Origin of the sequence: Alteribacter keqinensis (assembly GCF_003710255.1) — a bacterium.
In the GTDB taxonomy this organism is placed as follows: domain Bacteria; phylum Bacillota; class Bacilli; order Bacillales; family Salisediminibacteriaceae; genus Alteribacter; species Alteribacter keqinensis.
The window spans coordinates 115,343-346,028 of the sequence record NZ_RHIB01000002.1 but is presented as its reverse complement, the minus strand read 5'-3'; the positions used below and the strand labels follow the sequence as shown (position 1 = coordinate 346,028).

At 45.4% G+C, this 230,686-nt stretch carries 191 protein-coding genes (2 of these 191 cut by a window edge); 151 read left to right on the top strand and 40 right to left on the bottom strand.

Annotated features, from left to right (window positions below; all coding sequences use genetic code 11):
* Positions 1-135: the beginning of a sigma-70 family RNA polymerase sigma factor gene (locus EBO34_RS13155; protein ID WP_183163872.1), read on the bottom strand. It extends 495 nt beyond the left edge of the window; only the first 135 of its 630 coding nucleotides appear in the window; it begins with the start codon at positions 133-135; the stop codon falls past the left edge of the window.
* 250 nt (positions 136-385) lie between these two features.
* Between EBO34_RS13155 and EBO34_RS13150 the strand changes: the two genes are divergently transcribed.
* The gene (locus EBO34_RS13150) at positions 386-532 is read left to right on the top strand and encodes a YvrJ family protein (protein WP_122899283.1); all 147 of its coding nucleotides are present in this window, start codon (positions 386-388) and stop codon (positions 530-532) included.
* A 173-nt stretch (positions 533-705) separates the two neighbouring features.
* Here the strand turns inward: EBO34_RS13150 and EBO34_RS13145 are convergent, their stop codons facing one another.
* The 5 genes from EBO34_RS13145 to EBO34_RS13125 all read right to left on the bottom strand — a co-directional run bounded on the left by EBO34_RS13145 (position 706) and on the right by EBO34_RS13125 (position 5,898).
* Positions 706-1,890, bottom strand: a complete 1,185-nt coding sequence (locus EBO34_RS13145) for an ROK family transcriptional regulator (protein ID WP_249414092.1) — start codon at positions 1,888-1,890, stop codon at positions 706-708.
* Positions 1,891-2,046: 156 nt separating this feature from the next.
* Positions 2,047-2,706 (bottom strand): DUF624 domain-containing protein, encoded by a 660-nt coding sequence (locus EBO34_RS13140; RefSeq protein WP_183163871.1) that lies wholly within the window; start codon positions 2,704-2,706, stop codon positions 2,047-2,049.
* Between the two features lie 6 nt (positions 2,707-2,712).
* A complete protein-coding gene (locus EBO34_RS13135) occupies positions 2,713-3,546 on the bottom strand; it encodes a carbohydrate ABC transporter permease (protein ID WP_122899276.1) in 834 nt (277 codons plus the stop codon).
* 32 nt (positions 3,547-3,578) lie between these two features.
* Positions 3,579-4,502, bottom strand: coding sequence for a carbohydrate ABC transporter permease (locus tag EBO34_RS13130; RefSeq protein ID WP_122899274.1), 924 nt, complete (start codon positions 4,500-4,502; stop codon positions 3,579-3,581).
* Between the two features lie 82 nt (positions 4,503-4,584).
* The gene (locus EBO34_RS13125) at positions 4,585-5,898 is read right to left on the bottom strand and encodes an ABC transporter substrate-binding protein (protein WP_122899272.1); all 1,314 of its coding nucleotides are present in this window, start codon (positions 5,896-5,898) and stop codon (positions 4,585-4,587) included.
* Positions 5,899-6,171: 273 nt separating this feature from the next.
* On the opposite strand from EBO34_RS13125, the gene EBO34_RS13120 reads away from it, so the two are divergent.
* From EBO34_RS13120 to EBO34_RS13105, 4 genes are all read left to right on the top strand, one after another.
* Positions 6,172-7,257, top strand: a complete 1,086-nt coding sequence (locus EBO34_RS13120; RefSeq protein ID WP_249414091.1) for a family 43 glycosylhydrolase — start codon at positions 6,172-6,174, stop codon at positions 7,255-7,257.
* Positions 7,258-7,274: 17 nt separating this feature from the next.
* Positions 7,275-8,543: a family 1 glycosylhydrolase gene (locus EBO34_RS13115; RefSeq protein ID WP_183163870.1), complete on the top strand. Its 1,269-nt coding sequence runs from the start codon at positions 7,275-7,277 to the stop codon at positions 8,541-8,543.
* A 101-nt stretch (positions 8,544-8,644) separates the two neighbouring features.
* Positions 8,645-10,423 (top strand): glycoside hydrolase family 2 protein, encoded by a 1,779-nt coding sequence (locus EBO34_RS13110; protein ID WP_122899268.1) that lies wholly within the window; start codon positions 8,645-8,647, stop codon positions 10,421-10,423.
* Positions 10,423-11,808, top strand: coding sequence for a glycoside hydrolase family 43 protein (locus tag EBO34_RS13105; RefSeq protein ID WP_122899266.1), 1,386 nt, complete (start codon positions 10,423-10,425; stop codon positions 11,806-11,808). Before EBO34_RS13110 ends, EBO34_RS13105 begins: the two co-directional genes overlap by 1 nt.
* A 54-nt stretch (positions 11,809-11,862) precedes the next feature.
* Here the strand turns inward: EBO34_RS13105 and EBO34_RS13100 are convergent, their stop codons facing one another.
* On the bottom strand, positions 11,863-12,678 hold the full coding sequence (locus EBO34_RS13100) for an alpha/beta fold hydrolase (protein WP_122899264.1): 816 nt from the start codon (positions 12,676-12,678) through the stop codon (positions 11,863-11,865).
* A gap of 260 nt (positions 12,679-12,938) precedes the next feature.
* On the opposite strand from EBO34_RS13100, the gene EBO34_RS13095 reads away from it, so the two are divergent.
* On the top strand, positions 12,939-14,177 hold the full coding sequence (locus EBO34_RS13095) for a M14 family zinc carboxypeptidase (protein WP_122899262.1): 1,239 nt from the start codon (positions 12,939-12,941) through the stop codon (positions 14,175-14,177).
* An 80-nt stretch (positions 14,178-14,257) separates the two neighbouring features.
* Here EBO34_RS13095 and EBO34_RS13090 read toward each other — a convergent pair whose 3' ends face one another.
* On the bottom strand, positions 14,258-15,196 hold the full coding sequence (locus EBO34_RS13090; protein ID WP_122899260.1) for an acetamidase/formamidase family protein: 939 nt from the start codon (positions 15,194-15,196) through the stop codon (positions 14,258-14,260).
* Positions 15,197-15,575: 379 nt separating this feature from the next.
* Here EBO34_RS13090 and EBO34_RS13085 point away from each other — a divergent pair, with 379 nt between their 5' ends.
* Positions 15,576-16,337, top strand: coding sequence for a zinc ribbon domain-containing protein (locus EBO34_RS13085; protein WP_142996793.1), 762 nt, complete (start codon positions 15,576-15,578; stop codon positions 16,335-16,337).
* A gap of 88 nt (positions 16,338-16,425) precedes the next feature.
* Here the strand turns inward: EBO34_RS13085 and EBO34_RS13080 are convergent, their stop codons facing one another.
* Positions 16,426-18,273: a zinc ribbon domain-containing protein gene (locus EBO34_RS13080; RefSeq protein ID WP_122899256.1), complete on the bottom strand. Its 1,848-nt coding sequence runs from the start codon at positions 18,271-18,273 to the stop codon at positions 16,426-16,428.
* A gap of 240 nt (positions 18,274-18,513) precedes the next feature.
* Here EBO34_RS13080 and EBO34_RS20735 point away from each other — a divergent pair, with 240 nt between their 5' ends.
* On the top strand, positions 18,514-18,657 hold the full coding sequence (locus EBO34_RS20735) for a hypothetical protein (protein WP_183163869.1): 144 nt from the start codon (positions 18,514-18,516) through the stop codon (positions 18,655-18,657).
* Positions 18,658-18,749: 92 nt separating this feature from the next.
* Positions 18,750-19,013 (top strand): hypothetical protein, encoded by a 264-nt coding sequence (locus tag EBO34_RS13075; protein WP_142996792.1) that lies wholly within the window; start codon positions 18,750-18,752, stop codon positions 19,011-19,013.
* A gap of 50 nt (positions 19,014-19,063) precedes the next feature.
* Here EBO34_RS13075 and speB read toward each other — a convergent pair whose 3' ends face one another.
* From speB to EBO34_RS13055, 4 genes are all read right to left on the bottom strand, one after another.
* Entirely contained in the window at positions 19,064-19,954 is an 891-nt protein-coding gene (gene speB, locus EBO34_RS13070) for an agmatinase (protein ID WP_122900086.1), read from the bottom strand.
* Between the two features lie 91 nt (positions 19,955-20,045).
* Positions 20,046-21,368 (bottom strand): aspartate aminotransferase family protein, encoded by a 1,323-nt coding sequence (locus tag EBO34_RS13065; RefSeq protein WP_122899252.1) that lies wholly within the window; start codon positions 21,366-21,368, stop codon positions 20,046-20,048.
* Between the two features lie 24 nt (positions 21,369-21,392).
* Positions 21,393-22,730 carry a YjiH family protein gene (locus EBO34_RS13060; RefSeq protein WP_122900084.1) on the bottom strand — a complete coding sequence of 446 codons (1,338 nt, stop codon included), beginning with the start codon at positions 22,728-22,730 and terminating at the stop codon, positions 21,393-21,395.
* A 134-nt stretch (positions 22,731-22,864) separates the two neighbouring features.
* Positions 22,865-24,235, bottom strand: a complete 1,371-nt coding sequence (locus EBO34_RS13055; RefSeq protein WP_122899250.1) for a sigma-54 interaction domain-containing protein — start codon at positions 24,233-24,235, stop codon at positions 22,865-22,867.
* A 367-nt stretch (positions 24,236-24,602) separates the two neighbouring features.
* Between EBO34_RS13055 and EBO34_RS13050 the strand changes: the two genes are divergently transcribed.
* From EBO34_RS13050 to ggt (EBO34_RS13035), 4 genes are all read left to right on the top strand, one after another.
* Entirely contained in the window at positions 24,603-24,953 is a 351-nt protein-coding gene (locus EBO34_RS13050; protein WP_122899249.1) for a DUF2512 family protein, read from the top strand.
* A gap of 479 nt (positions 24,954-25,432) precedes the next feature.
* Entirely contained in the window at positions 25,433-26,686 is a 1,254-nt protein-coding gene (locus tag EBO34_RS13045; protein ID WP_122899246.1) for a GTPase family protein, read from the top strand.
* Positions 26,687-26,700: 14 nt separating this feature from the next.
* Positions 26,701-27,150 (top strand): hypothetical protein, encoded by a 450-nt coding sequence (locus EBO34_RS13040; protein WP_122899244.1) that lies wholly within the window; start codon positions 26,701-26,703, stop codon positions 27,148-27,150.
* A 398-nt stretch (positions 27,151-27,548) separates the two neighbouring features.
* Entirely contained in the window at positions 27,549-29,318 is a 1,770-nt protein-coding gene (gene ggt, locus EBO34_RS13035) for a gamma-glutamyltransferase (RefSeq protein ID WP_122899242.1), read from the top strand.
* A gap of 51 nt (positions 29,319-29,369) precedes the next feature.
* On the opposite strand, the gene EBO34_RS13030 is transcribed toward ggt (EBO34_RS13035), so the two are convergent.
* Positions 29,370-30,287, bottom strand: coding sequence for a LysR family transcriptional regulator (locus EBO34_RS13030; protein ID WP_122899240.1), 918 nt, complete (start codon positions 30,285-30,287; stop codon positions 29,370-29,372).
* 299 nt (positions 30,288-30,586) lie between these two features.
* On the opposite strand from EBO34_RS13030, the gene EBO34_RS13025 reads away from it, so the two are divergent.
* From EBO34_RS13025 to pgmB, 25 genes are all read left to right on the top strand, one after another.
* A complete protein-coding gene (locus tag EBO34_RS13025; RefSeq protein WP_122899238.1) occupies positions 30,587-31,174 on the top strand; it encodes a GNAT family N-acetyltransferase in 588 nt (195 codons plus the stop codon).
* 177 nt (positions 31,175-31,351) lie between these two features.
* Positions 31,352-32,371 carry a tripartite tricarboxylate transporter substrate binding protein gene (locus EBO34_RS13020; protein WP_122899236.1) on the top strand — a complete coding sequence of 340 codons (1,020 nt, stop codon included), beginning with the start codon at positions 31,352-31,354 and terminating at the stop codon, positions 32,369-32,371.
* Between the two features lie 58 nt (positions 32,372-32,429).
* Complete coding sequence (locus tag EBO34_RS13015; RefSeq protein WP_122899234.1) at positions 32,430-32,861, top strand: tripartite tricarboxylate transporter TctB family protein; 432 nt, start codon at positions 32,430-32,432, stop codon at positions 32,859-32,861.
* 12 nt (positions 32,862-32,873) lie between these two features.
* Positions 32,874-34,361 carry a tripartite tricarboxylate transporter permease gene (locus tag EBO34_RS13010; RefSeq protein WP_122899232.1) on the top strand — a complete coding sequence of 496 codons (1,488 nt, stop codon included), beginning with the start codon at positions 32,874-32,876 and terminating at the stop codon, positions 34,359-34,361.
* A gap of 101 nt (positions 34,362-34,462) precedes the next feature.
* Positions 34,463-35,095, top strand: a complete 633-nt coding sequence (locus EBO34_RS13005) for a phosphate signaling complex PhoU family protein (RefSeq protein ID WP_122899230.1) — start codon at positions 34,463-34,465, stop codon at positions 35,093-35,095.
* Positions 35,096-35,110: 15 nt separating this feature from the next.
* A complete protein-coding gene (locus EBO34_RS13000) occupies positions 35,111-36,709 on the top strand; it encodes a Na/Pi cotransporter family protein (RefSeq protein ID WP_122899228.1) in 1,599 nt (532 codons plus the stop codon).
* A gap of 1 nt (position 36,710) precedes the next feature.
* The gene (locus EBO34_RS12995; RefSeq protein WP_122899226.1) at positions 36,711-38,858 is read left to right on the top strand and encodes a BglG family transcription antiterminator; all 2,148 of its coding nucleotides are present in this window, start codon (positions 36,711-36,713) and stop codon (positions 38,856-38,858) included.
* Positions 38,859-38,916: 58 nt separating this feature from the next.
* Positions 38,917-39,171 carry a PTS sugar transporter subunit IIB gene (locus tag EBO34_RS12990; protein WP_419466033.1) on the top strand — a complete coding sequence of 85 codons (255 nt, stop codon included), beginning with the start codon at positions 38,917-38,919 and terminating at the stop codon, positions 39,169-39,171.
* A 12-nt stretch (positions 39,172-39,183) separates the two neighbouring features.
* Positions 39,184-40,437 carry a PTS ascorbate transporter subunit IIC gene (gene ulaA / locus EBO34_RS12985; RefSeq protein ID WP_122899222.1) on the top strand — a complete coding sequence of 418 codons (1,254 nt, stop codon included), beginning with the start codon at positions 39,184-39,186 and terminating at the stop codon, positions 40,435-40,437.
* Between the two features lie 176 nt (positions 40,438-40,613).
* A complete protein-coding gene (locus EBO34_RS12980; protein WP_122899220.1) occupies positions 40,614-42,602 on the top strand; it encodes a transporter substrate-binding domain-containing protein in 1,989 nt (662 codons plus the stop codon).
* Positions 42,599-43,951 carry a sigma-54-dependent transcriptional regulator gene (locus tag EBO34_RS12975; protein WP_122899218.1) on the top strand — a complete coding sequence of 451 codons (1,353 nt, stop codon included), beginning with the start codon at positions 42,599-42,601 and terminating at the stop codon, positions 43,949-43,951. Before EBO34_RS12980 ends, EBO34_RS12975 begins: the two co-directional genes overlap by 4 nt.
* A 161-nt stretch (positions 43,952-44,112) precedes the next feature.
* Positions 44,113-45,126 carry a TAXI family TRAP transporter solute-binding subunit gene (locus EBO34_RS12970; RefSeq protein ID WP_122899216.1) on the top strand — a complete coding sequence of 338 codons (1,014 nt, stop codon included), beginning with the start codon at positions 44,113-44,115 and terminating at the stop codon, positions 45,124-45,126.
* A gap of 786 nt (positions 45,127-45,912) precedes the next feature.
* Entirely contained in the window at positions 45,913-46,365 is a 453-nt protein-coding gene (locus EBO34_RS12965; RefSeq protein ID WP_183163867.1) for a DUF1850 domain-containing protein, read from the top strand.
* 7 nt (positions 46,366-46,372) lie between these two features.
* Positions 46,373-48,358, top strand: coding sequence for a TRAP transporter permease (locus EBO34_RS12960; RefSeq protein WP_122899212.1), 1,986 nt, complete (start codon positions 46,373-46,375; stop codon positions 48,356-48,358).
* Positions 48,359-48,370: 12 nt separating this feature from the next.
* Positions 48,371-49,159: an SDR family oxidoreductase gene (locus EBO34_RS12955; protein WP_122899211.1), complete on the top strand. Its 789-nt coding sequence runs from the start codon at positions 48,371-48,373 to the stop codon at positions 49,157-49,159.
* 361 nt (positions 49,160-49,520) lie between these two features.
* A complete protein-coding gene (locus tag EBO34_RS12950) occupies positions 49,521-49,856 on the top strand; it encodes a hypothetical protein (RefSeq protein ID WP_122899208.1) in 336 nt (111 codons plus the stop codon).
* 253 nt (positions 49,857-50,109) lie between these two features.
* Positions 50,110-50,637, top strand: a complete 528-nt coding sequence (locus tag EBO34_RS12945) for a transposase (RefSeq protein WP_249414090.1) — start codon at positions 50,110-50,112, stop codon at positions 50,635-50,637.
* A gap of 143 nt (positions 50,638-50,780) precedes the next feature.
* Complete coding sequence (locus EBO34_RS12940; RefSeq protein WP_122899204.1) at positions 50,781-51,659, top strand: hypothetical protein; 879 nt, start codon at positions 50,781-50,783, stop codon at positions 51,657-51,659.
* 269 nt (positions 51,660-51,928) lie between these two features.
* A complete protein-coding gene (locus tag EBO34_RS12935; protein WP_122899202.1) occupies positions 51,929-52,936 on the top strand; it encodes a LacI family DNA-binding transcriptional regulator in 1,008 nt (335 codons plus the stop codon).
* A gap of 226 nt (positions 52,937-53,162) precedes the next feature.
* Positions 53,163-54,032: a carbohydrate ABC transporter permease gene (locus tag EBO34_RS12930; protein WP_122899200.1), complete on the top strand. Its 870-nt coding sequence runs from the start codon at positions 53,163-53,165 to the stop codon at positions 54,030-54,032.
* Positions 54,029-55,090 (top strand): carbohydrate ABC transporter permease, encoded by a 1,062-nt coding sequence (locus EBO34_RS20930; RefSeq protein WP_249414089.1) that lies wholly within the window; start codon positions 54,029-54,031, stop codon positions 55,088-55,090. The genes EBO34_RS12930 and EBO34_RS20930 overlap by 4 nt, the downstream gene beginning before the upstream one ends.
* Positions 55,091-55,176: 86 nt before the next feature.
* Positions 55,177-56,493, top strand: a complete 1,317-nt coding sequence (locus EBO34_RS12920) for a sugar ABC transporter substrate-binding protein (RefSeq protein WP_122899198.1) — start codon at positions 55,177-55,179, stop codon at positions 56,491-56,493.
* 96 nt (positions 56,494-56,589) lie between these two features.
* The gene (locus EBO34_RS12915; RefSeq protein WP_122899196.1) at positions 56,590-58,677 is read left to right on the top strand and encodes an amylo-alpha-1,6-glucosidase; all 2,088 of its coding nucleotides are present in this window, start codon (positions 56,590-56,592) and stop codon (positions 58,675-58,677) included.
* A gap of 114 nt (positions 58,678-58,791) precedes the next feature.
* Positions 58,792-61,035 (top strand): glycoside hydrolase family 65 protein, encoded by a 2,244-nt coding sequence (locus EBO34_RS12910; protein WP_122899194.1) that lies wholly within the window; start codon positions 58,792-58,794, stop codon positions 61,033-61,035.
* A gap of 45 nt (positions 61,036-61,080) precedes the next feature.
* A complete protein-coding gene (pgmB, locus tag EBO34_RS12905) occupies positions 61,081-61,746 on the top strand; it encodes a beta-phosphoglucomutase (RefSeq protein WP_122899192.1) in 666 nt (221 codons plus the stop codon).
* A gap of 372 nt (positions 61,747-62,118) precedes the next feature.
* On the opposite strand, the gene EBO34_RS12900 is transcribed toward pgmB, so the two are convergent.
* Entirely contained in the window at positions 62,119-62,787 is a 669-nt protein-coding gene (locus EBO34_RS12900) for a hypothetical protein (RefSeq protein WP_122899190.1), read from the bottom strand.
* 173 nt (positions 62,788-62,960) lie between these two features.
* Here EBO34_RS12900 and EBO34_RS12895 point away from each other — a divergent pair, with 173 nt between their 5' ends.
* Both EBO34_RS12895 and EBO34_RS12890 read left to right on the top strand, forming a co-directional pair.
* Positions 62,961-63,302 (top strand): hypothetical protein, encoded by a 342-nt coding sequence (locus tag EBO34_RS12895; protein ID WP_122899188.1) that lies wholly within the window; start codon positions 62,961-62,963, stop codon positions 63,300-63,302.
* 519 nt (positions 63,303-63,821) lie between these two features.
* Complete coding sequence (locus EBO34_RS12890; protein WP_249414088.1) at positions 63,822-64,235, top strand: class D sortase; 414 nt, start codon at positions 63,822-63,824, stop codon at positions 64,233-64,235.
* A gap of 40 nt (positions 64,236-64,275) precedes the next feature.
* Here EBO34_RS12890 and EBO34_RS12885 read toward each other — a convergent pair whose 3' ends face one another.
* Positions 64,276-65,085: a carbon-nitrogen hydrolase family protein gene (locus EBO34_RS12885; protein WP_122899186.1), complete on the bottom strand. Its 810-nt coding sequence runs from the start codon at positions 65,083-65,085 to the stop codon at positions 64,276-64,278.
* Positions 65,086-65,154: 69 nt separating this feature from the next.
* Between EBO34_RS12885 and EBO34_RS12880 the strand changes: the two genes are divergently transcribed.
* A complete protein-coding gene (locus EBO34_RS12880) occupies positions 65,155-65,994 on the top strand; it encodes a nuclease-related domain-containing protein (protein WP_122899185.1) in 840 nt (279 codons plus the stop codon).
* A gap of 50 nt (positions 65,995-66,044) precedes the next feature.
* Here the strand turns inward: EBO34_RS12880 and EBO34_RS12875 are convergent, their stop codons facing one another.
* On the bottom strand, positions 66,045-66,254 hold the full coding sequence (locus tag EBO34_RS12875; protein WP_183163866.1) for a hypothetical protein: 210 nt from the start codon (positions 66,252-66,254) through the stop codon (positions 66,045-66,047).
* A gap of 265 nt (positions 66,255-66,519) precedes the next feature.
* Here EBO34_RS12875 and EBO34_RS12870 point away from each other — a divergent pair, with 265 nt between their 5' ends.
* Positions 66,520-67,314: a VanZ family protein gene (locus EBO34_RS12870; RefSeq protein ID WP_183163865.1), complete on the top strand. Its 795-nt coding sequence runs from the start codon at positions 66,520-66,522 to the stop codon at positions 67,312-67,314.
* A gap of 522 nt (positions 67,315-67,836) precedes the next feature.
* The gene (locus EBO34_RS12860; protein WP_122899176.1) at positions 67,837-68,769 is read left to right on the top strand and encodes an ornithine cyclodeaminase family protein; all 933 of its coding nucleotides are present in this window, start codon (positions 67,837-67,839) and stop codon (positions 68,767-68,769) included.
* Here EBO34_RS12860 and EBO34_RS12855 read toward each other — a convergent pair.
* Both EBO34_RS12855 and EBO34_RS12850 read right to left on the bottom strand, forming a co-directional pair.
* Positions 68,766-69,233 carry a VanZ family protein gene (locus EBO34_RS12855; RefSeq protein ID WP_183163864.1) on the bottom strand — a complete coding sequence of 156 codons (468 nt, stop codon included), beginning with the start codon at positions 69,231-69,233 and terminating at the stop codon, positions 68,766-68,768. The genes EBO34_RS12860 and EBO34_RS12855 overlap by 4 nt on opposite strands.
* 68 nt (positions 69,234-69,301) lie before the next feature.
* Positions 69,302-69,679 carry a hypothetical protein gene (locus EBO34_RS12850; RefSeq protein ID WP_122899172.1) on the bottom strand — a complete coding sequence of 126 codons (378 nt, stop codon included), beginning with the start codon at positions 69,677-69,679 and terminating at the stop codon, positions 69,302-69,304.
* 257 nt (positions 69,680-69,936) lie between these two features.
* Here EBO34_RS12850 and EBO34_RS12845 point away from each other — a divergent pair, with 257 nt between their 5' ends.
* The 5 genes from EBO34_RS12845 (at position 69,937) to EBO34_RS20730 (ending at position 81,560) form a co-directional block, all read left to right on the top strand.
* Positions 69,937-70,554, top strand: a complete 618-nt coding sequence (locus tag EBO34_RS12845) for a nuclease-related domain-containing protein (RefSeq protein WP_122899170.1) — start codon at positions 69,937-69,939, stop codon at positions 70,552-70,554.
* 754 nt (positions 70,555-71,308) lie between these two features.
* The gene (locus tag EBO34_RS12835; RefSeq protein ID WP_122899165.1) at positions 71,309-76,996 is read left to right on the top strand and encodes a pullulanase; all 5,688 of its coding nucleotides are present in this window, start codon (positions 71,309-71,311) and stop codon (positions 76,994-76,996) included.
* 865 nt (positions 76,997-77,861) lie between these two features.
* Entirely contained in the window at positions 77,862-80,603 is a 2,742-nt protein-coding gene (ppc, locus tag EBO34_RS12825; protein ID WP_122899161.1) for a phosphoenolpyruvate carboxylase, read from the top strand.
* Positions 80,604-80,783: 180 nt separating this feature from the next.
* Positions 80,784-81,254, top strand: a complete 471-nt coding sequence (locus EBO34_RS12820) for a hypothetical protein (protein ID WP_122899159.1) — start codon at positions 80,784-80,786, stop codon at positions 81,252-81,254.
* Positions 81,255-81,422: 168 nt separating this feature from the next.
* Positions 81,423-81,560, top strand: a complete 138-nt coding sequence (locus EBO34_RS20730; protein WP_183163863.1) for a hypothetical protein — start codon at positions 81,423-81,425, stop codon at positions 81,558-81,560.
* A 562-nt stretch (positions 81,561-82,122) separates the two neighbouring features.
* Here the strand turns inward: EBO34_RS20730 and ggt (EBO34_RS12815) are convergent.
* Positions 82,123-83,781: a gamma-glutamyltransferase gene (gene ggt / locus EBO34_RS12815; protein WP_122899157.1), complete on the bottom strand. Its 1,659-nt coding sequence runs from the start codon at positions 83,779-83,781 to the stop codon at positions 82,123-82,125.
* Positions 83,782-83,785: 4 nt separating this feature from the next.
* Positions 83,786-83,959 carry a hypothetical protein gene (locus EBO34_RS20725; RefSeq protein WP_183163862.1) on the bottom strand — a complete coding sequence of 58 codons (174 nt, stop codon included), beginning with the start codon at positions 83,957-83,959 and terminating at the stop codon, positions 83,786-83,788.
* A gap of 491 nt (positions 83,960-84,450) precedes the next feature.
* On the opposite strand from EBO34_RS20725, the gene EBO34_RS12810 reads away from it, so the two are divergent.
* The 20 genes from EBO34_RS12810 to EBO34_RS12715 all read left to right on the top strand — a co-directional run bounded on the left by EBO34_RS12810 (position 84,451) and on the right by EBO34_RS12715 (position 115,622).
* Entirely contained in the window at positions 84,451-84,711 is a 261-nt protein-coding gene (locus EBO34_RS12810) for a hypothetical protein (RefSeq protein WP_122899155.1), read from the top strand.
* 116 nt (positions 84,712-84,827) lie between these two features.
* Positions 84,828-85,658 (top strand): SGNH/GDSL hydrolase family protein, encoded by an 831-nt coding sequence (locus EBO34_RS12805; RefSeq protein ID WP_122899153.1) that lies wholly within the window; start codon positions 84,828-84,830, stop codon positions 85,656-85,658.
* Positions 85,659-86,663: 1,005 nt separating this feature from the next.
* Positions 86,664-87,782 (top strand): glycosyltransferase, encoded by a 1,119-nt coding sequence (locus EBO34_RS12800; protein ID WP_122899151.1) that lies wholly within the window; start codon positions 86,664-86,666, stop codon positions 87,780-87,782.
* A gap of 30 nt (positions 87,783-87,812) precedes the next feature.
* On the top strand, positions 87,813-88,928 hold the full coding sequence (locus EBO34_RS12795) for a glycosyltransferase (RefSeq protein WP_122899149.1): 1,116 nt from the start codon (positions 87,813-87,815) through the stop codon (positions 88,926-88,928).
* A gap of 9 nt (positions 88,929-88,937) precedes the next feature.
* The gene (locus EBO34_RS12790) at positions 88,938-89,714 is read left to right on the top strand and encodes a glycosyltransferase family 2 protein (RefSeq protein ID WP_122899146.1); all 777 of its coding nucleotides are present in this window, start codon (positions 88,938-88,940) and stop codon (positions 89,712-89,714) included.
* A gap of 56 nt (positions 89,715-89,770) precedes the next feature.
* Entirely contained in the window at positions 89,771-90,556 is a 786-nt protein-coding gene (locus EBO34_RS12785) for an ABC transporter permease (protein ID WP_122899144.1), read from the top strand.
* A gap of 14 nt (positions 90,557-90,570) precedes the next feature.
* Positions 90,571-92,124 carry an ABC transporter ATP-binding protein gene (locus tag EBO34_RS12780; protein ID WP_249414087.1) on the top strand — a complete coding sequence of 518 codons (1,554 nt, stop codon included), beginning with the start codon at positions 90,571-90,573 and terminating at the stop codon, positions 92,122-92,124.
* A 17-nt stretch (positions 92,125-92,141) separates the two neighbouring features.
* The gene (locus tag EBO34_RS12775) at positions 92,142-94,694 is read left to right on the top strand and encodes a glycosyltransferase (RefSeq protein ID WP_122899142.1); all 2,553 of its coding nucleotides are present in this window, start codon (positions 92,142-92,144) and stop codon (positions 94,692-94,694) included.
* A complete protein-coding gene (locus EBO34_RS12770) occupies positions 94,663-97,317 on the top strand; it encodes a glycosyltransferase (RefSeq protein WP_183163861.1) in 2,655 nt (884 codons plus the stop codon). The genes EBO34_RS12775 and EBO34_RS12770 overlap by 32 nt, the downstream gene beginning before the upstream one ends.
* A 14-nt stretch (positions 97,318-97,331) precedes the next feature.
* Complete coding sequence (locus EBO34_RS12765; RefSeq protein ID WP_122899140.1) at positions 97,332-98,756, top strand: ATP-grasp fold amidoligase family protein; 1,425 nt, start codon at positions 97,332-97,334, stop codon at positions 98,754-98,756.
* Positions 98,757-98,843: 87 nt separating this feature from the next.
* The gene (locus tag EBO34_RS12760; RefSeq protein WP_122899138.1) at positions 98,844-100,487 is read left to right on the top strand and encodes an acylphosphatase; all 1,644 of its coding nucleotides are present in this window, start codon (positions 98,844-98,846) and stop codon (positions 100,485-100,487) included.
* Positions 100,488-100,518: 31 nt separating this feature from the next.
* Complete coding sequence (locus EBO34_RS12755; RefSeq protein WP_122899136.1) at positions 100,519-102,198, top strand: ATP-grasp domain-containing protein; 1,680 nt, start codon at positions 100,519-100,521, stop codon at positions 102,196-102,198.
* A gap of 31 nt (positions 102,199-102,229) precedes the next feature.
* Positions 102,230-103,822: an ATP-binding protein gene (locus EBO34_RS12750; protein WP_122899134.1), complete on the top strand. Its 1,593-nt coding sequence runs from the start codon at positions 102,230-102,232 to the stop codon at positions 103,820-103,822.
* A gap of 37 nt (positions 103,823-103,859) precedes the next feature.
* Positions 103,860-104,666, top strand: a complete 807-nt coding sequence (gene racE / locus EBO34_RS12745) for a glutamate racemase (RefSeq protein ID WP_122899132.1) — start codon at positions 103,860-103,862, stop codon at positions 104,664-104,666.
* 191 nt (positions 104,667-104,857) lie between these two features.
* The gene (locus EBO34_RS12740) at positions 104,858-107,179 is read left to right on the top strand and encodes a peptidoglycan-binding protein (RefSeq protein ID WP_122899130.1); all 2,322 of its coding nucleotides are present in this window, start codon (positions 104,858-104,860) and stop codon (positions 107,177-107,179) included.
* 25 nt (positions 107,180-107,204) lie between these two features.
* Positions 107,205-110,729, top strand: a complete 3,525-nt coding sequence (locus tag EBO34_RS12735) for a peptidoglycan-binding protein (protein ID WP_122899128.1) — start codon at positions 107,205-107,207, stop codon at positions 110,727-110,729.
* 205 nt (positions 110,730-110,934) lie between these two features.
* Positions 110,935-111,828, top strand: coding sequence for a UTP--glucose-1-phosphate uridylyltransferase GalU (gene galU / locus EBO34_RS12730; RefSeq protein ID WP_122899126.1), 894 nt, complete (start codon positions 110,935-110,937; stop codon positions 111,826-111,828).
* A gap of 10 nt (positions 111,829-111,838) precedes the next feature.
* Positions 111,839-113,167: a UDP-glucose 6-dehydrogenase TuaD gene (tuaD, locus tag EBO34_RS12725; RefSeq protein WP_122899124.1), complete on the top strand. Its 1,329-nt coding sequence runs from the start codon at positions 111,839-111,841 to the stop codon at positions 113,165-113,167.
* 111 nt (positions 113,168-113,278) lie between these two features.
* A complete protein-coding gene (locus EBO34_RS12720) occupies positions 113,279-114,652 on the top strand; it encodes a sugar transferase (protein ID WP_122899121.1) in 1,374 nt (457 codons plus the stop codon).
* A 34-nt stretch (positions 114,653-114,686) separates the two neighbouring features.
* Positions 114,687-115,622, top strand: a complete 936-nt coding sequence (locus EBO34_RS12715; RefSeq protein WP_183163860.1) for an NAD-dependent epimerase/dehydratase family protein — start codon at positions 114,687-114,689, stop codon at positions 115,620-115,622.
* A gap of 32 nt (positions 115,623-115,654) precedes the next feature.
* Here EBO34_RS12715 and EBO34_RS12710 read toward each other — a convergent pair whose 3' ends face one another.
* Both EBO34_RS12710 and EBO34_RS12705 read right to left on the bottom strand, forming a co-directional pair.
* The gene (locus tag EBO34_RS12710; RefSeq protein WP_122899117.1) at positions 115,655-116,689 is read right to left on the bottom strand and encodes an LCP family glycopolymer transferase; all 1,035 of its coding nucleotides are present in this window, start codon (positions 116,687-116,689) and stop codon (positions 115,655-115,657) included.
* A gap of 290 nt (positions 116,690-116,979) precedes the next feature.
* On the bottom strand, positions 116,980-118,902 hold the full coding sequence (locus EBO34_RS12705; RefSeq protein WP_122899115.1) for an N-acetylmuramoyl-L-alanine amidase family protein: 1,923 nt from the start codon (positions 118,900-118,902) through the stop codon (positions 116,980-116,982).
* 393 nt (positions 118,903-119,295) lie between these two features.
* On the opposite strand from EBO34_RS12705, the gene EBO34_RS12700 reads away from it, so the two are divergent.
* The gene (locus EBO34_RS12700; RefSeq protein WP_183163859.1) at positions 119,296-121,305 is read left to right on the top strand and encodes a penicillin-binding transpeptidase domain-containing protein; all 2,010 of its coding nucleotides are present in this window, start codon (positions 119,296-119,298) and stop codon (positions 121,303-121,305) included.
* Between the two features lie 237 nt (positions 121,306-121,542).
* Positions 121,543-122,496: a nitrogen regulation protein NR(II) gene (locus tag EBO34_RS12695; protein WP_122899111.1), complete on the top strand. Its 954-nt coding sequence runs from the start codon at positions 121,543-121,545 to the stop codon at positions 122,494-122,496.
* A gap of 578 nt (positions 122,497-123,074) precedes the next feature.
* Here EBO34_RS12695 and EBO34_RS12690 read toward each other — a convergent pair.
* On the bottom strand, positions 123,075-123,707 hold the full coding sequence (locus tag EBO34_RS12690) for a YigZ family protein (protein WP_122899109.1): 633 nt from the start codon (positions 123,705-123,707) through the stop codon (positions 123,075-123,077).
* Between the two features lie 344 nt (positions 123,708-124,051).
* Here EBO34_RS12690 and EBO34_RS12685 point away from each other — a divergent pair, with 344 nt between their 5' ends.
* The 3 genes from EBO34_RS12685 (at position 124,052) to EBO34_RS12675 (ending at position 127,760) form a co-directional block, all read left to right on the top strand.
* Positions 124,052-125,203: a sensor histidine kinase gene (locus EBO34_RS12685; protein WP_249414086.1), complete on the top strand. Its 1,152-nt coding sequence runs from the start codon at positions 124,052-124,054 to the stop codon at positions 125,201-125,203.
* Between the two features lie 142 nt (positions 125,204-125,345).
* The gene (locus EBO34_RS12680) at positions 125,346-126,044 is read left to right on the top strand and encodes a response regulator (protein ID WP_122899107.1); all 699 of its coding nucleotides are present in this window, start codon (positions 125,346-125,348) and stop codon (positions 126,042-126,044) included.
* 861 nt (positions 126,045-126,905) lie between these two features.
* The gene (locus EBO34_RS12675; RefSeq protein WP_122899105.1) at positions 126,906-127,760 is read left to right on the top strand and encodes a DegV family protein; all 855 of its coding nucleotides are present in this window, start codon (positions 126,906-126,908) and stop codon (positions 127,758-127,760) included.
* Between the two features lie 286 nt (positions 127,761-128,046).
* On the opposite strand, the gene EBO34_RS20925 is transcribed toward EBO34_RS12675, so the two are convergent.
* On the bottom strand, positions 128,047-128,301 hold the full coding sequence (locus EBO34_RS20925; protein WP_249414085.1) for a hypothetical protein: 255 nt from the start codon (positions 128,299-128,301) through the stop codon (positions 128,047-128,049).
* On the opposite strand from EBO34_RS20925, the gene EBO34_RS12670 reads away from it, so the two are divergent.
* The 11 genes from EBO34_RS12670 to EBO34_RS12620 all read left to right on the top strand — a co-directional run bounded on the left by EBO34_RS12670 (position 128,182) and on the right by EBO34_RS12620 (position 137,024).
* Positions 128,182-129,483 carry an ATP-dependent helicase ComFA gene (locus EBO34_RS12670; protein ID WP_488154029.1) on the top strand — a complete coding sequence of 434 codons (1,302 nt, stop codon included), beginning with the start codon at positions 128,182-128,184 and terminating at the stop codon, positions 129,481-129,483. The genes EBO34_RS20925 and EBO34_RS12670 overlap by 120 nt on opposite strands.
* Positions 129,480-130,175, top strand: a complete 696-nt coding sequence (locus EBO34_RS12665; RefSeq protein WP_122899103.1) for a ComF family protein — start codon at positions 129,480-129,482, stop codon at positions 130,173-130,175. The genes EBO34_RS12670 and EBO34_RS12665 overlap by 4 nt, the downstream gene beginning before the upstream one ends.
* 49 nt (positions 130,176-130,224) lie before the next feature.
* The gene (locus EBO34_RS12660) at positions 130,225-130,650 is read left to right on the top strand and encodes a TIGR03826 family flagellar region protein (protein ID WP_122899101.1); all 426 of its coding nucleotides are present in this window, start codon (positions 130,225-130,227) and stop codon (positions 130,648-130,650) included.
* Positions 130,651-130,710: 60 nt separating this feature from the next.
* Entirely contained in the window at positions 130,711-130,968 is a 258-nt protein-coding gene (gene flgM / locus EBO34_RS12655) for a flagellar biosynthesis anti-sigma factor FlgM (protein WP_122899099.1), read from the top strand.
* Positions 130,969-130,983: 15 nt separating this feature from the next.
* Positions 130,984-131,466, top strand: a complete 483-nt coding sequence (locus EBO34_RS12650; protein WP_183163858.1) for a flagellar protein FlgN — start codon at positions 130,984-130,986, stop codon at positions 131,464-131,466.
* Positions 131,467-131,536: 70 nt separating this feature from the next.
* A complete protein-coding gene (flgK, locus tag EBO34_RS12645; RefSeq protein ID WP_122899095.1) occupies positions 131,537-133,087 on the top strand; it encodes a flagellar hook-associated protein FlgK in 1,551 nt (516 codons plus the stop codon).
* Positions 133,088-133,437: 350 nt separating this feature from the next.
* A complete protein-coding gene (gene flgL / locus EBO34_RS12640) occupies positions 133,438-134,598 on the top strand; it encodes a flagellar hook-associated protein FlgL (protein ID WP_122899093.1) in 1,161 nt (386 codons plus the stop codon).
* Between the two features lie 81 nt (positions 134,599-134,679).
* Positions 134,680-135,261: a DUF6470 family protein gene (locus tag EBO34_RS12635; protein ID WP_122899091.1), complete on the top strand. Its 582-nt coding sequence runs from the start codon at positions 134,680-134,682 to the stop codon at positions 135,259-135,261.
* A gap of 122 nt (positions 135,262-135,383) precedes the next feature.
* A complete protein-coding gene (gene fliW / locus EBO34_RS12630; RefSeq protein ID WP_122899089.1) occupies positions 135,384-135,836 on the top strand; it encodes a flagellar assembly protein FliW in 453 nt (150 codons plus the stop codon).
* A 2-nt stretch (positions 135,837-135,838) separates the two neighbouring features.
* A complete protein-coding gene (csrA, locus tag EBO34_RS12625) occupies positions 135,839-136,069 on the top strand; it encodes a carbon storage regulator CsrA (protein ID WP_122899087.1) in 231 nt (76 codons plus the stop codon).
* A 259-nt stretch (positions 136,070-136,328) separates the two neighbouring features.
* The gene (locus tag EBO34_RS12620) at positions 136,329-137,024 is read left to right on the top strand and encodes a helix-turn-helix transcriptional regulator (protein WP_122899085.1); all 696 of its coding nucleotides are present in this window, start codon (positions 136,329-136,331) and stop codon (positions 137,022-137,024) included.
* A gap of 109 nt (positions 137,025-137,133) precedes the next feature.
* Here the strand turns inward: EBO34_RS12620 and EBO34_RS12615 are convergent, their stop codons facing one another.
* A complete protein-coding gene (locus tag EBO34_RS12615; protein ID WP_183163857.1) occupies positions 137,134-137,625 on the bottom strand; it encodes a competence protein ComK in 492 nt (163 codons plus the stop codon).
* Between the two features lie 303 nt (positions 137,626-137,928).
* Here EBO34_RS12615 and EBO34_RS12610 point away from each other — a divergent pair, with 303 nt between their 5' ends.
* From EBO34_RS12610 to EBO34_RS12575, 8 genes are all read left to right on the top strand, one after another.
* Positions 137,929-139,089 (top strand): flagellin N-terminal helical domain-containing protein, encoded by a 1,161-nt coding sequence (locus EBO34_RS12610; protein WP_122899081.1) that lies wholly within the window; start codon positions 137,929-137,931, stop codon positions 139,087-139,089.
* An 89-nt stretch (positions 139,090-139,178) separates the two neighbouring features.
* A complete protein-coding gene (locus EBO34_RS12605; RefSeq protein WP_122899079.1) occupies positions 139,179-139,385 on the top strand; it encodes a hypothetical protein in 207 nt (68 codons plus the stop codon).
* A 320-nt stretch (positions 139,386-139,705) separates the two neighbouring features.
* Positions 139,706-139,939 carry a hypothetical protein gene (locus EBO34_RS12600; protein WP_122899077.1) on the top strand — a complete coding sequence of 78 codons (234 nt, stop codon included), beginning with the start codon at positions 139,706-139,708 and terminating at the stop codon, positions 139,937-139,939.
* Between the two features lie 83 nt (positions 139,940-140,022).
* The gene (locus tag EBO34_RS12595; RefSeq protein WP_122899075.1) at positions 140,023-140,379 is read left to right on the top strand and encodes a flagellar protein FlaG; all 357 of its coding nucleotides are present in this window, start codon (positions 140,023-140,025) and stop codon (positions 140,377-140,379) included.
* 111 nt (positions 140,380-140,490) lie between these two features.
* A complete protein-coding gene (locus EBO34_RS12590; protein WP_122899072.1) occupies positions 140,491-142,149 on the top strand; it encodes a flagellar hook-associated protein 2 in 1,659 nt (552 codons plus the stop codon).
* A 26-nt stretch (positions 142,150-142,175) separates the two neighbouring features.
* Complete coding sequence (gene fliS / locus EBO34_RS12585; protein WP_122899070.1) at positions 142,176-142,577, top strand: flagellar export chaperone FliS; 402 nt, start codon at positions 142,176-142,178, stop codon at positions 142,575-142,577.
* Positions 142,577-142,927: a flagellar protein FliT gene (gene fliT, locus EBO34_RS12580; protein ID WP_122899068.1), complete on the top strand. Its 351-nt coding sequence runs from the start codon at positions 142,577-142,579 to the stop codon at positions 142,925-142,927. Before fliS ends, fliT begins: the two co-directional genes overlap by 1 nt.
* Before the next feature lie 24 nt (positions 142,928-142,951).
* Positions 142,952-143,356 (top strand): DUF8042 domain-containing protein, encoded by a 405-nt coding sequence (locus EBO34_RS12575; RefSeq protein ID WP_122899066.1) that lies wholly within the window; start codon positions 142,952-142,954, stop codon positions 143,354-143,356.
* A 259-nt stretch (positions 143,357-143,615) separates the two neighbouring features.
* Here the strand turns inward: EBO34_RS12575 and EBO34_RS12570 are convergent, their stop codons facing one another.
* The 6 genes from EBO34_RS12570 to EBO34_RS12545 form a co-directional block, all read right to left on the bottom strand.
* A complete protein-coding gene (locus EBO34_RS12570) occupies positions 143,616-145,139 on the bottom strand; it encodes a sodium/proline symporter (protein ID WP_122899064.1) in 1,524 nt (507 codons plus the stop codon).
* A gap of 493 nt (positions 145,140-145,632) precedes the next feature.
* Entirely contained in the window at positions 145,633-146,220 is a 588-nt protein-coding gene (locus tag EBO34_RS12565; protein WP_122899062.1) for a glycerol-3-phosphate responsive antiterminator, read from the bottom strand.
* Between the two features lie 47 nt (positions 146,221-146,267).
* Entirely contained in the window at positions 146,268-147,050 is a 783-nt protein-coding gene (locus EBO34_RS12560) for an HAD-IIA family hydrolase (RefSeq protein ID WP_122899060.1), read from the bottom strand.
* Positions 147,051-147,156: 106 nt separating this feature from the next.
* Positions 147,157-148,923, bottom strand: coding sequence for an ABC transporter permease (locus EBO34_RS12555; protein ID WP_122899058.1), 1,767 nt, complete (start codon positions 148,921-148,923; stop codon positions 147,157-147,159).
* Positions 148,920-150,047, bottom strand: a complete 1,128-nt coding sequence (locus tag EBO34_RS12550) for an ABC transporter ATP-binding protein (protein WP_122899056.1) — start codon at positions 150,045-150,047, stop codon at positions 148,920-148,922. The genes EBO34_RS12555 and EBO34_RS12550 overlap by 4 nt, the downstream gene beginning before the upstream one ends.
* 37 nt (positions 150,048-150,084) lie before the next feature.
* Positions 150,085-151,122, bottom strand: coding sequence for an ABC transporter substrate-binding protein (locus EBO34_RS12545; protein ID WP_122899054.1), 1,038 nt, complete (start codon positions 151,120-151,122; stop codon positions 150,085-150,087).
* A 392-nt stretch (positions 151,123-151,514) separates the two neighbouring features.
* Between EBO34_RS12545 and EBO34_RS12540 the strand changes: the two genes are divergently transcribed.
* Together EBO34_RS12540 and EBO34_RS12535 are read left to right on the top strand one after the other, a co-directional pair.
* A complete protein-coding gene (locus EBO34_RS12540; protein WP_122899053.1) occupies positions 151,515-152,417 on the top strand; it encodes an ROK family protein in 903 nt (300 codons plus the stop codon).
* Between the two features lie 65 nt (positions 152,418-152,482).
* Positions 152,483-153,004, top strand: a complete 522-nt coding sequence (locus tag EBO34_RS12535) for an acyl-CoA thioesterase (RefSeq protein ID WP_122899051.1) — start codon at positions 152,483-152,485, stop codon at positions 153,002-153,004.
* Between the two features lie 344 nt (positions 153,005-153,348).
* Here the strand turns inward: EBO34_RS12535 and EBO34_RS12530 are convergent, their stop codons facing one another.
* On the bottom strand, positions 153,349-157,794 hold the full coding sequence (locus tag EBO34_RS12530; RefSeq protein ID WP_249414083.1) for a S8 family serine peptidase: 4,446 nt from the start codon (positions 157,792-157,794) through the stop codon (positions 153,349-153,351).
* Positions 157,795-159,226: 1,432 nt separating this feature from the next.
* Positions 159,227-161,008: an alpha-glycosidase gene (locus EBO34_RS12525; protein ID WP_122899049.1), complete on the bottom strand. Its 1,782-nt coding sequence runs from the start codon at positions 161,006-161,008 to the stop codon at positions 159,227-159,229.
* A gap of 263 nt (positions 161,009-161,271) precedes the next feature.
* Between EBO34_RS12525 and manA the strand changes: the two genes are divergently transcribed.
* Positions 161,272-162,225, top strand: a complete 954-nt coding sequence (manA, locus tag EBO34_RS12520) for a mannose-6-phosphate isomerase, class I (protein ID WP_122899047.1) — start codon at positions 161,272-161,274, stop codon at positions 162,223-162,225.
* 169 nt (positions 162,226-162,394) lie between these two features.
* On the opposite strand, the gene EBO34_RS12515 is transcribed toward manA, so the two are convergent.
* The 4 genes from EBO34_RS12515 to asnB all read right to left on the bottom strand — a co-directional run bounded on the left by EBO34_RS12515 (position 162,395) and on the right by asnB (position 166,271).
* A complete protein-coding gene (locus EBO34_RS12515; protein ID WP_122899045.1) occupies positions 162,395-162,685 on the bottom strand; it encodes a hypothetical protein in 291 nt (96 codons plus the stop codon).
* Entirely contained in the window at positions 162,682-163,044 is a 363-nt protein-coding gene (gene ssb, locus EBO34_RS12510; protein WP_183163856.1) for a single-stranded DNA-binding protein, read from the bottom strand. The genes EBO34_RS12515 and ssb overlap by 4 nt, the downstream gene beginning before the upstream one ends.
* 14 nt (positions 163,045-163,058) lie before the next feature.
* Positions 163,059-163,745, bottom strand: a complete 687-nt coding sequence (locus EBO34_RS12505; protein WP_183163855.1) for a transposase — start codon at positions 163,743-163,745, stop codon at positions 163,059-163,061.
* A 636-nt stretch (positions 163,746-164,381) separates the two neighbouring features.
* Positions 164,382-166,271, bottom strand: coding sequence for an asparagine synthase (glutamine-hydrolyzing) (gene asnB / locus EBO34_RS12495; protein ID WP_122899039.1), 1,890 nt, complete (start codon positions 166,269-166,271; stop codon positions 164,382-164,384).
* A 398-nt stretch (positions 166,272-166,669) separates the two neighbouring features.
* Between asnB and cspD the strand changes: the two genes are divergently transcribed.
* The 37 genes from cspD to EBO34_RS12305 all read left to right on the top strand — a co-directional run bounded on the left by cspD (position 166,670) and on the right by EBO34_RS12305 (position 208,109).
* Positions 166,670-166,867 (top strand): cold-shock protein CspD, encoded by a 198-nt coding sequence (cspD, locus tag EBO34_RS12490; RefSeq protein WP_110521111.1) that lies wholly within the window; start codon positions 166,670-166,672, stop codon positions 166,865-166,867.
* 615 nt (positions 166,868-167,482) lie between these two features.
* Positions 167,483-168,052 (top strand): ribosome hibernation-promoting factor, HPF/YfiA family, encoded by a 570-nt coding sequence (gene hpf / locus EBO34_RS12485; RefSeq protein ID WP_122899037.1) that lies wholly within the window; start codon positions 167,483-167,485, stop codon positions 168,050-168,052.
* A 324-nt stretch (positions 168,053-168,376) separates the two neighbouring features.
* A complete protein-coding gene (gene secA, locus EBO34_RS12480; RefSeq protein WP_122899035.1) occupies positions 168,377-170,911 on the top strand; it encodes a preprotein translocase subunit SecA in 2,535 nt (844 codons plus the stop codon).
* Between the two features lie 194 nt (positions 170,912-171,105).
* Positions 171,106-172,210, top strand: a protein-coding gene (gene prfB / locus EBO34_RS12475) for a peptide chain release factor 2 (protein ID WP_183163854.1) whose coding sequence is annotated in 2 segments (ribosomal slippage) — positions 171,106-171,177 and positions 171,179-172,210 — 1,104 coding nt in all. Because the reading frame shifts where the segments join, the coding sequence is not laid out codon by codon here.
* A 400-nt stretch (positions 172,211-172,610) separates the two neighbouring features.
* Positions 172,611-173,495, top strand: a complete 885-nt coding sequence (locus EBO34_RS12470; protein ID WP_236784947.1) for a YitT family protein — start codon at positions 172,611-172,613, stop codon at positions 173,493-173,495.
* A 73-nt stretch (positions 173,496-173,568) separates the two neighbouring features.
* Positions 173,569-173,928, top strand: coding sequence for a c-type cytochrome (locus tag EBO34_RS12465; protein WP_122899031.1), 360 nt, complete (start codon positions 173,569-173,571; stop codon positions 173,926-173,928).
* A 459-nt stretch (positions 173,929-174,387) separates the two neighbouring features.
* Positions 174,388-175,074, top strand: coding sequence for a cell division ATP-binding protein FtsE (ftsE, locus tag EBO34_RS12460; protein ID WP_122899028.1), 687 nt, complete (start codon positions 174,388-174,390; stop codon positions 175,072-175,074).
* The gene (gene ftsX, locus EBO34_RS12455) at positions 175,064-175,957 is read left to right on the top strand and encodes a permease-like cell division protein FtsX (protein ID WP_122899026.1); all 894 of its coding nucleotides are present in this window, start codon (positions 175,064-175,066) and stop codon (positions 175,955-175,957) included. Before ftsE ends, ftsX begins: the two co-directional genes overlap by 11 nt.
* 90 nt (positions 175,958-176,047) lie before the next feature.
* Positions 176,048-177,478, top strand: a complete 1,431-nt coding sequence (locus tag EBO34_RS12450) for a murein hydrolase activator EnvC family protein (protein ID WP_122899019.1) — start codon at positions 176,048-176,050, stop codon at positions 177,476-177,478.
* A 290-nt stretch (positions 177,479-177,768) separates the two neighbouring features.
* Positions 177,769-178,140, top strand: a complete 372-nt coding sequence (locus EBO34_RS12445) for a hypothetical protein (protein WP_122899017.1) — start codon at positions 177,769-177,771, stop codon at positions 178,138-178,140.
* 204 nt (positions 178,141-178,344) lie between these two features.
* Entirely contained in the window at positions 178,345-179,865 is a 1,521-nt protein-coding gene (locus tag EBO34_RS12440; RefSeq protein ID WP_122899015.1) for a S41 family peptidase, read from the top strand.
* A 244-nt stretch (positions 179,866-180,109) separates the two neighbouring features.
* Complete coding sequence (locus EBO34_RS12435; RefSeq protein WP_122899013.1) at positions 180,110-181,432, top strand: PDZ domain-containing protein; 1,323 nt, start codon at positions 180,110-180,112, stop codon at positions 181,430-181,432.
* Between the two features lie 317 nt (positions 181,433-181,749).
* Positions 181,750-183,753 carry an excinuclease ABC subunit UvrB gene (gene uvrB, locus EBO34_RS12430; RefSeq protein WP_122899011.1) on the top strand — a complete coding sequence of 668 codons (2,004 nt, stop codon included), beginning with the start codon at positions 181,750-181,752 and terminating at the stop codon, positions 183,751-183,753.
* Positions 183,754-183,761: 8 nt separating this feature from the next.
* Positions 183,762-186,638: an excinuclease ABC subunit UvrA gene (gene uvrA, locus EBO34_RS12425; protein WP_122899008.1), complete on the top strand. Its 2,877-nt coding sequence runs from the start codon at positions 183,762-183,764 to the stop codon at positions 186,636-186,638.
* Positions 186,639-187,260: 622 nt separating this feature from the next.
* Positions 187,261-188,373 carry a DUF4097 family beta strand repeat-containing protein gene (locus EBO34_RS12415; RefSeq protein WP_122899005.1) on the top strand — a complete coding sequence of 371 codons (1,113 nt, stop codon included), beginning with the start codon at positions 187,261-187,263 and terminating at the stop codon, positions 188,371-188,373.
* 177 nt (positions 188,374-188,550) lie between these two features.
* A complete protein-coding gene (locus EBO34_RS12410) occupies positions 188,551-188,748 on the top strand; it encodes a PspC domain-containing protein (protein WP_122899003.1) in 198 nt (65 codons plus the stop codon).
* Positions 188,748-189,104 carry a phage holin family protein gene (locus EBO34_RS12405; RefSeq protein ID WP_122899000.1) on the top strand — a complete coding sequence of 119 codons (357 nt, stop codon included), beginning with the start codon at positions 188,748-188,750 and terminating at the stop codon, positions 189,102-189,104. The genes EBO34_RS12410 and EBO34_RS12405 overlap by 1 nt, the downstream gene beginning before the upstream one ends.
* 338 nt (positions 189,105-189,442) lie before the next feature.
* Positions 189,443-190,381, top strand: a complete 939-nt coding sequence (gene hprK, locus EBO34_RS12400) for an HPr(Ser) kinase/phosphatase (RefSeq protein WP_122898999.1) — start codon at positions 189,443-189,445, stop codon at positions 190,379-190,381.
* An 85-nt stretch (positions 190,382-190,466) separates the two neighbouring features.
* A complete protein-coding gene (gene lgt / locus EBO34_RS12395; protein WP_122898997.1) occupies positions 190,467-191,360 on the top strand; it encodes a prolipoprotein diacylglyceryl transferase in 894 nt (297 codons plus the stop codon).
* Between the two features lie 292 nt (positions 191,361-191,652).
* Positions 191,653-192,609 carry a nucleoside recognition domain-containing protein gene (locus tag EBO34_RS12390; protein ID WP_122898995.1) on the top strand — a complete coding sequence of 319 codons (957 nt, stop codon included), beginning with the start codon at positions 191,653-191,655 and terminating at the stop codon, positions 192,607-192,609.
* A 101-nt stretch (positions 192,610-192,710) separates the two neighbouring features.
* Entirely contained in the window at positions 192,711-193,385 is a 675-nt protein-coding gene (gene ppaX, locus EBO34_RS12385; protein WP_249414081.1) for a pyrophosphatase PpaX, read from the top strand.
* A gap of 75 nt (positions 193,386-193,460) precedes the next feature.
* The gene (locus EBO34_RS12380) at positions 193,461-193,952 is read left to right on the top strand and encodes an acyltransferase (RefSeq protein WP_122898993.1); all 492 of its coding nucleotides are present in this window, start codon (positions 193,461-193,463) and stop codon (positions 193,950-193,952) included.
* A 561-nt stretch (positions 193,953-194,513) separates the two neighbouring features.
* A complete protein-coding gene (locus tag EBO34_RS12375; protein WP_122898991.1) occupies positions 194,514-195,719 on the top strand; it encodes an ATP phosphoribosyltransferase regulatory subunit in 1,206 nt (401 codons plus the stop codon).
* A gap of 37 nt (positions 195,720-195,756) precedes the next feature.
* Complete coding sequence (gene hisG / locus EBO34_RS12370; protein WP_122900065.1) at positions 195,757-196,377, top strand: ATP phosphoribosyltransferase; 621 nt, start codon at positions 195,757-195,759, stop codon at positions 196,375-196,377.
* Positions 196,374-197,666, top strand: a complete 1,293-nt coding sequence (gene hisD / locus EBO34_RS12365; RefSeq protein ID WP_122898989.1) for a histidinol dehydrogenase — start codon at positions 196,374-196,376, stop codon at positions 197,664-197,666. Before hisG ends, hisD begins: the two co-directional genes overlap by 4 nt.
* Positions 197,647-198,249 (top strand): imidazoleglycerol-phosphate dehydratase HisB, encoded by a 603-nt coding sequence (gene hisB, locus EBO34_RS12360; RefSeq protein WP_122898987.1) that lies wholly within the window; start codon positions 197,647-197,649, stop codon positions 198,247-198,249. Before hisD ends, hisB begins: the two co-directional genes overlap by 20 nt.
* A complete protein-coding gene (hisH, locus tag EBO34_RS12355) occupies positions 198,249-198,881 on the top strand; it encodes an imidazole glycerol phosphate synthase subunit HisH (RefSeq protein ID WP_122898985.1) in 633 nt (210 codons plus the stop codon). The genes hisB and hisH overlap by 1 nt, the downstream gene beginning before the upstream one ends.
* Positions 198,881-199,612 carry a 1-(5-phosphoribosyl)-5-[(5-phosphoribosylamino)methylideneamino]imidazole-4-carboxamide isomerase gene (hisA, locus tag EBO34_RS12350; RefSeq protein ID WP_122898983.1) on the top strand — a complete coding sequence of 244 codons (732 nt, stop codon included), beginning with the start codon at positions 198,881-198,883 and terminating at the stop codon, positions 199,610-199,612. The genes hisH and hisA overlap by 1 nt, the downstream gene beginning before the upstream one ends.
* On the top strand, positions 199,612-200,370 hold the full coding sequence (hisF, locus tag EBO34_RS12345) for an imidazole glycerol phosphate synthase subunit HisF (protein WP_122898981.1): 759 nt from the start codon (positions 199,612-199,614) through the stop codon (positions 200,368-200,370). The genes hisA and hisF overlap by 1 nt, the downstream gene beginning before the upstream one ends.
* A complete protein-coding gene (gene hisIE / locus EBO34_RS12340; RefSeq protein WP_122898979.1) occupies positions 200,367-201,023 on the top strand; it encodes a bifunctional phosphoribosyl-AMP cyclohydrolase/phosphoribosyl-ATP diphosphatase HisIE in 657 nt (218 codons plus the stop codon). The genes hisF and hisIE overlap by 4 nt, the downstream gene beginning before the upstream one ends.
* A gap of 189 nt (positions 201,024-201,212) precedes the next feature.
* Positions 201,213-202,280: a tetratricopeptide repeat protein gene (locus EBO34_RS12335; protein ID WP_183163853.1), complete on the top strand. Its 1,068-nt coding sequence runs from the start codon at positions 201,213-201,215 to the stop codon at positions 202,278-202,280.
* Between the two features lie 303 nt (positions 202,281-202,583).
* Positions 202,584-203,552: a thioredoxin-disulfide reductase gene (gene trxB / locus EBO34_RS12330; protein WP_249414115.1), complete on the top strand. Its 969-nt coding sequence runs from the start codon at positions 202,584-202,586 to the stop codon at positions 203,550-203,552.
* An 859-nt stretch (positions 203,553-204,411) separates the two neighbouring features.
* Positions 204,412-204,876, top strand: a complete 465-nt coding sequence (locus EBO34_RS12325; RefSeq protein ID WP_122898973.1) for an NUDIX hydrolase — start codon at positions 204,412-204,414, stop codon at positions 204,874-204,876.
* A 21-nt stretch (positions 204,877-204,897) separates the two neighbouring features.
* On the top strand, positions 204,898-205,794 hold the full coding sequence (rapZ, locus tag EBO34_RS12320; RefSeq protein WP_122900062.1) for an RNase adapter RapZ: 897 nt from the start codon (positions 204,898-204,900) through the stop codon (positions 205,792-205,794).
* On the top strand, positions 205,791-206,738 hold the full coding sequence (locus EBO34_RS12315; protein WP_122898971.1) for a gluconeogenesis factor YvcK family protein: 948 nt from the start codon (positions 205,791-205,793) through the stop codon (positions 206,736-206,738). The genes rapZ and EBO34_RS12315 overlap by 4 nt, the downstream gene beginning before the upstream one ends.
* Positions 206,739-206,836: 98 nt before the next feature.
* Positions 206,837-207,778: a DNA-binding protein WhiA gene (gene whiA, locus EBO34_RS12310; RefSeq protein WP_122898969.1), complete on the top strand. Its 942-nt coding sequence runs from the start codon at positions 206,837-206,839 to the stop codon at positions 207,776-207,778.
* A 73-nt stretch (positions 207,779-207,851) separates the two neighbouring features.
* Positions 207,852-208,109 carry an HPr family phosphocarrier protein gene (locus tag EBO34_RS12305; RefSeq protein ID WP_122898967.1) on the top strand — a complete coding sequence of 86 codons (258 nt, stop codon included), beginning with the start codon at positions 207,852-207,854 and terminating at the stop codon, positions 208,107-208,109.
* A gap of 224 nt (positions 208,110-208,333) precedes the next feature.
* On the opposite strand, the gene clpP is transcribed toward EBO34_RS12305, so the two are convergent.
* Positions 208,334-208,933: an ATP-dependent Clp endopeptidase proteolytic subunit ClpP gene (gene clpP, locus EBO34_RS12300; RefSeq protein ID WP_122900060.1), complete on the bottom strand. Its 600-nt coding sequence runs from the start codon at positions 208,931-208,933 to the stop codon at positions 208,334-208,336.
* A gap of 459 nt (positions 208,934-209,392) precedes the next feature.
* Here clpP and rpoN point away from each other — a divergent pair, with 459 nt between their 5' ends.
* The 8 genes from rpoN (at position 209,393) to eno (ending at position 218,456) form a co-directional block, all read left to right on the top strand.
* Positions 209,393-210,748: an RNA polymerase factor sigma-54 gene (rpoN, locus tag EBO34_RS12295; protein ID WP_249414080.1), complete on the top strand. Its 1,356-nt coding sequence runs from the start codon at positions 209,393-209,395 to the stop codon at positions 210,746-210,748.
* Between the two features lie 22 nt (positions 210,749-210,770).
* On the top strand, positions 210,771-211,019 hold the full coding sequence (locus tag EBO34_RS12290; protein WP_122898965.1) for a glutaredoxin family protein: 249 nt from the start codon (positions 210,771-210,773) through the stop codon (positions 211,017-211,019).
* 230 nt (positions 211,020-211,249) lie between these two features.
* Positions 211,250-212,281, top strand: coding sequence for a sugar-binding transcriptional regulator (locus EBO34_RS12285; protein ID WP_122898963.1), 1,032 nt, complete (start codon positions 211,250-211,252; stop codon positions 212,279-212,281).
* A 113-nt stretch (positions 212,282-212,394) separates the two neighbouring features.
* Positions 212,395-213,402: a type I glyceraldehyde-3-phosphate dehydrogenase gene (gene gap, locus EBO34_RS12280; protein WP_122898961.1), complete on the top strand. Its 1,008-nt coding sequence runs from the start codon at positions 212,395-212,397 to the stop codon at positions 213,400-213,402.
* Between the two features lie 126 nt (positions 213,403-213,528).
* Positions 213,529-214,713, top strand: coding sequence for a phosphoglycerate kinase (locus EBO34_RS12275; protein ID WP_122898959.1), 1,185 nt, complete (start codon positions 213,529-213,531; stop codon positions 214,711-214,713).
* Positions 214,714-214,741: 28 nt separating this feature from the next.
* On the top strand, positions 214,742-215,500 hold the full coding sequence (gene tpiA / locus EBO34_RS12270) for a triose-phosphate isomerase (RefSeq protein ID WP_122898958.1): 759 nt from the start codon (positions 214,742-214,744) through the stop codon (positions 215,498-215,500).
* Positions 215,497-217,035 carry a 2,3-bisphosphoglycerate-independent phosphoglycerate mutase gene (gpmI, locus tag EBO34_RS12265; protein WP_122898956.1) on the top strand — a complete coding sequence of 513 codons (1,539 nt, stop codon included), beginning with the start codon at positions 215,497-215,499 and terminating at the stop codon, positions 217,033-217,035. The genes tpiA and gpmI overlap by 4 nt, the downstream gene beginning before the upstream one ends.
* Positions 217,036-217,166: 131 nt before the next feature.
* Positions 217,167-218,456 (top strand): phosphopyruvate hydratase, encoded by a 1,290-nt coding sequence (gene eno, locus EBO34_RS12260; protein ID WP_122898954.1) that lies wholly within the window; start codon positions 217,167-217,169, stop codon positions 218,454-218,456.
* Between the two features lie 401 nt (positions 218,457-218,857).
* On the opposite strand, the gene EBO34_RS12255 is transcribed toward eno, so the two are convergent.
* Positions 218,858-219,184, bottom strand: coding sequence for a DUF4190 domain-containing protein (locus EBO34_RS12255; RefSeq protein WP_122898952.1), 327 nt, complete (start codon positions 219,182-219,184; stop codon positions 218,858-218,860).
* 326 nt (positions 219,185-219,510) lie between these two features.
* Between EBO34_RS12255 and EBO34_RS12250 the strand changes: the two genes are divergently transcribed.
* From EBO34_RS12250 to EBO34_RS12200, 11 genes are all read left to right on the top strand, one after another.
* Positions 219,511-220,566, top strand: a complete 1,056-nt coding sequence (locus EBO34_RS12250; protein ID WP_122898949.1) for a Gfo/Idh/MocA family protein — start codon at positions 219,511-219,513, stop codon at positions 220,564-220,566.
* A 131-nt stretch (positions 220,567-220,697) separates the two neighbouring features.
* Complete coding sequence (gene secG, locus EBO34_RS12245; RefSeq protein ID WP_122898947.1) at positions 220,698-220,928, top strand: preprotein translocase subunit SecG; 231 nt, start codon at positions 220,698-220,700, stop codon at positions 220,926-220,928.
* Positions 220,929-221,469: 541 nt separating this feature from the next.
* The gene (locus tag EBO34_RS12240) at positions 221,470-222,138 is read left to right on the top strand and encodes a GntR family transcriptional regulator (protein ID WP_283234594.1); all 669 of its coding nucleotides are present in this window, start codon (positions 221,470-221,472) and stop codon (positions 222,136-222,138) included.
* On the top strand, positions 222,135-223,145 hold the full coding sequence (locus EBO34_RS12235) for a TRAP transporter substrate-binding protein (protein WP_122898943.1): 1,011 nt from the start codon (positions 222,135-222,137) through the stop codon (positions 223,143-223,145). Before EBO34_RS12240 ends, EBO34_RS12235 begins: the two co-directional genes overlap by 4 nt.
* Before the next feature lie 72 nt (positions 223,146-223,217).
* Positions 223,218-223,721 (top strand): TRAP transporter small permease, encoded by a 504-nt coding sequence (locus tag EBO34_RS12230; RefSeq protein WP_122900056.1) that lies wholly within the window; start codon positions 223,218-223,220, stop codon positions 223,719-223,721.
* The gene (locus tag EBO34_RS12225; protein WP_122898941.1) at positions 223,721-225,007 is read left to right on the top strand and encodes a TRAP transporter large permease; all 1,287 of its coding nucleotides are present in this window, start codon (positions 223,721-223,723) and stop codon (positions 225,005-225,007) included. The genes EBO34_RS12230 and EBO34_RS12225 overlap by 1 nt, the downstream gene beginning before the upstream one ends.
* Positions 225,008-225,014: 7 nt before the next feature.
* Complete coding sequence (locus EBO34_RS12220; RefSeq protein ID WP_122898939.1) at positions 225,015-225,965, top strand: D-2-hydroxyacid dehydrogenase; 951 nt, start codon at positions 225,015-225,017, stop codon at positions 225,963-225,965.
* A gap of 16 nt (positions 225,966-225,981) precedes the next feature.
* Positions 225,982-227,679 (top strand): M20/M25/M40 family metallo-hydrolase, encoded by a 1,698-nt coding sequence (locus tag EBO34_RS12215; RefSeq protein WP_122898937.1) that lies wholly within the window; start codon positions 225,982-225,984, stop codon positions 227,677-227,679.
* Between the two features lie 12 nt (positions 227,680-227,691).
* Positions 227,692-228,972 (top strand): aspartate aminotransferase family protein, encoded by a 1,281-nt coding sequence (locus tag EBO34_RS12210; RefSeq protein WP_122898934.1) that lies wholly within the window; start codon positions 227,692-227,694, stop codon positions 228,970-228,972.
* A 15-nt stretch (positions 228,973-228,987) separates the two neighbouring features.
* Positions 228,988-230,415, top strand: a complete 1,428-nt coding sequence (locus EBO34_RS12205) for an NAD-dependent succinate-semialdehyde dehydrogenase (protein WP_122898932.1) — start codon at positions 228,988-228,990, stop codon at positions 230,413-230,415.
* Positions 230,416-230,437: 22 nt separating this feature from the next.
* Positions 230,438-230,686 carry the start of an FAD-binding oxidoreductase gene (locus EBO34_RS12200; RefSeq protein ID WP_122898930.1) on the top strand. 1,161 nt of this gene lie beyond the right edge of the window, so only the first 249 of its 1,410 coding nucleotides appear in the window; the start codon lies at positions 230,438-230,440; the stop codon falls past the right edge of the window.

Below are 230,686 nucleotides of genomic sequence, written 5' to 3'. Positions count from 1 at the left end.
TAGAACATCAGTCAGTAAGGATCGGTGTGTATGGTCATTTAGAAACGAATTAAATAAAGGATTATCTGAAATTGCAGGGTGACGCTCTCTAAAACGATTAATGAGATGCTTTTCAGTGTTTTTCTTTTTTAGCATCGCTTTCCTCCTAAGGTGTTTGGTTACCATTTAAAGGGTTCATGCCAATCAATTTAACAACCAAAATACGAACATTTGTTCCTATTTTCGGATAAATAAACAGATGAAACAAGTGGTTATCTCTTTTTGGTTGTGAAGACCTAGGCGGATTCCCTCTTTTACAGGTATCAGGTCAGGGGAGAACGGCGTGATGACGATGGGGGCATGTGTGCAGATCCAAAACAGTGGCTGAAAAGAAGGAGGGAAAAGGATGGAGACGATTCCGGACTGGGCAATCATTGCAGGGAATGTAGGGTTTCCGGTTTTGGTCGCGTTTTATCTGTTAACGAGGTTTGAAAAACGCATTGAGAATTTAACAAGGGCCATTGAAAATCTTCAGTCGAGAATGAAGCAATAGTCAGTTTCCATTACGATTCATTAATAGAACAAAGGTCAGGGGCCTGTATTTATGTGGATGCTAAAGGTGAAAGAGGATTTTTGACAAGGTTGCCTTCGGAATGATTCTGTTAGAGGCCAACTGAAAAAAGACTGTCAACAATTGGTTGACAGTCTTAAGAAAACAAGAGGCATTTAAGAGATTCCTGGCGTAAACAACTCCCGCAGGACGAGGGTATAGGCGCCGACGACCATTCCTTTTTTCCCGAGTCTGGATAAAACGATCGTATCTTCATTAATGCTGTGCTGAATGGAACATTGTTTGATCATTTGTTTCATCGGTTCCAACACCATCTCACCAGCTTTAAAAATACGGCCTTCCAAAATGATTTTTGAAGGGGTAAGCAGGTTATAAAGGTTCGCAATGGCAATGCCTAAGAACCGCCCTGATTCCTGAAGGGTGTCACAGGCAAGACGGTCTCCCTGATCAGCGGCTTTCATCACAAGGTCAAACGTTAACTCACGTTCATCGTTGAGCCAATCACGAATGAGGGTTGTCTTGCCGAGCCGCAGGTCTTTCTTTATTTTATTTACAACTGCGTACTCTGAGGCGAATGCTTCCAGACATCCGTAATTTCCGCAGCGACACCTTGGACCGTTGACATCCACAATGGTGTGTCCGATTTCGCCTGATGTATTGTAAGGGCCTTTGTAAATATCATTGTTGATAAAAATCCCGGATCCTACGCCAAGACCGACACTCAGGCAGATAAAATCGGATACTTCCTGTCCTTCACCGTACCAGCTTTCGGCCAACGAAAGGGCGCGAACATCGTTTTCGATTAAAACAGGCACCTTTATTCTTTCCTCCAAGTACTCCTTAACAGGAATGTTTTCAAGGTTTAAGTGAGGGGAGAAGAGAGCAATGCCTTTATCGGGGTCTACCAGACCATGCATGGCCACCCCTATTCCTAATACAGATTGTTTTGTAATGTTGTTTTGCTCCAGCTGATTTTTGATCTCGGCATCAAGGAGGCGGAGAAACTGATCTTTTGTTGCCGGGTCTGGTACAGGTGATTTTTTCTCTGATACGATGTCGCCCTTTAAGTTGGAAAGGACGGTGTGGACGACCTCAGCTGCCGCGTATACACCTACGACATAATAGGACGAATCAGAGAGGCTTAGCATGAATGGTTTTCTGCCGCCGGTGGCTTTGCCTGTACCTTGTTTTTCGTAAATAATATCTTCAGTAAGAAGCTCTGCCACAATCGTACTGACCGTGGGAGGGGTTAACTTTGTAATTTTGGCAATGTCGGCACGGGAAATCGGTCCTCTCACCCGGATGAGGTTGAGTACGGAGGATTTATTCGTCGATTTCATGCTTTCAAAGCTTCCTTTTTTAGGAACGTAATGCATAATGGGAACCTCTATTCTATTCATAGGATCATAAAGATTCAAAAATAAAGAGACAGGTTGTACCTGAATTTTACCAATCTTTTAATTAAATGTCATTCGGATGATATCCGGGCACTTCTGTTATTTCCACGTACGCCATGCGCCTTTCCAGGATACGTCACCGCTGAACTCATAGTCGGCGACCTCGTGTTTATGGAGCAAAAAGATGAGAGCGTTATAGGCATTTTTCGCTATCCATCCAGCCCACACAGCCATTATAATGGTTATGACCGTACTGAAGAATGTGAGGAGTAATAGGTACAGTGCCATGTTAATGGTAAACAGATAGTTTTCACTTAAGAGACGGAAGGATCTTTTCAGCAGAAGAGACAGGCTGTGAATGTCCTGCTCTACCATTAATGGCATCACATAAAGAAGAAGCAGGAACCACATCAGAACCATATATAAAATAATCATCGCTGTAAAATAAGCAATAAACGAACCGGTGCCAAGGAGGATGAAAAAATAGATGCCTCCCGGTACGGTGATAAATATGGAGCAGCATGAGATCTTCAGCCCGATTCCCTTGTATTTATGTGCCCCTTTAAAGAAATCTCCCGGCACAGCCGGCTCACCGTTCCGGATTTTTTTCACAACATAAAACAACCCTGCAGTGGCAGGCCCGGATGTTACAACCGGGAGGATACAGATCCACCAGAGCATCGTTGCCCAGACGAGGGTCCAGAGATGCTGGTACGTATCAAAAATGGAGCGGTAAAATACAGTCATTGCCTGTTTCATAGCCATCTATCCTTTAATTCCAGATAATGCGATTCCTTTAACAATAAAGCGCTGGGCAAACATGAACAAGATGATAACAGGAAGCGCGGAGAAAATGGTTGCTGCCATCAGTTTAGCAAACTGGATATTGAATTGTCCCTGCATTATGGCCAATCCTACCGGCAGTGTTCTCATATCTGCACTTGTTGTGACGATGAGAGGCCACAAGTAGTCGTTCCAGTTCGCCATGAATGTAAACAAAGCCAGTACTACGAGAGATGGTTTGGACAGGGGCAGGATGATTTTGCGGTAAATGTAAAAATGACCTGCGCCGTCAATCCGTGCAGCTTCCTCAAGCTCGTGGGGAATGGAGATGAAAAACTGACGCAGCAGGAAGATGCCGAATACACTGGCAAGCCCCGGAAATATCATGGCTGCGTAATTATTAACCCACCCAAACGTACTGATCAAACCGTATAACGGAACAAGGTTCATGACTGGAGGGATCATCATCGTTCCCATCAGTGACCAGAAGAGGAGGTCTCTTCCCCGGAACTGTAATCGGGCAAAGGCGTAGGCTGACATGGAGTTGAATAAAAGCATCAGGGCGGTATGAATAGTGGCAATAAGAAAGCTGTTCCAAAACCAGCGCAAAATAGGTACATCCTGACGCAGCATCACGTCGCGGTAGTTGTCGAAGGTCAGCGTTTCAGGGATCCAGCGAATCGGCCAGGATATGGCCTGACTTTCGGGTTTTAAAGATGTTGAGACAACCCATATCAAAGGCAGGATCCAGAATAATGCCATCATACTTAGAAAGGTAAAACTGATCCATTTCGATTTTTTATCTTCAAGAGCCATAGGTAATCCTCCTGTTCCCGTGCATGAGGGCGTTATTTTTCCTTCGTCATAAGTTTAAACTGGATGAGGCTGATACTGAGTAAAATCATCCCGAGAACAACGGACATGGCTGCTGCCAGACCTGCACGGGGATTCCCTCCGGTAAAGCCGACTTCATAGATGTATAAAATCAAAACACGGGTTTCGTAGCCGGGTCCGCCTCCTGTAGCAAGCTGCGGCTGGGCCATTACGTTAAAGGAAGCCAGGGTTGTCATGACGACGACAAAGGCCATAGGTCCCTTCAGGCCGGGCAGTGTCACGTGAATAAACTGTTTGAACCGGTTTGCTCCGTCTATTTTTGCTGCTTCATAAAGCTGGTCGGGAATTTCACCGAGTCCGGCAAGGAAGAGGATCATATTTGTACCGATTGTCCACCAGATCGTCATTACAACGAGTGAAATCCAGACCCACGGTGTCCGGGTAAGCCACGGAACATTGTCGAGACCGATTGTGCCGAGATAGTAGTTTACAAGACCTGCATTTGTATCAAGAAGCCAGATCCAGATAAGAACAACGGTTACAACGGATAAAAGGCTCGGTGCATAAAACAGGGCCCTGAAAAAATTGTGTCCCACAGGACGTGTGTGAATCGCCATGGCCAGAAATAAAGGAATAATGACAAGAAAAGGAACACTCATGACGACAAAAATCAGGGTGGCCCGAAATGCAGACCAAAAATAGTCAAAATAGAGACTTTCGCTGTTCCAGAGAATGTTTGCGTAGTTTTGCAGACCGACAAACTGCATGTCGGTGAAAAAGTTCCAGCTGTGAAAACTGATAATAAACCCGTATATGGTAGGATAGGCCAAAAAGATAATGAAGAAAATCAGATGTGGTGCAAGGAAAAAGAGCGGTGTGAGCTTTTCTTTCCAATCTGTTTTTTTGTTCGGACGGGGACTGGTGCTTGTTCGATTCATACATTTCCTCTCCTATTTAACGAATAAGGAGGGGATTCCCCCCTCCTTATTCGTATAAATGTTGGTCGATCATTCATCCATATTACTGAGATGCATCTCTGGCGTTTTCTTCTCCTTCACGGGCTGCCCGCTCCAACGCTTCAGCCGGAGTAAGCTGGCCAAGCATGGCTTCGTCCACAGCCGGGCCTGTAGGACCCCAGGCATCACCATAAAACGGTGACGATGGAGGAAAGACAAATTGCTGCTGGGAGGCATTGTACTGGTGCTCAAGCTCCTGGAATTCGTCACTTTCCAAAACGGAATAAGTGGCCGGGACCTGTCCGGCTTTTGCCCATTGCAGGCTGTTCTCGGAAACATATTGAATGAATTTCATCGAAGCTTCAAGTCTTTCTGGATCTTCTTCCTCCTGCTTAGGGAGAACAAAGTTATGGGACCCGGCCCATACCGCTTCTTCACTTCCGAATTGCGGTACAGGTGCTGTGGCGAAATTCAACCCGTCCTGTTCTTCGAATCCAGAAATCATCCAGATCCCGTTAATGTGGAACGCGCTGTTCCCCTGACGGAATAAGGTTACTTCTCCATCAGCCTGCACATCAGAAGGAGAAACCTCATGTTCAAAAACAAGGTCTACCATTTTCTGAAGGGCTTCTTCTCCTTCCGGGCTGTTGTAAAGAGGTGTAATTCCATCTTCAGCATCAACAGACTGCCCTCTGTGAGACATAAGGGAAGAGTAGAAAATCATATTACTCGGCCAGTAAACCGGCATTGCAATTCCGTATGCGTCCGTTTCTTCCTGTACCGCAAGTGACATTTCAACAAGCTCATCATAAGTGGCTGGCGGTTCACTGTACCCGGCTTCTTCAAGTAAGTCTATATTGTAGTAAAGGGCGAGAGGGTGCACATCCAAAGGAATGCCGTAACGGCTTCCTTCATATTCTCCTGCTTCCCATACTTCTGTAATGAAGTCGTCTGCCTCAAGACCTATGTCTGCGGCAAGTTCGTCAAGTGGTGTTAGTAGATCATACCTTGCATAACCGGCAATTGAATCAAGGTGCATAACGGCAATGTCCGGTGCTTCACCGCTTGTAACGACCGTTCTGTATTGATCGTAAAAGTTATCCCAAGGCATGGTTTGTGTCCGGATGGCAATTTCACCTTCATGTAATTCATTGAACTCTGCGATGATTTGAGCAATGTCATCTCCATCGGGTCCGGTAAAACCGTTCCAGAAATCCAATGTAATTTCGGCTTCTTCCACATCTCCGGGAAGGTCTGTCTCCGTTTCCCCATCAACGCCATCTTCTCCGGAACTTTGCTGCTCCGGCTCACTGCAGCCGACTACGGTTAACAGTGCTGCAGCCGAAGCTGTCATAAGCCACTTCCTGTACTTTTTCATCATCATTCCCCCTAAAATAAAAGATTAATATAAAGGGTATCTCTACCCGTCGTGCTGAGATACTTGACAGAAAATACAGACATTTAATTCGGTAGGTATGTTAAATTACTTAACTTATTTGAGTTAATGATAGCGCATACATGGAAAAGTGGCAAGGAAATTTAAAATAAAAAGTTAAATTAATTTACTAACCTTGATTTTTGTCCGGTTGATCAGCTATTGTAAAAGAGACAATATTCTAAATCTTTTAGTCTGGAAGGGGAGAATGGGCTGGTGGAGAAAGAAGGCATGCAACATTCCGGGGAAAAGAAAAAGGTGAATGGCAGGCGGATCGGAATCGCTGCTTTAGCTTTAGTCGTTTCATCGGGAATTTTGTTTTATTTTTTATTTGAAAGGGAGAAGGATTCAGCGGCAGTGGGTACAGAATATCAAAACCCTGTTTTTGAACCGGTTATCGCAGACCCTTCCATAATCAAAGCTGAGGATGGTTTCTATTATGTGTACGGTACCGAAGATAACTGGGGTGATGGGATGGGTTCGAGAGTGGTCCCGATCGTCCGCTCCAGAAACCTGACAGACTGGGAGTATGTGGGAGAAGCATTTCATGAAAAGCCGGACTGGAAAGAGGACGGGGGAATTTGGGCACCTGATATCTCCTTCTTTAACGGAAAGTACTACTTGTATTACTCCCAGTCTACTTGGGGGGATGCTAATCCTGCAGTCGGAGTCGCTGTATCGGATGCGCCTGAAGGTCCCTTTGAAGATCAGGGAAAACTCTTTGACAGTGAGGAAATCGGCGTTCCAAACTCCATTGATCCCCAATTATATGTGGATGAAGGAACCCCCTATTTATTTTGGGGGAGCTGGTATGGAATATGGGGAATTGAGCTGACCGAAGATGGATTGGGTTATACCGGGGAAAAGTTTCAGATCGCAGGAACTGATTTTGAAGCACCTTACATTATTGAGCGTGAAGGAAGCTTTTATTTCTTCGGTTCAAAAGGATCCTGCTGTGAAGGGCAGTGGAGCGAGTACCGTGTATCCGTGGGGAAAGCCGATAATCTTAAAGGTCCCTATCTTGATAAAGAAGGGAATGACCTCAATGAATCGAGCGGCAGTTTAATTCTTACGGGAAGTGACGCGTTTGCCGGACCGGGACACAATGCGGTCATTACCGATGAGGCTGGGGAAGACTGGATGATCTACCACGCCATCGATAAGGAAAACCCCTGGATCGGAAGTGGAGTGACGAGGCGCCCGTTGATGCTTGACAGAATTGTGTGGAATGACGGATGGCCTGAAATTGAGAACGGCAGTCCGGGCAGCGGGTTGCAGGAAGGGCCGGTAACGAACGAGTAAAGGGAGGAATGGTTCAGTTGAAGTTACCCTTTTTATGGGCAGTTGGCATTGAAAATACCTTTGTGACGCAGGTTGAAAGAGGAGAACGTCCGCTCGATGAATATGAACTGACCCAGCACTACCGATACTGGAAAGAAGATCTGGACAGGGCGAAAAACCTTGGCGTAACCATGATCAGGTACGGTATTCCCTGGCACAAGGTAGAGCCGGAGGAGAATGTGTTTGACTGGTCGTGGGTTGATCAGGTGATGAACTACTTCAGGGAAAGTTCGGTACTCATACCGGTTATTGATCTTATGCATTATGGTACTCCGCACTGGCTGAAGAATGAATTTTCCAATGGCGGGTATCCGGAGTATGTGGCACGTTATGCAAGGGCGTTTGCTGAGAGATACGGCAGTTTCATAAAATATTACACGCCTCTCAATGAACCTTACGTGAACGCTGAGTTTTGCGGACTGAACGGTGTCTGGCCGCCTTATCAGACGGGTCTCGGCGGTTTTTACAGTCTTGTGATACAGCTTGGCAAAGGAATTGTGCACACTGTAAACGCGGTAAGGGACGTCGTACCGGATGCAATCTTCATACATGTGGATGCTACTAAACATTACTTTACGTACGACCCGCTCCTCCAGGGTGAAGCCGAATTGTGGAATGAAAACAGCATGGTGATGTGGGAGCTTCTTCGGGGGAGGATCGATAAATCTCATATGCTGTATCCGTTAATGACCCGCTATGGAACAGCCCCTTCTTCACTGGAATGGTTTCAACACAATCCAATAGATTTTGATATGATCGGCGTCAATTATTACCCTCAGTTCAGTGTTCATGAAGTGAAAAGGGATGAAAAAGGGTTCGTTATTTATCCTCATGTCCTGGGTGGGGGGAGAGAACTGAAGTCTATCATCAGTACTTTTCACAAGCGCTATAACCGGCCTGTGATGATTACGGAAACAAGCTTCAGAGGCTCGGAAAATGAAAGAATATCATGGCTGGAAGAATGTTATGCCGCCTCATGTGGCATGGTCAGGGAAGGCATTCCACTGCGCGGATTAACCTGGTTTCCATTTATGGATCTCGTGGACTGGGGGTACCGCACATCAGGAAAACCCGTTGAGGAAGAGCTGCTTCCGTTCGGCTTATATGACCTAAGGATGGAAAACGGCGTACTTAAGCGGAGGAAAAACCGTGTAGCAGCAGCGTTTGAAAGGCTTATAAACAACACCAAAAAAGGTGCGGGAAGTCATTTGGATTTTAACGGCAGCTGCTCTTTAACTAGTTCTTGAAACCGTATACAAGTTGGGTTAGGATAAATGTTAAGTAAATTAAGTTACTTAACTAACCATTGATCTATTATTCATAAATTCATAAAAAGGAAGTGTTGAATGTGACAAGCATACCTCGTTCGGAATATCCCAGACCCCAATTTGTCAGAGAAGACTGGAAGAGTTTAAATGGGCAGTGGCAATTTGATTTCGATGATGAAAATAAAGGACTCTCGGAAAAATGGTTTACCCATGATCACCTTTATTCAAAAGAAATAACGGTGCCTTTCAGCTATACCAGTGAACTGAGCGGCATTCACGACACCGATTTTCACGATATTGTCTGGTACAGCCGAACGTTTGACGTGCCTGATAAGTGGGCGGGAAAAGGGATCATCCTCCACTTTGGTGCAGTAGACTATCAGGCTTCTGTCTGGGTAAACGGGCAGCTTGTTGCAAGCCATGAGGGTGGGCACGTGCCTTTTAAAGCGGACATTACGGATGTTATTCAGGAGCGTAATCAACTGACTGTCCGGGTGGAAGATGCAACAAAAGACCTTGACCAGCCCCGCGGAAAGCAGTATTGGAAAGAAAAATCGGAAGGTATTTTTTATACAAGAACCACAGGGATCTGGCAAACGGTATGGATGGAGGCTGTAGCACCAACCTACCTTGAAAGGGTGAAGATGACCCCGGATATTGATAAGGACGAAATCACTCTGGAGTATGCACTGAACGATGCAGCCCCCGGTTATCAGCTTGAAGTGGAAATTGCCTTTGACGGGGAGGCAGTAGCGCTTGACACAGTGAACCTTCTCCATAAAAAAGGTAGCAGGAGTGTTTATCTAAATGATTTCCATGTCCATGACGAGGGACGTTTATGGAGCCCGGAGCATCCGAATCTTTACGATATCACCTTCCGGGTAAAAAAAGACGGAGCAATCTTCGATGAAGTGAAGAGTTATTTCGGCATGAGGAAGGTCTCCATTGACAATGGTACCGTGATGCTCAATAACCGCCCTTATTATATGAAACTCGTATTGGATCAGGGGTATTTTGAAGACGGACTATTAACGCCGCCGTCGGATGAAGCTATTAAAAAAGATGTGGAACTCACAAAGGAAATGGGCTTTAACGGCGCTCGTAAACACCAGAAGATTGAAGACCCAAGGTATTATTACTGGGCGGATCAGCTGGGTATTCTTGTCTGGGGAGAAATGGCAAACAGCTACACGTATACAGATGACGCTGTACGACGCCTGACAGCAGAGTGGCAGAAAGCCGTAGAAAGAGATTACAACCATCCCTCCATTGTAGCGTGGGTACCGATTAACGAGAGTTGGGGAGTGCCAAAGCTTTTAGGGGATAAAAAACAACAGGAACATACACTGGCCATGTATTATTTGACCAAGTCCCTGGACTCAACCCGACTCGTGATGTCAAATGACGGCTGGGAGCATACGAAGTCAGATCTCTGTACCATTCATGACTATGAAAGCGATAAAGGCGTCCTCAAAGAACGTTATCGTGAGGTAGATAACATCCTAAATTCCCAACCGGGTCACCGCTTTATCTATGTACCGGGATATGAATACAAGGGAGAGCCTTTTCAGGTAACTGAGTTCGGGGGGATTGCCTATAAGAAAAGTGACTGGGAGGGCTGGGGCTATTCCGGAGCTACAGACGACAACGATTTTGAACAGCGTTATTATGATGTCGTATCAGCTATGCTCGAATCCCCACTCGTACAGGGGTTCTGCTATACGCAGCTCACCGATGTAGAACAAGAGATTAACGGCCTACTCACCTATGACCGGAAACCGAAAATTGATCTGAATATCATCCGGGCAATCAATGAGGGGAAGCATGAACCTAAATCGCCGGACGAAGGAGACCGGTAATGGACTACAATAACCCGGTTATCGCAAAGAAAGGGACTGATCACGGCGATCCCGCGGTTCTCAAGTTTAAAGGTGTTTATTATCTCTATCATACCGGCCCTAGAAAAGTCCCCGTCTACCGGTCTTTTAATTTAGTAGACTGGGAGGAGGCAGGTGTTGCACTCTGGGCTTCGGATGACCGGAATCACTGGGCTCAAATCGACCTTTGGGCCCCGGAGGTACTCTGCAGCAACGGTATTTTCTACATGTATGTAACCGGTGCAACGAGAAGCGGGGACGGCACCGCCGATGATGAGAACCGGCGGATAGGTGTAGCTAAATCGGCATCGCCGACAGGACCGTTCATCCTGGCAGACGAACCATTAACCAGAGAATGGTCCATTGACGCCCATCCGTTTCAGGATGATGATGGCACGTTTTATATGTATTATAATGTGCGCAACGATCTCACCCGGGGACCGGGAGGCATTATTGGAACCGGCAATGTGGTCGATCGTATGAAAGACCTTGAAACACTGGATGGCAAGCCGGCGATGGTTGTGAGGCCGGAACATGCGTGGGAAGGCAACAAGGAAGGAACCTTTTTCTGGAACGAAGGCCCCTTTGTGTTAAAGCACCTCGGCCGCTATTACCAGATGTACAGCGCAGGATATTTCGGGGATGACAGCTATGGCATGTATTATGCCACCTCGGACGAGCCTATGGGAGAACAAGGAATGAAGGATACGAGCTGGAAGAAGTGGCAGGGAGGCAAAGCCATTCTAAAAAGCAATGAATTCTGTGAAGGTCCCGGGCACCATGTGGTCACTAAAGGTCCTGACGGGGTAAACGATTATTACATCTATCATGGGTACAGCCCAGACGAAGGCGTTCAGGAGCGCCGGGTAAGGGTAGGACTTTTTGAGTGGCAGGACGACCATATTTGGCTGGAGCCTCCGTCGGACAACCGCCTGCCCTTTCCGGCAACTCCCTCCGTTGATGCTCGTTTTATGTCTTCTTTAAAGGACATAAACAGGCTTTTGAGTGAAAAAAAGACGGATGACTTTTATTTTGAAACGACTGCCACGTTTTTGGATAAGTGTGCAAAAATGGGAGTAAGCCTGTCAGACAACATCCGGTGGACAATTTACAGCGAAGGTCACCGACTGGTTGCTGCGGTCGAGAATCCATCGCAAACTCAGTGTAGTGATTTGCCGCAACACGTTGATTTCACCTTCCCCCAGCGGATAAGCCTCCTGAAAAAAGGAGGTCGTTATACTTTTTCGATAAACGGTTTAGAGGTTTTAACTGTTGAGACAGGGGAGAAATACAAGGGTGAGAAAGTCTTAATGGAATATGATGAAGGGCAAGTACGAGCAGAAGGAACGATTTTAACGACACTTTAGAAAAGAAGGGTGTCAGGCACTGTGTTCAGCACCGCACAAAGTGCCTGGCACTTTCTATTTAATAAAACGCTCTACAATCTCATTAAATTTATCACTGTGCTCCCAAAACATCATATGCCCTCCCAGGACTTCCACTTTTGTTTTCGGGGTCAGTTGGTTCGTATAGTTGACCGCAGTTTCGGACCAGTGCTCTGCTACGATGTTTAAGGTAGGCACCGCTTTGCTCGCTTTTTTCGCTTCTTCTCGGTAATCAGAGAACATGCCTGAAGCAAACAGGCTGCCGGCAATATAATAAGGTGTCTTCAAAGACTGTTCCACAATCCAGGTTAATTCCTCATCACTGAGCTCTCTTTGAATCATCACCGAGGTTATGTAGCTCGTGATGAAGTCCCTTTGTCCTTTGGAATCCCTCAGGTATACATTGTAGATACCTGAAATATCATCCAGCGAGCCTTCTACCCAGTCTGCTGCGCTGGTCGATAACGACTTAGGCGGCATATCAACAAAAACCATTGACTTCACCCTGTCATAGCCATTCTGTTTTACATACTCCCAGGCCGTCAGACAGCCAAAGGACCAGCCCACCAGAACCGCATTTTTAACATCTAGTTCTTCAAGTACTGCATGAAGATCCGTTCCGTGAGTAACGTAATCATTCCCGTGAAGAACCACCGTTGAGCGGCCATGACTTCGCGGATCCATAACGATGACCCGGTTTGTTTTGGAGAAATGCTCCAGCTGCTTTTGGAACACTTCTGTTGTGAACGTAAACCCCGGGATAAACACGATCGGCTCGCCGCTGCCTGCTTCCTGGACAAACAGTTCCACACCTGAGTCTGCCTGAATGTACTTCTCCCTTACCTTGGTCATTTATCTCACCTCATATCCTTTTTAATTACTATATTCGAGGGTGATACCTTTCAGACTAGAGTCAGTGCCGATGGTTTAAAGTTGCTAATTACTTATGAACTATGATTCCGGAAAAAGAGACGCGAATATGCAGTAAGTGACACAAAACGCCTTTACCAGACAAATACAGCTGGGTTAATTTTCTTATTTTTCTGAAATTGGTTGACTCTATTATTTCGGTATACGAAAATTAAGGGAGTAAAATAAAAGGAGGTTGTTTGATGAAAAAGTTTATAGGTCTTGGTTTAGCAGCGGTTATGGCATTTACAATGGTAACGCCCGGGGGTGCAGGTGCTGAGCCTCAGTCCAAACCGAACGGTCCGTGGATCAAGCCTGGGCAGCAGGTTATGCTGGAGCGTTTTCTTTCACCTGAAGAGCTACATACAAAACTGGAACAGATTGACGAGCGAGACAGGGATAACCGGATGGAGCTGGAGGTTGTAGGCCATTCTGCAAAGTATGACCACCCGATTTACGTAGCCAAATTCGGGGATGCGGATTCTGACAATCCCAAGGTGTTTTTGCAAACACAAATACACGGGGATGAGCAGGCAGGTACAGAAGCGGCAGTTAGCCTGATTCATAACCTTGCCATGAGTAATAACAGAGACATCAGGGATATCCTGGATAATGTAACGGTTTGGATTTTGCCGATGTTGAACCCTGATGGAGCGGAAATTATTGAAGTGGAACAAGGGCAGTCCAAGCAGCGCCGTAACTTCCAGGAGTGGACGCCTGAAGAGTGGGGGCTGTCTGCGGATACGCCGGCTCCTTGGTACCATGGAACCGATCAGGCCAGTGGAGAATTAGGGTATGATGTAAACCGTGATTTCCACCCGGATCTGTCTTTTGAACTGTCAGAAGAAGATGCTGGTCTTTTGCCGGGCCTAGGTTCAGAACCTGGCTTTTATGTAACGCCTGAAGCGAGAGCATCCCGTGATGTGTTTGAAGAGCTTCAGCCGGATCTTTTCATTGATCACCACCACAGATACAGTAATGTCGTATCAGAGGACGATGACCGGCTGAACACGCTTCAGCTCATTGCACAGGTGGTGGATGAAGATAACGTCATATCCTACGGCGGAGAAGAGTACCAGCTGAGTGAAGAGTCCTTGAATCTTTCCAAGCAGGTAAACTCCCATGTCTATCAGGTTCTGCAAAAAGGAAATTCACCATTTGGCGCGGTTTCCCGTTATCCTGACGTAAACCTGCCTGGTACAGCTCTCGGAAGCTATTCATTAAATGATGCCGCAATCATGCTGTATGAAACACGCGGACAGCAGCACCCGGACGGCCACACAGGGCAAAAAGGAAGCGGAATGCTGATCCAGCAAACGTATATCGGTCTTTATGAAACGCTCCTGGGGCTTGCTACAGGAGAAATCTATGAGATTGATCCTGAGTTCTATGACACTGAAATTCCAAGAAACAGCCCAAGAATCGGGCCACCTAATTTGTAGGATAACATTGCTGATGCCAGTCACTGTGTTTAGCGTTTTACACAGTGACTGGCACCTTATTTATGACAGCGAAATTAAAACTACCCCCGTAACGCCCCATGTGCCAGCATCGCGTGCACCCCTTTAACGCCGTTCACCACCTGTGTAATGCGCAGGTCCACAACTGTACTCGCAATTGCCATTGCTTCAGTTTTTTTAATCCCGTATTGTTCCTCCATTAAAGTAATCATGGAGCTTAGTGCTTCTCCGGTGGCAACATTTAAATCTTCATTGAAACCAAAGGTGACCCATCCTGATGGTGTTTTTGCCAGTGGGGAGGTTAGGGTCATGTCGTCTCTTACTGTTAACGTCACATCCACGTGGTCCATCGGGCATTCGATGGCTGTGCCGGAGACTTCACCGTCCCCCTGCAAGGCATGCCCGTCACCAATGTAGAAGTGAGCATCGTCTACAGAAATCGGAAGATAAAGTGTGCTTCCTTTGACCAGCTCTTTACAGTCAATGTTCCCGCCCGAGTAGCGGGGGGGAGGGGTGTCATGGGTACCGGGCTCTTTAGGGGACGTTCCCATGAGTCCCATAAAAGGGCTTAAGCCTACATGGAAAGACCTGTCGCCAATCTGGCAGCTGCCGGTCAGGTTGGTAGTGTTCAAGTGCCAGTCGAGCTGAATTTTTTCCTCTTCTGAAATGCCGGCTGCTTGATTTTGCCATGATGGTCCGCCGCCAGCCCAGTTTTCCCCGTACCACCCGGGAACGATATCATTCAAGCGGACTTCAAGAACGTTTCCTGCCTTAGCCCCGTTAACCGCAATCGGTCCGATCATCGGGTGACCTGGTTTTTCTTCCTGTTGGTTGGATTTATAGAAGGTTTTTGGTGTGTCTTCATTGGGCGAATAGCCCCACTGGATATCGGGAGTTGTGAGGTGAAGGGAATCCCCCGAATTGATTGTGTGAACAGGTTTGTAGTTTTGGTCGAAGGATCCGCTAAGATAGCGGGAATCCAGTTTTAGCTTATGGATCATTTATAGGTACCTCCGTAGGTTTGATGCTTTAAGTGTAGCAGGTTGGCTGTCATATGAAAGGGAAGTTTGTAGATTAGGGATCGAAAAGGAAATGTGTTTGTCGGACTGTGTAGGGTTAATTAAACGTTTATTTAATGTGGAGCATGTCAACATATAATGGCGAGGTTCAGCAAAAGGTCTGTAAGATAGACAACTCTGCTAAGATAGCTTGATACCACCAAATGTCCGCCGTAAGCTTAATAAATACCAATTAAATTCCATTTTACACAGACTTTATTCAATAATAAATATAATATAGATATTTAGTAGTAAATAAAGCCCTTTATATGTAAAATATGATTAGGTACTAAGGTCTAATTCGATAATAGGGGGCTATCATATGTTTTGTTCAGGTTGTGGCAGTCAAATGGCTGATCATACCAAGTTTTGCGGGAAGTGCGGGACTGCGGCAGAGGTCCAGGCAGCATCAAATGAAACAGCGGCAGCGTCTGAGCCGGTGCAAGCCGGGACGAGCGGCAATGACATTAAAGACAATGTCTATGTGAAACAAGGAAAAGAAGTAGGAAGCATGTATCTTGCTTTCGCATTAGCGGCAATAAAAGCGCCGTTTACGACAGCAAAGCAAACCGATGAGACGGGGTTTGTAAATGGAATTATTTCTATCTTACTGTTTTCGGTCTTTTATTCTTTAACTTCGTATAACCTGATAGGCAGTTTTGTTTCATTTTGGGAAGGGGCCATCGTTCCGGCTTTTCTTCTGACGGTTACATTTTTTCTGTTTGCAGGGGTAATGACGTTAGTATTGAAATTAATGAATGTGGGAGCTACATATAAAAATGTGCTGGCTCGTTACGGAGCACTGCTTGTTTTTCCGGGCGCACTTGCCATGTTTGGCTTTGTGCTTGCCCTTTTGTCCCTCAATTTCCTCGGGGTTTTCATTGCTCTTATGAGTGTGGTCTTTATTCCACTTACTTTCTTCGGGACCATGTTTTCCTTTGAACGAAAAGGGCCTGGCGGGCTGGATGCTTTTTACGGTATCGTACTGACAAATGTTCTGATAATGATCATCTCAATTCTTACACTTGCAAGCATGGTACAGCGGATGATTGAAGAGATCACGTCTTCCTTTTGGTTTTTATAAGCTGTATGCACAGTCCTGGAGTCCGGATAAGACGGTACTCCAGGGCTTTTTTTGCAAAAAAAACAGCCCCCTTTAAGGGAGCTGAAGGTTAATACTCTTCACTGGATAGTTCTGTTGTATCAATCAGTTTGGATACTTTCAGGCCGTTGCTCGTAAAACGTACAGAATAATTGGATTCAAATGACTTTACTTTTGCAGAGGCATCCTCGTAATAAATCACGTATTCTTCCTCGGTTGTAACGGTAAAGTGGATATTATCCTCTGTATCTACCTCAACGATTTCCACTCCCAGAAAGTCTTCTGAAACCCCTCTCCCGTATAAATAGTCAATGTAATCGACGACTTCCTTTAAGTAATCGGGCGCTTCCGGATCGACGTATTCTTCCACCCTGGAAGAGTCGCTGTAATTAATTCCATACACGTTCGCACTGATGAATTCGTCAAACAACACTTCAAAGGCTTCATCAGAATGCTCAATCACTTCTGCGAGAGACGCCTCCTGTTCATCAATGTCAAATGAGTAAGACTCGGTGTTGGCATAGTCCAGGCTGTAAGTTGAATAAACACCATGGACGAGCCATTGTTCATCTGCCTCATCATACATGAGTGTATACTCATTAGTTCTGGTGTCCGGGTAGGATGAATTGCCGGTATTTACTTCCCAGGCTTCTTCCACCTCCACATGAACATACCAGTCTCCTTCATAAAAAGTAAGGTCGAACGACTGAAGGTCAAAGACGGTTCCTGTCAGGAAGGCCATACTGCTGCCCCCGTAGTTTCTCACATCCTGAATAACATTGTTGAACTCTCCTTGGTGTGAGGTGGTAACGGCACTCAGCGTTGCAGCATCAAGTGTCATTTCTCCTTTGCTTCTTTCCATCATGTACGTATGCAACGAGTCAATGACCGGCTTATGATATTCGTCGTTAAGGGCAAGAGAAAGTTCATAATAATGATTCATCAGGGTAACAGGCGGTGTTACGAGTGTCCCAAATGGAGATTCTTTTTCCAGGTGCATGTCCATGGAGCCGTCGAGTAATACGGGTCCATAAGTATCATCGTTCCCGTTCATCACTTTACCGGTATCTTTCCCATTGATATAAAGAGAAGCTCCTTCAAATGGAAAGTAAACATCAATTTCTTCCATCTCGAGATAAAGATCGATGTATCCATCATAGAAATGGGCGGTACTTACTTCGGTCTCAAGCTGCACAAGGTCTGTATCCAGCTTTCCGGCGATGTCATAATAACCAGGCAATAGTGAACCCAAATAATAGACACCATCCCCGTATTCTGGATTCTCAAATTCTTCCCCGTCTATGTAAAGCGTCAAATCGTGGTGGTTTGAATGTACGGTTAATGGGACAGGGTGGAGTACAAATTCATATCTATCGAAAAAGAGAAACGATCGTCCGGTTTTTTCATAGGTCAGGAACGAGTGGCCCGGAAGGTATCCGCTGTCTGCAACTGCAAAATTCGTTGTTTCTTCGATTGTATTGATATGCTCCATCTGGTCATTCAAATAAGTGTAAAAAAACTCTTTTTCATAATAATTGTCCTCAAAAAAAGACAGCAGTCCCTCTATGTTTTTTTCATCCACGTGAAGTGACTCATCACTTGAGACAAGGCGCTTGCTTATGTACTGTGCGTCATTGTTCTCCAATGCCTCCACAAAACTCCGTGCGTTTTTCATTGGATCATTCATCGATGCCCCGACCTGATAAAAACCGGTAAATAAAAGAGCCAACCCAATTAAAGAGGCAGCTATAATCTTTGATCTCTTACTTACCTGAGAAAAGCCGGTACTTTTTGGTACGGCAGCAGCTGCACGTGCCGGGTTAACGGTCTGATTATTACTTTCCATTTTCGCTCCGCAGGCTGTACAAAAGGATGATTGCTCCTCCTGTTTCACACCACAGACAGTACAATACTCCATCTAACTCACTCCTAATACGTTTATATGATTCTATTATACTAAAACTTTAGTCTTATAAGGTGTGAACTTTGATTAGAATAAGGAAAATTCAGGTGATATCAGTAGTTTTGTAAAAAAGACCTAGAGATCCATTGACTTATTTTTGATTTAATTATTATTTCTTTGACAACTCATTCAAAGAACACCGATCCTTCAGTACTTTCATATTCTTAAAACAACAAGCATATCGGAGGGTGAACGGTGAAGAAATCCAGATCGGAGTTATATATCAGGCATGTGCTCGCACCTCAGTATGAATTTACAAGAACCCATTTTCTCGGTTATATTCTCGAAATCAACCTGGCGTATATTACCATGCTGTGGGACAAGAAGTTAGTCGGTTAATAAAGCGTATGGCGGGCAGTGAAGATCTGTTTTTTATGATTGAGCAGTAACTGAATGAGCGGGTAGGAAAAGACGTCGCGGGAAACCTTCATATGGCATTCAGCAGGAACGATATGGAAGCGACAGCGTTTGTAGCGTGTTTTAGCAAGCGGGTGATGAAGCCTGTGGACATTGGGGCGGGGGACGTTCTTAAAGAAGTTGTAGTTGAAAAGACCGGGAAGAAGCTGAATATATCAGAGAAAGCGTATAGGCGGATGATTGATCCTGAGGTGTTTATTTCTGTGAGGATTCTGCTCGGAGGACCGGCTCCGGATGAAGTGAAAATGCAGCTTGAAGATGCGAAGGCGAGGTTATAAAGGTATCAGGCACTGTGTTTTTCGTTTCACACAGTACCTGGCACCTGTATTTATCCGTGTTTCTTTTTTAATGCGACAAGGCTGATCATTTCATAAGCGACAGCGGAGGCGAGGCCGGCTGTGATGTCGCCGGAGTCATAGGCTGGAAGGACTTCTACGAGATCGAATCCTTTGATGTTCAGTCCGTCCAGACTTCTCACGTACTCGAGGGCTTCAAAGCTGGTTGGGCCCGCCACTTCCGGGGTGCCGGTGCCGGGGGCATATGCGGGATCGACAAAATCGATGTCAAAGCTTACAAACACCGGGCGGTTGGCGTCTCCGACCCGAGCGTGAATGCGTCTGTTTACTTCTTCCTGGCCGAGTTTTCTTGCTTCCCGCATAGGAATGACCTGAAAACCAAGGTCTCTGGCATCTTCAATACAGCCGGGTCCGTAGAGCGGGCCCCGCATACCTACCTGAATGGAGTGGGCGGTATCAATCAGTCCTTCCTCCACGGCGCGGCGGAACGGGGTGCCGTGCATGTATTTTTCACCGTAATAGTTATCCCATGTATCTCCGTGGGAGTCAAAATGAACGAGAGAGACAGGGCCGTATTTTGCAGCGAAAGCCCGCAGACTGCCGAGTGAAATGGAATGATCTCCGCCGAGGATAATAGGAATGACGTCATCGTTCAATAAAGGCCTGAGTCCTTCGGTAATCTGGTCGTAGGTCCGATGAATGTTCCCGGGAATGACGTCAATATCTCCATAGTCCACACCGGAGCAGTAGTCAAAAATATTCACATCCTGATCAGGGTTGTACGGTCTTAACAGCACAGAGGCATCGCGGATATGCTGTGGTCCATAGCGGGCTCCGATGCGGTTGGAAGCGGCAGTATCGAAAGGAATGCCTAAAACGGCAAAATCCACGTCCTTTGTTGTCTGGATGTTTTCCAGTCGCATAAACGTTCTCACCCCGGTGAAGCGGGGGGAGAGTGAAGAGTCTTTGGGCTGGTATTTAATCAACGTGCTTCCTCCTTTAAATGACTTCGTCTCAAGTGGTTGTCCGTTCTTTTTCAAAACGTGTCAATGCCCGGTCGAGTGCCCGCAGGCCTTCATCTATCTGTTCCGTCGTTACGGTAAGGGGCGGAATCATCCGGATTACTTCTCCTTCATTGCCGCAGAGGTAGAACAGCACACCTTCGTCCAGGGCCAGGTCAAGAATACGTAGGACCGCTTCGCCATCCGGTTTACCTGTGGAAGGTGAAACAATTTCGATGCCGATCATTAACCCGAGACTGCGAACGTTGTTAATCACAGAATGGCGCTGTTTCAGTTTTTCAATTTCCTTTACGGCATGTGCGCCGGCATTGACTGTGTTTTCAAGAAGAGATTCGTCTTTAATAATCTCAATGGTGGCAAGGGCGGCACTGCACGCAATCGGATTACCGCCGAACGTTGTGGCATGGCTTCCCATAGGCCACTGCTGCATGAGTTTATGGCTGGCTGCTGTGGCGCTGAGTGGGAGGCCTGATGCGATGCCTTTGGCAACAGCCATAATATCAGGTGTCACCCCGAAGGTCTGGGCGGCAAACCAGTTTCCTGTCCTGCCGAAGCCGGTCTGAACTTCGTCAAAAATCAGAAGCATGCCGTGGCGGTCGCAGATTTTTCTGATGGACTTCAGCCAGGAAGCAGGCGGCATTACATACCCTCCTTCACCGAGAACCGGTTCCACGATCACACCGGCCACTTCGTCAGGGGAGACCTGATGGTTAAAAAGCGCAGCGAAGTCTTCCTCCAGCTTTTCGATGGCTTCGTTTTCCCGGATGGTGCCGTCTTCATCTTCGAATTTTTCAGGGCGGTAGTACGAGATCTGGTACGTGTTGCCGTCAGTCTGAAGGTGCTTCCGGTATTTGCTCTTCGAGGTGGATACACCGAGTGATCCCATTGTCCGGCCGTGAAAACAACCGGTAAATGAGATCATATATGGACGTTTCGTTACGTACCTTGCCAGTTTCAACGCCCCTTCAATCGCTTCTGTTCCACTGTTGCCAAAAAAGAAGCAGTCAATCTCCCCGGGCATGATTTCAGCCAATTCGTCGGCGAGCCGGAGGATGGATTCATACTGGATGACCCCGATCGGACCGTGGGTAAGTTCATCTGCGGCATTTTTAATCGCTTCTACAATTCTGGGGTGCCGGTGTCCCACGTTTGTGACAGCGATGCCCGAAGTGAAATCAAGATATTTTCTTCCGTCCACACCCCAGTAATAGCAGCCATCTTCTTTTACAACAGGGAGGTTCGGGTGGTCCTTTGCCATGGAGGGAGCGAGTCTTTTTGAAATGTTTTTCGATAAATGGTTCCAGTCTTGTGTCATCACACACCACACCTTTCAGAGAAGTTAAAAGAACAGGAGATGCGCCATCAATGTAATGATTGGCAGTGTAATCAGCGTACGCTGAATAAAGATAATGATCAGGTCAAGAAGGTTGAGCGGAATTTTGGAACGGAGAAGCAGGATACCTATTTCAGACATATATACGAGCTGTGTAAGCGAGAGGGCTGCCACGATAAAACGGGTCAGCTCGCTTTCAATGCCGCTTCCCACAACGGCCGGAAGAAACATATCTGCAAAGCCGACAATCATGGCAGGAGCTGCAGCCTGTGCTTCCGGAATCCGCATCAGTTCAAGAAGAGGAACGAGCGGATACGAAAGATATACAAAAAAGTTCGTATATTCGGCGATAACAAGAGCGATCGTTCCAAGGGCCATGACGAGAGGGATCAAACCGAACCAGATGTCAATGACGTTCTGAAAGCCGCTCTGGATAACGCGGGAAGCACTTTTTACTTCGGAAGCTTTTGCTACAGCTTTTTCAAATGCCCACTGGTTCGGGGATTTGCCCGTTGGTACTTCCTCTGAAATCTGCCGGCCGGCTTCTTCAAAGTACGTGTTTTTCTTTTTTGAAAGGGGCGGAATCCGCGGGCAGATGATCGCTGCCAGAAGACCTGCAACAACTACGGTCACGTAGAACTGGACAAACATGTGCTCGAGGCCGATGAAGGAAATAACAACGAGACTGAAGGCAATGGAGGCAACAGAGAAATTTGTAGCAATAACGGCGGCCTCCCGTTTGGTGTAATACCCGCTTTCGTACTGTTTTGTTGTAATGAGAACGCCGACAGTACCACTTCCCATCCAGGATGCGACGGCATCAATTGACGATCGGCCCGGAAGCTTAAATACAGGCCGCATCACTTTTCTTACAACAGTGCCGATATAGTCCATCAGGCCGAATTCCAGCAGCAGCGGCATCATGAGTCCTGCAAAGAAAAACCAGGTCGTCAGAACAGGAATCAGTTCATAAAGAACCGTTCCCCCTGTAAACTCGTCCCAAATAAAGGCCGGGCCGGCTTCCAGAAGCACCATAACGGCGAAAGTGCCTCCCAGAATCCGCATAATAAGCCAGAAGCCTCCAACGTAAAACAAGGACTTCAGAAAAGGGGAGTTCATTATCCATGCTGGTTTTCCTAATCTCGCAATCAGCGTCATCACAATTGATATGAGAAGAATAGCAGACATAAACAGAGGAATGACGTCTGAAAACAGGCCTAGGAAAAACTCGGCCAGGATTCCGACACCGATCGTCCATTGTCCTGTAAAAGGGACAGGGACAAGAAAGAGTAGAAGACCGAATAAGGAAGGAATGATGAATTTTAACTTGTTTGTCTTCGTCATCGTTTCAGCGGTGTACGAGGTGTTCTTTGTCTGAGCTTGTTCATTCAAGGCTGTCACGCACCTTTCTTAGATTGGCGTAAGGGTTGGAGCCGCATAACGCTTTCCCTAGAATTAATGCAAGACCTGTGCCAGAACTAATCATTTATTCTGTATTTTTTTAATTTTCTTACGATTGATGGCTGGCTGATTCCCAATACTTCAGCCATTTTAACGGTTGTTTTCCATCTTTTTTTAGCATCGCGGAGAATGCGTTCCTCCACTCCATCAAGTGTCTGCCTGAGGGGAGCTTGAAAGCTTGTTTCCAATGGACTGACGGTGTCACGGTAGGACTGAGGCAGGTCAGAATGGGTAATTATCTGGGAATGGGAAGTGACTACGAGACGTTCAATCAGGTTCATGAGCTCCCTTACATTTCCCTGCCATTCCTGTTTGTAAAGCTCTTGCATCACAGCATCATCGAGCATTTTCTTCCTCTCGTATTTTTCAGAAAACAAGTGGAGAAAATGGCTGATGAGTGGTGCAAGATCTTCAGGTCGTTCTCTCATAGGAGGGATGTGGATCGGCACAACACTAAGGCGGAAATACAAATCTTCACGGAATTCTTTAGCCACAACCAGGTCCTGAAGTGGCTGGTTTGTAGCTGCAATGAGGCGGAAATCCAATGATTTCGGTTTTGTGCCGCCTACCCTGTAAAATTGCTTTTCTTGTATGAATTTCAGGAGTTTGACCTGAAGGGAGAGCGAGAGTTCACCGATTTCATCGAGAAACAGAGTGCCGCCTTCGGATGTTTCAGCGAGTCCGACTTTTCCTTTTTTACTTGCTCCGGTAAATGCGCCGCCTTCATACCCGAAAAACTCAGCCTCAAAAAGAGATTCCGGAATGGAGCCGCAGTTCACTTCAATAAATGGTCCTTTATTTCGCGGGCTTTTCTGATGGATCATTTTGGCAAGGTGCGTTTTCCCTACACCGGATTCGCCTAGGAGAAGGACATTTACATCCACAGCGGCTACCCGGGAAGCCGTGTCAAGACACGCTTTCATTGGCGGTGATTCTGCAAACAGCTCGCCGTATCCGCTGCTTTTCAGTCTCAGCTGATCGAGTTCATGCTTAACCCGCTTCATTTCATCCTGCATGTCTTTTAGATGCGTTTCCATATTGGCCATTTCAGTAATGTCGTGGGAATAGGATGCAATCCTCCAGACATTGCCGTCTGCATCGAAGACCGGGACTCCGGTAATGAGCAGTTTTTTGCCGTATCTTGTTGTCTGCACGACGTTTACCCGGTCTCTTTTCTCAAGTACGAGAGGGGTGACGATAGGGGTGAATACCCCTTCCTTTTGAAGCTGGTACACCGTTTCCCCCACCACATTGCGGCCTTCTATGCCGTAGAGCTTTTTTGTCTCCTCACTTACCGTCATAATCGTTCCGTTACAGTCGGTTACAAGCAGGTCATCTTTTAAGGCCTGCAGAATACGTTCACTGTCGTTCAGGATGGGTCTCGTCATGCTTATGGCACCTCCGGGTATTCGTTTTTGAATAGGATAATGGTTATAAGAATGTATGAATACGGTTTCATTTTCCGAAAATTAATGCTATTCATAAATAAATATAGTATTCATTTTTGGATAGCGCAAGGGGTGGTGGGGTCTGCTGGTCTGGCACCGCCCGGATTTTGTCGAAATAGTAGTTCTTTCCCCCGCTTAAAGAGTTTCATTTATAAGACCTATGAATCTGGCAAAGTTCGGGTGGTGCCAGGCACCCTCCTCAGCGCCTCCTCAAGGTTGCAAAATAATCTTCCTCCTTAAATAAAATACAGATATTTGGTAAAAAATATCGGTATTGGAAAAAGAGGCATCAAAAGGAGGCACTATCATGCATTACGTAAAAACCGTTCTATTGAAGGCAGTGATCATCGCTGCTGTTCTTCTCCCTATACTCTCTCTGGGTTATCAGTACAGTTTTCTTGCTACCCTTCTTCTTACAGGTGTCCTGACAATCGTAGGCTTTGTAGCAGTCGACTTGTTTGTGTTGAAAATGTCGTCCAACTGGATGGCGACAATATCGGACTTTGGCCTTGCTTTCCTTGTCGTTCAGGTAATTGGATCATTCTTCTATGGGGAAGGCATGATTGCTATCGGTGTTTCCCTCGTAGCAGCCACCGGCATTGCCATCGGGGAGTGGTTTGTTCATGCTTACTTGAACCGGACATTGGCAGTGAATTAAATTCGTTTTGGGCGCCAGGCGCTGTGGGTGACTCACATGGTGCCTGGCACCTTTTTTGTCTGTGTTTTGGAAATTAATTGGATCGGGATCTGGTTATCTTAACAAAAATCCGTCATAACTTAATATTCACAGGGCAAATCTCAACAAAAACCCGTCATATCTTTAATATCGATGATCTACCAGCTTCTCCCCTCTCAGAAAGCTAAAGAATCGCGTTTCTGCTTCACCCCAACTAGGATGATATTCCCTTGCTTAACCTCTCTCCTGCTGTATAATGATAGGAACTACAGCAATTTCCTTCCTTCATCCACCACAACAGACACACTTTCCGTCTGACCATTCCCACTTCCATTTTTCAAAAATCAGTGAATCAATCCAACGCCTTTTCGCACGTTTGAGAGGAGTGAATTTCAGATACGAAGAATGCTCTGCACTTGTTCGGTACATCGCTCTATAAATCTGGTAAAGGTGGTAGGTCTATGGCTATTGATAAAGAAAAAACGAGAGAGCTATTGAGTTTAATCGATGATTTGTTTGATTCGTTTTCGGGGAATCTGAATCCGGAAACGAAAGATTCATTAAAGAAGCTGGTCATGGGGCCGGCGATTGAGGAGATCAGAAAGCTGGTGGATGACAGCAGGCCGCCGGTTATGCTTGTGATGGGCAGAAGCGGGCACGGGAAGTCTTCATTAATTAACGCGCTGGCCGGTAAAGAGGTTGCGCCTGTAGGTGATGTGAAACCGGAGACTCCGGAATCGATCCCGTATTTGATCACATTTCCTGAACAGTATTCTACATGGCAGATTGTTGATACGAGAGGGATTTTCGAGACGACGAACCCTGATGGCGGTATCCCGGAAAGTGCCGTTTCCATGCTGAAGGAATCGGTGAAACAGTATTCGCCGGACATTATTCTCCATGTTGTCAGTGCTCCTGAAATCAGAAGCTTCAGCCAGGATCTGACTCTCTATCAGGAGATTGTGGACGAGGTTCATAAAGAACAAAATGTAAAAACACCGACCTCACTTATTTTAAATAAAGCGGACACCATTGGTAACCCGAGACACTGGCCGCCGGAAGAGTTTGCGAACAAAGCGGCTCTGTTACAGGAAAACCTCAGTTATGCGGCGGATGATATTTTGAACGTAAATGCAACGCTGCTTAACCAGAACGTTCCCTACTATGGCTATGAAACAACAGGAAATCAGTATGCGGGCATCGTGCCGGTCTGTTCGCTGGAAGGCGAAGAGTGGAACATTGATACTTTGTCCGACTTGATCGGAAATAACATTGGTGAGGAAGCGAAGCTGGATTTTTACCAGGCCCAGCGGAGGGACAAGCAGTTAAAGAAGGTGTCTTCATCGATCATCAAGAGGTTCACGACCATTTCCGGCGGTGTCGGAACAACGCCGATTCCTCTTTCGGATATCGCTGTGCTCACACCGCTTCAGCTGTTGATGATTACGGTTATCGGTTCTTTGGCCGGACGGGAAGTATCGAAGAAAACCGCGTATGAATACCTGGCTGCGGTAGGTGTAAATGTAGGAGCCGCGTTTGGTCTGCGTGAAGGGGCAAGACAGCTCGTGAAAATCGTCCCCGTAGGCGGCTCGATCATCTCCGGGTCCATGGCAGCCGCCGCGACGTACTCGATCGGAAAATCAGCAGAAGCCTACTTCTTCCACGGCAAGAAAATTAAGCCTCAAAAGGTGAAGAAGGATGAGGTTGAGGTTTAAGTGGGAGGGCAAAGTTGGACAACTATATGAACATCATTTCCGGTCGTCTTTCCAAACTTCTGGACAAGCGTGTATCGGTTCCTATATCAGACGACCTCCTGCTTGGCGTACTTACACGGACGAAGGTAAAGAACGTGACTATTGAAGCGGTAACGATTACAGACGAAATAATCATGATTAGCGGCCGCGTAAAGAAAGCGGGACTATCCATCCCGTGTGCCATCACACTTGCGCCATCAGAAACGACCGGCCGCACGGTCTATTTCGATGTGATAAAAACGAAGCCCCTGAATATGAAGTGGATTCACAAAAGCATTTTCAACAGGCCTCCTCATATTACTTACGACAAAGGCGAGGTCGGAATTGATTTGAACCAGATCACGATTGTTGAGCGGATCCCGGTGGGGAGGATAAAGGGGTTCACGGTAAAAGAAGGTGTACTTGTAGTTGAGGTCGGGGTTTAAAATACTGCTGGGTGCCAGGCACTGTGTTTGATATTTCACACAGTGCCTGGCACTCTTTTTTTTCGAATAAAAGACTACGGTTTCGACAAAGTTCGGGTGGTGACAGGCACCATCTAGAACACCAGGTCCTACGATCCGGTCATTTCTGCATGTTTTCTACTACTCTTTCTTTTTATGTCGGGAGTCGAAGACCTTTGTCTTATCTGTGAGCTGTGTGATGTGATTCCAAGGTCTTTTATATAAGTCTGTCTTATGAATCTATTAGTAATGGATATAAATGAACGCCTGGAAATAGTGTTATTATTTTGAAAAGTAAGAAAATTATCTTACATATGGGAGGTAGAGTCTGCGCTTGGGTTAGTGACTTAGTAGTCTAATCTTCTTTAGGAGGCGGTTGAATGAGACATAAAAATTGGATTCGTATGATTTCGGTTATGACTGTTATGGCCTTACTGGTAGCCATGAGTCCGTTTCATGCGTCGGCGAAAAAATATGACGGGGATATTGATTCGGTTGCAACGGGTACAGATGGGATGGTTTCCACCTCTCACCCGATTGCTTCACAGGTGGGCGCTGATGTTTTAAATAAAGGAGGAAACGCTGTTGATGCTGCGGTAGCGATTCAATTTGCCTTGAACGTCGTTGAGCCGATGATGTCAGGAATTGGCGGCGGCGGGTTTATGATGGTGTACGACGCGGATGAAGATGATGTGACAATCGTCAACAGCCGGGAACGGGCACCGGCAGGAGCAACGCCGGATATGTTCCTTGATGAAAACGGCAATGTCATTCCTTTTCAGGAACGGGTAAGGCATGGTACCTCTGTAGGTGTGCCAGGGACACTTCTCGGACTTGAAGAAGCCTTGGACCGCTGGGGATCAAGACACCGCCAGCAGTTAATGACACCAGCAGTTCAGCTGGCTGAAAAGGGATTCGAAGTAGACAAGCAGCTGGCGGATGCCATTGCCGGCAATGCTGAAAAACTCTCATTAACCCCGGCAGCCGATGTGTTTTTACCAGGTGGAGTGCCGGTAGGGGAAGGCGAGGTACTGGTTCAGGAAGATCTGGCGGATACGTTGAAGAAGATTCGTTCCAACGGTGCTAATGCCTTTTACCACGGTGAAATTGCTGAGGCCATTGCTGACACAGTTCAGGAATTCGGGGGCAGCATGACCACTGAGGATCTTGCAAACTATCAGCTGACCATTGACGAGCCGGTTGTTGGCAATTACAAAGATTACACGATTGCCAGTATGCCGCCGCCAAGCTCAGGAGGGACCTTCTTAATTCAAATGTTGAAGATCCTTGAGGATTTTGATCTGGGTCAATACGAAGTAAGGTCTTTTGAAAAATATCATCTCCTTTCGGAAACGATGAGACTTGCTTATGCCGATCGGGCGGCTTATGCAGGAGACCCTGAATTTATAGACGTGCCGGTAAATGGATTGCTACATCCGGATTATATTGAAGAAAGACGTTCGCTGATTTCTCTTGACTCCGTAATGACAGATATCGAGCCGGGTGATCCATGGGCGTATGAAGAAGGTTCAGCAGACTATGAAATTGATGCGTCCGGTCACGATGTGGACAATAATCCAGGTGAAACAACGCACTTTACAGTAGCTGACCGCTGGGGAAATGTAGTCTCCTACACGAGCACGATCGAGCAGATATTCGGCTCCGGTATTATGGTTGATGGGTACGGAATTATGCTGAATAACGAGCTTACTGATTTTGACGCTGTACCAGGCGGGGCGAATGAAGTGCAGCCAAACAAGCGTCCGTTAAGCAGTATGACACCGACGATGATTCTTGAAGACGGAAAGCCGGTGGCAACTCTTGGCTCACCGGGTGGTCCGAGAATCATTACCGCTGTACTTCAAGTGTTCCTGAATATTGCCGAATACGAAATGGACCTTGAGGATGCAGTCAAAGAACCGCGTATTTACAATACCCATACGACAGCAACGTGGTGGGAAGAGGGCGTTCCTGCGGATGTTCGCGCACAAATGACTGATTTGGGACACAGGTTTGAATCGAATCCCAACCTCGTAGGAAATGTTCAGGCTCTGCAAATTAATTATGATGCCGGAATGTACTACGGAGTCGCCGATGAGCGTAGAGATGGAGCGGCAATCGGTATTAACCGGCCAAGCCGGGGAAAATAAATAGAAAAAACGGAGCCGATGCCTGGTGCACCGGCTCTGGTTACATTCGGGTTAAGTCCTTTGAACACGGGTTGAGAGGTCTTCAAGGAGGTTAAGGGCATGAAAGGTAATTTCGGGGATGGAGGTGGATTGTTTCCAGACGATGGAGATGGTGCTGGACAGATCTTGATTTTTAACGTCGATGCCTCTTATTTGATGAGACGGCAGCAGGTCAATCATATCCGTTGGCATAAGGGTGACACCGATATCATTGGCGATCAGGTTCGCAATAGTCAGGAGTTCAGGTCCAATCCCCATCGTTTTAGGAATAAATCCGGCAGTCCGGCACGCCTGTTCCAGCGTCGTATGTAAAGAGGAGGAAGTGTCCGGGTCATAATGGAGAAATGTCTCGTTTCTTGCTTCATAAAGGTTGATGGATTGAAGCCGTGCAAGGGGGTGTGCGGCCGAGACGACAAGCTTTACGCTGTGGCTGGTTAATTCCCGTATCATTAACTGGTTCTCAGTTTTTCGCCGGATATGAGCAGGCATGCGGAAAAAACCAATGTCGTAGTCTCTGCCCTTAACAAGATCAACAACGTGCTTCGAAGATGTCTCCTGTATGTGAAACTCAAGGTCATCGAATCGTTCACGCAGTTTATGAAGGAGTGGTGGAATCCAGTTGCTCGCTGCAGAAGGAATGGTAGCGATGCGTATCGTCCTCTGTGGAATAGCGCCTGTTTTTTCAATTCTATGAAGCGTACTTTCGATATTTTCAAAGGAGGGCTGGAGGTTTTCGTATAAAAACGCCCCTTCTTTTGTGAGTGTCACACTTCGCGTATTTCTAATGAGCAGCTTAAAGTTAAAATGCTCTTCCAGCATGGTAATTTGCTGACTTAATGCCGGCTGGGAAATATGGAGGTTTTTTGCCGCCTTGCTGAAATTGAGACAATGGGCGACCTCCACGAAGTAACGGAGTGCCTGTAAGTTCATGTTGAATCCCCTCCTTATTTACGCATGCAAGGCTCTGTGAAAGTGGGACGTTGATTTCCGCCCGGAGAATCTGAAGAAAAATATTCCATGTATACGAATTACATTCATTATAGAAAGTTACAAATCTATCAAACAAGTGGAAAAAGCCCTGATTAGGTGCCAGGCACTGTGTATGACTTCTCACAGTGCCTGGCACCTTTTTAATTCATTCTTAACACGGGGTATAAATTCGTTTCTAAACCTGTCTTTTTTAAGCAGCCCACATGTAAACTTGAAAGAGAAGTAAAGGGGGAGCGCAAATGGAAAAGGTGACAATTAAAAGAATGGATGATTTTGAAAGGGACGTACGTGAGGAGGCTGCTGCAGTTTTTATAGACGGTTATTATAAGGATTTATCCTTTTTCTCGAAGGACCGTACAACTTTACAAAAAGCCATACGACATGCTTTTTGTGAAGATGTTTACTATCTTGCAGAGTGGGAGGGGGAGGTTGTGGGTATTCTTGCCTGCTCAACAAATCAATCCCGTGCAATGAAAGTGAACAAACGGGAGATCGTTGATGCTCTTGGGTTTCTGAAAGGAAGCTTTGCTTACAGTATGCTGAGCCGGGAATTGCATCCACCTTTGCACTACCCGGATGACACAGGTTATATCGAATGTGTGGCTACAACCAGTGAATCTCGTGGGAAAGGTGTAGCATCAGCCTTGGTTAATCACGTTATCGATCACCTTCATTTCAGCACATACATTCTCGAAGTAGTGGACACAAACACGAACGCACACCGGTTGTACAAAAAACTCGGTTTCACTGAATACAAAAGGAAAAAAGAACGTTTTGGAAAAATGAAGGGATTCCGGGAGAGAATTTATATGCGTTTTGAATGCTGATGGTGCCGGGCACTGTGTGTACGATTTCACACAGTGCCCGGCACCATTTTTTGATACAATGGTTCAATTTTTGCAGGATCTATTCCTCTTTTCTTTGTTCTTGTTGGAATGAATGGATTTACATTAACATGATTACAAGAGATGAACAAAATCTTATTTAATAAGGGGTGAGTGGGAATGAAATTAAAATTGAAATTATTTTTAACATCTATTCTTTTGGTATCGCTTACATTAATCGCTGCGTGCGGTGACGGTGAAGAAGCGGACAATGAAGGAAATGAAGACGGAGCGGAGGCTTCAGAAGGGATGCCTGATGGTTATCCTGAACGACCTATTGATGTTGTGGTTGCCTATGCAGCTGGCGGAGGTACGGATGTAGGTGCTCGGGTATTGGTCTCAGCAGCAGAGCAGGTAAACGGAGACAACTTTGTTGTTCAAAACCGTGAAGGAGCCGGGGGAGAACTGGGTTTTAACTACATGACAAGCGCAGATCCGGATGGTTATACAATTGGGTTTATCAACCTCCCGACTTTTGTATCTTTACCACAGGAACGCCCGACTGAATACGGACTTGATGATATTGAGCCAATCATGCTTCATGTATACGATCCGGCTGTTTTGGTAGTGAAACCTGAAAGTGGGCTGGATACACTTGGAGAATTTTTAGATTATTCAGAAGAAAACCCGGGTAAAATTACTGTTGCCAATAATGGAACCGGTGCTTCAAACCACATCATTGCTGCTCATTTCGAACATGAAGCGGGCATCGAGTTAAACCATGTTCCTTTTGATGGAACGAATGAACTTGTCACAGCTCTTCGCGGCGGTCACGTGATGGCGGGGGTTGCTAAAATCAGTGAAGTTGCTGCTCACCTTGACAGCGGTGAAATCATCGCTCTTGCTTCCATGACGGATGAGCGTCTGGAAGAGCTTGAGGATGTTCCAACACTTATGGAGAATGATATCGATGTCATTGGTGCATCCGGTCGTGGTATCGTTGCTCCGGCTGGAACAGATCCGGAAATTATCGACTACCTGCATGAAGTGTTTAAAGAAGCGATGGAATCTGAAGAACACATCAATCAGGCTGATAACATCAGCCTTCCACTCCGATACATGGGACCTGAAGAGTTTGGTGAATTTATTCACCAGCAGGATGAAGATAACAAACAATTACGTGAACTGTTAGATCTATAAAAGGAAGGCAAGGGGGGATCCGGAGTGATCCCCTGCCTTTATATAAAGGGTGAGATGAGTGAGAAATACCGACCGAATGGTTGCTGTAGTATTTATCGTAATCGGAGCTGTTTTCTTTTATCAGACGTTGTCTTTTCCTGAAGGGGCACAAATGTACCCTCGGTTTATTATCGGTATCATGGTTGGACTGGCCTTATTATTGCTTATTCAAACTTTTATCAAAAAACCTGATACATCGTACAAAAAGCTTTTTGGCCATATTCACTGGAAGAGGTTCATCGGCGTTCTGGTATTTAGTTTTCTATATCTTATTTTAATCAATCAGATTGGTTTCTTTGTGACAACAGTTGTTTACTTAGTGGGGACGATGGTGTTTTTACGTGCAACAGTAAAGACAATTGCTATTGCAGTTCCATCCTTTGTACTCGTGCTGTACTTAATCTTCAGTGAGTTTTTAAATGTACCTCTTCCTTCGGGAATTTTGGTATAAGGGGGCAGAACAATGGATTTTGAAGTAATGCTGCAAGGGTTTGTAAATGCCCTCAGCTGGCAGAATATTATCGTGATTGTTTTAGCAACAACCTTAGGGGTCGTAATCGGTTCCATGCCGGGTCTTTCTGCGGCAATGGGTGTGGCACTCCTTATTCCAATGACCTTCACAATGGATCCTGCAACAGGATTGATTATGCTGATCGGAATATACTGCGGTGCTATTTTTGGGGGATCGATTTCTGCAATTCTGATCAGTACTCCTGGTACTCCGGCGGCATCAGCTACCTTAATTGAAGGATATGAAATGACGAAGAAGGGACAGGGAGGGAAGGCCCTTAAGACAGCTGCCGTTGCCTCATTTACTGGCGCTATGGTGAGTGCAGTAGCACTTTATGGATTTGCGCCGCTTCTGGCTCAGCTTTCTCTTCGCTTTGGACCCGCTGAATATTTCTGGTTAGCTGTATTTGGACTTACAATTATCGCGGGTGTAAGTACGGGCTCTATGCTGAAAGGGTTATTGGCAGGTGCTTTTGGTCTGGTTCTTGCCATGATTGGTCTTGATCCGATTACCGGCATGCCTCGGTTTACCTTTGGGATGAACGAATTGATCTCCGGGATTCCATTTACTCCAGCTCTTATCGGACTTTTCGCTATGTCACAAGTACTGATTATGGCTGAGAAAAGGATGAAAAATACCGGGATCACAAACCAGGTTAAGGACAATTCCACCATCACCTGGGGAGAAATAAAGAAGATGAAAACAACCCTGGGGCGTTCGTCCATCATTGGTACAATTATCGGTCTGCTGCCCGGGGCCGGGGCTACCATTGCGGCTTTCGTTGGGTATAACGAGGCGAAGCGCTTTTCAAAAAACAAAGATGAGTTTGGGAAAGGGGCTCAGGAAGGGGTTGCCGGTGCAGAAGCAGCCAACAACAGTGTAACTGGTTCCTCTTTAATACCCACATTAACTCTTGGTATTCCTGGTGAAAGTGTAACAGCCGTACTGTTAGGGGGACTTGTGATTCACGGTCTTCAGCCAGGTCCTGATTTGTTTACGGTTCACGCAAATACAACTTATACTTTCTTAGCCGGTTTTGTTTTTGTTAACGTTGTCATGCTTCTTCTCGGGTTATATGGAGCAAGATATTTTGTTGGTGTAACGAAGATTCCTGATGGTGCTCTGATTCCAATTATCTTTACCCTGAGTGTGATTGGTTCTTATGCAATTCATAATAACTTCTTTGACGTCATACTTATGTTTATCTTCGGTTTGATTGGTTATTTCTTCAGGAAATTCACCCTCAATTCAGCATCTATTGTACTTGCATTGATTCTTGGTATTCTTGCTGAATCAGGTTTCAGGCGTACATTGGTTATCTCGGGTAATGACCCTCTGGCCCTTGTGGCAAGTCCGATAAGTATTGTTCTAATTGTTTTGACAGTACTTTCATTATTTTCACCGATTGTAATGAATAAGTTTACGAAATCAGCAACGTAACATGATGAAGTCCGGCGTTGAAGCCCATTTGCTATCAGATGAGAGCCCATGTCGGGCTTTTCTTCATTGTGTAGTAGTAAAAATAGACAGGAGGAAAGTGAATGGCACCGATAATGAAGAATTTTTCATATGAAATGAACAAAGTGCACGACCGTCTGCTCGTTCTTGCCGAGATGACAGAGGGACAATTCGCGCTGACTCAAAGCGTAGTTGCTCACGGAGCGACGCATGTTAATAAAGTGAAAAAGCTGGATCGTGATATTGATGAAAAATATGAGGAGATTCAAGAGGGTATTCTCAATATGTTTATCATTCAGACTCCTTTACCGAATGAAATAAAAGCACTGACGACAATCATGCGAATGTCCGGGGAGTTGGAAAGAATAGGCGACCAGATGGTCAATATGATGGCTTCATGTGAACATTTGAACCATAAAGATTCAAGGTCCTATGCAACAACGGTGATTGAGATGCTTGGTCATGCCGGCCGCATGCACGAAATGTGTACGTCCATACTCAAAATATATGATGAGGAAAAGGCAACAACCATTATTGAAACAGACAGACTTGTTGATCAGGCTTTCCACCATTTCCGAACTGAGCTTCCCCAGCTGATACAGGAACACCCACAATATATAGAAGATTTTATGCAGTATTTTTTAATAAGCCGATACATTGAAAGGGCGGCTGATCATATCGTTAACATTGTAAAACGAATTAACTTAATTACGTGAATGGAGTAATAGTTTATGGACTTAATACAAATTATTCTAGGCGTTATCGGCGGGCTTGGAATCTTCTTATATGGAATGCATCTGGCAAGTGATGGATTAAAACAGTCAGCTTCCAAACAGCTGAAATCATTTTTAAAACGAGTAACAAAAAACCAGGTATACGGTTCTGGGGCAGGGATGGTTTTGGCTGCTGTACTGCAATCATCGAGTGCGGCAACAGTAATGGTCGTTGGATTTGTGAATGCAGGTCTTATGACACTCCGCCAGTCGATGGGAGTAGTACTTGGTTCGGCTATTGGAACGACGCTGACCGTTCAGCTTATTGCCTTTAAGGTCACAGATTATGCTCTCGTATTTGTCAGTCTGGGAGTATTAATGTTTTTAATTGCAAAAACCCAAACGATACAGCACGTGGGGAACATTATTCTGGGATTTGGTTTTGTGTTCTTTGGAATGGCACTCATGACAAATGCCATGATTCCTGTCCAGCAAAGTCCCGAGTTTATGAACTGGTTTGTTTCTGCTACAAGTAACCCTATTATTACTATTTTAATTGCTACTGCGTTTACTGCTATTATTCAAAACAGTGCTGCTACTATTGCTATTGCTATGACCCTTGCCGTTGGTGGGTCCATGAGTATGGAAACAGCCATTGCTATTGTCTACGGAGCCAACATCGGTACCGTTATAACCGCGCTTATTTCAAGTTTAAATGCATCAAAGGATGCCCAACGGACGGCTGTAGCCCATGCTTTGTTTAAAATTATAGGAGTTCTTGTTTTTATCCCGGCTACATTCTTGTTTATTCAGGTCCTTCAAACAATGGGAGGCTCTGTAGAACGGCAGATTGCCAATGCTCACACGCTCTTCAACATTGTGAACTTATTGATCCTTCTTCCTTTCTGTAACTTGTTTGCAGACTGGATGACAAAGCTTATTAAGGATAAAAAATCAGTCGATGACTTCAAGTATCTTGATAAGAATAGTTTGAACTTCCCCACGGTTGCCCTTTTAAACACTCAAAAAGAGCTCCAGTATATGGCTGAAAAAATCAGTGAGCGCATGTTTCAGCCACTCCTGCCCATTTATGTAGAGGAAGGAAGTGCAGTAAGGCAGCAAATTCAAAGTGAAGAGAAAAGGATTGATCATTTATACAGAGGGATCTATCATTATCTTCAAGAGATTACAGAGAAAAAATTAACGGACGATGAGTCTCGTGAAAGTTTACAAATGTTATATGTGAATAATGACTTAGAAGGAATATCTGATATAATAAATGAACTATCTTCATTGTCGATTAAGCTCGAGGGGAACGATATTTTGTTGAGTGAATGGGAAAAAGAGTCCATCCAAATATTGTTTGAAGACGTTTTTCAGAATTTTCAGGATGCAGTTGAGTGCTTCTCAGAAAAAGATCACGAGCTGGCAACGAAGGTTGTTCATCAAAACCCTGCAATTATCCGACTGGAGAAAGAGCTTAGGTTTAAGCATTTTCATACAGAAGGAGGCCCGAGCAGCAGGGTAAGTTCTGTTTATATGGATCTGCTGAACGGCTTGCTGCGAATTAACCAGCACTCTGTTAATATCTCACAAACGACGTTAGGAATGATTTAACATGGTCCCGTTTAATCAGAGAAGACTTTTAATCATGAAGGAGCTTTTAACAGCTACAGCACCTCTTACAGCAAAAAAGCTCGCCAGTCTCATTTCTTGTTCTGAGCGGACAGTTCGTGAAGATATTCAGTTTTTGAACATGTGGCTGAAGGAGCTGCAATATCCTGAACTCTTGAGAAAACCTAACCTCGGTTATTTGTTACAAGTTAATGAAGTGAAGAGGGCATTCCTTAGAGAAGACTTGGAATCCATTGACCTTACCCATTATGAGTTCAGTCGAGATGAGCGGATTAACTTCATGACCTTGGAATTGTTAACGGTTTCAAAACCTACAACAATTAGTAAATTTGAACAACTGTTTCAAGCAAGCAGAGGCACGATTATGCGGGATCTTACTTTATGTGAGACAAACCTCTCTTCATTTGACATCAAGATGGTAAAGAAGCCGAAACGAGGCATCTGGATAGAAGGAGAAGAGCTTTTGATTCGAAGTGCTCTGTCTCATACATGTAAGACAATGGACCCTCTATTAATCCAGGTGGTAGCGAGAAACCACGAGCGCTATGAGAGCTCAGCTGAACAACAAGTTTCTGTGTCCAAATCAATGGCCCATATTGTAGATGAACTTCAAGTTGAAGAAATTAAAGAAATCGTCGAGCCGATTTTGTCTTGGAAGGAAATTACCTTGAGCGATGACAGCCGGCTGGCGTTATATATGCACATCGGTATGGTATTAAAAAGAATTCGTTCCTCCAATTCCTTTACACTGCCTGAAGGAGATCTTTCTGCTATCCTGAAGCAACGGGAATTTCATATTGGTCAACTTTTAGCTTTTCAGTTGGAAAAGTATTTCCATATTCACATTCCTGAACAGGAAGTGGCTTACATTACACTGCATTTGATGGGCGGACAAAATGCTCCTTCAAACAAAATAGCAGGGTTGTCACGGGATGAAGATGAAGGGTTGCTGCAGTTAATTATGGAGATGACCAAGGCTATCGAAAGGCGACTGGGACTGTCTTTTGAAAAGAAGGAAAACCTTTACCACGGTCTTCTCCTGCACATGCGTCCTGCCATATTCAGGGCCAAATACGGGATGACAGAAAACAACACCCTTCTTGAAGATATAAGGCAGGAATTCTACAATCTTTTTGAAGCGATTAAATCCGAAATTTCAATGATTGAAGAGGAGTATCAAGTCCAATTCCCCCAAGAAGAGGTCGCTTATATAGCGATGCACTATGGAAGTGCGGTTGGTATAGTTGGAGAAGAAAAAGAGGACAAGCTTCTGCGTATTATGATTGTTTGTAACAGTGGGGTTGGTACGGCAAACTTATTGAAAAACCGTATCACGTCTCTTTTTGAAGGTATCCATATAATTGAGACTTTATCGTACCAGCGTTTTCAAAAAGAAGACAAGTGGGAAGAAGTTGATCTGATTGTAAGCACAATTGATATTGAAAGTCCGCTTCTTCCCGTATTAAAAGTAAATCCTCTACTGCCGCCAGAAGATTATGAGAGACTTTCCAGATATGCTGAAGTAAAAGGGAAAGCCCAATCTACCTCACAGGAGATTTATGAAACTGTATGGCCGCTTATCGAAAAACACTGTGATATCAAAGATTCGAAAGCGCTGACAAGAGAAATGATCGAGCAGGTCGATCTGTTACTGAAAAAAAACAGAACCGGAATTCCAATGTCACTTGGATCCCTGGAAGGCATTCTGACTGCCGATATGATTCAGCTTAATGAAAAAGCATCGTCTTGGCAGGAAGCTATAGCTATTTCTACAGCCCCTCTTGAAAGGAGCGGATTGGTACACGGGAAGTATAAAGAGTGTATTATTGAAGCTTTGTATGAGAGAGGCCCCTACATGGCTGTAGTTCCTGAAATCGTCCTGGCACATGCTGCACCGGATGCGCATTTCCCAAGAGTCGGATTAAGTATGACAAGATTTGATGAAGGAGTTACTTTTGGGCATGCTGGGAATGATCCTATTTATTATGTGTTTGCTTTTTCTTCACCTGATCAAACGAGTCACGTACCAGCTCTTCAGCAACTCTTCCAGGAACTTATAAAAAACGATAAAAAAGAACAACTGCGAAAGGCTAAACATTCATGGGACATTTTGAAAGTTTTTTCACAGTGAGGGTTAGGTGATACCAATGAAACAGCCGATAACAATTGCCGTTGTATGCGGACAGGGAATGGGAACAAGCTTATGGTTAAAGATTCAAACCGAGAACGTGTTAAAGAGCATTGGAATCAGCGCATACGTTCAGCAGATCGACCTCGGGACGCTGCCTTCTGTCCATCCGGACGTTGCTATAAGTGTGAGTTACATGAAGAGTAAGGTAGAGGGTCATGCCCGTTCAACAATTTTTATAGATAACTTGTTGCAAGAGGCAGAGCTTAAAGCCCGATTATTAGAAAACCCTTTTGTAAACGAAGTGAAAGGATAGAGGGGTAAGACTATGTTTTCTCAAATGGTAGGAGAGACAGCACTCATAATAGGGCTTGTTTCGTTCTTAGGGTTGCTGGTACAAAAGAAAGGCTTTCCCTTTGTGATTGAAGGAACGATAAAAGCAATCGTAGGTTATGTGATCTTACAGTTTGGAGCATATCTGGCTATCGAACAGCTGAGCCGGTTAACCGTGTTGTTAGAGCGTGCATTTAATGTAAGCGGAATTGTCCCTAATAATGAAATGATTGCAGGAATTTCTCAGTGGTATTACGGGCAGACAATCGTCATGATCATGTTTACAGGTTTAATTGTACATATTTTGATTGCCCGGTTCAGTCCTTATAAATTTATCTTCCTTACCGGCCACCACATTTTGTATATGGCCTCTTTAATGGCAATTATTATGGTAGGATCCGGAATGGTGCTCTGGGTTCAGGTGCTGGTGGGAGGGGTTGTACTTGCTCTCTGTATGACGTTCTTTCCTGCTATATGCCAGCCTATGATGAGAAAGGTTATCCCTGATCAGAACGTTGCCATCGCACACTTCGGTTCGATTGGATACGTGATTGCCGGTTATTTGGGAAAAGCAGTTGCCTCCAAGAAGCCAAGTGAGAAAAAATGGTCAGAGAAAACCGTGTCTTCTCTTTCCTTTTTCACAAACATGAACGTAACAATTACATTGTTTATGCTTTCCTTTTTCATCTTCGTAGGGGTTTTTGCAGGCATGGATATATTAAGTGAACAATCAGGCAGCCGTAATGTAATCATTTACGCTGTTATGCAATCGGTTAAGTTTACTGCAGGGATCTATATTATCATTATTGGAGTGAGGATGGTTCTTACAGAAGTACTCACCGCTTTTAAAGGAATTACAGACAAGCTAGTTCCCGGGGCCATCCCTGCCATGGATTGCCCGGTTATCTTTCCTTACGCACCGGCGGCAGCGGTAATGGGTTTTGCTGCAAGCCTTGCAGGGGGATTTGTATCCATGGGCATCCTGATTGGTTTTAATATGGCAATCGTTTTGCCAGCAATTATTGCACATTTCTTTTCAGGTGGTGCTTCTGGCGTATTCGGATATGTGATGGGAGGCGTCAGGGGAGCCATCGTTGGAGCTTTTGCCCACGGTATGCTCATTACGTTTTTGTCCCTGAACCTTATGCCAGTAATGAATCGAGTTGGCTACACTCAGACTACTTTCAGTGATTCTGATTTCAGTATTGTAGGATTGCTGTTGTTTTGGTTGTTAGAGTTGGTTTTTTAAATGACCGGATGGTGCCGGGCACTTTGTGTACGATTTCACACAGTGCCCGGCACCATTTTTTTCGAATAAAAGACTACGGTTTCGACAAAGTTCGGGTGGTGACAGGCACCGATTTCCAAAATCCACAAAAATACGTTAGGATTAAAACTATAAACTGCAATGAATGAGAGGTGGCCATGATGAAGGGAATAATCGTCTTTTTGTGCTTCATACTAGTGGGCACCTTTAGTATGTCTGTGAGTGCCGAAACCGGCGAACCGCTCAGAGTCGGCTATGACCCTGAGCTTCCCCCGCTTCATTTTAACGACGATGGCGTGAGAAAGGGCTTTGCCATTGATGTGATGGACGAGGTGGCAGAGCGGATGGGCCGGAGCATTGTGTATATAGAAGTGCCCAGAAGAGAAGGAGTGGCCTTTCTTGAAAACGATACCATTGACGTGATGCTGAGCGGTTATTTTAATGATGAAGATGCCCGGTCCGTGGAGTTCACGGACGACTACATCAGTACGTCGGTGGGGCTGTTTGTACATAAGAGCAATGACAAGGTTGACGGCCTGGCTGATCTGGGCGAGGTGATCACGGCCCTTGAGCGGGACACCCTTGAGTATGAATTTCTCCGCAATATCCGGGGGATTCGTTACCATACGGCGAGCACGCCGGGCAGTGCGATCGACCTTCTTATTTCGGGCAGGGCGGACGCCTTTGTGGGAAATATGCTCACAGCTGACTATGAGCTTGAGCGGCAGGGAGTCCGTGACGACTATAAAACGATCGGCAGTTATTTGCTGCCGGTGGAATATTCCATGGTGGTTCAGGGCGAGAATTATTTACTGATGGACCAGATCAACCGGGCGCTCAGGGATGTCCGGGGTGACGGGACGTATAACGATCTTTATGAGAACTGGTTTGCCGGGGAAAGCGAGCTGGCTGACCAACTCTGGCTGATCATTCAGATTATCGGGACGCTTCTTATTCTGACGCTTATCCTTTTTCTCATCGGGGTGAAATGGAACAGACAGCTGCAGCGGGAAGTCAATAAAAAGACAAATGTCCTTAACCAGCTGAATCAGTCCCTCCAGCATCAGGTGGAACAGACCCAGAGCAGCGATGAGTTTAAAAAGCAGATCCTCAACAGCAGTCCCCGGGGGATTGCGACGGTTGACCGAGAGGGAATGATTACGTCGTTTAATAAAAAAGCAGGGGAAATGGCGGGAATAAAAGAGGACGCTGTTTCCATGCACTATCAGGACGTGAGGATTTTAAACCAGCTGTTAAAGGACAAGTTTGAGCACGTGTTTGATTCAAGCCGCCTGTACCTCGGGGAAGATGCGGAGTGGAAGCGTGACGACGGACGTCTTTATTTCCTCCGGTATTATGTGTACCCCCTTTATGACCTGAACAAAAAAGCAACGGGAATCATCGTCACCTTTGAGGATGTAACGGAAGAGAAAAAGCTGCGAATGCAGATGTTTGAGCAGGAAAAAAACCAGGCCCTCGGCAGGGTTGTGGCGGGGATCGCCCATGAAATCAGAAATCCCCTTACTTCAATTAAAACGTTCGTGGAGCTGATTCCGAGGAAGTACAACAACCCCCGTTTTCAAAAGGAGGTTTCGACTTACGTACCCCAGGAGATTGAGCGGGTAAATACGTTGATTGAAGGCCTGATCGATTACGCGAAGCCGAAACAGATCAACAAAGAAATCATGGAAGCAGGCTCCTTTTTGGAGGAGTGTACGATTCTTTTTAAACGAACTGCGATCAACAGTGGGTTTGATATGGTGTGTGAAACCGAGAAGGATCTCTATATTGAAGCCGATGAAAATCAGCTCAAGCAGGTGGTCATCAACCTGATCTTAAACGGCATCGATGCCATGACCATGAGCGGGACAAAAGAGCAAAAAACGCTGAGGCTTGCGGCGTTTCAAAAAGGCAGACAAGTTGTAATTAAAGTGGAAGACGAAGGCATCGGCATGAGTGAGGAAGAGAAAAAGCAGGCCATGGAGCCATTTTTTACGACGAAAGCAAAAGGAACGGGACTCGGACTTGCGATCGTTCAGCAGTATGTGCGGGATAATAACGGACAGCTGATGATTGAAAGCAAAGAAGGCCGGGGGACCTCTGTTTTCCTTGCTTTTGACCGAGTCGAGAGGGGGTACCAAACATGAAGAAAGTCATAATCATTGATGATGAGCCGTCGATTTGTTCTTCACTGGCGTTCGCTCTGGAAGATACGTATGACGTGGTGACGACCACCGATCCCGAGAAGGGGCTCGCCATGATTGCCGAAGAGCATTTTGACCTTTGCCTCCTGGACCTTCGAATCGGCAATGTGGACGGTCTCGATGTGTTAAAGCAGATTAAGCAGACACGCCCCTCCGTTATTGTGATTATGGTGACTGCCTACGGGACAATATCTTCCTCCGTGGAGGCCGTGAAGGAAGGGGCCTTTTCCTATATTACGAAACCGGTGAATATGGACGAGCTTTTTACTGCTATTGAACAGGCTTTTCACTACCGGGAGCTGAGTGACCAGGTGGAATACCTGAGTCAGGAGCTGGAGAAGAAGTACCGGTATGAAGGGCTCATCGGCAAAAGTGAAGCGATGCAGCACGTGTTTAGGATGATTGAAAAAGTGAAGAAAGTCGACACGAACGTGCTTATTACCGGCGAGAGCGGTACGGGAAAAGAGCTGGTCGCAAGAGCGATTCACTTTGCCGGGAAAAGAAAGAAGGAGCACTTTGAAGTGGTAAACTGTGCGGCTATTCCGGAGCAGCTCCTCGAGAGTGAACTGTTCGGCTATGAAAAAGGGGCGTATACCGGAGCGGTTACTGCGAAGGAAGGCAAGTTTCAGCTCGCAGACAAAGGGACGATCTTTTTGGATGAAATCGGTGATATGCCGTTCAATCTACAGGCAAAGCTCCTTCGCGTCCTTCAGGATAAACAGGTCACGAGACTCGGATCGAACAAACAGGAAAAAATTGATGTAAGGGTCATAGCAGCGACGAATAAATCCTTTGAAGAAGTGATTCAAAACGGGGAATTCAGAGAGGATCTGTATTTTCGCCTGAATGTCTTGCAGATTCCCCTGCCCCCGTTACGGGAAAGAAAAGACGATCTGCCGTCGCTGATGGACCACTTCATCCGGCTGTTTAATAAAGAGCTGGGTAAAGACATCAAAGGGTTTACGAAGGAAGCGAAGAAGGTGCTTCTGAATCATGATTATCCCGGCAACATCAGGGAGCTTTCCAATATTATCGAGTCCTCCATGGTGCTGGCAGACGGAGGGATGATTGAAGCGGCGGACCTGCCCCCTGGCATCAAGCAGGGGCTGACCATGCCGTCTGAGGATTCAGGGACCCTGGAGAAATATGTGGGGCTGACTTTGAAGGAGCTGGAAACGAAATTTATCATGGCAACCCTCGAGCACAATGAAGGCCACAGGAAAAATACAGCGAAGATGCTCGGGATCAGTGAAAGAAGCTTGAGAGATAAAGTGAAAGCATTGGAAGAGTGATAAAAACCGGCAAAATTTGCAGAAGGGGCAGATTTTGCCGGTTTTTTAACGGGCAATTTCTGCCGCTCGAAAAGAAAGCGCTGTCATAAAGGGTTTTTTAAAGTTGGCATAACTCTTGCATTATTCAGACAGTGACTACAAATTCCAAGGGGGACTGAAACATGAAGAAGAAATTATTAGGTGTTCTCGCAGCGACAATGCTTTTTGCAACAGCGTGTGGAGACGACGGTGGAGATACAGGCAACAATGAAGAAGGCGGCGGGGAGGCAGAAGGTTCTGAAGGCGCTGAGCTTGATGACCTGTTTGTAACCGTTGCCACCGGTGGTACATCCGGTGTGTATTATCCGATTGGCGGAGCGATTTCCACGATCCTTGAAAGCGAACTTGGCATTGACTCGTCCGTTCAGGCTACAGGGGCTTCTGTTGAAAACATCAACCTGATCGAGAATGGCAGAGCCGAGCTTGCGATTACAATGGCAGATGCCGTCCAGCAGGCTTATGAAGGAAGCGGGGCTTTCGATGGGGAGGAACCGACTGATAACCTCCGTGGCATGGCTTCACTTTATCCAAACTTTGTACAAGTCGTAACAACGGAAGATTCCGGAATTGAATCCATCGAAGACCTGGAAGGGATGACCGTAGGTGTAGGTGCCCCTAACTCAGGTGTTGAGCTGAATGCCCGTATGGTTCTTGAAGCTTACGGCATGTCCTATGACGATATCGATGAAGACTACCTGTCTTATGCAGAAGCGATTGACCAGATCAAAAACGGCATGGTCGACGCGGCGTTTGTAACAAGCGGTGTGCCAAACGCAACGGTAATCGACCTTGATACAACCCACGATGCAAAAATCATTCCGATCGAAGGAGAAGCCATGGAGTACCTTGAGGAGAACTATCCGTTCTTCTCAGCAGAAACGATTCCGGCAGGGGAGTATAACAATGACGAAGACATCCCGACAGCCGCGATCATGAACGTTCTCTTAGTATCCAATGATCTTTCTGAAGATGAAGTATACGAAATGACAAAAGCACTCTTCGATAACCTTGAAAACATCCAGGGGTCCCACAACGCAGCCCAGGACATCACGCTTGATACTGTAGAAACAGGTATGCCGGTACCCCTTCACCCAGGCGCAGAGCGATACTTTGAAGAAGTTGGCGCGTTGGAGTAAATCTCTGAAAAAAATCATTAGAAGACATTGCTAAGCTCAGGTGTTGATTTACGCTCACTGCGCTCCCTTTCTGCGGGGGCGCCGTTGAGCCTCCTGGAATTTTTATATCTGCTTCTTCCTCTACCAGCAACGCTACGTAGATATATACGTCGAAGCAACTCGCAGTATATTCCTGGTGTAACCGCTCGTTGCTCCCGCAGGAGTGTCGCGCATTCACTCCAATCATCATTGTTAAAGACTAACAATGATTTGCTAAACAGTTACTTTTGTTAAAAAGATAATAAACCTTAAGTGCCCGCGATTCCTGTGGGAGGGATGATCGTTTCCATCACGAATGAGCTGTGAGTTGCTTCAAAGCAAAAATCTGCAAAGTGTTACCGAAAGAGGATGAAGCAGGGGTGTTTCTCTGGGCTTCTTCCAACCGGCCACGGAAAGCGAAGGGCATGGAGTCTGTTTATTCAACTGCTGTCCTTTAAAGTAAGAGCGAAGTGCAGTATCGTGAAACTTCTTTAAAAAAGAATAGATGCTGCAGCAAGAATGATATTACTAATAAAAAAGGTGATGAAGCCGGCATGTCCGAAGACTCCTGCGGTAGTGGGGGCCAGGGAGAGACCCCGCAACGGAGTGAGGAGGCTCGCCGGAACCACCGCGGAAAGCGAAGGACAAGCCGGCGGATTCACCAGTCAATACGATGAAAAACATATTTAAAATCATTTAAATGGAAGTAGATTTTATTAAAGAGAGAAGGCGCAAACCCTTTCTCTGCCTTATAAAGAGGGATGAATGATGAGGACCACAACTTTACTCGCCTTCCTTCTCCTTTTCACAGGAGGGTGCCAGTCTGAAGAGAAACTCTACCTGGTCATCTCCGATCAGGAAAACGACCAAATCTACGTTGAAGAACCAATCACCCAAGGCGAACAGATTACTCTCAGCTGGATCCACTCCGTTGAAAAAACACCGTGGAGCGAAATCTACGACGTTACCGAAAAAGGACAGCTGGTCCTCACTGAAACCGAATTCGAATCATTCGGCGCAGGCGTTGATTTTTCAGGAGGAACAATGACCGTGGAAGACGGTAAGGTTGTGGTGAAAGATATCGATCAGCCTGTTGAAAGCATCACGTGGCTTCATTCCCGGAACGCGGAGCATACCGTCCGCATCGGGGACACAAAAAAAGCAGGCTTTGAGGATTTGCCCCATCATCATGCGATTGAGTTAGTAATTGAAGAGAGGTGACTGTGTGATGGCAGACAAAAGAACATCTATCGATGAGCCTGAAATGACAGGTGAACAAAAGAAAGTGTTAGAGAAATATTCCGCAGAGTCACGCTATCGTAATTTTTCAAACAAAACAGTAGCGATTATTGTATCCGCGCTTGCGATCTTTTTATCCCTTTATCATATGTATACATCCTACTTCGGCACCCCGGTGACCCTGCAGCACCGGTCCCTTCACGTGGCCGTGATTCTTGCCCTTGTATTTCTCCTTTATCCGCCGTTTAAAAAAGCATCCCGCACGAAACTGCCTTGGTACGACATTCTGTTTACACTCATGGCGTTTTCCACGACCGTCTACATTTTTGTAGATTACCTGGGCATTGTAAACCGCGGCGGTATGCCGAACACGTACGACCTGATTTTCGGCGGCATGCTCGTCATCCTTGTTCTTGAAGCCGCCCGCCGTGTAACCGGCTGGGGACTTCCGGTGCTCGGTATTCTGTTTCTTTTATACGGCTTGTTCGGCCGTGAGATGTCAGGGATCTTCAGACACCGGGGTTACACTTGGGATGAGATCGTAAACTTTATGTATGTAACAACAGAAGGGGTGTACGGTACTGCCATCGGCGTGTCGGCCACCTACATCTTCCTGTTTATTTTGTTCGGTGCCTTCCTGTCCAAATCGGGAATGGGTCAGTTCTTTAACGACCTGGCCATGGCCATTGCCGGGCAGACTAAAGGGGGGCCGGCGAAAGTTGCCGTTATTGCCAGTGGTTTCTTAGGAAGCATTAACGGAGCTGCCGTGGCCAACGTTGTAACAACAGGATCCTTTACGATCCCTCTCATGAGAAAAATCGGCTACAGCCGGAACTTTGCCGGTGCCGTTGAAAGTGCCGCCTCTGTCGGTGGACAGATTCTGCCCCCGATCATGGGTGCCGCCGCGTTTATTATGGCTGAGATGCTTGGCATTCCTTACAGCCAGATCGTCCTGGCTGCCCTGCTTCCGGCACTGCTCTTTTACCTCGGAATCATTGTCCAGATCCACCTCCGTGCCACAAAGCTCGGGCTGAAAGGGATCTCAAAAGACAACCTGCCCCAGGTAATGGATGTTTTAAAAGAGCGCGGTCATCTGCTCATTCCACTGATGTTTTTAATGTACATGCTCTTTTTCAGCGGAAGAACGATCATTTTCTCCGCATTTTTAACCATCATCGTAACGGTTATCGTTGCCATGATCAGAAAAACGACGCGCATGTCTGTGAAGGATATTCTTGACGCTCTTGAGAACGGGGCGAGAATGGCCGTCAGTGTTGCGGTTGCCTGTGCGTCCGTAGGGCTCGTTGTCGGTATCGCCACCATGACAGGCTTTGGCCTGAAGCTCGCAAACGGCATTGTCACTCTTGGTGGCGAAAGTCTGTTCCTCACACTCGTGTTCACCATGATCGCGTGTATCGTTCTCGGAATGGGACTTCCATCAATCCCGACATACATTATCACGGCAACAATGGCAGCGCCGGCCCTTGTCAGCCTTGGTATTGAACCGCTCGTTGCCCACTTGTTCGTGTTCTACTTTGGTCTTTTTGCCAACATCACACCACCGGTAGCTCTGGCCGCCTTTGCCGCAGCAGGAATATCGGGAGGAGACCAGATGAAGACCGGCTTTGTGTCACTGAAGCTCGCCATTGCCGGCTTCATCGTACCGTACATGTTCGTTTACAACCATTCGCTCCTTCTGATCGACACGTCCTTTGTTGACGGAACGCTCGTGGTTATTACGGCAGTAGCCGGCGTCATCATGCTCGGTACAGCAGCGGAAGGGTACCTGTTCACCTACATGAACCCGGTTGTGCGTCTCGTCCTGTTCGGCGGTTCACTCCTGTTCATGAACCCAAACGTGATTCAGGACGTCATCGGCTTCTCAATCATCGCCATCGTCTGGTTCTGGCAGTGGCAGAAGGCGAAGAAACACGGAAACATGGAACCCGATGAATCCGCCCGCACAACATCATAGGAGGAGATACACATGGATTTGCAATTGGCTAAAAAATCAGTCGTCGTCCTTGCTTCAAGCAAAGGTTTAGGGAAAGCATCGGCTCTTGCCTTTGCCCGCGAAGGAGCTAACGTCACGCTTGCCAGCAGGAACTCAGGAAGCCTCAAGCAGGCGGCAGATGAAATATACAAAGAAACCGGCGTGAAGCCGTCGTTTAAAGAATGCGATGTCACAAACCCGGAAGACATTAAGGCCCTTTTCGCCCAGGCCGCTTCTGAGTACGGCACAGTGGATGTATTGGTCAACAATGCCGGCGGACCGAAAGCCGGGGGCTTCGACAGCCAGAATGACGAGGACTGGCAGACCGCCTTTGAACTGAATCTCTTGAGCTTTGTCCGTGCCGTCCGGGAAGCCCTGCCATATATGAAGAAAAACGGAGGAGGAAGAATCGTCAACATCGCTTCCTCTTCCATCAAGGAGCCGGTAGAAGGTCTGCTTCTGTCCAACACGTTCCGTATGGGCATCGTCGGCCTTTCCAAGACACTGGCTAAAGAATATGGCGCGCATAACATTCTCGTAAACACAGTCGGTCCGGGAAGAATCGCCACAGACAGAGTGGCCGAACTCGACCAGATCCGGGCAGACAGACTAGGCATGAGCTACGATGAAGCCAAAAAGCAGCACGAAAAGACGATTCCCGTCGGGCGCTACGGCGAGCCCGGTGAATTCGCCAAAGCCATCGTCTTCCTCGGTTCCTTCGCCAACACCTACGTCACCGGCCAGTCCATCGTCGTCGACGGCGGCTCCACAAAAGCATACTGATTTTGGTGCCTTTTCTGGTGCCTGTCACCACCCGAACTTTGTCGAAATCGTAGTCCTTTATTCAAAAATTGATCGAGCGCAGTTTCTGATGCAGAAACTGCGCTTTTTTTGTACCAATCAGCTAATGTTGTGGGGAACGGGTGTTCTTTTTGGTATTTGATATGGTATACTTTTTTATGAAGACTACCTGCACCTATTCCTCTCCCCCTGCGTCTCGACCTCTGAATATTCACCTTCTTTATCATTGGCTTTCCGTTACTCTGTACCATTAATTATTGTTGAAGACGTTCCCTATCTTCCTTATACTGTTAGGAAATGGAGATCGGCTGTAAAGACTTGAAGTTAAAAAGGAGGCAAAAAAATGAATGAGGATAAGCTGGACTTAATTGCCGCTCAGTTAGGAAATATTGAACACGATCTAGGGCAGGTCAAGAAAGACGTCACCCAGGTAAATGGACTAAAAGAGGATTTAACGCAGGTCAAGAAAGACGTCACCCGGATACATGTACTCGAAGAGGATCTAACGCAAGTAAAGAAAGATGTCACTCAGGTTTATGGACTTAAAGAGGATGTCAAAAACAGTCTGAATCAGCTTGATGGAATAAAAGAAGAATTAAAGCGATTTGATACAATTGAAGCTACCCTCAAGCGCATGGAGGAAAATCAGCCTAAAGACATTGAAGCGATTTTAAACTAAATCAAAAAGAAGCTAGACAGCCGTGACTATGAGGTACAAGTTTTAAATAAACGTATGTTCAAAGCGGAAAGTGAAATAGTAAGACTGAAGGAACAGCAATAGTTTGATTGGTGCCTGTCACCTCCCCGAACTTACCACCCGGAATTTGTCGGATTCATAGGTATTTTCTATATAAAAGAATTTATGCCCCTACGTGAAAATAAAAGGGAGGCGATGATAACTGGCGAGAAAACAAAGAGTGTGGATTCCTGAGATGTTCTATCATGTGGTGAGCAGAGGGAACAGAAGAGAACCGTTATTTATTGATGATTATGATTTTCTCGAGATGCTCCGGATTCTGGGTGAGGTTTCTCTGAAGGTTCCTTATCAGTTAGGATCCTATTGCTTGATGAACAACCATTTTCATCTGCTTATTCGCTCAAAAGAACAGTCTGTTTCAAAGGTCATGTCGTTGGTCAATAAAAAATATGCGAACTATTTTAATACAAAGTATAAGTACGAAGGGCACGTTTTTGAAAAGCGATTCTTCTCAGAGCCTGTGATGGGTAGAAGAGGAATTCTGGACGTCTCCTGTTACATTCATCTAAACCCCCTGAATGCGAAAATGGTGACCTCCGTCAGAGAATATCCCTGGAGCAGTTACCCGCTGTACTTAAGCAATACCCTTGCATCCCCCACCTATTTTGATAAAACCTTCCTGTTACATTACTTTCCCGGCACGATGGAAGAAAAGAGAGAACAGCTAATTGAATACACAGAGAAAGCCAAAGCTATGCGCTAAAGAAAAGCGTTGCTTCCATTTCCTGTGGGAGCAGCACTTAATTATTGAATAAAAGACTATGGTTTCGACAAAGTTCGGGTGGTGACAGGCACCATATAACGGTAGTAAAGTTCTACATGGAGAATACATAAAAGAGGGGTAGTATGTTTAAACACAAAGGGTTAGTAACACTGAAAAGTTTACTTGTTTTTATGGTCTTGCTGTTGATTTGGCCTCATTTACTGCATTTATTCAGCGGAAGGGGGGCTGACATAGGAGGCGGTTTCTCTCATATACTGTGGTTTTCCTTATACGCTGTTCCCGTAATCTTACTAACTGCCGTTCCTGTTACAGTTGCGGCCGGTTTTATAACAATGTGGCTTAGCGGATTATCAAGGACCGCTGTTAATTTTACCATCCATATAGGAAGTGCGGCTTTAATTGGCCGAATCCTCTTTGATGGGTTCAATGAATTTACCTATTTAGCGATTGCTGTAGGAGCATTCTTCTTCTTTTTTGACGAGTGGCCCCATGCCTGGGGGAGAAGAAATAAACGCGGTTTGATTGCTGTGACTGCACTGGTGCTGCTTTTTACCCTGATCCCTACGTGGATCTCTAATTATCAGGTGGTTCAGGATCTCAGGAAGATTGATAGTGAAGGGTTTCCTGATGTGGTCATTTTTATTAATGGCCAGGAAGTGCCCGGCACGACTGTATCAACCAAGTACCTCTCCACCGGCCTCGAAAAAAGTGACTACAAGGGTCATAGCGCAGAGATTTTGCCTAAAGGCATTCTCGAAGACTCACAGTATGATATCTATGAAGTAAATGAAGGAGATGTTCTTTCCGTCACGATGGACGGCAGCTTGAGTGAGGTCTATACACTGGAGCTTTTGTATATCGACGATACAGGGCAAAAAACCGAAGTCCTTTCTGAAAATAATAACGAGTTTGTTTTACCAGGTGAACTGGATCCCCAGGCTTTGTTATTCAGAGCTGCATGGAAAAGACATATGGTGTTGTTTCAGGTGTATGTGAAATAGGTGCCAGGCACTGCAATGCACATAGTGCCTTGCGCCTATTTTGTATTCTTGGTCTATAATTTGGAATTGTATGGATTCAAATCTGGTTACCTTAACAGAAATCCGGCATATGTTTACACAAAGCCTTGATATTCAAAAGTCCCACACCTATTAAACTAACAAATCAGTCTTTATTATTAAAAATTTGTATATACCGGTTGAAAACGATTTCATAATGAGTTAGTATAGATCTATGAAAGGCTTTTCATAAACAATGTGAGGTACTGCCTATGGAAAAAGTAACGATGAAAGATGTTTCCCGCCAGGCCGGGGTGTCAATGAGCACGGTGTCCAGGGTTTTAAATTCTCCTGAAAGCGTTAACAGGGAAAAGCGGGAAAAAGTCTTAAATGTCATAAAAGAACTTAAGTATCACCCAAATGCGTTGGCTCGGGGGTTGGTGTATAAACGGACAAACTCTCTTGGGGTTCTCATTCCGGATGTTTCCAATGCCTACGTGGCCGAGGTGATCCGCGGAATGGAGGACACGGCGCTGCACTTCGGCTACAACCTGATCCTGTGTAATACTGACCTGGATCAGGAGAAGATGGTTAAGTACCTGCAGGTGTTAAAAGAAAAGCAGGTGGATGGAATTGTTTTCACCAGTGAGCCTGTGACGTCGGAACTGAACGAACTGTTTGAGCAGCTGGGGCTGCCTGTGGTACTTGCTTCGACTCAGAGTCTTGAATACAACCTGCCGTCTGTGAAGGTGGACGATGAGAAAGCGGCGTATGATGCAGCTACCTATCTCATAGGTAAAGGGCACCGAAAGATCGGGATGATCAGCGGACCGACCTTTGATATCATTTCAGGCGCCACCCGCTACTATGGATTCCAGCGTGCGATGAAAGAAAAACTTCAGATTAACGCAGAAAACATGGTGGAGTTTGGAAGCTACCGTTTTGAAGATGGCTACAACGCCATGAAAAAACTGCTGAAGAGAAAGCCGGATATGACGGCAGTTTTCTCTGCAAGTGATGAAATGGCTGTCGGAGCTATTACATATCTACATGAAGAGGGTATCAGTGTTCCGGGTGACATTTCGATAATGGGCTATGACAATACGAAGTTTGCGAGTATGTACATTCCGAAGCTTACTACGGTTGCCCAGCCAATGTACGAAATTGGAAAAACGGCAGTAGAAAAGATGATGGAACAGCTTGAGGGGAAGGAAGAGACAACACTGCGCTCCTATCTTGCCCATCAGATTATAGAGAGAGACTCAGTAAGAGAGCGGTAATTTTTTTACCAGACTTTGAAAGGCTTTTCATAAGTTTATAGAAAGATGGGATTTCATCAACCTATTTATGAAAGGCTTTTCAAAAAAAAGGGCAAGAAGGTGCCTGTCACCACCCGAAAATTGTCGCATTCATAGGTCAATTTAATCGCCTTTATTTTCGAAGAAAAGACTAGGGTTTCGACAAAAAACGGGTGGTGACAGGCACCGGAAACACAGGAGGGGAAAGATGAGATTGAAGAGGTTCATGAAGAAGTACAAGCTTGAAATCGCCATGTTTATGCCGATCGTGTTATACATAGCTTACTTTACAATCGTACCGATCATAAACACGGTTTCCTTAAGTTTTCAGAATCCCCGCGGGAGCGGGCTCACCCTTGGGAACTATACGGCGATTTTCAATAACATCAACTTTAATGCCGCGTTATTTAACACACTGTTTATTACATTGATCGGGATTGTCCTGCAATTATCCATCGCCATTGTGGTGGCGCTGATTTTAAAACAGAAGTTTAAAGGCCGGGGATTCTTCCGGACGATGATGCTGATTCCCATGGGGGTGCCGACGCTCGTTTCGGGGGTAACGCTGCTCTTCATTTTTGGCCAGACCGGCTACTTCAATGAAATGCTGTTGCGCCTGGGCCTTATTGAAAATCAGAACTTCTGGCTTGGAGGCGGGATTGACACACTCTTTGTGATTATATTTGCCGACATGTGGAAGGTGCTTCCTCTTACGATTCTCTTATTGCTGGCAGGTCTTGAAGCGATTTCCGATGACGTGTATGAAGCGTCATCTCTTGACGGGGCCAACCGGTGGGAAACGTTCTGGAACATTACACTGCCATTATTAAAGCCGTCGATCACGATGGCGATTATTCTCCGGGCCATCGATGCCTTCCGGATTTTCGAGCTTCCTTTGGTTATGGCGGGTCGGAACGCACCTGTACTGTCCACGTTCTCGTTTGAGGAGTTCAGAAGAAATAACTTTGAAATGGCAGGGGCGGCAGCGTCGATTCTCCTCGTCATTATTCTGATTTTTATTACACTTTATATTCTCCTTGTGGAAATGAAGAAGTTTAAGGGAGGGAAGGCACAGTGAGGGATAACAAACTGTTGAAGTATACATCTTATGCGCTTTTATTAGCCTTTACTTTTGCCATGATCTTCCCTGTCTATATTTTGTTTAAAGTGTCGTTGAGCAGTCCGGAAGAAGTGATGACGGACCGGCCGACGTTTACGATTCAGCAGCCTACCCTTCAGCACTGGCAGAACATCCTGCTGACGGATAAAACAACCGATACAGGTCAGGCGATTTATGAAGTTGCTTCCGGGGAGTACACCCTCAGTAACGAAGAGGGAGAAGAAGCCACGTTCGGTGAAGGGGAAAGCCTGACGGTGAACGGGGTCACGAGAAATGTCCGCTCACTTGATGTGGAAGGAAAGCAGATTCAGGTGAGCCTGGAGGATCTCCAGGTGTTCCGGGAAGAGCTGACCACCTCGAAGACGATGTTCGGGGCGGTTACGATGAACAACCTGTACATGCCCCTTCTGAAAAGTCTGATGGTAGCCTGTCTGACAACGGTGGTGGCAATCATTATCGCTGCACCGGCAAGTTATGTGATATCGAGAATGCCGAGAATGATTGCCTATGCGGTTGTGCTGGCATTACTCGTCACGCGTATGTTCCCGGATGTGGGAATTGCGCTTCCGATCGCAACACGGTTTATCTCGTGGGGATTCATTGATTCCACTTTCGGTCTTGTTTTGGCCCACCTGATTCCCAACCTGCCATTTCTCGCTTGGATATTGGTCGGAACCTTTATGATGATTCCAAAAGACCTTGAGGAATCGGCTATGGTTGATGGGGGAAGCCGGATTACAGCCTTGGTGAGAATTGTCTTCCCGGTCGCCATGCCGGGAATCGCAGTCGGCGCGATTTTCGTCTGGCTCAACTCGTGGAATGAATTTATCTTTGCACGCTACCTGTCCACAGAGTCAGGTACACTGCCGCTGAGAATCTATGAAGTGATCACAAACGGCAGTATTTTTCCAGCAGCAGCATACTCAATGATCCTTACCATTCCCGTTATTTTCATTACGTTCCTACTGCAGCGCTACCTGAAATCAGGCATGCTCTCGGGGGCCGTAAAAGGATAACCGGAGTGTAAGATATGGGCCTGCCGGGAGAGGGGATCTCCCGGACGGACCCGGACATTAATTTTAACTAACAGGGGGAAAGCAAAATGAAGAAGATGAGAACGTATTTAACAGTGTTGACAATGTCGGCGTTCGTACTGGCAGCCTGCGGCGGTACAGATGACACGAATGACGGTGGCGATGACCAGCAGGGTTCAGATGAAGCAGGGGAAACAGAAGGCGGCGACGATGACATTCTGTCAGAAGAGGAAGTTACGGAGCCTTCTGAAGATGGGGTTCTTCACGTATCATTCGGTCTTGGTGAAAGCGAGTGGGCCGTGTTCCGTACGGAGATTCTGCCTGCCTTTGAAGAAATGACAGGCATTGAAGTCCGTGCCGTTCAAGTGGAAAGCGGCGATCTGGTAAACAAACTTACAGCTGAAATTGACGCGGATAATGTAACAATTGATATGTTTGCCCAGGACGTTAACCACCTCACAGGCCTTGTGTCACGTGACCTTGTGGAAGACCTTTCAGACTACCGCGATGTTGTGCCTGACAGTGTGATCGACGGCATGATGGAAGTATCTGAATTCGAAGACGAGCTTCTTTTCCTTCCATATCGTCCGAACGTGGAAATTACATTCTTCAACGAAGAGAAGTTTGACGAGTACGGCATCGATTTACCCCGGAACTGGGATGACCTTTTAGAAACCGCTCAGGCGCTTGAAGAAGAAACAGGTCAGGGACGTGTAGCGATCAAAGGGATCCTCGAAGACGACACGGTTCTTCACATGTTTGACTTCATCCGTTCTGCCGGCGGCGACCCTCACCAGTTTAACGATGAAGGAAGTATTGAGGCGATGACATTCCTTCAGGAGCTGTGGCCGCACCTTTCCGAGCAGAGCACAACAGCGAACTGGGATACAATGAACCAGTATCTTGAAAATGACAGCATTTACTTAGGCAAAAACTGGCCTTTCTATATCGGTGAGTTCCACGCCAACGGTAAAGATGAAATCCAGGCATATGCTGGCTGGGAAGGTCCGGAAGGCATGAGCCATGCGCTTGGGGGCGAAGTGATCGGGATTCCGCGGGGGTCTGAGAACGTAGACGAAGCGATTCAGTTTGCCGAGTTCCTTATGTCTCAGGAAGTGCAGGAGCTTCTTGTAAGTGAGCTTGCATGGCCGGCGGTCCGCTCTGACGCTTATGGTCTTGTTCAGGGTTACCAGGAGCCGTACTTTGAAGCGATCCGTGACGCTCTTGAGCATGCAGAACCACGCGGCAACGTACCTTACTGGGAAAATGCAGAGCAAATCTACATCGACGCCTTCCAGCAGATCGTTGTAAACGGTGAAGACGTAGAGTCAACCCTTAACAATGCAGCCGCTGAAATTGAAGAGCTGCGGGAAGATGCTGAATAATAACTAAAGACTAGAGGCTGTCCCAGCGGTAATCTGTTGGGACAGCCTCGAAAGTTTAAAGGACATTTAACGATATACATAAACGGAGGTATCACTATGAACACCCATGTCGTACGAGATCATGACTTATTTTTAATCACCAGCTCCACAGGGGAAGTGTCATCTGATCAAAACGAAGCGGGGCTCGGGCTCTACACGAAGGATACCCGCTTCCTCAGTGCAAACGCACTTAAAGTGAACGGGAAAAAACCAAAGCTGCTTGCGGCAAGAGAAGAAGGGTACAACCTCTCATCCTTCCGCCTCATGCATGAAGAACCCGATAAAGGCGCCGTGGAAATCCTCCGCACTCCTTTTATCCATAACGGCACGATGTATGAAAAAGTAACGTTCAAAAACTATTTCCCATATGAGTACAACTGCGAAGCGGTATTTCACTTTGAAGCTGACTTTCAGGATATGTTTATTGTAAGAGGCTTCCGAACCGGAGAAACGGGAGACGTTCAGCCGAGCACCCAAGGGGAAAACACGTTCACCCTGAACTATTCAGGTAAGGACGGGGTAAAAAGAAGTACTGCGATCCGTTGGAAAAGTGATGCAACTGGCCGCGTGGAAGAAGGGGATCTGATTTTTCCAATGAATCTCCGTCCACAGGAAGAAACGAGCATCGTGTTTACGATTACGCCTGCCCATGACGGTCAATCGGCTGAGCCTATCGGGTATGATGAAGCAAAAGCAAGACTGGTGAAGAGCTATGAAGAGTGGGAAGCGTCGTTTCCGAAGCTGAGCATGAAGCATCCGGCTTTTGACGGCATGTACAAGCAGGGCATCAAGGATATGAAGATGCTTCTTGTGGATGTCGGCTACGGCGACATTCCAGTTGCCGGCACGCCGTGGTATGCTGTGCCTTTCGGAAGAGACAGCATCATTACGACTCTCTTTATGCTTTCATCGAAGCCGGAGCTGGCTAAAAATACCCTCCGCACCCTGGGCGCGTATCAGGGGAAAGAAGTAAACAAAGAGCGTGATGAGGAACCGGGTAAAATTATGCACGAACTCCGCTTCGGAGAACTGTCCACAACCGGGCAGACGCCGTTTACCCCTTACTATGGAACGGTTGATGCGACTTCATTGTTTCTTTATCTCGCTGCAGAGTACTATCACTGGACGGCAGATGATGACCTGATCAAAGAACTGAAGCCGTCGCTGGATGCGGCACTTGCCTGGATCCGCTCAAAAGAAACGGCCCGCCCGAACGGTTTTGTTTCCTATCATAAACAGGCAGACAAAGGAATCCCGAACCAGGGTTGGAAAGATTCCTCAAACTCCATGGTCCATAAAGACGGCGCTTTTGCCGCGTCACCGATCAGCCTCGTTGAAGTTCAGGGCTATGTGTATGCGGCTAAAAAAGGACTGAGTGCCATTTATGAAACGATCGGCTGGCAGGATGAAAGCGACGTTCTGAAGAATGAAGCATTGAAGCTGCAGGAGGAGATTGACAACCATTTCTGGGTGGAAAAAGAACAGTATTACGCCCTGGCCCTCGATGAAAACGATGAGCAGGTTCAGTCGGTCACGTCCAACCCGGGCCATCTGCTACTGGCAGAAGTAAAAAGGGATGCCTCTGTTGTAAAGCGTTTGTTTGCACCGGACCTGAACAACGGATATGGCATCCGCACCATGAGCGATCAGGAAAAGGGATACAACCCCCTAAGCTACCACAACGGCAGTGTCTGGCCTCATGATAACGGCATGTGCCTCCTCGGCCTGAGCAAGAAGGGATATACAAATGAAGCGGCTGCATTAATGAAACAGCTTCTTGACGCGTCTCTTGAGTTTGAGGACCAGCGTCTGCCGGAGCTTTACTGCGGTCATGATCGTCAGAGTGAGGGACTTGTACCCTATCCAACTACTTGTTCCCCGCAGGCATGGGCAGCTGCAACCGCACTGCTGTACACCCAGGCCGTAACGGGTCTGAATCCCGACGGTGTCTCAAAAACCGTCACGGTCAACCCGGCCTTTTTAGAAGGTGTAGAGAAAGCAGAAGTAACAGGGGTGAAGCTTGGAGAAGGATATCTATCCCTGAAACTGATGAAAACAGACAACGGATATGACTACAGCGTGGTGGAGAATACATCGGGGTACGAGGTGGTGCCTGTCACCACCCGAACGGTGTCGAAACCATAGGCCGTTTCTATCTGAATATCTTTGAATAAAGACCTACAAATTCGACAAATATCGGGTGGTGACAGGCACCGGCACAAAGAACCGGGCACCATTCGAGCACAAGGAGTGTTTGCATTGACTTGGAAGCTAACGAGAACTGCGATAAACAACGAAGAACTGCTCACCAACGAAAGCCTGTTCGCGATCGGGAACGGCTACATCGGGGTCCGCGGCAATTTTGAAGAAGGATACGGCGAAGGAATGACATCGATCCGCGGTACGTACATCAATGCGTTCCACGATGAAACAGGCATTGAATACGGAGAAAAACTCCACGGATTCCCTGAAACCCAACAGAAGCTGCTGAACGTCATCGATGCCCAGACAGTGGAACTGTACCTGGACGGCGAGCGTTTTTCACTGTTCGATGGAGAAGTCCTCAACTACGAACAGAGTCTTCACTTTGACCGTGGGTTTTCCGAGCGTATAGTGGACTGGAGATCACCAAAAGGAAAAGAAGTGCGCCTTCATATCCGACGTCTTACCTCTTTCGTAACCAAGGAACTCTTCGCCATCGACTATAGAATTGAAGCCTTAAACGACGTGAAGGAAGTCAAAATCATCACTACTGTAAACGGAGATGTGACCAACTTTGTCGACCCGAACGATCCGCGGGTGGCGTCCGGCCATGCAAAGCGTCTGAATGTCCTCGACGCAAAGCACGAAAACTGCACAAGCATTGTACAAAACGAGACATACGAATCTGGTTTAAAGGTCGCCTGCACTTCAACAACTCAACTTGCAGACCAAACCGAGCCTGAAGCAGAAGTAGCCCAAGGCGAGGTAAAAGAGACGTACACCGCTTCTCTCGAAAGCGCAGTTCAGTTTACGAAAAAGAGCATCTACACCGACACCCTCCGTCACGGCGACCGGACAGCTGAAAATGGAGCGGAACTGCTCACCGAAGTCTCGGACCAGTCCTTCGACGACCTTCTCGCTGAGCAAAAAGACTACTTGGACAGCTTCTGGAGCACAACGGACATCCAAATCGACGGTGACAGCGATCTTCAGGAAGGGATCCGCTTCAACCTGTTCCATCTTCTTCAGTCTGCCGGTAAGGATTCTGTGAGTAACATTGCTGCCAAAGGGCTCTCGGGTGAGGGATATGAAGGGCATTACTTCTGGGACACGGAGATCTATATGTTCCCGGTATTTCTCATGAGCAACCCGGACCTCGCAAAGAATCTTTTGCTTCATCGCTACTCCCTGCTGGACGCAGCTAAAGAAAGGGCGCGGGAGGTAGGTCATACGAAGGGCGCTCTCTTCCCCTGGCGCACGATCACCGGTACGGAGTGCTCCGCCTTTTTCCCGGCAGGCACGGCGCAGTATCACATCAGCGCTGACATTGCCTACAGCTACATTCAGTACTATCTGGTGACGAAGGACGAGGCGTTTTTGCGTGAGTATGGTGCGGAGGTGCTGTTTGAGACGGCGCGGCTCTGGCTGGATACGGGTCATTTTTACAACGGGCAGTTCCGGATCGATGATGTGACGGGGCCTGACGAGTACACATGTATCGTGAACAACAACTACTACACGAACGCTATGGCGAAGAACAATCTCGTGTGGGCGGTGAAGGCGTATGAGCTGGCCGGTGACGCGGCCGGGTGCGGCGTTACGGCAGGCGAAGCGGCAGAGTGGGCGGAAGCAGCTGAGACGATGTACCTTCCATACGACGAGGAGCTCGGCATTCATGCCCAGGATGACACGTTCCTGCAGAAAAAAGTGTGGGATCTTGAGAATACACCTAAGGAGAAATTTCCGTTATTATTAAACTATCATCCGCTCACCCTGTACCGCTATCAGGTGTGCAAGCAGGCGGATACGATCCTTGCCCACTTCCTGCTCGGGGAAGAGGACGAGGATGTTGTGAGACGTTCGTACGATTACTACGAAAAGGTGACGACGCACGATTCGTCCCTGTCCTATTGCGTGTTCAGCATCATGGCATCGAAGCTCGGTTACGATGAAAAAGCGTACAACTATTTCAACAAAACGGCACGTCTCGACCTGGATAACACCCACGGTAACACGAAGGACGGCCTGCACATGGCGAACATGGGAGGCACGTGGCTGGCCATCGTCTACGGATTTGCAGGCCTTCGGGTAAAAGAAAGCGGAATCTCGTTTTCCCCAACGCTCCCTGAACAATGGAACCGGCTGGCGTTTTCGATCCAGTATCAGGGTCGGGTGATCAGTGTGACACTGGAAAAAGCGCGTGTCACGTACACGTTGAAGTCCGGAGCCGCCTTGACCATTAAGCACGGAAACAATGACGTTTCGCTTACGGAACAAGAAGCAGTAACAGAGGAAATTTAACTTTGGAAGGGGGCGCTGTCCCCCTTTTACTGGAGGCAGATTGGGATGAGTTCAACCATTAAGGCGTTTATTTTTGATCTTGACGGTGTCATTACAGACACTGCCGAATACCATTTTCAGGCGTGGAAGGCACTAGGCGAGGAGCTCGGCATTTCGTTTGGCCGCGACTTTAACGAGCAGCTCAAAGGCGTGAGCCGGGAGGAGTCCCTGGAGCGTATTCTTGCTCTTGGCGATCGGGACCTCGGGCTGAGCGAGGAAGAAAAAGCCGCATTATGCGCGAAGAAGAACGATCACTACAAGCAGCTGATCGAAGGAATCTCACCTAAGGATATCCTGCCGGGGATCGAAGACCTTCTTAAAGACGTGAAGGCAGCCGGCATTCCGATGGCGATCGGTTCGGCAAGCCGCAATGCCCCTGCGATCATTGAGAAGCTTGAGCTGAACGGATACTTCGATTACATCGTCGATGCCGGGAAGGTAACGAAAGGCAAGCCCGATCCGGAGACGTTCACTGTCGCGGCTGATCACTTTGGGGCAGACTACGGGAGCTGCGTCGGAGTGGAGGACGCTCACGCCGGTATCGAGGCGCTGAAAGCAGCCGGTATGTTCGCAGTAGGCGTCGGTTCTGAGGAATCTCTCGGCAAAGCCGATTACCGCGTGGACAGTACGGAACAATTGAAGTTTGATGCAATCGTCCAGAGATTCGTTTAAGCGGTGCCTGTCACCACCCGGATTTTGTCGAAAACGTAGGACTTTTTTGTAGAGATTTTTTCTGGTGCCAGGATCTGTGAGCAGTACTGTACACAGATCCTGGCATATTTGTGTTGGAGGGGCGTATTTAGGAATTAAATAAATAAATGTAGTTCTGTCAATATCGCCGGTTCAAAAGAGTGGCGGGAGAAGATAAATTCTATCAAATACCAATTAAATTCTATCGATAATGCATTTTATTCAATCAAAAATGTCATTAATTCTATCAAAAATCCAATTTATTCATCCAAAAGCTAAAGTGCAGCATGCCAGACAAAGTTTCCAAATAAAAACGCCGGCCCTTCGCAGAGGTGAGCCGGCTTTATATAATGTTTATTTCACTTCAAACGTCTCGATGACATGGGGAAGTTCTTCATTTATCATCGTCTGAAGCTGAATCAGTTTGTCTTCGTTCTCCGGTTCTAGCAAGTCATCACTCGGCTCCGAAGCGATATTGTAGGAAAATATGTATTCTTCTGAGGAGGCTATATACACCCACGGCGTGTCCTCGAGGTACTCCTCGCCATACTCTCCCGGCAGGACATCGATAGAGAAAAAGAAATGGGAGAACTGGTTATCTGGTGTGTAATTGATGATGAACGATCGCACCGCATCAGGTGCATCGTCGCTTTGCTGAATCGAAATGAGACCTCTCCACGCTGCAGGAAATTCGAGCGAAAAACCGAATTCGTCATTTTCATAAAGGTAAGGTTCAGCCCCCTCCGGTACATGCAGCGTTTCTTGTTCCTCGTCAGATACGATATCTTCTTCAGGGTTGGAGTCAGTTTCAGGCGGCTCATTTTCTCCGTCGCCTTCTTCTTCTGCAGGTTCGGGCTCATTAACAGGGGTATCTTCTTCATCTTCAGGTTCTTCAACTATTACGTCATCTTCTTGTCCAGCTTCTGTTTCCTCATTTTCGTCGACAGCATCATTTGTTTCCGTGCTCACACAGCCGGATAAAATGATGATGCCTGCCAATCCCAAAAGTACCAATCGCTTCAACAGCCCCACGCCCCTCTCACGTTCGTACTATAAATTTTACCATAACGCAGCCTTCTTTAGGTGCCAGGCACTGTGTTTATCATTTCACACAGTGCCTGGCACCTTTTCTTGTACTTGTTTTTAGAAATGATGAATAGGATAAGACAAGTGCACATATAAGAGGGGGCATGGAGATGAATATTGGGAAACGGGCACTGGCTGCGGGATTGGCTGTATCGATTGTATCCATGTGTGTATTGCTGGTTCTAGGACTTGGGGCGTATGCGCTGGCGGGGCTTGTGGGACTCGCGTATCCGCTTGTTACATTGCTCCGGGGGGAGAACGTTCACCGGGTTTATGGAACCTTATCATTGATGTTTACCGGGTTGATTGCCATCATCTTTTTAACAGACATTTTTTATAATCATTCGGGATTGGTTAGTGCAGGAGGATTTATGTTTCTGCTGGGATTGTTTCTCGCACTCTTCGGTGTGTGTTATAAAGACAGAGCACATGAAGTCACTGCAGAAAAGTAGAGTGAAGAATCATAGAAAAAGCCTGTCACTTGAGCAGTGGCGGGTTTTTGTGTTGATGGATTGAGGGAAGTTCTGTCGATTAAAGAATATTCATGTCATCTTGCGGGTGTTTAATTAAACGTTTATTTAACAATTCAAATTGCGACATAGGATGTGTGAAAGTGAGAATGACCGACAATCCCTTGATGTTGTTATGCTAATTTCCTTAATATGTAATCGAGGTGAAGGCGATGGACTATCAGTCCAACTCTGGTCCCTATTCTGAGGATCAGGTACTGTATGAGACAGAAAAGCGCACGGTGGAATTTGCTATGAAAAAGAGCCTTGTCCATCGTAAAAAGGAATGTTACTTCCTATGTGGTTTCGCAGGAGGCACAACTCTTTTTCTGGTAAACGTACTTGCTGGTCTGGGTGGATTCATCGGTTACTTTTATGGGAGGCAGAGAGTTTTACGTCCTTTTCAGACAAGACTGGCAAAATTGGAACAGAAGTTTGCTAAAGAGCATGAGCGGAAAAAAGGTGCGCTTAGACTTTACCGTTGGAGATACGATCGGATTGGTCTCGTTCTCGATGCTCGACCAGGACCTTCCCATCATTCACGGGACTCATGAAGACGAGCTTGCCCGGGGTGTCGGCCATCACCAGGCAACCGCCCTTTCTGGTGAAGGAAAACAAACGTTGTTATCGGGACACCGGGACAGTGTGTTTCGCAATCTCGGCAAGCTTGAGCTCGGAGATATAGTGGAAGTGGTCCTTCCCTACGGAGAATTCAGGTATGAAATTACAGATACCTATATTGTGGACGCTGATGACCGGACCGTCATAGACAGCACAATTGACACTGAAATCCTCACCATTTCAACGTGCTATCCGTTCAGCTTTATTGGCCCCGCACCGGACCGCTATATTATCGAAGCGGTGCCATTGGACTAAAAAGAGGGTTCTCCAAAACCTTGGACAACCCTCTTTACCTTTAAAAAAACCGATCCTCCCTCAGCCGGTATTCGTCCCGGCTCTTTCGAATTGCCTCTTTTGACAGCTCAAACACCTTCACTTCTTCATTCTCCGAAAAAATAGCCGCCTCGGTGTTGTAATCAACCCACGGCGGGCAAAAGACAGATCTTCCGTACTTTTCCCCGGCCTGGTTCAGGCTGAGCATGTAAACCTGATTCTCTAGGGCTCTGGTATGAACGAAGTGGTGCCAGCTCGGGTAGGACTGGTCCTTGTAAAAGGCGACCGGGTGAAGGAGGCAGTCAACTTCTTTTTCCAATGCGTACTTTCTCGTAAGCTCCGGAAACCGCATGTCGTAGCAGATCATCAACCCAAACGAAAACCCGTCAATCGTAAATGAAACGAGCCGGTCACCCCGGGAAAAGTACTGCTTCTCAAGGGACGAACCAAACTGTGCGAGATGAATTTTGTTGTAATGGGCCACATAGTCACCACCACTGTCCAGCACAACCTGTGCGATAAAAATTCTCCCGTTTTCTTTCAGCGGCATGCCGTAACAGACAAACGCACCAAGCTCTTTGGCCAGCCAGGAGAATCGCTTGAACGAGGGTCCGTCAAGCTCCTCCGCAAGTTCCTGCAAGTGAGCAAACGTGTCTTTGGAATAAGAGATCGTAGAAAGCTCCGGAAAAACAACAAGATCCACCTCAGTTTCCCGAACTTTTTCCCGTGTCCTGCCTGTCATGGTCCGCACATGCAGGTCTCTTTCCACCATCGAAACGATGTGCGGAACCGTCACCTGGCACCCCGCAATTTTAATGAATGTTGTTTCCATATAAATCCTCCTCACCAGCGGATAATGGTATAATATACCTAATTTATAAAAGTGGAAGGCGGTGTTGAAGTGGCTACAGTAAAAAAATCCTCTTCCGATTTAGAGGATCAGGTGAAACAGTATGATAAGGAAGTGCGGACGATTCAGTTTGCCCAGAAAAAAAGTCTCGAAGTCCGTAAACACGAAATACATAGAACCATATGGATAGGAGCTTTAGCCGGTACGATTATTCTGATCTTTATTTTCCCAATCGGGACACTTCTTGGAGCGGGAATTGGTTATTTAATTGGGGTTGAAAAAATCAAATCCCCTTTTAAAAAACGTATGTTCAGACTTCACGAGAAATATCCTTCAATTAAGGCCGTAAGAAAAGGCATGGCAGGAGAAATGAGTGTAACAGAACATATTACAAAAAACCTTTCAGATGACTATCTGCTTATAAATGATCTCACCATTTCCACTGCTAACGGACGAGGCACTCAGATCGACCATATCCTCTTTGGAAAAAGTACAGTCTATGCCATTGAAACGAAAAATATCACCGGGAGGTTTTATCCTTACTCAAAGCACAAGTGGCTTTGGTATCCAATAGTTAGCCGAGGAAAAGTAAAAAAGAAAACATACGTGGACAGTCCTGCTGCCCAGTCCCAATATCATGCAACTCAACTCCGGAGGCTTTTGAAATCAAAAGGTCATACCTCCATAAAGGTAACTCCTGTCGTCATATTAACGAACGCTCAGTCGGTTTGGCATGGACGTTTTAACCAGGAGTGTCCGGTCTTTAGTAATCCCAAAGCATTTATTGACTACATCCTTGAAGCAGATATCGGTCCGGGGTTGGAAGATACGGAAGAAGTGGTGGATGGTCTGCTGGAATTTCAGGATGAAAAAGAGGAGAGCTACGCATAAGGATTCGCCTCACAAAAAAACCACAGAGGATGTCACCCTCTGCAGCACCTTTAACGAGTCATATTGCATTCAACTTTGGGTTGTTCACTTTTATCAACAGAACCGGTATGTTTCGCCATCATAATCTTCAATAGTTTGTCTTGATGAAAAGCTGCTTTTTTAATGAGTTCACTTCGTTTCTTGTGATTATCCTCGCTGCAATGATTGTACAGGTGTAAATAATAGTCAACAGAGAATTCGTGCCACATTGTTTTCATCATCAAAACCTCCTATCCTTTTTCATACGTAGGCCAGCACTAGAGATAACCGGAATAGACTACAAACCTGCGCCAATCTTATGACTCATGATTATCATAGGTCTATTATTGACTATAGATACCCTGAAATCCTTTGTTTAAGCTGTATTTAACTAAAAATAAATACGATGTCATATATGTAGCTAGTTCTATATACATAGATTTGTAGATGATTATGGTAAGACCCTGCAAATGTTATAATAGGATAATCAAAATCGAGGAGTTCATCATGAAAAAAAGCAGGTACATCTTCTTTAACATCCTACCCATCTTTATTATAATGGCCATCATTTTCACCGCTTCATCCCAATCCTCCGATCAGCAGGATATCAGCCCTGTCGTTGACCGGATAACGGACCGGGGTTTTTTGAAGGACAGCATTATATGGGTAATGGACAAGGCTGACCGCGTGGTTGAGCGGGGGGCGGCCGCAGCAGCAGCCAGGCCCTACCTTGCCCTCGGAGCTGCCGCTATACTCGGCCTTTTAACAGCCGCAGTCTTTTTCCGCTTATTCCGGTCAACCGATTCCCAGGTTAAAAAAGGGCTCAAATCACTTATCTATACCGGCATTTTATTCGCCTTCGCGCTTGCCGTTCTTGCCCTGTTAAAAAGTGACGCCATCGTAGAGGTCATAAGAAATCACACCTCCTACAACCAGCTGGTCAACATATTAAACAGAATCGAATTCACCTATGCCGGCACAGTAGTCAGTATCGAGGCCAGGGGAGTGGAAAGCTTCCTCACTTTTCTAATTCGCAAAACCGCTCACTTTACACTATTCGGGCTGCTCGGATTCTTCCTGTTTCTCGCAATCCACCGACTCAACGGGCGTACGATCGTCACATTCGTTTTGGCCATGCTCTTCGTCGTGGCCTACGCCGCCCTCGACGAATACCGCCAGACATTTATCCCGTCACGGTCCGGTCTCGTGGAGGATGTGATTCTCGATTCGGCTGGAGGAGTGTTCGGCACGAGTATGGCCTGGCTCAAAGTGAAGATATCCCAATGGTGGGAACGGACGTAATATCTAAAAAATGGATGACTATTTGATTGTATCTTCTAGAGTACTCGATTTACTATTGGCAGAATAAACGGGATTTTCGATAGAATAAACTGCTTTTTAGGCATAAAATTCCATTATTGACAGAATAAAGATGGGTTTTGACAGAATATCTTCTCTCTCGCAAATACTTTTTTCTTTTGAAAGAATAAATTGCATTTTTGATAGAATAAACTGCTTTTTAGGCAGATAAAATACCATTATCGACAGAATAAAGATGGGTTTTGACAGAATATCTTCTCTCTCGCAAGTACTTTTTTCTTTTGAAAGAATAAATAGGATTTTCGATAGAATAAACTGCTTTTTAGGCAGAAAAAATTCCATTATTGACAGAATAAAGCTTGGTTATTGATTGAATTCCTTTTCTATCGCATGCACTTTTTACTTTTTAAACAATCAAACCATCACATAACCTAAAAAAACACCTCCTGTGTGAAGGTGATCTCTGCCATAATAAAGATAAATCGTTTTAACGGAGGTTTTACCATGCACATGATCGATCACAGCCAGATCACCGAACTCATTACCATGCACGAGGTCATCGAAGCGATCGAAGACTTCTATTTGAACGGAAACCAGGAAAGCGTCGTTATTCCGGAACGGATGCACGAAGGAGACGGTGACAACACCATCCTGTTGATGCCGTCCTTCTTTGAAAATTATTATGGTATAAAAATGGTCGGCGTTGCCCCGAACAACCCGTCCCTTGGCAAGGATACGATTCACGCCCAGATGCTTCTGTGCAACCGTGAAACTCTTGAGCCCCTCGCTCTTATGGATGCTCAGGAAATCACCGCCCTCCGCACAGGGGCCCTCGGCGGAATCAGCATGAAGTACCTGGCCAGCGACACCGCCTCGACCATCGGCATTGTGGGATCAGGCGTGCAGGCCTTCAGCCATCTCCAGGCCGCATGTGCTGTGCGCCCGATCAAGCGCGTTCTCGTTTACAGCCGGAAAAAAGAAAGCGTAGATCGTTTTACTGAAAAAGTAAACCGCGCGTTTCCCGAATTAGACGTGGATTACGCCGAAACTCATGACCTTATGAAGCAATCCGAGATCATCGTTACCGCTACAAGCAGCAAAACGCCTGTTCTTCCTGAACTGAGTGAAGATGATCTCTCCGGTAAGCACATCGTCGGCTGTGGATCCTTCCGCCCTTTTATGCAGGAAATCCCTGACTGTGTGTTCAAGCAGGTCAACGATGTGTACGTAGACAACCTGATGGCCCTCAAGGAATGCGGTGAACTGATTCAGGCCAGGGAGCTTGGAATCACAAATGGACACATCTTTACTCTTGAAGACCTGATTCAAAACAGCAGACGCTTCACCTCTGAAAAAGAGAAATTAACGGTTTTCAAGTCAGTTGGCCTCGCCATCTACGACCTTGTCACGGCCATAGCTATCCACAAAAAGCGTTAATGCTTTTCAGCCTCCGGAAGACTCCTGTCTTTCGGGGGCTTTTTCGTGAGCAGTCCCTGAAAACACACAAAGGTAAAGCTGCCTAAACTGTTAATGAGTACATCCAGCACTCTTCCCGAGCGGCCCGCGAGAAAATGCTGGTGAATTTCATCAACCATTCCGATCGTGGAAGTTGTCATGACCGCCATAACCGCAGCAATCCACCGTCTTTTTACCGGAACAATCGCAGACAGAAACAGAGCGATAACGCCGTAAACAAGGAAATGAACGAGTTTTCTTTCAAAGTTGGAAGTTAACGAATAAGAGTAGTAGAAGGAACTTTCCCGGTCAAAAAGAAAGGTGAAAGACACTTCGTTTTTATAAATCGAAGCCATCCCGGCAGTTGCCCGGTCAAGTTCGTATAATATGCTGAAAGAGGTAATCAGCGAGGTGATCACAACAACGGTGAGGAGATAAAAGCGCATCGTTTTGCCCCCGTTCATGGAAACGTCCTACAAACAGTTTCGTCATGAAGAGGGGGGCGTAAACAGGTCTAAAAATGAACGATGTCTTTTCTGATTAGTAGCTTCATAACTTCGTCGCAGATAAAGAAAACGACTGCAACGACGGTGGCAACGATGAAGCCGAGTGTGGCCGTAACCAGGTATCCGGCCAATGTATGTATGAGAAGGGAGGCGATGACCCGTGGCGCACCGGCGAGCTTCCCTGTAACGATGTCGCTCAGCAGTGATACGGTGAGTCCGAAAAGAAGGATTCCGATAAAGGCAGCGGATAAAACGAACAAAAGAAGGATGAAGCTCTCGAGCAGCTGGGTATGGGGAGGAATAAGTAAGAACGTAATCATTCCAACAGCCAGCAGCAGTGTGGTGACGGCTGCAACAGTAGACTTCATCCATATTTTTTTTAACATGTATAATCACATCCTCCTTTCACATTTTATAGAAGGTTTATAGGTGTGTATAGAGGGGGTTTCCAGAGAACTGGATGCGGATCTGGTTATCTTAACAAAAAACAGGCATAAATTAATAATCGCCGGTCATAACTTTACAGAAAGCCCGCATAACTTTACACAAAACCTCAAAAACGGCCATTTCGACTCGAAATCCTACATTTATTATTTGCTAATCTAGTATTATACCCAATCCACATTAAGGAGTGATTCCCCGTATGATACTCAAACATCGCAAGCAGTCTGTCTGGCTTTTAAAGCTGACTGCATTGAAAAGAAGGCTACCTCATTTTCACAAACAGTTGGCCAAAGTCAGCGAAGATCACTCATTGAAAAAGTCGGGATATCGAGGTGAAAAAGCCCTCGATTATCAACTGGACTACATTATTAATGAGACTGATTGTGTTGTTTTACAGGACTTGCGACTGACCGGCCAGCTGGAACGACACTTTCAGGTGGATACCCTTTTCATTACGCCAAAATTCATAACCATAATTGAAGCAAAAAACTATGCCGGCACGATAGAATTTAAGCCGGAATTCAATGAGCTGATTCAGACAAAAGAAGGTAAGCAAAAAGGCATTAAAGACCCTATAACTCAGGTAAAACGTCAGATGCAACACCTCAATTTCTGGCTCCGTCAACATCATTATCCTTCAATCCCCCTCCGCTATTTTATTACCATCAGCAATCCCACCACGATAATAAAAGCTCCCTCTACATACAAAGATGCATTGGAAAAGGTGATTCATGTAGAACAAATTAATACAAAGCTTCTGGAATTAGACAAAACTAAGGAGGATGTACTCCTGAATAATGAGTTAATGATAAAATAGCACAGCAGGTTCTTGCCAAAAACGAGACTTATGATAAGGATGTTCTGGAACATTATAAAATTGAGCGGGCTGATATCATTACCGGCGTCTGCTGCCCGGAATGTTCGAAGCCTGGGATGAAGAGGGGATATGGGGTTTGGATATGTCCTGTGTGTAAAAAGTATTCTGATGATGCACATGTCGAGGCTTTTCGTGAATATGCTTTACTCTTTGGAAGTCGTTCAACAAACAGACAGTTGAGGGCTTTTCTCGGGATAAATTCAAGAGAGGTCGTAGCGAAAATGATGGACGATTTAGAGGTGAAGAGGGTAGGAGAGAAAAAAGGGAGAGTGTATATGTTGGATCGTTTACTGGAGTGAAGGTGTGATTTCCAGTAAAATGGATGCGGATCTGGTTATCTTAATAAAAAACAGGCATAAATTAACATTCGGGCGAGATAAATCCACACAAATACGGCAAACCTTAACTCAAATCCTCAATAAAGAAAAAGTATGGACCTACATGGCACTGGCCAGGACTTTAGTATTAGGGTGAAAATAAAATCACTTCCATAATCACACACAATCTCCCATGATTTATCAGAATATTCATTGTATAATTTAAAAGTGAAAACGTTTGCACAGAAAATATTAAAACCTGTTTCTGGACCAACTTAATTTTTTAAGCTTTTGTGAAAACGCTTTCATTTACTTGTGGAAGTAAGAAAGGAGGATTAATCGAGCGTTTCTATTACACAACGGAGGGGATTAAAGGGATGAGAAGAAAAACGAAACGTTATTCGTCCATGTTCATGGTATGGGTTATGCTCATGAGCATGCTGCCGTTTTTTGTTCCGGCTTCACAAGCCGGTGCAGAAGAAGCAACAGAGGACAATGGTAACAGAACTGTAAAGCTTACTTATGAAAGAGAAGACGGTATTTTTGACGACTGGGATGTCTGGGTCTGGAATACCGGGGTTCAAGATAACAATATTGATTTTACCGGGTTTGGGGAGAACTCAGCTACTGCTTATATAGGAGTAGCGCAGAATACGAGAGAAATAGGATTTATTGTAAGAAAAAACGACTGGAGTGACCGTGAGCCAAACGGTCAGGAAATGGATCGTCATATCCGGATCAATCATCAGGACCCTGTAACCAAGGTACATATCAAACAGGGGGAAACAGAATTCCATACTGTACCGACTGTTTCCGGACCGGTTGTTGATGACGGCACAGCAACGTTTTTTTACCGCGATCCGGCTCTTTACTTAGCTGATGAGATGGATACGATCGAAAAAGTCGAGCTCAGCATTCTCGGTGAAACCTATGAGCTCGAATACGAATCGAAAAACGAAAGATTTGTCTACACCTATGAAAGCCTTCCGGAAGGTGAACACGAATACACCTACCTCGTAACGAAAGACGGAGAAACAACAGAAGTAACGGATCCATACAATACTGTGGATGGCAAGTCGGTTGTGAAAAATTCCGCAGCAAACGTTGAGGTTTCAGGTGCTGTTGAGCCTGGCGCCGTTGATTACAACGAAAATGCAGTTCTTTCAGTAAATGTAGAGAGTGATGCGTCGATCAGAGAGTTATACGCAGACACGACAGCTCTTGGCGGACCGGAGCGCCTCGCTATTGACCTTGAGCTGAACGAAATTACACTGTCTGTTGCCCACGATGTGACAGCGGGTACAAAAGAAATTTCACTTACGGCAGTGGACGAGTATGGGACCCGTCACAATGGAACCGCCGAACTTGAAGTGAAAACCCGTCAGTTTGTCGGTGATCACGATTTTGACTGGGATGAAGCAATGATTTACTTCATGCTGACAGACCGTTTCTTTGACGGTGATGAAAGTAATAACGATCCATATGGCATGGGTTACGATACAGACAAGCGGGGAACGTACCAGGGCGGAGATTTCAAAGGTATTACTGAGCAGCTCGATTACCTTGATGACCTTGGAATCAACACAATCTGGATCAGCCCGATTGTAGAAAACATTAAGTATGACGTTCGATTCAACCCGGACGATGACATTGAAGATCAGCCTTACTTCGGCTACCACGGCTATTGGGCGAGCGACTTCACCAAGCTCAATCCGCACTTCGGTTCGATGGAAGACTTTCACGAGCTCATTGACGAAAGTGCTGAGCGTGGCATGAAGATTATGGTTGATGTGGTGCTTAATCACACCGGCTATGGGTTAAAGGAAATTGACGGAGAACTTCCTGAAGGTGAACGTCCGGAAGGTTATCCGACAGATGATGAGCGTGCATTCTTCAGTGACATGCTTCGTCAGGGAGACGATGTTGGAGGAGATGAAGTCACAGGAGAACTTGCAGGGCTGCCTGATTTCATTACGGAAGATCCTGAAGTACGTGAGCAGATTATCGAATGGCAGACAAATTGGATTGAAAAATCTCGTACCGCAGCCGGAAACACGATCGATTACTTCCGTGTAGATACAGTAAAACATGTGGAAGATACAACGTGGATGGCGTTTAAGAACGAACTTACCCGTGAAATGCCTGAATTTAAAATGATTGGTGAGTCTTGGGGAGCTGACCAAGACAGAGACCATGGTTATTTGAGAACTGGCACGATGGATTCACTCCTCGATTTTGGTTTTAAGTACACGGCAAGAGACTTTGCCAACGGGAATCTTGAGCAGGCGAACAGCCGCCTTGAAGCCCGGAACTCCAAGCTTGATAACGCAGCCACACTCGGACAGTTTCTTGGAAGCCACGATGAAGCAGGGTTTCTTGAAATGGTCGGTGGTGATGAAGGAAAGCTGAAAGTTGCAGCGGGTCTTCAGATTACGGCAAAAGGTCAGCCCGTCATCTACTATGGTGAAGAGCTTGGTCTGAGCGGTGACGATAACTATCCGTTCTATGACAACCGCTACGATATGGCGTGGGATCAGGTAGAGGATAACGCTATTCTTGAGCACTATCAGAAGCTTCTTTCTTTCCGGGGCGAGCATTCGGTTATTTTTGCCCGCGGTGACAGAAGTACGCTTGCCGGCTCGAATGAAGATGGTTTCCTTTTGTTTGAAAGAAGCTATCAGGATGAAGAAGTGTATGTAGGTCTGAACACATCAGAAGAAGCTCAGACTGTTACGCTGGAAGTCGATTCATCCGAGGCGATTGTAACGGACGCTTACAGCGGGGAAGAGTATGACGTGACAGATGGTCAGGTTACAATCGAACTTCCAGCCATGAGCAGCGGTGGTACCGTTCTTTTAACAGTGGAAGGCGGATCGTTTGTAGGTGAAGGAGACGGGACAGTTGATCCTGTGGAGGGTGACACACTAAGAATTCACTACGAGCGTTCAGACAATAACTATGAAAACTGGGGACTGTGGACTTGGGATGACGTGGCTAACCCTTCTGAAAACTGGCCATCAGGAGCAACACCATTTGAAACAGCCGACGGGGCTTCATTCAGCGCGGCTCAAGTGACCGACTTTGGTGCCTATGTTGATGTTGAGCTTCAGGAAGACGCTGAACAAATCGGATTCCTTGTGGTGAACCGGGAAAACGGGGAGAAAGACGGCGACGACAAGCATGTGAACATCCTGTCCCCTGATATGGATGAAGTCTGGATTAAAGAAGGCACGGACCGTGTCTGGCTTTATGAGCCGGTTGATCTGCCGGAAGATACGGTTCGTATCAATTATGAGCGTGTAAACAGCGATTATGAACCGTGGGGCTTGTGGACGTGGGGAGACGTCGCTGAACCATCTGATGGATGGCCTGATGGTGCAACTCCATTCTCCAACGATCAAGTAGGAAAATACGGAGCTTACGTTGATCTCGAACTTAAAGAAGCGGCACAACAAATCAACTTCCTGGTTGTAAATCGTGAAAACGGAGATCAAACAGGTGATATGAGCTTTGACCAGCTCGCAGACAATGAGCAGCTGTTTATTCGGGAAGGGGATGAGACTGTGTACACAAACCCTTACTTTCAACAACTCGAAGGCCTTGTTTCCGGGGAGCTTCTGAGCAGTGAACGAATTGAGCTCACATTTACTTCAACCTTGTGGCTTGATGAAGAAGAACTGGCGGAAGCGATCTCAATCGTGGATAAAGACGGAAACGACGTTACCTTTGACAGGGTCACAATTGAAAGTGAAACAAAAGTGTTGATTCACGGCAGCTTTGACATTGACCAGGCACCGTTCGCTGTTACATTTAACGACCGTACCGTTCAGGCATCAGCAGGATGGCGTTTGATTGACGAAATGTACGCGTATGACGGTGAACTTGGTGCGAAACTGCATGAGGACGGCACGGCAGCACTCAAGCTGTGGTCACCGAATGCAGACAACGTCAGTGTGATAGTGTATGACCGTGATGATCAGTATGAAGTCGTGGCAGACGGCATTGACATGGCCTATGGTGACCGCGGTGTGTGGGAAGTCACACTCGATGAGACCAACACAGGCAAATCTGATCTAACCGGATTCTACTACCACTACGCGATCGAGCGGGATGGGGAGACAAAGCTTGCTTTCGACCCTTATGCCAAATCCATGGCAGCGTGGAACAACCTGGATGAAAGAAATGAAATCGGAAAAGCGGCGATCGTGGATCCTTCCGCTCTCGGACCAGAGCTTGATTTTGCCGATATCGAAGGTTTTGAAAAGCGTGAAGATGCGATCATCTATGAAATTCACGTTCGCGATTTCACATCCGATCCAACGATTGACGAGGAATTGGAAGCACAGTTCGGTACGTTCGCAGCGTTTGTGGAGCGTCTGGACTATATTGAAGACCTGGGTGTCACGCACGTTCAGCTCCTGCCGGTGATGAGTTATTTCTGGGGAGACGAGCTGGCGAATGCCGAAAGAATGCTCGAGTATTCTTCAACGGGCAACAACTATAACTGGGGTTATGATCCTCACAGTTATTTTTCACCAACGGGTATGTACTCTGAAAACCCTGAGGACGCGGAACTTCGTATCAAAGAATTGAAGAACCTGATCGACGAGATTCATAACCGCGGTATGGGAGTAGTTCTCGATGTCGTCTACAACCACACTGCCCAGGTTAAAATCTTCGAAGATCTTGTTCCAAATTACTATCATTTTATGGATGCAGACGGTACGCCGCGCACAAGTTTCGGCGGGGGACGTCTCGGCACGACACACGAAATGGCCCGCCGCATTCTGGTGGATTCCATTACGTACTGGACAGAAGAGTTTAAGGTGGACGGGTTCCGTTTCGACATGATGGGTGACCATGATGCAGAAAGCATTCAGATTGCTTACGATAAAGCAAAAGAAATTAACCCGAACACTGTGATGATCGGGGAAGGCTGGAGAACGTTTGTAGGAGATGAAAACGGCGGCGACGTGATGCCTGCAGACCAGGATTGGATGCAGCACACAGAAAGCGTTGGTTCATTCTCTGACGACTTTCGAAACGAACTCAAGTCCGGATTCGGAAGTGAAGGACAGCCGCGCTTTATTACAGGCGGTGCTCGGAGCATTCAGCAGATTTATGACAACCTGACTGCAAACCCGCATAACTTTACAGCAACAAATCCTGGTGATGTGGTGCCTTACATCGCTGCACATGATAACTTAACGCTGCACGATGTAATTGCACAATCGATTAAGAAAGATCCTGAGTACCATCAGGAAGAAATTCATAAGCGCATTCGATTGGGAAATACAATGGTTCTCACTGCGCAGGGAACGGCTTTCCTCCACGCAGGACAGGAGTTTGGCCGTACGAAGCAGTTCAGAGCTGAAACAGACGAAGCACCGTACAAGTCAACGTATATGACGGATGAAAACGGAAATCCATTCGTGTATCCGTACTTTATCCACGATTCGTATGATTCAACGGATGCCATCAACAAGTTTGACTGGACGAAAGCAATGGACGCTGAGGCGTATCCAATCAATAACCTTACTCGTGAGTACACGACCGGATTGATTGAGCTTCGCCGGTCAACAGATGCCTTCCGTCTGGGAACGATGGAAGACATCGACAACCAGGTGTCATTCATTGATGCACCTGAAATCCAGGATACGGACCTGGTTATCGGGTACAAAGCCGAGTCCACTGACGATACAGGCACGTACTATGTATTTGTGAACGCAGATGATAAAGAACGTACCCTTACTCTTGAAGAAGACATTACGGATGGTACAGTAATTGTTGACGGAAACGAAGCCAATATTTCCGGGGTTTCTGATCCATCCGGATTTGAACTCACTTCCGCTCAAATTACGATTGATGCACTAACGGCAGTCGTCGTTCGTGTCGGAGGAGACGTTCCGGATGAAGAAGACGAGGAACAGCCAGGAGGACCTGGTAACGGCAATGCACCACCACATGCCGGCCAGCCGGGACCACCACCACACGCAGGACAACCGGGGAAACCTGATCACGCAGGCAATCCGGGAAAAGGTAAAGGGAACAACGGAGGGAAATAGGATTTACGAAAAACCAGAAGCCGAGAGCTTCTGGTTTTTCTTTTTGATGTGAAGATATGTGCAAAACTTTATAGGAATTTTCTCCTGGAAGGATAACAATACACATACAGCGGTGAACATTCTATGTAAAAAAGGGGGACAAAGTATGGCGGACAATGGTTTTTTTATAAAAATCACTTTGAAGATAAAAATGAGGTAACATGCCAAAAACACCCTGTAGATTTTTATCTAAAGAGTGTTATTTTTACTATGCGGGTCATTCATATTAAAATGTAAAACTATGCCTCGCTTACTTCGGCTTTACTGTTTGAATTAGTCGAAGGCATATCTTTTTTGGTGAATTTCAGCTGATGCGCCGAAAATGCCATGTAACAATCAGGGCATTGAAAAGGGAAAGAAATCTTTTTGTCTAAAGAGGCTACCCGCACGTCAGGACTGTCAGGACCGTATGTATCTTTAGCAATGGTATTCCATTTATCAACACTCTTTGTATTTTCACAGTTTGGACACTCTATGTGAGAAAAATCCAGTGTTTTCTTTTCTTTCAATTTCCTGAAGAACATCATAACCACCCCAAATAACCATTTTCTCTTTTTCTATTATATAGATAATGAAAGAGAATGAAAACGCTTTTGTCATTTTAAGTAGAATAGTCACGAATATCCAGCCTAAGAAACATATGGGTTATCGTTAATAACAAGCAATAGGGCTATATGTGGAGAAAAATCAGAAAATTAGCGTTATGTATTTGTTTTTGATAAGATAGTAAAAATACGTGAGCAGTATTCTTTTTCCTCGATAGGGACGCAAAGTGTCCCTGTTGACGAAAAGTGATCCTACGCTATTACAAAAGGAGATGATTTTTATGCAACAGACAACAGACAACAGTACCCTTTTGCGAAATGATGTAAAAAAGCTGGGCAATATTTTAGGCGACGTCCTGAAACAGCACGGCGGCACAGAGCTGTTTGATAAAGTAGAAACGATTCGTGAAGCAGCAAAAGAACTGCGTAAAGACTACAGCGAAGAAGCGTTGAATAGATTAAAAGATCAAATTGCATCCTTGGAGTCACCTACGAGGCAGCATGTGATCCGGGCATTCTCTACATATTTTCACCTGATCAACATTGCTGAGCACAACCACCGTATCCGGCGTTCCCGTCAGTATCAGCTTGACGACAGCATTCTTCAGCCGTTTTCGATTGAAAGTGCAGTTGCAGCAATAAAAGAAGCGGACTATCCGGACGATGTTATTCAGCAGGTTCTGAATGACCTGTCCATTGAGCTCATCATGACTGCGCACCCGACTGAAGCGACAAAGCGGACGGTGCTGGAGATTCAGAAGCGGATCTCAACGATTATTCAAAAATTCGACAATCCGCTCCTTACAACGAAAGAGCGGCGCAAGCTTGAAGAAAGTCTCACAAACGAAGTCACAGCTCTCTGGCAGACGGACGAGCTTCGTCAGGTGAAGCCGAGCGTAATTGATGAGGTGAAAAACGGTCTTTATTATTTTGACCAGACCCTCTTCAGCGTCCTTCCGGCGATTCACCAGGAGCTTGAAGACCAGCTTGACGATTACTTCCCTGACCATCAGTGGAAAGTGCCGAATTTCCTCACGTTTGGCTCCTGGATTGGCGGAGACCGTGACGGAAATCCGTATGTAACACCTGATGTCACGTGGGAAGCCTTGAAATTACAGCGTGAACTGGCAGTTAAAAAATATGACGAGGCGATGGTCGAACTGATGCGCCGTTTCAGCCAGTCAGACAAATATGTTCCAGTCAGTGAAGAACTGAAGAAAAGTGTGCAGGAAGGGGAGCGAACGTTCTTACGCAAAGGGGAAGCCTGGAAGATAGAGCCCGAGTACTACCGCCGTAAGTTTGCGATCATGCTCAAACGCCTTCGTCACGTGGATAAATCAAAAGCGGGCTACAACGAAGCAGAAGAGCTTCTTGAGGATCTGCAAATGATTAAGCGCAGTATTCTTGAGCATACCCAGCCGGGACAGAAGCTGAAAAAGCTGGATAAGCTTATCCGTCAGGTTGAGCTGTTTGGCTTCCACCTTGCTACATTGGACATTCGAAATCACAGCGGTGAACACGAAACAGCCATCACGGAAATTCTGAAGATGGTCGGAATCACCGACGATTACAGTCAGCTTTCTGAAAAAGAGAAGATAGCAACACTGGAGCGGGTATTAAAAGACCCTCGTCCACTGATGCTCTTAAATGAAGATTACTCAAAAGAAACGCAGGAAATTTTCAGCGTCTTTCAGCTGATCAAAAAAGCCCATGATACCTTCGGACCTCGTTCAATTGAAGTGTATCTTGTAAGTATGACCCAGTCTTCCAGTGACCTCCTTGAAGTGCTGGTGCTCGCAAAAGAAGCAGGGATTTACCGTCTTCACCCTGACGGCCGGGTGGAAAGCGGCCTGAACGTTGCGCCGCTGCTTGAGACGGTAAACGATCTTATTGCAGGACCTGAAATTATGGAGACGCTGTTCAGCATGGATGTGTACCGAAACCATATTAACGAGCGGGGCAACCATCAGGAGATCATGCTCGGCTATTCTGATGGCAGTAAGGACGGCGGAACGATTACAGCCAACTGGAAGCTGTTTAAAGCCCAGCAGGAAATTCACGATATGGCGGGCAAGTACGACATCCGCCTGAAGTTCTTCCACGGACGCGGAGGATCTCTCGGACGTGGCGGCGGCCCGCTGAACCGCAGTATTTTATCCCAGCCGGCGCAAACACTTGGGGACGGGGTTAAAATTACGGAGCAGGGTGAAGTTCTGTCTTCCCGTTACATGCTCGGGGACATTGCGTTCCGTAACCTGGAGCAGGCGGCATCGGCGCTGCTTGAAGCTTCCGCCAAGGCCACCAAAGACGTTGATCCGGTTAAAAAAGAGTGGGAAGACGCCATGGAAGAAGTGTCAGAGAAATCACTGGCTAAATACCAGCAGCTCGTATTCGGTGACGAAGACTTCCTTAAGTACTTCAAACAGGCTACACCACTTGAAGAAATTAAGGAGTTAAACATCGGCTCCCGTCCGACGAGCCGTAAAAACAGTGAGAAGTTTGAGGACTTACGGGCGATCCCGTGGGTGTTTGCCTGGACCCAGTGCCGCCACATGCTGCCAGCATGGTATGCCGCAGGAACAGGCCTTGCAGCATTCGCTGAACAATCGGAGGAAAACGTGAAGATGCTTCAGGAAATGTACGAAGCTTGGCCGTTCTTCCAGGCAACGGTAAACAACCTGCAGATGGCCCTGATGAAGGCCGATATGCAGACTGCGAAAGAGTATGTTGATCTCGTAGAAGATCCGGCCGTGGCCGAGCGGATTTTCGGTGACATCGAAGAAGAGTACAACCGTACCCGGAGCGTTCTCCTTGAAATCTCAGGGGACAGCGAGCTTCTCGATCACACGCCGAATATCCAGGGCTCCGTGCACCGCCGTAATCCGTACGTTGATCCACTCAGCTTCCTCCAGGTGGATCTCATTCGCAAAATGCGCGAATCAGACGAACAGTCCGATGAACTGTTAACAGAAGTGCTGCTTACCATTTCCGGTGTAGCTGCAGGACTCGTGAATACAGGTTGATCCTCTTATGGTGCCAGGCACTGCGTGCGCAAGTTCACACAGTGCCTGGCACTTTTTTGTGCCTGGCACCGTATACCCTAATTCACAGAGGGTCTGGCCCTGTGTTTGAAGGTTCACATGTCTATTGTGGGATAAGCCGGAATAAACATGCTGTAACGATATTTGGAGGGAGTTATCAGCATGCGCAGGAGACGCTCACCGGTCATATCATTTTTGCTTGCATCTTTTGTACTTATTGCAGGCATTATCCTTCTGTTCACTCTGCTATCGTCTGATGGCAGACAGGCGGAAAAAGCAGTCGAACTTTTTTACACACTCGAACAGGAAGGGAAATTCTCATCTTCCTGGGAGTTGCTGCATTCCAGCATGCACAACCACTTTTCAAGGGAGAATTACATTCAGGATCGCTCTCATGTTTTTATCAATCATTTTGGAGCTGATTCCTTTCGTTTTACACTAACTAAGCCGAAAAAAGTGGATGATTGGAAAAAGCATGAGGAAGCGGAGATACTGGATGTCTACCACCTCATAGCAACAAAAAAGTATCATGGAAAATACGGCTACTTTGAGTTTGTGCAGTATGTTTATGTAACAGAGGAAGATGGGGAATGGAGAATTCTTTGGGATTACAATGATGATAAAGGAGCTTAGTTGACTGTTATTTCAGTTAACCTGGCTTTTTTTATGGACTTTCACTACTATTGGACTACTAATTCTCGGTGTGAATATTGAAAAAAATGGGTATATCATCTTTACGGCCAGAAAAATATCCATTACAATAGTACTTAATCCATAATTTGTAAAGAGGTGTATTACATAGTGAATTCGGACAATCTCATGCTCTCACAAGACGATCTCAAAGACCTGTTGTCGGAACTTTTGGAGCTTGGAAACCAGGAAAGTGCCACTACAGAAACACTCGTAGAAGAAATAAAAGTAAGGTTAATAGAAAGATAGCCCACACAGATGTGTGGGTGTTTTTTTGCTGTTCCTCCCTCTTTCCAAACAAAAAAGGCTGGGACATAAAGAATGTGTTTATCTCAAAATCCGAACAATGCGCTTGTGTAGCGGATGAAATATACGCAGACTCCTGCGGGAGGAAAGGAAGCCACTGAAAAAGTACAAAACAACTTTTTCGGTGGCTTTTAATTGAGTAGCAATGGCTTCAGCGGTTGCGCGCCTGATACGAGAAACCCACTCATACCAGGCTTTAAAAAATGGCAACCTTTACGCTCATTGCTTAGAAGGCACTGGAAAAGTTAAAAATCGAACTTTTTCAGTGCCTTCTGAAAAGCAAAGGTGAGACCCCAGTGACGAGCGTCTGCTTCATGAAAATGCTGCGAGTTGCTTCGACGCATACAGCTTCTTAGGTTAGCTGGCAGAGGAAGAAGCAGGATAGCACACGGAGGCTCACCAGCTTGCCGCGGAAAGCGGAGTATATTTCAGGAGCGGTTTTATTGCACCGCATATTGTTCGTTCGGGTTTTCATTCAACTAAAACACTTTTGTCCCGCCCTCTTTTAATCTTTAGAATCCCAACTCCCATTCCTTCTCGGGTCGCTGGCTCCATAGATTTTATTGTTTTCGTGATCAATGACTAATCCTTGGACATTTCCAAAATTGGTTGTGCTGTCGGTATTGTTGATGTTGATGCCGCGTTTTTCCGGGTCTTCTAAAAAGACATAATCGCTTTCTACATGAAGGGCATTCTCATTAAACTCGAGGAATGACCGCGGTTGTTCGACCGATTCTTGCACTGGTTCATTGAATTTAATCATCTTCACAAGTTCCTGGGTGACCATTGAGGTAATGCGCCGGCCTCCAGAAGCCCCTATGCCTATTACCGGTTTGCCATTTTTAGCTAGAATCGTCGGTGTTGTATAGCTGAACGGTCGTTTTCCGGGTTCAGGACTATTCGGTGAGTTTTCATTGTTACTGAAGTTTTTCAGTTGGTTGTTGAGAAAAAATCCGTCCACATATATCCCCGATCCAAAGGACTTACTCAAAGTGTTTGTCACGGATACCATCATGCCATCATGATCGACTACAACGAAATGTGTGGTATTCTCATGGTCTTCAAGGTCTGCATCTGAATCAAGCTCTGCCAGGTATTCATCCGAGAGCTTCGTACCATCACCAATGTCCGAAGTAAGATTTCTCAGATTATCCTCAGAAAGCATCTTTTTCACAGGCACCTTATTAAATTCAGGGTCACCTACATTCTCTAAGCGATCCTTGTAGCTGGCTCTGTTGATCATCCCCATAAGCATCGTAAAGTCCAACGGCTTCTCCTTCGTCTCCTTAGCTTTCAGCATTTCAGCCATTTTTAGATTTTGAAGAAGCATAATTCCGCCGGATGGAGGGGGCGGCGCTAAAACATCATAGTCACCAAACTCCCCTTCGATAGGCTTTTTGACTTCTACTTTATAAGACTCCAGGTCATCCTTGTCAATTTTTGATTCTTTCTCATTGATTGATTCAGAAATGTCTCCTGAATAGAACGCACTTGGACCATCCTGCTGTATCCTCGTTAAAGTATCCGCAAGCTGCTTCTGTATCAAAATTTCGCCTGCTTCAATCGGATCACCATCTGGATACATATGGCCCAGATTCGGCATACGGTTTTTTGCTTCCTCTAAATGCTGGTGCATCGTTTCGGAGACAACGATACCGTTTTTAGCAAAATAAATCGATGGTTCAATAAGCTGTTCCATTTTCATTGTGCCGAAGTCATCATGGACACGATTCATCCCTGCCACAAAGCCGGGCACTCCTGTTCCGCTTTCAGGAACGCTTTTTGAGCTGGGTGCTGTCTCTCTGTAATCGTAAACGACAGGGGAATGATCGCTGCCTTTTTGAGGGTGGATAAGCATCGTTCCTCCCCCGCCAATCCCTGATCCATGCGGCTCTGCAACGCCCAGTGCATAACTTACGGCAACGGCCGCATCAACGGCATTGCCGCCCTGTTCCAACACCTTCATTCCTACTTCCGTCGCAATTTCACTATCCGATGTCACACCATATGAGCCATCTTCTTTATCCGTTTTTGTATCATTTAATGAAAAGTCTTCTGACTGACGGTGGTTTATCTCATCAGTATTCTGCAAAAACAGGACCAGAAATATGAATAGGGTGACAATTAAGCTGCTGATGATAATGATACGGTTTCTTTTTATCATTTTCCTACACCATGCCGATTACAAATAGAATCACCATAACCGTAATGCCGATGGTGGCATCTTTCATTGTCCTTTTTTTATGTAATTTGATCGTTTTCAACATCCATTCGCTCAGGGTCAATCTAGATTCTTTCTTAGATGCTTTATTTTGTTTTTTATCATTTAATGCTGTATCCATTATTAAATTCCTCCTCCAATAAAGTTTGATAGAGTTACTGCGCCAAAGGTGACAGCACTTTACCCATTCCATAGCACAAATGTTTAATGTGGATGCCGGATAATTCGCAGAGAATACGTTGACTAAGAAGCTCGGATTGCTTTCATCCCCAACCATGACGATTGGTGATGTCGTTTGACGTATCCGAAGATAATAACCTTCTATTCACTGATCGTCAACTTTGTGGGGATGAATTTATTGCACTACTTGAGAAAGTTAATTTGCAGACTAATATGGGTACGTTTAAAAAAACCTGCAAAACGAAGTCAAAGAGCATATTCTCATATTTAATAAGAAGAATCAAATATCAGTGAGTGCAGGAAATAAATATATTACTAGAAATGGGGGAATGGACTTGGGAGAATAGTTCTTTATTTCCGTTAACATTTCAGTGATTCAAATGAATGGAAAATAGAGCCGATGCTTTTAATAAAATTCATGAATAAAGCGAAATGGGTGTTGGCATATTTTCAGATGATTTTGGTACGGGTTATTCGTCGTGGCAGATGATTAGAAAATTAGCTGAACAGTCGACAAAATTCACAAAAGAATTAAAGAATAACTCCAAGTCTGCTGTCGATGTGATGGAAAGAGTATCTAGTATTTTAGAAGAACAAGAAATGAGTGTAAAAAAGAGTCAGGAAAAGTATTGGATCATCAATGAAGCAATGAAAAATATTAACTTAATTAAACGTTTGATTAATTTTATTTGAATAGACATAGCGTTTATAGATTCAACACAATTTTTCATAATTTGGAAAAAACTGCTGATCACTACAGACTTTAGATGTATAATAAACATTATTAAGCAGCTAAAGGAGTCACATTTATGAAGAAAGCCGTTTTTGCATTTATTATACTTTTATCAATAGGTACAGTTCTATTCGGCAAGCTCCATTACGATAAGAAATTACAGAACATCTCGGTAGAGGCTTCCGAGGCTATGGTTTCAGAAGAAGCAAATGTTGAAGAAGATAATTCACACTCAGAAAGCACGGATAACGTTAATAGTGATGAGAACCAACTTGATATGGAATCCCTTGTAACGCCGCTCCCGAAGGAATTAGGTAAAATGCTGATTACTGCTCATGCCAGCAATACAAAACTATCCTTTGTAAGTGTCGGTTCAGGGGCAATTACAGACTATCATGACGAGGGGATCTTACCTTGGACAGATACAGTTGCTTCTGAATTAAATGACTATTATGGTGACCTTTTTAATTTTCACGTTTCTTCCTATGGAGATATGCACAGCCTGAACTTTATTATTAATGACCATCATAAAGAAGTTGCCTCACTTGAAGGAGACATTTATTTAATAGAACCGTTAATGGGGAATAACCTTTACCGTGTTGGAACGGATGAAGCCATCATCCACCTCCGTAATTTAATAGGTGAAATTAAAGAACGAAATCCCCACAGTTATATTATTCTCCAGCCCTCTCAACCAATTCCGAATGCAGCAAATTTGCAGGATCATATGGCCGAAATCCGGTTGTACGCTAAGGAAGCATCCATTCCTTATATAAACCACTGGCAGGATTGGCCCTCATATAATGACGAAGAGCTCATGCAGTACATAGCGGAACATGGGTATCCAAATGAAGAGGGACATCAATTATGGGCCGAGAGCATTTTGAGTTGGTTCAAAGAGGAATAACGGTAGGCGTATATGAAAATCTTGTTTTTTTGTTTTTTCGATTTCTAGGCCGGGTACTATTGTCAGTCTTCACAAAGTTGATGCACGTAGAAAATAAACCAAACCTTTCGATATCCTAAGAAACTATTATCTTTTTTTCACTTAACTCTTCTGAATTTATTACATCTATGAGTAGTTACATAATACAATTAAATATATTGTATATTTGAAAACAATTTTTCAGGGTGGTTATGTAATAATTCAGTTGCAAAATTTGTTGAAAGAGGGCTTAAATTAAAGATTGCATTAGAAAAGAGGGTGTTTACCTATGTATGTCGGTTATATACGGAATAACAGCAAACCACAAAAGTTTGCAGGATTATTAGCTAGGACTACTCAGTCATATGGAAATGAATTGGTGCATTTTCACCCGGAGGATATAAATATTGAAAATTCAATATCCAAGTAAAAAACATAACTTGCAGTACCTTGTTCCCAACTAGCAAGAATTTCAAAAATCTTTTTCCCTTGTGAATTGAAAGGTGTAATTCGATATTTGATCCTAAAACATTATGTTCAGTATCCCATTCTCTTACTTGATAATTTTTTGGTAAGGTTTCAAATTCAAAAGAAATATCTGTAGATGCATCTACTTTATGTGGTTCTCTCATTTCAACAATTATTGAGGGGGTATCAGAGTCGGATTCAATACTTTGGGTGGTCCCATCACTATGCTCAAAGGTCCAACTATGCCATCCGAGTATTGGGTTTATTGTATCCTCCCCAACAAAGATGTATAAGTTTGGTGGTTTACGTAATGGGCTTACGTTTTCGTTTGGTTCATTATTAATGTTTATTTCAAGAAGGTCATCCTTAAGGGTGATCTTTTCTTATTTTCAGGGTCATAGCTTTGCTAATGCTAGTAAATAACAGTCAAAGTTTGTGCTTTGACTATGTTATAATTTGATATTGTTAACATAGTGAACTGTATACTTAATAGTTAGATAGAGAGGCTGTCGTAAAAAGATGAAAAAAATAAAAATCTTGTTCTTTATATACCAAATGGGAGCTGGTGGAGCTGCCAGAACCTTGCTTAATATTATTAATAACCTCGATCGTACTAAATTTGAACCTGTACTTGTGACCTTAAACTTTAACGGATCTTACGAAGGTGAGTTAAAGAGTGATGTAAAGTTCATTAAACTGGATACCAAGAGGCTTAGTAGATCTGTATTTAAATTGGCAAATATAATAAGGAAAGAAAAAATCAACCTTGTATTCAGCACAATACCGAGAGTGAATACCATTGCAGTCCTTGCGACCCGTCTTTCCTTTACAAAAGCAAGATGTATTGTGAGAGAAGCAGATAATTTAAGCGGTGATTTTTTAACAAAGGTTCAATTAGTAGCCTTTGGATTCGTGTATAAGTGTGCAAACCAGGTTGTATCCTTGTCTGAAGGAGTAAAACAAAATCTTGTAAATCAATATAAACTTAAAGCCAGTGACATTAAAGTAGTTTATAATCCCATAGATATCCCCGCAATTAACGAGAAAATAGAGACGGGTAAAATGCCTGATTCTCACGAGGCTTTATATGATCCTGAGGAAAAAATCCTTATTACTGCAGGCAGGCTTGTTGAACAAAAAGACCAGATAACATTATTACGGGCATTTTCAAACGTTGTTGAATCGATACCAAGCAGGTTGATTATCCTTGGTGAAGGACCGTTGGAAAAGCCTTTGCAAGCAATGGCCAAAGAATTAGGTATTAAGGATAAAGTGCACTTCATAGGTTTTCAAAGTAATCCGTATCAATATTTTCACAAATCTGACCTGTTTGTGTTGTCATCGTTACATGAGGGCTTTAGTCATGTTATAGCAGAGGCATTGGCATGCGCTACTCCTGTTGTTTCTACCAATTGTAAATCAGGTCCGGAAGAGGTACTTGATAAAGGAAAGTATGGTTATTTATGCGAAGTCGGTGATGCTGAAGAGATGGCATCCCATATAGTGAAAATACTAAGAAAAGACCAGCAAGATTTAAAGAAGATAAAGGAAAAAGGTATGACGCGAGCGGCAGATTTTGATGCTCGTAAAATTGTAAAGACATACGAACAAGTCTTTATAGAAACCCTTTCAAAATAATATCGACTAAATATATTAGAGGTGCAAGAAATGACGGAAACAAAAAAAGTTGTTCATATAACAACTGTTCATCATCCGTTAGATCCGAGGATCTACTACAAGCAATGTATGTCCCTGCATGACGCCGGGTACAAGGTAACTCTTATCGCCCCTTATTCAGAAGACCTCACTCATGAGAATTCTGTGCCAGTTAAAACATTTAAAAAACATACTAACCGGTTTGTAAGCATGTTGGTGTCTCCAATTAAGGCTTATAAAATGGCTAAAAGCCTCAAAGCGGACTATTACCATTTTCACGACCCTGAATTACTTCCGGTTGGCTGGTTGCTTAAGAAAAGAAATAACATTGTCATATATGATATTCACGAAGACTATGAAACAGGGATTGTTCAGCGGAATTACCTTAACAAACCTCTAAGGTGGTTGTTAAGTAAGGTTTACAAAGGCGTGGAGAAAGCTTTGTCCCGTTCAATGGAGCTGTGCCTTGCGGAAAAATACTATAAAGAAAAGTATCCGCGAGGAACGTGCATTCTTAATTATCCTTTACTAAACGAGCAACTCCTTTCTTCTGAAGTAAAGCCGGTAGAGGACAAACTTATTTATACAGGTAACGTAAGGGAAGACCGAGGGGCTCTTATTCATGCTGCTGTTCCTGGCTTTGAACCTAGCGTTACCGTTCACTTTTATGGACAATGCTCAAAAGCTCTTTTTCATAAAATGGCACAGAATGCAAAAGGAGAGGGAATTTTCATTAAAGGTGTAGAGAAGTATGTACCTAAAAATGAAATTGATAATGCCTATATGGAATATAACTGGCTCGCAGGGCTGGCTACATTCCCTCCTTCTGAGCATTTTAAAAAGAAGGAACTGACCAAATTCTTTGAATACATGACTTCAGGATTGCCTATCATTTGTTCCAACTTTCCAGTATGGAAAGATTTTATTGATAAATATGATTGTGGCATTACTGTAGATCCTTATAACAAAAATGAAATAAGGAATGCGATCCGGTTCTTGCGTGAAAATCCCAGAAGAGCTAAAACGATGGGTGAGAATGGAAGAAAGGCTGTACTTAATGAGCTGAACTGGATAGCTGAAGAGCGTAAGTTAATTAACTGGTATAAAAAATTAGGTGAAAACAAGTAGGGAGAAAGTATGACTAGTTATAAATCGAAAGAGGGGCCGCTTGTATCGGTCATTACCCCCGCTTATAATGCTGAACGATTTATTGGGCAGACCATTGAATCTGTCATGGCTCAGAGTTTTCAAGATTGGGAAATGATTATTGTAGATGATTGCTCAACTGATCAAACACTGGGCATCATAGAAAAATTCGCTAACCGGGATGGTCGCATTCGAGCGACCCAACTTCCCACTAACAGTGGGGCAGCTGTAGCTAGGAATGAAGCAATAAAGATGAGCAAAGGTCAATATTTGGCTTTCCTTGACAGTGATGACCAATGGCTTCCCGAGAAACTCGAGAAACAATTGGATTTTATGAAAGAAAAAGGTGCGGCATTTTCCTTTACGGATTATATTTTCATTGATGAAACTGGTAAAGAGACAGGTGAAGTAACCGAGGTGCCAGAGTGTGTTTCATATAAAGACTTGCTAAAAGAAAACATGATTGGTTGCCTGACTGTTATGATTGACAGAGAAAAAACCGGGTGCGTAGAAATGATAGATATCCGTACCAGGCAAGACTATGTATTGTGGCTTGACTTGTGCAAGCGTGGCTTTAAAGCCCGAGGCCTTCAAAAGCCGCTGTCTAAATATAGAGTAGTGGAAGGTTCTGTTTCCAGTAATAAAATTAAAATGGCAAAGCAAAACTGGAAGGTTTACAGAGAAGTTGAAAAGTTGAATCTCGTTAAAAGCATGTGGTACTTCTTGAATTATCTTTATTTTAAAGTGAGGAAATACTCTGCTCTATAAATTTAGAGAGTATTTGTAGTATTGAACAATAGGATTGGCGGTGTACGGGTAAGGTTATGAGAAATTACTTAACGGAATTAATTAAACGAAAAGATCTTTTGGTTTATCTTGTTAAATCAGGATTGAAAGCTGAAAATCGCAACAGCTATCTTGGGTATTTTTGGTGGCTTCTCGATCCACTACTAAATGTTTTAGTTTACTTTTTCCTAATTGCTATTGTTTTAGGGCGAGGTGGGGATGACAAGGCTCAGTATGCTGTATATTTAGTAATCGGTCTGGTTGTATGGAGGTGGATGAATACAACAGTCACTACCTCAGCTAAATCAATTATGAAATATTCATCTATTATTAACCAAGTGTACTTACCAAAGTCGATATTTCCCTTATCAATGACTTTTACACAAGGCTTTAACTTTGTTTTTGGATTAGTCGTCGTAGCGGTATTTTTGGCGGTGTTCGGTGTAGTTCCAGGGTGGCAAATTATATATTTACCCTTTATAATCCTTGTTCAATTACTGTTTCTATTAGCTCTCAGTTTGTTTGTGGCATATATCTGCGTTTTTATTAGAGACATTGATAATATCCTATCTCATATTTTAAGGGTTTTCTTTTATGCTTCACCTATAATTTGGATGGGAAGAGAGTTGCCTGAACAATATGCTTTGTTCGTTCAGTTAAATCCCGTTGCTACAATTATTGAATCTTATAGAGCAATAATCATGTATCAATCCAATCCGCATTTTATTGGATTACTTATTATTGCTGTTATCTCAACTCTTGTTATTTGCACGTTGGTTTACCACTATAGTAAAAACGAACACAAGATTATTAAAGCTTTATAAAATGAGGGAACGTTATGTCTTTAAAAAACAATATGGTTGATAGACTCGCCGATGAACGTAAAGAAGTTGTCCTACGAGCTGAAAACCTCGGAGTCTCCTTTAATTCCGGTTTTCGTAAAGATGACTATAAATCCCATGTGATTGACTTCTTTAGTAAAGACAAAAATAAAGGGAAGTCATCCAACAAGACGGTATGGCCACTTAAAAATATTAATTTCGAAGGTTATAAAGGAGAGATTTTAGGTATTATCGGTTCAAATGGAGCCGGTAAAACGACTCTCTGTAAGCTCTTGTCGGGCATTCTTAAACCTGATGAAGGAAAAGTGAGAGCGGACGGTAGAGTATCCGCTTTGTTCTCGCTGGGTATGGGATTCAATAAAGAGCTGACAGGCAGAGAAAATATCTATTTGAATGGCATGATGATTGGTATTAAAAAGGAAAAGATAACCCAATCAATTGAAGACATTCATGAGTTTTCAGGTTTGGGAGATTTTATTGACAGACCCATGAAAACTTATTCTAGTGGTATGAAAGCAAGGCTGGGCTTTAGTGTAGCTGCTTTTCTTGAACCGGAAATCTTGATCCTTGATGAAGCACTAAATACAGGGGACGCTGCATTTGGCCGGAGAGCAGCAGAAAAAATGAAAGAACTAGTTTCTAAAGCGAAGATGGTTATCCTTGTAACTCACAGCCTTCGTTATGCTAGGAAGAATTGTGATCGCCTTATATGGTTGGACAAGGGGTCTATTAAAGATGTAGGAGAACCAAAGGAGATATTAAAAAAGTATAAAGCGACTATTCCTCCTCGGAAAAGAAGGGTGAATAAAAAGCTCGAACTTAAAAAAACGGAGGCTCACCTCAAAGATAGAACCGTTATTGATGCGAGGAACGTGAGCATTATCTTTAAACATAAAAAAGAAACGCATTGGGCTTTAAAAGATGTTAACTTTAACATCAAACAAGGGGAAGTAGTGGGAATTATAGGGCATAACGGGGCTGGTAAAAGCACACTTTGTAAGGTGCTTACTAACATTTTATCTCCTGACGAAGGATCCATTAAAATTAATGGTGAGACGTCCGCTCTTTTAGGCTACGGGACCGGATTTAATGATCAATTGACGGGAAGAGATAATATTTATTTGAACGGGATGTTACTTGGTATACCTAAGCAAAGGGTAGAAAGTGACAGCCCTAAAATCATTGAGTTTTCAGAGTTGGCAAAGTCGATTGATAAACCGGTAAAAGGGTACTCCAGCGGTATGAGGGCAAGGCTGGGTTTTAGTATTGCCGCCACTCTTCAACCGGATATTTTCATTATAGACGAAGCCCTTTCTACAGGGGACGCGGCATTTAAACAAAAGGCAAGTGAAAAGATTCAGGAAATGATGGAGAATGCAAAAGCGGTCATTATTGTCTCTCATAGCATGAAGTTTGTTGAGACTGTCTGTACCCGAGCCATTTGGATGGAAAGAGGTAAGGTTAGGGGAGACGGAGATGCTGAAGAGATTGTAAGTCAGTATAGGGAATCCGTTCAGGAAAAGAAACAGAAGGATAAAAAGGAAAACTAAAATTTGGCGGTGTTCGTATGCTTCGTATGTTTAAAAAAGGGATAACAAATAGCGTGGATTTGTTGTTATACAAAGTGTTAAGCACAAAGCAGAAACAACAAATTGCCAACCTGTTCACTCAGGAACAAAAGAACAGGCTAAAGAGGATCATTAAGCCTGGTACAAACAGAAATCAAGTAAGGAAGATCGAGCGCTTGAAGTATCGTCTTTATAACCTTGGATTTACGAAAAAGGGGCTAAAAGACCTTGAAGACATTGTAAAGTCCGGTGAAGATGCTTATTTAACGAGGCTCGCTGCTTGGGAATTGGCAACCTGGCACGCTAACACCTACAGTGTGGAAGGGGCTAAAAAATGCTTGAGGTTTATAGATGTTGCTATTAAAAGCGACCGAGATAAAAGTAATTTGAGAAGAGCTACCATCCTTAAAGCGGAAAGTTATAACCTGTTAGGTGAAAGTGGTAAAGCTAAACAGTTGATTGAACAAGCCTTGTCTTTATCTAAACACCCTGATCTGTACCTCGCTGCTGCAAGTTTGGAAGGCGATGCATCTAAAAGGATTGATTGGATTAATAAAGCTCTTGAGAAGCATGACTATACAGAGATCTTTTTAAAGGAAGGCAAAGGCAAGACACTTTACGATCGAATCGGAAGTAAAGCGGGACAAGCTGAAATTACTGCTTCTGTACAACCAAGAGTAACTGTTGTTGTGCCCGCATACAACGCTGGAGAAAGTATAAAAACGGCTATCGAATCCCTTTTAACACAAACATGGGAAAACCTTGAAGTTTTAGTGGTGGACGACTACAGCACAGACAATACAGTAGAAATCGTTCAAGAATATGTAGAAAAAGATCCACGAGTGACATTGATAAAAGGAACTGCCAATAACGGAGCTTATGTTTCCAGAAACCTTGCTTTAAAACAGGCATCGGGAGACTTTGTTACGATTAATGATGCTGACGACTGGTCTCACCCACAAAAAATTGAAGTGCAGGCCCGGCATTTAATGAAAAATCCTCAAGTAATAGGTAACTTTTCACAACAAGCACGAGCTACAGAGGATTTGAAGTTTTATCGAAGAGGGAAGCCGGGTATTTATATTTTCAAAAACATGTCTTCTCTTATGTTTAGAAGAAAAGAAGTAATGAGTTCATTAGGTTATTGGGACTGTGTTCGCTTTGCGGGTGATTCCGAGTTTTTAAAACGATTGAAAGTTTTATTTGGAGAAAAGGCTATAGTTGAATTAAAGTCCTCTCTTCTTTCTTTCCAAAGGCAATCGGATTCCTCTTTAACTGGTCATTCTGCTTTTGGATTCCCTGGATATTTTATGGGTGTAAGGAAAGAGTATGACGAAGCAAATACCTTTTATCATCAAACGGTACCTAAAGAAAAACTCTATTATGAGTTTCCTCAAAAAAACAGACCCTTCCCAGCACCGGAGCCGATGTGGCCGAAAGGCGAAAAAAAGCAAGAGGGAGCGCGCCACTTTGATGTTATCATTGCATCGGAGTTCAGGTTGCTCGGTGGAACAAACATGTCAAACATTGAAGAAATAAAGGCTCAAAAAGCGAAAGGTCTTCGAACAGGGTTAGTTCAACTGTCTCGTTATGATTTAAACTCAGTGGATGCAATGAACCCAAAAGTTCGTGAATGGATTGACGGAGATAAAGTCCAAGTTGTCTCCTATGGGGAAGAAGTAAGTTGTGATGTTTTGATTGTACGTCACCCCCCAATATTGCAGGAGTGGCAAAAGTACATTCCTACTATAGAAGCTAAGCATACACACGTCATTGTAAATCAACCACCAAAGCGAGATTATAGTGACAACGGAGAAACTCTTTATACAATTGACGCCTGTGTTGGCCACATGCAAGAATATTTCGGTTCAGCCGGAGTGTGGGCTCCTATCGGTCCGCAAATTAGAGATACCTTATTAGTCCACCATGAAAAAGAGCTGAATCAAGTCGAAGTAGATGAAGAAGATTGGGTTAATATTATTGACGTGTCGGAATGGAGAAGGTCAACATTACCAAGACAAGCATCGAGTATAAAGGTAGGGCGTCATTCGAGAGATCAATACGTAAAGTGGCCAAATGATAAGGACCAACTTTTAAAAATCTATCCTGATTCTAATAAATACGAAATTCATGTTTTGGGTGGTTGTTCCGCCCCGAAGAAAGTACTAGGTAATATTCCTTTAAATTGGAAGGTAAAAGAGTTTGGCGAGATCCACCCGAAAGATTTTTTAGCAGATCTTGATGTTTTTGTTTATTATACACACCCTGATTGGGTAGAGGCGTTTGGAAGGGTTATATTCGAAGCCATGGCTGCAGGGGTCCCTGTTATTATTCCACCTTCGTATAAAGAGTTGTTTGGAGAAGCTGCGATTTATGCAGAGCCCGATGACGTCCAAGAAAAGATAAATGAGCTTATGAAAAAGCCACAGTTGTATAACGAACAAGTGGAAAAAGCTTTTGTATATGTCAATCGTCACTTTGGATACGAGAAACATGCTTCTAGATTGGAGAGCATTTCAAATGGAAAGTTCAGGTCACGGCCGGCCAAATAGCATGCATGAAAATGAACAAAAGAATAAAGACCGGCAATGCAGGTTAGAAGAATTGAATAGTGAGATTGCTACTCTTGAAAGGGAAAATAGGTTAAATAAGAACGAGTTGAGAAGCCTTGAATCTGAATATCAGGCTATTAAGCGAAGCAGGGCCTGGTTGACTTTAAAAGGATGTAAACGAATAGCGAAGCTTTCCGTTCAACTCATGCTTCGAAGAAAGAATTTCAAACAAGTGTTTAGTTCATCCTGGAAGAAGAACAATGCTAAACAAAAGATTAAAAAAATTAAATACAAACTCTATGAATCCGGATTTTCATTAAAAGCTTTAGAAGAATTAAATACTCTTTTTAATAAAGCAGATAACAAAATATTAAGAAACGAAACAGCTTGGGAACTAGCCTTGTGGCATGCAAATCAACAAAACTTTACTGATGCGGAAAAAGCACTTCACTATCTTAATGAAATAAATAGAAACGGGATTAGACGGGAGTTCCAGAAGAAGATAGGGATTGTTGAAGCAGAGTGTTTACATCTCATTGGTAAACCATCTGAAGGAATAGATCTTTTGGAAAGCATAATGGTAAAGAATAATCACCCGGATCTGTTTCTTGCAAGGGCAAGTTTGGCATCAAACGAAGAAGAGCGTTTGAAATGGATTAACAATGCACTTACCAATTACGGGTTAAAGCAGATAAGCAAAACGGATAAAAAGGGAAGAACGTTGTATGATTCTTTAACATGTGCTGTTTCCGGAGTCAATTTACAAGGAAGTAGCGACCCTCTTGTTACAGTCATCATACCTGCTTATAATGCAGAGGGTGTTATTTCCACTTCCATAGAGAGCATACTCAAGCAAAGTTGGCGAAATATAGAAGTTATTGTGGTGGATGATTGCAGTACAGATGAAACGAAATCAATTGTAAAAGCATACTCCACAAAAGATCGAAGGATTAAATTAGTTGAAGCAAAAAAAAATGGGGGAGCTTACGCAGCAAGAAATCTTGCTATAGATCATTCTAAAGGAGATTTTATTACGATCAATGATGCAGATGATTGGTCACATCCTGAGAAGATAGCGATCCAGCTTTCTCATTTACTCGAGAACCCTTCAGTTATAGCGAATACTTCAGAACAGGCGAGAACAACAGAAGAGTTAGTATTCTATCGGCGTGGAAAGCCGGGAAACTATATTTTTGCAAACATGTCTTCCCTTTTATTCCGACGGGAACCCGTATTAAAAGAATTAGGGTATTGGGATACTGTCCGCTTTGGTGCAGATGGTGAATTTAAGCGTCGATTAAAGCTTATATTTGGCGATAATGCTGTTGTTGATTTAAAAACAGGACCTTTATCATTTCAAAGACAAACGGAAGGGTCTCTTACAGGAAATGATGTTTTTGGCTTTCACGGATACTTTATGGGGGCAAGGAAGGAGTATTTTCACAGTTATTCTAACTACCATCAATCCGGCAAGTCACTTTACTATGACTTTCCTTTAAATATACGTCCTTACCCTGTTCCTGATTCTATGAAAGTGAAAAGAGAAACAAGAGAGAGAAGGCGTCATTTAGATGTTGTTATTGCATCTGAGTTTCGTTTAATGGGCGGGACGAACATGTCCAATGTTGAGGAGATTAAAGCTCAGAAAAGAGAAGGTCTTCGTACAGGTTTAATTCAAATGAATCGTTACGATTTTACTTCCAGAAAAGAAACAAATCCTGCTATTAGGGAACTAATCGACGGTGACCAAGTGCAAATGTTGGTATACGGTGAGAAAGTAAGTTGCGATGTTCTTATTATCCGCCATCCTCCTGTTCTTGAGGAGTGGCAACGATATCTCCCTGATGTTGAAGCGAAATCCATCAAGGTAATTGTGAACCAGCCTCCTAAAAGAGAATATAGCAAAGGTGGGGGGACGCTTTACCGAATTGAAAAGTGTGCAAAGAACCTGGAGAAATATTTCCGCAAGCCGGCCACTTGGTATCCAATCGGTCCACTAGTCCGTGAAACACTGTACAAATACCATCATAAAGAATTAAAGTCGATCTCACTATCAGACGAGGATTGGGTGAATATTATTGATGTAGAGGAATGGCAAAGGACAACCCGTCCCTCTCATTCAAACACGATAAAAATCGGCAGACATTCCCGTGATCAATATGTAAAATGGCCTTCCAGCAAAGAAGAAATTTTGAAGGTTTATCCGGAAGAAGATCCATATGAGGTCTTTATACTTGGGGGAGCCAATGCTCCAAAAAAGGTGATGGGAGAACTTCCGACTAATTGGCGTGTAATGGAGTTTGGTCACGTTCATCCGAGGCACTTTCTAAAAAATCTCGATGTATTTGTTTATTATACACATCCGGATTGGGTGGAAGCATTCGGAAGAGTCATCTTCGAAGCCATGGCTGCCGGAGTCCCTGTTATCATTCCGCCACAGTATAAAGAACTCTTCGGTGATGCGGCTATTTATTCAAGTCCTGAAGGGGTCAGAGAAGAGATTGACCGGCTGATGAATGATGATCGTTATTACAAAAAACAAGTAGAAAAAGCAAAAACATTCGTCGATCTTCACTTTGGATACACGAAGCATCTAAAAAGAATTTCTTTTAAACCTGAATAAAGGGGGGTGGTCAGATGGAAGAAACACAGAAAAATAAAAAAGATGACCTGTATGTGGAAAATGAACGAGAAGCGGAGCTTGTGGAGGAATTATTTGAAAAAGAATCACAATTGCAAACACTACACGTTCAATCAAAGCAGATAAATAAAAGAAAAGCTCAAATTGAAAACAGCAGGTTATGGAAATTGATAAAGCCTTTGAGATACTTAAAGCATAAATTAGGCTCCCCTTTCAATCGTAACCGCAAAGATGAGGCTTTTGATTGTTTAAAAAAGGAAAATGAAGAGCTTGTTCAGGAAATAAAAGAAACTAAACAAATCCTTCACAAACAAAATGTACAAATAATGTCCTTAAAAGCAGATCAAACTCCCTTTGATCGTGACCACCTCAAGGACCAGCTTAAAAGAGCAAAAAAAGATGGTTCAGTCATTGATTATATTGAAGAGTTAAGTAGGTTAAAACAATGCAGGGATTACGAGTTTGTTTCTCTCCTTCACTATGCAGGACGACTGTTCAGGAGAGATTTATCAGACTATAAAAGTGTAGCTTACCAGAAGATTCTTACTGGTCTGAATAGCTGTGAAACACCTGAATACATCGTTCGCCATGGGGAGAACAACGGGGACTTTTCACTATCCTCCGTTTCGTCTTTTCGTCAAGGATTAACAGTAAGGGCGAGAAAAAGGCAACTAGATCTGCTACCAGAAGGCTTTTTGGACGATAAAGTGACAGCTTTTGAATTTTTAGACCACTTAGGATTGAAAAGACCATGGGTGTCTAAAGCTTACGATCGTTTACACCTACCCGAAAAAACAGGGGTGGTAATTAAACCTGTTAAAGGGGCAGGTTCTAGAGGTGTTTATCTAGTCTTAAATAATGACAGCATTCGTGATATCAAAAGAGGTCGCACACTCGGAAGCCAGGAGCAGCTTCGTGAGAGTATGGAAGAAGACCTCAAATTAAAATGGGTTTCAGAAGACCGGTGGGTTTTGGAGGAACTTATTTTAGAGGATGCATCAAATACTACCCCTGCAAGAGATCTTAAGTTTTATACGTTTTATGGAGAAGTTGCCCTCGTTTTAGAAGTAGTAAGATCTCCGGAACTGAAGTATTGCTGGTGGCTGCCTGATGGAAAACGCATCGAGACAGGTAAATATAGTCATGAATTATTTATTGGAAAAGGCTTTAGAGAAAAGGACATAATAGTGGCCTCTGAATTGAGCAAGAAAATTCCTTCACCTTTTGTAAGAATTGATTTTCTTGCTACTAACGATGGCTTGGTTTTTGGAGAATTCACTCCAAAACCTGGGAATTATGAAGAATTTAATGAGGCAATAGATCAAAACCTGGGAGAGGCTATGTTGCGAGCTGAAAATCGTTTGTTTTATGATCTATTAAATGGTAAGAAATTCGACTATTTCCTAAAGAAATTGACATAAATGGATAGGTCAAATAGACTGATTGCAGTAAGCTTAATACAATACAAGAAATTATTCAAGATTAATAGATAGTAGGTGGCAATTTTAATGGTTGAAAATCAAGTCTCGTGGCTTCCACACCTGACAGAGGAAATTGTATCTGATGCGAGGGGCCCTGAATTAGACGCATATGCAATAGCGCTGGAAGGCTGGAGAAGAGGGCTTACGTTAAGGTGGCATGCAAAGGATTCTGAAAAGTTCAGTGAAATGGATACCTGGTTTGTAGATCGTCCGGGCAAACTATTCAGTTTAAGTTCTGAAGATAAAACACACTATTTCTTTAGAACACGAGGAGATAAAGTTACAAATGAGGCTGTGAGGATTGGTGGAGATAAGGAAAAAACTAAAAGTCTACTTACTAAAGCCGGAGTATGTACACCGATAAGCAAACAATTTAAATTAAGCACGGAGAATTATGATCATATACTTCAGTATGCAGCAAGTATAGGATACCCTCTAGTAATTAAGCCTGTAAATGGGAGCTTTGGTAAAGGTGTCTTTACAGATATAAAAGATGAAATTGAATTAGCAAAGACAATGAATTACTTAAATGGAAAATATGAGTCGGAAGATGTACTTGTCGAAAAACATGTAGAAGGTACAGATTATAGACTTTACGTTATAGAGGACAAAGTAGTTGGAGCTATCAAACGTATCCCCGCTAATATTGTAGGTGACGGAGTACATTCAATAAAGGATTTAATTTATGAAAAAAATCAAGAGAGAAAGAAGAACCCTAGATTAATTAGTTGTCCCATAAAAATAAATGATGATATTAAGAGCTTTCTTCAAAAGAAATCCCTTGATTTATTTACTGTACCTAAGCAAGGAGAAGTGGTATTTTTAACGGATAAAAGCAATATATCAATTGGAGGGGACCCTATCGATTCTTTAGATGACCTACCATACTCTATAAAAAAATTAGGAGTAGAGGCTATAAAATCCATACCTGGCCTGTACCATGGTGCAGTTGATGTTATTGTTGAAGGAGAAGGCGATAATTGCATTGGTTACGTACTAGAATTAAACCCTTCTGCACAAATAGGCTCGATTTTATTTCCGGAAGAAGGGGAAGCGAGAGATGTCCCTGGTGCAATCATTGATTACTACTTTCCTGAAACAATAAACACTTCTACTGATTATAAGAAAGTATTTTTCTCTTTATCAGATGTACTTGAGCCTTTAATTACTAAAACAGCTACTGTCACTACTGTCTCTCCCGCCCCAGTTGGTAAAATATATGCTACAAAATATACACTAATGGGTGATGTGCAAAATGTAGCCTATCACAGGGGAATAAGAAAGCAAGCTTTTGAAAGAAGGCATAGTGGATATATAAAGAACTTGAGCAATGGAAATATTGAAGTTGTAGTCATGGGTACTTGTGATGACACCGTAAATAATTTTCATGAAGCTCTCATTAGTGACACGGAAAGAGCTGATGTCAGAGATATCATACAGGAAAAGTGGAATGGACCAGTCAAAGTAGGGTTCGAAGTCAAGGCAGACTTGAAGACTCAGATTGAACAATTTAAATTTCTTAAGAAACAGATGGAACTTGTTAGGTCTGATTTGAAGATTGTAGAGAAACAAAATAGGGCAATAGAAAAAAGTATTACTTGGAGGATGACATTCCCAATTAGAAAAATTAGTGACCTTTTAAAAATAATCGGGCGTAAGATGAATAACTAAAACTTGAGTTTGGAGTTAGGGAGGTTTTTTTATGGAGAGTAATCAATTGATTAGTCTACCAAATTTAACAAACGATATTGTAACTGGTGCCCGTAAAACTAAACTATGTGCTTATGCGGTTGCTCTTGAGGGATGGAGAAGAGGGTTGAAATTAAAATGGTACACCATTGATTCAGGTAAATTTGATGAAATGATTACGTTTGGTGTAAACCCCCCAGGGCGATTATTTTCGTTAAGTTCAGAAGAGCGGACGCACTTTTTCTTTAGAACAAGAGGAGATAAGGTAACGAATGAAGCAGTAGAAATTGGCTCTGATAAGGACGAGACAAAAGTTTGGCTAGCAAAAGCAGGAGTCCCGGTTCCGGAAGGCTTTATGTTTAATCAAGATGATTCAGACGAGATGATATTAAAACAAGTAGAATCTATTGGTTACCCTTTAGTCTTGAAGCCGACCAATGGAAGTTTAGGCAATGGAGTAATAACAAACCTTAAAAATGATATAGAACTTATAAAAGCCTTGTCTTATGTGCGGAACGATTTGGGATATGAAGAAATTATTGTTGAGCGATATGTTCCTGGTGAAGAGTATCGTGTATATGTGGTAGAGGATAAAGTGATAGCCGCTTACAATCGCGTCCCTGCCAATATCATTGGTGACGGACACCATACAATTGAAGAATTAATAGAACTAAAAAATAAACAGCGGAAAAAGAATGCCAGGCTATTTAGTTGTCTAATTGAGATTGATGAAGAAACATTAGAATTTATTAATAAAGAAGGCTACAATTTACAAACCATTCCTGAGAGAGGGAAGAAAATTTTCTTGAAAGAAAAGACCAATGTATCGGCGGGAGGAGACCCTGTAGATGTAACGGATGATTTACCACAAACTATTAAGCAAATTGCCATAGATGCTCTAAATGCCATCCCTGGATTGTACCACGGTGGTGTTGATATTATAGTTGACTTAGAGAATCCAAATATTGAAAAGTCTGCTGTTGTTATAGAACTAAATCCTACTGCACAAATAGGAGGTATATTATTCCCTATGAAGGGACGAGCTAGAGATATACCTGGAGCTATAATTGATTACTATTTTCCTGAAACTAAAGGTGTCAAGACAGCTAAGTCAAAGGTATATTTCGATTTAAACACGGTATTAGAGCCACTCCAAAGTAGGTCTGCAGTAGAAGTTGAAGTAGCACCAGCACCAATAGGAAAGTTACATGCAAAGTTATTCATAGTAAAAGGAAGTACTCTTCATTCTTACAGTAAACATAGAATAATTAAAAGGCTTGCTATAGAAAAAGGTTTGCATGGGTTTATTAATTCTGTAGATAACAATTTAGAAATAATGGTAGCCGGTATCGGTAAAGAAGCAATATCAACTTTTCAGCAGACCATTTATAGTGTTTTTGAAAAAAAGAATATAAAGAAAATTGTTGATGAGGTTTGGAAGCACCCAGTAAAGGTTGGTTTCGAAATTCATGAAAGGTATAACATGTCCAATATAAGGTCTGTGGATACTTCGTTAAAGAAGATTAATAAGGAAATTTCTAAAAGAGAAAAAGAAAAGAGAAAGTTAGAAAAAAGAAACCTAAGGATCCTTCAAAGTAACTCATGGAAATTTACAAAACCACTCAGAAGGGTAAGAAAGTCGGTTGTTGATAATATTACCAAGGGTGTTAGCAAGAGCGGTAAATGGGTTTAGAAGGTCTTCATAGCATAGGAGGAAATAGATTATGTCAAATAAATGGTTAAAGCACTTGAAAAACTCTATACCTGAATCTGCTTTTGGGTATAAATTATGTATTTACACAATAGCTCTCGAGGGTTGGAGAAGGGGATTAGATTTAACCTTCTTTAACATTTATAGAAAGGAAAAGGGAGATATTAAACTCACTGTAAGATTTTCATTAAGTAATGGAACAGACAGATACGACTTTGCTGTATCAAGAGGTGGTCTCGTCTCTAGAGAAGCAATTGATATATGTATAGATAAAGATAAAACAAAGCACTATCTGGAAAAAGCAAATGTACCTGTGCCAACGGGAAAAAGTTTTGGTGCTAATGATTCTGATCAAGAAATTGTGGATTATTTTAAAACTCTTGATTACCCTGTTGTTTTAAAGCCAACTGATGCAGGTGGTGGAAAAGGGGTAATTACAAATATAAAGAATAATGATGAGTTAATGAGCGCCATTAAGCATGTGAGACATGAGCTTAATTACAAAGATGTTATCTTAGAAAGGTTCATTGTTGGGCGTGATCACCGAGTATATGTAGTAGGTAATGAAGTTATTGGTGTATATAAAAGGATTAATGCCAATGTAATAGGTAATGGGAAAGATAATATTGATAAACTCATAGACCAAAAAAATAAAGAAAGAAAGAAGAACCCTTATTTGTCTGGTAGGCTAATAAAGAAAGATAAGGAAATGTATAATTATCTTTCATCCAAGGGAATGTCACTTGAATCAGTTCCGGATAAAGGTAAACGTATTATTATCCGAGAGAAAGGGAGTCTATCTGCTGGTGGTGAACCAATAGATGTCACAGAGGATATATCATATGAAGCTAAGCAGACTGCTATTCAAGCAGCTAATGCAATTCCAGGATTGCCACAATGTGCGGTTGATATGATTATAGATGAAAAAAGTGAAATAGCAGTGGTAAACGAAGTGAATTCCAAGCCTCAAATTAGTAATCATCTTTATCCAGTTGAAGGGGTTGCAAGGGATATCCCGAAAGCAATCATTGACTTCTACTTCCCTGAAACAAAAGAAACAGAAATAAACACAAGCTTTTATTTCGACTTTGACAGTATTATTCCAGTTTTGCGGAATGGTAACATGAAGGAAGTGGCTGTACCTAAAATGCCTAGTGGAAAAATAGTTTCAACAAGATTTAGAGTTAACGGTGTTAAAAAGAGATTAGGGTTTAATCGTTGGGTTAAGAGGACGGCGCACGGTCACAAATTACACGGTCGTGTAAAATCCTTAAAAGATGGAGGTATTTCGATTATTGTTGCTGGTAGACAGAGCTATGTTACTGAATTTAAGAATCAATTGAATAAAGAACTAGCTTCTATCGGAAATGATATTACAGTTAATGAATTCAGTTGGAAAAAACCGGTTAAGGTTGGTTTTGAAATAGAAAATATAAAGAAAACCTCTAAAAGTACAATTGTTTCATTAGAAGAGAAAATTGCTAGATTAGAAGAAGTGAATATGCATTTAGTAGATGTCCAAAAGGACTACAATAAAATTATTGAAAGCCGAACATGGAAAGCTACATCACCAATAAGAAAATTAGGGGACTCACTCAAGAAATAAATGCAATGGATTTTTAAAGTAGAATGGAGTTAACATTGTGGAAAAAGCCATAGGTGTTATTGATTCGGGAATTGGTGGTCTAACGGTAGCTCATGAACTGATGCGCCAATTACCTAAGGAAAAAATTATTTATCTAGGAGACACGTTAAGGTGTCCGTATGGTCCAAGGCCTCAAAATGAGGTGAAAGAATTCACCTGGAACATGGTGAACTTCCTATTAGAGAGAGATATAAAGGCATTAGTTATTGCATGTAATACTGCAACTGCATATACGTTGGGAGAGTTAAAACAAAAACTAAATATCCCGGTTATAGGGGTAGTTCAACCTGGAGCGAGGGCTGCAATCAATATAACAAAAAGTAATAAGGTTGGCATTATTGGTACAGAAGGTACTATTAATAGTAATGTTTACAACTATGCTCTAAAAAAAATTAATCCCAACATAAAAGTTCATTCTTTAGCTTGTCCATTGTTTGCACCAATGATTGAACAAGGGCTGTTGTCAGGAAAAAGCTCAAGAAAAATAGTAAAGAAAACTATGGACCAAATGCATAAAGAGATTGACACATTAATTCTGGGGTGCACACATTATCCTCTTATTAAGAACTTGATTCAGGAAATGTTGGGCAATGAAGTAACTCTAGTATCATCCAGTGAAGAAACTGCTAGAGAGGTTAGCACAATCCTTGAGGTTACTAACATGTTAAACCAAAAGGTAGAGTTACCTAAACATGAGTTTTATACCACAGGTAAGAATGACGTGTTTATTAAAGTGATTAAAGATGTTTTAGGTTTTCATCACAACCTACACTACCCCATAACCACTGAAAAAGCAGTGATATAAAGAAAGCCGGAATCATTTAAAACGAATGATTCCGGTTTTTTTATGTATGTAAGGTTCCAATTATATAGAAAAATCCTATGTGCATTGATCCTAATAAGTGATATAGTCAACTAGGAAAAACCTTATATTTCGTCAAAATTTACAAAATACTAGCAAATTTTGCAAAAAATAAGTAGGGAGAGAGTATAAAGTTGAAACTTATTAAGAAAAGATTAGTCAGTGGTTTGATTATGCTTTTAATGATGACTGTTGCGCCAGGTCTGGTACAAGGGGGAGGGGATGGACTTAAGAACGGTGATCGTGATCCACAAGTTATTGATCTGAAAATCAACCTTAGTATTCTAGGTTTTCATGTATCGGATAATCCAAACGAGAATTACGGTCCTTCTACAGAGCGTGTAGTAAAAGAATTTCAAGCCTATTACGGTCTTGAAGTATCCGGCGTTGCGGGAGAACTCACTTTCGCTAAAATAGATGAGATTTTAAGCAGCCCTCTTAGTAATGGTCGCAACCATACAGATACCATCACACTAAAGGAAAACCTATCAAGATTAGGTTTCCATGTGTCGGACAATCCGAATACGGCCTATGGGCCATCTACCGAACGACGAGTCAGAGAATTTCAATCGTTCTACGGTTTGCGTGAAAACGGGATCGGAGATGAAGTAACGCTTGCTAAAATTGAGGAACTTATCCGAACACCAATGGGAAATGGTGATTACCGTCAAGATGCGGTTCTATTAAAAGAAAACATGGCGAAGCTTGGCTTTGTTGTTTCAGCGACTCCAACTCCGCAGTATGGTCCGTCAACAGAACGGACGGTGAGAGAGCTTCAGTCATACTATGGTTTATCCGTAACAGGGAGTGTTGGTGAAGAAACGTGGTCAAAAATAGAAGAGGTTCTTAACAGCCCTCTACAGAATGGTCAAAACCATGCTGATACCATCCCATTAAAAGAAAAATTGTCTATGCTAGGCTTCCATGTGTCGGACAATCCAAATACAGCTTATGGGCCTTCTACAGAGCGGCAGGTTAGAGCATTTCAGCACTATTACGGCTTAAGGGAGAACGGTATTGCGGATCATCCAACATTAGATAGGATAGATGAGATTTTAAGTAGCCCGTTGCAAAACGGCCGGAATCATTCAGATGTAATTACACTGAAAGAAAACTTGTCAAGGTTAGGTTTTCATGTATCGGATAATCCGAATACGGCCTACGGTCCGTCAACCGAAAGTAGAGTTAGAGATTTTCAAGCATTTTATGGTCTTCGTGAAAACGGCATCGGAGATGAAGTGACACTCGCTAAAATGAATGACCTTATTCAAACGCCAATGCGTATCGGTGATTACCGTCAAGATGTGGTTTTATTAAAAGAAAACATGGCGAAGCTTGGCTTTGTTGTTTCAGCGAACCCAACGCCACAGTACGGCCCTACCACCGAAAGGACGGTCAGAGAGCTTCAGGCATATTACGGACTATCAGTAACAGGGGGAGTGGATCAAGAAGCTTGGTCAAAGATTGAAGATATACTAAACAGTCCGTTACAAAACGGTCGAAGTCACCCAGATACCATCACACTAAAGGAAAATCTATCAAAATTAGGTTTCCATGTATCTGATAATCCCAATACATCCTTTGGACCAGCAACGGAAAGTAAAGTGAAGGCATTTCAACTTTATTATGGAATTCGTGTTAATGGAATTGCAGAACAGCCAACTTTAGCTAAAATTGAAGAAATTATAAACAGCCCCCTAAAAAGAGGGGAGAGCAACCCTGAAGTAATTGAATTAAAGCAGGATCTCGCGAGTCTAGGTTACGTAGTATCAAGCCAACCTAACGAGAATTTTGGACCTGCTACAGAAGCAGTAGTAATGAACTTCCAGGATGATAACGCTTTAAGAGTAAATGGGATAGCTGATGAGGTTACTCTACAGAAAATTGAAAATCTAAAAAGTCAGAGTGTCAAGATCTTTATAGATCCTGGTCACGGAGGACGAGATTCTGGAGCAGTTGCCTATGGACTTCAAGAGAAAATGGTAGCTCTAGATATTTCACTTAAAGCATCTGAAAAGTTAACAAGTCAATATTCCGATGTAGAAGTCATGGTAGCGAGGACGACTGATACATATGTAGATTTAGAAGAAAGAGCGCGAATTGCAAACGAGTGGGGAGCAGACTATTTTATAAGTATACACAATAATGCGTTTAACGGAAGTGCAAATGGCTTTGAAACCTTTATATACAATGGCAGTGTTTCAGCCGAAACAGTCCAAAGGCAAAGGGATATTCATAATTATTTGATTGGTGAGTTAGGGGTAACAAACAGAGGTATGAAAAGTGCAAATTTCAGTGTCTTGAGGAACACAAATATGCCTGCACTTTTAGTGGAATATCTGTTTATTGATCACCCATTAGAAAATACTCTTTTAGCCAGCCCTCAATATAGAGAATGGTTAGGCCAGATTACAGCGGATGCAATTGCTGAGTCCTTCAACTTAGCTGATAAATAAAAGGTGAACAGGAGAGGAATTTAGGGTGGAACATATTAATAAAAAGAAGTACGCATCTATTGGGCTTGTTTGTTGTTTGATATTTGGACCAGGGTTATCATTGGTACATGCAGAAGGGGTGAAAATTGATCAAATGCATGAGGGGCTACTAGATAATTACAACCAAGAAATTATTCAATCTGATTTCATAATGGGGAAGATTGGGTCGATAGAAGAGGGAGATCCAATCGTTATTATTCTTGACATGTTTGGCTTTAAAGCTGAGGATGGCAAAGACCTTGAGGGTAATGTCATTAGTGGTTTGGCTGAATTTATAAAGTACTATAATTTTGAAAATGCATATAACAATGGCAGTACCATTGAACAAATATTTGAAGAAGTAATTTCTTCAAGTTTAAAGCTGGGAGATGTCGGTGCAGAAGTAATTGCATTAAAAGAATATCTCTACTTACTGGGAATTATATCTTCAGAAGATATTAATGATGAGTTTGACCTGACTACTGAAGAGGTAATTGTAGATTTCCAATCCAAACATAACTTAAGAGAAAATGGGATTGTTGATTCTATCACTTTTAATAAAATTGAGTCTTTACTTCGAGAAAAAAAGGATTCGGAAAATGAGAGTTATTCTGAAAGTGGAGAGGGAAACTTACTTAGTGATAATAAAGATATAGATAGTATTCTATACAAAGACAATAATAAAATTGAAACTGACTTTGAATACGAAAAAAAATTGGATAAAGTAGATGAAGTAGAAAACAGTATAGAACCCCATTCAATTACTGTCGATAAAGAGGTTAATACTGAAACTACTATAATAAAAACTGAAGAAGTAGATTCAACCGAAGCAATAACTTCATTCAGTATGACTAGTACAAATGATGCTCAGAGCAATGATGGACTAAGAAATGGTGATCGTGAGCCACTTGTTATTGATCTAAAGATCAACCTTAGTACTTTAGGTTTTCATGTATCAGATAATCCAAATGAAAATTACGGCCCCTCCACAGAGCGTGTAGTAAAAGAATTTCAAGCCTATTACGGTCTTGAAGTATCCGGCGTTGCGGGAGAACTCACTTTCGCTAAAATAGATGAGATTTTAAGCAGCCCTCTTAGTAATGGTCGCAACCATACAGATACCATCACACTAAAGGAAAACCTATCAAGATTAGGTTTCCATGTGTCGGACAATCCGAATACGGCCTATGGGCCATCTACCGAACGACGAGTCAGAGAATTTCAATCGTTCTACGGTTTGCGTGAAAACGGGATCGGAGATGAAGTAACGCTTGCTAAAATTGAGGAACTTATCCGAACACCAATGGGAAATGGTGATTACCGTCAAGATGCGGTTCTATTAAAAGAAAACATGGCGAAGCTTGGCTTTGTTGTTTCAGCGACTCCAACTCCGCAGTATGGTCCGTCAACAGAACGGACGGTGAGAGAGCTTCAGTCATACTATGGTTTATCCGTAACAGGGAGTGTTGGTGAAGAAACGTGGTCAAAAATAGAAGAGGTTCTTAACAGCCCTCTACAGAATGGTCAAAACCATGCTGATACCATCCCATTAAAAGAAAAATTGTCTATGCTAGGCTTCCATGTGTCGGACAATCCAAATACAGCTTATGGGCCTTCTACAGAGCGGCAGGTTAGAGCATTTCAGCACTATTACGGCTTAAGGGAGAACGGTATTGCGGATCATCCAACATTAGATAGGATAGATGAGATTTTAAGTAGCCCGTTGCAAAACGGCCGGAATCATTCAGATGTAATTACACTGAAAGAAAACTTGTCAAGGTTAGGTTTTCATGTATCGGATAATCCGAATACGGCCTACGGTCCGTCAACCGAAAGTAGAGTTAGAGATTTTCAAGCATTTTATGGTCTTCGTGAAAACGGCATCGGAGATGAAGTGACACTCGCTAAAATGAATGACCTTATTCAAACGCCAATGCGTATCGGTGATTACCGTCAAGATGTGGTTTTATTAAAAGAAAACATGGCGAAGCTTGGCTTTGTTGTTTCAGCGAACCCAACGCCACAGTACGGCCCTACCACCGAAAGGACGGTCAGAGAGCTTCAGGCATATTACGGACTATCAGTAACAGGGGGAGTGGATCAAGAAGCTTGGTCAAAGATTGAAGATATACTAAACAGTCCGTTACAAAACGGTCGAAGTCACCCAGATACCATCACACTAAAGGAAAATCTATCAAGATTAGGTTTCCATGTATCTGATAATCCCAATACATCCTTTGGACCAGCAACAGAAAGGCAAGTGAGAGCATTTCAAAGAGAACACGGCTTGATAGTGAATGGTATGGCGGATGATGTAACACTCTCTAAGATAGATGAACTGCTTTCTGTAGGTGACTCCTATACTTACACTATTTATGAGCTATCATTAGAAGAAGCAGTTAGTGAGCAACAAAAGCTAAATCCTCCTCCACAGACGGATCTGTACAGAGGTTTGTCGGGCTTTATTCACAGTAGTGATTTGCAACTCTTTGGAAGTATAACAGGAAGTAGTGTTAATTTAAGAAGAGCTCCAAGCACAAGTGGAGCAATCGCTACAAACGTATCAAGAGGTACAGAATTTGTTTATGTAAGGGAGGTTATTGGTGATAGTGTATCTGGGAGTGAGGTATGGTATGAAATCTCGTACGATAATCGACAGCTTTATGTTCATAGTAGCTTAGCAAACAGATATGGGTTTCCGGTTGTTTCTATTAATAAGCCAGCAAAAGTTTATCAGAGTGCGAATAGGAGTAGCTATATCTTTAATAACTTTAACAACCCCGCCTATCTCACTATGAGACTCCCAATTCATGCTGAAGTGAAAGGGGAAACGGTTAGTGGGAACGATTTTTGGTATGATGTTAGACCGGTTTGGAGAAATGCAAAAGTTGAAGATTTTATAAAATACTTAAATCCTAATAAAAACGACCCACTTCAACATGTGGTACTAGATAAAAGCACCGGGATCCCTTCTTCTCAGTTAAACAATGTTTTAAGAGGTCAAGGTATATTTGACAGTAAGGGACAGGCGTTCATTAATGCGGGGCAAACGAATGGTGTAAACGAAGTCTATCTCATAGCCCATGCTTTGCTGGAATCAGGAAATGGTTCATCTCAGCTATCAAATGGCATTGAGGTAGGTAAAGACCATAATGGTAACCTCGTTCTTGTAAACCTTAATAATAGAAATAGCTTAACTGAAATAAAAACAACCTATAATATGTTTGGTATAGGTGCACAAGATCAGGACCCCTACACGTTAGGAGCAATCAAGGCATATGAAGAAGGGTGGTTTACTCCGGAACAAGCAATAATAGGAGGAGCTGCCTTCATTTCAAACAGCTATTTTGAAAGAGGACAAAATACACTGTATAAAATGAGATGGAACCATTTGTATTTGAATAGTTGGGGAGGGTATTCCCAATATGCTACAGATATGGGGTGGTCTGTGAAGCAAATCCCACGTATGAAGTCTCTATATGAACAAATGGAAAATCCAAGAATGGAATTTGATATTGTTCAATACAAATAACCTAGAAGTCCTTGGGCGAATTTACCTAAGGGCTTTTTAGAACTCATTTTCTTTTGTTGTCACCTTTTTGTAACTATATATTGGATGTGTCGACAATATTATTATAATAACTAGATTCGAGTAATGTTTCGTACTATAATGAGATGATGGAAATAATCCGAGTTTATAAGCCTTCATGGATAAGCAATAGGGAAGGGGAAAAACAATGCAAGTAAAAAAAGCAATAATTCCTGCTGCAGGGCTTGGAACAAGATTCCTTCCTGCTACGAAAGCACAGCCTAAAGAAATGCTGCCGATAGTGGACAAGCCTACAATACAATATATTATTGAAGAAGCGATTGCTTCTGGTATAGAAGACATTATTGTGGTCACGGGTCGTGGAAAAAGAGCGATTGAGGATCACTTTGATAAATCATTTGAACTAGAAGAAACTCTTGAAAAGAAAGACAAGCAGGTACTTTTAAAACAAATGCAGGAAATTTCAAGTATGACAAATATTCATTATATTCGTCAAAAGGAGCCAATGGGCCTTGGACATGCCATCTGGTGCGCACGTAAGTTTATCGGAAATGAACCATTTGCCGTTTTACTCGGTGACGACATCGTACAGTCCGAAACACCATGTCTTGAGCAGTTGATAGACGTTTATGACCGTTACCATTCATCGGTTGTAGGGGTTCAGGAAGTGCCGGACAAAGATGTTTCGAAATATGGGATTGTAGCGCCTAAGGGACAGGAAATTGAATCGAATGTCATTCATGCTGAAACCTTGGTTGAGAAGCCGGCGATTGAAGATGCGCCTTCCAATTATGCGATTATGGGACGTTACGTGTTGCGTCCGGAGATTTTTGAGATTCTTGAGAATCTGCCAACAGGATCCGGCGGTGAAATTCAGCTTACAGATGCGATTAATGTGCTGAATCAGAAGCAGGCCGTTCTGGCTTATAACTTCGAAGGCATCCGATACGACGTGGGTGATAAATTCGGTTTTATAAAAGCGACGGTTGATTTTGCCCTTCAGCGGGAAGATCTATCTACAGAGGTAGCTGAATACTTAAAAGAAGTTTACGAAACCAAGTTAAGCGCAGTGAAAGGTTAGGAGATTACTAATGAAAAAAATAGCAGTAATGGGCACTGGTTATGTTGGACTTGTATCAGGGACTTGTTTTGCTGAAACAGGAAACCAGGTAGTATGCTGTGATATTGATGAAACAAAGATTACTAATTTAATCAACGGTAAGATACCAATTTATGAGCCGGGACTTGAAGAGGTTGTGAAACGAAACGTCAAGGAAGAGCGTCTAACATTTACAACTGACATTCCTCAAGCCATTCGTGATGCTGAGATTATTTACATTGGAGTAGGTACACCGATGGCTGAGTCCGGTGAGGCTGACTTAACCTTTGTTAAGAACGTCGCTCAGACAATTGGGGAAAACCTGAACGGATATAAAGTCATTGTTAATAAAAGTACCGTACCTGTTGGAACAGGAAGACTTGTTCATGGGATTGTTTCAAGCAGAAGCAATGGAAGAGCGCCGTTTGACGTAGTATCAAATCCTGAGTTTTTAAGGGAAGGCTCTGCCTTGTATGACACGATGAACATGGAACGGGCTGTGGTAGGAGCAACAAGCGATCATGCTGCAGATATGATTATTGAATTGCACAAGCCGTTTACAGAGACGATTGTAAAAACCAATCTTGAAACAGCAGAAATGATTAAGTATGCTTCCAATGTCTTTCTTGCAACCAAAATATCCTATATCAATGATATTGCGAATATTTGTGAACGTGTTGGCGCAGACGTTACAAAAGTCGCCGAAGGTATGGGGTATGATAAGCGGATTGGTGCACAGTTCCTCCAGGCCGGTATCGGTTACGGGGGCTCCTGCTTCCCTAAGGATTCTAAGGCACTTGTTCATATAGCTGAACAGGTCGGTTATGATTTTAAGCTGGCGAAAGCTGTTATTGAAACAAATGATAAGCAAAAACTGAAAGTAGTTTCAAAGCTTAAAAGTATATTTCCAAGTTTGAAAGGCAAGCGAATTGCTGTACTTGGTCTTGCATTTAAACCTAACACAGATGACATGAGAGACGCTCCCTCACTTGAAATTATTCCTGAGCTTGTTAAGCATGAAGCAGATGTGGAAGCATTTGATCCTATTGCAAACCGTGCAGCCAAGCAGTTTTTTGGAGAGAGTATCACATACAGCACAGACTTATACAAAACGATTGAAAATGCAGATGCATGTGTGATTCTCACCGATTGGAAAGAGATTGTTGAAATGGACCTCGATAAAGTCAGAAGACAGTTAAAGATGCCGATTTTAATCGATGGACGTAATTGCTTTGATCTGAAAGAAGCAGAGAAAGCTGGTCTGATCTATCATTCAATCGGACGTCCGGTTGTAGAACATAGTGCAAAAGTTATTCAATAACACTGCTAAAGTGGTTTATTTATAAGGAGTTGTGTGTATTTATTTTACAAGATGGAAACATTGACTCAATGTGAACCAGGGGTTTTACAGTAAGAGAGAGAGGTATTTACGATGCCTGACAGTAATCAATTAACAAACCATAAAGGCTTTATCATTGTAGCCGATTTACTCATTATTTTAGCGGCTTACGTTGGTGCCTTTTATATCCGTTACAATGGCTTCCCGCAGGAAAATTGGAATTCTTTCATTTCACTTTTACCATGGATCCTGCTGATCGGTCTTTTCTTTATATCCATCTATGAGCTTTATGCGCTGGATCGCAGGAAGACCCTCTGGGATATCATGATTAAAGTAGTTGTAGCTGTAATTGCTATGGCTTTCCTTACAATGGCAGCCTCCTATTTATTCAGAGAATTTGCCATGCCGCGATCGATTATCCTTATCGGAAGTATATTCATGGTAATTTTCCTTACTTCATTTAAGCTGCTTTATTTGAAGTTTACGAGAGGCAATGTTGTAGGGAATGTCCTTTTTATCGGTGATGCTGAAAACACAGATAAAATTCTGTCGAAAATTAAGAAGCCAATGATGAAGGGAACAAGAATTACCCAGATTGCTCCATCTACATCAATGGATAGAATAAAGCTGTATATGAAAGAAACTGATTACGTACTATTATGCACCAGTGTCAGCAAAGAGGAAAAATCACAAATCATCTATTATGCTATGAAACAGAATAAGCTGGTTTATGTTATTCCAACACTTTACGAGCTTTTGCTGCAACGGGCTAATGTATCACCTTTGGACGACACCCTAGTAATGTCAGTAAAACCTTTTGGTTTAACTTGGGACCAGACGCTCGTTAAGCGGGTATGTGATCTTGTCGCTTCAGCTTCCCTTTTAATCATTCTAAGCCCAGTATTGCTAATCACAGCCATTGTTGTGAAGCTGGAAGACCCTAAGGGCAGTGTGATCTACAGCCAGGAGCGTTTCGGCAAAGACAACAAGCCGTTTACAATCTATAAATTCCGGTCTATGATTGAAGGGGCAGAAAGCAAAACCGGTCCCGTGCTTGCTGTTGAGGATGATGACCGGATTACCAAGGTAGGAAGGTTTATGCGGGCGACCCGTTTGGATGAGCTGCCACAGCTGTTTAATGTTCTTAAAGGTGACATGTCTCTTGTAGGACCGAGGCCTGAACGTGGTTTTTTTATAAAACAGTTGTCGAAAAAGCATTATCATTACGGTTATCGCAATAAAGTGAAGCCGGGGATCACCGGTTATGCACAAATAATGGGTAAATATAGTACAGAAGTGGATGACAAGCTCAGGTTTGACCTGTATTATATCCGTAACTATAGTTTCTGGCTGGATATTGTCATTCTATTAAAAACGTTCCTTGTGTTATTGGACAAATCAAAGGCAGAGGGAACGGAAAAGAAAGAAGAACGTACAGAAAAAAGGGTCAGCCAGCTAACCAAATAAGGCTGGCCTTTTCTTTTTGAAAAGAGGGTTGATGATGAAGAAAGTGCTGGTTACAGGGGGAGCTGGATTTATTGGCTCTCATGTAGTAGACATGTTGCTTAAAATAAAAATGAATGTAGTCATATTGGATAATTTAAGTACAGGCACTCTTAAAAATCTTGATTCCAGTCTGGATGAGGTTTCTTTTTGTGAAGGCTGTATTACACATATGGAAGCGGTACAGAATGTTTTTCAGCTGCATCCGGACATTGATCATGTCATTCATCTGGCTGCTCAAAGTAAGGTGGGGCCGTCTCTGGAGAATCCTGGTGCAGATGCAGGTGTTAATATTACGGGGACAATTAATCTGCTTGAATGCAGCAGGAAAGCGAATGTCCGTACGTTTATTTATGCTTCCTCAGCTGCTGTCTACGGAGAAACTTCAGTACTTCCGATTAAGGAACAACATGAGGTTAACCCGCTCTCCCCATATGGTGTATCAAAGCTTGCTGCTGAAGAATATGTGAAAACATATGGCAGACTTTATGATATGGAAGTGAAGTGCCTCAGATTTGCCAATGTTTATGGACCAAGACAAAGTGCAGCAACAGAATCAGGTGTGATTACCATTTTTATTGAAGACCTCATTAATGGTAAGAGACCTGTCATTTTTGGTGACGGTCTGCAGACGAGGGATTTTATCTTTGTAAAAGATGTATCCAGAGCTGTCTGCCAGTGGATCGATGAAAAATCTGACTCCTTTGTGTATAACGTAAGTTCAGGAGAGGAAACAAGTATTGAAGAACTGCTGAAAGTAATCTGCGAATCAACGGGGCAGGATTATTCACCAAGGTTCGAAAAAGAAAGGCCGGGGGATATAAAGAGAAGTTATTTGGACAATGTCTCACTATGCAGGGAGAGCTCCTGGACAGTTGATGTTCCATTAAACAAGGGGCTTGAAGAGACAATTGATTATTATAGAAAGAAATAAAAGAACCGGGTGGTAAATTCCACCCGGTTTTCTTAATACTCCGTATTCGTTTCTTCGGTCTGTTCTGCAGATTCAGCTTCGTCTGCAAATTCAGGCTCTGTGTCAACTTCTATATCAAGGTGCTGTTTCAGCATGGTTGAAACTTCTTTAACGGAATCTTCTCTGAGCTGGTAATAATAAACGCCGTTTTCAGTATAATTGTCTCCTGAGAATGACACGGATTCAATATTATTTAACTCATCGGCGTAGGAGTGCATCCCGAGTACATGATTAAAGCTCATGTTGGTATAGATATTTCCGTCAAGAGCATCCATCAATGAGCCAAAATTAGTAATGGAACTCAAGCTTGCTGCTTCTTTAATAACGGATTCCATAATTTCTTTTTGGCGGTCTCCTCTGCCGAGATCTCCTCTCGGGTCTGACTTTCTCATTCTTGCATACGCCAGAGCTTCCTGACCGTTAAGTCTTTGAGGACCTTCTTCAATTGTAAGCGTACCATAGGTAGCATTATCCGTTTCGGTAAATGTCATTGGAACCTCTACATCAACACCGCCTAATTCATCGATGATCTTCATAAATGCATCAAAATTCAATGATAGGAAGTAATCAACGGGAATATCCAGCAGGTTTTCAACTGTGGCAATGGACATATCCACTCCGCCAAATGCATGAGCATGATTAATTTTATCAATGCGCTCACGTCCGGCGATCTGAACTCTTGAATCCCGTGGAATATTCAGCATTTTAATGGTTCCTTCTTTTGGGTTGAATGTTGCCAGTACCATTGCATCCGAGATTCCGGAAAGGTCACCGTCTCTCGTATCCAATCCTAAAATCAGCATTGAAAACGGGTCCTTATTCGGGTTAATGGCAGCGTCCCGGTATTCAGAATGTTCACCACGGTCAAGATCAACCTGGGCGCTTTGGGAAACATCATTTATTTTCCAGAATGCGTATCCGCCTGTAGTTAGAATCAGTAACAAGAAAACAAGTGAAGTAACCTTTATAAATCGTTTGAAAGGTGACCTTTTTTTTCTGCGTTTCTTTTCCATTCGTGAATGTGCCACCGTCAGACACTCCTCTTCTTATTAACTACTAGAAATGAAGGGATAGGATGTCCTTTTTTAGTAGAAAATTTATAATAGCCTCATAAAATCTTACCGTATCTTGTCGAAACAGTAAAGATAATAATGAGAAATTTTAAACAAAATGCTGTTAGATTGCTATAGTAGGAGACGTCATTTTGAGTATTAAGTTACACACATCCTTTGTATCGGGTATTTAGATACACTCCTCTTTTCCCGTTTTATTATAAACAATAAACCAGCATTCAATGGCGAATGCTGGTTTTGATAGTTTAATTGAAATAATCCACAATACCGTTCTTCAGGCTGTTCACAACCTTGTCCTGTTCATTTTTAATAATGTGCAGGTCCCTTTGGTTTGTCATAAAACCGATCTCAATCAATGTGCTTGGCATTGTCGTATAGCGGATGACTTCAAAGTTTGCGTTCTTCACGTTTCTGTCTCTTAAGCCTAACTCGCCTACAAGGCGGTTATGGATGCTGCTTGCAAGCTTCTGGCTTCCGGCCGGTGCGTGTACTGTGTTATAGAATGCTTCAGTTCCATGAGCCGTTGGATCAGGGAAGGCATTTAAATGAATGCTTACAAAGATGTTGGAGCTCGTATTATTTGCCATCCGGACGCGTTCACTTAAAGCTACATAGCGGTCGTTGGTGCGACTCGTAATAACGGTGGCGCCTAGCTTCTCCAGCTCAGTTTTCAGCTTGTTGGAGATTTGAAGGGCCAGGGCACTTTCCTTATCTCCCCCGACTACTGCTCCTGGATCATTACCTCCGTGCCCCGGGTCAAGGAAAATCGTTTTTCCGTTAAGCTGTCCACTCGATGGTGGAGGTGTTGTACCCGGTGTTACAATTTGCACATAATCACTATGGATGAAGCCTTTCTGGTTGCTGTAACTGATTTGATACCAGCTGCCTGACTGGCCTTTAAGGTCGACTACAGTCCCATTACGCAGAGAACCGATGATGGAAGCTGATGAAGATGCCTGAGAGCGGACATTCAGGTTTGATGCCGTTATCTGACCTTTTTTATCGATGCTTCCGTCTCCGCCGGAACCATTTACTTTCACATAATCTGCGTGAATGTAACCCCAACGGTTGTTAATGTTGATTTTATACCAGCTGCCTGATTTTTCGTACAGGTCCACTTTTGTTCCTCTTGAAAGGGACCCGATAATGGATCCGGATGTCGAAGCCTGGGAGCGGACGTTTAAACTGGAAGCCGTAATTTCACCCTGTTGTTCAGGTTTTGTACTATCAGAAGAACCACTGCCCTGAACTTTTACATAGTCTGCATGAATAAAGCCCCAGCGATTGCTGACGTTGACTTTATACCAACTGCCGGACTTTTCATAAAGGTCGACTTTTGTTCCTCTCGATAATGATCCGATAATGGATGCAGAGGATGATGCCTGAGATCGTACGTTTAAGCTTGAAGCCGTAATTTCCCCTTGCTGCTCAGGCTTGGTGTTACCTGATGAACCACTGCCCTGTACTTTAACGTAGTCAGCGTGGATAAAGCCCCAGCGATTGTTGACGTTGACTTTATACCAGCTGCCGGATTTTTCATAAAGGTCGACTTTCGTTCCTCTTGATAGTGATCCGATAATGGAAGAGGAAGACGATGCCTGAGAGCGGACATTCAGGTTTGATGCCGTTACTTCGCCTTGGTTCTCGGGGGTTGCGCTCCCGGAACCACTGCTTGTTACTTTAACATAATCACTATGTATAAAGCCCGAACGGTTATTATTATTAATTTTGAACCAGCTTCCATGCCGTTCCTGAAGTTCCACAGTTACGCCTCTGGATAAACTGCCGATAACAGCAGAGGATGCAGAAGCACTGGATCTGACATTCAAGCTTGAAGCGGTGATTTGACCTTTTTGACCTGACAGTGATTCACCGGGTTGACTGGTGACTTTAACAAAGTCTCCATGAATATAGCCTGTTTGATTATTTACTTTTACTTTGTACCAGCTGCCTGAGCGTTCATATAATGATACTTTGGTACCTCTCGATAGTGAACCTATCACATTAGAGTTGGTTGATGGCTGCGATCGGACGAATAAAGAAGATGCTGTGACTTCACCGGTCATTACATCGTGGCTATTCGCCAATGTGGGTTGTTCAGAATCAAACATGATAAATGGCATCATGATCATAAACACTAAGGCAAAGATTGTGAGATTTTTCTTCAAAAAATCAACTCCTCATCTTTTACCTCTCAACCGAAACTGAGAAAATATTTCCAAATTGTGTCCAGCAGCATTGCCAGTCCGATTAAAAAGATTCCCAGACATGCAACACTGATGGGTGAACCCCATTCGACATTCTTCAAGCTCCCTGCTTCCCCCTCCTTTATCTATTTCCATAAAAAGTACCATATACGGAATGGTATTACTATCCGACTTTTTTTGATAAATTCAGCATTTAGGTGTCTAAATGAGCTTATTTTTGCAGAATATTATCTATTAATGCCATATAAATCTCCCAGGTTTACAAAATAAGGTGAAATATGATAGCAATGGTAATAGAATATGAATCTTGGTTCATATGTCTTTCGTCTATATAACAGAGGGGGAGATCGCGAAATGATTCGAAAGTCATTATACATAGGTTTAGGGGCAGGGTTTGTCCTGCTTGCAGGGTGTTCGGGGGAGGATCCGAATCCGGAGGAAACACTGGAAGACTATCTTTCTTCATGGGAGAGCGGTGATTATGCCGGGATGGAGAATCTGTTAACGGAAGCATCTGCTTCTGCAATTACGGGGGAAGAGCTTTCTTTTTCTGATAAATATGAGGAGCTTTATGAAGAACTCGGTGTGACAGAACTTGATGTTAGCTTTACCGGGCGTGATTTTGAGGAAGAGGAAGTGGATCTCGGAGAGCTTGAAGAGATCACCTATCCGGTCCAGGTGGGAATGGAAACGGTGATTGGTTCTTTTGACTACGACACGGATGTGACGCTTTTGAAAGAAGAAGGAGAAGACGGTGAGGAATGGAGGATCGACTGGAAGGCCGGTCATTTGTTTATGGGGATGCAGGCGTTCTCGGACAGTGTGGAAGTGACGACGGAAGCGCCTGATACGAGAGGGCAGATTTTTGCCGGGAATGGTGAGAGTCTGGCGGTGAATGGGACATATATGAGTATCGGATTCGTGTTTCAGGATATTGAAGACCTTGATGCCGAAGCGGAGGAGCTTTCTGACATTATCGGTCTTGATGAGGAACGGATCCTTGAGCTGGTGGCAGGTTACGAAGAGAATCCGGAGTGGCATGCGCCGGTGATGAATGTTCCTAATGGTCATGCCTTCATTGACGAGGTTCTGGAAGCCCAGATTCCGGGGGTACTGGTCCGTGAATATACCGGGCGTGAATATGGATACGGGTCGCTGACGGCTCACCTGACAGGACACCTTGCCATCGCAACAGCCGATTTTCTGGAAAAGAACGATTGGCCGGGGTATCATGGCAACAGCTATTACGGACGGCGCGGTCTTGAGAATGCCTACGAGGAAACCTTGAGAGGTAAAGTAGGATCGCAGGTAAACATTGTGGACGGGGAAGGAAACCAGCGTGAAGTCCTTCAGCGGACGGAAGCGGAGAATGGGGAAGATCTGTTCTTAACGATTGATATGGAATTGCAGGAAAAGCTTCATGATGCAATGGGAGATGAGATGGGTGCCGGGGTCGTGATGGATCCTGTGTCAGGTGAGGTCTTGGCTATGGTGAGTAAGCCGGATTACAACCCTGGTGAGTTATATTTACGAACAACGTCAATTGAGGAAGAGCAAACGTTGAACCGGTATAATTTCCGCTTTTCGCCCGGTTCTGTGTTTAAACCGCTAACAGCAGCGATCGGTCTTGAAGAGGGAACCCTGGATCCCGAAGAGCAATTTACAATTACAGGTGAGCAGTGGCAGCCTGAGGGATCTGACTGGGGAAATCACCAGATTACGCGGGTGAATGATGACGTTGACATTGTTGATTTGGAAGCGGGGATGAAGTATTCCGATAATATTTACTTTGCCATGCAGGCGCTGGAGATAGGTGAGGAAAAAATGGAAGCGTGGACGGAGCGGTTTGGATTCGGCGGGAATTATCCTTTTGAATATCCTATTTATGTTTCGAACCTTTCCAATGAAGGACTTGGCAACAGCGCATTGCTTGCTGACACGGGCTACGGGCAGGGGGAGGTACAAATGAACCCGGTTCATCTGGCTTCTCTTTATACGATGTTCGTTAATGAGGGAAGTATTGTTCAGCCGGTCCTGTTCCAGGACGAAGATCCGGCGTATTTTAGTGAATCGGTTATTTCAGAAGAGACGGCTTCCACGGTTCTTGATTCAATGGTTGCGGTCGTTGAGGATCCGAATGGAACAGCCTACCGGAGTAATCCGGGGCACAGCCGCTCCCTTGCGGGGAAAACGGGAACGGCTGAAATCAAAGATTCACAGGATGATGTGGATGGAGACAGAATCGGCTGGTATGCCAGCGTAGATGTTGAAGAGCGCGATCTTCTTTTGGTTATGATGGTGGAAGGAGCCGGAAGCGGAGAAGTGGTTGATAAAGTGAATGAGTTCTGGGCCAGTCTGGAATAACAGATTTGGGATAGACCGTAGGCGCTGCCGGCGGTATTTTCCGGTGGTTTGGATTACCCTTTAGTGCGTTTTTTTTGCAAAATCAGACATTTCATAGGTCTTTCAGACAAATTAATTGTGGTCTTTCTTATATTTCGTAAAAAAACTAAAATAATTTCACCTCCTTTAGTAGGAGGTGAATTCGCTTTTGTCGAATTATTATGATATGAAAAAAGGTTGTGACAGGGGGAATGCTTGATGAACACTCATGTGATTTCAAATGTGATCACTTCAGGGTCTTCGGGAAATATTAGATGCGGAGTGTTTATCACGGATCAGTTTGGAACAATCCAATTCGTTCAGTTTGCGGATGAGTCCCTTCGTGTCTCCCAAGGGATTGCGAGGGGAGTAAATATTTACTCCACCGAACTGGGCATGTATTTTAACAAAGTTAACGAGAGTGGCGCACAGATTTTCGCATTAAATCCCCCCGGATTGCCTGAGCGTCTATTTCACCTTTCAAAAATACAGGAGAATGATGAAAGCAGCGGATGGATTGGTGTGATCTACCTTAAATCAGACGAAGAAAGACAAGAACCGACTCACTCGGAAAAACTCGTCCGTCTTTTGTCCATGAGGCGTGCTCATGAAATGCTTAATGTAATGACCCCGGTTTACGGGACGCTTCAAATGCTGAAACGAAACACCGAAAGCCGCAATGATCGCAGGTTGATCGAGCTTGCGGAGAAAGAACTGCTCAAGGGCAAAGCCCATGTGAATGACTTTTTGAAAATCAATAACTTTGGGGAACTGAAAGCGACAGGGATCACCGTCGAGTCCTTTATCCGGATTCTTCAGGAGAAATTAAATGTGCAGCTGCCCGAAGCGGTTCCCTATGTGATCTGGCGCTTTCCGGAAGTGGAAGAAATACAGCTTAAGATGGAACCTGACTCCGTCTGTATCGCTGTGTTTTTTCTATTAAAAAAGTGCATCGATTACCTTAAAGGGGCGGGAAAGATCTGTCTGTCTTTCGAAAAGTCGGAAAGTGATGAGGTTCAGCTGAAAATCCGTCATGCTTATCAGACCGCTTCTTTTTCAGATGACGAGGAAATGCAGTTTTACACGGACATTGCAAAAAAGGTGCTGCAGAAGCAGGGGGGCTATCTTCATAAAAGCAAAGAGGAGCTCGTTCTTCATTTGCCGGTTTCATAGAAACAGCGGTGTGACCCTTATCGGGGGCGCACCGCTGTTTTCTTTCGATCTATTATTTATTTTACAGGTTACCAGGAAAAAGAATTGAAACTCAGCTTCGTTGAACGGAATACGCTCCCTTTCTGCGGACTCGCGCTGAGCCTCCTCAGGGCTTTACCGAGGCCACTTAAAAATGTCCACTTACTTTAAAATTGGCTTAGAAAAGGTAGGTGTTGATTTCCGCTCATTGCGCTCCCTTTCCGCGGGCGGTTCAGGAGCCTCCTCGACGCTTTGCGTCTGCGGGGTCTCCCCTGAACTCGCTTTTCCCGCAGGAGTGTCGCGCTTTCGCTCCAATCAACACTCTTTTTAAAAACGAGAATGACCTTTAGCACATCAAAAAATCAAATCCCATTTTATGTTGCAACTAGAACCTTCGGACTTTGACTTGATCAGTGGTCTCCTATGCCAATGCGGGGTCTCGTCTGTCTCGTGCTTCCGCAGGAGTGTCGCGTATTCCGTTCAACTTCGCACAATGCACTGTAAAAATCAGAGGACTGGATAACTCGGCCGCAAAAGACCGCATGCCTTTTCTTTATACGTTAAACATCCACTTCAAGATAGACTTCTTCGCCTTTTTCGAATGTGCACTGACCGCTTGTGAGGTTTGTCATTTTTTCTTCAAAAAGGGCTTCGTCCCCGCTGTTTACATAGGTTTCAACGGTTACTTTTTCAAGGTAATGAATCTCTTTAATCGGAAACACCGAGCCCCGGAGCTCATTTTCCACTTTTCCGAGCTGGGTGTAGTCAATGGATGTTTTATATACCTGCATCAGTTTTCGCTCGACGATGCCTGTTTCATTTAACCCTTCCGATGTCGACGAGCTGTAGGCACGGATTAATCCACCGGCACCGAGCTTGATGCCTCCGAAGTACCGGGTAATCACAACCACGGTGTCTTTAAGCTGACGTTTTTTTAAAACTTCAAGTATCGGGACTCCGGCAGTTCCGCTCGGCTCTCCGTCATCGTTCGCCTTTTGGATCTGATCCCGCTCGCCGATCATATAGGCAGAGCAGTTGTGATTGGCATTCCAGTGCTGCTTTTTGATTCGTTCAATGAATGCCTGGGCTTCTTCTTCTGTAGTTACGCGGTCAACGTAGGCAATAAAACGTGACTTTTGGATGGTGATTTCGTGTTCGCCGTATCCTTTTATTGTATAATATGATTTGAGCATGACGTTCTCTCCTGACTTGAGGTGTTCCAGACGTGCGAAACATGTCAGTATCTGGACACATATTAAAGGAATGTTACAGAACGTGAAAAAATCTCAAAAAGCACGACAAAGCCGTCCTGAAACGATAGTTTTAGGGTAAGATGGAAATGGAAAGGTGTCAAGCTGCCGGTCTTATAAGCATAATTCTGGTTGCAGGAGTAAGATTGCCTTTCTCCATCTGAAAATGCTTTTCCCTTAAATAGGAATTTTCATCCCCATAAATGCATGGCTGATGTCGAAATGTTGTACAAAGGGGATTCCAAAGCATTAGGCCTAAGGGTGCTGGTGTGAGGGAGGTGTAGCCGATGGAAAAGCAGGGAAAAGAAAAACCAATGACCGAACGGCTGGATGACATCCTGGACGCCATGATGGAAACAGTCGGCAGGAGCAAAGAAGAGATCTTTGACATCGGTGAACATTCAAGAAACGAATATGAAGAGCTTAAAGCGGAGCTCACAGATGTACAAAATAAAGTGATCAACCTGATTGAAAAAACAGAACGTATGGAACTTCATTCCCGCTTTGCACGAAACCGTCTCGCTGAGGTGAGTAAGCATTTTGCCAACTACAGCGATACGGAAGTAAAAGAAGCATACGAACTGGCCAACGATTATCAGGTGCAGCTTGCGGTACTCCGGCAGGAAGAGAAGCTTCTCCGGGAGAGACGTGACAACATCGAACGACGCCTGATGAAGCTTAAAGGCACCATCGAGAAAGCGGAAACGCTCGTTGCCCAGATTAATGTGGTTATTCATTATTTAACCGGAGACCTTCAGAACATCAGCGAAATGGTTGCTGATGCGAAGGAAATGCAGAAATTCGGTTTGAAAATCATTGAAGCACAGGAAGAGGAGCGCAAGCGTCTCTCCCGTGAAATTCATGACGGACCGGCCCAGATGATGGCAAATGTGATGCTTCGTTCCGAGCTGGTTGAGCGGGTTTATGCAGAGCATGGCATCGATGAGGCCATGAAAGAGATCCGCGACCTCCGTAAGATGGTGAAGTCGTCCCTGGCCGAAGTACGAAGGATCATTTACGACCTCCGTCCGATGGCGCTGGATGACCTGGGACTCGTTCCGACGATCTCCAAGTATTTGAAGAATTTTCAGGAGCACAGCGGGCTGAATATTTCATTCAGGAACATCGGAAGAGAAATCCGCCTGCCGTCTGAAATGGAAGTGGCCATTTTCCGTTTCATCCAGGAGTCCGTACAAAACGCCTATAAACATGCTGAGCCAGAGCAGGTAATGGTTAAGATTGAACTGAAACCAACCCGGGCACTGGCAATTATTAAAGACGACGGAAAAGGATTTAATCCTGATGTAAAGAAAGAAGGTTCTTTCGGTCTTTTAGGAATGAAAGAACGGGTGAACATGCTTGATGGCCAGCTTACGCTTGATTCACAACCCGGAAAAGGGACTTTAATCATGGTCCAAATCCCTATATCCAGCAAGTAACAGGCATCAAGAGGGATGTTTTTGCGACTATGGACTTGTTCATATAAGTAAAAATACAGTCGATATTACTAAAAGAGACAAAAAAACAGAACCAGAATGATTATTATTTTCAGGGAGTATGGCCTGAAGGAGGAGAAATGGTATGAGCGAAAGAGATAACATTAAAATCATTATCATTGACGATCACCAACTATTCCGCGAAGGAGTCAAGCGTATCCTTGCGATGGAGAAATCCTTTGATATCGTCGCTGAAGGAAGCGATGGCGACGCCGCTCTGGACCTCGTTCGCGAACATCAACCGGACGTTGTGTTAATGGATATTAACATGCCGAATGTAAATGGTGTGGAGGCAACGAAGAGTCTTGTAGAAACCTTTCCCGATGTAAAAGTTCTGATCCTGTCGATTCACGACGATGAAACTTATGTCACCCACGTTCTCAAAACAGGAGCAGACGGCTACCTGCTTAAAGAAATGGATACAGACGCTTTGATCGAGGCTGTGAAAGTTGTAGCTGATGGCGGAGCGTACATTCACCCGAAAGTAACGCACAACCTGATCAACGAATACCGCCGTCTTGCCAATGACGATAAGGAAGAGGCGGAGATTGGCTTCCGTGAGGTCGAGTACCGCAGACCGCTTCACCTTCTTACCCGTCGTGAGTGCGAGGTGCTTCAGCTTATGACGGACGGAAAGAGTAACCGTGCCATTGGTGAATCGTTATATATCAGTGAAAAAACGGTTAAAAACCATGTGAGTAACATCCTTCAGAAAATGAGCATGAATGACCGTACCCAGGCAGTTGTGGATGCCATCAAAAACGGCTGGGTGAAAGTTAATTAACGTTTGTCTCACATACCAGTTCCATAATTAACGGCGGCGCACTGTGCGCCGTCTTTGTTTTGTTAATGGAATTCTCTTTACTGCGAGCCGCTTAAAAAGTCATTTTCTTAGAGGAGTTGCGTGTTGACTTCCGCTCATTGCGCTCCCTTTCCGCGGGCGGTTCGGGAGCCTCCTCAGCGCTTTGCGCTTCCGGGGTCTCCACGGAACTCGCTCCTCCCGCAGGAGTGTCGCGCATTCGCTCCAATCAACACTATTTTTTAAAAAGACCTTTAGCGCATAATCAAAGCCCATTTTTTGCTGCAATTTGATCTTGTGACGTTATTATCGCACTTTGACTATTTCAGCGGTCTTCTCTGTCTTGTACTTCCGCAGTAGTCTCTCGTATTCTGTTTAACTCAGTACTTTGCGCTGAAAAAACAGAGGAACAGGATAAATCAGCTGAAAAAAGACTGCATGCCTATTTTCATGTAGCTTGACCAAGCGCTCACTCAAAGTTATGGCAACAAGTTTAGGAAGACGGTGTAATGCTCCCGATTCACTATAAGCATCAATAGTCTTTTAAATAGGATGTTTCTTTCTAAAAGATCGTGATGAAGCCGAAGTGGCCGAAACTCCCGGCGGTTGTTGGGGGCACTGTCGAGACCCTGCAAAGGCTCGGCGACACCTCCGCGGAAAGCGAAGGGCACTTCGGCTTAATCCACCATTTTCTGAACCTTAAAACATATATCAACTAATGCTGTGATGTCGGAATATGACAGGCGAATCGAATACAATAGACAATACCCCATAAATATTGATACTATTTGAAGTAGAAGATATCGAACGCGCATAAAATAGAGATTAGCGAAAGAGAGGACACTTATGAGTAAAATCGCTGTACTGACAGACAGTACCTCCTACCTGCCAAAAGACATACGCCAAGAACATAACATTGAAATGATCCCTCTTAACGTAGTGTTCGGTGAAGAAGAGTACAAAGAAGAACTCGAAATCACCACCGAACAGTTCTACGAAGAGATGAAATCGAAAGACATGCTGCCGAAAACGTCCCAGCCATCGATCGGATTGTTTGAAGAAACCTACCAGCGACTCGCTCAGGACCACGATGACATTATTGTGATTACTCTTTCAAGCGGCATCAGCGGTACATACCAGACAGCGGTGAGCGCTGCAAATATGACTGAAAACATTGACGTTCATGTGTTCGACTCTGAAATTAGCTGCATGCCCCAGGGGTTCTTTGCTCTCGCGGCCTCCAGGATGGCCGGGGAAGGCAAATCCGTTCATGAAATCCTTGCTTACCTTGAATTGATGAAGGACAACATGCGCGCCTACTTTATGGCTGACGACTTGAGCCACCTCCATCGCGGCGGACGCTTAAACGGCGCCCAGCTTGTGGTGGGAAGTCTCCTTCAGATCAAACCGGTTCTTCACTTTGAAAATAAAGTGATCGTTCCGTTTGAAAAAGTGCGCACAGCGAAAAGGGCTCTCACCCGCATTAAGGATTTACTTGATGAGGACGCCGCATCCGGAGAACCGCTGGACATTACCGTCATCCACGCGAACCGTCCGGAAAAAGCTGAAGAAATTGCAGGGGAACTCCGGGAAAAATACCCGACCGCCAGCGTTTATGTAAGCTACTTTGGCCCTGTCATAGGAACTCACCTCGGTGAAGGAAGCCTCGGTGTAGGCTGGGTAAAAGCAAACTTAGTATAAAATCATCACCCCGTTCGTTTTTGGACGGGGTGTTTTTTAATTGTATTGATTTATACCCTACCGCCACCGTACCTTCACGTATCACCGGAAAATTCATCACGTTAAACCAGCACAAAACCACTTTTTCTCTCTTCGACACTTTCTTCAGCACCTGCTAAACTTTAGGCAAAAGAAACGAGGTGCCCACTTTAACGTGCGTTTTCACACAACCAAAACAGACCAAGCACTCCTTCCGCCACACGTCACAATTCCGCAGGACAACCATTTCCCTGTCCCGGAACAACTTTCAGCTTCGCCACCCTCCGACTTCAAGCGTCTCCCGGATATCAACCGTATCTTCAAACCACCTGTTAATCCCGACTTCAAACCTGATGAAACACTCATAAACATTCTCAACGGCCGGCGCCTTCTTATGGACGAAATTCTCCCCTGCACCGACCTCAACACAATTCACGAGCACTACGCCAACGGCTATATCCGTTATGAACCCGCCCTGACCTCTAAAAATCACTGCACCCGTTGTGGCAATGCAACCCTGCACCTGTTCGCCTCCTACCACTGTTTTCGCTGTAAACAAACGTGCACGTACTGCCGAAGCTGTGTCACGATGGGACGGGTCAGCTCGTGCGCTGTTTACGCTATAGGCTCATCACTAACAGCCCCACCTGTCCAAAACCATACCCTCGGCTGGACCGGAACCCTTTCGCCGGCCCAGGAAAGAGCCGCCCGCTTCCTTACAAACGCCTTAAACTCAAACAAGAAAGAATGCCTCATCTGGGCGGTCTGTGGCGCAGGGAAAACAGAAATGCTGTTCGAGGCAATCCTCGAATCCCTAAAGAAAAACTACCGCGTTCTTATCGCCACACCCAGATCCGACGTAGTCCGGGAGCTGGAGCCCCGCATCAGACAGGCATTTCCGAAAACAAGTATCGCCGCTCTTTACGGCGGTTCCGAAGACCGCTACAAAAACGCACATATCACCATCAGCACAACCCACCAGCTTCTCCGGTTTCATCACGCCTTTGACTTTACGATCATCGACGAAGTGGACGCCTTTCCATATGACTCCGACCCGAAACTCCGCTACGCTGTCCGGAGGGCAGCAAAACCCGACACCCTCACAGCCTACGTCACAGCCACCCCCGATCAAACGATGCAAAACATAGCCGCGTCCCAAAAGCTTCCGGCAATCAAAGTTCCCCGCCGCTATCACGGTCACCCTCTTCCTGTTCCCGAGTATCGCTGGGCAGCCGGGTGGCGTAAAAAAGCAGTTAAAGGAAAAGTTCCCTGCAACCTTGAACACTGGCTTGAAACCGTTCTGGGGGAAAGAAAACAAGTATTTTTGTTTGTCCCGAGCATCCGGATTCTCACCCTTGTACTTCCATATCTTCAGGAGAAATTCCCTGAAACCGATGGGGTCTACTCGGAAGATGATCAGCGCGCTGAAAAAGTGCTCACGTTTCGTGAAGGAAAAACCAGGCTTCTCCTTACCACCACGATCCTAGAAAGAGGAGTGACCGTGAAAGGTGTCCAGGTGGGAGTTCTTGGTGCCGATGATCACGTATTTACAGAATCGGCTCTCGTCCAGATTGCCGGCAGGGCCGGGCGGAGTCCGGATGAACCGACCGGAGATGTAATCTTCTTTCACGACGGAAAAACAAGAGCGATGGTAAAAGCGAAAAATCAGATTCTCATGATGAACAGAGTGGAGGTCATAAAATGAAGGTGCGCGATCTTCTGGCTGAAACGGAACACTGCCTCTGGTGTGGTGAAACATACAGTGAACCGATGAGCTGGGCGGCATTTCTCGGTGAATCTCCTCTCGGGAGATTCTGCGAGAGATGCGACAGTAAGCTTGCTCCGATCGACTTTGGTAATGCCTGCCGGACGTGCAGTAAGCCGGAATTTTCACAGTGTGACGACTGTGCTGCATGGAATGAGGATCCGTTCTGGTCCTGCCGTGAATTTACGAACCGTGCCCTCTATGAATACAACCCGTTTTTAAAAGAAGTGATTGCCCGGTTTAAGTACAGAGGAGATGCTGCTCTTGCTGAAGCTTTTTCAGAACGAATTGCCCGGGCTGTACATCCGGGGAGTATAGTGACTTCCATCCCTTTAAACGACGAGGGTCATTATGAAAGGGGATTTAACCAGGCGACTCTTCTTGCCGGAAGGCTCAAACCGGTTCCCCTGCTGGAGAGAAGCCTGTCTTCCGGGAAGCAGAGCAAGCGCTCGAGAGAGGAGCGGATTGCCGCGGCCGAAGAGCAGTTCCGCATTTTACCCGGTGCAGTTGGAAAAACGATCGTCATTGTGGACGACATTTACACGACGGGGGCGACGATCCGTAGTGCGGCGAGACTTCTTTATGAGAACGGGGCGAAAAGCGTCATGGGTGTCACGCTTGCAAGGGCTTAAACATTCTTCTTCTCTGTCCGATATAAAAGGCAAAGAGGGGGAGACGTGTATGCCTGAGTTGAGTAATTGTCCGAAATGTGACCGGTTGTTTGTGAAAAGTCTGAGGACGGTGTGTGAAGGTTGCCATCATGAAGTGGAAATGATGTTTGAGAAAGTATATATGTTTATCAGGAAGCGTGAGAACAGAACGGCGGCGATGCATGAGGTGACGGAAGCGACAGGGGTTGAGGAAACCCAGATTACGCAGTTTATCCGGGAGGGCCGGCTTCATTTAGCTCAGTTTCCGAATCTCGCTTACGCCTGTGAGAAGTGCGGTTCATATATACGGGAGGGACGAATTTGCTCTTCGTGCAAGGGGGAACTCCGCTCGGGATTGGACCGCTCAGCACAGGAATCGGCTTTTCAGAAGCGTAAAGAGGCGCGGCAAAACCGTTCCGCCACGTATCATTCGATTCGAGTTGATAAAAAAGAGTAAACAAACGGTGCCCGTAAGCCGATATAATGGAGAGACAATGGTGTTGTGGAGGTGTTTGCAGTGAAAATTAATCCGATGCAGTCGTTAAATATGTACCGTCAGCAACAGGGCGGGCCGAACAACGGGAAGTCCCCGGTGAACAACCGTAAAGATGAGGTGCAGATTTCATCTGAGGCGAAGAAAATGCAGGAGGGTACGGCGGCAGCGAAAGTGCGGGCCGAGAAGGTTCAGGAAATTAAAGAACGTGTTGAAAACGGAACGTACGAAGTGAATGTGAAGGAAACAGCGAGAAGGATGTATGATTTCTGGACGGACTAACGGGAGGTGAACGGTGTGGTTCTTACGGCAGTGTTAAAGGAATTAACCCAGCTTCATCAGCTTTTTAACGAGCTGGCAAAAGAAAAGACCGAAGCGGTGAGAAAAGGGCAGATTGAAGACCTGGAGAAGATTATGAAACAGGAAACGGCGTGTATCCATCAGCTTAAGAAGCTTGAGGAAAAGCGTCAGCGTGCCACATCCGTCTGGCTTGAAACACAAGGGCTTGTAAAAGAAAACGTAACGGTGGAGGAAATCATCCCTTATTTAGATGACGAGGAGCAAAAAGAGCTTACCCTCTGGCAGACGAGACTGCTTGAGCAGATTACGATGTGGAAAGAGCAAAACGATCTGAATGAGCAGCTGATCGAAGAGTCTTTACGTTTTGTGAACATGTCCCTCGATGTGTTTCAGCCGAATCGGTCCGAGAATTACAGCCGGCCTGACACCGGGCATTCCCACACCGAAGAAAGACGATCGATATTTGATTCAAAAGCGTAACCGAAGGCACTGAAAAAGTTCGGTTTTTTACTTTTTCAGTGGCCTCATAACCATCAAGGAGGAACCAGACATGTCTACTTTTCACGGGCTGGAGACGGCACGGCGGGCGATCAATACCCAGCAGTCAGCGATACATACGACGGGGCATAACATTGCCAATGCGAACACGCAGGGGTATTCAAGGCAGCGGGTGAACTTTACCCCGACAGAAGCATTTCCCAATCCCGGATTCAATAAACCGAGCATTCCTGGCCAGCTGGGCACCGGTGTAAAAGCCGGAGAAATTGAACGCATCCGGGAGTCGTTTCTCGATCTGCAGTATCGTAAGGAAAACAACAAGCACGGATACTGGAGCGCGCGGCACACGGCTCTTGAAAAGATCGAAGACATCATGAATGAGCCTACGGAAGACGGCATTGCCCAGACAATGGACCGCTTCTGGCAGTCCCTTCAGGATCTGAGCGTGTACCCCGAGGATTCAGGAGCGAGAAGTGTAGTAAGGCAGAACGGGATCGCCCTTGCAGAGACGTTCAACTATACGGCACAATCCCTTGAAGCTGTTCAGCGCGACTATAAAAACCAGCTTGGTGTTGAAAATACCCGGGTCAATTCCCTTCTCGATCAGATCAACAACGTGAACCAGCAAATTGCAAGCGTCGAACCTCACGGATACCTGGCCAACGACCTGTATGATGCAAGAGACAACCTGGTTGACGAGCTCAGTGAGTACGTGAACATCAGCGTCGAACAGGTAAGCAGCGGCGGGATGGCAAAGGAAAATGCGGCTGGACGTTATACAATCAAACTTTTAAACGAACACGGTCAGGATATGGGGGTTACCCTTGTTAACGGGCGATCTCTTGAAGCCGCCCGGTTTGAACTCTCCTACGACGAGGACAGCGGACTAATTGACGGTATTTCTGTCGGCGGCGAAACCTTTGACCCCGAAGAATTTAATTCCTACGGGAAGCTGAAAGGTTCCATCGAAACCCACGGTTATCTTGCGGACGGCGAGGAGTTCGGGCTCATTCCTGAGATGATGCAGAGTATTGACCAGATGGTGTACGCTTTTACATCCGCCTTTAACGACGTGCATGAAAGCGGCATGAGCCTGTATGAAATGGCGAACGGAGAGGAATCAATTGCGTTTTTTGATTTTGCCGGCGGATTGAACATTTCAGCTGGGAATGTAAAAGGCGCTGCCTTAGGGTTAAAAGTAACGGATGATATTTTAGGTGATCTGGACAAAATTGCGGCTGCGACCGTGACCGGCGGAGAAGCGTTCAGCGGTGACGGAAGCAATGCCCTGGCACTGGCCAATGTGAAGGACAATCCTCTTAACTTCGGGGATTCAACAACGAATGTGCAAAGCTTCTACCAGGGTGTAATCGGAGCCCTGGCTGTAAGTACGAATGAAGCAGAACGGATGAGCCGGAACACCGATCAGCTCCGGGAATCGGTGGACGACCGCAGACAGTCCATAAGCGGCGTGTCACTTGATGAGGAAATGACGAACCTGATTAAATTTCAGCATGCTTATAATGCAGCTGCAAGAAACATGACCACCATTGATGAAATGCTCGATCGGATTATTAACGGCATGGGCGTGGTTGGACGATAGTAAAAGACTGTTTTGATATGAAATGTTAGAGGAAGAGGGTCAATCCACCCGAGGGAAGTGGGGTGAGCGTAAATTAACATCTGTCTTACACCAAAGCACATGTTTGGTGATGAGTCCAAAGCCTGTCCTTATCCTGTGTTTGAAGAGGAGCGTAGTTGAACGGAATACGCGAGACCCCTGCGGAAGTGCGAGACAGACGAGACCCCGCAAGGGCAAATCCCTGAGGAGGCTCGTCGCGAGTCCGCGGAAAGGGAGTGTATTCCGTTCAACGAAGCTGAATTTCATTGATACTGCCAACCTTAAGTTTATTTGGAGTCACTTTACATAATGATGAGAAAAGGGTGTAAACGATGCGCGTAACACAATCAATGCTTTCAAACAATTCACTCCGCCACCTAAGCCAGAGCTACCAGCAGCTCCATACACTGCAAAACCAGCTTGCCACAGGAAAGAAAATCTCACGTGCATCGGAAGACCCAGTGGTCGCCATGAACGGGATGCGCTACCGCACCCAGGTAACAGAAATTGAGCAGTTCAAACGAAACCTCGGTGAAGTGAACAACTGGATGGATAACTCTGACGCTACTCTTGATAAAGTGGCCCACTCCCTCCACCGGGTCCGGGAACTGACCGTGCAGGCTTCCAATGATACCTATGAAGGAACCCAGAGAGATAACATTGCAAAAGAAGTGGAGGAACTCCGAAAGCACCTGCAGTCTCTGGCCAACACAAAGTCCAACGGGAAATACATCTTTAACGGGACGAACACAACGAACGAACCGGTCCGGGACGACCTTCTTGATGTAGGCCTTGACAGTGGAGGCTTCCAAAACTGGGTTGAAGGTGAAGAAACGGCTCACGAGTATCATATTACCCATCACGGCGTGCGGTACGACCGCATTGAGGATGAAGACGGGGAGGATATCGTGTTTGAAAGTGCAAACGGAGACCGGATTGTACTCAGCGGCTTCCCTGAAGAAACAACGATTGAACGGCAGTGGACGGCAACGGATGCTGATGAGAATGTGACGCAGGAAACAAGGGAGATGTCAGAAAGAGAGATCGTCATCTCCGCGGACGCATCTGTGTCGACAAACAACAGTAAAGTAGAAATAGAGCTGTTAAAGGGCGTGAACATGCCTGTCAACATTGATCCTTCCGCGGTGTTTTCGTCGGACTTTTTTGGAGATCTGATTCAGCTTGAAAAAGCCCTCCGGGACCCTGGCGTTAAAGGACCTGAACTGACCAAGTTTATCGATACCGTTGACCATCAGCTTGAACGGGTGGTCAATGAAAGGGCCGAGCTTGGTGCCAGACAGAACCGGATTGAAATGATGGAAGACCGTGTGCGGGAGCAGGAAGTCATCGCAAAGCGGGTGCTGTCGGATAATGAGGATGCAGATATGGAAAGGGTCATATCCCAGCTCATGTCTCAGGAAAACGTCCACCGGGCAGCCCTTGCTTCATCTGCCCGGATTCTGCAGCCGTCATTAATGGACTTTTTACGATAGGAAAGGCGGAGTGACTGAAAAAAGACAAGGAACGGTCTTTGCCGGTCACTCCTTTTTAAACACCGGAAAAAGGAGGTTGCGATGGATATTTCCCAGATACGAATTCAGTCGGAGCAAGGTCAGATCGGGATGTCACACTCCCGCCCCCATATGCAGATCAGGCAGCATAACGCTGTGATGGAAATTGACCAGAAGCTTGCCGGAAATTTATCGATCAGCCGAACAGCGTCAAAGCTGTTTATTGATCAGAGCGAAGCCTTTGCCGATGCGAACCTGAAAAGCCCACTCCGGATGGCATCGGAATGGTCAGCGGGCGGAAAACAGCGTGCTCTTCAGTACGCGGCCAAAAAGGCGCAGGAGGGGGAGCAGCTGAAAGCGATTGAAAACGGTGTGAATATGCTCCCCCGGGTGGCGAAAAACCACAGTGATCCTCCGGCGAAAGAAATTAATCTTGGGTACATGCCAAAAAACATGTCCCGGGTCCGGTTCACCTATCAGCCTTCTGAAATCAAAGTGGACAGTGCCTGGCCGGATCCGTCCATCCGCTTTCATATTCAAAAACCCGAACTTTCGGCTCCTCCCTGGGAGGTTAATGTGTATATGAAAAAGAATCCATCTATCACGATGGATGTCGTCCCTTCTTTAATTAATCGACATGTTTAGCTATTGTTTTACAAAAAAATATAGAATTTTGTAAGATTTTCGTAATAATTCGTAATTTACTATTGGCTTTTGAGGTAACTTTTTCTAAAATAGACATATGCTTAAATTTTGGAGTGATCTTCTTGCAGCTGAAAACAAAATATTCAGGAGATGTGGAAGTGGATGACAGTCAGGTTATTCATTTTCCCCACGGGATTCCAAGCTTTGAAGAGGAGCGCTCATTTGTAATGCTTCCTTTCAGCGCAGAACCGAGCCCGTTTTACATTCTCCAATCCGTAACTACCTCAGAACTTGCCTTTGTTATGGCAGACCCTTTTCCATTTTTCTCTGATTACCGTGTTGAATTAACGGACAGTACGATTGAGCAGCTGGAAATTAAGAATGAAGAAGAGGTATCCATATTCGGTGTGCTTACGGTCAAGGATCCCTTTGAGGAGACGACGGTCAACTTAAGCGGACCGATTGTGATTAACAACCGTGAAAAAAGAGGAAAACAAGTTCTTTTGCAGGACGGTAAGTACCATACCCGGCACCGGTTTCTTACAGAGACCTCTGCACACAGGGAGGCCCGGTAACGATGCTGGTCCTCTCAAGAAAGCTGAATGAGTCAATCAAGGTCAGTGACGACATTGAAGTGAAAATTATTGCTGTTGACGGGGATCAGGTAAAGCTCGGGATCGAAGCCCCCCGCCATATCGATATTCACCGTAAGGAAATTTACGACGCCATACAGAACGAAAACCAGGCCGCTGCACTCACCACTGTCGAAATGTTGAAAAAATTATCCGACTCGGTTAATAAGTCTTAGGTTCAGGGTCACGGTTTAAAATCGAAGTGACTTAAGACTCACGATACGGCAGAGGAATGGCGGTGAATAGTTCTTTTGGTCTATTTGAGGTGTGAGTAAATTTACAAATTACTAGTTTAATTGTGAAAAATCATAAAACACCCCCAAAAAACAAGAAAATACCTATGAGAGTCACAAACAAAAAACGACAATCGAATCTTGTTGGATTTTCGAAATAACTGATAAGCTATTGGTATAAAGTAACAGAAAGGAGATCTAAATGATGATTACAATGACGAACACTCCAACTATCACAGCAAATGTTCTGTTTTTGGATCAAAACCAACATTTAACCGCAAGTGATATGGAAGAGTTATCGTATGAGTATGCAGACTGTCAGTTTGATCACCTTTCAGCATTGCCTAGAATAGATAATCATTACGATTTTATTGTGGTGCTCGCCCATAGCCATGACCGCTCCACCGTACGCAGACTTCATGCACTTATTGAATCAGAAGCTCATACAAATATTATTGTAGCAAGCGTGGAAGACAACCCGGCTTCTCTGTTTCCGTACATAAATAACAATATCCAGGGTTTTATGTCACTGCGCTATTTTAAAGAAAACGCTACTTTTGTGTTCAGGCATATGAAAGAACAGGCACTGTTCTTGGAGCCGGCCTATCATTCAGTGCTGATACTTGAGATCGAACGCATCAAATTAAGAGAACAGCCGATTAAGAAGCTGATTCTTCAAAAAGAAATTGTACAGGAGATTCTATCTGAAAACGAACAGAATGTTCTTCAGCTCCTGCTGGAAGGAAACAATAATCTGCAGATTGCCCAGTCACTTTACCTGGCGCCTTCAACGATCAGCACGATTATCAGTCATCTGCTTAAAAAGATGAATGCCAATGACCGCACAGATGCCCTCGTCAAATCCATTCGAAACGGATGGGTCGACGCATACCGCTAACCTTTTTTTAAAGAAAAAACGTTCACTATAGTGAACGTTAATAGATATGTGGATTTGAGGAGGCCGATTACGCCCTCCTTTTTATTTTTTATTAGTGACAATTGTAATTTTACAGTTTCGCAAACAGTGACATGCAGTGGGACGCTCTTGTCATTTGCTTGTCCAGCACATGCTTGGACACATTTAAATCCAGGTGCTTCCCCGTGGAAAAGTGAACCCTCGAGTGGGGCTTCTTTTTTTGCTTTGGCGGCGAATCCTTTTCTTCTATTTCAGATACTTTCTTCAGGTGCTGTGAAAATATCCAGGCACACTCATGGATGTGAGGAGACTGTGTTGGGAAGGCACAAATGCGGTGAGAAACAGATAAAGGAACAGGCACCCTCTTCTGAAACCCCGTATGAAACAACACAGCATCTCTTCTTCCGTTAAATGATGAACCTCCGCTTAAACAGGCATACTCAATAATCTTGATACAAGGCTGGGCAACATAAACTGTCCGATCCAATTCTACGGCTTTTGCTTGATAGATCATGTCTGCATGTGGTAACAGCGCTAACGTCTGATACCCTACTTCGTATTCTTCTGCATATACTTCTCTCATCAGGATCATCTCCCTATATTAAGTTGTAGGTAATATATACCATACATCCATAATATGACATAAATAATTACAAATCAACATAAATTTTACAAAAATAAACAATATTTACACAATTTATTTATCTTCGAATTTATTTTAAAAAAATGTCAAAAAACAATTAAACACCGAGGACCTTCGACCGATATAAGAAGTGTCAAGTTCACAAAGAGGACGGCTGCAGACGTTCTCCTTCGTGAACAACCAAACGAAACTTCCACTCACAAGGACGTGACCGGAAGCCAAAACTCAAGGAGGAATTTTATTATGATTATCAACAACAACATTTCAGCGTTAAACACTCACCGTCAGATGGGGATTAACCAGCAGGCGAATCAAAGCGCTATGGAGAAGCTTTCTTCAGGACTTCGTATTAATCGTGCTGGAGATGACGCAGCTGGTCTAGCGATCTCTGAGAAAATGCGTGCTCAAATTAATGGTTTAGATCAAGCTACTCGTAATTCTCAAGATGGAATTTCTATGATTCAAACTGCAGAAGGCGCGCTGAATGAAACTCACGACATTCTTCAACGAATGAGAGAGTTAGCAGTACAATCAGCGAACGACACAAACACTGATGAGGATCGCGCTGAACTTCAAAAAGAAGTTGACCAACTTTCACAAGAGATTAGCCGTATTGGTAACAATACGGAATTTAATACTCAGAATCTTTTAGATGGTACTTTAGATAATAAGTTCCACATCGGAGCAAATGGAGGCCAAAATCTATCTCTTTCTATTGATGATATGAGAGCAGAAGCTTTGGGTGTTGTTGGAGTTGAAGATGCAAACGCAACTAGTTTTGGAGATTTTACTGTCACGAACTTAACAGGTGAAGCAGTAAACATAGAAGTAGTAGCAGCAACTGATAATGACAACGATGCAGTAAGTGAAACAACAGCAACTCTAAATGATGATGGTTCTGTTACTATTACGCTTGCTCAAGAGGCTGGAACCGCTACTACAACCGGTGATATTTCTGCAACTAAACAAGATGTTTTAGATGCCTTGAATAGTGTTAGTGGTTTATCAGCTGTAGCAACTGACCCTGAGGAAGATTTAACAGCTGATGCAGAATCTCTTGCTAGTGAACCTATCGCAGCAGCGACTTTTGATGCAAATAAAGGTATAGATATCTCTTCTCAAGCTGCTGCCGATGCTGCAATTACAACTATCAATGATGCAATCGAATCTGTATCTGCTGAGCGTTCTAAACTTGGTGCGGTTCAAAACCGTTTAGAGCACACAATCAACAACTTAGGTACATCTGCTGAGAACTTACAAGCTGCAGAATCTCGTATCCGTGACGTTGATATGGCTGCTGAAATGATGGAAATGACTCGTTCTAACATCCTTTCTCAAGCTTCACAATCTATGCTTGCACAAGCTAATCAACAACCACAATCTGTATTACAATTACTTGGATAATTTTATTATTCAACTTAAGAGAGGCTCTAGCTTAGGCTGGGGTCTCTTTTTATATAAAAGGTTAACAAGGTTATTAGGAGGTAAACAAATTGAGTTCTGATAAGTGTAGTAAGTGCTTTGATGGGTATATTCTTGATACTAATTATTTGAAGTATAAAAGAGTAGACGAACAGATTGATAAGCTATTTGATGGTGGGCAATTTTCTTATTATGATGCATTTAAATATGTAACTAGCAGAAACTCTGCTGCTAAAAAGAAATGTGTAGTATGTAATGGTACGGGGAAAATGCACTGAATTCATAGGTAACATAAAATCTCAAAATAGTGTATTAAGGAAGCGCTGGGACGGACCTGTTGCTTCCAAATAATAAAAACTAACAAGGTGCATGGCTCATGGCTCTGTGAGTTGGCATTTATCATTACTGTAACCTATTTTCAATCCTCTCTACTATTCCATTAAGATTATCAGTTCACTTTTACAAGTAGACAAACGAATTGGAAGCACCAGGTCCGTCCCATCGCTTCCCCTGTTGTTTATTAATGACTACTTTAAGACTTTCGAATTAAGAACGCGTGACCAGCATGGGGAGGTAGCTATTTAGAAGGGGGCAATCTATGAAAATAAAAGAAACGAAGGCATTTCTTAGAGACCAGCTTGATTGGGTTGAAACGCAAGACGAGATTTATGCTCAAATGGAGTCCCGGCTCTATGAAATGAAAGCGATTGCGGAGACTTGTTCCGAATCTTTCATTTTTGATTATGAAAGAAGAGAGCTCCAAGAGAGAATGGAAAAGCTTAAGGCGGAAGTGATTGCTCTTGAAAAGCAGCTCCACGTACTCGTTCACTGATTTATCACTAATTTCTAAAGAAATCGATCCGAACCCCGATATATAAAGTGTAAGCATACAATTACATACGGGGAGGGGTTCACATGGATGTGAAGCCGGTTGGTTCGATGACAGTTAATGACCTTTTTGCAAAGGTTCAAGGAGATCGGGCCGAGAATAATCGTCAGGGATGGACGACAGAGTCAGAGAGAGCAGTTGAAAAGAAAAAAAACTGGTCAAAGGACGAGCTGTCGGAAAAGCTGGATACTGTAAACAAGCTGTCAGACTTACAGAATACAAGTGTCCAGTTTCAGCTCCACGAAGGACTAGACCGGATGTTTGTAAAAATTGTAGATCGGAATACACAGGAAGTAGTTAAAGAGATTCCGCCTGAGGAGTTTCTGGACATGATTTCGTCGATGCTGGAGTTTGCCGGGATTATTATTGATGAAAAGATTTGACTAAAGACAGAGCTCGAGAAATCGGGTTCTTTTTTGTTTCATCAATGGCTTCACAAATCTCTATCTCGCACCGATAAAAGAGATAGAGAATAGGAACGGGAGTGTGGGACGATGAGTGAGATGCTTCGATTTGGCGGGTTGGCGTCGGGTCTTGATACGCATCAGATTGTCGACGATCTGATGAAGGCTGAGCGGATTCCTTTGGATAAAATGCAGCAGGACAGGCAGGTTCTTGAATGGAAACAGAATGCCTACCGGGACGTGAACCTGCAGATGACAAAGCTTCGTGATTCGTTTCGGGCAACGGGTCTCGGGCTTCAGAGTACATTTTTACAAAAAGCAGTCTCCAGCTCAAACACAGGTGTGGCCACAGCTACGGCAGTAGGAAATGCCCCTAATACGAGTGTGCAGCTTCAGGTCCAGCAGCTGGCCACTGCCACGTCGTGGATTACCCCGACAGGGGCGGATGATCCCGGCGTAAACGAAAACGTCTTGGATCAACGTGTTAAAGACTGGTGGGGAGACGGGGAAGGGCTTGAGTTTGTTGACGGACGGGCAACGATTTCCCTTGATGTGAAGCGTCCGGGAGGAGAGTTTGAAACCGTTTCGTTTCACGTTAATGATAATGATACGGTCGCACAGGTGTTAACGAAAATGAACCGGTCGGATCTTGGGGTGAATGCATATCTTGATCAGAGCGCGGCGGCAGGCGCGGTTCCCCAGATGATTATGACCATGACCGAGAGCGGAAGCGGCAGTGCGATCCGCCTGGCAGCTGAGGGTGAGGATGGAGATCCTTCGACGTCTGCGAATGGCCGTGCCCTGTTGGAGGCGTTCGGTTTTGGGTTCGGAACTGAGGATCCCCCTCAGCTTGAGACCGGTGCCGGGCAGGAGGGACAGAATTCCCGTTTCAGCCTGAACGGTCATGCCACCGAGCGTACAACGAACAACTTCACGATCAACGGAATCAACTATCAGTTGACGGGAGAGACGGTTGGGAATGAGCGGGTGACGATTACGGCTCAGACAGATACGGATAAGATAATGGAAAAGATCATGTCCTTCGTTGAGGAATACAATGAGCTTGTGGATACGATCAATGGGTCTCTGCGGGAGGAGCGGTTCCGGGATTATCACCCTCTCAGTGATGAGGAGCGCCGTGCCATGAGCGAGCGTGAGGTGGAGATGTGGGAAGAGAAGGCCATGAGTGGTCTTTTAAGGCGTGATCCGGCTCTCAGCTCTGCTCTCAGTGGCATGCGGATGAGTTTATACTCGAGTGTGCAAAATGAGGCGGCGGGGATGTTTAAGGACCTGGCGTCGATCGGCCTTGTGAGTTCGTCTGATTATATGGACGGCGGGAAGATTGTTCTGGATACGAACAGCCGGACGATGCCGGACGGGCAGCGGCTTAACGGTGAGGATCGGCTCCGTGCGGCGATTGAATCTGATCCTGAGGGGCTTTATCAGCTGTTTATGGGAAGCGGCGAAACTCAGGCAGAAGATGGCGTTTTAAGGCGCCTTCGGGGAAGTCTCGATACGGCAATTGACCGTGTGACCCAGCGTGCCGGGCGTGAAGGGCGCACAATGCATCAGTTCACTCTCGGGCGCGAGATGATGAATATGGATGACCGGATTTCGAATTTTGAGCGACGGCTTCAGCAGGTTGAACAGCGGTACTGGAATGAGTTTACGGCTCTTGAACGGGCAATGGCCAAGGCGAATGCCCAGGCGGATCAGATGTTTTCCCTCCTAGGCGGGGGCATGATGTAGGAATTTGAGAAAGGTGGACGATTGGGATGGCAGTAAGAAATCCTTATGCGAATTATAAACAGCAGAATATGCAGACAAAGACTCCGGGAGAGCTGACGTTAATGCTCTATGAGGGGTGTGTGAAGTTTATCCGGCGCGGGGAGAAGGCGCTGGAAGAGGGAAACATGGAACTGAAGAACGAAAATCTGATCAAGGCGCAGAATATTATCCGTGAGCTTATGGTGACGCTTCGGGTGGAAACGGATACAGCGCGGAATATGATGCAGATGTATGATTTTATTTTGTCACGTCTGACGGACGCGAACACGAAAAATGATGTGAAGGCGCTTAAGGAAGCGGAGCGGTTTGTCGTTGATTTTCATGAGACATGGAAACAGGTGATCAAGATTGACCGTCAGCGTCGTCACGGTGCGGGAGTTCAAGGGTAATGACACGGGTACAGGAATTGTATACCATCACGAAATCCCTTCATGACTATGCAAAGGAACGACCTGAACCTGATGAGCGTGGGGCGTTTATTGAGCGTCTCACAGATATGCTGGAGGAGCGGGGCGAAGTGCTGGCCGGGCTTGAGGACTACTCCGATGAGGAGCGGGCGGTGCTGAAGGAAGCGGTTGATATGAACAGTCTCATTGAGGAGCGGTTGCAAGAGGAGCTTCGTCATATTAAGATGGACATGAACGAGTTGAAGCGGAAAAAGACGACCGGACGCCGGTACGAGAATCCTTACGGGGAGAGCGGACCGGTTGACGGGGCGTTTATTGATCGGAAAAACTAGCAGTCTGAGTTAGGGTGATGGTTGATGTCCGGAAAAGTAACAGCTGCCCAGTCGCGGTTTCTGGAAAGTTACGTGGAGCTTTTGCGCGAGCTTGAAGATGTGTACGCATATGTAAGCGAGTGCTACATTAAAGGCGACGTTGATATTGGGGACAGGCTCCTCCGTGATGTGATGAAGGGGATGCTTCCGTATCATCCCGAAAATATGACCGTTGTGTCTATTTTTGGTGATGACGCTGAGGCGATGCAGGTGCTGGGTAAATTTCATGGTGCTGTGCTGCAGGCGGTGGAAGTTGAAAAGCGGTTTGCGGACGATGAGGATACAGGCGGGCGGATGCGGTTTTTGCATGAGGTACTGGTGCGCCGGTATCAGTCTTGGCGTGTGATTGTTGAAAAGAAGAAGGGTGAGTGGGAATCCTCGGGAGAATGAGGGTTCTTTTTGTTTTATTTAGGACTTGGAATGAGGCGATGCTCTCATAATTTTAAGAAATGTTGTCTGTGAGAGTGTGTTTGGAAGGAAATTATATGCGGATCTGGTTATCTTAATATTCATCCGTCAAATCTTAATATAAATCCGTCATACATTTATCCGAATCCGTCATAACTTTACAAAAAGCCTCATTAAAAAGCGATTCATTAAAAAAGCACCCCCGATAGGAGCCGCGTTCCTCCTGCCGGGGGTCATCTGTTTATCCTGCTTTTTTCATGTCGTCGACCATCTGATCGGCGTTTTCCGGTTTTTTCGTAAATAAGCTTACCACTACGGTGAAGAAAGTGGCCACGAGGAATCCGGGAACGGCTTCATAGGTGATGCCGAAGAAGTACTGTTCCAGGAAGGCCTGGACGTCGATGATGGCGTATGTCCATTGCGGCTGCTGGGCAACCATGATAACAGTGAACAGACCGGTGATCATGCCTGTCAGGACGCCGGCTTTTGATAATCCTTTCCAATAGAAGGTTAAAATCAGGGCCGGACCGAAGCATGCGCCCAGTCCTCCGAAGGCGAACAGGACCATCCAAAACACAAAGTCGGTTGCGGTTGACGCAAGCCAGATGGAGAGTCCCATCAGTACCATGATTACGAGACGGCTGTAGGTGATCAGCTTTCGCTGGGAAATTTCTTTTCCTTTTGCGAAAATGCGGTCGTAAATGTCACGGACCACAGCGCTTGCCCCCACAAGAAGCTGACTGTCGGCACTGCTCATGATTGCGGCGAGAACGGCAACGAGAAGGATGCCGGCAAAGAACGGATTGAGTACTTCAGCCCCGAGTGACGTGAAAATCTGCTCGTTGTTTTCACCTGGGAGCATGTCCACACTCGGGAAGTAAACGCGGCCGATAAGTCCGACCATGATGGCGCCCCAGCCCATAATCACGTTCCAGAACGTGGCGATAAGGGCAGCCTGACGCATTTCCCTGACGTTTTTCAGACTCATGTAGCGGACGATGATGTGAGGGTTACCGGGGCTTCCAAAGCCGATACCGATAAGGCCGATGACGGCACCGAAGGCAAAGGCGAACGGACTTGTAAAGCCGCCTCCTTCAGCCTGCATCGCCTCAAGCACTGGTCCGAATCCGCCGAGCTGGAAGATGGCAACGATCGGTAAAATAATCAGAGAGAAAAACATAAAGCCGATTTGAAGGACGTCGGTTTTACTGACGGCGTGGAATCCGCCGAGAATCGTATAAAGGAAGATAATAGCCGCTGTGAGCCAGAGACCCTGCGTGCTGGAGATGCCGAGGCTTCCTGAGAAGGCTGTTCCCCCGGCTACGAGCTGGCTTCCAACGTAGGCAACCATAAAGAAGAGAATGATCAATGAACTTACGAGACGGATTATTTTTGTTTTATCCCCAAGGCGGTTTTCAAGGATGTCGGGGATGGTGATGCTGTCGGTTTTTTCGCTGAATGTCCGGAAGCGGCGGGCGACGAAGAAGAACATGAATACTTCAACGGTGATGTATCCTGCGACGGCCCAGACGGCGTTCAGGCCGGTGAGATAGGCGGTTCCGGTAACCCCGAGTACGAGCCAGGCGCTGCGGCCGGAGCTTACGGCGGAGAGTGCCACTGTCCATTTGCTCAGGTTTCGGCCGGCGAGGAAGAAGTCGGTTAGTCCGCCGGAGCTTTTACGTGAGCTCATGACGCCGATCACGATGAGTAAAAGTAAGTATAGAATTAGTACGGTTACAGTTAACGGATGTGCGGTGATGTCCATAGTATTGTCCTCCTGGAGTTATAGTGTGTTTGCTAGTTTTGCTGGTCCTGCCTGGCGGTGACAGCGTAGCATACGCCGCCGAGTGTAAGAATGGCCAGTGGAACAAGGATGAGGCCGAAGAAAATACCAAATGTCACGGGATCACCTCCTAGGTTGTTTCTACTATTATATTATATTCAGAAAATAATGAAAGTTTGATCAGTAGTGAGCATAGGGGGCGAAATTAATTGGAGTGGTTCGTCTGCAATGGAAGATTTTCAAAAGGAAGTTACTTTCTGAAGGTATCTGGAAGAAAAATGGATGTGGATCTGGTTATCTTAACATTCATCCGGCAAATCTTAATGTAAATTCCGCATAACTTCATACAAATCCGTAATAACTTAACACAAAGCCCCAATAAGCATGCTGCAGGTAGGGCAGAGGGCTCTATATGGATACGTTTAACACAACCCCAAAAAAGCACCCGCCGGCATCTCGGCAGGTGCTTTCATTTTTATAAATCTGTATGCCACAGCCTTGGGCTCCCGCATGAGGCTGCGAGTGCGCCGGCTTCAAGGGCCTCGCTGATTTCCTGTTCGTTTTCAATGAGTCCTCCTACAATAATCGGAAGGGGGGTGACGTCGGTCAGGCGGGTAATGACCCGAGGAATTACGCCCGGGAGGATCTCAACGGCATCGGGATTGGAGGATTCAATCATCTGGATGCCTTTTTTGATGGCGCTCTTATCAATGAAGAAAAGGCGCTGAATTGTAATGAGGCCTTCTTTTTTGGCAAACTTAATGAGGTGGTTTTTCGTTGTGATAATGCCTTCGGGCCGGACCTTTTCAGCGATAAATTTGATGCCGCTCCGGTCGTTGGCAATACCATCGACGAAGTCCAGATGGACAAACACTTTCATCCCGTTGTCGTGCAGTTTTTTGACGCTTGCCGGGACGCTTAAAATATCACCGGTCATGAGAAAAGCGACATTGCAGTTGCTGTTGATGGCCTGTTCCAGCTTCTCCGGACTGTTGACCGCTGCGACAACCTGCGATTCGATCAAATCGGTGATGATGGGTATTTGTGGTCCTTTGTTGTCCATAGTGGCTGATCCCTCATTTTTGTGTAATAAAACGCTTTCTTGTTGGTCTATGTTACTATCGTATGGATTTCCTTGACGCTTGTCAACGTATAATCCGGTTGATATTTGGAATTTTTCCACATATCAAGGCTCGTGATCCCTGAAAATACAAGGACGGTTTTCATGTTATTATCAAGCCCCATTTTAATGTCCGTTTCCAGGCGGTCACCGATAATGTAGCAGTCCTCCGGTTTAAGCTGAAGGGTTTGAAGGGCAATGTCTGTGACTGTGGAAGAGGGCTTTCCCGCAATCACATCCACCGGCTGTCCTGCAGCGCCTTCAAATGCGCCGATAATCGCACCGCAATCGGGAATTTCACTGTTGTTTTCCATCGGGCACGTGCGGTCAGGGTTGGTGGCTACGACGGTCGCTCCGTTACGCCATGCCTGAAAAGCCATATTGAGCTTTGCGTAATTGAAATCCCGGTCCCACCCGAGAACCACGTACGAAGCGTCCAGCGGTTCATTAGTGACGGGAACGCCTGCTTTTTCAAGTTCGTCCAGAAGGGGACGTTCGCCGATGACCCACGCCGATTCGTACGGGGCAGCGTGTTCTTTTATGTAGTGGGCGGCTGCCACGTTGGAATTGATGATGTTATCAATCGTCAAGTCAATCCCCATCTTTTGAAGTTTGTGAAGGTAATCTTCCCGTGAAGCGATGGATTTGTTTGATAGAAAGAGAATCTTATGTCCTTTTTCACGAAGGGCATTAATCGCCTCCGGAACGCCTTCAATAATCTCGTCTCCCAGATAAACGGTGCCGTCTAAATCAAAAATAAAGCCTTTTTGCATGGATTTCATCTCCTTTAAAATGATAGGGCCAGCGGGGGCGTCTTCAGCTGTTCTTGAAAAAAGCCTGCTATGAGAGGTTCTTCATAGCAGGCTCAGGGTTAATAGATTAATAAAGAGAATTCTTCGTAATTTTGTTCGCAAGAGCCTGGAGGATCAGGACGATCCCGATAATCAGAACGGCCATTGCAGAAGCGGTGTACACTTCACCACGGAGGAGGTTCTGGAACACGACGAGAGACATCGGTGCCCAGTTGGATGGTGCCATGAGGATCGTGATACTCGTTTCTTTAATAACGGTTACGAATACGAGAATGGATCCTGCGGCGATTCCCGGCAGCATAAGCGGTCCGACAACGGTGATGATCGCCAGAAGCTTGGATGCCCCCAGGTTGACCGCGGCTTCTTCAATATCACTCTTAATGGCCATCATCGTACCCATTGTAGAGCGGATCATGTAAGGCATACGGCGGATCGCGTAGGCCACAATGAGCAAGAACGCTGTTCCTGTAAGCTGTAGCGGTGCTGTATTAAACATTTGGATGTACGCGATACCGAGTGCGATACCAGGTACGATCAAAGGAACGGATGAAATAAAGTCGAGCTTGGTTGCGTTTTCCCGTACAACAAAGTAGGAAACGAAAGTGGCAATGATTACACTGATCACCAGTGCGCCTCCTGCCAGGATGATACTGTTCAGAATGTTGTCACCTGAGCGGGTAAAGATCGTCTGATAGTGATCAAGGGTAAAGCCACGCGGAAGCAGGTCTGCGCCCCACGTTGTTGCAAAGGACTGCATCACAACGGATAACACTGTGAGTACAGGGATCAACACGACAAGACCTGTGTAGATCGCAAGGGAAGTTGTTACGATTTTGTTGTCGTTAAGCTTCGTCCCTTTTGGTTTACCGGAAAGGGTGCCGTAGTCTTTTCCTTTTGTCACAAGGCGCTGGAGCCAAAAGAACAGGGCTGCCACAACGACCATGACCACAGTAAGAATAGAGGCACCGGCCCAGTTAAAGAAACCTGAAATTTCACGGTACGCTTCTACAACGATCAGGTTGAGTCCGTCCGGTGCAAGGATGATCGGTGTACCGAAGTCCGAGAAACTGACCGTAAAGATCAGCAGGGCACTGGAGATAATCCCCGGAATCGCAAGGGGGAACGTAATGAAAATCATCGTCATCCAGTTTTTTGCTCCCATGTTCTGTGACGCTTCTTCAAGGGAGATGTCGCTGATTTTAAATGCTGCAACCATAGGCCATAAAGCAAATGGGAAAAAGAAGAATGTCTGAATCATGACGATCGCGGTCATGGAGTAGGCGCTGATGAGCGTGCCGTCTCCACCGAGAGACTGGTAGATCGTCGTTACCCACCCTGTACGGCCAAACATAATGATAAAGCCGGCAGCTGAGATAAACGTTGGTACAATGATCGGCATTGTACAAAGAGCGGCAAAAGTCTTTTTAAACGGCATCGTTGTTCTTGCAAAACCATAGGCGATCGGCAGACACATGATGATAACAAGTAAAGATACGCCTAAAGAAAGGGCAAGACTGTTTCTGAGTGCTGAGAAGTACACGCCTCCGCCAAACAGGCTTCCCCAATGCTCAAGTGAAGCGTTTGAAAGGCGTTCCAGGTTGGCCGATAAAATATCCGGGTTGGTTAAGGAACCGAGAATATTGACCGGCTGGCCGGTAAAACTGACGATCAGAACGGACAGGAGCGGTAAGAGTAGGAAAAGAAAGAAGAACGCTCCAATGAATAATTTCATAATGGTCAGGCTGTCAAACTTTGAGAAGCGGCTGTTTTTTGTTTTTTTATTCGGACGTTTTGGCGGCTGGGTCTGAACCTGGGTTGGTGTGCCGTTGCTCATATCAGCAACACCCGTTCCGGTTCAATCGTAAGTTTTACTTTATCCCCTTCTGTCAACAGCGGAACACCCTGGTAGTAAGGCTGTTCGACCATAAACTCAAATTCTCCCACCTTCACGTCGTAGCGGATGTTCGGTCCGAGGTACGTAAACATTTCCACCGTGCCGTCCAGAATGTTCTGAGCTCCTGCAGGTACCTGATCACTTTTGTAAAGTTCAATTCCTTCAGGTCGGATAAGGGCCTGCACTTCTTTTTTATCCGGTTTGTAGGAGGACTTGATGGTTTGACCTCCGACCTTTACAGTAACTCCGTCAGCGTGCTTGTCTACGACATCGCCCTGATAGATGTTAGAAGATCCTACGAAGTCAGCGACGAAGGATGTTTTTGGATGACCGTAAAGTTCAGTCGGTGTTGCCTGCTGGACGATTTCCCCGTCCTTCATAACGGCGATACGGTCAGCCATACTCATGGCTTCTTCCTGGTCGTGGGTTACGAAGAGCGTTGTAATACCAACATCCTGCTGAATTTTCCGGATTGTCGTCCGCATCGTATTCCGCAGTTTTTTATCCAGGTTGGAAAGGGGTTCGTCCATCAGAAGAACGGCAGGCTCCATAACGAGGGCACGGGCTAAAGCAACACGCTGCTGCTGTCCGCCGGAAAGTTCATTTACGCCCCGGTCGGCCAGATGGCCCATTTCCACGTAATCAAGTGCTGCGTTTACTTTTGTCTGGATTTCTTTTGACGGAGCTCCAAAGCGCTTGCTCATGAGGCGGGCAAGGCTTTTCACTCTTCGTCCCGGTGAACCGGAGTAAACTTCACGGACGGTCAGGCTGTACGCTACGTTTTCAAACACGTTATAGTGTGGGAAAAGGGCGTAGCTCTGGAACACCATTCCGCAATTTCGTTTATTGGCAGGGACGTTGTTGACCACTCTGTCACCGATCGTAATTTCACCGGAAGTTGGGGATTCAAAGCCGGCTACACAGCGCATCGTCGTTGTTTTTCCGCAACCGGATGGACCAAGAAGGGCGAAAAATTCGCCCTCTTTGATGTCCAGGTTCACGCTTTTCAGTGCTGTTACGTCTTTATATTTTTTGATAAGCTGATTTACTTTTACTGAACCCATGAATATAGCCTCCTACTGTTATAGCCAGATAATTTTTTTATTGGTAACGGTCGCGCCATTGCTGACGAATGTCGTCGTAGTTATCTACAACCCAGTCAATATCAAGGTCCTGTGCTTTATCCTGAAGAGAGTCAAGAGTAAGCTCGGATTTTGGTTCTACATTAGGGTCCATCGGGATGTGGTACCAGTCAGCTTTAATCTGCTGTCCTTCTTCAGAAAGCATGAAATCAACAAACTTCTGTGCGCCTTCTGGGTTCGGTCCGTCTTTGATTACTGAAACCGGGTTAACAAGGATTGGTGTGTTGTCCGGTACGTGGAAGCCTACAGACTCACCGCGCTCTGCCATTTGATAAGCCATGAAGTCAAAGCCGATTCCCATTGATGCTTCACCGGAAGCTGCCGCCTGTGCAGGAGCACCGCCGGAGTCAGGCATGGAGTTCATCTGGCCGACAAGTTGATCTAAATACTCCCAGCCTTCTTCTTCACCTTTGTCCTGAAGCTGGCTGATGATAAACAGTGTTGCCGTTCCTGACGCTGCCGGGTTTGGCATTTGAAGCTCATCTTCCCAGCGAGGGTCCAATAGCTCGTCCCACGTTTGTGGAAGCTCATCTTCGTCTACAAGGTCAGTGTTGTAAATAAGGCCGAGGGCAAATACTTCAACGCCAACCCATTTCCAGTCTTCGTGACGCACTTTAATGTCGTCTTCAATAACGTCCCAGTCCGCTGCAAGTTCAGGAGTGTAGGACTCGATAAATCCGTGCTCAATAGCTGACTCGAAAGGAAGGATACCGCCCCCGCCATACCAGAGGTCTGCCTGAGGGTTATCCATTTCTGCAATCATCTGGTTAACAAGAACGTTCGTACCTGCATAGTTTACGTTTACTGTGCCACCGTGTAATTCTTCAAACTTTTCTGCCATTTCACGTGTCATGTCCGGTGTTTCAGGAGAGTAGATCGTGATTGTGCCGATGTCATCTTCGCCATCACCTGCCGCATCATCGCCACCGCCGCATGCTGCAAGAATTAGAGAAAAAGAGAGAACAAGAACGAGTAAAAACCAACTGTTTCTTTTCATAGAAAGAAACCTCCATCCATTTAGTATTTCGCTAAAATGTTAGCGTTTTCATAAGGAATAAAAAAAGAGAAGACAGGTACCCAAGGACACACTGGTAGCAAGATAACGTACCAGTCGTCCTTAAGGGTGATCTCATCTTCTCTTCCCTTAATTCCGATTTGAATTTATCTAAATTATAGCACAAATAAAAGCGTTTACAATAGATTGTAAAGAAAATATTACGAAATTGTGAATTTTATTAATGGAAGCTTTGGAAGGTGTGGGAAAGGGGGTGTGCGAGGACCGTACGGGGTCTGACCCTGTGTTCACCCTTGAACACAGGGTCAGACCCCGCACGATTTTGTGGGAAATTGTATAATGGGGAGGAGAATGAATGATGAGGTGGTGTGGCTGTGAAGAAGACGATTGGAATTGATCTGGGCGGCACGAGTGTGAGGGTCGCCCTTGTAAACGAAGGAGGGGAGGTTCTTGCTCATGAAAAGGCGGCGACGGAGCCGGAGCTTGGATTTGAATTTTTCCTAAACAAAGTCTGCGGAATGATTGAGCGTGTACAGGGCGATGAGCATGCTGAAGGAATCGGCCTTGGGGCACCGGGTCCTTTGGATCCGTTCAACGGTTTGATCCTTGATCCGCCGAACCTTCCCGGATGGAGAAATGTGCCCATCGCACAGCGCATAAGCGGACGGACAGGGAAGAAGGTAACCCTCGATAACGATGCGAATGCTGCGGCCCTTGCTGAATCCCGGTTCGGCGCGGGGCGAAACGAAGACAGTGTGATCTACATAACTGTAAGTACCGGCATCGGTGCCGGAATTGTCCTGAACGGCCTGCTTTTTATCGGAGCACAGGGCAATGCGGGAGAAATCGGCAACATGATTGTTCAGCCCGGGGGGGATCAGCACGGCACCCTGAACCCGGGAGCTCTTGAGGCACTGGCTTCCGGTACGGCAATCGGCCGTCTCGGAGCAGAGCGGCTCGGCTTGACTGGGGGCGCGAAAGACGTTTTCGAACGTGCCTCTGATGGAGATGATGTTGCTCAGGCAATCATCGACGAAGCCATCGGCTACCTTGCCATCGGTGTCGCCAACCTGATGAACAGCTTCAATCCGGCCGTCCTCGTTTTCGGCGGCGGGGTCATGGAGCAGGCGTCCGTCCTGCCCCTTCTCAAAGAGAAAGTCACCCCTCTTCTTTATCCGAGTATGAGGTTCTATATTAATATGAAGAAAGCCGGTCTCGGAACCGATGCCGGTGTGATCGGCGCCGCACTTTTACCCGTTGTGAAACGAATAAAATAGCTTTTCGCGTATCGTTCGTGGTATTCTTTTTCATATTAAACGTAGACGCGAAAGGGGTCATCCAAATGACAGACACAAAAACATGCAAGGAATCGCGGGTAATCAAAACCGCCCACGTGTTCCCGAGCGATACAAACAATCACGACACCTTATTTGGTGGAAAATTGATGAGCTTCATTGACGACGTGGCATCACTCTCTGCGATCAGGCATGCGCGGATGCCTGTGGTGACAGCGAGCACCGACTCCGTGGACTTTTTAACACCGATCGTTCCGTCCGATTCGGTATGTCTCGAGTCATTCGTGACGTGGACTGGCAAGAGCTCAATGGAAGTCTTTGTGAAAGTAGTAGCAGAACATTTACTGGACGGTGAACGCCGGATCGCCGCTACCGCCTTTTTAAGCTTCGTCGCCCTGGACGAAAACAAAAAGAAGGTGCCGGTTCCAAAGGTTGTCCCGGAAACGGACGAAGAGAAGAAGCTTCACGAAACAGCCCCCGTCCGCCTCGAAGCCCGGAAAAAACGCCGGGAGGAAAGCAAGGAGCTCGCTTCTTATTTAACGACGAAGCGTCTTTGGGAGCAGGGGTAGTTGTTGGGCGTGCCGGATCACATTCGATCCGGCACGTTTTTTTGCGGGCGAATGTAAAGATATGAAGGTTTTGTGTAAAGTTATGCTGGATTTTTATTAAGATATGAAGGATTTTTGTTAAGATAACCAGATCCGGATCCAATTTATTTCCAAATGCAACTTTTTCAAACACCAGACACCAGCGAAAAACATTTTTTGAACTTTTTCATTAAGATATGTTCCCTCTATATTAAGAATTGCCCCCTCAACATTAAGAATTGGAAATCTGCTCCCCAAACTTTCCCAATCCCGCACAAAAAAAGGATGCCCGCCACCCGGCGGGCATCCTTTTCTTCAGTTTGAGGTTACTCTACGTTAATGTAAAGCTTACCTGCTGCTCTTTCACGTTCTTCATTGCCGTAGTCGTCGCGTACGATGACTTCGACTTCAGCGCCTGGTGCTTCTACGTTAGAGGTTGCTGTGTAATAACCGACGTAGTAGCCAGGAGACTGTTCCTGCATTGGCAGCTCAGTTGCGTTTTGAGCTGATGGCAGGTTCGTCAATGGCATGAGGATGACGAATGATGCGTCGAGTCCTTCTTCAGCGTTGAAGCTGATCAGAACCGTTTCACCGGCGTTCAGATTCATGTCTTCTTCCGGTGTTACATTCGTAATTTCATAGTCACCGAAGTTTGCGTAAATGGTCATGTTCTCGACTGTACGGTTACCCGCGTGGTCGATGGCAACGACGCGGATGTCGTTTGCACCTTCATCAAGAAGGAGACGGTGGTTAAAGTTTCCTTCTTCGTCAATGTCAGCACGCTGACCGTTGACGTTAACGCGGCGAAGGTTCTCGTCAATTGCCTGTCCTTGAACACGAACCGTTTCCGTGTTTACGCGGTCGCCGTCAGCAGGGCTTGTGACAACAAGCTCTGGAGAGTCCTGATCAAGGATGACAGTGACAGGAGCAGATTCACCGGTGCGGCCGTTCTCTGTGCTTGCTGCAGCAGTCAGAACGTTTTCGCCGGCAGTAAGGGACACGTCAGTTGCGAAATGACCATTGTCATCTGCAGTCGTGTGAGCCACTTCTTCACCGTTGTTGGAAACGTGAACGTCTACACCAGGAGACGCCTGACCTTCAACTGTTACACTATCTTCGTTCGTGTGCAATCCGTCTTCTGGAGACGTGATTTCAGGAACCGTTACCTCGTAGTTTACAAGGGCACGGATCATGTAGTTTCCTTCAGCTGCAGGAGACTGGCTGAAGGATCCGCCGACATACTGCCAGCTGCGCTCGGCGTATGGACCGTCTTCATCTGTTCCAAGGCCTGGAGCGTAAGGGTTTGGCTGAGTCTGGATGTACATCATGTAGAAGTCTCCTTCTACAACAACACCTTCGCTTGACAGGTCAACCTGCGTCCACGTACCGTCACGGTTCGCTTCAGCATTAACCGGTCCTGCGATCATGTTTCCAGGAGCACCGTTTGATCCTGTTGCGTCATAGACAGCAACCTGGAACTCAGTTCCGCCTGGTACAGGCCATTCCGTATCCCAGAAGCGGAACAGTCCGCCTGTGATAAGGGCACTGTCCTGGCCTTCTTCAAGGCTCATTCGGACAGCCCAGCCGTTGCCTGCGTCAAAGAATGCACGTGCGTTTTCAGCTGTACCGTCATCGTAGCCGATTTCGCCCGGGAAACCGATGAACGGAGTGAGGCTGAAGTCAGCTGTTGTTACTTCGTCGCCAGTGATTGTCACTTCTGTTTCGTCACTGTAGAACGATGGAGCGAATACTTGAAGCGTGTACGTTCCTTCGTAAGCGTCGATTAAGAATTCACCGTTTTCATCTGTGTGAGCAGGTGAAACGCGTGGGTCTTCTTTTAATAGAAGAGTTGCGCCTTCAATTGGCTCGTCAGTTGCTGCGTTTGTTACTGTACCGGAAACAGTACCGCTGTCCAGCTCGTCCAGGACGAAGTGAACTTCAGCGGTTTCGTCAGCTTCTACAACAACGCTCTCCTGAGCTGTGTGGAAACCGTATGCTTCTGCGCGGACCGTGAAGTCACCGGCAGGGTGCATCATGCTGTAGCTTCCGTCAGCCGGGTTTGTCTGAACCGAACGTCCGGATTCAAGAACAGATACTGTTGCATGCAATGGAAGTCCGCTAGTGTCTTCTACTACAGGATCATCATTGTCGGAATTGCCGTCGCGACCTTTGCCTTTGCCTGGCTTACCGTCGCGATGTCCCGGTGGTGTAAACTTCGCTTCTTTGCCTGATGGAGCAACGTGCAGCGAAGGATCTGTCTGTTTTTTGGCCAGACCTGGTGCATTACTACTGCCGATGCCTTGGTTCATTGGAGCCATCATCATCTGACTGAAGCTGATGCCGGAGTCGATGATGCCGATAGAGCCGCCGAAATCGTCAGTGCCTGTTGCTTCATCTGTAAGGGAAACGTGGTCGATATACCAGCCTGGGCGGACGATGATGAAGTCGGAGTAGGCGTTATAGCCGACAACGATGCGCTCACCAGCGTATTCGCTCAAGTCGATGGATGTGTCAACCCAGCCGCCGGATTGATTGGTAACGGTGCGAAGGGTGTCCCACGTGTCCATGCCGTCTGTGGAAACAACAAGGTAGCCGTAGTCGTAGTTGTTTTCAAAGTTGAACCACTCTTTGTACTCGAGGTAGAAGTCGCCTTCATCAGGAACTTGTACCGGAGGCATAATGAGTGTTGCGTTCATGTTGTTGCCGTAGTCACCGGCAAGGTTCGTCGCGTACACGTTGTCGCCAGTGTAGGCTTCACCCGGTCCGGAAGTCGGTGCGCCCCAATCCCAGCTGTCATTTTCGCCGAAGCTCATCCAGCCGATCGGGTTGCTTGAGAAGTCCTGGAAGTAGCCTGTGGAGATGGCTTCGTTTACAGCAACTTCATACACTTCTGTTTCAACGGTGTTGCCGCCGAAATCGTCGATCGTAAAGAAGTATTCTACTGCCGGTGCGTCAATGTCTGAGCCCGGGATGGATACCGTGTACGTGGCGTCGCGGTAGTTTCCGCTTGAGCGTGATGCATCAAGCTCGTGCCATTCGCCGTCTTTTTCAAAAGAAAGCGTAACGTCTGTGATGCTTACGTTATCCTGAACGTGGATCTCAAGTGGAAGGTTCAGGCCTTCGTATGTTTCAGCAGGAGCTGTGTGCTGGTACGTCGGTGCTTCAGTGTCTTCACCATCCTGAAGGACTGTACCGGCAATGCTTCCTAGGCCGTCAAGAATACCGGCTACTGCATCGTAAGCGTTGATAATCCCATGTCCGAATCCGTTGTTCGGAGCTTCAGGGTACTGACTGTTCGTGCGTGGTGTTGCTGTGTCTTCGATAATCTCAGCAATGTCGTCATGGGAAAGATCAGAGTTTACCTGTTTGATTAAAGCTACTAATCCAGCTACGTGTGGCGATGCCATGGATGTACCATTCCAGCCGCCTGCATAGTTGGATCCTGGAACTGCTGAACGGATGTTTACACCAGGAGCACTCACATCAGGCTTCATTTCACCGTATGGAGATGGTCCCTGGGATGAGAAGCTGGCAAGGTTCATGCTTGAATCAGTGGCACCTACTGCGTAGGATTCAGGATAGTTTGCAGGAACGCCTACTGTTCCAGGACCTGCTGTGTTACCGGATGCGAATACCGGGAAGATTCCGGCTGCCTGCCAGTTTTGTACCATCGGACGGAACCATTCGTTCATTCCGCCAGCGCCGCCCCATGAGTTGTTAACAACGTCCGGAGCCATTTCAGGGTGAGGGTTGCCGGCTGCGTCAGTTGGCGCCAGGACCCACTGTCCACCTGCAAGGATGTTGGCCTGTGTACCGCCGCCTGAAGCAGCAAGAATCTTAACTGCGATCCACTCGGCACCAGGTGCCACACCGATTTTGTTTGTGCCGTTTGATTCAGCACCAAGAGTTGTACCGTTTACGTGCGTTCCGTGACCGTGATCGTCATAGGAAGCTTGCTGGCCGTTAACGGCGTCAAAGAAGTTGAAGGTGTGGTCAACGGAGTCAGTTGCTGAGTCATATCCGCGGTACTGTTCTTTCAGTGCCGGGTGATCCCACTGAACACCGGTGTCCATGTTGGCAACGACGATTCCCTGACCGTCGATTCCCATGTCCCATACTTCATGAGCACCGATCTGTTCGATGTTCCACTCCACGTTTTCGTTTTGTGTTTCTGGAGTGGATGCTGGGGCGCCTTCCGCTTTAAGGTCAGGGCCGCCTGCACTAAGGATCTGGAATGTTTCGTTTGGTGTGATTTCAGCAATCTCTGAAAATCCTTTCAAAGATTCAAGAACTTCTTTTGTAGCGGTAACCTCAAGTCCGTTAACGATATAGAAAGACTGGAAGCTTTCTACGTTACCGGCTGCCTGCTCTTTTTCGAGGAAGGCTTTGAGTTCCTTTTGGGACTCCATTTGCGTTGAGCGAAGTTCGGAAACAATCGCTGTACGTTGAGCGAGTGTTACGTCAGACGTGTTGGCGATTTGGATTTTATTGCTCGCTACGTCTGCTGCTACTTGTTCTGCGTCGACCTGATCTTTCATCTTAACGAGGAAGGAGACGAATCTCTCATCCTGGAATTCTTTTATTACATCGCTGCTGATTTCAACGGCAGCGTCTTTATTTGTTTCCTGTAAGTAAGATGTGGCTGCTCCGTCACCGGCGCTCGCTGACTGGGCACTCGCATGCTGAGGCAGTAACATCGGAATCATTAAAGCGAATATCATCGTAAAGATGATCCACTGGCGTATCGTTCGTTTCTTCGGCAAATCAATCACTCCTTCTTATTTTGGAAATTGTCGGGGGTCTGTCCCCGCACAAAATGTTGCGGGGACAGACCCCTGAACATTTTGTGAATGATTGTAAGAGCTTGAACGGGTGGCTTGTCCGCACTTGCCTGAATAAATATGTACGGGTCGCCGCTGATATTTGGATGATGTTTGCGTTTTTTAGATAAGATTGATTCTAAGATGCCGTTTGTGGAAGTTGTGCTGGTGGTGCAGTTGGAAACCGGTCTCAGCGCCATTGGAAGAAACTCAGCTTGTCCAATTAACAGCCTGTTAGAGTGAGAGGGGGGAGGCTGTTTATAGTGGTTGCCGGTTCTCTTTTCCATGGATACGAGGCAGGTTTCATAGTACAGGAGACTTACCGTAGTTCTTTTGTCAGGAACAACGAAAGCCCTGATTCGATAGATGGGTTCGACAGACGCTGAAATGGGAGGAATAACAGCGGAATGTTGTTGAACCTGGCTGAATGTGTAAAACGATTACCATTGAAGAAGCATGTGAACAGATAATGGTGGATGTTCCATTATTTTGTTCACTTTAGAGCACAGAAGACTTCGGCGGCTTCCAATTTCCTTGAGGAAGCAGCCTTCGGATTTTGTGCCATCACTGTCTTCAATTCCCCGATAATCGTACGCAGGTGTTGTCAGCCCTTACGTTCTATCACTTTTCCTGCAGTGAAATCTGTGGGACATTCTATCTCTCTTGATCCTCCTTTCTGTTAACCGGGACTGTCTTATTGAGTAGCCTCGTGTTGTTAATGTGCATTTTATAGAACAATTTGGAATAAATCACTAGCAATTTAGCAAAATAAGGCTAAAGAATTCAGAAAATTTGTAAAACTAGTAAAGAAGTTTGAGGAAATACGAAAAGGTGAATTTATTTGTAGGATTTTTCCACTAAATACGTTAATTTGTAAAGAAATAAGGCAAAAGACTTGGGGGATATTGTCGGACGGGAGGGAGTTCCTATACGCATAAAGTAGTAGACAGGGAGGTTATGAACAGTGTCAAAATACATAGGTAGTCCTAGTAATTATTATGAAAGAGTCGAGGAGAGTGTGAGAGGTACTACGATTAAAGTCGAATATGTAGGGCATTAGGTATGCAGGGGAAGATATCCCGGGATGTCGGGAGGGAGGGCGCGTTTGGGAGACTCAGCGTAAACCGCTGGAACTCAGAAAGTCAGGGTTTAAGCGGTTCTTTCGTTTTTTAAGCTGCAAATGAGAGGAGACGGTTCACGAATCATGGTTTATGAGCATTTCTTTCCAAGGACCCGGGAGTCTCTTGCCGGCTTTATATTTATGCTCAATACTTCACGTGGGGTCTGACCCTGTGTGGGTTAGTTCACAAACAGGGAAATGTAAAAGCCGCTGGAGGAATGGGAGATCCTCCGGCGGCTTTCGGTTTGCTGGACTGGGGGTATTTTATTGTTCTTTTAGGATAAGAGACTTTTTCCCGCCTACGGTTACGGAAAGCTTGCCGCGTTTGACAGGATAAGCGTCGTTGCCGTCAGACACCGGGCGGAACGTTCCTTTACTGAGACCGGAGAGTTTGACGGTCTTTTCCTCGTCATCCCCGTTGAGCACAACAATAAAACGGTTTCGGTCATCGGTGCGCTCGTAGGCAACGAATTGTTCGCCTTTTTCAGCCGAAAGGAAGCGGAATGAACCGTCACGGAACGCACGGTACCCCTTGCGAAGCCCGATCAGATCCTTATAGAAGGCAAACAGTTCTTTATCCTGACGGTCTTCATCCCACACCATCGGCTTCCGGCAGTCTGGATCATTGCCCCCGTCCATACCCACCTCGTCACCGTAATAAATACAAGGCGCACCGGTGTAGGTAAGCTGGAACGTTGCCGCAAGCTTCATAAGATCTTTATCTCCATCAGCAATTGTCAACAGGCGGGGCGTGTCATGGGAGTCGAGAAGGTTGAAAGCAACCTCATTCGCCTGTTTCGGGTAGGCGACCTGCATCGCATCAAGACGTCCCATAAAGTTCTCCGCGTCAATCGTTTTCTTCGCAAAAAACTCAAGAATGCTGTTTGTGACCGGGTAGTTCATAACGGCGTCAAACTGGTCTCCCTCAAGCCATGCCATGGAATTATGCCAGATTTCACCGAGGATGTAGGCTTCCGGATTGGCCTTTTTGACTACGTTCCGGAATTCGCGCCAGAACTGGTGGTCAATTTCGTTCGCCACATCAAGACGCCAGCCGTCTACACCGATATCCTCAACCCAGTAGCGCGCCACTTCAAGAAGGTACGCCTTCACTTCAGGGTTCTCCGTGTTCAGCTTCGGCATGGATGCCACAAAACCGAACGTATCGTAGTTAGGAAGAGGCTCTGTTTTAACCTCATTCTCACGAAGGTAAAACCACTTCGCAAAGCGGGACCGGTGGCCGTTTTTTAACACGTCCTGGAACGGTGGAAAATAGAAACCACTGTGGTTAAATACCGCGTCAAGCATGATCTTAATGCCGCGCTTGTGAGCTTCATTCACCAGGCGCTTCGCCGTTTCATTGTCGCCAAACTGTGGATCGACCTTCAAATAGTCAATCGTGTCGTATTTATGGTTTGATTTCGCTTCGAAAAAAGGTGTGAAGTAAATGCATGTAATCCCGAGATCCACGAGGTAATCGAGGTTGTCGATTACGCCCTGGAGGTCGCCTCCGAAGAAATTGTCACGGGTCGGTACCGCATCCGGTGTCCAATCTTCCACCCCTTCAGGGTTAAGAGAGGCGTCACCGTTGGCAAAACGCTCAGGGAAAATTTGATAAAATACAGCATTCTTCACCCATGCAGGAGGCTTGTTTACGTCTGCCGGGTTTAGGAAAGGAAACTCAAACATGCCGGACGGAGACTCGAGCATTCCGATCCCGGACTGGGACTGGGCGCCTTCCTCCTGAAAGCCCACTTCATTATAGTAGAGCGTTTCTTTACCGCTCTCGAGACGGAATGCATACGCAAACCGGCGGAATTCCGGTTTCACGGCAGCCTCGTAGTAGTCGAACAACGTGTCACTGGCAAACTTCGTCATTTTCGTTGTCTCGATGAATTCCTGAGTAAAACGGTACTTGTCCCCGTGAATCAGATACACATTGTCCAGATCATTTCTCTTCGTACGAAGGCGGATATGAAGCGTTTCGTGATCGTAAGCATACGCATAGTGCGACTTCGGCTGGTGAAGAATAGCCTCTAATAACATAAACTGTCCCTCCTGCTAAATACATAATTTCACACAAAATTGTGCGGGGGCAGACCCCGTTGCGGGGCGCACCCGTTGATTGGCAGCGTGTGACCGTATACAATGATAGCTGTAGTTATTCTCAGATGGATAAGAAAGAGAAAGAGAGTGCAATCGTTTGCACAAACTTTTCAGCAAGACACTGATTTTTAACAATTTCAGTATAGCACGCCTGTGAAAGCGTGTCTATTTCACTTACAACTGACAATCAGGAGGAACATACGATGAACGATATTCTGCTTTTCGAACCCGTATTGAAAGAAAAAATCTGGGGCGGCAGCAAACTTGCCGACGATTTCGGATACAGTACACCTTCCAGCCGAACGGGAGAGTGCTGGGGCATTTCCGGCCACGAAAACGGCACGAACCGCGTCATAAACGGCCCTTACGAGGGAAAAACAATACGTGAGCTCTGGAACGGACACCGGGAACTTTTTAACAATGAGCCGGGGGACGAATTCCCCCTTCTTGTAAAAATCATTGATGCACAGGACGACCTGAGCGTTCAGGTTCACCCGGACGACACTTACGCCAAGAAACATGAAGGCTACGCATTCGGAAAAACCGAATGCTGGTACATTCTTGACCACGAACCTGATGCAAGGCTCATACTCGGTCATAACGCCGAAACCCGGGAGGAGCTGGCTGACATGGTGGACAAAGGACAGTGGAACGACCTTTTCCGCGAAGTTCCCGTCAACAAAGGCGATTTTTACTATGTTCCGAGCGGCACCGTTCATGCCATCGGCAGCGGCATCGTGATTCTGGAGATTCAGCAAAGCTCCGACATTACCTACCGCTTTTATGACTACGACCGCACCGATGACGCCGGAAACACCCGGGACCTTCATATTGAAGATTCAATCGCCTGCTCCATGGTTCCACATGAAGACGCAAAACCGGCACAGCATACCTGGACGGAAGCAGGTCTTTCCATCACCCGCCTCATCGAGGAAAACTACTTCACTGTCTATCACTGGACCCTCAATGGCACGGTGAGCCGTGACGTGAACGAGTACACCCTCGCGAGTGTCGTGGACGGCGAAGGAGAAATAACAATCGGCACAAACACACACCAGCTCAGAAAAGGTGCCCACTTCATCATCCCGGCCACGGCTGAGCGCTATGAACTGCGGGGCAGCATGACCCTGATGGCATCCCACACAACCAACCCTTAGGGTAAAGAAAGACGAGAGACTCTCGTCACCGGTAAACCGGAAGCTGCGACCAAAAGAACCCCTCCTTTTTTCAGGATTCTGTACCTGACGAAGGAGGGGTCTTTTTATTCATTGGGGAGGTTTTACTTCAATGAAGGGGGGGGCTAATCCTTTAAAACCTCATCACCTGCTAAAACTTTGAAGGATGATGGTGGGCCATTTCCATGAAGGAATGGAGGATCACTTCATCAGAGTTGATGTTTTCGATGTGTTTCACTTCCACGCTTGTTTTCAGCGCCTCAAGGTCTTCGTGCAAAAACGACATTTGCTCGATCGCTTCGCTCATGGCGTTGTTCAAATAAGAGACGTCTTCCTTTTTCACCATCGTCCGTTCCAGCTGGGCGAGTTTATGAAGAACTGACTTTAAAAGGTCCATTTCAGTCAGGGTGGAAGTATCCTGTGTTTTAAATAGTGTAGTCATTGGCTGTTACCTGCTTCCTGGAGAGTAGAGCTCCCCGGTTTTTTTAGTTGAAGAAACTGGACGTTTTCTGCAATCATGTCCATTCTGAAAATCCGTTTGTTGTTGCCGTCCTCGTACAGTTTGGTCTGAAGCCGGCCGCTCACAGATACCATGGAACCTTTCCCGCAATGTTCCGCTACCCTCTCTGCACTTTCCTGCCAGAGGGTACACGGAATGAAGTCGGCGTCGTACTTGCCGCTCTGGTTTTTGTAATTCCTCTTTACAGCTACTGAGAATCTTGATAGTGGTACACCGTCCTTTGTATATGAGAGATCAGGGTCTTTTACGATTCGTCCGATTAAGTTCACCTGGTTTAGCATAAAGGTCACGCTCCTTATTTTTGGAATGCTTCTTTTAACATTGAGGACAACTTCCATTCGCGTTCAACGTAGGTGCGGTAATGAATGTGGCTTGGCACCGGGAACAGGGCCGTGAGCTTTTCAGTTGCAAGAGGGAGAGGGGAAGGAGGAAGAAGCGAAGGGGCCTTTTCGTGAATCATTGTCAAGGACGCTCTTTTTTCTCTTATTCTCTCATTGTAAGGTCCTGTCACGATCAGATTGGAGTTATTTGTGTTTCGGACAGGCTGCGTATAGTGATAATAGCTGCTCCAAGGGTAATCTTCCGGGTTGTCGACCATGCCGGCAGCCCGGGGATTATTGTGAATGTATGCGCTTGTCTTCATCAGAGAATGAGATGAAGCGACAGGCGTTGAATAGTACCGGTCCTGAAACAGGTGGCCGCTCAGGTTATATTTTTTGTTGATATACATGGCGTACATCGAATTGAGCGGCTGCATCACTTTACAGGGCGGATCGGCCTGTGTTCCGAGCAAAAGGTGAAGATGGTTCGTCATCAGGCAGTAAGCATGCAGGTGATAAGGTGAATAATGATAGGCGTGATTGAGCAGTGAAAAGTACTTAAAGTAATCCTTCCGGTCAAAAAACAGATTCTTTCGGTGGTTTCCGCGGCAGACAATGTGGTAGATGGCACCAGGAAACCACTGGCGGGGTTTTCGAGCCATTGAATGAGCTCCTTTTAAAGTGGAATGTTCAATCGGGGAAGCATGGAGGATCTGTCCCTTCATTCGCTCCTTTCATTCAGATTTTTCGGCGTACTTGAAGTTTGCCCTAGGGGAAACTTCAAGTACCTTTCAGCGTTACGTGATGTTTGTGGTGAAACGGCAAAAACGTGTGGTGAAGAAAAAAAAAGGTGTAAAAACAGAGAAAACGGCCAAAAAAAGGTGCGCGAATGGAAAAGGCGCCTGGAACTGCTTTTTTTCAGTTATTGATGCTTTCGTCTGTTTTCACACTGGAAACGAATTGTCCTTACTGCACTGGGATGCGTTTACTATGTAAGTGTTAAGCCTCGACTGACAGGGGGGAGATCGAGGTTGCAATAAGTGACTCAGTCTCAATCTGGAACGAGGGAGGTCCCTGACTCTGAAACCGGTAAAAGAGGTGGTTGGAAGTGATTGGTCCGGATTGTTCTTCAATGTGAACAACCGGTCATTCCAATCAGAAGGGAGAAATTGTTCCCTTCTTGAAATTAATTCTATTTGATAATTCAGACAAATTCAAGCATTATTTTACAAATTATACAAAAACAATTGTGCGGGGACAGACCCCGCACAATTGTTTCTGAGGGATTGACTTTTGGGTTAGATGATGTCTTTCAGGTCGCTGGCGTCGGTGATGGTTCGGCGGGACTGGGTTGCTTGCTTGTGCCACAGCATGTAGGTGAGGATAGTCCAGATTTTTCTTGAGTGATCGTGCTTTCCCTGGACATGTTCCTCGAGCAGGCGGACGCATGCGCCTTTATCAAAAATTGTGTCGGAGGCAGGACTCTGGGTAAGGATCAGTCTTGCCCAGTCATACAGTTCATCTTTCAGCCAGAGGCGGACCGGCACAGGGAAGCCGAGCTTCTTCCGTTCAACCACATGGGCGGGCACCACATCCGCCAGCGCCTCCCGCAGCCAGATTTTCGTTTGTTTCCGGCTTACTTTTCCTGACACCGGCAGGGAGGAGGCCACTTGAAACACTTCCTTGTCCAAAAACGGTACCCTGAGCTCGAGGGAGTGGGCCATCGTCATTTTATCGGCTTTGGCAAGAATGTCTCCCCGAAGCCACGTGTGCATGTCCACATACTGCATTGTAGTAACCGGATCCCAGCCTTTTCGTTTTGCATAGTCATACAGGGGAGCGGTGAAATCAAACGCAGAAGCCCCTTTAGTTTCGAATAGATATTCCTCCACTTCTGCCGGATCAAAAATCCGGGCGTTTCCTGTAAACCGTTCCCGCAGCGGTGTTGTTCCCCGCTGCAGAAATCCTCTCCCTTTCACCCCGTGGGGAATTTTCAATGCAAGGGAGTGGATCTGTTTTTTCATACCGGTAGGCAGAAAGTCAAACAAACGCAAGGACCCGGGCTCCTTGTATATGTTGTATCCTGCAAAAAGCTCATCCGCTCCTTCCCCTGAAAGAACGACCTTGGAGTGCTCGGCCGCTTCTTTTGCCACAAAATAAAGAGGAATCGCTGCCGGGTCGGCGACGGGCTCGTCCATGTGCCAGATGATTTTCGGCAGTTCTTTTACCACCTGTTCAGGTGTAATTGTTACAACGTGGTGATCGAGACCAAGGACTTCGGCAGTCTTTCGGGCGGTATCAGCTTCACTGTAACGGGCGTCGGCAAACTCAGCGGTGAAGGCTTTCACATCAGGCTTCATTTGCTTGACGAGTGCGGTGATCGCAGTCGAATCGATCCCTCCTGACAGGAACGTGGATACGGGAACGTCGCTTCGCAGGTGGAACTCGACAGATTCTTCAACGGCCCGGCGGATTTTACCGACTGCAGAAGCCTTTTCCTGAATGGTCGGGTTAAACTCAGGCTGGGAATAGGGTTTCAGGGTGAGTTTTCCCGTTTCTCTTTTCAGCTCTATGATATGTCCCGGCGGCACTTTCGTAATGTTTGATGTGCTCGTAAGCGGCTCTGGTGCATATTGAAACGTTAAGTATGCAGGCAGAACGTCCTTGTTAATGCCGGGCTTTTTATCGAAAAGGGTCAGGCTTTTTTTCTCGGAGGCAAACAGTACTGCGTCGCCGTCTTTCTTTATATAGAGAGGTTTGATGCCGAACGGGTCACGGGCACCGGTTAGGGTTTCTGTCCGGCTGTCCCAGATGAGAAAGGCAAACATGCCTCTGAAATTGGTGAAGCTCTTTTTTCCTTCGTGTTTGAAGGATGCGAGAATCACTTCCGTATCGGATGAGGTCTGAAAGGTCGCGCCACGCTTTTTCATGCGGTCCCTGAGTTCAGGAGCGTTATAAATCTCGCCGTTAAAAACAATTGTGTAACGGCCATTGTCATAAGTCATGGGCTGATGGCCGTGAGGGAGATCGATGATGCTCAGGCGGCGGAAGCCAAACTGGACCCCCGGACTTTTATAATAGCCGTAGTCATCAGGGCCCCGGTGGGTGATGACGGCAGTGATGGTTTCAAGAGGGTACTTGTTCAAAGCCTCCTGGTTGGTTGAAAAAACAGCAGTAAATCCACACATAATAGAAGATACACTCCTTAGTAATGGCGCGGAACTGTTACCTGGCCTGTAAAAAAGGGCTTGTAGACGGTGCCGTGCATGTTTAATTTTGGTAACTGAATATATGACGCTGAAAATAACGAAAAAGGTTCATGGAAAACGAATAAAAGTTGGAGAGAATCATAAGATGTTTATGACCACCCAACATAGCGCAAATGAAAAGGAGAAAAACCCTTTTCAAAACGTCTGAAAAATACAGGTCTAATTTCCTTGGGCGTATTGTCATACCAGCTTTAGTGGACAGACCTCTGTGTCGAAATAAGGCGGTCGAAAGAAATTGACTGTGTTTTTAGGCGTTGCTATATTATAAGTGTGGTCAAGCCACCAGATTTTTAATACGAAGGGAATGTGTTAGAAACATGCAAGGAAAAGTGAAATGGTTCAATGCTGAAAAAGGTTTTGGTTTTATCGAGCGCGAAGGTGGAGACGATGTATTCGTTCACTTCTCTGCGATCGAACAAGAAGGGTTCAAATCTCTTGAAGAAGGTCAAGATGTTGAATTCGAAATCGTAGAAGGTGCTCGCGGTCCTCAAGCGGCGAACGTAACAAAACTGTAATGATTCGCACTTCCCTGAAATAGAACGTTCAAATCGTATGATTTTGTTTACGTCAGTAAGGGGTAATATGTAAGCGAAGACAATCCCGGTACGAAGCGCATCCCGCTTTGTGCCGGGATTTTTCTGTGGCTGTTCAGTGGCGGGGCGGAGTGTCTTTGACAAAAAAACATATGTTAACAAAATTGTGCGGGGTCTGTCCCCGCACAATTTTGTTAATTTAGAAGATAATAGATAATAAGGGAAGGGGATAGTAAGGGTTTTGCAGGAACTGCCTGCAGCTGCTCGCAGCCTCTTCCCTGAAGCAGACACCTCAGTTCCGTGTTTATTTTTACGGCTCAGGAGGTAAAGGCTTGTAATCTTTCTAAAACAGCCCGCCATGATTGATGTCTTGTTTCTGGCGGCGGCTCGCAGAAAGGTGATTCTGACTTCTTAAAGAGGTGATTTTTGTTTCATGATGGTCGCAGTTACAGCATTATCAAATTCATACCCCGGCCTGTAGGCAAAACTTTCCGACTTAATATGACAAAAAGTTTTAAGATTTTTGTTTCAATTTAGCAGGATTATAAAGCGGGTATGAAGAATATTACACACATAACTGAAAGGAGGAGTTTGCTTATGATTTACAACATTCGTGGTGAAAACGTAGAGGTGACTCCCGCATTAAGGGAATACGTAGAAAAAAAGGTAGGCAAACTTGAACGATATTTTGATCAGACTCCATCATCAGATGTACACGTAAAACTGCAAGTGCTTAATAACGACCAGCGTGTCGAAGTAACGATTCCAATGCCAAAGCTCCTGCTTCGCGCAGAGGAAACCCATACTGACATGTACGCGGCCATTGACCTCGTGATTGAAAAGCTCGAGCGTCAGATCCGTAAGCATAAAACGAAAGTTAACCGCAAGTTCCGTCAGGACGAGAGCTTGAAGTATATGTTTAAAAACGAACTCGAACCGACAATGGGAGAGACTCCGGTTCCGGATGAGCCTCAGTACGAGGACGATGATATCGATATCGTGCGTACGAAGCGCTTTGATCTGAAACCGATGGATGCAGAAGAGGCCGTTCTTCAAATGGACATGCTTGGTCACAATTTCTTTGTGTTCTCCAACTCTGTAAACGGCGGTACAAACGTTGTCTACAAACGTAAAGACGGCAAGTACGGCCTCATTGAAGCAGAGTAACCAGCAAGATACTACAAGATACTAATAAAAGCAATGCATAAAAGCCGGTGCAGCCCGAGACATTCGGGCCACCGGCTTTTTCTTGCTCGAATGGACTGTGAAAAAGTCACGAAGGGTCAGACCCCCGGAAATATCAGGAAATTATTTCCTGGGGTCTGACCCTCCGTTCGGGGGTTCACAAGTGAGCGTTCAGGCATGTTCTTGTAAGGGGTCTGGGAAACTGATAAAATGAAAGTTAACTGTCAGAAGACTTGTACGATAAGATTCCTGACGATCACATCATGGGATATCCCATTGGAATATACGATAAGGGAGCAATGTCCAATGCTAGGATTACTTAAGAAAGTAATTGGTGACACCGACGCACGCCAGATCAAGAAGTGGCAGAAGACGGTGGACAAAATTGAAGAACTTGGCGAAAGCATGAAAAAGCTTTCGGACGATGACTTACGAAAGAAAACAGAAGAATTTAAGAAACGCCACCAGGAAGACGGCGAGTCTCTTGAAGACCTGCTGCCGGAAGCCTTTGCGGTTGTCCGTGAAGGATCGACCCGTGCCCTTGGCATGCGTCATTTCCGTGTGCAGCTTTTAGGGGGCGTGTGTCTTCACCAGGGTGACATCGCTGAGATGAAAACCGGTGAAGGTAAAACCCTCGTAGCGACACTTCCGGTTTACCTGAATGCGTTAACCGGGAAAGGTGTTCATGTTGTTACGGTTAACGAATACCTTGCCCGCCGTGACTCCACGGAGATGGGAAAACTTTACGAATTTCTCGGCCTCACTGTCGGTTTAAACATTAACGGCATGAGCAAGGATGAGAAGCGTGAAGCTTATACCTGTGACGTTCTTTATGCAACAAATAACGAACTGGGCTTTGATTATTTGAGAGACAACATGGTGCTCTACAATAAACAGAAAGTACAGCGCCCGCTTCACTTTGCGATTGTCGATGAAGTGGACTCCATCCTGATCGATGAAGCCCGGACACCGCTGATCATTTCCGGTTCTGCGGAAAAATCAACGCAGCTTTATACTGTTGCGAACTCTTTCGTGCGCATGCTGAAAGAGGAAGAAGACTACACGTACGACGAAAAAACGAAAAACGTGCAGATGACCGATGACGGTGTAAGTAAAGCAGAACGATCCTTTAACATCGATAATCTGTTCGATCAGTCTCACGTTCAATTAAACCATCACATTAATCAGGCACTTAAGGCACACGTTGTCATGAAGCGTGATGAGGATTACGTGGTTGATGACGGTGATGTAGCGATTATCGACCAGTTTACCGGCCGTATGATGAAGGGCCGCCGCTACAGCGATGGCCTTCATCAGGCGATTGAAGCGAAGGAAGGCCTTGAAATTAAACGGGAAAGCATGACGATGGCCTCCATTACGTTCCAGAACTACTTCCGTATGTACGATAAGCTTGCCGGTATGACCGGTACGGCCAAAACAGAGGAAGAAGAGTTCCGTAACATTTACAACATGAATGTTATTGCTATGCCGACAAACGAGCCGATTGCCCGTGAAGATAAGTCCGATCTTATTTATAAGACAATGGATGCAAAATATAAGGCGATTGTAGAAAAAATCAAAGAGCTTCATGAAAAAGGACAGCCGGTTCTTGTTGGTACAGTCAGCGTGGACACGTCAGAACTTTTAGCCGGACTGCTTAAAAAGCGTGGAGTCCGTCACAACGTACTGAATGCGAAGAACCACGCTCGTGAAGCGGAGATTATTGAGAATGCCGGACAGCCAAAAGCAGTTACTATCGCGACAAACATGGCCGGACGTGGTACGGACATCAAACTCGGCAACGGTGTGAAAGAACTTGGCGGCCTGTACGTCCTTGGTACCGAGCGTCACGAATCCCGCCGTATCGACAACCAGCTCCGCGGTCGTTCCGGACGTCAGGGTGACCCGGGTATGTCCCAGTTCTACCTGTCACTTGAAGACGTGCTGATGCGCCGTTTCGGCAGTGAGAACATGCGCAACATGTTTGATAAAATCGGTCTTGAAGATGACCAGCCAATCGAAAGTAAGCTCGTTTCCCGTGCTGTTGAACAAGCGCAGAAGAGGGTGGAAGGAAACAACTTCGATGCGCGTAAACAGCTTCTCCAGTACGATGATGTTATGCGTGAGCAGCGTGACATTATTTACGAGCAGCGTAACCAGGTACTCGGGTCGGAGAACCTCCGTGAAGTGGTTGAAAAGATGATCGAGTCTACTATCGAGCGAAACGTACAGCTCTACACGCCGGCGGACGATGTGCCAGAGGACTGGAACCTTCAGGGTATTGTGGATTACATCAACGCAAATGTGTTAAACGACAATGAAATTGAAGTGAAAGACCTGAAGCCTCTTGAGCCGGAAGAAATGGTTGAACTGATTGTCGACCGGGCCAAAGAGGAATATGATAAGCGTGAAGCAGAATTTACGCCTGAACGTATGCGGGAGTTTGAGAAGGTTATCCTTCTTCGTACGGTTGATTCCAAGTGGACCAGCCACATCGACCAGATGGACCAGCTCCGTCAGGGGATTCACCTCCGTGCTTACGGTCAGAATGATCCTCTTCGCGAGTACAAATTTGAAGGCTTTGAAATGTTTGAGCAGATGGTTGCTTCTATTGAAGAAAACGTCACCCGTTACGTGATGAATGCCCAGGTGGAAGCGAACCTCGAGCGTAAGCCTGTCGCTGAAGGAAAAGCGGTCCACCGCAGCGCCAGCAGTCCGACAGCAAAGGAAAAACAAAAGAAAGTACCTTTCAAAAAATCACCTGAAGTAGGGCGCAATGACCCTTGTCCTTGTGGTTCGGGTAAAAAATACAAGAACTGCTGTCAGAAAGAATTAGGTTAAGGGTAAAGGGATTATTTTTGAGATGATAATGGTTTTTTCTAAGGAACAGACGCAGCAGTAGTGCCCAGCCTCAGCGTAAAACGAAGAGCACGCACGATTCGTCTGAAAGAAGAGGTCGTTATTAAAGCAGTAAAAAATAAGGCAGCCGGTGCTCGTCAGGGTCCGGCTGCCTATACTAATGAGGTGTTCGTAATATGGAAATGTCTGATATTAGAAACGAACTTTCAACTATGGCTAAGCGATTAGCGGACTTCAGGGGGTCTCTTTGACCTAGAAAACAAAGAGACCCGCGTAGCTGAACTCGATGAACTCATGTCCGAACCCGGATTCTGGGATAATCAGAACGAAGCTCAGAAAGTCATCGACGAAAGCAACCAGCTTAAAGAGGGTGTGGAAACCTACCGGAAGCTGGAAAATATCTTTGAAGATCTTGAAGTTTCCTTCGAACTTGTGAAAGAAGAAGGGGACGACGAGCTTTTGGAAGATCTGGTTGAAGGCGTGAAGGACCTTGGTGAGAAACTGAATCAGTTTGAGCTTCAGCTTCTTTTAAGTGAGCCTTACGATAAAAATAATGCAATCCTTGAGCTTCACCCTGGTGCCGGCGGAACGGAGTCTCAGGACTGGGCTTCTATGCTTCTGCGTATGTACACCCGCTGGGCGGAAGGAAACGGCTTCAAGGTGGAAACGATGGATTACCTTCCTGGTGAGGAAGCCGGTGTAAAAAGCGTTACGCTTCTTATCAAAGGCCACAATGCCTACGGTTATTTGAAGGCGGAAAAAGGGGTTCACCGTCTTGTCCGGATTTCTCCGTTTGATTCATCCGGCCGTCGTCATACGTCATTCGTATCGTGTGATGTCGTTCCGGAACTGAATGATGATGTGAGCGAAGTAAGTGTGTCTCCCGATGAACTGAAAATTGATACGTACCGTGCAAGCGGTGCCGGCGGTCAGCACATCAATACAACTGATTCCGCTGTACGGATTACCCACTTGCCGACGAATACGGTCGTTACGTGTCAATCTGAGCGTTCCCAGATTAAAAACCGAGATCAGGCAATGAAAATGCTTAAAGGAAAGCTGTTGCAGCTGAAAATTGAGCAGCAGCAAAAAGAACTTGATGAAATCCGCGGTGAGCAGTCTGATATCGGATGGGGAAGTCAGATCCGTTCCTACGTGTTCCATCCGTATAATATGGTTAAGGATCACCGAACGAACCATGAAACAGGGAATACCCAGGCTGTCATGGACGGCGATCTCGGTTCATTTATTGATTCATACCTGCGTTCAAAAATTGACTAATTGTTTCATTAATAGGTTGTCCCGGGGGAGAGTTCCGCCTGGGCAGCCTTTTTTGGTGAGTGGAGGAGGAATTATCGGACTTGTGTTAAGAATTCCAGATTCGCTTCCAATCAAGTGGAAACGCGTCCCTCTTCCTTTAAAAAAACCCGGGATTTCCTCCTTCTCACCATAAATGCACTACGCTAAAGCATCACCGCGGTCTTGTTTACAGTCCGGCATGCCGGTGATATACTACTTGGGTCTTTGCCCGGAACTGCTGCCGCTGCTTTGTGGATAGCAATGAAGGGCACAGTGAAAGCTAATTGACTGAGGGATTTTCATTCATACATATTCCAAGCATTCCCCAACGTCTTTATAGCAACATTTTTTAAGAAACAGGTGAACATAAATGATGAAAGCCATGAAACGGAGAAAAGATCAGCAGCCGTTAAGTCCCTTGAGCAGAATTCTATTTGAATTTGCCCACGTTCTGGTGGGGTCTGCTATTGTAGCCATCAGTTTTAACATTTTCCTCCTGCCAAACCGCATTGCTTCCGGTGGTGTGGCCGGTATCTCCACCCTGGTGGAAGCGACTTTTGGTTTTGAGCCGGCATTTACGCAATGGGCATTTAACATTCCATTGTTTATAGCAGGTGTTCTGCTTCTCGGCGGGAGTATTGCCGGAAGTCTGCTGTACGGTTTGAAGACATTAACCGGAACGATTTTTTTACCTGCAGTTGTATTAATGACCAGGCATCTTGAGCCTGCTACTTTAGATCCTTTACTTGCTGCAATATTCGGTGGGATAGGGGTCGGACTTGGTTTGGGAATTGTGTTCAGGTCGAATTCGTCAACCGGGGGGACGGATCTTGCCGCTCAGATTGTCAACAAATATACTGGACTTACCCTTGGGGCCTGTGTTTTTCTTATGGACGGGCTCGTCGTAATCTCGGCAGCGGTTGTTTTCGGATTTGAATTTGCTCTTTATGCCCTAATCGGTTTATTTGCTACAGGGAAGACCATAGACCTTGTTCAGACTGGTATTGGCTACTCAAAAATGGCGATTATTATTTCAGATTATGAAGAAGAAGTGCGTCAGGGTCTGCTCACTCAGGTGGATCGCGGTGTGACGAAGCTTCACGGGTATGGCGGCTATACGAATCACGAGCGTCCTGTTCTCATGTGTGTGGTCGGACGAAACGAAGTCACAAAATTGAAACAAACGGTTCAAACCATTGATCCACATGCCTTTGTGATCGTGAGTAATGCGTCGGAGGTACTTGGGGAGGGTTTTAATAAAGGATAAATCGGTTATAATATCTAGGAAGGTTACTTAGAAAAACCTACCAAATTATTTTCAGCAGATCAGGAGGGTTTACATGAAGAAATGGCTAATCCCGATGATGGGAGCTGTCTTGGTTCTGGCGGCGTGTGGTGGCGGAGATGATGACACGACACCTGTAGACGAAGGCGACGACGCAGTCGAAGAGACGGAAGATGACGCAGAAGAAACAGCAGGAGACGGAGAATATGACCTCGCTGCTGGAGAAGAAGTGTACGAGCAGAACTGTCTGTCCTGTCACGGACAAAACGGTGAAGGCGGGTCTGGACCTGGTATCGCCGGTCTGGATATGGACTCCGTGCGCGCAGCGATCGAAGAAGGACCGGGAAGCATGCCACCTGAGCTTGTAGATGGTGATGAAGCGGATAACGTTTCTGCATGGGTTGCCGATCAGTAAACATAATGTGATATAGAAAAAACAGCTGATAAATGGTCAGCTGTTTTTTTGACGTGAAATTTGTCATTAAGATGTATGTAAAACCAATATTTACTTCTAAGACCATTCCTATGTCCTGGTTACATTGAACGGTTTTTAAGAATGTGCCATATCGCCTTTCTTATTTTTCCGATATTTCGTATACTCGGAATCGTTATGCAGAAATGAAGGGGGTTGCAATAGGTATTTTCTATAAAATAAGCGCTAAATTGACGTAATGTGACAAGATTTGAAATGAAACTGTAACGTAAATGCACTCAAATTACTTAGTTAAGATGATATAATGTTGAATGGTAGAACCAGATTCATTTAGATGTAGCAATGATTTGAAAACTAAATGCAAATAATTCGACATAATCATACATACGCCTTGAGCAGGCGATCACCTCAGAGAACTATTTAAAGCGGGAAGTGATATTTTTGATTACGATGAAAGAGGTATGGAAGACATACCCAAACGGCGTTATGGCCATTAACGGGATTGACATACATATTGACAAAAGTGAATTTGTTTATGTAGTCGGGCCGAGTGGGGCCGGCAAGTCAACATTTATTAAGCTCATGTACAGAGAAGAAAAACCGACACGGGGATCGATTCAAATCGGAGACGAAGAGCTTTCCAAAGTGAAAGAACGTCATATTCCCTACTTAAGAAGAAGAATCGGTGTCGTATTCCAGGACTTCAAGCTCCTTCCTACCCTATCGGTTTATGAGAATGTGGCATTCGCTCTGGAAGTGATTGAAGAGAGCAAAGCAAACATCCGTAAACGGGTCATGCAGGTCCTTGAGATTGTCCGGTTAAAAAACAAGGCGCGCTTTTTGCCCCAGGAATTATCCGGCGGTGAACAGCAGCGTGTGGCCATTGCCAGAGCGATTGTAAATAATCCTTCCGTTCTGATTGCAGACGAGCCTACGGGAAATCTTGATCCGGAGACATCCTGGGAAATCATGAAAATCCTCGAAGAAATCAACAATCGGGGTACTACTATAGTTATGGCTACCCACAACAAAGAGATTGTAAACACGATGCGTAAACGTGTTATTGCCATAGAAGGCGGCCGGGTTGCCCGTGACGAGGCAAAGGGGGACTACGGTTATGAAAGGTAGAACTCTGGGACGCCACATAAAAGAAGGCGGAAAGAACTTAGTCAGAAACGGCTGGATGACTTTTGCGTCCGTAAGTGCCGTTACGATTATGCTGTTTGTGGTAGGTGCTTTCCTTCTTCTTATTTTAAACATGAATACATTTGCCGATTCACTTGAAGACGACGTGGAAGTGCGCGTCTTCATCGATATTGCAGCTGACGAAGAGAGTCAGTCAGCTCTTGAAAGTGAAATACAGGATATGGATATTGTTGAAACGGTAGATTTTGTTCCGAAAGAGGACGGACTGGAAAACTTGATTACCAGTTTCGGAGATCAAGGAACCTACCTTGAGTCTTTAAGAGAAGAAAACCCGTTAAACGATGTTTTTGTCGTACAGGCTCAGGACCCCCAGCAGACACAGGTACTTGCTGAGGAAATTCAGTCCTTAAACTATGTAGATGATGTTGAATATGGTGCAGATATTGTCGAGCAGCTTTTCTCTGTAACGAACATTCTTCGCTATGCAGGGATTGTTCTTGTTGTCGGTATGATGTTTACGGCGATGTTCCTGATTGCAAACACGATTAAAATTACGATCATTGCCAGAAAACGAGAAATTCAGATTATGAAACTAGTAGGAGCCACGAACGGATTTATCCGCTGGCCTTTCTTTATAGAAGGATTACTGCTCGGTGTCCTTGGATCCATCATTCCTGTAAGCGCACTGGCTTATGGCTACATGCGTCTTGTGGAACTGGTCCAGGCTACACCGGAACTCGCATTTCTTCCAATGATGCCGGCTAATCCTCTTGTATGGCAGATGGCAGCTATACTTGTCGGAATCGGTGCCTTTATCGGTATTTGGGGAAGCGTGATGAGCGTACGTAAATTCCTGAAGGTTTAACAGTTTACGAGAATAACCAGATAAAAATAAAAATTGTCTATTTCCGTGGAAATAAATCGGGATAGCTCGGGTTGAGGGGGATTTTATTCAATGAATCGCAGGTTGGGACTAGTATCATTGGCGTGTCTTCTTGCAGCATCGACTTTTCTTGGATCGAATATGTGGTCGACAGCTGAAGCAAATACAGGTGATGAACTGAAAGAGCAAATTGAACAGAGTCAGCGTGATCAGGAAAAAAAGCTGGAAGAAGCTGAACAGACAGAGCAGGAGCTTGCAGAAGTAGAGGAAGAAATCGTCGGGCTTCAGGACGAGATTCGAGAACTGGATGAAAAAACACAGAAAACGAACGAAGACATTCGTGTGAAACAGGATGAGATCGATGAAACGAATGAAAACATAGAAGACTTGCGTGAGGAAATTGAAATTCTTCAGGAGCGTATCAAGGAACGTGATGAGCTTCTGAAAGACCGTGTGAATTCAATGTACAAAAATGGCGGGACGGTAAACTATCTTGAAGTCCTTCTTGGTGCACAGAACTTTGGAGATTTGATCGAGCGTGTAAATGCACTGAGCACGATTTCCCGTCAGGACCGTAACATTCTTGAACAGCATATCGCTGATAAAGAGGCTTTGGAAAATGCTAAAGTTGAACTTGAAACACAGCTTGAAAACCTTGAAACTCAAATGAACGAACTGGAAGATCTCCGTGCTGATCTTGAAGCTCAAACGGCTGAGAAAGATCGTCTTGTAGACTCACTTGAAGAAAAAGGTGCGTCATTGAAAGATGCGATTGTTTCCCTTGAAGAAGAACAGTCTATCCTGGCAGCACAGGAAGCGGCTGCGAAGGAAGAATTGGAAGAGTGGGAAGAAGAACAACGTCGTCTTGAGGAAGAGCGCAAGCGTAAAGAAGAAGAAGAGCGCCAGAGACAGAAAGAAGAGGAAGAGCGTAAAAAGAAGGAAGAAGAGGAAGCCGCAGCTGCAGCTCAAAGCTCTAATTCCGGATCAAGTAATTCCGAATCAAGTAATTCCGGATCAAGCAATACCGGCAGCTCATCGAGTTCTGGATCGTCAAGTTCACCGGATCGTTCTGCAAGTGCCAGTGCGCCGAGCGACAGCGGCGGAACACTTGGATTACCCGCTACAGGACGAGTGACAAGTGAGTATGGTCCTCGATGGGGACGTGTTCACCACGGTATTGATATCGGTCAGGGTGGAAGATCCAATGTTCCGATCGTAGCAGCAGAATCAGGTACGGTAATCAGAGCCGAATACATGAATGGTTATGGAAACACAGTTATGATTACACATAACGTGAACGGAAAAACCATAACAACGCTCTATGCTCATATGGATTCTATCAGTGTCTCCCAGGGACAGCGTGTCAGCAGAGGCCAGAACCTTGGAATTATGGGTAACACCGGAGCCTCACAGGGCCCTCACCTTCACTTTGAAGTTCACGAAGGCGGATGGAACGGTGCAAAATCAAACTCGGTAGACCCCAGAAAATACGTTAACTTTTAAATAGCTGTATTTCATATGAACTGTTGATCATAAAAGTAACAGCTGCACCACCGTGTAAAACGAGAGGTTTGCAGAAAGCATCAGTGCATCTATTAAAAGCAACGGTCTTCTAAAGAAACAATTAATTTCGGCAGCCCAATCTGTCAGCTTCGTTGGATTCATTCCGAATCAAACTTAAATAACCACATCTTCGCCAGGACAAACTAGCGGAGATGTGGTTTTTGTTTACTTTAACCGGGGCAATGAGAAGGACAGCAGTTATAAGTTCAGCTATAAAGGAGGGAACAGGCGTGGGGATCTTTTTTCCGGCAGTTGTCTGTGGTATTACGATGCTGACGACTTTGTATCTTCAGATTCTCATTGAGAGAGTGTACTTTCACAGGGAAAAAACTTTGATCGTACTGCACTTTCCGAACGTGATGTTCTCATGGCTCATGTATGGCGTTACCTATATCTCTGTCAATGGTTTCATGCTGGGCGGTCTGGCGGAAAGAGGAAGGGCAGCGGTCGCAGCAGAGGCGTTTCTGTCTTCATTTCCCTTGGTTATGGGCTGCTATGTGATCACGGCCCCCCTGTTCAGACGGGCACTCCGGCGCTATTATCCTGTTAAGGGAACAAATATTGTATACTTGAAACTGAAAGGCATTTCCAGGGAGAAATAAAGCGAATAAGATGTGGTAGAATTTTCGTATACTAAAAAGAGTTTTCCCTGGTAAGTTGAGTAGAACAATTTAATCTGTTCCAAAGATTTGTTAAGATAGAGGATAACAAGTACAGCATTTTTTAGAAAAAAAGAGAGAAACTATCAAGAATAAACGGGGGATCTGCTCCATAGTGGAATATGGTTTCCGTGATGAGGTGAGTGAATGAACATCGATAAGAAATTTCTGCCGTTAATCGTCTCTCTATCCGTTATTTTAGGAGCAGTCGCGATGTTTGTCGTAATGCAGGTGACGGATGGTACATCAGCTGAGCCGGTGCTGAACGACAGTGGAGACGCAGATACAGAGTTAGCGATTGACCAGGACGACGGGGAAGAAAATGCTGCTGAAGAAGCGGTTGAAACGTCAGGCAGCGAAATTTCAGAAGATAAAGCCGAGAAATTCCATAAAGCTTATTCCATCATAATGGACCGCTATGTGGAAGCATTTGATGAAGAAGAACTTCTTGAAGGTGCCATCAACGGGATGCTTGAAGTGCTTGATGATCCTTATTCCGTTTATATGGATCAGGAGACTGCCCGTGAATTTATGGATTCACTCGATTCCTCTTTTGAAGGAATCGGAGCTGAAGTAAGCATGACGAATGGGAAAGTAACCATTGTAGCACCTTTCAGGGATTCGCCCGCAGAAAAAGCAGGTCTGAGACCGAACGACCAGATCGTCGGCATTGACGGTGACAGTATCGAAGGCCTTTCCCTTTATGAAGCAGTGCTTCAGATCAGAGGGGAAAAAGGTACGACAGTTACACTTACCGTTGAACGCCCCGGAGTGAGTGAAGAGCTGAATATCGATGTGGTCCGTGATACGATTCCGATTGAAACGGTCACAAGTGAGCTGATTGAAGAGGACGGGGCGAAAATTGGTTTGATAGAAATCCGTTCTTTCTCCGAAAGTACTGCAACAGACTTTGAAGAACAATTACACGCTCTTGAAAAAGAGGGGATTGACGGATTGGTTATTGATGTCCGTGGAAACCCGGGTGGATTCCTTCAGAGTGTAGAAGATATCGGTAACCTCCTTGTACCCGGCGGTGAGCCGATTGTGCAGATTGAAAACCGTGAAGGTGAACGCATTCGTCATGTTTCCAACCTGGAAGAGGAAAAAGAGTATCCAATTGCCACATTGATAAATGAAGGAAGTGCTTCAGCATCTGAGATTCTGGCTGCGGCCCTTAAAGAAGCAGGCGGTCATCACGTTGTGGGTGAAACAACGTTCGGAAAAGGAACCGTTCAGCAGACACTTCAGCTTGGTGATGGCAGTGAATTGAAACTTACGTTGTTCAGATGGCTTACTTCTGACGGCAACGACATTAATGAGGTTGGTGTGGAACCGACAGAGGAAGTACGTCAGCCTGATTTCTTCTATGTTTCTCCGGTACAGGCGGAAGACCCACTGGAATTTGACATGAACAGTGAACAGGTGGAAAACGCTCAGCTGATGCTTGAAGGACTCGATTATGATCCTGGCCGTACGGACGGTTACTTCAGCAGTGAAACAGAGGAAGCGGTTCGTGCCTTCCAGGACGACGAAGGACTGGATGTGACAGGTGTAATTGATGAAGATACAGCCTGGGCACTTCAAGACCGTGTTGTTGAAGCGGTCCGTGACCGTGAGAACGATCTTCAGTTCAAACGTGCGATTGAGCTGTTAATTGAAAATGAGTAATGAATGATGACTCGCTCCTTTTTGGGGCGGGTCTTTTTGTTTGAGAGGAAAGCGTGCAGAGCATCACAACAAAATTTAAGGAAGATAATACCCTTTCTTATTGAATGGTTTAGGAGGACCTGAGAAAGAGAAGATCATCCTTTTGAAAAAAGGGTGTGCTTTTCTATATTTTCAATTAAAATGAAAGAAGAGTGTTTTAGAAATGTGAATCAATGAGATAGATTGATTTTTAAGGAGGCGGACGATGGAAGCGGTGTTTTGGGAGTTGCTTCAAGCGATAGGGCGTTTCTTCCTTCACCCTGCTGTGTACCTGTTCCTTTTTGTTTGTATATGGTTTGGTATGCGTAGAGTGAGGCGGGAACGAAAGGATTTTCACACCAGGGTATATGATGTTGTATCTGATTTACTTTTTCCTGCAGGGGCAGCGCTTACTGCCGGTGCAGTTCTCACCATTATTTTAACGGGGCTTGGTGTTACGGTTCCTTTTGCCATGATGTTATTGATTACACTTATCTGGGCAGTGCTGCTGCCATTGCGAAACAGCCGCTGGCTCAGTTTTTCCTTCGCAGGGAGTCTGGCACTGCTTGTGACGATGTTCCTTCCTACTTCAGGGACGGGCTATGGCTGGATCGACAGACAGCTCACTTCTATTTCAGAGATGAGCACGGTAAGTTTTGTTTGGTTTTTGGCTGCAATCCTTTTTGCAGAAGCCTTTCTTATTATGACAAATGGAAAAAAGCGGTCCTCACCAAAGCTTAAGAAGAGTAAGCGTGGCAAAGTGGTCGGGGCGCACGAAGTCAACCGGTTATGGCTGGTGCCGGGACTGCTGCTGATTCCTGCAGGCGGACTGGCTGTCGGAGGATTAGGTATGTGGCCTTTAGCGGAATCAGTATCAGGTGTGACGCCTGAGACCGCCGGACTCATGTTTGTGCCTGTGATCCTCGGCTTCAAGGCTGTTGTACAGTCCGGTTACCCTTATGAAGGATTCCGCCGCCTTGGGGCGAGGATGCTCGGACTGGCACTCTTAACTGCAGCTGTAGCAGTTGCAGCAGCGTTTTACAGTCCCCTTCTTCTGGCAGTACCTTTGCTCATTCTCCTGGGCCGGGAGCTGATCTTTATTCAGCATAATCTTAAAGAACAAAAAACGGCAAGCATGTTCCGTAACATGACGGAAGGACTTGTTGTACTCGGCGTAATTCCTCATTCGATAGGAGACAAGATGGGGATTAAGGTCGGAGAAAAAGTGATGAAAGCAAACGGCTTAGCCGTTTCAAGTCAGATTGAACTGTATGAGGCGCTACAGGCGAAAGCAGCTTTTTGTAAATTGCAGGTGCTTGATGAAGAAGGGCAGATTCGTTTTACCCAATCTTCCGTTTATGAGGGAGATCACTATCAGCTCGGGCTTTTGTTTGTACCGGACGATGATATCGGTAACCTGTCAACCGAAGGACTTCGCTATACTTTTATTCTTCAGAAAGACCGGGAGAAGATCCAGCGTGAGGACGCTGTGGATGCCAGTTACGAAAGCGAAGCAGCAGCAACCGAAGAAAACAAAAAAAGTTCTTAAAATAATCGAAAGGCGGAGGACCCCCAAAGGTCCCCCGCCTTTTTTGGCTCCAGCCAAAAAAGTTCGGGGGACAGACCCCGCACAATTGGCGTGAGGGGGGTTGACAAATTTGGTATGATAGAAATAAAGGAACGTGTGTTCTTGTTTTAGGTAATTTTGAGCGGTTTCTGTGATATAATGATGTACATATGTTAAGAATGGGTAATGGAAGAATAAGCGGATATAAATGACCGGGCGTAGCATGTCTTAATAACAGGTTATGCCTTAAATACACTGGACGAAGAGGACAAGCCGATTGGGCGAAGGAGGCTGCATTTATGAGTGAAAACCAGCAAACGTTTGAACTTGTATCAAAATATGATCCCCAGGGTGACCAGCCAAAGGCAATAGAAGCACTGGTCAAAGGAGTGAAGGAGAATAAGAAGTTACAGACACTGCTTGGTGCAACCGGGACGGGGAAAACATTTACCGTATCCAATGTGATCAAGGAGATCAATAAACCGACCCTTGTTATTGCCCACAATAAGACCCTTGCAGGGCAGCTGTACAGTGAGTTTAAGGAATTATTCCCAAACAACGCTGTTGAATATTTTGTGAGCTATTATGACTACTATCAGCCGGAAGCCTATATTCCCCAGTCGGATACGTTTATCGAAAAAGATGCAAGCATTAACGATGAGATTGATAAACTCCGTCACTCGGCAACGAGTTCGTTGTTTGAACGAAATGACGTGATCATTGTAGCCAGTGTATCGTGCATCTATGGTCTTGGTTCACCAACGGAGTACCGTGATCTTGTTGTTTCTCTCCGTACCGGGATGGAAATGGAACGAAACAGCCTTCTTCGTGAACTGGTGGATATACAATATGAACGAAATGATATTAATTTTACCCGTGGAACATTCCGTGTCCGCGGTGACGTAGTGGAGATCTTCCCTGCTTCCCGTGACGAGCACTGTCTCAGAATTGAGATGTTCGGTGATGAAATTGACCGGATTACGGAAGTGGATGCCCTTACCGGGGAAGTGCTGGGGGAACGAAACCACGTGGCTATTTTCCCGGCGTCCCACTTCGTAACCCGGGAAGAGAAATTAAAGAAAGCCATCGTAAACATTGAAAAAGAACTTGAAACCGTGCTCGCAGATTTGAATGAAAGAGGGAAGCTTCTTGAGGCACAGCGCCTTGAACAGCGTACCCGCTATGATATAGAGATGATGCAGGAGATGGGCTTCTGCTCAGGAATCGAAAACTATTCCCGTCATCTGACGTTCAGGGAACCGGGAGCTACACCTTATACCCTCATTGATTTCTTCCCTGACGATTTTCTTCTCGTTGTGGACGAGTCCCACGTCACCCTGCCTCAGGTGAGAGGAATGTACAACGGTGACCAGGCCCGGAAAGGTGTCCTCGTTGACCATGGGTTCCGTCTGCCGTCGGCAAAAGATAACCGTCCGTTAAAATTTGACGAGTTTGAAAAACACATTAGTCAGGCCATCTTCGTTTCTGCGACCCCGGGGCAGTATGAACTGGACCATTGTCCTGAGATGGTTGAGCAGATAATCCGTCCGACAGGCCTCTTGGATCCTACTGTGGATGTCCGTCCGATTGAAGGACAGATTGACGACATTATGGAAGAAATTCATATTCGAAAAGAGCGGAATGAACGGGTCCTCGTGACGACACTTACGAAAAAGATGAGTGAAGATCTCACAAACTACTTTAAGGAACTGGGAATCCGGGTAAAATACCTCCACTCCGATATAAAAACGCTGGAGCGGATTCAGATTATCCGTGATTTACGCCGTGGCGAATTTGATGTCCTGGTTGGAATCAACCTTCTCCGGGAAGGACTGGATATGCCTGAAGTGTCTCTCGTTGCCATTCTTGATGCGGATAAAGAAGGATTCCTTCGTGCGGAGCGCTCTCTCATTCAGACGATGGGACGGGCAGCCCGGAATTCCAACGGGCACGTAATTATGTACGCTGATAAAATGACGAAATCGATGAAAATTGCGTTAGAAGAAACGAAGCGCCGCCGTACTGTGCAGAAAGAATTCAATGAAAAGCACGGCATTACACCTCAGACGATTCAAAAAGCTATTCCTGAGCTGATCCAGGCTACTTATGCTGCAGAAGAGGGAGAAGACTACGGTGAAAAAGGTACCGATGCGATTCCTCCTAAGCAGAAAATGAGCAAGAAGGAACGGGAGAAAGTGATTGAGAGAATGGAAGCGGAAATGAAAGAGGCTGCGAAAGCCCTCGATTTCGAGCGGGCGGCAGAGCTTCGTGATGTGATTATTGAACTGAAAGCGGAAGGGTGAGAAACCTTATGGCATTAGATAATATTGAAGTGAAGGGCGCACGCTCTCACAATTTGAAAAATATAGATGCAACGATCCCGAGAAACAAGCTCGTTGTTTTTACGGGACTGTCAGGTTCGGGGAAATCGTCACTTGCCTTTGATACGATATACGCAGAAGGGCAGCGACGGTATGTAGAGTCTCTGTCTGCCTATGCGCGCCAGTTTCTCGGGCAGATGGATAAGCCTGATGTGGATGCCATCGAAGGACTGTCCCCTGCTATTTCCATCGATCAGAAGACCACAAGCCGGAATCCACGCTCTACGGTAGGAACCGTAACGGAGATTTATGACTACCTGAGGCTTTTGTTTGCCCGTGTCGGGAAGCCGGTCTGTCCGAATCATGGAATAGAGATCAGTTCCCAGACGGTACAACAGATGGCCGACCGGATGCTGGCCTACCCTGAACGTACGAAAATGCAGATCCTTGCGCCAATTGTGTCCGGACGCAAAGGGACTCATGCGAAAGTACTGGAGGATATTAAAAAACAGGGGTATGTGCGTGTCAGGGTCGACGGTGAAATGCGGGAAGCTGCGGAAGAGTTTGACTTGGATAAAAACAAGAAGCATTCGATTGAAGTCGTGATCGACCGGATTGTAATCAAAGAGGGCGTCGAATCAAGATTGGCGGACTCCCTCGAGACAGCCCTGAACCTTGCGGATGGTCGGGTTATTGCTGACGTGATTGGGGAGGAAGAGCTGTTATTTACCCAGAAGCATGCCTGTCCTCACTGTGGCTTCTCGATTGGTGAACTGGAACCGCGGATGTTCTCTTTTAACAGTCCTTTCGGTGCGTGTACGTCCTGTGACGGCCTGGGGAATAAGCTTGAGGTGGATGTGGAGCTTGTTGTGCCTGACTGGAGCAGGTCTCTTCGGGAGCATGCGATTGCCCCATGGGAGCCGACGAGTTCGCAGTATTATCCGTCCCTTCTGCAAAGTGTCTGTGAGCATTACGGAATCGATATGGATGCACCGGTTGAGAATCTGCCGAAGCACCAGATGGATAAAGTGCTTTATGGAAGTGGCAGGGAGAAGATTTATTTCCGGTATGAAAATGAATTTGGTCGTGTTCGTGAAAAAGAGATTTACTTTGAAGGTGTTATCCATAATATTTCCCGACGTTATCACGAAACGGGCTCTGATTATATCCGGGAGCAGATGGAAGGGTATATGACCCAGAAGCCTTGTCCGACGTGTAAAGGCTACCGTCTTCGCAAGGAGAGCCTGAGTGTTCTTGTGGGAGAAAAGCATATCGGAGAAGTGACCGGGTATTCCGTTAAGGATGCCAAAGCCTTTTTTGAAACGCTTGAACTGTCGGAAAAAGATATGACGATCGCAAGGCTGATTTTGCGTGAAATTGAAGAGCGTCTCGGCTTTTTAATCAACGTGGGACTCGAGTACCTGACTCTGTCCAGGGCGGCAGGAACGCTGTCCGGAGGTGAGGCGCAGCGGATCCGCCTTGCCACGCAGATCGGTTCGTCCCTGATGGGGGTTCTGTACATTCTTGATGAGCCTTCGATCGGACTTCACCAGCGTGACAATACGAGATTGATACGCACACTTGAGCGGATGCGTGACCTTGGGAATACGCTGATTGTAGTGGAACATGATGAAGACACGATGCTTGCAGCGGACCATATTATTGACATCGGTCCCGGTGCCGGTGCCCATGGCGGGGAAATTACGGCAGCTGGTACTCCGGCAGAAATTATGGATGACCCTGAGTCTTTGACCGGGGAGTACCTTTCAGGCAAAAAGTTTATACCTCTCCCTGTTGAGCGCCGGAAGTCGGACGGGCGGACGATCAGTATTAAAGGGGCAAAGGAAAACAACCTTAAAAATACGTCAATCGACATTCCTCTCGGGGTATTTGTAGCGGTGACCGGTGTGAGCGGCTCGGGTAAAAGTACGATGATTAATGATATTCTGTACAAATCTCTTGCCCAGAAGCTGACGGTGGCGAAAGACAAGCCAGGCGCCCATAAGTCCATCAGCGGAATTGATCATCTGGATAAAGTGGTGGAGATTGACCAGAGTCCGATCGGCCGAACGCCTCGTTCAAATGCGGCGACGTACACGAGTGTGTTTGATGATATCCGTGATGTGTATGCCATGACGAACGAAGCCAAAGTCCGGGGCTATAAGAAAGGCCGGTTCAGTTTTAACGTGAAAGGCGGCCGTTGTGAAGCGTGCCGCGGGGACGGAATCATTAAAATTGAAATGCATTTTCTGCCTGACGTGTATGTTCCATGTGAGCAGTGTGACGGGAAGCGTTACAACCGGGAAACCCTTGAAGTGAAGTACAAAGGGAAGACCATTTCCGATGTTCTCGGGATGACGGTGGAGGATGCTCTGGCTTTCTTTGAAAATATTCCGAAGATCAAGCGGAAGATTCAGACGCTGTATGACGTCGGTCTAAGCTACATGACTCTCGGTCAGCCTGCTACGACCCTTTCAGGAGGGGAGGCACAGCGGGTGAAGCTGGCATCCCAGCTCCACCGTCGCTCGAACGGCCGTACTCTTTATATTCTGGATGAGCCGACAACAGGTCTTCACGTCCAAGATATCGACAGGCTGCTCAAAGTGCTTCAGCGTCTTGTTGAGAATGGCGATACGGTGCTGGTGATTGAGCACAATCTCGATGTGGTTAAGACAGTCGATCACATTGTGGATCTTGGTCCGGAAGGCGGGGACAAGGGCGGTAAGCTTGTGGCGGCCGGTACACCTGAAGATGTAGCCAAGGTGAAGGGTTCGTACACTGGGGAATACCTGAAGCCGATTCTGGAGCGTGACCGTGCCCGCATGGAGAAAAGAATGAAGGAAAAAGAATCAGTTGCAACTTCATAGGCAAAATAATAACCATCTGTCCGGGGAGCGAGAAGTCTTGTTCTCCTGGAGCAGGTGGTTTTTGTGTTGGCAGAGCCTTCTCCATTGGGGAAGGCGGAGCGAATGATCCTGTAACTCCTGCACAAAACAGGAATTTACACAATTGTTCGGGGGTCAGACCCCATATTCAGTCGCCTCGGCTTCTAAACTCCGTTTCTCCATGAATAATTTCTCTTTTATTAACCTTCTTGTGGATGAGAGTGGATGGGCCAGTGGAGACCCCGCAAACGAAGTGAGGAGGCTCGCCGGCACCTCCGCGGAAAGCGAAGGACATTACGGCTGTATCTGGTATCACCATCTTTTAATAATGCTTCTCCTTAACTTACCGGCTAAAGGAACAGACTCTGCGTTTACAAGTGCAGAGTAGATTGGCAATGGCTGCGCACGTTGCTCGCCCGGCAGGAGAAAACCCACTCCTGACGGTCTCTTTAAATAGGGCAGCGGGTCCACTCATTGCATCGAGATTGATTCAAAAGGCAAAAACAGATCTTTTGGATCAACCTCTGTGTGAAACTTTTTCTTTTTGGTTTCGTAAATACATATTATGATGGAGATAACGACGAAAAGGCTGGAGGGGTTTTAAATGCAGGAAGAACGTAAAATGATTTTGAAGATGATTGAAGACGGAAAGATTACAGCTGAGGAAGGACTGCAGCTGTTAAATGCCCTGAAAGACGACAAGACTGATGCAAGTGATGACGGGTCCGGGGCGGGGCCGCAGAGTAATCATGAAATTTCGACTGAGGTGAACTGGGAGAAGGGTGAAGAGTACCGCAATCGTGCGAGCAGCAGGCAGCCTTCTTTTGCGAGCCGTTTCACAGACTTTATTGAAGATGCAGTCCACAAAATCAAAGAGTTTGATTTAGACTTTAATTTTGGTTCTTCCGTTGAAATTCAGCATACGTACCAGCACACAGGGGCAGTGATTGCAGACGTGGATGTCAGCGTGGAAAACGGAAGTGTCACGTTCCGTCCGTGGGAAGAGTCCGATATACGGGTTGAATGCAGTGTGAAGGTGTATAAAGTAAGAGATGCAGACGAAGCGCGTCGCTTTTTCCTCGACGAAGTCATTTTTGACATAAAGGAGAAAAAGCTGCGCCTGAAATCACCATCCAAGTCCATGAAGGTGAATACAGTTATTTACTTACCCGCCGCCGCCCTTGAGCGCATAAAGCTTTACGCGTTTAACGGAAAAATAAGCGGTGAAACTATTGACACAATATCATTCGAAGCGCAAACGGTAAATGGACGGATCGGTTTTGAACAGGTGACCGGGAAGGACGTGCGCCTTGAGACAGTAAACGGTACGATCAGTGTTGAAAAGCTTTCAGCCGGTCACTGTGACGCAAAAACAGTGAACGGGACGATTGATCTGAACGTAGCCAAGGGAGAAGTGGACGTGGAGACCCTTAACGGGACGATCAATTACACTCTCATTGAAAACGAAGGAACTCGGGCGTACTTCAAAACAACAACAGGCAGCGTTGTGGTACGTGTGCCGGAAGAGATGAAAGTTGAAGGAGAACTGAAAACGACGGTGGGTGGCATCAATTGTGAGCTGCCGATGCTTACGATCATTGATGAAAAGAAGGACTGGGCAAATAAACGTATGTCTTTTTTAGCTAACAAAGAAGCGGAAACATCCATGTATGTGGAAGCTGAAGCCACTACCGGTTCGATCACGGTCAAAAACTGACGGCCGCCCGGTTCGTTTAAAGGCATTTAATAACGGGTAGAAAAAGAGCGATAGGTCACATTAATAGTTGAAAATGTTTCATGAATTCAGCACAATTTACGGCTGGAGCACAAAAGATCTTTTTCCACTACTAATGAAAGCAGTAAATTCAGTAACGAATGAAAGGGTGTGTATTTTATGAAACGTTTATACCGAACAGAACATGACCGTAAGATTTCCGGTGTGTGCGGCGGAATCGCTGCGTACTTTAATGTAGATGCTACGCTGATCCGGCTTCTTGCCATTATCGCGTTGATTTTTGGTAATGTGGCCACGCTTCTCGCTTATATTATCGGCGTATTTGTGATTCCGAGTGAATCGGATGTGAACCGCTAATGGGCTGGCTCATACAGATTGTAGTAAATGCCGTCGTCCTTCTGATCATCGCCCGTTTCTTCTCGGGATTCGAAGTGGATGGATTCATGGCTGCACTGATTGCCAGCTTCATACTGGCTATTGTCAACCTCATTGTAAAACCGATTTTAGTCGTACTCACGCTGCCGATCACAATCCTGTCACTGGGGTTGTTCCTGTTCGTTATTAACGCCATCGTCCTTATGCTCACACAGGCATTAATGGGCAGTGCGTTTAACATTGACGGGTTCGGACTAGCCATTGTGGCAGCGATTATTTTCGCTATACTGAGCGCATTAATCCATTCGTTTATTGTGGATCCAATTACGAAACGATAATGCAGCACATAACAAAAGCTGTCTGTCAGGGAGAGAAGCGCCCCGGCAGCGGCTTTTTTGTGTGTTCAGGAAAAAGGGAGGGTGCGCTTCGAACAGAGGGCACTGCTGAAATGCCGGAATTATACAATTATCTTATCCGGTAGCCATTTTGGCGACAAATTGTACGGGGACAGACCCCCGAACTTTGGGGTGTTGCTGTTGACATGTGAGGTTTGTTTCTGCTTGTACGGGAGTTGTGATAAAATGAGGAGGTTCAGAAACGAAAGCATACTGCATGTGATTTGGCAGTGTTTTGTATAAACTAAGGACATACAGGAATGGCTGTAGGAGGTATATTGATGGCAAAAGTAACAGCGAAAGAATTAATTGAAGAATTTGATCTGGAACTGGTAAATGGAGAAGGGGATGTTGTGTTCCGCCCGATCACAACACCGGATATTTCAAGACCTGGGATGGAGATGGCCGGATATTTTACTTATTATCCTGCAAAGCGTATTCAGCTCCTCGGAAAAACAGAGCTGACGTTTTTCAGCCAGCTGACGGATGAAGAAAAACAGGACCGGATGGACCGTCTGTCTACATATGACACACCAGGCATTATATTATCAAGAGACAATGAGGCGCCGCCGGAACTGATCGAAGCTGCGAATAAAGTCGGGGTGCCGGTACTCGTTTCCAAAATGACGACCACACGTCTCAGTTCACAGCTCACCAACTATCTTGAAACCGAGCTGGCTCCGATGACAGCGATTCACGGGGTTTTGATTGACATTTACGGTATCGGCGTTATGATCACAGGCTCATCGGGCGTTGGTAAAAGTGAAACAGCGCTTGATCTTGTCCGCCGGGGACACCGTCTTGTGGCGGACGACAGCGTGGAAATCAAGCAGGAGCACGACGGTGTTCTTGTAGGGTCTGCGCCGGATCTCATTAAGCACCTACTTGAAATCAGAGGTCTTGGGATCATCAACGTCATGACTCTCTTTGGTGCCGGAGCTGTCAGAAACTATAAGCGGATCGGCATGGTGATCCACCTTGAGCTTTGGGACCAGAAAAAGCAGTACGACCGTCTCGGGCTTGATGAAGATACGATGACAATTTTTGAAACAGCTGTCCCGAAGCTTACGATCCCGGTGCGTCCAGGCCGTAACCTTGCCGTTATTATCGAAGTAGCTGCTATGAATTTCAGGCTGAAGCGTATGGGAATCAACGCAGCCCAGCAATTTACGGAACGTTTGAACGATGTCATTGAAGACGGGGATAAAGAAGATTATTAAAAGATGAACGGGCTGCCGCATGCTCTTTGTGCTCACATGGGATCCTGTGAGCTTCTGCGGCAGAACGTAATAATGAGGTGAAACGATGTTAGGAACCGCACAACCCTTGAACCCCGTTGCTTTTGAACTCGGGCCGATTACGGTAGCCTGGTACGGCCTGATCATTGCTTTCGGGGCTTTCCTGGGGTACTTACTAGCTAACGCTGAAGGAAAGAAACGAGGTCTTCCCAAAGACCTGATTGCTGATTTGCTTTTATTTGCTATACCTATTGCCATTTTGAGTGCGCGTCTTTATTATGTGATTTTCAGATGGGACTATTACTCTCAAAATCCAGGTCAGATTATTGCGATCTGGGAAGGTGGCCTCGCGATCCACGGCGGTCTGATCGGGGCTGTTGTGACGGCCGTTATTTTTGCGAAAAAACGGGGCGTATCCTTCTGGAAGATTGCTGATATTACAGCACCGAGTATTCTTCTCGGTCAGGCAATCGGCCGCTGGGGTAACTTTGTGAACCAGGAAGCCCACGGCGGGGAAGTGTCCCGCCAGTTTCTTGAGAGCCTGATGATCCCGGAATTTATCATTAACGGCATGTACATCAACGGAACCTACTACCATCCGACATTTTTATATGAATCTCTGTGGAGTCTGGCCGGTGTGGCCCTCCTTCTCTATCTGCGCCGTGTCAATATGCGCCGGGGCGAACTGTTCCTCACCTACGTCATCTGGTACTCGGTCGGACGCTTCTTTATTGAAGGCCTGCGGACCGACAGCCTGATGATCTTTGACCTCCTGAGAACAGCTCAGGTCATTTCCATCGTCCTGGTTGTGGGTGCTGTTGCACTGATCGTCTATCGCCGCCAGACAGGAGTCGCAGACAAGCGCTACCTGGATAACGACGAGGCATCTAAAACCGGTTCGGGCAAAAAAACAGGCAGCTCCCCCCAGCAGGGGAAAAATAAGAAAAAGAAACGAAAATAAAGTGAGGTGCCGGGAGAAGAAAAGACTCCCGGCATTTTTGAAGAAGGCACTGAAAAAGGTCGGCCTTCACCTTTTTCCAGTGGCTTCTAAGCAATGAGCGTAACAGGCGCGCAACCGAATGAAGCCATTGCAACTTAAATAAAAGGCATTGAAAAAGTTGTTTTGTACTTTTTCAGTGGCCTCTTTTTGTTTGGGAAGAGCAGTGACCTTTCTTTATGAACGATAGAGATTGTGATAATGTAATATGAGGCAAAACTTGACGTTTTAACAAGCGCATCCGAGGGGGAGTCCTATGCTTACAACATTAAAAAATGGATTAAAAGTAGGGCTGTCCACCACATGGACGCTCGGAAAAATCATATTTCCTATAACACTGATCGTGACGATCCTGAGTCACACGCCGGTCATGGACTGGCTTGTAAGGCTGCTTTCCCCTCTTATGGGGGCGATCGGACTTTCAGGTGAAGCAGCGATTCCCCTTGTACTGGGTAATGTGCTGAATTTATATGCGGCCATCGGGGCAATTCTCACGATGGACCTGACCGTAAAAGAAGTGTTTATTCTGGCAGTGATGCTGTCTTTTTCCCACAACCTGTTTGTAGAGTCGGCTGTAGCAAAAAAGGTAGGCTTAAAGATCTGGGTTGTTCTTGTCGTTCGGATCGGTCTCGCTCTTGCAGCGGCGTGGGTAATTCATCTCACCTGGCAGGGGGGACAGGAAACAGCGCGCTACGGGTTTGTGGCAGGGCCATCCCAGGAAGAGCTCACAGGCTGGGGAGCGATTTTGATGCAGGGCATGGAAAGTGCGTTCTTCGGAATCGTGCAGCTTGCAGCGATTGTGATCCCGATTATGGTCTTTATTCAGATTATGAAAGATTTAAAGTGGCTCGACGTGTTCTCTAAATGGATGTCTCCATTTACGAAGGTACTGGGCATACGGGAAAACACATCCACCACGCTGGCAGCCGGGCTCGTCTTTGGCCTTGCCTACGGCGCCGGTGTGATGATTCAGGCCGTAAAAGAAGATGGTGTGCGAAAGAAGGATCTCTATCTGGTGTTTATCTTCCTTGTGGCCTGTCACGCGGTCATTGAAGACACCCTGATCTTCGCGCCACTCGGCATTCCGCTCTGGCCTCTGCTTCTGATCAGGCTCGTGACGGCTGTACTTCTGACCATTGCAGTCGCCTTCATCTGGAACCGCATTGAAAAGAAAGAAGCAGACGCACACCAGTACGAAAAGAATATCTCGTAGCACACAAGAAAAAATTTAAAAAGTTCCGGGGACAGACCCCCGAACTTTTTGTCGGGGGTCTGTCCCCGCACAATTTCCAATTTCGAAAGGAAGTCTGACCGATGACGAAATACAACACGATGGAACATGTCGATACAGTTTTATTTGATCTTGACGGTACGCTCATTAATACAATCGATCTGATCGTTTCTTCTTTTATGCACACGATGGAAACGTATTACCCGGGTGAGTACGAGGAGAAAGACGTGATCCACTTTATCGGACCGCCTCTCTCTGAGACGTTTGAAAACCTCGACCCTGAGCGTGTTGCCGAAATGACGCACACGTATAGAACGTTCAATCATGAAAAGCACGATGACCTCGTTACGGAATATGAAGGTGTGCTGGAAACGGTTGAAGCCCTTCACAAACAAGGGTATAAGCTGGCCATCGTTACGACGAAACGGAGTGACACGGCCATCAAAGGCATGAAACTCATGGGACTGGACCGCTTTTTTGACGTGATTATTGCTCTTGATCATGTGGAAAACTACAAGCCTCATCCTGAGCCGTTGGAAAAAGCACTCGAGCAGTTAGGCAGCCGGCCGGAGCAGGCGATTATGATCGGCGACAGCCAGCACGATATTCTCGGCGGTAAAAACACCGGAACGAAAACTGCAGGTGTGGCATGGTCTGTAAAAGGCCGTGAGTATCTGGAAACATTCGAGCCCGATGTAATGCTCGATTCCATGACAGACCTCCTTGATGTTTTAGGCGTCAGCACCAGTAAACAGTAATCAATCACTTTCCGGTGGAAAAGGGCAGGCAGTTTCTCTGCCGGTCATTTCAATCATTGATGAGGAGCGGGACCGATGAGAAAAACGACAAGTTATCCAGTAAAAACAGCAAATTCATTATGGCACGTATATAAAACCGTTCCTTTTCTTAAAGTAGTGAAAAACTTCATCGTTATTCAAATGGCACGGTATACACCGTTTCTCGGTATGAAAAACTGGCTTTACCGGACGTTTCTCAGAATGGACGTAGGAAAAGAAACGAGTGTCGCTCTCATGGTAATGCTCGATGTGATGTTTCCTGAAAAAATCAAAATCGGCAGAAACAGCGTTATCGGCTACAACACCACGATTCTTGCTCACGAATACCTCATCAAAGAATACCGGCTCGGAGAGGTGATCATCGGGGACAACGTCCTTATCGGCGCCAATTCCACGATTCTTCCCGGAGTGACGATTGGGGACGGAGCCATCGTCGGAGCCGCCACTCTCGTCCACAAAGATGTCCCGCCAGGCGCCTTTGTCGGCGGCAATCCGATGCAAATCATCAGAACAAAAGAAGATATCTAAAAAAGTTCAGGGGTCTGTCCCCTGAACTTTTTTGCTTTTCTATTGACAAAGCAACCTGGCGCACTCTCTCTTAAAATCTTCTCCGATCCGTAACCGTAACTGTGATGAAACCTGTCTTTAAGGAAAAGATAGAGGTGATTACCGTAACCGGAATACAGGCTAGGCTCCTGGAATGCAATTCTGCTCTTATTATGTCTGTTAATAGGGAAATGGCTCATTAAAGGCGAAGGGGTATAGTGGTGAAAGAGTGAGCATGCCTCGCTTTCACCTGATGACTGAACATACGAACGACAGAATAGTAAGAAAATCGAGCCAAATCGGTTGACGCTATCTGAAAAGCCTTGTAGACTACTACGTATAACTTTATTACGACATCACATTAGCGAACTAAAGTAAAAAAACGAAACCATCTTAAGCTGTGCCGGAAAAATCGCCCGTACGACACGCGCAGCCAAAAACCCTTCTTTTTTTGAAATGTTTCGGGGACAGACCCCGCACAATTTACAGCAGAAACGTTCCGGGGACAGACCCCGCACAATTTTGATAAAGGTGTGACGTGAGATGACGAAACCATTTATGTTTGAAAAGCCGGTGGGCATGAGAGACACGCTGCCTGAACTCTATTCATTGAAGCAGCAGGTGAGAAGCACCATCGCCACAGAAGTAGCCAAATGGGGTTACGCGCCCATTGAAACACCGACTCTTGAATTTTACGATACGATCGGAACAGCCTCAGCCACTTCCGATACACAGCTGTTTAAACTCCTTGATCAGCAGGGAAACACCCTAGTTCTCCGGCCGGACATGACGGCACCGATTGCCCGGATTGCCGCATCGACCCTGAAAGGAACAGAGCGCCCGGCCCGTCTTACATACGACGCCAGTGTATTCCGTGCCCAGCAGCGTGAAGGGGGCAAACCGGCTGAATTTGAACAGGTAGGCGTGGAGCTTATCGGAGACCCGACCGCCAGCGCCGATGGAGAAGTAATTGCCCTTATGATCGCCGCTCTTAAAAAAGCCGGCCTCTCAAACTTTAAAGTAGCTATCGGCCACATCGGGTTCGTCAATACGCTACTCACTGAAATCCTCGGAAACGAGGAGCGGGCAGGCACGTTCCGCCGCTACCTCTATGAAAAAAATTACGTCGGCTTTAAAAGAGATGTCGATCAGCTGCCGCTCTCGTCCATTGACCGGAGAAGACTCCACAGCCTTCTCAGCCTGAGAGGCGGGTTCGGCATTTTAAATGAAGCAGAAGCCCTGATTGAAACAGAAGAAGGGCGAAAATCCCTTGCTGACCTTTACAAGCTTGTGGACGTTCTTAAAGCGTACGATCTTGAAGATTCAGTCATCATTGACCTGAACCTGGTGATGCACATGAGCTACTACACGGGCATGGTGTTTGAAGCCTACAGCGATGAGCTTGGCTTCCCACTCGGAGGCGGAGGCCGCTATGACGAGCTTCTTTCTAAATTTCACCGGCCCGAAGCGGCTACAGGCTTTGCAGTCCGGCTCGACCTTTTGACCGAAGCCCTCGGAAAATCAAAAGAAGACGTGACCATCAGCAACGCCATCATCTACTCAAACGAACGGCGGAAAGAAGCGATGAAGACCGCCGATACTTTAAGAAACGAAGGCCAGTCTGTGGTGATGCAGGATGTTATGGGCATCCGGGACCTCGACGCCTACTCGAAGCAATTTGACGATGTGCATTATTTAATCGGAAAAAACGGAACAAACGGAGGTGGCGGCGTTGACAGAAACGAATAATCAAACTCAAACCAAGAACGACCTCCTCACAGTTGCCATGCCAAAAGGACGCATCTTTGAAGAAGCGGTCTCTCTTCTGAGACAGGCGGGATACGACCTGCCGCCGGAATTTGATGATTCCCGGAAACTCATTCTTGACGTACCGAAAGCCAACATGCGCTTTATTTTATCCAAACCGATGGACGTGCCCACCTACGTGGAACACGGCGTAGCTGATGTGGGAGTAGCCGGAAAGGACGTCATGATCGAAGAAAAGCGTGACGTATACGAAGTACTCGACCTGAAGATCAGCGCCTGTTATATGGCTGTCGCCGCTCTCCCAAGCTACGATTCAAAGGCGGACATTGCACCTAAAATCGCAACAAAATATCCGAAACTCGCTGCCGGATACTTCCGCGAGCAGGGGGAACAGGTGGAAATCATCAAGCTGAACGGCTCGATTGAGCTTGCTCCTCTCGTAGGTCTTGCCGACCGGATCGTTGACATCGTCTCCACCGGCCGCACATTGAAAGAAAACGGCCTCGTGGAAACGGAAACGATGATGCCGATCACGTCACGCTTTATCGTCAACCCTGTAAGCTACCGGATGAAAGCCGGCCAGATCGATGACATGATCGAACGTCTCGCCCGTGTCGTTGAAGGAGGGAGCGGCCAGTGAACATCACCGAATACTCCAAAGACGTGAGTATCAAACGGACCGTCGACCAGGGAACAAGCGAACAGCGAAAAGCGGTGGAAGGAATAATCAGCCGCGTTAGACGTGAGAAAGATACAGCCCTCGCCGAACTCACCGAGCAATTCGACGGTGCCAGACTCGATACCCTTAAAGTAAGCCAGAGCGAAATGGACGCCGCCTACAAAAACGTGGATGATGAAACACTCGCTATCCTTCGTGAAGCAAAAGAGAACATTACCCGCTTTCACGGACGTCAGCAACGACAATCATGGATGACGACGGAAGAAGACGGTACAATTCTTGGCCAGAAAATCACCCCCCTCGACGCAGTAGGCGTCTACGTGCCGGGGGGCCGGGCCTCTTACCCGTCAACAATTCTGATGAACGTACTTCCTGCACAGGTCGCAGGCGTTGAACGAATCGTCATGGTTTCCCCGCCACAGGCCGACGGAACCTTAAACGACGTTGTCCTCGTTACCGCCTGTGAGCTGGGCGTTAAGGAAATCTACAAAGTCGGCGGAGCCCAGGCAGTAGCCGCTCTTGCATACGGAACGGAAACGATCGCTCCCGTAGATAAAATCGTCGGTCCCGGCAACATCTATGTGGCTCTTGCAAAGCAGCTCGTCTATGGCACAGTCGACATCGACATGTTCGCGGGCCCTAGTGAAATCGTCGTTCTTGCCGACAGTACCGCCCGCCCTGACTACATCGCAGCGGATATGCTATCCCAGGCCGAGCACGACCCGATGGCATCCGCCGTTCTTGTCACACCGGATCTTACGCTGGCCGAACAGGTGGCCAAAGAAGTGTACGAGCAGCTTGAAACCCTGCCCAAAAAAGACATCGCCGAAGCATCCATCCGTGATTACGGCGCCATCTACGTGACCCGGGACATGAACGAAGCCCTCGATGCCGTAAACGAACTGGCACCGGAGCACCTCGAAGTGCAGACCGAATCCCCCTTTGAACTCCTGGGGGCGATCCGGCACGCCGGAGCCATCTTCGTTGGGGAAAACAGTTCGGAGCCTGTGGGTGATTATTTCGCCGGGCCCAACCACGTTTTACCTACAAACGGCACTGCCCGCTTTTCCAGTCCGTTGAATGTAGATGACTTTACAAAAAAATCCAGCATTTTGTTCTACAGTAAAACCTCGGCACAGCGCCACGGGGCGAAAATTGCGGCATTTGCCAGACTCGAGGGACTCGAAGCCCACGCCCGCGCCGTCGAAAAACGTTTGGAGGAGAAAGAACATGACAACGAAAACGAGTAACCGGTTCGCTACAAAAAAGCGCAACACTAATGAAACGAAGATTAATCTTTCCTTAAACATCGACGGTGAAGGCCAGTCATCCCTTGAAACAGGCGTCCCGTTTTTAACACATATGCTCGATCTTTTTACCCGTCACGGACTGTTTGACTTGAACATTCAGGCTGACGGGGACACAGAAATTGACGATCACCACACCACTGAAGATATCGGGATTGTTCTTGGTGAAGCACTGAAGGAGGCCCTCGGAGATAAAAAAGGGATCCGCCGCTACGGAAACGCCTTCGTACCGATGGACGAAGCTCTTGCCCAGGTGACAGTGGATCTGAGTAACCGCCCGCATCTTGAGTACAGAGTGAATCTGCCGAGTGAGAAGGTGGGCACGTTTGATACAGAGCTTGTTCATGAATTTTTATGGAAGCTCGCTCTTGAAGCGCAGATGAACCTCCATGTGAACGTACCGTACGGGGAAAATACCCATCATATTATTGAAGCGGTCTTTAAAGCCCTCGGCCGCGCACTGGACGAGGCAACCCAGATCGATCCCCGTGTTAAAGGGGTTCCGTCAACGAAAGGACGTTTATAATGATTGGCATTATCGACTACGGAATGGGGAATCTTCACAGTGTTTCAAAAGCACTTGAGCGCCTTGACTATCCGTACTTTATTTCAGGAGACGAAGCTGAACTTTCAAAAGCAGACGGCCTTCTTTTACCCGGTGTAGGCTCGTTTCGGGACGGTATAACTGAACTTGAAAACGCCGGTCTCATCTTGTTTATCCAAGACTGGGCAGTGTCAGGAAAGCCTCTGTTGGGCATCTGTCTTGGCATGCAGCTGCTTTTTGATAAAAGCGAAGAAAACGGCTCGACAAATGGACTTGGTCTTTTGCCTGGCCGTGTCGAGAAGCTTACTGGCATGTCAGCAACAGGGGAGCGGTACAAAGTGCCGCATATGGGGTGGAATGAGCTTCATTATGCGAAAGCTGATCACCCTGTCACCGCAGGTGTGCCTAAAGGGCATGTCTATTTTGTTCATTCCTACGCTGTTCATGTGGCAGACCCGGACAACCTCGTTGCCTATGCGGACTACTATGAACGGATTCCGGCTGTGGTAGCCCGTGACAATGTGTGGGGAACACAGTTTCACCCGGAAAAAAGCAGTACCGTAGGAATAGCGATGCTTCGTAATTTTGCCGACCAGGTAGAGGGGGGAAAGTAATGTTTACTATTTATCCGGCCATTGATATGCGCGGTGGCAAGTGTGTCCGTCTCCTTCAGGGAGATTACGATAAGGAAACGGTTTACGGCGACAGCCCGTTTGATATGGCGAAAACCTTTGCGGAAGAAGGAGCAGAGTGGATTCACATGGTTGATCTTGACGGAGCAAAAGAAGGGGCTCCCGTTAACCATGGGCATGTAACCCGGGCGGCAAAAGAACTGGACGCACGTGTTCAGGTAGGCGGAGGAATCCGTACTCTTGAAGCGGCTGCGGCCTATTTGGATGAAGGGGTTGACCGGGTCATTCTCGGAAGCTCGGCCATCAGCGATCCAGCCTTTGTTCAGGAGATGCTTCGTACATATGGCGGTGACCGTGTCGTAATCGGGATCGATGCCCGTGACGGTTACGTTGCCACTCACGGGTGGCTTGAAACGTCAACGGTAAAAGCAGAAGACTTGGCCCTTGAGCTCGCGAGTCACGGAGCGAAATGGTTTGTGATGACGGACATTTCACGGGACGGCATGCTGAACGGACCGAATGTGGATGCCATCGCCAACCTGGGAAGCGTGACCGGAAAGAACGTTGTGGCATCCGGCGGGGTAAGCGGATTGAAGGACCTGGCTGATTTGAAGGCCCGTACCTCCGAAGGAATCGAAGGGGCCATCGTCGGAAAAGCGCTGTATGAAGGACGGTTCACACTAAAGCAAGCGCTGGAGGAGGTGGCAGACTGATGCTTACAAAACGAATTATTCCGTGTCTCGACGTAAAAGAAGGGCGCGTTGTAAAAGGCGTTCAGTTCGTTGATTTGCGTGACGCCGGCGATCCAGTTGAGCTTGCTGCTTTTTACGATGAGCAGGGGGCTGATGAGCTTGTGTTCCTCGACATCTCCGCCTCTCACGAAGGGCGGGAGACGATGGTGGATGTGATTGAGAAGGTGGCCGGAGAACTGGCCATTCCCTTTACGGTGGGGGGCGGAATCAATGCCCTGGCTGACATGAAACGGGTTCTCCGTGCCGGTGCGGACAAGGTGAGTCTGAATACTGCGGCTGTACTGCGTCCGGAACTGATTACAGAAGGAGCCGATTACTTTGGCTCCCAGTGTATCGTCGTTGCCATCGATGCCCGCTGGGATGAAGAGATGGGATCATGGCGCGTGTTTACCCACGGCGGCCGAAACTCAACTGACTGGGATGCGGTTGAATGGGCAAAAAGAGCAGTGGAACTGGGCGCCGGTGAGATCCTTCTTACGAGCATGGATCAGGACGGAGCCAAGTCAGGTTTTCACATTGCACTCACAGCTGCTGTAAGTGAGGCGGTCAGCGTTCCTGTGATCGCTTCCGGCGGTGCCGGTTCGAAAGAGCACTTTTATGAGGCCTTTACGGCCGGGAAAGCTGATGCAGCACTGGCTGCGTCTATTTTCCACTATAAAGAAACGAGTGTAGCGGAAGTGAAAGACTGGTTAAAAGAGAAGGGGCTGAACATACGATGACAATCACACTCAAAGACCTTACGTTTGATGATAAAGGACTCATTCCTGCGGTGGTTCAGGATGCTTCGACAAAAGAAGTGCTCACGGTGGCGTATATGAACGAAGAGTCGCTTCAAAAGAGCGTGGAGACCCGGGAGACATGGTTTTACAGCCGCTCCCGCCAGGAGCTTTGGCACAAAGGGGCCACTTCAGGCAACACTCAGACAATAGAGGAAATCCGGTTTGACTGTGATCAGGATGCCCTGGTCGTACTTGTGACACCACGTGGACCTGCGTGCCATACGGGGGCGGTGAGCTGTTTCTCGGACACCCTCGTCTCAAGTGAAGGCGGCTCAGCTGAAGGGAAAAGGGATCGCTTTGCCATTCTCGAAGAGCTGGAGAAGACGATTGCGAGCCGGGAAGAAGAACGTCCCGAAGGCTCCTACACCACGTATTTATTTGACGAAGGCGTGGATAAAATTCTGAAGAAAGTAGGAGAAGAAGCGTCGGAAGTCATCATCGCTTCCAAGAACCGCTCGCCTGAGGAACTCACCTGGGAAACGGCGGATCTTCTTTACCACCTGATGGTTCTCCTGGAAGAACAAAAGCTGCCACTCGACCTGATCCTGGAACGCCTCGAGGACCGCTTCGGCAAACAGCACCTGAAAAAATAAAACACCATAAGTTCGGGGGTCTGACCCTCTGTGAATTTATCACAGAGGGTCAGACCCCTCATTTTGTTTTAAGTGAGAAATTACGGTCTGGAATTGTGGATGTGGTGCGTGTTATACTGCTTGTAGTGTGTTTTTTGCAGTAATTTGTAAGAAGATAGAAGTTTTTGACCGTGATTGGGGGCACAATTCGTGCGTAACATAAATGTAAATGAGAAGAAGGGGCAGGTCATTCCTTTTTTACAGGACGGCGCCTACTACTATAAAAAAGGTATCGAAGCCTATCAGAACCGTAATATAAACCAGGCTGCACATTACATTAAGAGAGCGCTCCGCCTTGAGCCGGAGGAGCCTGTATTTTTGTGTCAGATGGCCATTGTCATGTCGGAAAAAGGACATTTTGAAGAAGCAAACGAGCTCCTTGAAAAAGTCATTAATGAGATTGATGAAAACATGGCAGAATGCTATTTCTTTTTAGCCAACAATCTTGCTCATGCAGGGGATTTCGACATTGCCGTGAAGCATTTGAAAACGTATCTGAAGCTGGACCCTAAAGGAGAGTTCGCTGAAGATGCGACGACGCTTCTTGAAATGCTTGAAGACGATGAGGAAGAGCTCGATGATGTTGAGGAAACAGAAGAGCAGCTTGCTCACAGCCGACTTGAGAGAGCCGCAGACCTTCTCGACCGTGGGCAGTTTGACGAAGCGGAACGGGAAGTGACGACTTCCTTATCGGAAGAGCCGAAGCAGTGGGATCTTTATGCCTACATGGCCGAAGCTATGTTTTATCAAGGTGAAAAAGAGCAGGCGCTCGATATTGTCGCTGATCTTTTACAGAAAGAGGACAAAAACTTCCTGGCCCAGTGCAACGCTGCTGTTTTCCTGAAAGAAACGGGAGATATTGCCTGGGAACAGATGGCCTCTGGTTTAAGAGTTATGAGACCGATGAACGACTGGTACGGCTATCACCTGGCAAAAACGTGGTTTTTCCTCGGTGATTACCACGAGGCGTATGACTGGTTCAAACGCTTGTATCAGCGCCATACCTTTTCAAAGCGTCCGCGTTTTTATCATCAGATGGCTCTTACAGCCTGGATGGCAGGAGATAAGGAGCGTGCCCGTCAGCTTTGGAAACGGGTCACGCAGTTTGACCACCACCAAAAGAAGCTGGCGGAGTGGTGTATGGACAAGGTGATTCAGGGCGCAAAGCCAGAGCGATCCTGGTTCTACTACCGCATGCCTGAATCCGAACAAGAATAGTTCAAAGCCGGGGCCTCAAAAAGTCTCGGTAGATTGGCAATGGCGCTCCGCACGCTACTCGCCCGGCAGGAGAAAAACCACTCCTGCCGGGCTCTATAAAGAGGGCAGCGGCTCCACTCATTGCTTGAGGTTGACCCAAAAGGTAAAAAAACAACCTTTTGGGTCAACCTCTTTTTCGATGGGTGGAAGGCGGTATAATGCCTCATCATCGGCAAACACTAACGTGTGAGCAGAACAATGGACTTCGTGATTATTTTTTCATAGGATATAGATGTGAACAAATCAACCTATCGTATTAGGGGAGTGGACAAAGTGACTGAAGAAAAAATTTATGATGTTGTAATAATCGGAGCAGGACCGGCTGGGATGACAGCTGCTGTATATACGTCCCGTGCGAACTTATCCACGGTTATGATCGAGCGCGGCATGCCGGGCGGACAGATGGCCAATACAGAAGACGTTGAAAACTACCCGGGATATGACAGCATCCTTGGTCCGGACTTGTCTAATAAAATGTTTGAGCACTCTAAAAAATTCGGTGCTGAGTATAAATACGGTGATGTTAAAGAAATTATCGACGGTAAAGAATACAAGCGCATCGTGTTAGGGAACGGTGAAATTAAAACACGTGCGATTATTATTGCAACAGGAGCGAAATATAAAGCTCTTGGCGTTGACGGTGAAAAAGAGCTGAGCGGCCGCGGTGTATCCTACTGCGCGGTTTGTGACGGTGCTTTCTTTAAAAATAAAGAGCTTGTGGTTGTCGGCGGCGGTGACTCGGCAGTGGAAGAAGCGGTGTATCTTACCCGTTTCGCCAGTAAAGTGACGGTTGTTCACCGACGTGATAAGCTCCGTGCCCAGAAAATCCTCCAGGACCGTGCGTTCGCCAACGATAAAATTGACTTTATCTGGGACACTGTCGTAAAAGAGATCAACGACAAAGATGGTAAAGTGGGGAGTGTTACACTCGTCAGCACGAAAGATGGTTCTGAGCGTGAGTTTAAAACGGATGGTGTATTCATCTATATCGGTATGCTTCCAATCAACGAGCCGTTTAAGGATCTTGGTATTACGAACGAAGACGGCTATGTGGAAACAAATGATGAGATGGAAACGAAAATTCCAGGGATTTATGCGGCCGGGGACGTTCGTGAGAAAACTCTCCGTCAGATTGTGACAGCAACAGGAGACGGAAGTATCGCAGCCCAGGCAGTTCAGCACTATGTGGAAAGTCTGATTGAAGAGCTTGAAAGTGAAAAAGCGAAGAATTAAATGTGTAAGCGGCGGCTCATCGGGTGATGAGCCGTTTTTTTTGGTTTAGAAGGGACGTTGAAAAGACTGGGAGGACATTTATGGAGAACTTTTGTGGATTTATGGAGAGTTGAGGCTGTTTTTTGGAGAACTTTCTGGTGTTTATGCAGAGTTCGGGACGTTTTATGCAGACTTTTGGACGATTTAAAGAGAATACCCTGTATTTCGACACCGGGCAGCCGCCTCATTAGCCACAGCCTGGCCATGGCTAAAACCCCGGTACCTGTCCAAGAAATGTCAAGAGAACACCAGCAATTGTGCGGGGACAGACCCCCGAACTTTTGACCCCCGAACTTTTTCGACTTTGGGCTGTACTACTTCGGGAGGCGAACCTGTTTCATAGGCGGAAGTCTCGTTTGGGCATGGGACTTTTCCTTGTTATTGAAGGGAGTTCACCAGGTTTTAGAAATCGTAATTCCGTCTTAACGAACCTGTAACAGATCTGTCACACAATGGGGGTAATATAAGAATAAGTAATTGACCCCCTTTTATATATTTTGGCACAGGCGATCGAAGTCTGTGCCCCTTTTTTTGCCTTCATATCAGCGAGTCCTGTTACATTCACCAACCGCCATTCCCCCCTGTATAAACAATCCTTTTTTCCTGTTCTATTGGTTACGGTGTGCAATATATAGTATAATTTAATCAAGAGAAGCGGATTGTCACACTATCCTTAATTGTGAAAATGTGATCAATCAATCCTGTCCCGATAATCCAGCTGTTCCGCAGTACATACAGAGCAGGGACAGTAGCATTCCAAAACAGGTCAATATCTTTTTTTATGAATATAAATGTAGCAGACATAGCAGAGGTGAACCGTATGAGACGAGTAAGCAACTGTATTTTACATGATAAAAAAAGCGATCAGGTGTTAATGCTGCAAAAGCCCAGCCGCGGATGGTGGGTGGCACCGGGCGGAAAGATGGAGCCACGGGAATCCGTAAAAGAAAGTGCCGTACGTGAATTTAAAGAGGAAACAGGCATTGACCTCCATGAACCCACACTAAGAGGCGTGTTCACGGTCGTTGTGGAAGAAGAGGGGAAAACCGTTAACGAGTGGATGCTGTTTACGTTTTACGCTGAAAATTTCAGTGGTGAACTTCTCAGTGAATCTCCCGAAGGCCACCTGGAGTGGCAGCCTGCGGAAAATATTATAAATCTTCCTATGGCAGCCGGGGACCACCACTTCTTTAAACATATCCTGAGCCGGGACGGTCTCATTTACGGCACGTTTGTTTACTCCATAGATTATAAACTGCTTTCATACAGCCTGGATGCTGAATAAAAGAGGGGAGAGGTGACAGTGATGGAAAACAGAACAAAAGCAACAGAGATGGAAATTGTCATTGTTACAGGGATGTCAGGAGCCGGAAAGACTGTCGCGGTCCAGAGCTTTGAGGATCTCGGTTATTTTTGTGTGGATAACCTGCCTCCCGCGCTGATTCCGAAGTTCGTTGACTTAATTGAAAACTCCGGTGAAAAAATGAAGAAGGTCGCGTTTGTCATCGATCTTCGCGGCAGGGATTTTTTTGATGAACTTTTCGCAACCATTGACTATCTCAGTTCAGAGGCCAAAGTGACGCCCCAGATTTTGTTCCTGGAGGCGAAGGACGATGCGCTTGTCCGCCGCTATAAGGAAACGAGACGTTCGCATCCTCTTGCGGGAGACGGACCGCCCCTTGAAGGGATTAAACTGGAACGTCAGATGCTTGATGAATTAAAAGGGCAGGCCCAGTTGATTATTGATACGAGCGATCTGAAGCCCCTTGCCCTGAGAGAAAAAATTATCGAACGCTTCTCCTCACCAGAGAAAAATGTATTTTCCGTGCAAATCATGTCGTTTGGCTTCAAACACGGCATTCCGATTGATGCAGACCTTGTGTTTGACGTGAGGTTTCTTCCAAACCCCCACTACATTGACCATATGCGTCCGAAGACGGGGCTGGATAAAGAAGTGTCCGACTATGTGCTTAAGTGGTCAGAGACCCAGCAGTTTAACGAAAAGCTTCATGATCTTCTGAGCTATATGCTTCCTCATTACAAACGGGAAGGGAAAAGCCAGCTAATCGTTGCTATCGGCTGTACAGGAGGCAAACACCGATCTGTCACCCTTGCTGAATACTTTAAGCAGAAAATTCTCGATCTTGGTTACATGACGTATGTTTCTCACCGTGACGTAGAGAAAGGACGACGAGAAGGTTGAAAAAAGCAAATGTCGTCATTTTAGGGGGAGGAACAGGACTGTCGGTTTTACTCAGGGGATTAAAGACTTTTCCGGTGGATATTACGGCCATTGTCACCGTAGCCGATGACGGGGGCAGCTCCGGGCGTCTCAGGAAAGAGCTCAATATTCCGCCGCCGGGTGATGTGAGGAACGTACTCATTGCCCTTTCTGAAGTGGAGCCTCTTGTAGAAGAGCTGTTTCAGCACCGTTTTGAAAATGGGAACGGCCTCACCGGCCACTCTCTTGGCAACCTCCTCCTCGCGGGGATGACGTCCATTACAGGCGGGGACTTTGCCAGGGGTGTGGAAGTGCTGAGCCGGGTGTTGAATGTAAAAGGGAAGGTACTGCCTGCAGCGAACCAGAGCATCGTCCTCCATGCAGAAATGGAAGATGGGACCCACGTAGAAGGGGAATCCAAGATCCCTCATGCGGGTAAAAAAATCAAACGGGTTTTCCTTGAACCGGAAAACGTAACGGCCCTCAAGGAATCTGTGTACGCGATTAACAAAGCCGATCTGATTGTGATTGGTCCGGGAAGTCTGTATACGAGTATCCTGCCCAATCTTCTTGTTCCGGGAATTGCAGATGCGGTTAAGAAAGCCTCGGCTGAAAAGGTCTACGTCTGCAACGTAATGACCCAGCCCGGGGAGACGGATGACTTCAGTGCAGGTGACCATGTGCAGGCCCTTGTAGACCATGTAGGAAAAGACCTTCTCGATAAGGTGCTCGTAAATACCCAGCCGATTCCTTTGTCCTACGCCCAGCGTTATGCAACTGAAGGGGCGATGGAAGTAAAGGTGGACAGCGATCATCTGAATAAACTGGAAGTAGAAATTATAGGGGATGAACTGTTATACTTTGATAATTACCTTCTGCGACACGATGCCCTGAAAGTTTCCCAGCGTCTTGTGAGTATGCTTTAGGGGAAGATAAAGCTATAATAGTAAATAAAGATAAAACGATGTGACCGGTCATCCTACTGGCCGGACTTGTAAATTTTTTACGTCAGGGGGTGGGACCTATGTCCTTTGCTTCCATGACAAAAAAAGAACTCACTCAGCTGGAGGTCGACCCGTGCTGCAGCAAAGCAGAGCTGGCGGCCCTTATCCGCATGAATGGTTCTTTGTCATTCGGAAACAAACAAATGATTCTCGATATCCAGACCGAGAATGCAGCCATAGCAAGACGGATTTATTCATTGATTAAAACGTGTTATCCATTGCACGTTGAGCTTCTCGTGCGTAAGAAGATGCGGCTGAAAAAGAACAACGTCTACATTGTAAGAATCTCCAATGAAGCGCGTAAGCTTCTTGAGGAGCTTAAAATAATGGAAGGGGCTTTCTCTTTTACGAGAGAAATCTCTCCTGATCTGATTGAAAAAGATTGCTGTAAACGGGCATATCTACGCGGGGCATTTCTGGCCGGAGGGTCCGTTAACCATCCTGAAACGTCTTCTTATCACTTGGAGATTTTCTCTCTTTACGAGGAACATAACGATTCTTTACGCAGGCTGATGAATCATTTTCACCTGAATGCAAAAATGCTGGAGAGAAAAAAAGGATTTATCCTCTATTTGAAAGAAGGAGAACGTATCAGCGATTTTTTAAATGTCATCGGTGCTCATCAGTCACTGCTTCGATTTGAAGATGTCCGTATTATGAAGGACATGAGGAACTCTGTAAACCGCCTTGTGAATTGCGAAACCGCCAACCTGAATAAAACGGTAGGTGCCGCTATGAGGCAGGTAGAGAACATCCGTTTCATAAAGGAAGAAGTAGGTCTTGATATTTTACCGGACAAGCTTCGTGAAATTGCAGAGCTCCGGATCAATCATCAGGATGTGACGCTGAAAGAGCTCGGTGAAATGGTTGAAAGCGGGAAAGTAAGTAAGTCCGGAGTCAACCATCGTTTAAGAAAAATTGATGAGTATGCGACAAAACTAAGGGCAGGAGAAAAGGTTTAGTCATTTTTGACTGCCTTTTCTACAGGCTCTTTTTGAAAGCGCTTGTATATAAGGACTAAAGGAGGAATCGGAAATGATCGAGGAAACATTAACTGTAAGACGAAAAACAGGATTACAGGCAAGACCGGCTGCCTTGTTTGTACAAGAGGCAAACCGCTTCTCGTCAGATATTTTTATCGAACGTGACGGGAAAAAAGTGAATGCCAAAAGTATTATGGGGATTATGAGCCTGGCTATTGGTTCAGGAAAAACGGTTGCGCTGACGATTGAAGGCAGTGACGAAGCAGAAGCTCTGGAAGCATTACGTCAATTTGTCGAGCGGGAAGAATAGACGCTCTGTTCAACTTTTTATATTTTTAAGAAAGATGACTCCGGGTAGACTTGGGTCATCTTTTTTTTAGCGAAGAGCCTGTTTTTTGAAAATTGGAGGCTTGCAAAACGAAGGCATTCCTGCACCAACTCAAACTTTTTAAAGAAAGAAATCTAATTTACACATTAAAAAATGAGCCCCGGATGTTTCACACATCCGGGGCTCATTCGTGATTCACACGCTTCTTATGCGTTGGACAGATCTGTTTTCTTTGCCATTACATCATCGATAAGACCGTACTTCTTGGCAGCATCCGCTGTCATGAAGTTGTCTCGGTCAGTATCACGCTGAATGATTTCCATAGGCTGGCCTGTACGCTCAGCAAGAATCTGATTCAGTTTTTCGCGCATTTCAATAATGCGTTTTGCGTGAATCTCAATATCAGATGCCTGGCCTTGTGTTCCTCCAAGCGGCTGGTGAATCATAACTTCACTGTTTGGAAGGGCAAATCGCTTGCCCGGCTCCCCTGCTGCAAGAAGGAATGCCCCCATGCTTGCTGCCATACCGATACAGATTGTCTGTACTTTTGGGGCAATAAACTGCATCGTATCGTAGATGGCCATACCGGAAGTGATGGAGCCGCCCGGGCTGTTAATGTACAGGGAGATGTCTTTCTCAGGGTCTTCGGCTGCCAGGAACAACAGCTGTGCTACAATGGAGTTTGCCACGTTGTCATCAATACCTGACCCCAGCATAATAATACGATCTTTTAACAAACGGGAATAGATGTCATAAGCACGTTCTCCCCGGTTTGTCTGCTCAATAACTGTAGGAATTAAATTCATTTCGAAATCCTCCTTTAAAATTGTATACGTATGATGTTGTGAAAGCATCTGCTTCATCATGAAGGTACTCTTATCATAACCGTAATGGTCAGTGAAGGTCAAATGTTTCACCCTTATGTATTTAATAAAAAAATCGACACTTTTCATGATAGCCTAATCTCGGGGAATTCAAACTTCAGTTGAGCTATTTAACGAATTCAATTACAAATATTGCATCAGGAAAGCGCATACAATGTGTGGTAAAATAGCAGTGTGATAGATAGGACTTTTCCATTTGGTGAAACTTCTGCATTCTGCTTTACTATTCTGGCAGAGGAAGAAGCAGGTGTACTTCATCTTCGAGGAGGCCAAACGGCGCTTCGCATGCAATGAACGGAAATCAACACCTGACTTTAACAGAGCCACTATTTTAAAGATTGTGTCTAATCATGTATACTTGGGTGAGGGAGGTTATACCTCATGATGAATATGGATTTAGGATTGTATCAGCAACAGACAATGAAGCTTGTCATGACGAACGAACTGAGACAGGCAATTACGATACTTCAATATTCGGCTCTGGATTTGAACAACTATCTCCACGAACAGCAGCTTGAGAACCCGCTGATTGAATTAAAGGAAAGCAGGGCTCATGAAGAGCTGGTCCGTGACAGTATGAATCTTCAGACCCCATACTATGACAGAGGGAGCCGTCACGATCACGATGACGACTACTCCCCCCTTGACCATGTTAGTGACCAGACAGAAGGGCTCCAGGATTTTTTGCTGAGCCAGCTCAGGCTCCTCAAACTTCCTGATGCACAGAGAAGGATCGTCGTTTACCTCGCTCTTTGTGTGGACGAAAACGGCTATCTGCCCTATACAATAGAAAAACTGGCAGAAGAATTGGATGAACCGTTGGAAAATACGGAGTCTGCTCTTCATATTCTTCAAAGCCTGGAGCCGGCGGGTGTCGGCGCCCGCTCATTAAAGGACTGTCTCCTTCTTCAGCTGAGACAGCTTGAAAACCGTGACCTCCTGGCAGAACGGGTGGTAGAAGAGGATCTTGATCTCCTTGGAAAAAAGCAGTACAAGAAGATTGCTAAAAAAGCAGGTGTCGATGTTCAGGACATACAGACGATTGCTGATCTTATTCAGACACTGAACCCAAGACCGGGGGCTGTGTTTCAGGATGAGCCGGCCAAGTATGTGACACCCGACATAACGGTGAAAAAAATCGAAGGCCGTTATAAAGTGATGTTAAATGACCAGTACCTGCCAAAGGTGTCGCTGAATCGTCAGTATGAAAAAATGCTGAAGGAAAATAATGAAGAATTAACCGGCTATTTAAAGCAAAAGCACGAGCAGCTTCAATGGATAATAAAAAGCATTGCCCAGCGTCAGCAAACGCTCAAAAATGTAACAGAGGCCATTATAAAGCACCAGGAGGCTTTCCTTGATCACGGTCCCGGCTACCTTCAGCCTCTTACATTAAAGCAGATCGCTCAGATTGTTGATGTTCATGAATCCACGGTCTCCCGGGCGACAACAAGAAAATATGTCCAGACACCCCGGGGTGTGTTTGAACTGAAATATTTCTTTAACTCCATGGTTGGCGGAGGAGCGGGCGGCAGTGACGGGACTTCCTCCGAAAAGGTGAAAATTTACCTGAAGCGCCTCGTTGATGAAGAGCCGAAAGCCAAACCTCTCTCCGATCAGAAGCTGGCCGAGTTATTGAAGTCTGAACATGATATCCATGTCTCAAGACGTACGGTTGCCAAGTACCGGGATGAGATGCACATTCCTTCTTCGTCCCAGCGGAAACGTTACGCCTGACATAAACAGGAGGTCCCTCAGTTTGAAATTGACTTTTTACACAAAAAAAGACTGCCCGTTATGTGAAGGCGGCCTGGCAGTTTTGGAGATGCTTCGTGAAGATTATCCGTTCACCGTTAAAGAAATGGATATTTACGAGGACGACGCTCTCCTTGAAAAATACCAGATCCGCATTCCTGTCATTGAAGATGATAAGGGAAAGGTTTTGGAAGAAGGAAATATCTCTTATTTTACATTGAAACAAAAACTAAATGATTTGTTTACAACTTAATTCTTGAATCACAGACCTTTACTTGCTACAATGGCTTTGGATGTACACAAAGTGTGTTATCCAAAGTACGGACAATCCGATTGGCAGGGCGGGTCTTTTTTTTACAGTGGTTGGGACATAATATGTCTATGGGGGACAAATGGTGTCCCGAATAAGCAACCTGGACGATTACTTATCCTTACCCAATCCCTGTTACATAAAAACGGCCTACTTAAAAAGGAGTTTCAAAGATGAATCGATTGTTGGATATCCAGAAAAAACTGCTGCCTGATCTTGTAGATACGATGGGTATGCGGTATCGGATTCTTCGTTTTGTCCGGTTAATGCAGCCGATCGGAAGAAGAAGCCTCGCTTCCAGCCTTGAAATGTCCGAGCGGGTGTTAAGAAGTGAAGTGATGTTCTTAAAAGACCAGGGTCTGGTCAATGTCGCTTCCTCAGGAATGACGCTCACAGAAGAAGGGTACAATTTACTTGTTCAGCTGGAAGAAGTCATGAAAGAAACCTTCAACATCAGCATGATGGAGAAAAAGCTCAAATCTCATTTTAACCTTCAGGATGTGGTTGTTGTCCCTGGTGACAGTGATGAATATCCGTGGGTAAAAAAAGAGATGGGAAGAGCGTGTGTCTCGTTGATGAAAAAGAAGTTTTCAACAGAAGAGAACATCATTGCTGTAACAGGAGGAACATCCATCTCAGCTGTTGCTGAAATGATGGCTCCGAACACAGAACTGGAAAAAGCGCTGTTTGTTCCGGCAAGGGGAGGCCTTGGGGAACAGGTAGAGAACCAGGCGAATACGATCTGTGCTGAAATGGCCAGAAAAGCATCAGGAAAGTACCGGCTGCTTCATGTACCTGATCAGCTCAGTAAAGAGTCGTACAGTTCTCTCGTTGAAGAGCCGTCCGTCAGAGAAATACTCGGCCTGATCCGTTCAGCCGCCATGGTTGTTCACGGTATCGGGGAAGCAAGGACAATGGCGACCCGCAGACAGTCTTCGCAGGAACTCGTCGATAAACTCAGGGATAAAAATGCAGTTGCTGAAGCCTTTGGTTATTATTTCGATCAGAGTGGGGATATTATCCATAAAGTACTGACGATCGGATTACAGCTGGAGGACCTCGCCACGATTCCTTATGTGGTTGCCGTAGCAGGAGGGTCATCGAAAGGGCACGCGATTCAGGCATATATGAAGCAAGGGCCGAGCGAAGTCCTTGTCACAGATGAGGGCGCTGCAAAAGCAATACTGAGTGAAATTGAGGTTTAATCATGTCCCATGCCGTTAATAGAGCGGTAATGTGGACAATCACATTGTGTATCAAGGGGATTACCCTTTGAAATATAAAACTTTCTTTACCCAAATAAGGAGGAGCTATTATTATGGCTACAAAAATTGGTATTAATGGTTTTGGACGTATCGGACGTAACGTATTCCGAGCAGCACTAAACAACAACGATGTTGAGGTAGTAGCAGTAAACGATCTTACTGATGCTGACATGCTTGCTCACCTTCTGCAGTATGACTCTGTCCACGGTAAGCTTGACGCTACTGTTGAAGTACAAGGAGAGAACCTTGTAGTAGATGGTAAAGAAATCAAAGTACTTGCTGAGCGTGACCCTGCGAAACTTGGTTGGGGAGACCTTGGAGTAGAAGTGGTTATCGAATCAACAGGACGTTTCACGAAGCGTGCTGACGCTGCGAAACACATCGAAGCAGGTGCGAAAAAAGTATTAATCTCTGCTCCGGCATCTGACGAAGACCTTACAGTTGTTATGGGTGTTAACGAAGAGAGCTACGATGCTGACAACCACCACGTTATCTCTAACGCATCTTGTACAACGAACTGTCTTGCTCCATTTGCAAAAGTACTTAACGACAAGTTCGGTATCCGTCGCGGTATGATGACAACTGTTCACTCTTACACGAACGACCAGCAGATCCTTGACCTTCCACACAAGGACTACCGTCGTGCCCGTGCTGCAGCTGAAAACATCATCCCGACAACAACCGGAGCTGCAAAAGCTGTAGCACTTGTACTTCCTGAGCTTAAAGGGAAGCTGAACGGTGGCGCTATGCGTGTACCAACTCCTAACGTATCTCTTGTTGACCTTGTGGCTGAACTTGACAAAGAAGTAACAGCTGAAGAAGTAAACGCAGCATTTAAAGAAGCAGCTGAAGGAGACCTTAAAGGTGTTCTCGGTTACAGCGAAGAGCCGCTTGTATCCGGTGACTACAACGGAAACCCTGAGTCTTCAACTGTAGACGCTCTTTCTACAATGGTTATGGAAGGCAACATGGTTAAAGTCATCTCCTGGTATGACAACGAGTGGGGCTACTCAAACCGCCTTGTAGACCTTGTTGGCTATATCGCTAAAAAAGGACTGTAAACCTCTCATAATGATCCACAACTGAAAGAGGCAGCGGTTTCCGCTCCTCTTTCCCTTTTACTTAACTCATATAGCTCGGAATGCCCGGGAAATCAAATTGAATGAAAACACGAGGAGGCCAATTTCATGAACAAAAAAACGATTCGTGACCTCGACTTAAAAGGAAAACGAGTATTCTGCCGTGTTGACTTTAACGTCCCGATGAAAGATGGGGAAGTAACCGATGAAACTCGTATCCGTGCTGCCCTGCCAACGATCAAGTACCTTACAGAGCAAGGGGCAAAAGTTATTCTGGCGAGTCACTTAGGCCGTCCTAAAGGAGAAGTCGTTGAAGACCTTCGTCTCGATCCTGTGGCTAAGCGCTTGAGTGACCTTTTAGGAAAAGAGGTCCTAAAAACCGATGAGGTATATGGCGCTGAGCCGAAAAAAGCCATCGACCAGCTTGGTGAAGGAGATATCGTCCTTCTTGAAAATGTCCGTTTCGAAGCTGGCGAAGAGAAGAACGATGCAGATCTCGCCGCAGCATTCGCTGAGCTTGCTGACGTTTACGTAAACGATGCATTCGGTGCTGCTCACCGCGCACACGCTTCTACTGAAGGCATCGCCCATCATCTGCCGGCACTCGCAGGTCTTTTGATGGAGAAAGAACTTGATGTTCTCGGTAAAGCTCTTTCTGAGCCTGAACGTCCGTTCACAGCCATCATCGGCGGTGCAAAAGTAAAAGATAAAATCGGTGTAATTGATAACTTGCTTGATAAAGTAGACAACCTGATTATCGGCGGCGGACTTGCCTACACGTTCATAAAAGCCCGCGGTTTTGAAATCGGTAAGTCTCTTCTTGAAGAAGACAAGGTTGATCTTGCAAAGAAGTTCATGGAAAAGGCAGAGAAAAACGGTGTGAACCTTTACATGCCTGAAGATGTTGTTGTAGCTGACGACTTCGGTGAAGACGCAAATACGCAAGAGGTTGATATCGACAGCATCCCTTCTGACTGGGAAGGCTTGGACATTGGTCCGAAAACCCGTGAAACATTTAAAGAAGTCATCACTTCTTCCAAGTTGGCAATCTGGAACGGTCCAATGGGCGTATTTGAACTTGAAACCTTTGCTAACGGAACAAAGGCCGTTGGTAATGCATTAGCAGATGCAGAAGGAACGTATACGGTTATCGGTGGAGGTGACTCTGCAGCAGCTGTTGAAAAATTCGGCATGGCTGACCGCATGAATCACATTTCAACTGGTGGCGGAGCGTCACTTGAGTTTATGGAAGGCAAAGAACTTCCTGGTGTCGTTGCTTTAAACGATAAGTAAGCATTACTATTTATGAGGAGGTCTGGCAATGCGTAAACCTATCATTGCAGGAAACTGGAAAATGAACAAAACGAAGCGTGAAGCTCAGGACTTTGTACAGGAAGTCAAAGGGCTTATCCCTTCAAAGGAAACGGTAGACGCAGTAGTATGCTCTCCATCGCTGTTTTTGGACGCCCTCGTAAAAGAAGCGGAAGGCAGTGACCTTAAAATCGGTGCTCAGAACATGCACTTTGAAGAGAGTGGTGCTTTCACAGGTGAAACCAGCCCGGTTGCACTTTCCGATCTGGGTGTAACATATGTTGTACTCGGCCACTCCGAGCGTCGTGAACTTTTCGGCGAAACAGATGAGATCGTGAATCAAAAAGTACACGCTGCATTCTCTCATGACCTCACACCTATTGTTTGTGTAGGAGAGTCTCTTGAGGAAAAAGAAGCTGACAAAACAGCACAGGTAGTAACGGACCAGGTGCAAAAAGGTCTTCAGGGTCTTACAGAAGAGCAGGTAAAGAAAACGGTTATTGCCTATGAGCCAATCTGGGCGATCGGTACAGGTAAAACCGCTTCTGCGGACGATGCAAACGAGACTTGTGCAGTCATCCGTGAAGTTGTGAAGTCTTCTTTCTCTGAAGCGGCGTCTGAAGCGATCCGCATCCAGTACGGCGGAAGTGTGAAGCCGGCAAACATTGAAGAGCTTCTTGGAAAGTCCGATATTGACGGAGCACTCGTCGGTGGAGCAAGCTTAGACCCTCAATCTTTCTTACAGTTAGTGGAGGCAGGAAATAAATGAGTAAAAAACCAACCGCATTAATCATCCTCGATGGTTTTGCGTTGCGTGATGAAACGAAAGGTAACGCGGTTGCCAAGGCAAACAAGCCGAACTTTGACCGCTACTGGAACGAGCACCCGCACGCAACACTTGAGGCCTGCGGAGAGGCAGTAGGTCTTCCAGAAGGCCAGATGGGTAATTCAGAAGTAGGTCACTTGAACATCGGTGCCGGCCGCCCGGTGTATCAAAGCCTGACCCGTGTAAACCTGAGTATCCGTGAAGGTGAGTTCTATGCAAACCAGACGTTCAAAGACGCTATGGATCACGTAAGGAACAATGGAACCAATCTTCACATCTACGGACTTCTTTCCGATGGCGGGATCCACAGTCACATCAACCACATGTTTGCTCTCCTGGAAATGGCACAAAAGAGCGGTGTGGAAAAAGTGTATCTTCACGGCTTCCTTGACGGCCGCGACGTAGGTCCTCAATCAGCAGAGAAGTACATTCGCGAAACGCAGGAGAGAATGAAAGAGCTCGGTATTGGTGAAATTGCATCCATTCAGGGACGCTACTACGCCATGGACCGTGACAAGCGATGGGACCGTGTTGAAAAATCCTACCGCGCCATGGTTTACGGCGAAGGTCTTAAGTACCGTGATCCTATTGAAGCTCTTGAAGACTCTTATAAAAATGACATCCACGACGAATTCGTTCTTCCTTCTGTAATGACACAAGAAGACGGTGAAACACCGGTTGGAACAATTCAGGAAGGGGACGGTGTTATCTTCTTTAACTTCCGACCTGACCGTGCAATCCAGATGTCACAAGTATTCACAAACGACGAGTTTGATGGATTTGATAAAGGCCACCGCTTTCCGAAAGACGTACACTATGTGTGTCTTACACACTTCAGTGAAACGGTTAAAGGGTATGTGGCATTCGAGCCTCAGAATCTTGCAAACACACTCGGGGAAGTGGTTTCCGAAGCAGGCCTGACCCAGCTTCGGATTGCTGAAACCGAGAAGTACCCTCACGTTACGTTCTTTTTCAGCGGTGGACGCGAAGCGCAGTTCCCGGGAGAAGAGCGGGTATTGATCGATTCTCCTAAAGTAGCCACTTACGACCTTAAGCCGGAAATGAGTGCTTATGAAGTAACGGATGCTCTTATTAACGAGATCGATCAGGACAAGCACGATATGATCATTCTTAATTTCGCCAACCCTGACATGGTCGGTCACTCCGGTAAAATGGATCCGACTGTCAAAGCGATCGAAGCAGTGGATGAGTGCCTCGGCCGCGTAGTCGAGAAGATTCACGAAAAAGGCGGACAGGCCATTATTACCGCTGACCACGGCAACTCCGATGAAATCATGACAATGGAAGGAAAGCCAATGACGGCCCACACGACTAACCCGGTACCGGTTATCGTAACAGGTCACAAAGGTGAAATCCGTCAGGACGGTATTCTCGGAGATCTGGCACCAACGATGCTTGAACTGCTTGGTGTTGAGCAGCCAAAAGAAATGACAGGTAAAAGTTTGATTACAAAATAAAGACGGTGCAGGTGAACGGGAAAAGAGAAGCGAATACAGCCCTACGGAGACGTTCGAAGGCCTTTGTATCCGCAGACCTTTTCGGCGTTTCACACCGTACTTTATTCAAAATTAAAAGGAGTGTTTTGAACATGACTGCAATTATTGATGTATATGCACGCCAGGTATTGGATTCCCGCGGGAACCCGACTGTAGAAGTAGAAGTAACATTGGAAAGCGGCGGATTCGGCCGCGCACTTGTACCAAGTGGTGCTTCCACTGGTGAATACGAAGCTGTTGAACTTCGTGACGGCGGCGACGCTTGGATGGGTAAAGGCGTAGGCCAGGCTGTTGAGAACGTAAACGAGCAAATTGCTCCGGAACTGGTAGGATTCGACGCTCTTGACCAGGTTGGCATTGACCAGCTTATGATCGAGCTTGACGGTACAGAAAACAAAAGCAAGCTTGGCGCAAACGCCATCCTTGGAGTATCCATGGCTGTTGCACGTGCGGCTGCTGACGCTCTAGGTGTACCTCTTTACACGTACCTTGGCGGATTCAACGCGAAAACTCTACCAACACCAATGATGAACATCATCAACGGTGGTGAGCACGCGGACAACAACGTTGACATCCAGGAATTTATGATCATGCCTGTAGGTGCTGAAAAGTTCGTTGACGCACTTCGCATGGGAGCTGAAATCTTCCATAACCTTAAGAAAGTACTCAGCGAAAAAGGCTACAACACAGCTGTAGGTGACGAAGGCGGATTCGCTCCAAACCTATCTTCCAACGAAGAAGCGCTATCTACCATCATCGAAGCGATCGAAAAAGCTGGCTACAAGCCAGGCGAAGACATCGTTCTTGCCATGGACGTTGCCGCTTCTGAAATCTACGAAGACGGTAAATACAACCTTAAAGGTGAAGGTGTTGTTAAAACATCTGAAGAAATGGTTGCTTACTACGAGGACCTTTGCTCTAAGTACCCAATCGTTTCAATCGAAGACGGCCTGGACGAAAACGACTGGGACGGCTTCAAAAAGCTTACTGACGCTCTGGGCGAAAAAGTACAGCTTGTTGGTGACGACTTGTTCGTAACAAACACAAACAAACTTTCTCAAGGTATCGAACAGGGAATCGGTAACTCTATCCTTATCAAAGTAAACCAAATCGGTACACTTACTGAAACGTTTGACGCAATCGAAATGGCGAAGCGCGCAGGCTACACTGCGGTAATCTCTCACCGTTCCGGTGAAACAGAAGACAGCACAATTGCTGACATCGCAGTAGCTACAAACGCTGGCCAGATTAAAACAGGAGCGCCATCCCGTTCTGACCGCGTAGCGAAATACAACCAGCTTCTTCGCATCGAAGACGAGCTCGAGTACATCGGCCGTTACGCTGGAAAAGACGCGTTCTACAACCTAAGCAACAAGAAGTAAGTAATATACAAAAGCCCCGCTGCACATATGGTGCAGCGGGGTTTTTGGCATTTGTTGAGGGTGGGTGGAAGGGGATTTGGTGCACACCGGTCTTATGAATTTAATGGTGGATGAATGAGGGGGAGGGTGAGAGAAAGACCGGTTAATTTATGAGAGCCCTGACTAATTTAAATGGAAGGAAGGCAGGTCGCGGGAAAAGACCGGTTAAATTTTTGAAAAGCCCGATTAAATGCGGCAAAAGCCCTGTTGACCTCAACCTGATGAAAAAACGCCCAAACTCCATGAACAACGCACTCAACAGCAACACAGGGGAACCTAGATAACCCTCCGCCACACCCTTCTACCACCAGCACACTCCCCTGCGCACACTTACATCCGCCCTTTACACCAATCCCCCTTATTCACCATCCCCGGACCTGCTCAATGATCTTATCCTCAAGATCAAAGATCGTACTGAAGAAGATTAAAAAATACAGCAGCATAAATAACAATGAGATAATCCCCAGTATCATTCCGGCAGTAGCGAATGACCGCCGTTCCGTACTCTTCCTCCCCGGTATAGCCAGAATAATCGCCAGAAGGCTGCTGGGAATTGACATAAACGCAAGCAGGATCCCGCCGATCAGGGAGGCAATCCCCAGAATAAAGCTGGAATAGGCAAAAGCACGCTTTAAACCATCATCATGAACGGGCTTGTTCGGGTAAATGGACGCTGTTCTCCTCTCCATCACTGCCCCTCCTCGTGAAAATCCTCTTCATACTTTATATGACTAACCAGGATCAATTAGTCCTTTTGCACTGTCCACCACAGAACCAGAAAGAAATGCTACAATAGACGAAGAGCAACAAGGAGGCCACTGAATAAGTACAAACCAACTTTTTCAGTGCCTTTATTCCAGTGGCAATGGCTCCACCCGGTTGCGCGCCAGTTACGAGAAAACCACTCATAACTGGCTTTTAAAACATGCAACCGTTACGCTCATTGCTTAAAAGGCACTGAAAAAGTTAAAGATCGAACTTTTTCAGTGCCTTCAACAAGAAGGAGGAGTCAGACATGATTGAAAGACCATTAAAAGTCGGGATTATCGGACCGGGAGGCATTGCCAGAAGTGCCCATGCGCCGTATTACATAAATGACAAACGCACAGAGCTGGCAGCTGTGACATCCAGAACGCTGGAGAAAGCAGAAGCTTTTGCTAAAGATTTTAATGTCCCGGCTGCCTACGATGATACTCAGACAATGCTTGAAAACGAGGATATCGACCTCGTGAGCATCTGTACACCGAATAAGTTCCACAAGGACGCGGTCATTCAATCCCTCAAGGCAGGCTGCCATGTCCTTTGCGAAAAGCCGCCGGCTATGTCTCTTGCGGAAGCGGAAGAAATGGAATTTGCCGCAGAGGAAGCAGGCAAGGTTTTGATGTATGCTTTTCACCACCGTTACAATCTTGAAACACAGGTGCTTAAACGGGCAATCGAAGCAGGTGACCTGGGCAGCATTTATCATACGAATGTTCAAGCCATGCGTCGCAGGGGAATTCCTGGGTGGGGCGTCTTTACTAACAAAGAGCTCCAAGGGGGAGGCCCCCTTATTGACGTAGGTGTTCACATGCTTGATTTGGCTCTTTACCTGACGGACTTTCCTGAACCGATCGAAGTAATGGGATCGACGCATAAACGTATTGGTCATAAACCGGGAGTTGGGCTTCTCGGCCAGTGGGATCCAGCCAAATATGAAGTGGAAGACCTCGCTACAGGAATGGTTCGTTTTCAGAATGGGATGAGCATGCTGATTGAGTCCTCTTTTGCTGCTAATCAAAAAGAGGAAGAAACGTTAAATGTTAAGCTTCTCGGGGACCAGGGAGGAGCCGAGACAGCACCACTCCAGCTCTTTGAAGAAAAACACGGTTCACTTTTAAACACAACGCCTGCCTATCTGGAAAAAACAGATCCCCGCTCCAGTTACGAGCGGCAGATAACGCACTTTATTGATTGCTGCCGTGGGGAAGCCAAACCTCTTTCTACACCGGCTCAGGGAACAACGGTTCAGAGGATTGTTGAAGGGCTCTATGAGTCAGCAGCCAAATGTCAGTCTGTAAGTTTGTTGTAAAATTCAGAAAATGTCTATCTCAGAGGGTGAATGTCCTATTGCACACCTCATCCTTTTTTGGTAAACTCAAAATAGGTTTTAAGCAAGCTCATCTCAGAGTATTGTTTAAGTGTCGGATGGAGGTGTAGGGATTGTTAGCTGTGACGTCAATACTTCTAGTTATTGTCTCCATTATGCTTATTACAGTTGTATTACTGCAATCAGGCCGTAGTGCAGGACTATCTGGAGCAATCTCCGGTGGTGCCGAGCAGTTAATGGGAAAACAAAAAGCACGTGGTTTGGAAGCTTTCTTAAGCAAAACAACCGTCGTACTTGCTGTATTGTTCTTCTTGTTAACCATTACGGTAGCATTTTATATGTAAAAAGTAATGCCAACAGCAGGGAACCTGGTTCCTTGCTGTTTTTTATTTTGGCGCTGATCAGGATGTATTTGTTGATCCACTTTACTTTATAAATACAATAAGTTGAAGACAATTGGCTTTCTGTGAACACTTCTGAATTCTGTACCCCCAGGAGTCTCAGGTACATGGTTCACATCCCCGGTTTAAACAAGCAACATCATCTTTGCGAAAAGAGGGTGTTCTCTTCATTCTCCTCATATATTTATTCCTATACTCCCGAAATGTTAAGAGTTAATATAATCCTCCTATAAAAAACATGCAAGGTTATCTGACAAACAGGTAGTTTTGTTAGAAAATCAATGTATATAATGAAATCAATTAAATAAATATAAACTTTAAAATAGTTTGACAATTATTAATGAAGCGCTTACAATAATACCATACTTAAAATTGTATACAGTACACAGTATACAAAATAAACCAGGCCATGTTATCTGAATTTTTTTTACTTTCGGACTGTATACAGTATACCGATATGGGAAGTTGAGAGGAGAGAACGGCAATCGATAAATTAAAAAGACCACAGTCACTTACAGAACAGGCTTACAGAGAAATAAAAAGATCAATCATCAACAATGAAGTTGAGCCTTTAGCATACTTAGCTGAAGAAAAAATAGCTAATAATCTTGGCATTAGTCGAACCCCTATAAGGGAAGCGCTCAAACAATTGGCTTTTGAAGGACTTGTTGAGTTGAGGAAGGGTTCTAAGGCAAGAGTAAGCTCTGTCTCACCGGAAGATGCTCTGGATTATCAGTTGTTACGTGAACGATTAGAATCCCTGTCTGCCGAACTGGCAGCTAACTATACAACAGAACGTGACATTAGAGAGCTTATTGAAATTACAGAACAACAAGATAAGTCTTTGGAGTTGAAAGATTACCATCAGTTTATAGAACTTGATTATCAATTTCACAGTAAAATCGCTGAGCTTTCAAACAACAAAAAGCTGGTTGAATTTATTAACTACCTTAACTTACAAGTTCAACGATTTTTAGTTTTATCCAATACGTTGTCTGATAGCGGTATTGAAGCCGTTGATGAGCATTATGTAATTATCGAGATGTTACAAAAACAAGAGTCAGAACAAGCGGGTGTGACAATGCAAAACCACATAAAAAATGTGACAAGACGAATATTTGGTCATTCAAAAACAAAGGAGGATACAAAATGAAGAAAGCAAGCTTAGGGTTATTAACAGCAGGGTTGGTAGCAATGATGGTGGCATGTGGAGAAGAAAGTTCAGGTGCTCAAGAGGACGTATACGAAATTAGAGTAGCTCACTTGGTTAATGAGGAACAATCGACCCATGTAGCACTGGAAAGTTTTAAAGAAAGAGTTGAAGAGAGGTCCGGTGGACAATTGAAAGTTGAAGCTTATCCAAACGGTTCTTTGTACGGCTCTGATCGAGAAGCTATTGAAGCCGTTCAGATGGGGAACCTTGAAATGACGATTCCTGCTGTTGCTCCATTGTCAGGATTTAATAGTAGTTTCATGGTGTTTGACCTCCCATTCTTATTTGAAACCAAAGAAGCAGCATACAGTGCTTTAGACGGTGAACTTGGACAGGGATTAATAGAGGATCTTGAACAGAATGGATTTAAAGGACTTGCTTTCGGAGAAAACGGATTTCGTCATATTACTAACAATGATAAACCAGTAGAAACCCCTGAAGATTTACAAGGAATGAGACTTAGAACAATGGAAAATCCTGTTCATACAGCTAGTTTCCGATCTTTAGGTGCAGATGCTTCTCCATTTGCTTTTGGTGAACTGTATACGGCTCTGCAACAAGGAACTTATGATGCAATGGAGAGCCCAATTTCACTTGTTTACACCAGTAAATTCCATGAAGTACAGGAGTATCTGACATTAAGTGACCACTTTTACGCTGCTACTATTTTGCTAATGAACAACGACTTCTTTAATGATCTACCAGAAGAGCTCAAAGAAATTGTTGTGGAAGAGTCTGAGAACTATCGCGATGAGCAGAGAAAAATTGCTGACGCTCAAGATGAAGAATGGTTGGAATTGCTCCAGAATGACCACAACATGCAAGTGAATGAACTATCTCCGGAGCAAAAAGAGGCCTTTGTGGAAGCTACACAGTCAGTGTACGACGATTTTGAAGAAGAAATTGGTGCGGATCTCATAGAATTGGCAAGACAAGCAAACGAATAGAAACCAGTAAGAGGAAAGCAACTGATGAGGTGGTGCATTCTTTGCTCCACCTCAATAAATGAGGTGATCACATTGTCTGTAAAAAAGTTGTTGGATGAAAGACTGGAAGAAGTGATTATTGTTATCTCTCTTGCGGTAATGGTCCTGCTCATCTTTTATCAAATTATCTCCAGGTCGTTGTTGGGAAACTCATTAAGTTGGACGGAAGAAACGGCGAGGTATATACATATATGGCAAATCTGGATAAGCGCTAGTTTTGCTGTACGGATGAGAAGACATATCAAGGTGGAAATGTTTAAGGACCTGTTGCCTCGTTCAATGCAAAAGGGCGTAGAATTACTATCTCTTTTATTGTGGTTCTTCTTAGCCGTCGTTTTAGCCTATGTTGGGACACAAGTAGTCTATAACATGTACTTAAGTGGTCAAACATCCCCTGCTATGAGAATCCCGATGTGGATTGGATATGCAGCTGTACCGGTAGGTGGGGTGCTGATGTCCATTAGATTGATTCAGCAAATGGTTTGGGTTTTTAAAGCTCCGCCAGAACCGCCAGAACCTACCAGAGGTGATCTGTAATGACGATACTTATTCTTTTCGGAACTTTATTTCTTTTTATTTTATTAAGTGTCCCAATCGCTATTGCACTAGGGTTGTCTGCCATTTTCACAATCTTGATCACGACGGATATGAATCTGACGATTATTGCTCAACGGGCATTTACTTCACTGGATTCTTTTCCATTAATGGCTATACCTTTCTTTATGCTGGCAGGAGTATTAATGGGAAAAGGTGGTGTGTCAAAAAGGCTTTTACATTTAGCCACTGCTATCGTTGGTTGGGTCACTGGTGGATTAGCCATGGTAACGGTAGTAGCTTGTATGTTCTTTTCTGCCATATCCGGATCAGGTCCTGCAACCGTAGCTGCAATAGGGTCGTTTATGATCCCTGAGATGAAACGAAGAAATTATGGAGCCGGGTTTGCTTCCGCAATTACAGCTTCAGCAGGATCTATAGGTGTGATCATCCCTCCTAGTATACCGTTTGTTCTTTATGGAGTAGTAGGCAGTGTTTCTGTCGGGTCTATGTTTCTAGCAGGGATTATCCCAGGGTTACTAGTTGGTCTTTCATTATTACTGATCTCCTTTCTTATTTCCAAAAAGCACAATTACCGAGCAGCTACAACAACCTATTCTTTTAAAGATATGATGACCGCTTTTTGGGATGCAAAATGGGCCCTCCTTATTCCGGTGATTATTTTAGGGGGGATTTACGGTAGTATTTTTTCTCCAACGGAAGCAGCCGTTGTGGCTGTAGTATATGCTCTGGTAATAGGGACCTTTGTATATAAAGAACTTAATTTCCGCAATATTTATCAAGCGTTTGTTGAAGCTTCAATCATTAATGGAGCGACTATGATTATCATCGGTCTTTCCATTTCCTTTTCTTACTTGATGACTGCAGAGAGAGTTCCTATGACAATTGCAGATTACTTGACTAGTTTGTCTGAACATCCAATTGTAATTTTACTTTTGATTAATATCTTTTTGTTAATAGTAGGGGCATTTATCGATACAATCTCAGCACTGGTTATTTTAACGCCTATTTTACTGCCGGTCGTTGTTCAAGTAGGTGTAGACCCTATTCATTTTGGGGTGATCCTGATAACGAACCTAGCGATAGGATTCATCACTCCACCGGTAGGGGTTAACTTGTTTGTTGCCTCCAATATAAGTGGGACGCGAATTGAAGCGATATCACGTGCGGTGCTACCGATACTCCTGATGCTGATTATCTCACTGTTGGTTATTACTTTCGTTCCTGAGCTATCGACTTTCCTACCACAATATTTTGAGGGGAGGTAATGGTTAGATGATTGTCAGTACTTCCGATGAATTTTCTACTTTGGATATTGAGTCAATGAAGGAAACAGGAATTGATGTAAAGATCTTTTCTTGTATTGAGGAAGTGCCTTTGTCGGTACGAAAAGAGACGGAGGTACTCGTCACTTTTGGAAACGATTTGAATGAAAAAAACATCTATGACTTTGAACGATTGAAGTGGATTCAATTGCTTAGTGCAGGACTTGAAGACCTTCCGTTTATGCAGCTTCAAGAAATTAAACCGGTTGTTTCTAACGCTAAAGGCATTCATACTCGTCCGATGGCCGAATACTTGATCAGTACAATGTTGTACTTTGAAAAAGACTTTAACCGTTATTCTAAACTTAAGAAAGACAAAGTTTGGGATCGGAGTGTTTTTGTAGGAGAACTAGTAAACCGAAAAGTCTTAATCTTCGGAACCGGAACCATCGGAGCTGAAATGGCAAAAGTGTGTTCGTTCTTTGACTGCGATGTAGATGGTGTAAATACTACAGGAGCTGAACATTCTCAATTTAATCGAGCATTTACCCTTGAAGAGGGGTTAAAGAATATTGGTTTTTATGATTACGTGGTCAGTGTTCTACCGTTAACGCCAAATACGAAAAATATGTTTACAAAGTCAGAGTTTGAAAGAATGAAAAAAAATGCCGTCTTTATCAATGCGGGACGCGGGGGTCTTGTTAATGAAGCAGACTTAGCCCATTCGATAGAACAAGGGGAGATTAAAGGGGCGGCTTTGGATGTGTTTGTTCAAGAGCCCTTACCGAAAAGTCATTATTTTTGGGATCTTGATAACGTGTTGATTACACCCCATATGTCTGCAAAGTCTATTCATTACCTGACAAGATGCAAGGAGATATTTGAGCAAAATTACAAACACTATGAAAATGGAAACATTGAAGAAATGATAAATCTGGTTGATTTACACCGGTACTATTAAGGAGGTGACCGTTATCATGCCTACAATAAAAAGATCAATTGTAAGTCCTATAGAGTTATATGAAAAAGTTAAAAGGTTACCTTTACCTGAGCAAGTAGAAGAAATAACAAAAACACTTGTAGGTATTAAAAGTATTAATGGGACTAAAGGAGAAGTTGAAATTGCAGAATTCCTTTTGGGGTTTTTAAGGGAAATTCCATATTTTAAAGAAAGAAAAAGCTCCGTTTGGGACCACCCTCTTAAAGATGATTTATTAGGAAGAAAAAATGTTTATGCGCTCCTGGAAGGAGAAGGATCTAGCAAAAAGACAGTTTTATACCACAGTCATATTGATACCGTAGGGGTAGATGACTTTGGGGAGAATAAAGAAATTGCTTTTCAACCTGATCTACTGAAAGCTCAGTTTGCTGAACAAGTTGAAAACCTTCAAATACAAGAAGAAGCACTAAGCAATGAATGGATGTTTGGCCGCGGTGCACTGGATATGAAAAGCGGAATTGCTGTCCATCTTGTTAACCTTATGTATTTTTGCGAGCGAGTAAAGGTCTTAAACGGAAATATCTTGGTTATGTTCAATCCGGTAGAAGAAAACGAGCATACAGGTGCTATTGAGTCAGTGAATGTTCTTTTAAGATTAAAAGAGGATGAAAATCTGGACTTTGCAGCAGGTATTAATAACGATTTTGTTACAAGTTTGTATGAAGGGGATCAAAGTAAATACATTTACACCGGTGCCGTTGGAAAACTCCTCCCTTGTTTTTATATAAGCGGAAGGGAAGCTCATGTAGGAGAGACACTTACGAGTGTGGACCCTACTTTAATTTCTGCCGAGATTAATCGAAATTTGAACAACAATATGGAGTTGGCAGAGGATTTTCAAGGGGAGTTAATGCTTCCACCAACCTGTCTTTACCAGAGAGACAATAAAGATTTTTATAATGTACAAACAGCTCTGACAAGTTATTTGTATTTTAATTACTTTGTTTACAAAGACAGTCCGGATCAAGTAATGGAAAAGCTTTTAGTCAAGACAAAGGAAGCTTGTGTAAGCGTGGAAGAACATATGAAAAAACAATTTAATACGTTTTCACGTGTTACAGAAACAAATCCGGCTACAACATTGGACTGGAGCATTGACGTGCTTACTTATGAAGATTATACCTCTTCATTAGCGAAGAAAGGTATCGACATTGACAGTATAACTAAGAAAGTAGTCAAAAAAAATCAGCTTCTTGAAAAGCGAGAGTTATGCTTTGAAATCATTCGCCACCTCCAGGAAGCGGATCCTGATCAAAAGCCAAGGGTAATCATTTTCTTCGCACCTCCTTATTGTCCACATAATTATTTACGTGATCATGTAGATAAAGAGGCACAAACGATTGAGGTTATAAAGGAAGTATTATCGCAATTTGAGGAAGAAACCAACGAGACATTTAAACTGAAAAAATTCTTTCCTTTCTTATCAGACAGCAGTTATTTATCACTTCATGATACGGATCAAGAATTGGACCGTCTCATTGAAAACTTTCCCGAATGGGAAGCCCTTTACCCGGTACCTGTTCACAACATACGGAGGCTGAATATTCCTTCAATCAATATGGGAGTATACGGGCAAGATGCCCATAAACGAACAGAAAGAGTGTTTATGCCTTACTCCTTCAACATCTTACCGAAACTAATCCGCACGTTTACCGAAAAACTATTAAACCAATAGGAGGAGAACATTATGCTACAGACGAAATCATCTCTTTTTGAAAGAGCTTCAAAAGTGACACCCCCTACTGCTCAAAGGGCAACTAAAATAGGTGTTGTTAAAGCGGAAGGGAGTTACCTGTACGGAGAAGATGGACAAAAGTATCTGGATTTTGCAAGCGGCGTTGCAGTAATGAACGTTGGACATAACCACCCGAAGGTTGTCGAAGCGGCTAAGAGGCAAATGGACGAGATGATTCATGCAGGACACAATGTCGTTTATTATCCGTCCTATATTGAACTTGCAGAGAAACTCAATGAACTAAATGGTGGAGATCACATGGTTTACTTTAGTAACAGTGGTGCGGAAGTAAACGAAGGGGCCATTAAACTGGCCAAGAAGGTTACCAAAAGACCGGCTGTTATCTCCTTTAAACGAGGTTTTCATGGAAGAACATTAGCAGCCACATCAATTACAGCCTCAAGTGCGGCTTACCGAAAAGATTATGAAGGTTTAATGCCTAGTGTGTATTATGCAGATTTTCCTTACGTCTTTCGGTCAAATCTAACAGAGGAAGAGGAAGTAGAGAGATGTATTCAACAACTTGAGGAGATCTTTAAATTTCAAGTAACACCGGATAGTGTTGCAGCGATTATTCTTGAACCAATTCAAGGTGAAGGTGGTTATATTGTGCCTCCTCAATCGTTCTTGGAAAGGATTCGCCGAATTTGTGATGACCATGGTATTCTTCTTGTTTTTGATGAAATTCAGACCGGATTCGGACGAACAGGAAAAATGTTTGCCTACGAGCATTTCAATGTAAAACCGGATATCATAACCCTTGCTAAAGGAATTGCATCGGGCTTTCCTTTGAGTGCTCTTATCGCTCCTAAAGAGATAATGGAACAGTGGCCTGCAGGCACTCATGGAGGAACTTATGGAGGTAATCCAGTTGCCTGTGCAGCGGCTTTGGCTTCTATTAAAATCCTTGAAGAGGAAGGATTATCCAATTCTACAACCTTAGGAAAATACTTCAAAGGTAAATTACTAGAATTAAAAGACAAGTATAAGGTTATTGGTGATGTAAGAGGTTTAGGCTTAATGCTCGCAATGGAACTCGTAAAGGATGATGGGACTCCTGATCCGGAAAAACTCGCTCACTTAAGAGCTTTTGCCGAGAAGAAAGGTGTCATTCTATTGGGATGCGGGACGGATAAGAATGTTATTCGATTTATTCCACCTACAACCGTAACAAAACAAGAAATTGACCTTGTGCTGTCAATTGTTGAAGAAGGGCTGACCGAAAACGAGTAGAAGGGAAGAAGAATCATGCTATATATAAATGGAGAATGGGTCCAATCTGTTTCAGGAGAGGAATTAGAAGTCATTAACCCTGCTACAAATGAGGTTATTACAAAGGTAGCGAAGGGGAATGAACAAGATTCCAAGTTAGCAATTGAGGCCGCTGAAAAAGCATTTAAGCCATGGAAATCAACACCAGCAAAAGAGCGAGCAGCTTTCCTTAAAAGTGCAGCTGAGTACCTTCGCAGTACAATCGATGACTTGGCAGAAACGGTCACTAAAGAAATGGGTAAGCCTGTTAACGAAGCAAAAGGAGAAATTGGGTTAGCGATTGATTATTTAGAGTGGTATGGGGAAGAAGCGAAGAGAGTTTATGGAGAAACAATCCCTTCCTCCCATAAAGATAAACGGTTAATGGTCCTAAAAGAACCCGTTGGAGTTACAGCAGCTGTAACCCCTTGGAATTTTCCAGTAGCCATGATTACAAGGAAGCTTGCTCCTGCTCTTGCAGCCGGTTGTCCGGTTGTTATCAAACCAGCTTCTGCTACTCCACTATCTGCATTAAAAGTGTTTGAAGCCTTTCATGAAGTTGGATTGCCAAAAGGAGTAGCTAACCTGGTTTCAGGATCTGCTTCTAAGGTTGTTGGTGAGATGACACGAAACACGGCTGTGCGAAAAATAACATTTACAGGGTCCACAGAAGTAGGAAAGAAGTTAATTCGTGACTCTGCTGATACTGTAAAGAAAATATCGATGGAGCTTGGGGGTCATGCACCATTCATTGTTTTTGATGACGCTGATCTTGATAAAGCTGTTGAAGGCGCTGTAGCAAGTAAGTTCAGAAATGCAGGCCAGACTTGCATCTGTACAAATAGAATCTATGTGCAAGAAGGTGTTGCAGAAGAATTCGGACGAAAATTTGCTGAAAAAGTCTCCGCACTTAAAATTGGTAACGGTTTAGAAGAAGGGGTTGCTATAGGGCCGCTTATTGACCAAGGGGCATTAAGTAAAGTTGTTGAACATATTTCAGATGCAGAGAATAAAGGAGCACAAATATTGTGTGGAGGAAAACGAGCTGAGGTAAAAGGTAACGAGGGCTGCTTCTTCGAGCCGACCGTTATTCAAGGAGCAACCGATGAGATGATCATTTCTATTGAAGAGACGTTCGGCCCAGTAGCACCAATTTATACATTCAAAACACGAGAAGAAGTGATTGAGCGTGCGAATCATCAAGAGTATGGACTTGCTGCTTATTGCTTTACAAAAGACTTATCTCAAGCCTACTACATGATGGAAGAACTGGAATATGGAATTGTAGGTATTAATGATCCTATCCCAACCACAGCTCAAGCACCTTTTGGTGGAGTGAAGGAAAGCGGGATTGGTCGTGAAGGTGGTCACCACGGGATTAACGAATACTTGGAAGATAAATTTGTATCATTAAATTTAAGCTGAATTTGGAAAGATGGTGGACAGGTTGAATAAGCAATGGCAAATCGAACTGGAAAAAATCATTAAGGATAAAAAGCGACTTCTATCGAATCCGGCCGACTTGCTGAGTTATGGTTTTGACGGTTCTTTCGGGCAGTATCAACCTGAAAGGGTCGTTCAGCCCATTAACCGTGAAGAAGTCGCAGACATCATGAAACTGGCCAATACTTTTGGTGTGCCTGTTTACCCTAGAGGGCAGGCTACATGTTTAAGCGGAGGTCCTCTCCCGGTTCGG

Bases quoted from the DNA above. Each gene is read 5' to 3' on its own strand.
- EBO34_RS12285 (WP_122898963.1), top strand. From the start codon at position 211,250: ATGAATCGATTGTTGGATATCCAGAAAAAACTGCTGCCTGATCTTGTA.
- hisG (WP_122900065.1), top strand. From the start codon at position 195,757: ATGCCAAAAGGACGCATCTTTGAAGAAGCGGTCTCTCTTCTGAGACAG.
- EBO34_RS12665 (WP_122899103.1), top strand. From the start codon at position 129,480: ATGAAGGTGCGCGATCTTCTGGCTGAAACGGAACACTGCCTCTGGTGT.
- EBO34_RS12850 (WP_122899172.1), bottom strand. From the start codon at position 69,679: ATGTTAAAAAAAATATGGATGAAGTCTACTGTTGCAGCCGTCACCACA.
- EBO34_RS13130 (WP_122899274.1), bottom strand. From the start codon at position 4,502: ATGAATCGAACAAGCACCAGTCCCCGTCCGAACAAAAAAACAGATTGG.
- whiA (WP_122898969.1), top strand. From the start codon at position 206,837: ATGTCCTTTGCTTCCATGACAAAAAAAGAACTCACTCAGCTGGAGGTC.
- EBO34_RS12835 (WP_122899165.1), top strand. From the start codon at position 71,309: ATGAGAAGAAAAACGAAACGTTATTCGTCCATGTTCATGGTATGGGTT.
- EBO34_RS12305 (WP_122898967.1), top strand. From the start codon at position 207,852: ATGATCGAGGAAACATTAACTGTAAGACGAAAAACAGGATTACAGGCA.
- EBO34_RS12920 (WP_122899198.1), top strand. From the start codon at position 55,177: ATGAAGAAGATGAGAACGTATTTAACAGTGTTGACAATGTCGGCGTTC.
- EBO34_RS12775 (WP_122899142.1), top strand. From the start codon at position 92,142: ATGCTTCGTATGTTTAAAAAAGGGATAACAAATAGCGTGGATTTGTTG.
- uvrA (WP_122899008.1), top strand. From the start codon at position 183,762: ATGGCATTAGATAATATTGAAGTGAAGGGCGCACGCTCTCACAATTTG.
- hisB (WP_122898987.1), top strand. From the start codon at position 197,647: ATGACAACGAAAACGAGTAACCGGTTCGCTACAAAAAAGCGCAACACT.
- EBO34_RS12675 (WP_122899105.1), top strand. From the start codon at position 126,906: ATGAGTAAAATCGCTGTACTGACAGACAGTACCTCCTACCTGCCAAAA.
- EBO34_RS13095 (WP_122899262.1), top strand. From the start codon at position 12,939: ATGAAAAAGTTTATAGGTCTTGGTTTAGCAGCGGTTATGGCATTTACA.
- ggt (WP_122899242.1), top strand. From the start codon at position 27,549: ATGAGACATAAAAATTGGATTCGTATGATTTCGGTTATGACTGTTATG.
- EBO34_RS13055 (WP_122899250.1), bottom strand. From the start codon at position 24,235: ATGACGAGACCCATCCTGAACGACAGTGAACGTATTCTGCAGGCCTTA.
- EBO34_RS12575 (WP_122899066.1), top strand. From the start codon at position 142,952: ATGTCCGGAAAAGTAACAGCTGCCCAGTCGCGGTTTCTGGAAAGTTAC.
- EBO34_RS12930 (WP_122899200.1), top strand. From the start codon at position 53,163: ATGAGATTGAAGAGGTTCATGAAGAAGTACAAGCTTGAAATCGCCATG.
- EBO34_RS12250 (WP_122898949.1), top strand. From the start codon at position 219,511: ATGATTGAAAGACCATTAAAAGTCGGGATTATCGGACCGGGAGGCATT.
- EBO34_RS12680 (WP_122899107.1), top strand. From the start codon at position 125,346: ATGAGCGAAAGAGATAACATTAAAATCATTATCATTGACGATCACCAA.
- EBO34_RS13000 (WP_122899228.1), top strand. From the start codon at position 35,111: ATGGACTTAATACAAATTATTCTAGGCGTTATCGGCGGGCTTGGAATC.
- EBO34_RS12615 (WP_183163857.1), bottom strand. From the start codon at position 137,625: ATGAGAGAAGTATATGCAGAAGAATACGAAGTAGGGTATCAGACGTTA.
- EBO34_RS13105 (WP_122899266.1), top strand. From the start codon at position 10,423: ATGGACTACAATAACCCGGTTATCGCAAAGAAAGGGACTGATCACGGC.
- EBO34_RS12565 (WP_122899062.1), bottom strand. From the start codon at position 146,220: ATGGACAACAAAGGACCACAAATACCCATCATCACCGATTTGATCGAA.
- EBO34_RS12760 (WP_122899138.1), top strand. From the start codon at position 98,844: ATGGTTGAAAATCAAGTCTCGTGGCTTCCACACCTGACAGAGGAAATT.
- EBO34_RS12995 (WP_122899226.1), top strand. From the start codon at position 36,711: ATGGTCCCGTTTAATCAGAGAAGACTTTTAATCATGAAGGAGCTTTTA.
- EBO34_RS12935 (WP_122899202.1), top strand. From the start codon at position 51,929: ATGGAAAAAGTAACGATGAAAGATGTTTCCCGCCAGGCCGGGGTGTCA.
- EBO34_RS12875 (WP_183163866.1), bottom strand. From the start codon at position 66,254: ATGATGAAAACAATGTGGCACGAATTCTCTGTTGACTATTATTTACAC.
- EBO34_RS12210 (WP_122898934.1), top strand. From the start codon at position 227,692: ATGCTACAGACGAAATCATCTCTTTTTGAAAGAGCTTCAAAAGTGACA.
- EBO34_RS12470 (WP_236784947.1), top strand. From the start codon at position 172,611: ATGAAACGGAGAAAAGATCAGCAGCCGTTAAGTCCCTTGAGCAGAATT.
- EBO34_RS12965 (WP_183163867.1), top strand. From the start codon at position 45,913: ATGAGGACCACAACTTTACTCGCCTTCCTTCTCCTTTTCACAGGAGGG.
- EBO34_RS12325 (WP_122898973.1), top strand. From the start codon at position 204,412: ATGAGACGAGTAAGCAACTGTATTTTACATGATAAAAAAAGCGATCAG.
- flgL (WP_122899093.1), top strand. From the start codon at position 133,438: ATGCGCGTAACACAATCAATGCTTTCAAACAATTCACTCCGCCACCTA.
- EBO34_RS12405 (WP_122899000.1), top strand. From the start codon at position 188,748: ATGGGCTGGCTCATACAGATTGTAGTAAATGCCGTCGTCCTTCTGATC.
- EBO34_RS12375 (WP_122898991.1), top strand. From the start codon at position 194,514: ATGACGAAACCATTTATGTTTGAAAAGCCGGTGGGCATGAGAGACACG.
- hisH (WP_122898985.1), top strand. From the start codon at position 198,249: ATGATTGGCATTATCGACTACGGAATGGGGAATCTTCACAGTGTTTCA.
- EBO34_RS12590 (WP_122899072.1), top strand. From the start codon at position 140,491: ATGAGTGAGATGCTTCGATTTGGCGGGTTGGCGTCGGGTCTTGATACG.
- EBO34_RS12755 (WP_122899136.1), top strand. From the start codon at position 100,519: ATGGAGAGTAATCAATTGATTAGTCTACCAAATTTAACAAACGATATT.
- EBO34_RS12980 (WP_122899220.1), top strand. From the start codon at position 40,614: ATGATGAAGGGAATAATCGTCTTTTTGTGCTTCATACTAGTGGGCACC.
- lgt (WP_122898997.1), top strand. From the start codon at position 190,467: ATGTTAGGAACCGCACAACCCTTGAACCCCGTTGCTTTTGAACTCGGG.
- EBO34_RS12450 (WP_122899019.1), top strand. From the start codon at position 176,048: ATGAATCGCAGGTTGGGACTAGTATCATTGGCGTGTCTTCTTGCAGCA.
- EBO34_RS20725 (WP_183163862.1), bottom strand. From the start codon at position 83,959: ATGGATACAGCATTAAATGATAAAAAACAAAATAAAGCATCTAAGAAA.
- ftsX (WP_122899026.1), top strand. From the start codon at position 175,064: ATGAAAGGTAGAACTCTGGGACGCCACATAAAAGAAGGCGGAAAGAAC.
- tuaD (WP_122899124.1), top strand. From the start codon at position 111,839: ATGAAAAAAATAGCAGTAATGGGCACTGGTTATGTTGGACTTGTATCA.
- EBO34_RS13065 (WP_122899252.1), bottom strand. From the start codon at position 21,368: ATGACACAAGACTGGAACCATTTATCGAAAAACATTTCAAAAAGACTC.
- EBO34_RS12600 (WP_122899077.1), top strand. From the start codon at position 139,706: ATGAAAATAAAAGAAACGAAGGCATTTCTTAGAGACCAGCTTGATTGG.
- EBO34_RS12220 (WP_122898939.1), top strand. From the start codon at position 225,015: ATGATTGTCAGTACTTCCGATGAATTTTCTACTTTGGATATTGAGTCA.
- ppaX (WP_249414081.1), top strand. From the start codon at position 192,711: ATGACGAAATACAACACGATGGAACATGTCGATACAGTTTTATTTGAT.
- EBO34_RS12870 (WP_183163865.1), top strand. From the start codon at position 66,520: ATGAAAAAAAGCAGGTACATCTTCTTTAACATCCTACCCATCTTTATT.
- hisA (WP_122898983.1), top strand. From the start codon at position 198,881: ATGTTTACTATTTATCCGGCCATTGATATGCGCGGTGGCAAGTGTGTC.
- EBO34_RS12620 (WP_122899085.1), top strand. From the start codon at position 136,329: ATGATGATTACAATGACGAACACTCCAACTATCACAGCAAATGTTCTG.
- cspD (WP_110521111.1), top strand. From the start codon at position 166,670: ATGCAAGGAAAAGTGAAATGGTTCAATGCTGAAAAAGGTTTTGGTTTT.
- hisIE (WP_122898979.1), top strand. From the start codon at position 200,367: ATGACAATCACACTCAAAGACCTTACGTTTGATGATAAAGGACTCATT.
- hisF (WP_122898981.1), top strand. From the start codon at position 199,612: ATGCTTACAAAACGAATTATTCCGTGTCTCGACGTAAAAGAAGGGCGC.
- EBO34_RS12660 (WP_122899101.1), top strand. From the start codon at position 130,225: ATGCCTGAGTTGAGTAATTGTCCGAAATGTGACCGGTTGTTTGTGAAA.
- secA (WP_122899035.1), top strand. From the start codon at position 168,377: ATGCTAGGATTACTTAAGAAAGTAATTGGTGACACCGACGCACGCCAG.
- uvrB (WP_122899011.1), top strand. From the start codon at position 181,750: ATGAGTGAAAACCAGCAAACGTTTGAACTTGTATCAAAATATGATCCC.
- EBO34_RS13030 (WP_122899240.1), bottom strand. From the start codon at position 30,287: ATGAACTTACAGGCACTCCGTTACTTCGTGGAGGTCGCCCATTGTCTC.
- EBO34_RS12545 (WP_122899054.1), bottom strand. From the start codon at position 151,122: ATGAAAAGAAACAGTTGGTTTTTACTCGTTCTTGTTCTCTCTTTTTCT.
- fliS (WP_122899070.1), top strand. From the start codon at position 142,176: ATGGCAGTAAGAAATCCTTATGCGAATTATAAACAGCAGAATATGCAG.
- manA (WP_122899047.1), top strand. From the start codon at position 161,272: ATGAACGATATTCTGCTTTTCGAACCCGTATTGAAAGAAAAAATCTGG.
- EBO34_RS13085 (WP_142996793.1), top strand. From the start codon at position 15,576: ATGTTTTGTTCAGGTTGTGGCAGTCAAATGGCTGATCATACCAAGTTT.
- EBO34_RS12570 (WP_122899064.1), bottom strand. From the start codon at position 145,139: ATGGACATCACCGCACATCCGTTAACTGTAACCGTACTAATTCTATAC.
- EBO34_RS12720 (WP_122899121.1), top strand. From the start codon at position 113,279: ATGCCTGACAGTAATCAATTAACAAACCATAAAGGCTTTATCATTGTA.
- EBO34_RS12700 (WP_183163859.1), top strand. From the start codon at position 119,296: ATGATTCGAAAGTCATTATACATAGGTTTAGGGGCAGGGTTTGTCCTG.
- EBO34_RS13140 (WP_183163871.1), bottom strand. From the start codon at position 2,706: ATGAAACAGGCAATGACTGTATTTTACCGCTCCATTTTTGATACGTAC.
- ulaA (WP_122899222.1), top strand. From the start codon at position 39,184: ATGTTTTCTCAAATGGTAGGAGAGACAGCACTCATAATAGGGCTTGTT.
- EBO34_RS13100 (WP_122899264.1), bottom strand. From the start codon at position 12,678: ATGACCAAGGTAAGGGAGAAGTACATTCAGGCAGACTCAGGTGTGGAA.
- EBO34_RS13125 (WP_122899272.1), bottom strand. From the start codon at position 5,898: ATGAAAAAGTACAGGAAGTGGCTTATGACAGCTTCGGCTGCAGCACTG.
- tpiA (WP_122898958.1), top strand. From the start codon at position 214,742: ATGCGTAAACCTATCATTGCAGGAAACTGGAAAATGAACAAAACGAAG.
- EBO34_RS13045 (WP_122899246.1), top strand. From the start codon at position 25,433: ATGGCTATTGATAAAGAAAAAACGAGAGAGCTATTGAGTTTAATCGAT.
- EBO34_RS12785 (WP_122899144.1), top strand. From the start codon at position 89,771: ATGAGAAATTACTTAACGGAATTAATTAAACGAAAAGATCTTTTGGTT.
- EBO34_RS12855 (WP_183163864.1), bottom strand. From the start codon at position 69,233: ATGCGCTTTTATCTCCTCACCGTTGTTGTGATCACCTCGCTGATTACC.
- EBO34_RS12255 (WP_122898952.1), bottom strand. From the start codon at position 219,184: ATGGAGAGGAGAACAGCGTCCATTTACCCGAACAAGCCCGTTCATGAT.
- EBO34_RS12975 (WP_122899218.1), top strand. From the start codon at position 42,599: ATGAAGAAAGTCATAATCATTGATGATGAGCCGTCGATTTGTTCTTCA.
- ppc (WP_122899161.1), top strand. From the start codon at position 77,862: ATGCAACAGACAACAGACAACAGTACCCTTTTGCGAAATGATGTAAAA.
- EBO34_RS12820 (WP_122899159.1), top strand. From the start codon at position 80,784: ATGCGCAGGAGACGCTCACCGGTCATATCATTTTTGCTTGCATCTTTT.
- EBO34_RS12950 (WP_122899208.1), top strand. From the start codon at position 49,521: ATGAATGAGGATAAGCTGGACTTAATTGCCGCTCAGTTAGGAAATATT.
- EBO34_RS12770 (WP_183163861.1), top strand. From the start codon at position 94,663: ATGGAAAGTTCAGGTCACGGCCGGCCAAATAGCATGCATGAAAATGAA.
- EBO34_RS13145 (WP_249414092.1), bottom strand. From the start codon at position 1,890: ATGAAATCGACGAATAAATCCTCCGTACTCAACCTCATCCGGGTGAGA.
- fliT (WP_122899068.1), top strand. From the start codon at position 142,577: ATGACACGGGTACAGGAATTGTATACCATCACGAAATCCCTTCATGAC.
- EBO34_RS12515 (WP_122899045.1), bottom strand. From the start codon at position 162,685: ATGACTACACTATTTAAAACACAGGATACTTCCACCCTGACTGAAATG.
- EBO34_RS12960 (WP_122899212.1), top strand. From the start codon at position 46,373: ATGGCAGACAAAAGAACATCTATCGATGAGCCTGAAATGACAGGTGAA.
- EBO34_RS13075 (WP_142996792.1), top strand. From the start codon at position 18,750: ATGGCATTCAGCAGGAACGATATGGAAGCGACAGCGTTTGTAGCGTGT.
- EBO34_RS12780 (WP_249414087.1), top strand. From the start codon at position 90,571: ATGTCTTTAAAAAACAATATGGTTGATAGACTCGCCGATGAACGTAAA.
- EBO34_RS12595 (WP_122899075.1), top strand. From the start codon at position 140,023: ATGGATGTGAAGCCGGTTGGTTCGATGACAGTTAATGACCTTTTTGCA.
- EBO34_RS12690 (WP_122899109.1), bottom strand. From the start codon at position 123,707: ATGCTCAAATCATATTATACAATAAAAGGATACGGCGAACACGAAATC.
- EBO34_RS12810 (WP_122899155.1), top strand. From the start codon at position 84,451: ATGGGTGTTGGCATATTTTCAGATGATTTTGGTACGGGTTATTCGTCG.
- EBO34_RS12765 (WP_122899140.1), top strand. From the start codon at position 97,332: ATGGAAGAAACACAGAAAAATAAAAAAGATGACCTGTATGTGGAAAAT.
- EBO34_RS12525 (WP_122899049.1), bottom strand. From the start codon at position 161,008: ATGTTATTAGAGGCTATTCTTCACCAGCCGAAGTCGCACTATGCGTAT.
- EBO34_RS12535 (WP_122899051.1), top strand. From the start codon at position 152,483: ATGACAGACACAAAAACATGCAAGGAATCGCGGGTAATCAAAACCGCC.
- EBO34_RS12695 (WP_122899111.1), top strand. From the start codon at position 121,543: ATGAACACTCATGTGATTTCAAATGTGATCACTTCAGGGTCTTCGGGA.
- EBO34_RS12845 (WP_122899170.1), top strand. From the start codon at position 69,937: ATGATACTCAAACATCGCAAGCAGTCTGTCTGGCTTTTAAAGCTGACT.
- ggt (WP_122899157.1), bottom strand. From the start codon at position 83,781: ATGATAAAAAGAAACCGTATCATTATCATCAGCAGCTTAATTGTCACC.
- hprK (WP_122898999.1), top strand. From the start codon at position 189,443: ATGGCAAAAGTAACAGCGAAAGAATTAATTGAAGAATTTGATCTGGAA.
- EBO34_RS12685 (WP_249414086.1), top strand. From the start codon at position 124,052: ATGGAAAAGCAGGGAAAAGAAAAACCAATGACCGAACGGCTGGATGAC.
- rpoN (WP_249414080.1), top strand. From the start codon at position 209,393: ATGATGAATATGGATTTAGGATTGTATCAGCAACAGACAATGAAGCTT.
- EBO34_RS12380 (WP_122898993.1), top strand. From the start codon at position 193,461: ATGAGAAAAACGACAAGTTATCCAGTAAAAACAGCAAATTCATTATGG.
- EBO34_RS12410 (WP_122899003.1), top strand. From the start codon at position 188,551: ATGAAACGTTTATACCGAACAGAACATGACCGTAAGATTTCCGGTGTG.
- EBO34_RS12895 (WP_122899188.1), top strand. From the start codon at position 62,961: ATGAATATTGGGAAACGGGCACTGGCTGCGGGATTGGCTGTATCGATT.
- EBO34_RS12550 (WP_122899056.1), bottom strand. From the start codon at position 150,047: ATGGGTTCAGTAAAAGTAAATCAGCTTATCAAAAAATATAAAGACGTA.
- EBO34_RS12715 (WP_183163860.1), top strand. From the start codon at position 114,687: ATGAAGAAAGTGCTGGTTACAGGGGGAGCTGGATTTATTGGCTCTCAT.
- clpP (WP_122900060.1), bottom strand. From the start codon at position 208,933: ATGAATTTAATTCCTACAGTTATTGAGCAGACAAACCGGGGAGAACGT.
- hpf (WP_122899037.1), top strand. From the start codon at position 167,483: ATGATTTACAACATTCGTGGTGAAAACGTAGAGGTGACTCCCGCATTA.
- EBO34_RS12435 (WP_122899013.1), top strand. From the start codon at position 180,110: ATGGAAGCGGTGTTTTGGGAGTTGCTTCAAGCGATAGGGCGTTTCTTC.
- EBO34_RS12750 (WP_122899134.1), top strand. From the start codon at position 102,230: ATGTCAAATAAATGGTTAAAGCACTTGAAAAACTCTATACCTGAATCT.
- EBO34_RS12505 (WP_183163855.1), bottom strand. From the start codon at position 163,745: ATGGCTCGAAAACCCCGCCAGTGGTTTCCTGGTGCCATCTACCACATT.
- EBO34_RS12465 (WP_122899031.1), top strand. From the start codon at position 173,569: ATGAAGAAATGGCTAATCCCGATGATGGGAGCTGTCTTGGTTCTGGCG.
- EBO34_RS12225 (WP_122898941.1), top strand. From the start codon at position 223,721: ATGACGATACTTATTCTTTTCGGAACTTTATTTCTTTTTATTTTATTA.
- EBO34_RS13080 (WP_122899256.1), bottom strand. From the start codon at position 18,273: ATGGAGTATTGTACTGTCTGTGGTGTGAAACAGGAGGAGCAATCATCC.
- EBO34_RS13135 (WP_122899276.1), bottom strand. From the start codon at position 3,546: ATGGCTCTTGAAGATAAAAAATCGAAATGGATCAGTTTTACCTTTCTA.
- EBO34_RS13090 (WP_122899260.1), bottom strand. From the start codon at position 15,196: ATGATCCATAAGCTAAAACTGGATTCCCGCTATCTTAGCGGATCCTTC.
- gap (WP_122898961.1), top strand. From the start codon at position 212,395: ATGGCTACAAAAATTGGTATTAATGGTTTTGGACGTATCGGACGTAAC.
- EBO34_RS12795 (WP_122899149.1), top strand. From the start codon at position 87,813: ATGACGGAAACAAAAAAAGTTGTTCATATAACAACTGTTCATCATCCG.
- EBO34_RS13025 (WP_122899238.1), top strand. From the start codon at position 30,587: ATGGAAAAGGTGACAATTAAAAGAATGGATGATTTTGAAAGGGACGTA.
- flgK (WP_122899095.1), top strand. From the start codon at position 131,537: ATGTCTACTTTTCACGGGCTGGAGACGGCACGGCGGGCGATCAATACC.
- EBO34_RS12915 (WP_122899196.1), top strand. From the start codon at position 56,590: ATGAACACCCATGTCGTACGAGATCATGACTTATTTTTAATCACCAGC.
- EBO34_RS12555 (WP_122899058.1), bottom strand. From the start codon at position 148,923: ATGAGCAACGGCACACCAACCCAGGTTCAGACCCAGCCGCCAAAACGT.
- EBO34_RS12635 (WP_122899091.1), top strand. From the start codon at position 134,680: ATGGATATTTCCCAGATACGAATTCAGTCGGAGCAAGGTCAGATCGGG.
- EBO34_RS12205 (WP_122898932.1), top strand. From the start codon at position 228,988: ATGCTATATATAAATGGAGAATGGGTCCAATCTGTTTCAGGAGAGGAA.
- pgmB (WP_122899192.1), top strand. From the start codon at position 61,081: ATGAGTTCAACCATTAAGGCGTTTATTTTTGATCTTGACGGTGTCATT.
- speB (WP_122900086.1), bottom strand. From the start codon at position 19,954: ATGCGACTGGAAAACATCCAGACAACAAAGGACGTGGATTTTGCCGTT.
- ssb (WP_183163856.1), bottom strand. From the start codon at position 163,044: ATGCTAAACCAGGTGAACTTAATCGGACGAATCGTAAAAGACCCTGAT.
- EBO34_RS12940 (WP_122899204.1), top strand. From the start codon at position 50,781: ATGTTTAAACACAAAGGGTTAGTAACACTGAAAAGTTTACTTGTTTTT.
- EBO34_RS13010 (WP_122899232.1), top strand. From the start codon at position 32,874: ATGGATTTTGAAGTAATGCTGCAAGGGTTTGTAAATGCCCTCAGCTGG.
- EBO34_RS13020 (WP_122899236.1), top strand. From the start codon at position 31,352: ATGAAATTAAAATTGAAATTATTTTTAACATCTATTCTTTTGGTATCG.
- EBO34_RS12610 (WP_122899081.1), top strand. From the start codon at position 137,929: ATGATTATCAACAACAACATTTCAGCGTTAAACACTCACCGTCAGATG.
- csrA (WP_122899087.1), top strand. From the start codon at position 135,839: ATGCTGGTCCTCTCAAGAAAGCTGAATGAGTCAATCAAGGTCAGTGAC.
- EBO34_RS12215 (WP_122898937.1), top strand. From the start codon at position 225,982: ATGCCTACAATAAAAAGATCAATTGTAAGTCCTATAGAGTTATATGAA.
- EBO34_RS12885 (WP_122899186.1), bottom strand. From the start codon at position 65,085: ATGGAAACAACATTCATTAAAATTGCGGGGTGCCAGGTGACGGTTCCG.
- galU (WP_122899126.1), top strand. From the start codon at position 110,935: ATGCAAGTAAAAAAAGCAATAATTCCTGCTGCAGGGCTTGGAACAAGA.
- EBO34_RS12970 (WP_122899216.1), top strand. From the start codon at position 44,113: ATGAAGAAGAAATTATTAGGTGTTCTCGCAGCGACAATGCTTTTTGCA.
- EBO34_RS12415 (WP_122899005.1), top strand. From the start codon at position 187,261: ATGCAGGAAGAACGTAAAATGATTTTGAAGATGATTGAAGACGGAAAG.
- EBO34_RS13005 (WP_122899230.1), top strand. From the start codon at position 34,463: ATGGCACCGATAATGAAGAATTTTTCATATGAAATGAACAAAGTGCAC.
- EBO34_RS12990 (WP_419466033.1), top strand. From the start codon at position 38,917: ATGGGAACAAGCTTATGGTTAAAGATTCAAACCGAGAACGTGTTAAAG.
- EBO34_RS12390 (WP_122898995.1), top strand. From the start codon at position 191,653: ATGCTTACAACATTAAAAAATGGATTAAAAGTAGGGCTGTCCACCACA.
- EBO34_RS12805 (WP_122899153.1), top strand. From the start codon at position 84,828: ATGAAGAAAGCCGTTTTTGCATTTATTATACTTTTATCAATAGGTACA.
- EBO34_RS12790 (WP_122899146.1), top strand. From the start codon at position 88,938: ATGACTAGTTATAAATCGAAAGAGGGGCCGCTTGTATCGGTCATTACC.
- EBO34_RS12945 (WP_249414090.1), top strand. From the start codon at position 50,110: ATGTTCTATCATGTGGTGAGCAGAGGGAACAGAAGAGAACCGTTATTT.
- eno (WP_122898954.1), top strand. From the start codon at position 217,167: ATGACTGCAATTATTGATGTATATGCACGCCAGGTATTGGATTCCCGC.
- EBO34_RS12560 (WP_122899060.1), bottom strand. From the start codon at position 147,050: ATGCAAAAAGGCTTTATTTTTGATTTAGACGGCACCGTTTATCTGGGA.
- rapZ (WP_122900062.1), top strand. From the start codon at position 204,898: ATGGAAAACAGAACAAAAGCAACAGAGATGGAAATTGTCATTGTTACA.
- asnB (WP_122899039.1), bottom strand. From the start codon at position 166,271: ATGTGTGGATTTACTGCTGTTTTTTCAACCAACCAGGAGGCTTTGAAC.
- EBO34_RS12235 (WP_122898943.1), top strand. From the start codon at position 222,135: ATGAAGAAAGCAAGCTTAGGGTTATTAACAGCAGGGTTGGTAGCAATG.
- EBO34_RS13060 (WP_122900084.1), bottom strand. From the start codon at position 22,730: ATGACGAAGACAAACAAGTTAAAATTCATCATTCCTTCCTTATTCGGT.
- EBO34_RS12955 (WP_122899211.1), top strand. From the start codon at position 48,371: ATGGATTTGCAATTGGCTAAAAAATCAGTCGTCGTCCTTGCTTCAAGC.
- gpmI (WP_122898956.1), top strand. From the start codon at position 215,497: ATGAGTAAAAAACCAACCGCATTAATCATCCTCGATGGTTTTGCGTTG.
- EBO34_RS13150 (WP_122899283.1), top strand. From the start codon at position 386: ATGGAGACGATTCCGGACTGGGCAATCATTGCAGGGAATGTAGGGTTT.
- EBO34_RS13050 (WP_122899249.1), top strand. From the start codon at position 24,603: ATGCATTACGTAAAAACCGTTCTATTGAAGGCAGTGATCATCGCTGCT.
- EBO34_RS12275 (WP_122898959.1), top strand. From the start codon at position 213,529: ATGAACAAAAAAACGATTCGTGACCTCGACTTAAAAGGAAAACGAGTA.
- EBO34_RS12860 (WP_122899176.1), top strand. From the start codon at position 67,837: ATGCACATGATCGATCACAGCCAGATCACCGAACTCATTACCATGCAC.
- EBO34_RS12800 (WP_122899151.1), top strand. From the start codon at position 86,664: ATGAAAAAAATAAAAATCTTGTTCTTTATATACCAAATGGGAGCTGGT.
- EBO34_RS12440 (WP_122899015.1), top strand. From the start codon at position 178,345: ATGAACATCGATAAGAAATTTCTGCCGTTAATCGTCTCTCTATCCGTT.